This is a genomic window from Candidatus Saccharimonadales bacterium, from assembly GCA_039928925.1.
Taxonomy (GTDB): domain Bacteria; phylum Patescibacteriota; class Saccharimonadia; order Saccharimonadales; family Saccharimonadaceae; genus UBA6022.
Genome location: JBDSSF010000003.1, coordinates 1 through 230686, shown reverse-complemented (window position 1 = coordinate 230686; position 230686 = coordinate 1). Strand labels below are relative to the sequence as shown.

The 230686-nt window shown below is 41.8% G+C and carries 243 protein-coding genes and 8 tRNA genes (1 of these 251 cut by a window edge); 160 read left to right on the top strand and 91 right to left on the bottom strand.

Translation table 11 applies throughout. The annotated features are described in order from the left end of the window. Positions 1-112, bottom strand: the start of a protein-coding gene (locus tag ABIS22_03530) for a bifunctional phosphoglucose/phosphomannose isomerase (GenBank protein ID MEO7740960.1). The gene continues 929 nt to the left of window position 1, outside the view; only the first 112 of its 1041 coding nucleotides appear in the window; its start codon is at positions 110-112; its stop codon lies beyond the left edge, outside the window. Positions 113-204: 92 nt separating this feature from the next. Here ABIS22_03530 and ABIS22_03525 point away from each other — a divergent pair, with 92 nt between their 5' ends. Both ABIS22_03525 and ABIS22_03520 read left to right on the top strand, forming a co-directional pair. After that, positions 205-690 carry a hypothetical protein gene (locus ABIS22_03525; GenBank protein ID MEO7740959.1) on the top strand — a complete coding sequence of 162 codons (486 nt, stop codon included), beginning with the start codon at positions 205-207 and terminating at the stop codon, positions 688-690. A 176-nt stretch (positions 691-866) separates the two neighbouring features. After that, a complete protein-coding gene (locus ABIS22_03520; protein MEO7740958.1) occupies positions 867-1739 on the top strand; it encodes a hypothetical protein in 873 nt (290 codons plus the stop codon). A 93-nt stretch (positions 1740-1832) separates the two neighbouring features. Here ABIS22_03520 and groL read toward each other — a convergent pair whose 3' ends face one another. The 3 genes from groL to ABIS22_03505 all read right to left on the bottom strand — a co-directional run bounded on the left by groL (position 1833) and on the right by ABIS22_03505 (position 4273). Then, positions 1833-3470, bottom strand: coding sequence for a chaperonin GroEL (gene groL, locus ABIS22_03515; protein MEO7740957.1), 1638 nt, complete (start codon positions 3468-3470; stop codon positions 1833-1835). 11 nt (positions 3471-3481) lie between these two features. Next, entirely contained in the window at positions 3482-3745 is a 264-nt protein-coding gene (locus ABIS22_03510; GenBank protein ID MEO7740956.1) for a co-chaperone GroES, read from the bottom strand. A gap of 93 nt (positions 3746-3838) precedes the next feature. Next, entirely contained in the window at positions 3839-4273 is a 435-nt protein-coding gene (locus ABIS22_03505) for a hypothetical protein (GenBank protein ID MEO7740955.1), read from the bottom strand. A 175-nt stretch (positions 4274-4448) separates the two neighbouring features. On the opposite strand from ABIS22_03505, the gene ABIS22_03500 reads away from it, so the two are divergent. The 4 genes from ABIS22_03500 to ABIS22_03485 all read left to right on the top strand — a co-directional run bounded on the left by ABIS22_03500 (position 4449) and on the right by ABIS22_03485 (position 7677). Beyond that, the gene (locus tag ABIS22_03500; protein MEO7740954.1) at positions 4449-5291 is read left to right on the top strand and encodes a hypothetical protein; all 843 of its coding nucleotides are present in this window, start codon (positions 4449-4451) and stop codon (positions 5289-5291) included. Between the two features lie 62 nt (positions 5292-5353). After that, positions 5354-5650 carry a hypothetical protein gene (locus ABIS22_03495; GenBank protein MEO7740953.1) on the top strand — a complete coding sequence of 99 codons (297 nt, stop codon included), beginning with the start codon at positions 5354-5356 and terminating at the stop codon, positions 5648-5650. A 110-nt stretch (positions 5651-5760) separates the two neighbouring features. Continuing rightward, positions 5761-6792, top strand: coding sequence for a peptidoglycan bridge formation glycyltransferase FemA/FemB family protein (locus tag ABIS22_03490; protein ID MEO7740952.1), 1032 nt, complete (start codon positions 5761-5763; stop codon positions 6790-6792). 9 nt (positions 6793-6801) lie between these two features. After that, a complete protein-coding gene (locus tag ABIS22_03485; protein MEO7740951.1) occupies positions 6802-7677 on the top strand; it encodes an arginine deiminase-related protein in 876 nt (291 codons plus the stop codon). A 343-nt stretch (positions 7678-8020) separates the two neighbouring features. On the opposite strand, the gene ABIS22_03480 is transcribed toward ABIS22_03485, so the two are convergent. The 3 genes from ABIS22_03480 to ABIS22_03470 all read right to left on the bottom strand — a co-directional run bounded on the left by ABIS22_03480 (position 8021) and on the right by ABIS22_03470 (position 11154). Beyond that, positions 8021-9322: a UDP-N-acetylmuramoyl-L-alanyl-D-glutamate--2,6-diaminopimelate ligase gene (locus ABIS22_03480; GenBank protein ID MEO7740950.1), complete on the bottom strand. Its 1302-nt coding sequence runs from the start codon at positions 9320-9322 to the stop codon at positions 8021-8023. Between the two features lie 2 nt (positions 9323-9324). Then, a complete protein-coding gene (locus tag ABIS22_03475) occupies positions 9325-10482 on the bottom strand; it encodes a Mur ligase family protein (GenBank protein ID MEO7740949.1) in 1158 nt (385 codons plus the stop codon). A 171-nt stretch (positions 10483-10653) separates the two neighbouring features. Further along, entirely contained in the window at positions 10654-11154 is a 501-nt protein-coding gene (locus tag ABIS22_03470; GenBank protein ID MEO7740948.1) for a hypothetical protein, read from the bottom strand. A 146-nt stretch (positions 11155-11300) separates the two neighbouring features. On the opposite strand from ABIS22_03470, the gene tsaD reads away from it, so the two are divergent. Together tsaD and ABIS22_03460 are read left to right on the top strand one after the other, a co-directional pair. Further along, positions 11301-12347, top strand: a complete 1047-nt coding sequence (gene tsaD / locus ABIS22_03465) for a tRNA (adenosine(37)-N6)-threonylcarbamoyltransferase complex transferase subunit TsaD (GenBank protein ID MEO7740947.1) — start codon at positions 11301-11303, stop codon at positions 12345-12347. A 193-nt stretch (positions 12348-12540) separates the two neighbouring features. After that, positions 12541-12966, top strand: a complete 426-nt coding sequence (locus ABIS22_03460; protein ID MEO7740946.1) for a helix-turn-helix transcriptional regulator — start codon at positions 12541-12543, stop codon at positions 12964-12966. 97 nt (positions 12967-13063) lie between these two features. On the opposite strand, the gene ABIS22_03455 is transcribed toward ABIS22_03460, so the two are convergent. Continuing rightward, on the bottom strand, positions 13064-14047 hold the full coding sequence (locus ABIS22_03455; GenBank protein ID MEO7740945.1) for a peptidoglycan bridge formation glycyltransferase FemA/FemB family protein: 984 nt from the start codon (positions 14045-14047) through the stop codon (positions 13064-13066). Positions 14048-14205: 158 nt separating this feature from the next. Here ABIS22_03455 and ABIS22_03450 point away from each other — a divergent pair, with 158 nt between their 5' ends. Next, positions 14206-16761 carry a valine--tRNA ligase gene (locus tag ABIS22_03450; GenBank protein MEO7740944.1) on the top strand — a complete coding sequence of 852 codons (2556 nt, stop codon included), beginning with the start codon at positions 14206-14208 and terminating at the stop codon, positions 16759-16761. On the opposite strand, the gene ABIS22_03445 is transcribed toward ABIS22_03450, so the two are convergent. Genes ABIS22_03445 through ABIS22_03435 form a run of 3 tightly spaced genes read right to left on the bottom strand, consistent with a single transcriptional unit; the run spans position 16758 to position 18011 of the window. Then, positions 16758-17099, bottom strand: a complete 342-nt coding sequence (locus tag ABIS22_03445; GenBank protein ID MEO7740943.1) for a hypothetical protein — start codon at positions 17097-17099, stop codon at positions 16758-16760. The two genes, ABIS22_03450 and ABIS22_03445, sit on opposite strands and share 4 nt — an antisense overlap. 55 nt (positions 17100-17154) lie before the next feature. Beyond that, positions 17155-17613: a 23S rRNA (pseudouridine(1915)-N(3))-methyltransferase RlmH gene (locus ABIS22_03440; GenBank protein ID MEO7740942.1), complete on the bottom strand. Its 459-nt coding sequence runs from the start codon at positions 17611-17613 to the stop codon at positions 17155-17157. 2 nt (positions 17614-17615) lie between these two features. Then, positions 17616-18011, bottom strand: a complete 396-nt coding sequence (locus ABIS22_03435) for an HIT family protein (protein MEO7740941.1) — start codon at positions 18009-18011, stop codon at positions 17616-17618. A gap of 40 nt (positions 18012-18051) precedes the next feature. Between ABIS22_03435 and ABIS22_03430 the strand changes: the two genes are divergently transcribed. From ABIS22_03430 to ABIS22_03420, 3 genes are all read left to right on the top strand, one after another. Further along, positions 18052-18139 (top strand) — tRNA-Ser (locus ABIS22_03430). A gap of 48 nt (positions 18140-18187) precedes the next feature. Then, on the top strand, positions 18188-18493 hold the full coding sequence (locus ABIS22_03425; protein ID MEO7740940.1) for a hypothetical protein: 306 nt from the start codon (positions 18188-18190) through the stop codon (positions 18491-18493). A gap of 179 nt (positions 18494-18672) precedes the next feature. Further along, the gene (locus ABIS22_03420) at positions 18673-19095 is read left to right on the top strand and encodes a DUF4190 domain-containing protein (GenBank protein MEO7740939.1); all 423 of its coding nucleotides are present in this window, start codon (positions 18673-18675) and stop codon (positions 19093-19095) included. A gap of 33 nt (positions 19096-19128) precedes the next feature. Here the strand turns inward: ABIS22_03420 and ABIS22_03415 are convergent, their stop codons facing one another. The 3 genes from ABIS22_03415 to ABIS22_03405 form a co-directional block, all read right to left on the bottom strand. Beyond that, positions 19129-19953: a hypothetical protein gene (locus ABIS22_03415; protein MEO7740938.1), complete on the bottom strand. Its 825-nt coding sequence runs from the start codon at positions 19951-19953 to the stop codon at positions 19129-19131. Positions 19954-20038: 85 nt separating this feature from the next. Then, a tRNA-Arg gene (locus ABIS22_03410) sits at positions 20039-20115 on the bottom strand. Positions 20116-20242: 127 nt separating this feature from the next. Further along, positions 20243-20779, bottom strand: coding sequence for a hypothetical protein (locus ABIS22_03405; protein MEO7740937.1), 537 nt, complete (start codon positions 20777-20779; stop codon positions 20243-20245). A 93-nt stretch (positions 20780-20872) separates the two neighbouring features. Here ABIS22_03405 and ABIS22_03400 point away from each other — a divergent pair, with 93 nt between their 5' ends. From ABIS22_03400 to ABIS22_03335, 14 genes are all read left to right on the top strand, one after another. Continuing rightward, positions 20873-21913 carry a hypothetical protein gene (locus ABIS22_03400; protein MEO7740936.1) on the top strand — a complete coding sequence of 347 codons (1041 nt, stop codon included), beginning with the start codon at positions 20873-20875 and terminating at the stop codon, positions 21911-21913. Continuing rightward, positions 21910-22470, top strand: a complete 561-nt coding sequence (locus ABIS22_03395) for a hypothetical protein (protein MEO7740935.1) — start codon at positions 21910-21912, stop codon at positions 22468-22470. The genes ABIS22_03400 and ABIS22_03395 overlap by 4 nt, the downstream gene beginning before the upstream one ends. 148 nt (positions 22471-22618) lie before the next feature. Next, positions 22619-23665: a hypothetical protein gene (locus tag ABIS22_03390; protein MEO7740934.1), complete on the top strand. Its 1047-nt coding sequence runs from the start codon at positions 22619-22621 to the stop codon at positions 23663-23665. A 75-nt stretch (positions 23666-23740) separates the two neighbouring features. Continuing rightward, complete coding sequence (locus tag ABIS22_03385) at positions 23741-24826, top strand: hypothetical protein (GenBank protein ID MEO7740933.1); 1086 nt, start codon at positions 23741-23743, stop codon at positions 24824-24826. Then, the gene (locus tag ABIS22_03380) at positions 24826-25887 is read left to right on the top strand and encodes a hypothetical protein (protein MEO7740932.1); all 1062 of its coding nucleotides are present in this window, start codon (positions 24826-24828) and stop codon (positions 25885-25887) included. Before ABIS22_03385 ends, ABIS22_03380 begins: the two co-directional genes overlap by 1 nt. A gap of 64 nt (positions 25888-25951) precedes the next feature. Then, entirely contained in the window at positions 25952-26161 is a 210-nt protein-coding gene (locus tag ABIS22_03375) for a hypothetical protein (protein ID MEO7740931.1), read from the top strand. Positions 26162-26163: 2 nt separating this feature from the next. Next, complete coding sequence (locus ABIS22_03370) at positions 26164-26874, top strand: hypothetical protein (protein ID MEO7740930.1); 711 nt, start codon at positions 26164-26166, stop codon at positions 26872-26874. A gap of 6 nt (positions 26875-26880) precedes the next feature. Beyond that, positions 26881-29448 carry a hypothetical protein gene (locus ABIS22_03365; protein MEO7740929.1) on the top strand — a complete coding sequence of 856 codons (2568 nt, stop codon included), beginning with the start codon at positions 26881-26883 and terminating at the stop codon, positions 29446-29448. Positions 29449-29466: 18 nt separating this feature from the next. After that, positions 29467-31458, top strand: a complete 1992-nt coding sequence (locus ABIS22_03360; protein ID MEO7740928.1) for a hypothetical protein — start codon at positions 29467-29469, stop codon at positions 31456-31458. Positions 31459-31526: 68 nt separating this feature from the next. Next, the gene (locus ABIS22_03355; GenBank protein ID MEO7740927.1) at positions 31527-32897 is read left to right on the top strand and encodes a hypothetical protein; all 1371 of its coding nucleotides are present in this window, start codon (positions 31527-31529) and stop codon (positions 32895-32897) included. Between the two features lie 167 nt (positions 32898-33064). After that, a complete protein-coding gene (locus ABIS22_03350) occupies positions 33065-33628 on the top strand; it encodes a hypothetical protein (protein MEO7740926.1) in 564 nt (187 codons plus the stop codon). Between the two features lie 27 nt (positions 33629-33655). Beyond that, positions 33656-34381, top strand: coding sequence for a hypothetical protein (locus ABIS22_03345; protein MEO7740925.1), 726 nt, complete (start codon positions 33656-33658; stop codon positions 34379-34381). An 11-nt stretch (positions 34382-34392) separates the two neighbouring features. Continuing rightward, positions 34393-34992, top strand: a complete 600-nt coding sequence (locus tag ABIS22_03340; GenBank protein MEO7740924.1) for a hypothetical protein — start codon at positions 34393-34395, stop codon at positions 34990-34992. Positions 34993-35004: 12 nt separating this feature from the next. Beyond that, positions 35005-35907 (top strand): hypothetical protein, encoded by a 903-nt coding sequence (locus ABIS22_03335; GenBank protein ID MEO7740923.1) that lies wholly within the window; start codon positions 35005-35007, stop codon positions 35905-35907. On the opposite strand, the gene ABIS22_03330 is transcribed toward ABIS22_03335, so the two are convergent. Together ABIS22_03330 and ABIS22_03325 are read right to left on the bottom strand one after the other, a co-directional pair. Next, positions 35876-36430, bottom strand: a complete 555-nt coding sequence (locus tag ABIS22_03330; GenBank protein ID MEO7740922.1) for a hypothetical protein — start codon at positions 36428-36430, stop codon at positions 35876-35878. The genes ABIS22_03335 and ABIS22_03330 overlap by 32 nt on opposite strands. 41 nt (positions 36431-36471) lie before the next feature. Beyond that, a complete protein-coding gene (locus ABIS22_03325; GenBank protein MEO7740921.1) occupies positions 36472-36954 on the bottom strand; it encodes a hypothetical protein in 483 nt (160 codons plus the stop codon). A gap of 370 nt (positions 36955-37324) precedes the next feature. On the opposite strand from ABIS22_03325, the gene ABIS22_03320 reads away from it, so the two are divergent. Genes ABIS22_03320 through ABIS22_03310 form a run of 3 tightly spaced genes read left to right on the top strand, consistent with a single transcriptional unit; the run spans position 37325 to position 39488 of the window. Beyond that, positions 37325-37939: a hypothetical protein gene (locus tag ABIS22_03320; GenBank protein MEO7740920.1), complete on the top strand. Its 615-nt coding sequence runs from the start codon at positions 37325-37327 to the stop codon at positions 37937-37939. After that, positions 37939-39102 carry a hypothetical protein gene (locus ABIS22_03315; GenBank protein ID MEO7740919.1) on the top strand — a complete coding sequence of 388 codons (1164 nt, stop codon included), beginning with the start codon at positions 37939-37941 and terminating at the stop codon, positions 39100-39102. The genes ABIS22_03320 and ABIS22_03315 overlap by 1 nt, the downstream gene beginning before the upstream one ends. 11 nt (positions 39103-39113) lie before the next feature. After that, positions 39114-39488, top strand: a complete 375-nt coding sequence (locus ABIS22_03310; GenBank protein MEO7740918.1) for an aspartate 1-decarboxylase — start codon at positions 39114-39116, stop codon at positions 39486-39488. A 163-nt stretch (positions 39489-39651) separates the two neighbouring features. On the opposite strand, the gene ABIS22_03305 is transcribed toward ABIS22_03310, so the two are convergent. The 3 genes from ABIS22_03305 to ABIS22_03295 all read right to left on the bottom strand — a co-directional run bounded on the left by ABIS22_03305 (position 39652) and on the right by ABIS22_03295 (position 41174). Continuing rightward, complete coding sequence (locus tag ABIS22_03305; GenBank protein MEO7740917.1) at positions 39652-40176, bottom strand: PGDYG domain-containing protein; 525 nt, start codon at positions 40174-40176, stop codon at positions 39652-39654. Between the two features lie 307 nt (positions 40177-40483). Continuing rightward, entirely contained in the window at positions 40484-40930 is a 447-nt protein-coding gene (locus ABIS22_03300) for a hypothetical protein (GenBank protein ID MEO7740916.1), read from the bottom strand. A 151-nt stretch (positions 40931-41081) separates the two neighbouring features. Beyond that, a tRNA-Ser gene (locus ABIS22_03295) sits at positions 41082-41174 on the bottom strand. A 153-nt stretch (positions 41175-41327) separates the two neighbouring features. Here ABIS22_03295 and ABIS22_03290 point away from each other — a divergent pair. Together ABIS22_03290 and ABIS22_03285 are read left to right on the top strand one after the other, a co-directional pair. Next, positions 41328-41735: a hypothetical protein gene (locus tag ABIS22_03290; protein MEO7740915.1), complete on the top strand. Its 408-nt coding sequence runs from the start codon at positions 41328-41330 to the stop codon at positions 41733-41735. A 27-nt stretch (positions 41736-41762) separates the two neighbouring features. After that, complete coding sequence (locus ABIS22_03285) at positions 41763-43136, top strand: hypothetical protein (GenBank protein MEO7740914.1); 1374 nt, start codon at positions 41763-41765, stop codon at positions 43134-43136. 50 nt (positions 43137-43186) lie between these two features. Here ABIS22_03285 and ABIS22_03280 read toward each other — a convergent pair. Continuing rightward, positions 43187-43274: transfer RNA gene (locus ABIS22_03280), tRNA-Ser, on the bottom strand. A 439-nt stretch (positions 43275-43713) separates the two neighbouring features. Here ABIS22_03280 and ABIS22_03275 point away from each other — a divergent pair. Further along, positions 43714-44187 (top strand): Hsp20/alpha crystallin family protein, encoded by a 474-nt coding sequence (locus ABIS22_03275; GenBank protein MEO7740913.1) that lies wholly within the window; start codon positions 43714-43716, stop codon positions 44185-44187. 134 nt (positions 44188-44321) lie between these two features. Here ABIS22_03275 and ABIS22_03270 read toward each other — a convergent pair whose 3' ends face one another. The 5 genes from ABIS22_03270 to ABIS22_03250 all read right to left on the bottom strand — a co-directional run bounded on the left by ABIS22_03270 (position 44322) and on the right by ABIS22_03250 (position 46758). After that, positions 44322-44726, bottom strand: coding sequence for a hypothetical protein (locus tag ABIS22_03270; GenBank protein MEO7740912.1), 405 nt, complete (start codon positions 44724-44726; stop codon positions 44322-44324). A 95-nt stretch (positions 44727-44821) separates the two neighbouring features. After that, complete coding sequence (locus ABIS22_03265) at positions 44822-45262, bottom strand: hypothetical protein (GenBank protein MEO7740911.1); 441 nt, start codon at positions 45260-45262, stop codon at positions 44822-44824. A gap of 24 nt (positions 45263-45286) precedes the next feature. Further along, positions 45287-45655, bottom strand: coding sequence for a hypothetical protein (locus tag ABIS22_03260; protein MEO7740910.1), 369 nt, complete (start codon positions 45653-45655; stop codon positions 45287-45289). Between the two features lie 3 nt (positions 45656-45658). Further along, positions 45659-46363, bottom strand: a complete 705-nt coding sequence (locus ABIS22_03255) for a hypothetical protein (protein ID MEO7740909.1) — start codon at positions 46361-46363, stop codon at positions 45659-45661. Then, complete coding sequence (locus ABIS22_03250) at positions 46363-46758, bottom strand: hypothetical protein (GenBank protein MEO7740908.1); 396 nt, start codon at positions 46756-46758, stop codon at positions 46363-46365. The genes ABIS22_03255 and ABIS22_03250 overlap by 1 nt, the downstream gene beginning before the upstream one ends. 178 nt (positions 46759-46936) lie before the next feature. On the opposite strand from ABIS22_03250, the gene ABIS22_03245 reads away from it, so the two are divergent. The 14 genes from ABIS22_03245 (at position 46937) to ABIS22_03180 (ending at position 67078) form a co-directional block, all read left to right on the top strand. Then, positions 46937-49549, top strand: a complete 2613-nt coding sequence (locus tag ABIS22_03245; protein ID MEO7740907.1) for a hypothetical protein — start codon at positions 46937-46939, stop codon at positions 49547-49549. A 402-nt stretch (positions 49550-49951) separates the two neighbouring features. Next, positions 49952-50497, top strand: a complete 546-nt coding sequence (locus ABIS22_03240; protein MEO7740906.1) for a hypothetical protein — start codon at positions 49952-49954, stop codon at positions 50495-50497. Positions 50498-50744: 247 nt separating this feature from the next. Next, positions 50745-51968 (top strand): hypothetical protein, encoded by a 1224-nt coding sequence (locus tag ABIS22_03235; GenBank protein ID MEO7740905.1) that lies wholly within the window; start codon positions 50745-50747, stop codon positions 51966-51968. 91 nt (positions 51969-52059) lie between these two features. Further along, a complete protein-coding gene (locus ABIS22_03230) occupies positions 52060-55134 on the top strand; it encodes a hypothetical protein (GenBank protein MEO7740904.1) in 3075 nt (1024 codons plus the stop codon). A gap of 13 nt (positions 55135-55147) precedes the next feature. Beyond that, the gene (locus ABIS22_03225; GenBank protein ID MEO7740903.1) at positions 55148-55741 is read left to right on the top strand and encodes a hypothetical protein; all 594 of its coding nucleotides are present in this window, start codon (positions 55148-55150) and stop codon (positions 55739-55741) included. Between the two features lie 15 nt (positions 55742-55756). Then, positions 55757-56779, top strand: a complete 1023-nt coding sequence (locus tag ABIS22_03220) for a PrgI family protein (protein ID MEO7740902.1) — start codon at positions 55757-55759, stop codon at positions 56777-56779. A 36-nt stretch (positions 56780-56815) separates the two neighbouring features. Continuing rightward, a complete protein-coding gene (locus tag ABIS22_03215) occupies positions 56816-57655 on the top strand; it encodes a hypothetical protein (GenBank protein MEO7740901.1) in 840 nt (279 codons plus the stop codon). Further along, positions 57655-59547: a DUF87 domain-containing protein gene (locus ABIS22_03210; GenBank protein ID MEO7740900.1), complete on the top strand. Its 1893-nt coding sequence runs from the start codon at positions 57655-57657 to the stop codon at positions 59545-59547. Before ABIS22_03215 ends, ABIS22_03210 begins: the two co-directional genes overlap by 1 nt. A 12-nt stretch (positions 59548-59559) precedes the next feature. Beyond that, on the top strand, positions 59560-62670 hold the full coding sequence (locus ABIS22_03205; protein MEO7740899.1) for a hypothetical protein: 3111 nt from the start codon (positions 59560-59562) through the stop codon (positions 62668-62670). Continuing rightward, positions 62667-63155, top strand: coding sequence for a hypothetical protein (locus ABIS22_03200; GenBank protein ID MEO7740898.1), 489 nt, complete (start codon positions 62667-62669; stop codon positions 63153-63155). The genes ABIS22_03205 and ABIS22_03200 overlap by 4 nt, the downstream gene beginning before the upstream one ends. Further along, positions 63152-65530, top strand: coding sequence for a phage tail tip lysozyme (locus tag ABIS22_03195; GenBank protein MEO7740897.1), 2379 nt, complete (start codon positions 63152-63154; stop codon positions 65528-65530). The genes ABIS22_03200 and ABIS22_03195 overlap by 4 nt, the downstream gene beginning before the upstream one ends. A gap of 9 nt (positions 65531-65539) precedes the next feature. Continuing rightward, positions 65540-66028 (top strand): hypothetical protein, encoded by a 489-nt coding sequence (locus ABIS22_03190; GenBank protein MEO7740896.1) that lies wholly within the window; start codon positions 65540-65542, stop codon positions 66026-66028. 1 nt (position 66029) lies between these two features. Further along, entirely contained in the window at positions 66030-66395 is a 366-nt protein-coding gene (locus tag ABIS22_03185) for a hypothetical protein (GenBank protein ID MEO7740895.1), read from the top strand. Positions 66396-66397: 2 nt separating this feature from the next. Continuing rightward, on the top strand, positions 66398-67078 hold the full coding sequence (locus tag ABIS22_03180) for a hypothetical protein (GenBank protein MEO7740894.1): 681 nt from the start codon (positions 66398-66400) through the stop codon (positions 67076-67078). Here the strand turns inward: ABIS22_03180 and recF are convergent. From recF to dnaA, 3 genes are all read right to left on the bottom strand, one after another. After that, complete coding sequence (gene recF, locus ABIS22_03175) at positions 67075-68112, bottom strand: DNA replication and repair protein RecF (GenBank protein ID MEO7740893.1); 1038 nt, start codon at positions 68110-68112, stop codon at positions 67075-67077. The two genes, ABIS22_03180 and recF, sit on opposite strands and share 4 nt — an antisense overlap. A gap of 1 nt (position 68113) precedes the next feature. Beyond that, the gene (gene dnaN / locus ABIS22_03170) at positions 68114-69214 is read right to left on the bottom strand and encodes a DNA polymerase III subunit beta (GenBank protein ID MEO7740892.1); all 1101 of its coding nucleotides are present in this window, start codon (positions 69212-69214) and stop codon (positions 68114-68116) included. A 275-nt stretch (positions 69215-69489) separates the two neighbouring features. After that, the gene (gene dnaA, locus ABIS22_03165) at positions 69490-70860 is read right to left on the bottom strand and encodes a chromosomal replication initiator protein DnaA (GenBank protein MEO7740891.1); all 1371 of its coding nucleotides are present in this window, start codon (positions 70858-70860) and stop codon (positions 69490-69492) included. Between the two features lie 269 nt (positions 70861-71129). Here dnaA and rpmH point away from each other — a divergent pair, with 269 nt between their 5' ends. The 4 genes from rpmH to ABIS22_03145 all read left to right on the top strand — a co-directional run bounded on the left by rpmH (position 71130) and on the right by ABIS22_03145 (position 73161). Continuing rightward, entirely contained in the window at positions 71130-71267 is a 138-nt protein-coding gene (gene rpmH / locus ABIS22_03160) for a 50S ribosomal protein L34 (protein ID MEO7740890.1), read from the top strand. A gap of 84 nt (positions 71268-71351) precedes the next feature. Then, entirely contained in the window at positions 71352-71699 is a 348-nt protein-coding gene (gene rnpA / locus ABIS22_03155; GenBank protein ID MEO7740889.1) for a ribonuclease P protein component, read from the top strand. A gap of 47 nt (positions 71700-71746) precedes the next feature. Beyond that, positions 71747-72700 carry a YidC/Oxa1 family membrane protein insertase gene (locus ABIS22_03150; GenBank protein MEO7740888.1) on the top strand — a complete coding sequence of 318 codons (954 nt, stop codon included), beginning with the start codon at positions 71747-71749 and terminating at the stop codon, positions 72698-72700. Continuing rightward, positions 72700-73161, top strand: coding sequence for a R3H domain-containing nucleic acid-binding protein (locus tag ABIS22_03145; protein ID MEO7740887.1), 462 nt, complete (start codon positions 72700-72702; stop codon positions 73159-73161). Before ABIS22_03150 ends, ABIS22_03145 begins: the two co-directional genes overlap by 1 nt. Positions 73162-73173: 12 nt before the next feature. Here the strand turns inward: ABIS22_03145 and ABIS22_03140 are convergent, their stop codons facing one another. The 6 genes from ABIS22_03140 to ABIS22_03115 form a co-directional block, all read right to left on the bottom strand. After that, positions 73174-74280: a glycosyltransferase family 1 protein gene (locus ABIS22_03140; GenBank protein ID MEO7740886.1), complete on the bottom strand. Its 1107-nt coding sequence runs from the start codon at positions 74278-74280 to the stop codon at positions 73174-73176. Next, on the bottom strand, positions 74277-74696 hold the full coding sequence (locus ABIS22_03135; protein MEO7740885.1) for a GtrA family protein: 420 nt from the start codon (positions 74694-74696) through the stop codon (positions 74277-74279). Before ABIS22_03135 ends, ABIS22_03140 begins: the two co-directional genes overlap by 4 nt. Next, positions 74680-75630: a glycosyltransferase family 2 protein gene (locus ABIS22_03130; GenBank protein MEO7740884.1), complete on the bottom strand. Its 951-nt coding sequence runs from the start codon at positions 75628-75630 to the stop codon at positions 74680-74682. Before ABIS22_03130 ends, ABIS22_03135 begins: the two co-directional genes overlap by 17 nt. 92 nt (positions 75631-75722) lie before the next feature. Then, positions 75723-76580, bottom strand: a complete 858-nt coding sequence (sucD, locus tag ABIS22_03125) for a succinate--CoA ligase subunit alpha (protein ID MEO7740883.1) — start codon at positions 76578-76580, stop codon at positions 75723-75725. After that, a complete protein-coding gene (locus ABIS22_03120; GenBank protein ID MEO7740882.1) occupies positions 76573-77643 on the bottom strand; it encodes a succinate--CoA ligase subunit beta in 1071 nt (356 codons plus the stop codon). The genes sucD and ABIS22_03120 overlap by 8 nt, the downstream gene beginning before the upstream one ends. A gap of 2 nt (positions 77644-77645) precedes the next feature. After that, entirely contained in the window at positions 77646-78653 is a 1008-nt protein-coding gene (locus ABIS22_03115) for a glycosyltransferase family 2 protein (GenBank protein ID MEO7740881.1), read from the bottom strand. Between the two features lie 41 nt (positions 78654-78694). On the opposite strand from ABIS22_03115, the gene ABIS22_03110 reads away from it, so the two are divergent. The 6 genes from ABIS22_03110 (at position 78695) to ABIS22_03085 (ending at position 87609) form a co-directional block, all read left to right on the top strand. Next, positions 78695-79498 carry an ABC transporter permease gene (locus tag ABIS22_03110; GenBank protein ID MEO7740880.1) on the top strand — a complete coding sequence of 268 codons (804 nt, stop codon included), beginning with the start codon at positions 78695-78697 and terminating at the stop codon, positions 79496-79498. Then, entirely contained in the window at positions 79498-80673 is a 1176-nt protein-coding gene (locus ABIS22_03105) for an ABC transporter ATP-binding protein (protein MEO7740879.1), read from the top strand. Before ABIS22_03110 ends, ABIS22_03105 begins: the two co-directional genes overlap by 1 nt. A 104-nt stretch (positions 80674-80777) precedes the next feature. Continuing rightward, the gene (locus ABIS22_03100; protein MEO7740878.1) at positions 80778-83045 is read left to right on the top strand and encodes a glycosyltransferase; all 2268 of its coding nucleotides are present in this window, start codon (positions 80778-80780) and stop codon (positions 83043-83045) included. A gap of 3 nt (positions 83046-83048) precedes the next feature. After that, positions 83049-83912, top strand: coding sequence for an NAD(P)-dependent oxidoreductase (locus tag ABIS22_03095; protein MEO7740877.1), 864 nt, complete (start codon positions 83049-83051; stop codon positions 83910-83912). Next, the gene (locus ABIS22_03090; protein MEO7740876.1) at positions 83912-85354 is read left to right on the top strand and encodes a nucleoside-diphosphate sugar epimerase/dehydratase; all 1443 of its coding nucleotides are present in this window, start codon (positions 83912-83914) and stop codon (positions 85352-85354) included. The genes ABIS22_03095 and ABIS22_03090 overlap by 1 nt, the downstream gene beginning before the upstream one ends. A 125-nt stretch (positions 85355-85479) precedes the next feature. Beyond that, positions 85480-87609 carry a glycosyltransferase gene (locus tag ABIS22_03085; protein ID MEO7740875.1) on the top strand — a complete coding sequence of 710 codons (2130 nt, stop codon included), beginning with the start codon at positions 85480-85482 and terminating at the stop codon, positions 87607-87609. On the opposite strand, the gene ABIS22_03080 is transcribed toward ABIS22_03085, so the two are convergent. Further along, positions 87604-88956, bottom strand: coding sequence for a hypothetical protein (locus ABIS22_03080; protein ID MEO7740874.1), 1353 nt, complete (start codon positions 88954-88956; stop codon positions 87604-87606). The genes ABIS22_03085 and ABIS22_03080 overlap by 6 nt on opposite strands. Positions 88957-89021: 65 nt before the next feature. Here ABIS22_03080 and ABIS22_03075 point away from each other — a divergent pair, with 65 nt between their 5' ends. Continuing rightward, positions 89022-90908: a glycosyltransferase family 2 protein gene (locus ABIS22_03075; protein MEO7740873.1), complete on the top strand. Its 1887-nt coding sequence runs from the start codon at positions 89022-89024 to the stop codon at positions 90906-90908. Between the two features lie 5 nt (positions 90909-90913). On the opposite strand, the gene ABIS22_03070 is transcribed toward ABIS22_03075, so the two are convergent. Together ABIS22_03070 and ABIS22_03065 are read right to left on the bottom strand one after the other, a co-directional pair. After that, the gene (locus ABIS22_03070) at positions 90914-92545 is read right to left on the bottom strand and encodes a hypothetical protein (GenBank protein MEO7740872.1); all 1632 of its coding nucleotides are present in this window, start codon (positions 92543-92545) and stop codon (positions 90914-90916) included. A gap of 62 nt (positions 92546-92607) precedes the next feature. Continuing rightward, positions 92608-93186, bottom strand: a complete 579-nt coding sequence (locus tag ABIS22_03065; GenBank protein MEO7740871.1) for a hypothetical protein — start codon at positions 93184-93186, stop codon at positions 92608-92610. 84 nt (positions 93187-93270) lie between these two features. Here ABIS22_03065 and ABIS22_03060 point away from each other — a divergent pair, with 84 nt between their 5' ends. Then, a complete protein-coding gene (locus ABIS22_03060) occupies positions 93271-94590 on the top strand; it encodes a hypothetical protein (GenBank protein ID MEO7740870.1) in 1320 nt (439 codons plus the stop codon). On the opposite strand, the gene ABIS22_03055 is transcribed toward ABIS22_03060, so the two are convergent. From ABIS22_03055 to rfbB, 8 genes are all read right to left on the bottom strand, one after another. Continuing rightward, positions 94584-95678 (bottom strand): hypothetical protein, encoded by a 1095-nt coding sequence (locus ABIS22_03055; protein MEO7740869.1) that lies wholly within the window; start codon positions 95676-95678, stop codon positions 94584-94586. The two genes, ABIS22_03060 and ABIS22_03055, sit on opposite strands and share 7 nt — an antisense overlap. A 71-nt stretch (positions 95679-95749) precedes the next feature. Next, entirely contained in the window at positions 95750-96598 is an 849-nt protein-coding gene (gene rfbA, locus ABIS22_03050) for a glucose-1-phosphate thymidylyltransferase RfbA (GenBank protein MEO7740868.1), read from the bottom strand. 90 nt (positions 96599-96688) lie between these two features. Further along, positions 96689-97060: an EamA family transporter gene (locus tag ABIS22_03045; GenBank protein ID MEO7740867.1), complete on the bottom strand. Its 372-nt coding sequence runs from the start codon at positions 97058-97060 to the stop codon at positions 96689-96691. A 25-nt stretch (positions 97061-97085) separates the two neighbouring features. Beyond that, positions 97086-97808, bottom strand: coding sequence for a glycosyltransferase family 2 protein (locus ABIS22_03040; GenBank protein MEO7740866.1), 723 nt, complete (start codon positions 97806-97808; stop codon positions 97086-97088). Further along, the gene (locus tag ABIS22_03035; GenBank protein ID MEO7740865.1) at positions 97795-98454 is read right to left on the bottom strand and encodes a methyltransferase domain-containing protein; all 660 of its coding nucleotides are present in this window, start codon (positions 98452-98454) and stop codon (positions 97795-97797) included. Before ABIS22_03035 ends, ABIS22_03040 begins: the two co-directional genes overlap by 14 nt. Then, positions 98454-100064, bottom strand: coding sequence for a glycosyltransferase family 39 protein (locus ABIS22_03030; protein MEO7740864.1), 1611 nt, complete (start codon positions 100062-100064; stop codon positions 98454-98456). The genes ABIS22_03035 and ABIS22_03030 overlap by 1 nt, the downstream gene beginning before the upstream one ends. A 168-nt stretch (positions 100065-100232) precedes the next feature. Next, on the bottom strand, positions 100233-101633 hold the full coding sequence (locus ABIS22_03025; GenBank protein MEO7740863.1) for a bifunctional dTDP-4-dehydrorhamnose 3,5-epimerase family protein/NAD(P)-dependent oxidoreductase: 1401 nt from the start codon (positions 101631-101633) through the stop codon (positions 100233-100235). A 3-nt stretch (positions 101634-101636) separates the two neighbouring features. Beyond that, positions 101637-102635, bottom strand: coding sequence for a dTDP-glucose 4,6-dehydratase (gene rfbB, locus ABIS22_03020; GenBank protein ID MEO7740862.1), 999 nt, complete (start codon positions 102633-102635; stop codon positions 101637-101639). A 201-nt stretch (positions 102636-102836) separates the two neighbouring features. Here rfbB and ABIS22_03015 point away from each other — a divergent pair, with 201 nt between their 5' ends. Both ABIS22_03015 and glmS read left to right on the top strand, forming a co-directional pair. Beyond that, positions 102837-103274, top strand: coding sequence for an adenylyltransferase/cytidyltransferase family protein (locus tag ABIS22_03015; protein ID MEO7740861.1), 438 nt, complete (start codon positions 102837-102839; stop codon positions 103272-103274). Position 103275: 1 nt separating this feature from the next. Next, complete coding sequence (glmS, locus tag ABIS22_03010; GenBank protein MEO7740860.1) at positions 103276-105096, top strand: glutamine--fructose-6-phosphate transaminase (isomerizing); 1821 nt, start codon at positions 103276-103278, stop codon at positions 105094-105096. On the opposite strand, the gene ABIS22_03005 is transcribed toward glmS, so the two are convergent. After that, positions 105083-106201: a glycosyltransferase gene (locus tag ABIS22_03005; protein ID MEO7740859.1), complete on the bottom strand. Its 1119-nt coding sequence runs from the start codon at positions 106199-106201 to the stop codon at positions 105083-105085. The two genes, glmS and ABIS22_03005, sit on opposite strands and share 14 nt — an antisense overlap. Next, entirely contained in the window at positions 106201-107637 is a 1437-nt protein-coding gene (locus ABIS22_03000) for a sugar transferase (GenBank protein MEO7740858.1), read from the bottom strand. Before ABIS22_03000 ends, ABIS22_03005 begins: the two co-directional genes overlap by 1 nt. A gap of 42 nt (positions 107638-107679) precedes the next feature. Here ABIS22_03000 and ABIS22_02995 point away from each other — a divergent pair, with 42 nt between their 5' ends. Continuing rightward, complete coding sequence (locus tag ABIS22_02995) at positions 107680-109032, top strand: hypothetical protein (GenBank protein MEO7740857.1); 1353 nt, start codon at positions 107680-107682, stop codon at positions 109030-109032. Further along, complete coding sequence (locus ABIS22_02990) at positions 108989-109378, top strand: hypothetical protein (GenBank protein MEO7740856.1); 390 nt, start codon at positions 108989-108991, stop codon at positions 109376-109378. The genes ABIS22_02995 and ABIS22_02990 overlap by 44 nt, the downstream gene beginning before the upstream one ends. A gap of 324 nt (positions 109379-109702) precedes the next feature. Here ABIS22_02990 and ABIS22_02985 read toward each other — a convergent pair whose 3' ends face one another. The 3 genes from ABIS22_02985 to ABIS22_02975 all read right to left on the bottom strand — a co-directional run bounded on the left by ABIS22_02985 (position 109703) and on the right by ABIS22_02975 (position 112237). After that, entirely contained in the window at positions 109703-110107 is a 405-nt protein-coding gene (locus tag ABIS22_02985) for a hypothetical protein (GenBank protein ID MEO7740855.1), read from the bottom strand. Between the two features lie 230 nt (positions 110108-110337). Then, a complete protein-coding gene (locus tag ABIS22_02980) occupies positions 110338-111354 on the bottom strand; it encodes a Bro-N domain-containing protein (GenBank protein MEO7740854.1) in 1017 nt (338 codons plus the stop codon). Continuing rightward, complete coding sequence (locus tag ABIS22_02975; protein MEO7740853.1) at positions 111347-112237, bottom strand: IS1595 family transposase; 891 nt, start codon at positions 112235-112237, stop codon at positions 111347-111349. Before ABIS22_02975 ends, ABIS22_02980 begins: the two co-directional genes overlap by 8 nt. Before the next feature lie 125 nt (positions 112238-112362). Here ABIS22_02975 and ABIS22_02970 point away from each other — a divergent pair, with 125 nt between their 5' ends. Continuing rightward, on the top strand, positions 112363-112968 hold the full coding sequence (locus tag ABIS22_02970; GenBank protein MEO7740852.1) for a nuclease-related domain-containing protein: 606 nt from the start codon (positions 112363-112365) through the stop codon (positions 112966-112968). A gap of 58 nt (positions 112969-113026) precedes the next feature. Here the strand turns inward: ABIS22_02970 and ABIS22_02965 are convergent, their stop codons facing one another. From ABIS22_02965 to ABIS22_02940, 6 genes are all read right to left on the bottom strand, one after another. Next, positions 113027-113410, bottom strand: a complete 384-nt coding sequence (locus ABIS22_02965) for a hypothetical protein (protein ID MEO7740851.1) — start codon at positions 113408-113410, stop codon at positions 113027-113029. Positions 113411-113468: 58 nt separating this feature from the next. After that, positions 113469-113681, bottom strand: a complete 213-nt coding sequence (locus tag ABIS22_02960; protein ID MEO7740850.1) for an HVA1 family protein — start codon at positions 113679-113681, stop codon at positions 113469-113471. Beyond that, the gene (locus tag ABIS22_02955; GenBank protein MEO7740849.1) at positions 113678-115078 is read right to left on the bottom strand and encodes a deoxyribodipyrimidine photo-lyase; all 1401 of its coding nucleotides are present in this window, start codon (positions 115076-115078) and stop codon (positions 113678-113680) included. The genes ABIS22_02960 and ABIS22_02955 overlap by 4 nt, the downstream gene beginning before the upstream one ends. Positions 115079-115151: 73 nt before the next feature. After that, complete coding sequence (locus ABIS22_02950) at positions 115152-115826, bottom strand: NAD(P)-binding domain-containing protein (protein MEO7740848.1); 675 nt, start codon at positions 115824-115826, stop codon at positions 115152-115154. Then, complete coding sequence (locus ABIS22_02945) at positions 115780-116832, bottom strand: LLM class flavin-dependent oxidoreductase (protein MEO7740847.1); 1053 nt, start codon at positions 116830-116832, stop codon at positions 115780-115782. The genes ABIS22_02950 and ABIS22_02945 overlap by 47 nt, the downstream gene beginning before the upstream one ends. 11 nt (positions 116833-116843) lie before the next feature. Continuing rightward, positions 116844-117125, bottom strand: coding sequence for a metalloregulator ArsR/SmtB family transcription factor (locus ABIS22_02940; protein MEO7740846.1), 282 nt, complete (start codon positions 117123-117125; stop codon positions 116844-116846). A gap of 186 nt (positions 117126-117311) precedes the next feature. Between ABIS22_02940 and ABIS22_02935 the strand changes: the two genes are divergently transcribed. Together ABIS22_02935 and ABIS22_02930 are read left to right on the top strand one after the other, a co-directional pair. Continuing rightward, positions 117312-118361: a cadmium-containing carbonic anhydrase gene (locus ABIS22_02935; GenBank protein MEO7740845.1), complete on the top strand. Its 1050-nt coding sequence runs from the start codon at positions 117312-117314 to the stop codon at positions 118359-118361. A 148-nt stretch (positions 118362-118509) separates the two neighbouring features. After that, positions 118510-119076, top strand: coding sequence for a hypothetical protein (locus ABIS22_02930; protein MEO7740844.1), 567 nt, complete (start codon positions 118510-118512; stop codon positions 119074-119076). A gap of 6 nt (positions 119077-119082) precedes the next feature. Here the strand turns inward: ABIS22_02930 and ABIS22_02925 are convergent, their stop codons facing one another. Next, entirely contained in the window at positions 119083-119766 is a 684-nt protein-coding gene (locus tag ABIS22_02925; protein MEO7740843.1) for a hypothetical protein, read from the bottom strand. Between the two features lie 112 nt (positions 119767-119878). Then, on the bottom strand, positions 119879-122947 hold the full coding sequence (locus ABIS22_02920) for a hypothetical protein (GenBank protein MEO7740842.1): 3069 nt from the start codon (positions 122945-122947) through the stop codon (positions 119879-119881). A 293-nt stretch (positions 122948-123240) separates the two neighbouring features. Between ABIS22_02920 and ABIS22_02915 the strand changes: the two genes are divergently transcribed. The 7 genes from ABIS22_02915 to ABIS22_02885 are packed head-to-tail and all read left to right on the top strand — an operon-like array spanning position 123241 to position 129734. After that, positions 123241-124083 (top strand): hypothetical protein, encoded by an 843-nt coding sequence (locus tag ABIS22_02915; protein MEO7740841.1) that lies wholly within the window; start codon positions 123241-123243, stop codon positions 124081-124083. A gap of 25 nt (positions 124084-124108) precedes the next feature. Then, positions 124109-125014: a hypothetical protein gene (locus tag ABIS22_02910; protein MEO7740840.1), complete on the top strand. Its 906-nt coding sequence runs from the start codon at positions 124109-124111 to the stop codon at positions 125012-125014. Further along, complete coding sequence (locus tag ABIS22_02905; GenBank protein ID MEO7740839.1) at positions 125011-125529, top strand: hypothetical protein; 519 nt, start codon at positions 125011-125013, stop codon at positions 125527-125529. Before ABIS22_02910 ends, ABIS22_02905 begins: the two co-directional genes overlap by 4 nt. Then, positions 125516-127078 (top strand): sodium-transporting two-sector ATPase, encoded by a 1563-nt coding sequence (locus ABIS22_02900; GenBank protein MEO7740838.1) that lies wholly within the window; start codon positions 125516-125518, stop codon positions 127076-127078. The genes ABIS22_02905 and ABIS22_02900 overlap by 14 nt, the downstream gene beginning before the upstream one ends. Then, positions 127079-127945, top strand: a complete 867-nt coding sequence (locus tag ABIS22_02895) for a F0F1 ATP synthase subunit gamma (protein ID MEO7740837.1) — start codon at positions 127079-127081, stop codon at positions 127943-127945. Beyond that, positions 127945-129417, top strand: a complete 1473-nt coding sequence (locus ABIS22_02890) for a F0F1 ATP synthase subunit beta (GenBank protein MEO7740836.1) — start codon at positions 127945-127947, stop codon at positions 129415-129417. Before ABIS22_02895 ends, ABIS22_02890 begins: the two co-directional genes overlap by 1 nt. Further along, positions 129417-129734 carry a hypothetical protein gene (locus ABIS22_02885; GenBank protein MEO7740835.1) on the top strand — a complete coding sequence of 106 codons (318 nt, stop codon included), beginning with the start codon at positions 129417-129419 and terminating at the stop codon, positions 129732-129734. Before ABIS22_02890 ends, ABIS22_02885 begins: the two co-directional genes overlap by 1 nt. A gap of 3 nt (positions 129735-129737) precedes the next feature. Here ABIS22_02885 and ABIS22_02880 read toward each other — a convergent pair whose 3' ends face one another. Next, a complete protein-coding gene (locus tag ABIS22_02880; GenBank protein MEO7740834.1) occupies positions 129738-130760 on the bottom strand; it encodes a hypothetical protein in 1023 nt (340 codons plus the stop codon). A gap of 105 nt (positions 130761-130865) precedes the next feature. Between ABIS22_02880 and ABIS22_02875 the strand changes: the two genes are divergently transcribed. Further along, complete coding sequence (locus tag ABIS22_02875) at positions 130866-131606, top strand: hypothetical protein (GenBank protein MEO7740833.1); 741 nt, start codon at positions 130866-130868, stop codon at positions 131604-131606. A gap of 10 nt (positions 131607-131616) precedes the next feature. On the opposite strand, the gene ABIS22_02870 is transcribed toward ABIS22_02875, so the two are convergent. After that, positions 131617-132174 carry a hypothetical protein gene (locus ABIS22_02870; protein ID MEO7740832.1) on the bottom strand — a complete coding sequence of 186 codons (558 nt, stop codon included), beginning with the start codon at positions 132172-132174 and terminating at the stop codon, positions 131617-131619. A 201-nt stretch (positions 132175-132375) separates the two neighbouring features. On the opposite strand from ABIS22_02870, the gene ABIS22_02865 reads away from it, so the two are divergent. The 13 genes from ABIS22_02865 (at position 132376) to ABIS22_02805 (ending at position 144782) form a co-directional block, all read left to right on the top strand. Beyond that, positions 132376-134118, top strand: a complete 1743-nt coding sequence (locus ABIS22_02865; GenBank protein ID MEO7740831.1) for a hypothetical protein — start codon at positions 132376-132378, stop codon at positions 134116-134118. A 272-nt stretch (positions 134119-134390) separates the two neighbouring features. Then, on the top strand, positions 134391-135317 hold the full coding sequence (locus ABIS22_02860) for a hypothetical protein (GenBank protein ID MEO7740830.1): 927 nt from the start codon (positions 134391-134393) through the stop codon (positions 135315-135317). 56 nt (positions 135318-135373) lie between these two features. Further along, the gene (locus ABIS22_02855; GenBank protein MEO7740829.1) at positions 135374-136435 is read left to right on the top strand and encodes a hypothetical protein; all 1062 of its coding nucleotides are present in this window, start codon (positions 135374-135376) and stop codon (positions 136433-136435) included. A 49-nt stretch (positions 136436-136484) separates the two neighbouring features. After that, on the top strand, positions 136485-137402 hold the full coding sequence (locus tag ABIS22_02850; protein ID MEO7740828.1) for a PKD domain-containing protein: 918 nt from the start codon (positions 136485-136487) through the stop codon (positions 137400-137402). Between the two features lie 109 nt (positions 137403-137511). Further along, the gene (locus ABIS22_02845; GenBank protein MEO7740827.1) at positions 137512-138648 is read left to right on the top strand and encodes a hypothetical protein; all 1137 of its coding nucleotides are present in this window, start codon (positions 137512-137514) and stop codon (positions 138646-138648) included. A gap of 114 nt (positions 138649-138762) precedes the next feature. Further along, complete coding sequence (locus ABIS22_02840; protein ID MEO7740826.1) at positions 138763-139725, top strand: DUF916 domain-containing protein; 963 nt, start codon at positions 138763-138765, stop codon at positions 139723-139725. A 35-nt stretch (positions 139726-139760) separates the two neighbouring features. Further along, a complete protein-coding gene (locus tag ABIS22_02835) occupies positions 139761-140525 on the top strand; it encodes a DUF1295 domain-containing protein (protein ID MEO7740825.1) in 765 nt (254 codons plus the stop codon). 24 nt (positions 140526-140549) lie between these two features. Next, entirely contained in the window at positions 140550-141092 is a 543-nt protein-coding gene (locus ABIS22_02830) for a non-canonical purine NTP pyrophosphatase (GenBank protein MEO7740824.1), read from the top strand. A gap of 51 nt (positions 141093-141143) precedes the next feature. Next, a complete protein-coding gene (locus tag ABIS22_02825) occupies positions 141144-141497 on the top strand; it encodes a DUF1801 domain-containing protein (GenBank protein ID MEO7740823.1) in 354 nt (117 codons plus the stop codon). A 61-nt stretch (positions 141498-141558) separates the two neighbouring features. Continuing rightward, positions 141559-142005, top strand: a complete 447-nt coding sequence (locus tag ABIS22_02820; GenBank protein MEO7740822.1) for a hypothetical protein — start codon at positions 141559-141561, stop codon at positions 142003-142005. A gap of 60 nt (positions 142006-142065) precedes the next feature. Beyond that, complete coding sequence (locus ABIS22_02815) at positions 142066-142767, top strand: endonuclease/exonuclease/phosphatase family protein (protein MEO7740821.1); 702 nt, start codon at positions 142066-142068, stop codon at positions 142765-142767. A gap of 75 nt (positions 142768-142842) precedes the next feature. Further along, on the top strand, positions 142843-143100 hold the full coding sequence (locus ABIS22_02810) for an AbrB/MazE/SpoVT family DNA-binding domain-containing protein (GenBank protein ID MEO7740820.1): 258 nt from the start codon (positions 142843-142845) through the stop codon (positions 143098-143100). Beyond that, entirely contained in the window at positions 143097-144782 is a 1686-nt protein-coding gene (locus tag ABIS22_02805; protein ID MEO7740819.1) for an MDR family MFS transporter, read from the top strand. Before ABIS22_02810 ends, ABIS22_02805 begins: the two co-directional genes overlap by 4 nt. Positions 144783-145225: 443 nt before the next feature. Here ABIS22_02805 and ABIS22_02800 read toward each other — a convergent pair whose 3' ends face one another. Next, positions 145226-145930 (bottom strand): thioredoxin domain-containing protein, encoded by a 705-nt coding sequence (locus ABIS22_02800; GenBank protein ID MEO7740818.1) that lies wholly within the window; start codon positions 145928-145930, stop codon positions 145226-145228. 80 nt (positions 145931-146010) lie between these two features. On the opposite strand from ABIS22_02800, the gene ABIS22_02795 reads away from it, so the two are divergent. Further along, positions 146011-147027, top strand: coding sequence for a CBS domain-containing protein (locus ABIS22_02795; protein MEO7740817.1), 1017 nt, complete (start codon positions 146011-146013; stop codon positions 147025-147027). A 45-nt stretch (positions 147028-147072) separates the two neighbouring features. Then, positions 147073-148821: an aspartate--tRNA ligase gene (gene aspS / locus ABIS22_02790; protein MEO7740816.1), complete on the top strand. Its 1749-nt coding sequence runs from the start codon at positions 147073-147075 to the stop codon at positions 148819-148821. On the opposite strand, the gene ABIS22_02785 is transcribed toward aspS, so the two are convergent. Further along, positions 148818-149480: a DUF1361 domain-containing protein gene (locus tag ABIS22_02785; GenBank protein MEO7740815.1), complete on the bottom strand. Its 663-nt coding sequence runs from the start codon at positions 149478-149480 to the stop codon at positions 148818-148820. The two genes, aspS and ABIS22_02785, sit on opposite strands and share 4 nt — an antisense overlap. Positions 149481-149555: 75 nt before the next feature. On the opposite strand from ABIS22_02785, the gene ABIS22_02780 reads away from it, so the two are divergent. Beyond that, complete coding sequence (locus ABIS22_02780; protein ID MEO7740814.1) at positions 149556-150131, top strand: hypothetical protein; 576 nt, start codon at positions 149556-149558, stop codon at positions 150129-150131. Here ABIS22_02780 and ABIS22_02775 read toward each other — a convergent pair. From ABIS22_02775 to msrA, 3 genes are read right to left on the bottom strand one after another with little or no spacing between them, the layout of a single operon-like run. After that, the gene (locus tag ABIS22_02775) at positions 150106-150747 is read right to left on the bottom strand and encodes a DNA-3-methyladenine glycosylase (GenBank protein MEO7740813.1); all 642 of its coding nucleotides are present in this window, start codon (positions 150745-150747) and stop codon (positions 150106-150108) included. The two genes, ABIS22_02780 and ABIS22_02775, sit on opposite strands and share 26 nt — an antisense overlap. A gap of 1 nt (position 150748) precedes the next feature. Continuing rightward, entirely contained in the window at positions 150749-151378 is a 630-nt protein-coding gene (locus ABIS22_02770; protein ID MEO7740812.1) for an MBL fold metallo-hydrolase, read from the bottom strand. After that, positions 151375-151905: a peptide-methionine (S)-S-oxide reductase MsrA gene (gene msrA, locus ABIS22_02765; GenBank protein MEO7740811.1), complete on the bottom strand. Its 531-nt coding sequence runs from the start codon at positions 151903-151905 to the stop codon at positions 151375-151377. Before msrA ends, ABIS22_02770 begins: the two co-directional genes overlap by 4 nt. Positions 151906-151925: 20 nt before the next feature. Between msrA and ABIS22_02760 the strand changes: the two genes are divergently transcribed. From ABIS22_02760 to ABIS22_02750, 3 genes are read left to right on the top strand one after another with little or no spacing between them, the layout of a single operon-like run. Next, positions 151926-152726 (top strand): A/G-specific adenine glycosylase, encoded by an 801-nt coding sequence (locus tag ABIS22_02760; GenBank protein ID MEO7740810.1) that lies wholly within the window; start codon positions 151926-151928, stop codon positions 152724-152726. A gap of 26 nt (positions 152727-152752) precedes the next feature. Next, the gene (locus ABIS22_02755) at positions 152753-153292 is read left to right on the top strand and encodes a hypothetical protein (protein MEO7740809.1); all 540 of its coding nucleotides are present in this window, start codon (positions 152753-152755) and stop codon (positions 153290-153292) included. Continuing rightward, positions 153289-153675 (top strand): hypothetical protein, encoded by a 387-nt coding sequence (locus ABIS22_02750; GenBank protein ID MEO7740808.1) that lies wholly within the window; start codon positions 153289-153291, stop codon positions 153673-153675. The genes ABIS22_02755 and ABIS22_02750 overlap by 4 nt, the downstream gene beginning before the upstream one ends. Here ABIS22_02750 and ABIS22_02745 read toward each other — a convergent pair whose 3' ends face one another. Then, the gene (locus tag ABIS22_02745; protein ID MEO7740807.1) at positions 153676-154530 is read right to left on the bottom strand and encodes a mechanosensitive ion channel family protein; all 855 of its coding nucleotides are present in this window, start codon (positions 154528-154530) and stop codon (positions 153676-153678) included. Between the two features lie 22 nt (positions 154531-154552). Here ABIS22_02745 and ABIS22_02740 point away from each other — a divergent pair, with 22 nt between their 5' ends. Both ABIS22_02740 and ABIS22_02735 read left to right on the top strand, forming a co-directional pair. Then, on the top strand, positions 154553-155104 hold the full coding sequence (locus ABIS22_02740; protein MEO7740806.1) for an L-threonylcarbamoyladenylate synthase: 552 nt from the start codon (positions 154553-154555) through the stop codon (positions 155102-155104). A 42-nt stretch (positions 155105-155146) separates the two neighbouring features. Continuing rightward, positions 155147-155476 carry a nucleoside triphosphate pyrophosphohydrolase family protein gene (locus ABIS22_02735; protein ID MEO7740805.1) on the top strand — a complete coding sequence of 110 codons (330 nt, stop codon included), beginning with the start codon at positions 155147-155149 and terminating at the stop codon, positions 155474-155476. On the opposite strand, the gene ABIS22_02730 is transcribed toward ABIS22_02735, so the two are convergent. Next, complete coding sequence (locus ABIS22_02730) at positions 155473-157107, bottom strand: Mur ligase domain-containing protein (protein MEO7740804.1); 1635 nt, start codon at positions 157105-157107, stop codon at positions 155473-155475. The genes ABIS22_02735 and ABIS22_02730 overlap by 4 nt on opposite strands. 67 nt (positions 157108-157174) lie before the next feature. Here ABIS22_02730 and ABIS22_02725 point away from each other — a divergent pair, with 67 nt between their 5' ends. From ABIS22_02725 to ABIS22_02695, 7 genes are all read left to right on the top strand, one after another. Beyond that, a complete protein-coding gene (locus tag ABIS22_02725) occupies positions 157175-157807 on the top strand; it encodes a hypothetical protein (protein ID MEO7740803.1) in 633 nt (210 codons plus the stop codon). Between the two features lie 68 nt (positions 157808-157875). Continuing rightward, the gene (locus ABIS22_02720) at positions 157876-158082 is read left to right on the top strand and encodes a hypothetical protein (GenBank protein ID MEO7740802.1); all 207 of its coding nucleotides are present in this window, start codon (positions 157876-157878) and stop codon (positions 158080-158082) included. 136 nt (positions 158083-158218) lie between these two features. Next, complete coding sequence (locus ABIS22_02715; GenBank protein ID MEO7740801.1) at positions 158219-158980, top strand: ABC transporter ATP-binding protein; 762 nt, start codon at positions 158219-158221, stop codon at positions 158978-158980. A 2-nt stretch (positions 158981-158982) separates the two neighbouring features. Then, positions 158983-160092: an ABC transporter permease gene (locus tag ABIS22_02710; protein ID MEO7740800.1), complete on the top strand. Its 1110-nt coding sequence runs from the start codon at positions 158983-158985 to the stop codon at positions 160090-160092. Between the two features lie 89 nt (positions 160093-160181). Continuing rightward, on the top strand, positions 160182-160586 hold the full coding sequence (locus ABIS22_02705) for a YggT family protein (protein MEO7740799.1): 405 nt from the start codon (positions 160182-160184) through the stop codon (positions 160584-160586). 42 nt (positions 160587-160628) lie between these two features. Then, the gene (locus ABIS22_02700) at positions 160629-160907 is read left to right on the top strand and encodes a hypothetical protein (protein ID MEO7740798.1); all 279 of its coding nucleotides are present in this window, start codon (positions 160629-160631) and stop codon (positions 160905-160907) included. Positions 160908-161140: 233 nt separating this feature from the next. Further along, the gene (locus ABIS22_02695) at positions 161141-161548 is read left to right on the top strand and encodes a hypothetical protein (protein MEO7740797.1); all 408 of its coding nucleotides are present in this window, start codon (positions 161141-161143) and stop codon (positions 161546-161548) included. Positions 161549-161729: 181 nt separating this feature from the next. Here ABIS22_02695 and ABIS22_02690 read toward each other — a convergent pair whose 3' ends face one another. After that, a complete protein-coding gene (locus tag ABIS22_02690; protein MEO7740796.1) occupies positions 161730-162128 on the bottom strand; it encodes an NUDIX hydrolase in 399 nt (132 codons plus the stop codon). Between the two features lie 342 nt (positions 162129-162470). Between ABIS22_02690 and ABIS22_02685 the strand changes: the two genes are divergently transcribed. The 4 genes from ABIS22_02685 to ABIS22_02670 all read left to right on the top strand — a co-directional run bounded on the left by ABIS22_02685 (position 162471) and on the right by ABIS22_02670 (position 165627). Continuing rightward, positions 162471-163100 (top strand): hypothetical protein, encoded by a 630-nt coding sequence (locus ABIS22_02685; protein MEO7740795.1) that lies wholly within the window; start codon positions 162471-162473, stop codon positions 163098-163100. Between the two features lie 32 nt (positions 163101-163132). Continuing rightward, complete coding sequence (locus ABIS22_02680; GenBank protein ID MEO7740794.1) at positions 163133-164509, top strand: hypothetical protein; 1377 nt, start codon at positions 163133-163135, stop codon at positions 164507-164509. 154 nt (positions 164510-164663) lie between these two features. Next, positions 164664-165113 carry a type II toxin-antitoxin system antitoxin SocA domain-containing protein gene (locus ABIS22_02675; GenBank protein MEO7740793.1) on the top strand — a complete coding sequence of 150 codons (450 nt, stop codon included), beginning with the start codon at positions 164664-164666 and terminating at the stop codon, positions 165111-165113. Positions 165114-165201: 88 nt separating this feature from the next. After that, a complete protein-coding gene (locus ABIS22_02670) occupies positions 165202-165627 on the top strand; it encodes a hypothetical protein (protein ID MEO7740792.1) in 426 nt (141 codons plus the stop codon). A gap of 42 nt (positions 165628-165669) precedes the next feature. Here ABIS22_02670 and ABIS22_02665 read toward each other — a convergent pair whose 3' ends face one another. The 3 genes from ABIS22_02665 to ABIS22_02655 all read right to left on the bottom strand — a co-directional run bounded on the left by ABIS22_02665 (position 165670) and on the right by ABIS22_02655 (position 166361). Then, positions 165670-165807, bottom strand: coding sequence for a hypothetical protein (locus ABIS22_02665; GenBank protein MEO7740791.1), 138 nt, complete (start codon positions 165805-165807; stop codon positions 165670-165672). Further along, positions 165776-166255 (bottom strand): hypothetical protein, encoded by a 480-nt coding sequence (locus tag ABIS22_02660; GenBank protein MEO7740790.1) that lies wholly within the window; start codon positions 166253-166255, stop codon positions 165776-165778. The genes ABIS22_02665 and ABIS22_02660 overlap by 32 nt, the downstream gene beginning before the upstream one ends. Before the next feature lie 30 nt (positions 166256-166285). Next, positions 166286-166361, bottom strand: a tRNA-Ile gene (locus tag ABIS22_02655). A gap of 58 nt (positions 166362-166419) precedes the next feature. On the opposite strand from ABIS22_02655, the gene ABIS22_02650 reads away from it, so the two are divergent. From ABIS22_02650 to ABIS22_02635, 4 genes are all read left to right on the top strand, one after another. Beyond that, the gene (locus ABIS22_02650) at positions 166420-166860 is read left to right on the top strand and encodes a hypothetical protein (GenBank protein MEO7740789.1); all 441 of its coding nucleotides are present in this window, start codon (positions 166420-166422) and stop codon (positions 166858-166860) included. A 47-nt stretch (positions 166861-166907) separates the two neighbouring features. Continuing rightward, positions 166908-166985, top strand: a tRNA-Met gene (locus ABIS22_02645). 139 nt (positions 166986-167124) lie between these two features. Then, a complete protein-coding gene (locus ABIS22_02640; protein ID MEO7740788.1) occupies positions 167125-168792 on the top strand; it encodes a hypothetical protein in 1668 nt (555 codons plus the stop codon). A 181-nt stretch (positions 168793-168973) separates the two neighbouring features. After that, positions 168974-169471 (top strand): hypothetical protein, encoded by a 498-nt coding sequence (locus ABIS22_02635; GenBank protein MEO7740787.1) that lies wholly within the window; start codon positions 168974-168976, stop codon positions 169469-169471. 226 nt (positions 169472-169697) lie between these two features. On the opposite strand, the gene ABIS22_02630 is transcribed toward ABIS22_02635, so the two are convergent. From ABIS22_02630 to ABIS22_02620, 3 genes are read right to left on the bottom strand one after another with little or no spacing between them, the layout of a single operon-like run. Next, positions 169698-171071, bottom strand: a complete 1374-nt coding sequence (locus tag ABIS22_02630) for an NAD(P)/FAD-dependent oxidoreductase (protein MEO7740786.1) — start codon at positions 171069-171071, stop codon at positions 169698-169700. 11 nt (positions 171072-171082) lie between these two features. Beyond that, the gene (locus ABIS22_02625; protein MEO7740785.1) at positions 171083-171364 is read right to left on the bottom strand and encodes a hypothetical protein; all 282 of its coding nucleotides are present in this window, start codon (positions 171362-171364) and stop codon (positions 171083-171085) included. Between the two features lie 5 nt (positions 171365-171369). Beyond that, positions 171370-172017 carry a hypothetical protein gene (locus ABIS22_02620; protein ID MEO7740784.1) on the bottom strand — a complete coding sequence of 216 codons (648 nt, stop codon included), beginning with the start codon at positions 172015-172017 and terminating at the stop codon, positions 171370-171372. Positions 172018-172240: 223 nt separating this feature from the next. On the opposite strand from ABIS22_02620, the gene ABIS22_02615 reads away from it, so the two are divergent. The 3 genes from ABIS22_02615 to ABIS22_02605 all read left to right on the top strand — a co-directional run bounded on the left by ABIS22_02615 (position 172241) and on the right by ABIS22_02605 (position 173241). Further along, complete coding sequence (locus ABIS22_02615) at positions 172241-172390, top strand: hypothetical protein (protein ID MEO7740783.1); 150 nt, start codon at positions 172241-172243, stop codon at positions 172388-172390. A gap of 50 nt (positions 172391-172440) precedes the next feature. After that, a tRNA-Met gene (locus tag ABIS22_02610) sits at positions 172441-172517 on the top strand. A 196-nt stretch (positions 172518-172713) separates the two neighbouring features. Beyond that, positions 172714-173241 carry a hypothetical protein gene (locus ABIS22_02605; GenBank protein MEO7740782.1) on the top strand — a complete coding sequence of 176 codons (528 nt, stop codon included), beginning with the start codon at positions 172714-172716 and terminating at the stop codon, positions 173239-173241. Positions 173242-173303: 62 nt separating this feature from the next. Here ABIS22_02605 and ABIS22_02600 read toward each other — a convergent pair whose 3' ends face one another. Then, positions 173304-173786, bottom strand: coding sequence for a MarR family transcriptional regulator (locus ABIS22_02600; GenBank protein MEO7740781.1), 483 nt, complete (start codon positions 173784-173786; stop codon positions 173304-173306). A 208-nt stretch (positions 173787-173994) separates the two neighbouring features. Between ABIS22_02600 and ABIS22_02595 the strand changes: the two genes are divergently transcribed. The 3 genes from ABIS22_02595 to ABIS22_02585 all read left to right on the top strand — a co-directional run bounded on the left by ABIS22_02595 (position 173995) and on the right by ABIS22_02585 (position 176521). Next, a complete protein-coding gene (locus ABIS22_02595; protein ID MEO7740780.1) occupies positions 173995-174489 on the top strand; it encodes a fasciclin domain-containing protein in 495 nt (164 codons plus the stop codon). Positions 174490-174554: 65 nt separating this feature from the next. Continuing rightward, complete coding sequence (locus tag ABIS22_02590; protein ID MEO7740779.1) at positions 174555-176252, top strand: redoxin domain-containing protein; 1698 nt, start codon at positions 174555-174557, stop codon at positions 176250-176252. A 17-nt stretch (positions 176253-176269) separates the two neighbouring features. Beyond that, positions 176270-176521: a glutaredoxin family protein gene (locus ABIS22_02585; GenBank protein MEO7740778.1), complete on the top strand. Its 252-nt coding sequence runs from the start codon at positions 176270-176272 to the stop codon at positions 176519-176521. Here the strand turns inward: ABIS22_02585 and ABIS22_02580 are convergent. Both ABIS22_02580 and ABIS22_02575 read right to left on the bottom strand, forming a co-directional pair. Next, entirely contained in the window at positions 176516-177319 is an 804-nt protein-coding gene (locus tag ABIS22_02580; protein ID MEO7740777.1) for a hypothetical protein, read from the bottom strand. The genes ABIS22_02585 and ABIS22_02580 overlap by 6 nt on opposite strands. A 33-nt stretch (positions 177320-177352) precedes the next feature. Continuing rightward, the gene (locus tag ABIS22_02575; protein MEO7740776.1) at positions 177353-178567 is read right to left on the bottom strand and encodes a hypothetical protein; all 1215 of its coding nucleotides are present in this window, start codon (positions 178565-178567) and stop codon (positions 177353-177355) included. Between the two features lie 101 nt (positions 178568-178668). Between ABIS22_02575 and ABIS22_02570 the strand changes: the two genes are divergently transcribed. The 15 genes from ABIS22_02570 to ABIS22_02500 all read left to right on the top strand — a co-directional run bounded on the left by ABIS22_02570 (position 178669) and on the right by ABIS22_02500 (position 192921). Beyond that, positions 178669-179310, top strand: a complete 642-nt coding sequence (locus ABIS22_02570; protein MEO7740775.1) for a pentapeptide repeat-containing protein — start codon at positions 178669-178671, stop codon at positions 179308-179310. A 169-nt stretch (positions 179311-179479) separates the two neighbouring features. Next, positions 179480-179746 carry a hypothetical protein gene (locus tag ABIS22_02565; GenBank protein ID MEO7740774.1) on the top strand — a complete coding sequence of 89 codons (267 nt, stop codon included), beginning with the start codon at positions 179480-179482 and terminating at the stop codon, positions 179744-179746. Continuing rightward, positions 179739-179903, top strand: coding sequence for a hypothetical protein (locus tag ABIS22_02560; GenBank protein ID MEO7740773.1), 165 nt, complete (start codon positions 179739-179741; stop codon positions 179901-179903). The genes ABIS22_02565 and ABIS22_02560 overlap by 8 nt, the downstream gene beginning before the upstream one ends. Continuing rightward, complete coding sequence (locus ABIS22_02555; GenBank protein ID MEO7740772.1) at positions 179900-181135, top strand: hypothetical protein; 1236 nt, start codon at positions 179900-179902, stop codon at positions 181133-181135. Before ABIS22_02560 ends, ABIS22_02555 begins: the two co-directional genes overlap by 4 nt. A 19-nt stretch (positions 181136-181154) precedes the next feature. After that, positions 181155-181331: a hypothetical protein gene (locus tag ABIS22_02550; GenBank protein MEO7740771.1), complete on the top strand. Its 177-nt coding sequence runs from the start codon at positions 181155-181157 to the stop codon at positions 181329-181331. Beyond that, entirely contained in the window at positions 181328-182173 is an 846-nt protein-coding gene (gene tilS, locus ABIS22_02545; protein ID MEO7740770.1) for a tRNA lysidine(34) synthetase TilS, read from the top strand. The genes ABIS22_02550 and tilS overlap by 4 nt, the downstream gene beginning before the upstream one ends. Before the next feature lie 68 nt (positions 182174-182241). Further along, on the top strand, positions 182242-184122 hold the full coding sequence (ftsH, locus tag ABIS22_02540) for an ATP-dependent zinc metalloprotease FtsH (GenBank protein MEO7740769.1): 1881 nt from the start codon (positions 182242-182244) through the stop codon (positions 184120-184122). 12 nt (positions 184123-184134) lie between these two features. Then, on the top strand, positions 184135-185757 hold the full coding sequence (locus tag ABIS22_02535; protein MEO7740768.1) for a lipid II flippase MurJ: 1623 nt from the start codon (positions 184135-184137) through the stop codon (positions 185755-185757). A gap of 35 nt (positions 185758-185792) precedes the next feature. Continuing rightward, positions 185793-187571, top strand: a complete 1779-nt coding sequence (lepA, locus tag ABIS22_02530; GenBank protein MEO7740767.1) for a translation elongation factor 4 — start codon at positions 185793-185795, stop codon at positions 187569-187571. Positions 187572-187598: 27 nt separating this feature from the next. Then, positions 187599-188315: a hypothetical protein gene (locus tag ABIS22_02525; protein ID MEO7740766.1), complete on the top strand. Its 717-nt coding sequence runs from the start codon at positions 187599-187601 to the stop codon at positions 188313-188315. Positions 188316-188356: 41 nt separating this feature from the next. Then, positions 188357-189067, top strand: a complete 711-nt coding sequence (locus ABIS22_02520) for a transcriptional regulator (protein MEO7740765.1) — start codon at positions 188357-188359, stop codon at positions 189065-189067. After that, a complete protein-coding gene (locus tag ABIS22_02515; GenBank protein MEO7740764.1) occupies positions 189067-189531 on the top strand; it encodes a nucleotide exchange factor GrpE in 465 nt (154 codons plus the stop codon). Before ABIS22_02520 ends, ABIS22_02515 begins: the two co-directional genes overlap by 1 nt. Before the next feature lie 153 nt (positions 189532-189684). Further along, on the top strand, positions 189685-191583 hold the full coding sequence (gene dnaK / locus ABIS22_02510; protein MEO7740763.1) for a molecular chaperone DnaK: 1899 nt from the start codon (positions 189685-189687) through the stop codon (positions 191581-191583). Between the two features lie 3 nt (positions 191584-191586). Beyond that, positions 191587-192306: a hypothetical protein gene (locus ABIS22_02505; protein MEO7740762.1), complete on the top strand. Its 720-nt coding sequence runs from the start codon at positions 191587-191589 to the stop codon at positions 192304-192306. A gap of 30 nt (positions 192307-192336) precedes the next feature. Further along, positions 192337-192921, top strand: coding sequence for a metal-dependent hydrolase (locus ABIS22_02500; GenBank protein MEO7740761.1), 585 nt, complete (start codon positions 192337-192339; stop codon positions 192919-192921). Between the two features lies 1 nt (position 192922). Here ABIS22_02500 and ABIS22_02495 read toward each other — a convergent pair whose 3' ends face one another. Further along, positions 192923-193303 (bottom strand): FKBP-type peptidyl-prolyl cis-trans isomerase, encoded by a 381-nt coding sequence (locus ABIS22_02495; protein MEO7740760.1) that lies wholly within the window; start codon positions 193301-193303, stop codon positions 192923-192925. Between the two features lie 106 nt (positions 193304-193409). Between ABIS22_02495 and dnaJ the strand changes: the two genes are divergently transcribed. The 4 genes from dnaJ to ABIS22_02475 are packed head-to-tail and all read left to right on the top strand — an operon-like array spanning position 193410 to position 198622. Continuing rightward, positions 193410-194516: a molecular chaperone DnaJ gene (gene dnaJ / locus ABIS22_02490; protein MEO7740759.1), complete on the top strand. Its 1107-nt coding sequence runs from the start codon at positions 193410-193412 to the stop codon at positions 194514-194516. Positions 194517-194561: 45 nt separating this feature from the next. Next, positions 194562-196913 carry a hypothetical protein gene (locus tag ABIS22_02485; protein MEO7740758.1) on the top strand — a complete coding sequence of 784 codons (2352 nt, stop codon included), beginning with the start codon at positions 194562-194564 and terminating at the stop codon, positions 196911-196913. 1 nt (position 196914) lies between these two features. Next, the gene (locus tag ABIS22_02480; protein ID MEO7740757.1) at positions 196915-197811 is read left to right on the top strand and encodes an ATP-grasp domain-containing protein; all 897 of its coding nucleotides are present in this window, start codon (positions 196915-196917) and stop codon (positions 197809-197811) included. Then, on the top strand, positions 197804-198622 hold the full coding sequence (locus tag ABIS22_02475) for a RimK family alpha-L-glutamate ligase (protein MEO7740756.1): 819 nt from the start codon (positions 197804-197806) through the stop codon (positions 198620-198622). Before ABIS22_02480 ends, ABIS22_02475 begins: the two co-directional genes overlap by 8 nt. Here the strand turns inward: ABIS22_02475 and ABIS22_02470 are convergent, their stop codons facing one another. Further along, positions 198623-199858, bottom strand: a complete 1236-nt coding sequence (locus ABIS22_02470) for an ATP-grasp domain-containing protein (GenBank protein MEO7740755.1) — start codon at positions 199856-199858, stop codon at positions 198623-198625. 74 nt (positions 199859-199932) lie between these two features. Here ABIS22_02470 and ABIS22_02465 point away from each other — a divergent pair, with 74 nt between their 5' ends. Genes ABIS22_02465 through ABIS22_02450 form a run of 4 tightly spaced genes read left to right on the top strand, consistent with a single transcriptional unit; the run spans position 199933 to position 202343 of the window. Then, positions 199933-200427 (top strand): RimK/LysX family protein, encoded by a 495-nt coding sequence (locus tag ABIS22_02465; GenBank protein MEO7740754.1) that lies wholly within the window; start codon positions 199933-199935, stop codon positions 200425-200427. Continuing rightward, positions 200424-201329 (top strand): RimK family alpha-L-glutamate ligase, encoded by a 906-nt coding sequence (locus ABIS22_02460; protein ID MEO7740753.1) that lies wholly within the window; start codon positions 200424-200426, stop codon positions 201327-201329. The genes ABIS22_02465 and ABIS22_02460 overlap by 4 nt, the downstream gene beginning before the upstream one ends. 49 nt (positions 201330-201378) lie before the next feature. Beyond that, positions 201379-201864: a DUF192 domain-containing protein gene (locus ABIS22_02455; GenBank protein ID MEO7740752.1), complete on the top strand. Its 486-nt coding sequence runs from the start codon at positions 201379-201381 to the stop codon at positions 201862-201864. Continuing rightward, the gene (locus ABIS22_02450) at positions 201861-202343 is read left to right on the top strand and encodes a hypothetical protein (GenBank protein ID MEO7740751.1); all 483 of its coding nucleotides are present in this window, start codon (positions 201861-201863) and stop codon (positions 202341-202343) included. Before ABIS22_02455 ends, ABIS22_02450 begins: the two co-directional genes overlap by 4 nt. Before the next feature lie 78 nt (positions 202344-202421). Here ABIS22_02450 and ABIS22_02445 read toward each other — a convergent pair whose 3' ends face one another. Then, a complete protein-coding gene (locus ABIS22_02445; GenBank protein ID MEO7740750.1) occupies positions 202422-202808 on the bottom strand; it encodes a hypothetical protein in 387 nt (128 codons plus the stop codon). A gap of 189 nt (positions 202809-202997) precedes the next feature. On the opposite strand from ABIS22_02445, the gene ABIS22_02440 reads away from it, so the two are divergent. The 12 genes from ABIS22_02440 to ABIS22_02385 all read left to right on the top strand — a co-directional run bounded on the left by ABIS22_02440 (position 202998) and on the right by ABIS22_02385 (position 211175). After that, a tRNA-Lys gene (locus tag ABIS22_02440) sits at positions 202998-203074 on the top strand. A gap of 166 nt (positions 203075-203240) precedes the next feature. Beyond that, on the top strand, positions 203241-203381 hold the full coding sequence (locus tag ABIS22_02435; GenBank protein ID MEO7740749.1) for a hypothetical protein: 141 nt from the start codon (positions 203241-203243) through the stop codon (positions 203379-203381). A 68-nt stretch (positions 203382-203449) separates the two neighbouring features. Then, complete coding sequence (locus ABIS22_02430) at positions 203450-203722, top strand: hypothetical protein (protein ID MEO7740748.1); 273 nt, start codon at positions 203450-203452, stop codon at positions 203720-203722. A gap of 90 nt (positions 203723-203812) precedes the next feature. Further along, entirely contained in the window at positions 203813-204538 is a 726-nt protein-coding gene (locus tag ABIS22_02425; protein MEO7740747.1) for a YebC/PmpR family DNA-binding transcriptional regulator, read from the top strand. Between the two features lie 103 nt (positions 204539-204641). Continuing rightward, on the top strand, positions 204642-205133 hold the full coding sequence (locus ABIS22_02420) for a hypothetical protein (GenBank protein ID MEO7740746.1): 492 nt from the start codon (positions 204642-204644) through the stop codon (positions 205131-205133). Then, positions 205120-205977, top strand: coding sequence for an FAD:protein FMN transferase (locus tag ABIS22_02415; GenBank protein MEO7740745.1), 858 nt, complete (start codon positions 205120-205122; stop codon positions 205975-205977). The genes ABIS22_02420 and ABIS22_02415 overlap by 14 nt, the downstream gene beginning before the upstream one ends. Then, the gene (locus ABIS22_02410; GenBank protein ID MEO7740744.1) at positions 205974-207479 is read left to right on the top strand and encodes an FAD-dependent oxidoreductase; all 1506 of its coding nucleotides are present in this window, start codon (positions 205974-205976) and stop codon (positions 207477-207479) included. The genes ABIS22_02415 and ABIS22_02410 overlap by 4 nt, the downstream gene beginning before the upstream one ends. 26 nt (positions 207480-207505) lie before the next feature. Then, positions 207506-207988, top strand: coding sequence for a crossover junction endodeoxyribonuclease RuvC (gene ruvC / locus ABIS22_02405; protein MEO7740743.1), 483 nt, complete (start codon positions 207506-207508; stop codon positions 207986-207988). 20 nt (positions 207989-208008) lie between these two features. Next, positions 208009-208770, top strand: coding sequence for a 1-acyl-sn-glycerol-3-phosphate acyltransferase (locus ABIS22_02400; GenBank protein ID MEO7740742.1), 762 nt, complete (start codon positions 208009-208011; stop codon positions 208768-208770). A 12-nt stretch (positions 208771-208782) separates the two neighbouring features. Then, positions 208783-209358, top strand: a complete 576-nt coding sequence (ruvA, locus tag ABIS22_02395) for a Holliday junction branch migration protein RuvA (GenBank protein MEO7740741.1) — start codon at positions 208783-208785, stop codon at positions 209356-209358. Positions 209359-209387: 29 nt separating this feature from the next. Then, positions 209388-210404 (top strand): Holliday junction branch migration DNA helicase RuvB, encoded by a 1017-nt coding sequence (gene ruvB / locus ABIS22_02390; GenBank protein ID MEO7740740.1) that lies wholly within the window; start codon positions 209388-209390, stop codon positions 210402-210404. 18 nt (positions 210405-210422) lie between these two features. Then, positions 210423-211175 (top strand): PH domain-containing protein, encoded by a 753-nt coding sequence (locus ABIS22_02385; protein ID MEO7740739.1) that lies wholly within the window; start codon positions 210423-210425, stop codon positions 211173-211175. A gap of 9 nt (positions 211176-211184) precedes the next feature. Here ABIS22_02385 and ABIS22_02380 read toward each other — a convergent pair whose 3' ends face one another. Next, on the bottom strand, positions 211185-211577 hold the full coding sequence (locus ABIS22_02380) for a hypothetical protein (protein ID MEO7740738.1): 393 nt from the start codon (positions 211575-211577) through the stop codon (positions 211185-211187). Positions 211578-211649: 72 nt separating this feature from the next. Here ABIS22_02380 and recA point away from each other — a divergent pair, with 72 nt between their 5' ends. Together recA and ABIS22_02370 are read left to right on the top strand one after the other, a co-directional pair. Beyond that, entirely contained in the window at positions 211650-212690 is a 1041-nt protein-coding gene (gene recA, locus ABIS22_02375) for a recombinase RecA (GenBank protein ID MEO7740737.1), read from the top strand. Positions 212691-212723: 33 nt separating this feature from the next. Then, positions 212724-213359, top strand: a complete 636-nt coding sequence (locus ABIS22_02370) for a RecX family transcriptional regulator (protein ID MEO7740736.1) — start codon at positions 212724-212726, stop codon at positions 213357-213359. Here the strand turns inward: ABIS22_02370 and ABIS22_02365 are convergent. Genes ABIS22_02365 through ABIS22_02335 form a run of 7 tightly spaced genes read right to left on the bottom strand, consistent with a single transcriptional unit; the run spans position 213356 to position 219513 of the window. Further along, a complete protein-coding gene (locus tag ABIS22_02365) occupies positions 213356-213934 on the bottom strand; it encodes a hypothetical protein (protein MEO7740735.1) in 579 nt (192 codons plus the stop codon). The genes ABIS22_02370 and ABIS22_02365 overlap by 4 nt on opposite strands. A gap of 27 nt (positions 213935-213961) precedes the next feature. Continuing rightward, positions 213962-214246 carry a hypothetical protein gene (locus ABIS22_02360; GenBank protein ID MEO7740734.1) on the bottom strand — a complete coding sequence of 95 codons (285 nt, stop codon included), beginning with the start codon at positions 214244-214246 and terminating at the stop codon, positions 213962-213964. A gap of 6 nt (positions 214247-214252) precedes the next feature. After that, on the bottom strand, positions 214253-214837 hold the full coding sequence (locus tag ABIS22_02355; protein ID MEO7740733.1) for a hypothetical protein: 585 nt from the start codon (positions 214835-214837) through the stop codon (positions 214253-214255). Continuing rightward, positions 214837-215394 carry a hypothetical protein gene (locus tag ABIS22_02350; GenBank protein MEO7740732.1) on the bottom strand — a complete coding sequence of 186 codons (558 nt, stop codon included), beginning with the start codon at positions 215392-215394 and terminating at the stop codon, positions 214837-214839. The genes ABIS22_02355 and ABIS22_02350 overlap by 1 nt, the downstream gene beginning before the upstream one ends. Beyond that, positions 215391-216446: a pilus assembly protein PilM gene (gene pilM, locus ABIS22_02345; GenBank protein MEO7740731.1), complete on the bottom strand. Its 1056-nt coding sequence runs from the start codon at positions 216444-216446 to the stop codon at positions 215391-215393. The genes ABIS22_02350 and pilM overlap by 4 nt, the downstream gene beginning before the upstream one ends. Before the next feature lie 53 nt (positions 216447-216499). Further along, entirely contained in the window at positions 216500-217729 is a 1230-nt protein-coding gene (locus tag ABIS22_02340; protein MEO7740730.1) for a type II secretion system F family protein, read from the bottom strand. A 2-nt stretch (positions 217730-217731) separates the two neighbouring features. Beyond that, entirely contained in the window at positions 217732-219513 is a 1782-nt protein-coding gene (locus ABIS22_02335; GenBank protein ID MEO7740729.1) for an ATPase, T2SS/T4P/T4SS family, read from the bottom strand. A gap of 98 nt (positions 219514-219611) precedes the next feature. On the opposite strand from ABIS22_02335, the gene tsaE reads away from it, so the two are divergent. The 5 genes from tsaE to ABIS22_02310 all read left to right on the top strand — a co-directional run bounded on the left by tsaE (position 219612) and on the right by ABIS22_02310 (position 223244). Continuing rightward, on the top strand, positions 219612-220067 hold the full coding sequence (gene tsaE, locus ABIS22_02330) for a tRNA (adenosine(37)-N6)-threonylcarbamoyltransferase complex ATPase subunit type 1 TsaE (protein ID MEO7740728.1): 456 nt from the start codon (positions 219612-219614) through the stop codon (positions 220065-220067). Beyond that, positions 220064-220450: a tRNA (adenosine(37)-N6)-threonylcarbamoyltransferase complex dimerization subunit type 1 TsaB gene (gene tsaB, locus ABIS22_02325; GenBank protein ID MEO7740727.1), complete on the top strand. Its 387-nt coding sequence runs from the start codon at positions 220064-220066 to the stop codon at positions 220448-220450. The genes tsaE and tsaB overlap by 4 nt, the downstream gene beginning before the upstream one ends. A gap of 162 nt (positions 220451-220612) precedes the next feature. After that, the gene (gene rny / locus ABIS22_02320) at positions 220613-222124 is read left to right on the top strand and encodes a ribonuclease Y (GenBank protein MEO7740726.1); all 1512 of its coding nucleotides are present in this window, start codon (positions 220613-220615) and stop codon (positions 222122-222124) included. A gap of 4 nt (positions 222125-222128) precedes the next feature. Further along, positions 222129-222614, top strand: a complete 486-nt coding sequence (locus ABIS22_02315) for an NUDIX hydrolase (GenBank protein ID MEO7740725.1) — start codon at positions 222129-222131, stop codon at positions 222612-222614. Between the two features lie 3 nt (positions 222615-222617). After that, a complete protein-coding gene (locus ABIS22_02310; protein ID MEO7740724.1) occupies positions 222618-223244 on the top strand; it encodes a class E sortase in 627 nt (208 codons plus the stop codon). 18 nt (positions 223245-223262) lie between these two features. Here the strand turns inward: ABIS22_02310 and ABIS22_02305 are convergent, their stop codons facing one another. Together ABIS22_02305 and ABIS22_02300 are read right to left on the bottom strand one after the other, a co-directional pair. Further along, positions 223263-225545 (bottom strand): glycerophosphodiester phosphodiesterase family protein, encoded by a 2283-nt coding sequence (locus tag ABIS22_02305; protein MEO7740723.1) that lies wholly within the window; start codon positions 225543-225545, stop codon positions 223263-223265. 6 nt (positions 225546-225551) lie between these two features. After that, a complete protein-coding gene (locus ABIS22_02300) occupies positions 225552-226280 on the bottom strand; it encodes a hypothetical protein (protein MEO7740722.1) in 729 nt (242 codons plus the stop codon). Positions 226281-226737: 457 nt separating this feature from the next. Here ABIS22_02300 and ABIS22_02295 point away from each other — a divergent pair, with 457 nt between their 5' ends. Together ABIS22_02295 and ABIS22_02290 are read left to right on the top strand one after the other, a co-directional pair. Next, a complete protein-coding gene (locus tag ABIS22_02295) occupies positions 226738-226908 on the top strand; it encodes a hypothetical protein (GenBank protein MEO7740721.1) in 171 nt (56 codons plus the stop codon). 188 nt (positions 226909-227096) lie between these two features. Then, a complete protein-coding gene (locus ABIS22_02290; GenBank protein MEO7740720.1) occupies positions 227097-228467 on the top strand; it encodes an exonuclease domain-containing protein in 1371 nt (456 codons plus the stop codon). Positions 228468-228484: 17 nt separating this feature from the next. Here the strand turns inward: ABIS22_02290 and ABIS22_02285 are convergent, their stop codons facing one another. Further along, positions 228485-228913 carry a MarR family transcriptional regulator gene (locus ABIS22_02285; protein MEO7740719.1) on the bottom strand — a complete coding sequence of 143 codons (429 nt, stop codon included), beginning with the start codon at positions 228911-228913 and terminating at the stop codon, positions 228485-228487. Positions 228914-229016: 103 nt separating this feature from the next. On the opposite strand from ABIS22_02285, the gene ABIS22_02280 reads away from it, so the two are divergent. After that, complete coding sequence (locus ABIS22_02280) at positions 229017-230495, top strand: DHA2 family efflux MFS transporter permease subunit (GenBank protein ID MEO7740718.1); 1479 nt, start codon at positions 229017-229019, stop codon at positions 230493-230495. The last annotated feature ends 191 nt before the right edge of the window (positions 230496-230686 follow it).

The window sequence follows — 230686 nt, the reverse complement described above, 5'->3', positions numbered from 1 at the left end:
TTTCTCCATGAATAACCTGCATCGGATAACTTGATTGCTGGAACTGGCTTGAGGCGACCTGAAGTGTATCCTCAGGGTCTCTCGACTTTAGTACATTTGCATCATCTAACATATTTTCTCCCACCTAGACTACTTGCGAGCCCGACTACTACTATGATACAGTATTTAGTAAAGAAGCATAAGTACTAATGTCAGAGGTGGGTCATGGATATTAAACCAGTAGAGCAGCAATCAATCAGCGACGATCAAGAACTAGCTAAAGTATTAGCTGGGGTCAGCCAGCAAACCGACGAGTCACAGCTCGGAAGTAGTGGCCTACAACTTGAGGAAACACCTCTTATGAGCCCAGCGCCAGTTGTAATGCCAGATCCAATTGCGGAGCCAATCATGGCTCCAACAATGCCGGAGCCAGTTATCCCAATGCCGCCAGCTGACGGATCTCTTGATAGTATTAAAAAAGAAGCTTTAAACGAGTTACGACCACTTGTCGATAAACTTGATGTTTCACCAGAAGAAAAGTTTGACACTTACCTTCTCCTTATACGATCAACTGACGATAAAGCCTTGATTCCATCAGCATATGCTTCTGCACGAGCTATTACTGACGAGGCACGTCGCGCACAAGCACTACTTGATATCATAAAAGAAATTGACTACTTATCAGGTACCGCAGCACAGCCAATTACCTAACATAGATCCCCCGTATTTATTGAAACCCCCGATTATATCGGGGGTTTCATATACTCAAATGGAAAGGCCCGCGATTGCTCGCGGGCACCGTTATGAACTAGCGTAGATCACTAATTAGATTTAGTGCCCTTTAACATAAATTGACAGTATATAGTTAATAGTGTATTATAAGTTATATGAATTCTATGCCCAGCCACGACACCCAAGCACCCTATTTTGAAGATGTATTGGGTGAATTATGTGATACAGCCGCACGCAGTGGTTCTGTTTTTACCTATAGCAGTGACGTACAACACGTCGACGGTAGCTACGACGTGTCGCGTGTGCTGCCAGAGTTCGCACTGGACCCTATTGAGCATAGTTCGGATTTCGTAGAGGATATTCTGGATCGTAATGGTGGCATAGAAAAAGCCGTCACAACTTACAGTTCCTTACGAGCTGACTATACCCAGTATACTCCCTTGAGACGCCTAATGTCAGAGTTACCAGAAGAATATTTAGTTTTTCCGGCTCAAAAGCCAAGTCAAGGAAGTACTGCATCTGCCACTTATGCGCAGCCGATTGGTATCAAACTCAATGCGATTCCTAATGTAACCGCTATAGTTAACGCGGCTTATACACAGATACCGAAGGGTGAAAAATATTATCCAAGTGGTGTTATGGTGCTAGATGGTCAATACAAGCAACAGCTTCTCACCTTGTTTCAGCGAGTCCTTGCACCGCCAGTTACAAAACCAGCAATAATCCCAGTGGGAGTTATCACTCCTGCCCCAAGTCCTGTACCCTTACCTCCGAAACAAGAGATTCCGCACGTTATAGCAGAGAGTAGCCCTCAAGTCGTGTTAGCGCCTAAAGAACGTAGAATCCGTCTGGTATCGAAACTTGCGTCGTATGGCCTTATTGCAATTAGCGGCGGAGCAGCTGTAGAAACATTCTACTCTGCGCTATCAGATAGTTGTGCACAAGCTCTTGGTGGAATTGCAATCGCTGCCGCCAGTGGCGTAGGTGCTCTCTTTGCCCACGATAGGAGTGTTGGCTACTGGAAATAGCACTACACCTTATGCATTGTCATTGAACGCTGCCCGTCGCCTGAAGTGTAGTTAGTTTGAATTGCCGTGAGGGGATAGTCGCCCAGTATCCGACTACATCATCCCCATGCCACCACCGGCTGGTGCTTGAGCCTCTGGTTCAGGAATATCAACAACAAGTGCTCCCATAGTTGCCGCAGTCGAGGCAATCGAGACGGCATTTTGAACAGCCTCCTTTGTAACACGGGTTGGGTCAATGACGCCTGCTTTTTTCACATCGATGAGGCCTGCTTCTGGCTTATTGACATCAACACCAAAACCAGGCTTACTCGCTTCTACCTGTGCAAGGAGTGCCTCACTGTTTAGACCGGCATTACCTGTAATCTGGAGAAATGGCTGCTTGAGTGCATTTTTAAGAATTTGACGACCAGCGCTAATACTATCACTTCCACTTATCTTGATCGTTGCCGCTAAATTAACTAACGTCACACCGCCACCGGCAACAATCCCTTCAGCAAGAGCAGCCTTCGTTGCAGCAACAGCATCATCGACACGGAATTTCTTCTCATCGATCTCGGTTTCGGTTGCACCACCAACCTTAATGACGGCAACCTTACCAGAAAGTGCAGCGGCACGCTTCTGGTATTGTTCCTTATCGTAGTTACCGGTTGCATTATCAGCTTGGGCAACAATCTGGGCAATACGAGCTTTGACACTTGCTGCTTTGCCGGCACCTTCAATAATTGTTGTTTCGTCCTTGCCAACGATCACTTTACGAGCGGAGCCAACAACTTCTAGTCCGACGGTTTCAAACGATAGCGCCTGATCTTCACTGACAACTGTCGCACCTGTGAGGGTTGCGATATCTTGCAAGATTTCTTTACGACGATCACCAAAAGCTGGAGCTTTGACAGCGACTGTATTAAAGACACCTTTTAATTTATTGAGAACGAGAATACTGAGCGCCTCACCTTCGACTTCGTCAGCGATCAAGACGACATCCTTTTTACCAGCTGATGCTAATTTTTCAAGCATCGGCAAAAATTCGGCGACGCTGCTGATTTTTCTATCAGTAATCACGATTGCAGGTTTTTCATAAACAGCTTCTTGACGAGCAGCGTCAGTCACAAAGAATTGGCTTACAAAACCTCGGTCAAGCGAGAAACCTTCAACAACTTCTGCTTCTAGTTCGAGTCCCTGGCTTGCCTCAACTGTCACAACACCTTCTTTACCAACTTTTTGAATAACATCAGCAATAAGTTTTCCAATTGTTTGATCTCCTGCACTGATCGTAGCGACTTCAGCAACACGGGCACTTTTGCCCTCAACTGATTCGCTCAGTGTACCAAGAGACTTAATAACTTCGGCACCAGCCGCTTCAATACCACGACGAAGTTCTTGTGGATTGTGACCAGCTGCAATTAGACGATTGGCTTCTTTTAGAATATGGTATGTAAGAACTGTAACGGTTGTCGTGCCATCACCGGCTACTTTATTAAGCTTACTTGCTGCTTGTTTAATAAGCTCGGCGCCAACCTTGTATCCAAGTGTTTCATCGTCGTTTTCTGGAAGGTCAATTGACTCGGCGACGGTAACACCATCGTGAGTTACTGTTGGCCCGCCGTATCCTTTTGCGATAACTACATTATGACCTTTTGGTCCGTAGGTTACTTTCACTGCATCATATAGTGCTTTTGCTCCACCAAGTACTCGGGCGCGGGCATTATCATCATAAAAAACTTTCTTAGCCATTGTATTCTCCTTTAGACTGTCGCGAGGACGTCTTCTTCTTTGACAATCAAATATTCAGTACCATCAATTTTTAGCTCAGTTGTCGAGTATTCTTTATAGACAATTTTGTCGCCATTTTTAAGTTGTTTAACGTCTGGTCCAACCGCAACAACAACAGCGACAACTGGTTTTTCTTTAGCATTATCTGGTAAATAAATACCACTTGCTGTTTTCGTGCTCGCAATTTGCCGCGTTGCAACGACTCTATCGGCAAGAGGTGTAATAGGTGTGTTCATATCTTCCTCCATAAATTAACTGTATGTAATAATTGTACGTAAAAAAATTAGCACTTGCAAGGTGCGAGTGCTAATTCACAACAACAAATTGTTTTAAGAAACTGTTAGGTTGCCCTTTACTACTGCGGGGACAAAATTCCCAGCCTCGACGAGTAATCGTATTTCTTCTAAGCCAGATTCGCTATCGATTAATTTTGCTTCATTTTGATATAACTCAATAGTTGTCATTTGTTCAGTAGCGTCAAATCCTACAACTACTGCACCTGCAAATCCCTTCGTCACAATAAGGTTCATAGCAAGATTTCTATCACCAAGTCCAGCATCGGTCACATCACGACCTTGAAGTCTTAGACCTTCAATTGACGCATTTGCAAGCTCTATTTTGTCACCAGTATAGACAACAACGACAGGACCCGAGACGGGCAACCAGTCAGCCACCGCTTTTCCAACATTCCATGCACATTCAACAGTAAGGCCTGTCTGTTCAGTCCCTCGAATATCAAATTTAGAAATTAGTTCTTCACTCATTACTGTCTATTATACCACCTCGTTTTACATTGAAGACAGCACAGCAGGCATATATGCTTAGAAGAGAGTAATGTTTAAATTTTAGGTACTTATTAAAACATATATTCTTATAGAGTCTATTGACATTTTATTGTAATTATGATAGAATTTAGTAATAATAAACGAATAAATAAACATGCACAAAAAACCCCTAGATCTTACGCGTTTAAATGAAACTATCCACCGCAATATGGCTTACGTAGGTGCGCTTCCTCATGATAGATTGTTTGACATGGACGAAGATGAGCGACGCAGTGTTAGGCGAAAAGCACTCGCGGCTAGTGCAATCTATTTGGCAAAACGCCACGAAGCAGAGCGAGGACCTTACGACCTCGATTCGCATCTTTACCAGCTAATAGGTCAGACTGAAGGGTTTTATCAAGCACAGTGCGATCTTGATAGTTTTCGATATGAGAATCGAGAGATTAATTGGCGTAATATTCCGGAAACAAAAATAGAGGACTTTGAGCAGAACCGTAAAATGGTTACTGCATATAACCACACTGTACATGAGATTATCAATGCAGGTGCCTCAAAGTTTGGTTTTAATGAGCTAGCCAATTTTATGACGAATATTCATGTCAATGGTGGAGGATCATCATCTGCAGAACACTTCCATCAGCTGGCTGTTAGTACAGTTATTGGAATGCGAACTGAAATATCAGTTGAGCAAATACTAATTGATAGAGGTATTGAATACGACCTAGGTAGTGAAGCCCAGGATATTAAAGGTGGTGACATAATTATTGCGGGTATTGGTCTTGATTTGAAAACAAGCGAATTGAGTGCCAAAAATGCAAAAGAAATTGCACGTAAGCGTGGACATAATCCAGATCGTATTATCTGGGCAGGTATTCAAAGTGAAGATTACGAAGGTAAGTTAATCTTACCTTCAGATAAATATGATCGAGTTGCAGCCCACTTACTTCCCGCAATAGAAACTGCAATTGGCAGCGATGCGATGAGCCGCGTAAGTTAACTTGCTTTATTTATATATTTGTGCTATAGTAATATAGCTCAACTTAGTGAGAGGAGCGATCGGTGGCAATCCATCGTTTTCGTATCGTCAACTTTGCATCCGTCAACATTCTCCGGAAGGAATTGTCTACGGTTGTCGAGGGTACCAAGTCCGAACTCATCATCAGTGCCGTAGAGGTTCTGGATGAGCTCAGCCGACAGCGGGGTGATGAAGCGGAGGTGCGAACCTTCATGCTCAACAGCTTCGTTATTCATGTCGGGGAAGTGATTTTCTTCAATGCACAGGACAGAATCACCGGTGACAACGTCACCGTTGAGAGTCTCAGTGCCAGCATCATCACTCTAAGTATGGCGGTTTAGGCCTATGTCTATTCGCGCAGAGTATTACCCGTGAGGCATCCGCTGACAATTTGTCGGCGGATGCCCCGGGGCTTTTTTATTTCTTGACCTAATCGCGTACAATAGAATGAATGACTGCTCGTTTTGCAACACCAGATGAAATCACAAGCTGGAACGACCATATTCTTTCTAATCCAGATAAAGGAAATATCTTTCAAGGCTCTGAATTTGCTGCACAAAAACAGATGGCTGGATGGACACCCAAATATATTATCATTGGGGGCACTTCCCTGCTTGCTATCGAAAAAAACGTCCCAATACTTGGAAAGCTTTGGTATATACCTAAAGGCCCAGGAGTTAATTCATTTAAAATGCTATTCGATCTTACGCCAATCCTTTGGGAGTTTGCTGCTAAGCAAGGCGTATTTACCATCAAAATTGAACCAGAATTGGCACTTGGCACTGATATGAGCAGCCTGCACTTTACTCCAACTCGCGCAGTTCAACCGAACTTTTCAACCGTTCTGCTTGATATCAGCAAGGATCTCGACAGTATCTTGATGGATTTACCACAAAAAGGCCGTCATGCCATACGGCGAGCTGAGCGTGATGGAGTGAGCGTTAAACTTGTTCAAGCTTCGCCCAAGAACTGTCTAATTATGTATAATCTACTAAAAGAAACTGCCGAAGACCACGAATTTGGTATCCGTTCAGCGGATTACTACATGACATACTGGCAGCGATACGAAAAGGTCGGAATTGGTCAGCTGTTTTTTGCCTATTTTGAAGGAGAAATGGTTGCAGGTGCTTATGCACTCGCATTTGGTACAAAAGGAACGTACAAAGACGGGGCAAGTATCCGTAAGCGAACCGCCTATGGGGCAAGTCACTTGCTGCAGTGGAGAGTCATTGAATGGCTTAAAACGAAAGATGTTGAGATCCATGATCTTTGCGGCGCACCACCAATTGATCAAATAAAAAACCCCGATCATCCTCATTACGGTATTGGGCTATTTAAAACGAGCTTTAACAAGGAAGTGACACAGTATGTCGGTGCATACGAAATACCAATCAGGTCTCTCAAATCGAAACTATGGACTCAGTATATTGAAAAGATAGTCCGCCGACTATATTACAAAAAACATCACGAATCATATTACTAGGAGCCTACAATGCCATTAACCAATCGCCGAGTTCTCATGTCTGATACTACCCATTTTAGTAATGATCAGCATATTAATCCCTATTATCACGACGAAGCGATCAATATAGCTAAAGCTAGCAATGAATTAAGTGCAATCAGACAACTACTATCAAGCGCTGGTGTTGAAGTCGTAAGTGTCGCCTCGCCTGCTGGCTCACAGGATGGTGTCTATACAGCAAACTGGGCCTTAGTCCGCGGAGACACGGCTATCCTTGCACGCTTACCTGATGCCAGAAAAACGGAGGAAAACTGGGCCGAGAAAGTACTGACTGAACTAGGAATTACCGTTCTTCGTGTACCTGATGGATTAAAATTCAGCGGTCAAGGTGATGCGCTGGCATGTGGTAATTACCTCTTCTGTGGCCAAGGCTACCGTTCAGATGAGCAGGCGCAGAAATTTGCAGCTGATACACTTGGTTATGAACGTATACAACTACAGACAGTTCCAGAGCTTGATGATCAGGGGAGCCCAGTGATTAACAGTGCATCCGGCTGGGCTGATAGTTTCTTTTATGATATCGACCTCGCACTATCCATTATTAGACCGGTTACTGATTCACAAAAAGGTTTGATTGCATACTGCCGCGATGCTTTTACTAAAGACAGTCAGCGTATTATCGCTAACTTAGATATGGTTGATAAAATAGAAGTTTCTATTGAGGAGGCCGATGAGGCTTTTGCCTGTAATCTTGTTTCGACTGGCGAAACGATCGTCATGAGTGAAAACGCTCCGAATCTCCGTGCCGCGCTGGAATCTCATGGTCTAACTGTCGTAAGCCCATCAATCACCGAACTCGTTAAGGGCGGTGGATACATCCGCTGCACAAGCCTCTGCTTGGACTAAATAATGTGCACCTCCTTGGTTTTTTAAAGCAATTTTTCAACCTAAATATCACATAAAAAGATTGTCTATCGGTAGACAATCTTTTTGACATCTTCTACTACTGTTAATTCTTCTCTTTTATTCTCCCTCTTATTATATATACATATAAGGATAAAGTAGTCGTAAGCTAGCAAGTAAACAACATGTTAAAAAATTCTAAATATAGAAAGTATCAACAAAAATAAAAAACTAAAGTAAAAAAAGTAAAAAACAAATATCAATAAATAAAATAAAATTTCAGTCTCTAAGCAGTAAATATAGAGCTAATTAGCTTCATAACGAATGAACTTCGAAAATAGACGTTCTATTGTTCCAACTTTTTAATTGCAGCTTTGGCAGTGGCAACTTCATTCCAGGGATGTTCACCATCTATGCGCTCGATTGTTTTTTCGTGACCTTTGCCAAGAAGAATGACTATATCAGTTTTATCACCTGCACGGGTCATTGCAAATTCAATCGCCTTTGTACGGTCAAGCTCGAGAAATAAATCTTTCCCAATGGTCTTACCTGACTTTTCCGCACCACTCGCTATTTGACCGAGAATAAGATTACCGTCAATATCTCGGTCATCTTCCTCAGTGAGAATCACTTCATCACCATATTTTCCAGCGATTTCGCCTTGGATAGCTCTTTTTACTTCGTCTCTCCGACCAGCGGAGCCAAATACGACAATTAGTTTCCCTTTTGTAGCAGTCCGTAGATCTCGGAGTAGTCGTTCAAACGAATCAGGCGTATGAGCAAAATCAACGACAACGTTAAATACCTGACCTGCTGAAACAACCGTCATACGGCCTTCAACACCCTCAAGCGCAGCAATGCCACGCTCAATTTGTGACACACTCAGGCCTAGTTTGCGCCCAACTGCGACTGCAGCCAAACTATTATAGACGTTGAATTCACCAGGGATACGGCAATGAATGTTGTAGTGATCCTCGCCAATTCTCACAGAATAGCGGCAACCATCTGGTTCGAGTAATACATTTTCTGCAAGCAAATCACCGCTTTTTAGACCATAGGTTGTTGATTCTGGTATTGCATCAATGAATTTTTTCGCACTCGGATCATCGGCATTTACGACGCCAAACTTATATCCGTGCCTACCGGCAATCTTAAATAGCCGAACCTTTGCTTCAACGTACCTCGCAAATGTACCGTGATAGTCTAAATGCTCATGAGTAATATTAGTCATGACAGCAATTTCATATGGCACACCCCACACCCTGTGCTGTGCTAAGGCATGGCTTGTCGTTTCGAGTACAACCCAATCAACACCCTGATTCTTGAACTCTCGTAGTCTTTTTTGAAGCGGTAGTGACGAAACAGTTGTCATATGTGCAATTTGTGACTTTACGTCATTGTTAACACCATATGCCACTGTTGTCATGAGTGCGGTTTTATATCCTGCATCAACGAGCATTTTATGAATCATGAATGATGTCGTCGTTTTACCATTCGTCCCTGTTACGCCAATAATGCGCATCGACTGAGCAGGAAAACCTTGGCTGATGTTGCTTATAACCGCTTCTGCAAGGTGACCAGTAGGCTCGATTGCCCGAAAGATATTTTTAGGCAGAGCTTTTTTAACAATTTTTCGAAGATTTGGCATCGCTACTCTGCTCCCTGGATTAACACATCGGCAAGTGTCTTACCTGAACTTTGGCGAACGGAGAACATACCACCAATTAAAAGAACAGTGTCCCCTTTCTTTGCACCACGAAGTGCTTTTGCGGTTGCATCCTTCGCACTCAATACTGCTTCTGCGCCGGTAATTGTCGTTGTTTGATCGGGCGTATCAATAACAATTAACCGATCAGTTAGTTTTGTTGCAGCACTTAAAGCATCGTCTGACATACCGTCAGATGCTACAACAGCAATCAGGCGGCGCTTCGATAATTCTCTCGCTGATGTAATGACTGAAAGGAGAGATTCATTATTATCCGCACCATCAACAATAATGTCATACGTTTGATCTGTCGAAACATACTCATAGTTACTTGTAACAGATTGAAGTCTTGCGATACCGTTTGCGACAAGGTCAAGATCAACTCCGAGTACATAGGCCGTTGCAACAGCTGCCGATACATTGTATGCATTCGCTTGTCCAACAAGATGAGTCGCAACGTCAATTGTCGTTTGATTATCTATCACCAACCTGACCTCAGTACCTTTGCGGTACAGCATCACTTTGTCGATTGTTGAATCTGCGTCTATTGAATCACCAAAGGATATAATTTTATGCTCAGACATCAACATACCTTGAAGCAGTGTCGTGTTGTAATGAGGAAGTACAACGTAATTAATCTGCTTTTCAATCATCTTACGAATAGAGGGCTCAACACGAGCATCACAATTTGTCACAACGACTGTATCAATCTGGATACCGTCAATAATATGTCGGTCAACCATGCGTGGAGTTACTTCAATCACGAGAAATTCTATCTGCTTTTGTTTTGCAGATTTTAGGATGTTCTGAAGCGTTGCAACATCTTTACCATAATCTTTTTCGGCGTAATTGCCCTTGATTTCAATACCCCTGTTCGTTAAAAGCGCTACGGTGTGATCAGACTCTTTTAAAAGCTCTGCGATAAAACAGGCGGTTGTCGTTTTACCACTTATACCCATAACTGCAATGACACGAATGTTTTTAGAAGGATTACCGTAGCGAGCGGCGACAAGTTTTGAGCGAGTTGCATAGAAAACAGTGTTGACTTTTTGTTTCACCATATCAGGTGTCACAACCTGTTTTGTCCCAGACTCTCGTTCCATGTATCTATTCTACCATTCGTATCGCGAGATACTGCTATTGTTTGAAGCCAATCCTACTGATACGGAAATAAACCTTAAGAATTGAAAAACCCGTAGGTTTTTCGATCACACGCCTTGGGAGACGGGACAAAAAACCTACGGGTAACTAGAGGGGTGTTGGACAGTGGTGAATCAGGCCGCTACGAACTTCTTCTCGATCTCATCGACGTTGAAGCCGAACTCGGTCAGAAGAGCGCGGTGATTAGCGTAGTGCTCATCTTGACCATCGATCAGTTCGTCGAACTGATCTCGCAGATCAGCATCGGGTGCTGTCTTCTTGAGTACTTCGACGAGCGCTGCGGACTCCTTCCGGGTTATGCAACACACCAGGAACTGAACATACTGAGCCTTGATCGACTCCAGCATCAGGTCGGACGAACCGGCCTGAAATAGGAAGCGTGGCACGCCGGCATCATTCAGATGCGCCTGAGCGATGGGCTTGCCGTTCTCTTCCCATTCGAGCTCCGCCGTCATGTGCGACTGCTTGGTGGCCTCTGCCAGCTTGCGACGCGCAGCCTTGACCGGCTTGATCCTCTGGTTGTACTTCAGGACGAGAGCGGCCTTGTAGAGCCGCTCTCCGAGGTACCAACCTGATGCCAAAATCGTGAAAACTCGCGCGGTCTTCGACAACATCGTTCCTCCAGTGGTCTCGCTATTCTCGGAATAAGAATAGACTCGATAGATACTATACAAGTTTAGTATATATAAGTCAATATATATGGTCATTTTATCACTATTTTTAACGGGGGTAGATGAATGTCATGGTAAAATAGGCCGTGATGAATATCCTTGGTATAGAAAGTAGTTGTGATGAAACCGCCGCCGCAATCGTGCATGATGGTCGTGTTCTAGTTAGTAATGTCGTTCACTCGCAGATCGACATTCATGCCCTCTACGGAGGCGTTGTCCCTGAAGTGGCAGCTCGTAGCCATATAGAAGTCATCAACCCCGTAATCAATCAGGCATTATCTGATGCCAATATGACATGGGAAGACATCGACGCGATTGCCGTGACGTATGCACCTGGCCTTATTGGATCCCTTCTTGTTGGAACGCTTGCCGCAAGAACGCTTGCACTTCTCAAAAACAAGCCACTCTTCCCTATCCATCATGTTGAAGCCCATGTCTACGCTAACTTCCTCAATGACACAGTACCGGAATTTCCGATGCTTGCCCTTATTGTCAGCGGAGGTCACTCACAGCTGGTACTATTTCGAGGTCACGGTGACTACGAGCTACTCGGCCAAACCCAAGATGATGCCGTCGGCGAAGCCTTCGATAAGGTAGCAAAAATTCTCGGTCTCCCCTACCCTGGCGGCCCGTCAATCAGTAAGACTGCGCTTACTGGTGATCCAAAACGATACCTACTCCCAAAAGCAAAATTAAAGAATCCATATGACTTTAGTTTCTCTGGCCTTAAAACAGCCGTTCTACGGTCAGTGCAGCGCGAAACAGGTGTTGACTTCACTTTTCCCTCAGGCGAGCTTGCAGTACGCTTAGATGATGTCCAGAGAGCAGATTTTGCTGCTAGCTTCCAGCAAACTGCAGTTGAAACATTAGTAGATAAAGCTGAGAAAGCATTTCTCCACTATTCTCCAAAATCTGTCGTCATTGCAGGCGGTGTTGCAGCAAACAGTGAATTACGGCGTGAACTATCCGAGCGCCTCCCTCTTCATATCGATTACGCACCGATGAATCTATGTACCGATAATGCCGCAATGATCGCAACACTCGGATACTACTATGCACAGAAGAACACACCTACAAGCCCCTTTGAGCTAAAGGTGGTTCCTAGTCTCTCGATGACAAAAACTACCTGGTCATAGACAAAAATACTTAATTGACTTTAATCAATACTGGTTATATAGTAACCATAAATTTTGAGGTTTACATAGAGGCGTTATGTTTCTGTGACCACAAATCGTCTGGCGGCGCCAGATTTAACAGACAGGAGAATGACTCGTGGTCGATCCAGCAAGAAGACTTGGGAATCACGACTTCGAAAAAGAAGTTGGTCTCATGATCAAGAGGACCCGCACTGGTATAAATATGAGCAGAAATGAGCTTTCAGCCCGAACGGGCGGAGAGATTTCCGCAATTCAGATCCTTAGCTACGAGAATGGTGCCCGTTCGTTCACAGTGCTCACACTTCACGTGATCGCTGAAGCTCTTGGTGTCGACGCAGGGTCTCTGTTGAACATCGCCGAGCTCAACACTCAAGGCATGCAACTGAAATTCTACGCGCTTGATATTCCCAGCTTGAAGAAGAGCGGTAATTCTCGACTTCAAGCAGTCGTGCGTTGGTTCACACCGCTACAGGCCACCTCTAGCCGGAAGAACAAAATGATCTTCGGTGATGCTGACATGCTCGCGCTGGCGACATTCGTCGGCGTCACCCTCGAGGAGCTACTCGAGCTACTTCGAGCAGAGAACATCATCATCTGATGTAAAGCGTGAGCAGTCTTTTCTCCTGTCTCACGCCCCAAGGTATCAAATTCTTTGATATTTTAGGGCGTGATATACATTTAAAATCCAATCGTTGTTATTTACGCAACGACTTCACTTTACGTACGACATGCTTCATCGCAGGCAATCCACGCTGCCACACGATATAGAGAGGTGAAAGCGGCTTATCGTACGTTCCCGCCAACTGATTCTCGTGCCCGGCAAAACCTTGCTTAAAGGTGCTAATGCCATCGTTAAGGAGCCCGTTTAAGTCGTAACGGCTAATCCCCCACTCACGCATCTTCGTGATGGCATACCACTTGAGTGCATAGTTTGCTCTAAGTTGTTGACCTTCATCACTGACGCCTCCATATAGCTCAAAGGCTGTATGGCGACTAATAGCAAGCCACAAAAACGCGACGGGTCTATCGTCAACGAATGCCGCAAATACCGGCGAGTAATCACCCATCATGTGAAATATATCTTCGTAGTATTCGTCGTCGTGAAGAGCAAAATGTGCACGTTTTGATGTTAGTCTATATATCTCAAGACAAAGTTCCAAATCTTCTTTTGTTTTTACCCGCCGTATCGTCATCTCTTCACCGCCAGATTTACGGATGTACTGTCTTGTCTTCTTGCTCATAGAATCCATAAGAGAATCGACACTTTGGTCAAGATCTAAAATGATAGTTCTTGGAATTAAGATTGTATTATCTGTTTGTTGCCATCCAGAGATATCAAAAGTAGCTTCATCATCTGGTTCAACACTGAGCGCAACTGATTTAAAGGTGTCTTTTACGTACGACGCAATTTCATCAAGCACCGCTTCCCTTTTCTCAAGCGATGTGACTGGTCCTCTGGGAATATATGCAAGTGAACGAAACGGCCCAGGAAGATGCCGAATTAAAATTTGAGCTGCACCAATAATCTCACCGTTATCGGCTACAAAAGCACGTGCTACCTGCCAATTATGTGCAGCTTTTACTTCTCCCCAGCTCCATAGCTGCAGTGGATGACCCTTGTGCGCAAGGACATACTCATCCCACTCTTCCCTATCGTTACTTACGTTCACGCTTATCATAGGCCAATTATACACTGCCTTGAATGTGGTATAATAGTAGGTGAAAACAAACACGTGAAACAGAGGAATGCAGTGTTGCGGTGTTTTCAAATGAAAATGCCTGTGGTACTTTGTGTCATTTTTTCACGTGAAGAAATAAACCTGGAATTTTTTACAAGATGAATCTAGCAAAAACCTATGATCCGAATCAGTACGAACCAAATATCTATGCAATGTGGGAAACGTCTGGTGCATTTGCTCCAACAGGGAAGGGTGAACCCTACAGCATCGTCATGCCGCCGCCGAACGCAAACGGCAACCTCCACACCGGCCATGCGCTTACAGTTCAGCTAGAGGATATTCTTGCCCGCTACTACCGCATGAAGGGAAGGGATGTTGCTTATATTCCCGGCGCAGATCATGCAGGATTTGAAACATGGGTTGTCTACGAAAGAGAATTAACTGCAAAAGGACAATCACGATTTGACTTTACTCGTGAGCAACTTTACTCCCAGGTATGGAGTTTTGTTGAAAGGCAGCGCGGTAACATGGAGTTACAACTTCGAGCACTCGGTGTTAGTAGTTCATGGGAAGATCTTGTCTTTACACTTGATGAGAAGGTGATAAAAACAGTCTACGGAACATTCAAAAGATTATGGGACGAAGGACTTATTTACAGAGGTGAGCGTATTGTGAACTACAGTACGAAGTACCAGACTAGCTATGCTGACATTGAAGTTGATCACAAAACTGAGAAGGGGACTCTGTGGAAAATCGCCTATCCAACTCTGGATAAAATTGGTGAGATAGTCGTCGCAACAACCAGGCCGGAGACAATGCTTGGCGATACTGCAATCGCAGTTCACCCAGACGATGAAAGGTACAAGAATCTTATTGGTACACGCGTTCAACTGCCGCTTACTGATCGTGAAATTCCAATCATTGGCGACGAACATGTTGATCCCGCCTTCGGGACTGGTGCAGTAAAGGTCACTCCGGCTCACGATCCAAATGACTTTGATATTGGTAACCGTCACAATCTGGAACGTATTCAGGTTATTGATTTTGATGGCCGCATGATAAACGTTCCTCCGCAGTATGTTGGACTTGATGTCATGTCAGCACGTAAAAGGATCTTGGCCGAACTAGAAGCGAATGAATTTCGACGTGGTGAAGATACAATCGAACACAGTGTTGGCTATGACTACAAAAGTGGTGAGCCAATCCAGCCACTTGTAAAAGAACAATGGTTCTTAAAGGTTCGTCCACTTGCAGACCGAGCTAAACAGGTGATTGAGTCAGGTGAGATTAAGTTTCATCCAGCAAGTAAAAAACAAGCGCTTATTCAGTACTATGATAATCTTCATGACTGGAATCTTAGCCGCCAAATCCCATGGGGCATTCCAATCCCAGCTTTCCAAAATGTAAACGATCCTGATGACTGGATTTTTTATGATCGTGTAGACGAAGAGCTAATTGATGTAAATGGTACAACATATAGGCGTGAAGAGGATACATTTGATACCTGGTTCAGCAGTGGTCAGTGGCCATTTGTTACAACTGATTTCCTCGAAAATGGAAGATTATCGAGATTTTACCCAACCAGTGTCCTAGAAACCGGTGTCGACATTCTATATCCATGGATAGCCCGTATGATTATGCTTGGCCTCTATGCAACTGACCAAGTCCCATTTCGTGATGTCTATCTTCATGGGCTAATTCTTGACGAGCACGGTCAGAAGATGAGCAAAAGTAAAGGTAACGTCGTAAATCCGATGGAAATCGTTGCAAAGTATGGATCTGATGCTCTCCGACTAGGTATCGTTGCAAGTCGTAGCGCTGGCCAAAACCAAGCATTCTCAACAGGTAACGTCGTTTCAGGCCGTAACTTCTGTAATAAATTATGGAACATTGCACGCTTTACTGAAGACGCTCTTGGCGAAAGCTACCAACCGGGTCCACCAGAACCGACAACACTCGCTGATCATTGGATTATACGAGAACTGAATAGGTCAGTTGCCGATATTGATAAGCAGCTTGCGGCATATAGATTCGCAGAAGCAGGTGATAGCGTCTACCATGCGATCTGGGATAATGTTGCAGACTGGTACGTCGAGTCAAGTAAGAAACAACCTGACAATGCGATGCTCGCGTGGGTACTTGACGCATGTCTCACACTCGCCCATCCTTTTGCACCATTTGTGACGGAGACTATCTGGCAAACACTCCCATGGCACACCGATCTTCTCGTGACAACTCCTTGGCCAACAGAAATACCATATGACGATATCGCTGCCGCTGAATTTAGTCGACTTCAAAAACTTGTCGTCGAAGCTCGCTTCGTTACCGCTGAATTACCTGGTAACGAAAGGTACGCTCTTCTATTTCAAGATGATAGCTTAATTGCAGATAACGCCGACCTCATTAAGCATCTTGCAAAATTAAAAGATGTGACAGAAATTGACCAAGCAAGGGGACTACGTCTCGCATCAAGTGGCCGTGATGCATGGTTAGACGTAAGCCCAGATATTCTCTACGAGCACCAAACGAATCTAGAGGTTCGCCTGGCGGAAACAAAAGCGTTTATTGCAACACTTGAATCTCGCCTTGGAAATGAAACTTACGTTTCAAAAGCGCCAACACGTCTCGTTGAAGAAAGTCGCGAACAGCTTGAAAGTAAGAAGTTACTCGTTGAACGTCTTGAGAACGAGTTGAACGTCCTTCGTACTGATTAGACTAAAGGTAAATTGTAGTTATCAAACGCGTGATGGCCGCGTGGTACATTCTTCGGTGTCACATGCTTTCTACTATCCTCACGGGGATGGATACGCGGTGCACCACCCTGAATTTCGTGAATAGCCTGCGCAACTGACGCACGCTCAACATGAGTATGAGGTTCAGACGCGCGGACAACAGCAGTCATAGCCGACTCAACATTGACCCTTGAGATACTCGGTATATTTGTCGTAGTGACAAATGCTTTATCGATTTTCGTATCATGAAGGGCAATGCCTGTTGCGGTAAACAGACTGAGGATCACTGCGAATTGATTGAATAGAGTTGATGCTAACATGTTTATTTTTTAGGTTTACATGTACAAATATAGCATAAGTTGTATGCAATGTCAATTAGCTGTGATGATACGGTTTACCGCCAGCTATCTCCTGTGCACGATAGACCTGTTCAACGAGCATGAGTCGTACGAGTTGGTGTGGAAATACAAGAGGTGAAAGTGACCAAATAAAGTCTGCACGGCTATGGACGGATCCATCAACCCCATAGGCGCCACCAATAACAATCGTCGTAGGCCGAGAAGATTCGAGTGGGACCAGCAGTAACTTTGATAAAGCAGGGGAGTCAATCATCTTACCTCGTTCATCGAGTAGTATAACGAACTCAGCATCTCGAAGACGAGGAAGTATGCGTTCTGATTCTTCCTGGCGAGCTCTAGACTCATCCAAACTAGAATGTGGCAATAGAACCCATTCTATATCAAAGGGACGTCCTAGACGTTTTTGGTAGCGCTCGATACCATCGAGTACCCAAGTCTCATGCTTTTTACCAACCACAAGAATACGAATTGGCATAACTAAAATCGAATACGCTCTGCGATTGCAGCTAATTCATCATTTGATGGACTATCGGGTGGTACAGTGTGATCAAAAATTACATTACTCCCCTCGTTTACTGGGATAAGATGGATGTGCACATGAGGAACTTCAAACCCTTTTACGACAACACCTACTCTATCAACTTTCATAACCTGCCTAAGATGAAGCGCAATTTTTTTCGTAACATCAAGGAGATAGACATAATCTTCACTTTCAAGGTCCCAGAGCTGATTAATCTGCTTTTTTGGAATAACAAGCGTATGACCTTCGGCAACGGGATTGATTGTCAAAAATGCGATAACTCTATCGTCTTCATATACTTTGTGGCAAGGAATTTCACCTTTGATAATTTTCGTAAAGATTGAGTCTTCCATAGGGCTATGTTACCATTTTTGTTACAATAGGGCACTGCATGGAGAGGTGCAGGAGTGGTTTAACTGGCCGCTCTCGAAAAGCGGTGTGGGGTAACTCACCGAGGGTTCGAATCCCTCCCTCTCCGCCATCATGTTTATGTTTGCATATAATGCAATATCATGATATAATTATTTTTATGCACGAATTTCCTACTATTAGAGCAGAGGTACCTCCTTTATCCCCTGAGGTGATGGCTATACTGCCCGAAATGGCTCGCTTAAAGCTTATAGCTGAACTTAAAAATAATGGGGTATGTAGTGGGTTTGGCTCAACCGATAGCGACTATCGATTTCGTGATAATGTCGAAAAATTATGGCGAGCTGCAACTGGCATAGCCGATCATACGCAATTTGAAAGTGCATTTAAAGATCTGAGTAATTTGATAGAGAATCAAGGTGGAGCAGAATCGGTATGTGCTAAGTATCTGGACGATAAGAATTAGCGAGATGAAACCATCAATCAGAGATGGACTGAATTAGTTACATAATAAGCTAACCTCTAACTTCGCTGATCCCTCTCCGCCAATAATATATCTACTCTTTGGTAGATATATTTTATTGGGTAGCGACTTACTCGTTTCCACTGTAAAATAGATATCAGATATATCATCAGGAGACTTACATGACCAAAAAGACCGACGATCTTAAAAATATTCCAGTGTCACCAGTTGCTAAAGTACCGACTCCGACTGCAGCTCAATCCCCACAAGCACCCGCATCAGTAATAACCGTGAAAGAGGATACAACCCTCGCTACCGTATCGATGGTTCTGGGGATCGTGTCCTTTTTTGGATTCGGTCTGTTACTCGGTATACCTGCAATTATCACAGGCTCGATTGCGTTAAAAAGAAAATACCCTGGCCATGGCATGAGCCTTGCTGGCGTTATCACCGGTGCCATTAGCTCACTTCTCTCAATTCTATTTATTGGGCTTTGGGTTGTGATTGTTATTTTTGCCATCAACCACCCCCAAACACACGACTATAACCCAAATTCAATCGATCAAGGTTCAACCCAGATGCATATTGAACCTTTCCAAACTTAAAAATAGTGACAACATCCGTAGATGCGCTAAAGATCAAAAGTTACGTCTTCGCAAGTACAGATACATGCTGAGTACAGTCAGCCCAGCCGCGTAAGAAAATAGGCTTGTAAGTTCATATGATAATTGAATTAATGAGGTCAGTGAGTAAGCCAGATATATCGTAATCCACCCCATACTCATTGCCACGATAGCATCCGTAAGCCTAGTTAATTGGCTTGTTTTGTAGCTCGACAGAACTTTATAGGAAATGCCCACTAAAAGTATTGGCACAGCAATTGAAGCAATACCTAGCAGAGTACTGAGCCCAGTTTCGTATTTTTGATTCAAAACGAGATAAAACAACAAGCCGATTACTGTAGCTATTAAAAGAACCTGGTAGGGTCTGTGCAGCAGCACGGATGTATTTTTATTGCTTTTTGCATATGAGACTGCAATACCGGTAATCAAGAGGATAGTTAAAACAACAGGTACGATATTACTGACAAGTAGTGATATAGGCACGGGCAGTCCACTCATAGATAGACCTTCATAAAGTCCGCTAACAGCAAACAGTTGTGCGATCCAAAATGCCGCAACACCAAACAATACACCATTATAGTGATGTATCAACTTATTTTTTGCATGAGTTGCTCTATCACCGATTAAATATGAAATGAGCGCTGGGAAAATTGCAGCTACTGCAAATGCAATTATTATAATAAAAATATTGAAATGCTTGGCAGTTGGCACAAAGAGGATTGAGCCAAAAGGAATGGCAGTTGATAAAAGAAAGGACAGTACTGTCAGCGCAAATAGGGCATAGCCAAAATTGATTGTTACTTTATTTTGTGCACTGAATGTATTTTTGTGTTTAACCATATTAAACATGAGTATAATTCAGAACTGGAGTTATTTCTATGCATTTAAAAGAAAATAGACTCATCAAATGATGAGTCTATTTTCTTGGTACACCCGACAGGATTTGAACCTATGACCTTCGGCTCCGCAAGCCGACGCTCTATCCAGCTGAGCTACGGGTGCAAAATTGCGCGACCACACATGGTGTAACATACATGATCACGCTTTTCGTGTAACTAGAAGGTGCTTCCAGCTACATTACTGTAGCGAACATCGGTTATTGTACCACGTGCCCCTGATGGTAGGCAAGTTAGATGCGCAGTTTTCGCGTCACACGATCAACAATATCAAGACTTAATTCTTGTATAGGAAGTCTCAGACCAAGCATGTCAACAATCGCTTCTCCTGCTTCTTCTGGAAAGTATACAGATACTCCTAAACGAAATCGTTTCACAGGAATCAGCATAATGGAATATTCACCACCATCTTTGATAATGCCAAAGCCTTTAAACTCGTTAAATGCATAGAGTTGATCGTTAATATAGAGCCCCTTAGCGCTGAGCGTGTAGTCTAAAACTCTTGGTGGCCGCTTCGTATACACAAAGAGTGCTGCCCCCATAACTGGTATAAGAAAAGCAAACGTAATGGACTGGAGGACAAAGATTGCGAATAGAACAAGCCCTAAAATAATAAGACCAAATACAACGAACCACCCCGTTGACTTATCGTGATGAATATATTCATTTGCCTGCCAGTGAACAGGCTGTGATGCATTATTTACCTGCAGCTGTTCATCGTCTTCTTCATACTGGTCGGGTGCGTCATTCTCATCACTGTTTGGTTGCATAGCATTAGTATATCATGAGCAGTATTCGCCTCGACAGACATTACAGAGCAGGCGACAAAGTGCTATACTTTATCCCATTAGGGAACTGATCATATGCTTCGATTGCTACGGCTTCAACATCACAAACACACAGGTAAAGTACTCACTCATCGCCATACGTCGTATAGGTCACTCTTTTTAGTCGTTGCCTTCTTCTGTGTTACGCTTGCTGGTATTCAAAAAGCTGCTGGTGCCGATGAGATAGTTATTAGTGCCAAGATTGCCGCTCGTGTCTCAACACAGCCAGCTGTTATTACTTCTGTCGCTGATGGAAGTACCACGACAACACCGATAATTACGCTCACTGGTACCTGCGAAGTGATAGATCCTCCTATCCTCATATCTATATATTCTGGTGCAACATTCCTAGGATCAACCCAATGCGGGGCTGATGGTACATTTTCCGTTTCAGTCGTACTCCAACCAGGAGGTAATACGCTTATTGCAAGAAGTGTTAACCGTACTGGTGACTATGGGCCAGACAGCGCACCAATCACTGTTACATATATAGAGCCCGTTAGCGGAACAGTCGCAGGAACTGCAGACGGTATCACATTACCAAAAAATTCATCCCAAAACACCATCACTACAAATGATGGCATTGCACCAATTCAGATACTTAGTAAATACACATATTTAACCTATGGACCAAATAAAGATGCTGAATGGGCTGGAACGTTCACCGGTGGTAGGCAACCTTACGTCGTCACTATAGACTGGGGAGATAACCATACGACAGAGCAACGAAATGTGAAAGGTGACGAGTTCAGTATGAATCATCACTATGACCACTATGTTACGTACTTCATTACTCTGACAGTTACCGATATTGATGGACGGACACTTAGTCGTCAATTTGCAGCAGTTACCCCATACATTCCGCCCACATCGACAACGACAACCACAACAGACCTACCTCTTCTTGACGAACACACACTTACGGCTGGTATTTACGCTAGCCTTACTGTTCTTGCCGGGCTCGCAGCCATAGTATGGTTTGAGGCGGCTCATTCTGTACCAGTCCTTATTGCTGGTGCTCATGGAAGTGGTAGGGTACCAAGGAATATAAAGAAGAGATCTGTAAGAAAAAGATGAGCAGAAAAAGCAAGTTACTTATTATTGGTATTGTCGCAGTTATTCTATTAGCTATATGTACTATTTTACTTGTGAAGTGGGCAAATAGTCCATCGACTAAAACAATCACTCTAGAAAGTCAGGTAGATACCCCCTCTGAGCCAACTGAAAAAACAGTTAGTACGGCATTATTCATGACGAGTCTTCCCTCTGATTTTGAGGTTCAAACAAAAGAAAGCCCAACTGATAGCGCAGTAATACAGCTCACAGCCTTTAAATCCAAGGGAGCAGATATTCAAGTTGGTATTACGACCGGGACACTCACAGCTGAGGGCATTAAGGGTGTAGCGGACTATCTCTACCGTTTAAAGTCAAAAGATACATATGAACAAATAACACCAATTGTTTTTCCCGTAGGGACGCCGACGTTCCATAAAATAAAGGAGGGCACGGAAATAACAAGCTTTCTCATACAAAATAATCGCTATGCATCTATATCAATAACGGGGGGTTCGGGTGACGATCAATCTCTTCGGGACGTGCTTACAATTGTCGCTAAAAACTGGCGATGGATGTGAAAATTTATTGATTAAAAAACGTTGTGGAAAAATAGTTGCAATATGTAAACACTAGCGTTATAATACACCCCAAAGATAGTTACTATATAAAATAGTATGTTCTTATGCAGAAAAAATATACAAAAAAACAATAGGGGTAAACAGTACAATGAACACCACATATCATCGGACCACAGTAAACTACCGCTTAGTGCTGATTGCAGCAGTCTTAGCACTCACTGTTATCACACAAATCGTGTTTGCACAGACATCTGGAGCGGCTTCTCTTTCGAAGCTCTTCGTTCGATTTGATCGTATGAAAGTAAGTACAGCAACAACAGGTACTGTATGTGCTAATCCTGCAAGCACGGCAACCGAAACTGACGTTCAAGTAACATTCCCTACTGGCTATACACTTGGTACTGCAGCCAACTTTACAGTCAACACGACAAACACAGCGTGGCCAACGGGTGGTACTGCATGGCCAACTATTGGTACTGCAACAAACGTAACCGGTCAGGTTGTCACATTCCCTAGTGGTGATCTCACCGTTGGAACACTGTATTGCTTTAATTGGACTAATAGTGCAGCTGTCACTGTGAGTGCCGCTGCTACTAGCTCAAACCTAGGTAGCATTACAACAAGAGCTACTGGACCAACGGCCATTGATACAGAGTCATATGCTACTGCAAGCATCACTGATGATCAAATTATTGTTTCAGCTACAGTTCCTTCTATCTTCTCTTTCGCACTAAGTGGAAACAACGATGCACTCGGCGCACTAAATACTGCATCAGTTAGTACAAGTCCAACACCTCGAACTGCTACTGTAAATACGAATGCTAAAAATGGATGGATGGTCTGGGCTAAAGACGCAAATACAGGCCTTAGCTCTGCATCTGCAGCTAGCACTATCGCATCAACAACGCCGGGTACCAACAGTACACTTGTAGCCGGAACACTTGGATACAACACTGGTGTTACTTCAAGTCAAGTTGGTGGCTCAGGAGCAATTACTGTTGCTACACCATTTGCTGGTGCTGTCGCAGGGCAAGGTGGAGGTCTTGATACGTCACTTCGTGCACTTGCAACATCAACAGGTACAGCAAATACAGCAGTCCTAACGCTTAAAAACAACGCGGCAATTAATGCAACTACTGCGGCCGCATCTGACTATACCGACACGATCACTGTCATCGGTGCAGGTCTATTCTAAGAGTCAGTACAATCACAAGATAACAGCAATTAATAGTCGCCGATATCCGGCGACTATTGCTATACTAAGACACAGATGAAAACGTGGAGATGGATTATTGGGGGAAGCCTGGGCATTGTCCTTGGGATATTGCTCCTCGTTGTATCAACACCAGTTCTTGCTCAAGCACCAGGTGAATTTTCACTACAAGTGAGCCCATCACCACTTGTTACGACACTCAAACCAGGCCAGACGACTGATCTTGAGCTCAAAATACGTAACAGTGGAACCGCACCAGAAGAACTCACCATTGCACCTCGAGGCTTTAGCCTTAACGATAGCGATGGCACTGTAAAACTTAATGATACTGCACCCTCAGATATCGATGGGTGGATTACATTCTCTAACCCGTCCTTTACCGTACAGCCTGGAGAGTGGTTTACACAGAAAGTCCGAGTAGCTGTACCGAAAGATTCCGGATTTAGCTATTCATTCGCGCTGGTCATTAATCGTAAGAATAACCCACAGCCTACCGAAGGTGGCCGCCTTATCAAAGGATCAGTGGCTGTTTTTACACTCATTAATATTGATCGACCGGGTGCAGTACGAAAACTTGAAACAACCGAATTCGTCGCTTCACAAAATATATACGAGTATCTACCGACTGAACTAAGTATTCGCTTTAAAAATAGTGGTAACACGATCGTCCAGCCGTACGGTAATATATTTATTCAACAGGGGAGTGGCAGTGGCTCACCAATCGCAACCCTACCGGTTAATGAAACAAAAGGGTATATTCTTCCAGGCAAGGAACGAACCCTTCAGGCATCATGGAATGATGGTTTTCCTTACTATAAAGTAAGTGTCGATACTGCAGGTGTCCAAAATAAGAGCCTCACGTGGAACTTTGCCGATATAGCCAAGTTTCGTATCGGGCAGTACACCGCAAAGCTTGTAGGTGTCTATAACGACGGCCAGAGGGATGTTCCTATCGAAAGCGAGATAACTTTCTGGGTCATTCCATGGAAAGCAATCCTGATGCTCATTGGATTTATTATAGCCGTATGGTTTATTGGCCGTAAGATAGGCCAACGAAGAACACGAAAAGCGGTCAAGAAGGCACTGGAGAAGCAAGCTGCGAATAATAAAGATAGCGGTGCGAACGGAAAGGGACAGCAGTAATGCGTACAATCTTTAAACGACCCCTATTGATTTGGCTACCGGCTGCACTACTTATGTTAACAGCATCAATAGCAGCTATTGTTCTCCATCCTCCGACAGTTTCCGCCCAAGCACCTGGTGAGTTTTCACTACAAGTTAGCCCATCGCCACTCGTCGCAACGGTTAAGCCTGGGCAGACAACCGATCTCGAGCTAAAGATCAGAAACGCAGGAACAACAGCAGAAGACCTCAAGATTGAACCACGAAGCTTTAAGTTAAATGATACCGATGGTAGTGTTGTCTTAAACGATACAGCACCACCAGATGTTAATCAGTGGATTAGTTTCAGTGAACCGTCCTTCACCGTACAGCCAGGGCAGTGGTTCACACAGAAAATCCACGTGGCCCTTCCAAAGGATGCAGGATTTAGCTATTCATTCGCTTTAATCGTGAGCCGCCAAAATACACCAAAACCAACTGAGGGTGGCCGCCTTATCAAAGGGTCGCTCGCGGTCTTCACACTACTCAATGTCGATAGGCCAGGCGCAACGCGCAAACTTGATGTTGTTGAGCTAGAAACCGACAAACAGGTATACGAATATCTTCCGAGCCAAATTAGTGTTCGCTTTAAGAATAGTGGTAACACGATCGTACAGCCCTATGGTAATATATTTATTCAACGATCAAGTTCGAGCCCTAGTCCACTTGCAACGCTGCCCGTTAACGAAACAAAAGGGTATATCCTCCCTGGTAGTAGTAGAACACTAAAAACAAACTGGGAGGCTGGATTTCCTACGTTTAAAACAAATGATGCAGGTAATACGAGCGAGAGTTGGGACTGGTCAAAAATTGCAGATTTTAGAATTGGACAATACACCGCTAAACTCGTCGGTGTGTATAACGACGGTGTCCGTGATGTCCCAATCGAAAGTGAAGTAACATTCTGGGTCATTCCATGGAAAATCATTCTTGGTGGTATCGTTGTGTTAGCACTCGTAGTGTTCGCACTTTGGTCAATTATTCGTAAGATAATACACCTTTTTAGACGCAAAAAGACTCCAAAAGTCTCTCTGAAGCCATAATCATTTTGACATACCACTAGCGGTATCTTATACTTTTATAATAAGAGGCAATCGGTGTTCGTTGATGGAGAGATTTTTAAACCCGCAAATTCTAAAGGAAGAGGTAACTCGTAAGCAGTTCTTGCGATACGTTTTAGGTTTTGCAGTTGCCATAATTGGTATTAATAATTTAATTTCTAATCTCCAAAAATGGAAAGCTGCACCAGGTGCTATGACTCAGGTAAAACCAACAACAAAGCCTCACGGCTTTGGCTCAAGTAAGTTCGGGGTGTAGCCGTGGCTACTCCGCAGCGATTACCAATCGTTAATAACGATGATGGCGTATGGGGTGACATACTTCGCCAGTATCTCTTGAAAGAGCACTACGATGATGGCACCGATAATGCCATAAATGGTGGCCACAAAACAATTACTGTTCGTGCAGGTACTGCAGCTGCAGGTACTGCGCCGCTAAAGCTCACGTCTGGTACGCTCATGACAACAGCAGAAGTTGGTGCAGCTGAATTTAACACAGATTCACTTTACTTTACAATTACAACTGGAGCTGTCCGTAAAAAAGTAGCACTTTATGATGATAGTTCCGGCGCAACGGGTGACCTACACTATAGAGACAGTAGTGGTAACTTCGTACGCTTACCGGTTGGAGCAACCGGAAAGACGCTCCGTGTCGCTGGAGGACTACCTTCATGGACCGATGCTGACGCTACAACTGCGACAGTTACAAAGATTAGTAACTACACAATCACAGGAAGCGACGTTATTATTTTTGCCGATGCTGCTAGTGGCAATACAACAATAACTCTTCCACTCGCCGCGTCTTTTACTGGATATAATTTTTACGTCAAGCGCATTGATACTTCGGCCAATACATGTGTTGTTGGCCGATCTGCTAGTGACACGATTGATGGTGCAACGACATTCTCGCTCGATAGTCAATATTTTGCTGTCCGCGTCGTCTCAAACGGTAGTAACTGGTATATAATCTAAAGAAGCATGACGTACATTCCTCCTAAATTTGGCATGAGCAACATCGGGAACACTTCGGGTACAACCGGAACTGTTTCTCGTGGGATTGTCTTTGCCGGTGGAAATAACGTCACACTGTCACAAAGCATTAATGGTGCATCTGCAACTGTCAGTATCTCAGCGGCAAATCAAACTCTTCAGACATCAAATGTCCATAACATCACTCTCTCGGGAAATACCGCTGGTGCAATGGCACAAGTTAGCTCCGGCACGCTGACATTGGCCGGCGGAAACAACATTACACTATCTCAGGCCGGTAACGCAATTACGATCTCTGGTGGGGCTGGTGGTGGTGTTGCGATCGTCGGAGGTGGCACAACCTACTCAACAGGCTCAGCTAACTTCAACGCAAGTGGTGCACTCACCATCGCAAGTGGTGTCGGACAGTCACTTAACTTCTCTGTACCGCAAACTTCAAGCATATCCGCAACAGGTGCCCTTAGTATTTCAACTAACGGTAATACCGTTAGTATGGGTGTGCCCGTCCAGACAAACCAAACCCTGGGAATGTTCGCTGGAAACAATACTTTCTTTAACAGTACCGCCACCCTAGATGCTCGTTCGCTTAGCATTAACGGCTATGGTGGTGTCAGCGTTGGCTATACTAACGGCTCAATAATTCTATCTGGTGCAAGTGGTGGTATTGGCATAGCAAACTCTCAAACTACCTATAACAGTGGAAACGCGAACCTCGTTGTCGCAGGTGGTGCAATGACAATCGCATCAACAACAGGACAATCGTTTAATTTCTCAGTACCACAAACCTCTGTCTTCTCTGGAACAGGTGCTATCAGTATCTCTACAAACGGTAATACGATCAGTATCGGTGCGCCGGCAATGTTTAATGCAGGTATTTCTACTATAGGAAATACGAGTGGCGTTAGTGGCCAGAATACCAATGGACTTGTCCTCGTCGGTGGTAACAATATCACACTTAGCCAAAGTACAAATAGTATTGGTGCAACAATCACCGTTTCTGGCGGTGCAGGTGGTGGCTTTAGTGCTGGTATGAGCACAAACGGTAACACGAGTGGTGTGAGTGGTTTTGCCTCTAACCAACTCATTTTTGCTGGTGGTAGCAACGTTACCCTAAGCCAGGCAACGGCTGGTAGTGGTAATATTATTACCATCTCTGCTGGTGGTAGCGCGGCGGCGCCTACTAACTTTATGAAGAGCGCATCAGCAGCAGGTGTCACAGGCACGACAAGTCAGTACACGGCTAACTCAAGTGTTGCTCCTAACCCGTCACTTGCAATAGACAATACGACTGCAGCTGAAGGCACGACAAGCCTTCTTGTAACTAACCTGTCTGTAGGCTTCCCGTATGTATTTATAACCAATAACGCGACTGATGGTGCATCTGTCACTCCTGGCCAAACATATACGGCAACTGTATCTGTAAAACGTGGTATTGGTAACACTGCACAATGTCAGGCGCAAATATCTTTCTACACATCAGCTGGTGCATACATTTCAAACATCACCGGTAGTCCAGTAAACGTAAACAGTACGACGTTTACATTACTAACTGTGACTGGTGCTGCACCTGCAACCGCTGCCTATGCTGTCCCACAGTGGTTAACTGCAACGAGCGTGCCTGTTAATGACACGTTCTACCTTGATCAATGGGGTATTTTTGACAGTAGCTACGTTAGTGGTTGGTCACTTCCAGGTGCAGGAACAAGCAGCGGCGGGGTTGCCCTAGCAAATTCAAATACAACCTATACCAGTGGTACTGTTAATATTGTTGAAGGTGGTGGTGCAATCACTATTAACTCAGGAACAGGAACAGCCCAGGCATTTAGTGTTGCAGTTCCTCAACTTTCAAACCTCGTAGGACTCAATGGCATAACGCTCCTTACGAGCGGAAATACTATATCGATATCAGGCAATAATGGCACGGGGGCCTTAGCTGCAAGATGGGAAGCACCAAATGCTGTTTTCTCATCTATCGGAACTATGGCTAACGGCTCTCTATCCCTCCAGCACCAATATATTCCATACAATGTACAGGGTACTGCAGCAAAGATCGCTGTTTCACTGACAGTATCGACTTTTACGTCAGCAACCACGGCTTCTGCAAACTATTCACTATCTATGGGCGTGTATACACTAAACGGCTCAACTCTTTCTCTTATGTCTTCTGGTACTGCGAATAACGGCTTTTCTTATGGCAATACAGCCAATGCGCAGTACACTCAAACCATAACTGGTATCAGGCAAATGACCGTTCCGATGAACGTTAATATTACACCTGGAGAATACTGGGTCGGAGCACTTATTTCAAGTGCTTCAACATTTGCATCTACGGGCATGACAATGATGGGGAATAACCAAATCATAGCAACTGGCGTTCTTGGTGTCATCGGCAGCAGTACGAGTGCGGGTCGCGACGTGTATCTCGGTCAGGGTATATACAGTGCAAACACGGCAGGATTACCAGCAACTATACCCCTTACTGCAATTAATAACACGCAAGCATCCAATGCAATGAGAGCTGCTTTTTATCATGCAATTTATAGTGCGACGTACTAGGCTGGAGATCTAGCTAGTATGCCAATGATCAAAATCAATACGGCTGAGGGCGGGACGAATGGTACGGCTGTGACCCAGGCAAACAGTGGTGGTGCTTCCGGAGATGCATTTACCTCTGCCGTCGGACTTGTCGGTGCGGGTACAGTAGCATTTTCAAGTTCAAACCGCGCACATGGTACGCTTTCATATAATGTGGTCGGTGGTTCAGGGGATTCAGTGCGATGTTATCTTGGGGCTGTTGGCAATGCAACTATAGCGACTCGATTTTACCTATTCATGCCAACACTTCCTGGGGCCGCAGTCGATCTGGCGGCTATCCAAAGCACTGCGTTCGCAGTGGTGATTACGATCGGTCTTGATGCAACGAATAAGTTAGTCGTTAGAGATTCAGCAAGCACGGTGCTTTTTACTGCAACCAGTGCACTAACTGCTAATACTTGGTACCGCATAGAGTGTCAGGCTGTTGTTGCCACGGCCACAACTGGCACAACTAAGTTACAGTACTATCTCAGTGATTCAAAAACAGCTATTCAAGCACTTTCGAGTACGACTGCTAACAATGGAACGACTTGGTTATACCGAGTAGCATTTGGTAAGTATAATACTGCTGGAACCTTAAATGCTTACTATGACGATATTGCTTTTAGTGATGAAAGTAGTGATGCGATCGGCTCATATTCAGCGACACCACGCAAGGTAAATACATACAATACAGCCGAGGGTGGGACGCATGGCGTAGCCGTAACGAGCCTCAATAGCGGCGGTGCATCTGGTCTGCCATTCGATCTTGTCACACCGGGGACGGGTGGCTCCATTACTTTTTCAAATGCTCCGACCAATACTGGAATGATGGCATATAATTTCACATCCGCTAGTGCAACAGGCTCATCATTTACATGGTACACCAGTGATACCTCGGTCATTTCACAGCGTGTGTATGTATGCTTCACTGATTATCCTACGGCAGCAACTCAATTCATCCGAACCTACTCCAGTATATTAATGTGTAACATAGCAGTTACAACTGCAGGTAAATTTTTTACCCAAGATAATTCTGGTACTGTTACCGGTAGTACTGCAGTAAATACTCTCCCTCTAAATACCTGGCTTCGCGTGGAACAAACTGTTATTACCGGTACGACGACCTCAAATGGCTACGTTCACAATAGCGTCTACATAGAAGATACGACGACTAACCCTGTTTACGATTTTTCAAGCGGTACACTCAATACGACAACCTCAAACTCAACGAGCGTTGCAGTCGGTAAGCTATCTAATACCGGAGATTGGGCAACCTTTTATATCGATGACTACTCCGTACAGGATACATCGTATATTGGACCAGCAAATTCTACAAACTCATGGCTAAACACTGCATATGCAGTACCGATCGTTGCTTCTAACGGTGGCGGTACACCAAGTCTCAATGGAGTAGTGCCGTCCGGAGTTGTTGCAGGGTCACTTGTTTTGATGTACGTATGGGCATCGTATAGTACAGGTACAAGTCCCGTTTCGTCTCCATTTAGCGCACCCTCATTTACAACTGCCAGTTTTGTTGTTTCAAACACAGGGTCGGCAGTAACAGTAGGTGCATGGCTCTATAAGTATGCGGCAGGAAGCGATACAGGTACCTATAGCCCAACTGCCGCTACAGTTGGTGGTGTGGCAGCGACTAGTACATGGTCTAATGCCATACGTATCACTGGCGGACCTAGCTCTGGTAACCCGTTTGTTGATACGTTCCAAACCGCTACAAATAGCTCAGGAGCAAGTGTGACGGTTCCGAGTCTTAGTCTTACCGGGACTAACTCGCTCATTTTAGCTGGTGTATGTAATACAGGCTTTTCAGCATTTACATACCCAGCTGGATGGACCAGTGCGCCAACATCTTTTGGTAGCATAGGGAGTACATCACAAGTTAATACAGGTGCAACAGCTAGTTTTACATTTACTGCCAGTGCAGCCGGTAACCTGAGTGCGCTTATAGGAGTAATCCGTGGTGGAATTTAATACTTTTCCAAAGTTCAGACAAGATATAATTAATACTGAAATGATTGTCTTAAATAGAAAAACTGTATATGATTTTAATTAATACCGCAGAGGGTGGAACTGATGGTACCACGATCACGACAGCTAACTCTGGTGGCGATAGTGGTCAGCCCTGGAATAACGTCACAGGTGGCGGTGCTACTACAATGACATATTCGTCTCTTACTTCTGCTCATGGGTCACTCTCATACCATATTACAACTGGTAGTACTGGGTCGAATGCTTACATGTATTGGAGTACTGCTGTCAGCCAGCCTGGAAAAACCATGTACATGCAGTCATATTGGTATTTTTCAACCACGCCAGTCAACACTCCTTTCATTTTTGAATATACTAATGCATCAATACAAACTATTGGAGGATTTGGTATTGGCGGTAATAAGCTTATTGTTAAGGACTCTTCAGGAACAACTGTCTCAACGTCGTCGACGAGTATTCCACTCGGTCAGTGGTTCAGGACTGAGATGATGCTTTTTTCAAACGTCAGCGCAGGCCAGATCGTTCTTAAGATATATTTAACAAAAGACGGTAAAACGCCTACCGAAACCATCACTACTCCTGCCACAATTAACACACGTGGAGATGATATAAATGCAGGTATCTGGGGAAATGTTGCTTCAACTGCCAATATAGATTACTACTTAGATGATATGTCGCTCCAAGATATTGGCTATATTGGGCCGAATCCATATATATCAAAGTACCATCAAAATACAGCCGAAGGTCAGCCAAACTCAACAGGTTTAACGAGGGCAAACTCGGGCGGCGGGTCTGGTACGGCGTTTGATATTGTTTCGCTCAATGGTAGTGCTTCTGTCATTTATAGTAACTTTCCTACTATGCATGGTAACAGATCATATTATTCATTTTGTTCCACTTCTACTGACTGGTTTGTTCTCGCATTCAACAATCAGGTCAATGATATGACCGGCGCATACAGATTCTATGTTTATCTAAATTCAATGTCAAGCGCAACGACAGACATCGCTTACACGAGGAGCGCCACTAGTTCCGTGGCTAAAGTCCAAATAGGTAACACTGGAATACTGTCAGTATGCGACTCGACTGGAGCAGCCATAAAAGCCTTTTCAACTACACCACTCACTACAGCGACGTGGTATAGAATTGAGCAACAGTGTACCGTAGGAACTTCTACAACAAATGGAACAATCAACACCCAGTATTTCCTTGGTGATTCCTTAACACCCCTAGATAGTTATAGCGTGTCCAATGTAAATACGGGTACGACGCCCATTATCGATTGTCGATTTGGTAAAATTAGTAGCACCCAGGGTACGATGAATGCATACTGGGACGATATTGCGTTTACTAGCGGCAACATGTATCCAATTGGGCCTGCGTCAGTTCAAGCAACGACTAGCTGGGTTAGCGGGCCATAGTGTTAACGCCAGTATGGACAGATTTTTAATATCATAAAGCTGAAAGGGTAAAGTATATAAATCCAACACTTATCACATCTTATGCAGTTCGCTCAACCGCAAGTGATCTTTCAACACTAACTACCCCTTCATTTACTCCATCTAACGGCGAGGTCAATGTTATTAAAGTGGCCAGTGAGTCTCTGGCTACGCCAACTATCGGAACTGCCTCGGGCGGTAGCCAATCCTATACACTCCGTGCAAGTAATGCATCGAGCAGTCAAACACCGGTATCTTTATTTACAGCTAACATATCTGGCTCGCCGGGATCAATGACTATTGCGGTCACTTTTTCAGGTACATCGGGGTGGCATAACCTCACAGTAGAGCGATGGTCGGGTGCGGTACTTGCGGGAACCCCTGCTGCAAATGAGAATATAACAGGAGGTACAGCTCCGTCAAGTACGCTAACAACTACTGGTACAAATAGTATCCTGTCTTGGATAAGTGCTGACTGGAACGCAGTAGCACCTGGAGCCCCAGCCTACAGGTCAAGTGCAGTCCAGGAGGACTTTTTTGATAAGTCAGGTACTGGAAGCTATGTCACATATTCAGCCTATCAAGGAGCAAACACACCCGGATCACAAACATATGGCTTAACTTCACCAAGTGGTCAAAAACCAACAATGGCAGCTATAGAAATTCAGGCGGCAGCTCCAATTTCTAACACCTTGGGATGGTATAAATTCTAGATACAAGTATAATGTTAAGACAGCCTTATGACAAAACCACAAATACTCGTCCCCGATAATTCTGGCATCCACAACTCAAGTGATTATTCGACACGCCTCGAAAAAGAAAAGACATACCGAGACTTATCGACAATTATCATCTGCCCAACTCGCGGCATGATTTCAGCTCGTATCGTACAGAGTTGGCAGGGAATGATACGTCCGATGAATCAAAAAGTCCTAGGCCCTCTCTTCATGGAGGGTATGGAGGTAGGTGAAGCATATAATCAGGTTATTAAGATGATTCTTGAAAACCCTGATCTTAGCAGCTTTAAATTCATTCTTACGTTAGAAGAAGATAATGCGCCGCCAGCTGATGGGCTCGTAAAATTATATGAATCCATTGATGAGTACGACGCCGTTGGTGGACTCTACTGGACAAAAGGTGAAGCTGGACAGCCAATGTGTTACGGTAACCCAAATGAAATGCCCTTAAACTTCATTCCACAAATTCCAGCTCCGGATGCCGTCACACCATGTAATGGTCTTGGTATGGGCTTTACACTTTTTAGGACAGAGATGCTAAAAGACAAACGATTTACCTATGGTGAGTGGTTTAAAACAAAACAAGAGATTACGCCGCAAGGTGGCGTCCAGGTATTTACACAGGATTTGTGGTTTTTCCAACGTGCCCGAGAACTTGGCTATAAATTTGCCTGCGACAGTCGTGTACGTGTGGGACATTACGATGCAACTAATCAGATTATGTGGTAAGGAGACTATATATGGCTACTAAAAAAATTGAGACAAGTAATGAACCGTTAAGATTATCGCTTGGTTCAGGCGAGCACAAACCGGAAGGTTTCAAAGGCGTCGATCTTATCAAGACAAATGGTGTCGATTATGTACAGGACCTCTTGAAATTCCCATGGACACAATTTGCAGATAATTCAGTCGATGAAATCGAATGTTCTAACTTTGTTGAACATATTCCACATGGTGATAGTTTTAATGATCCATTCTTCCAATTCTTCGACGAGATCTATCGAATACTAAAACCTGCAGAATTTGATCCAAGCAATCCAAATATTCCTATTAAGGGCTTTGCACGTATTGTCTGTCCATACTACTCAAGTATGCGGGCATGGCAGGACCCTACGCACCAGCGAGCTATATCTGAAGCTAGTTTCCTATATGTTAACAAGCAGTGGCGCATCGATAATCAACTTGGTCACTACCCAGTTTCATGTGATTTTGACTTTGGCTATGGCTACGTTATTGCGCCAGAATGGCAAACCCGTAATCAGGAAACTCAAGCTTTTGCCATTAAACATTACAATAATGTCGTTACTGACATCCAAGTTCAGCTCGTTAAACGTAGTTAGGAGGGTAACTTTGTGAAGCGTCGTTTGCTATTCATGACGTTTTTACTCGCCAGTCTACTGGTTAGCCTATTTCCTAGTACTACTTTTGCGCAAACACCTACAAATAAAGGCCTCGCAATATCCCCACCACAGCAATTTCTTGAAGTTGACGCGGGAAAAACAGTTCAAGGAAATGTCACAATTGCAAACTTCACAACTGCACCCCTTACGGTGACATTATCTGTTGAGCAGTTTTCGGTCGCCGACTACTCATATAACTATATTTTTAGTGATGTTAAAGAAAATTGGCTACATTTTACGCAGACAGTCGTTCAGCTTCAGCCAAATAAAAGTGCGCAGGTTGCATATAGCGTCACACCCCCTGGTAAAACAGCACCGGGCGGTAAGTACTACACAATCGTTGCAAGCGCGACATTAAAACAGGGGAGTATATCTAGCCAAGTTCAGGTCGCAACTCCACTATACATTACAGTTAATGGCCCAACGATTCAAACAAATAAGCTGGTTTCTCACTCAATTAGTGGATTTGTGGTTGGGAATGTTATTCCTTTCAGTCTCGATATCAATAACACCGGCAACGTTCACTACACAGCAACGACTACAGGCTCAATTAGCGGCTTATGGACCGACAAAAGTACCGTTACAGCAACTCACATTCTCCTACCGGGAACTACTCGCAGAGTCACCGATGACATACCGTCACCTTTATTACCCGGCATATACAAGGCAACGTATGGATATAGTACAGACTCGTCAAAACCAATTATAAGCGAGGGACTGGTTGTCTATACGCCTCTTTGGTTTTACGCAGTCGTCATATTGGGTAGCTGGGGCTTAAGTATACTCATACGACGACATACTGCAAAAAAGAAATTATCTCAGGCTACTGATTCTCGGCAACAACAGTATAAATAACAGCTGTAGAGTATTGGCCTGAGGCCTGCGTCGAATCAGTGAATGCTTTGTAAGTTACCGTTGTTGTATCACCAGTCTTTGCAGGTCCACTCGTATCTTTAATAAGACGAGGAACTGTCGTCATGCCAACAAAGTTTGCACTACCGTCAGTATTAAATCCCCACGAATTAAGACTGAGTGCTGCTGGTGTACTGTTCGCACTTGCTGGGATGGTCGCACTCGCACCAGTCATATTCGTACTACCATTGCTTCGTGCAAACAACTGGTACCCAACAACATCTGTTGAAGTAACCGTGATAACATGCGATCCCGTACCTGCAAGATTTGCGCCACTTGTCGTAAGGCTAAGTGATACATTCCCACCGAGGTTAATGGCGAGACTTGTTACGGAACCAAACGGAACGTTTGCACCAAAAACACCCTGACCAAACGGCGAGGCCATAACTGTCGTTGGAATAAATGCAACTACAAAGCCAACAAGCATAATAATTGCCCGGGACGGAAGTCGCAAATACCTGTTCATATACATGTATTATAACGCATTGCTTACATGTAAATTAGTTCTCATGAATGGCTATCCGTATAGACACTGGAGTTTAAAAAATCCTTTTTACGTTTTTCATATTCCTTATACGGCAAACCATCGCAAGATTCTTTCAGTAGCCTGTACTCAGTTAGTAAGTGTGGGCTATCTCTTAGTGTTTCAAACGTCTTTTGCTGCTCCGGAACATGAGAAAATAGAGGGTCTGAAAGTATGACGTCTATTTCAAATCCATCAAGCATATATTCCCACGCTACTAAATTTTTGTGTATTTCTTTAGGAGCTCCAAGCACTACGGATAGTTTCTCGGTGTACATAACGAGATCTTTCCATTTACACAGGACATCAAGATCAATATCATTTTTACCAGGAAGGCCAAGAGCGGCCGAACCCATAAAAAGAACTTTTAGACCGGGGGTAAACTGATGGATCTTATGAATAAGACCTTCCGCAACTTTTATCACATCTGGCGACCAAGGCTTTACGTGGAATATATTGTCCTGCATTAGCTAATAATAACAGAGCATGGAAAATAGCTTAAAATTATTGTCAGTCATGAAAAGTAGATAACTCATAGCTTAGATTATGAACTTGTTAGTACTACAAAATTAATAATTTAATACGCTTTTAATTGACGCCTTCATAACAAAGCTTTAGTATTATATCTATAAGCATAGCGACATTTAATGTATGCAATAAGGTATACATATAAGTACTGATAAACGACTACCGATTCCTGGTGAAGATACAAATACCTGGGGAGAAATCCTCAATGAATACCTTGAGGTATCTCATGATAGTACTGGTAAAATCAAGCCCGGCGCGGTCACTCAAGCGGGTGGTATCACCTCTAACCAGATTGGGCAACCATCGGGCGTGGCTGGGCTAAACAATTCAGGTGTCGTGCCTACAGATGAATTAGCAACTGGCTCTGCAACGAGTACAACCTTTTTAAGAGGTGATGGTACATGGGCAACTCCCACCGTACCAGCAGCACAGTCACCCGCATACGCCTCGTATTACTCAAATGATTACCCATCGTCGAATAGTGTACCAAGTGGTCAGTCGGCTATTAGCTTTAATACAGCTTCAGTCAATGTAGGATCTGCAATCACAGTAAGTGGTTCAACGATAACGATTTCAACCAATGGCACATATCTAATGAGCGTTTCTGGCATTGTACAGGAATACATTTTTGAAACTACTGATCCAACCTCGTTATCTTTTACGGCTGGTTTTGAATCTCAGCAACATGGAACAAGTTCATGGCAACAGGTACAGCCTTTTCCGGCAACGACGCACTCTTCATGGACTCCTGCCGATCAAACTGGTTTTATATATGGCTTTGCAGTTTCGGCTTCACTGAACGTTTCACAGATGGTTACCGTGACGAACGCACCAGTTACGTTTAATATGCTTATTAACAATAGTTCAAGTAGTTATTATGTCACCGTCAGTAACCCCATACTAAACGTTATTAAACTCGACTAATGTCGACAGACCTGTTAGATAAATTTCCCGTCGATGTTTGCTACATGGTTGCGGATCTAAAATATAGTGCAACGCAAGGCGTGAAAATTTGCGAAATTCAACAGGCAAGTCTCTCGTTGTTTAATGGTGATGCTTACCGAAACCCGCTTGAAGATTCAATACACACAGAACTACTGAGTGTATTATCTACATATAATAAAAATGGTTGGATACTTAGTGATGGCATGGCAGATAAAAACCTAATAGATGTGCTTGCCAGATCACCGTCATGGAAAAACCCTAAAGACCTCATTCAGCTATTTTCTGATGTGACTTTTAGAGAAAAGTCCAAACAGTCTACTAAAAATTCTCATGATATTTCTTCTTATCAAGGATTTTTATATACGAGTTGGTCACAATTATCAGTTATCACAGATTTCGAAACACGAATACCTGGAATGGTTGTTATGGATAAATCGAGCTTCCCGTTTTGGATCGATAAGTACCTTATGACCGATTTATTTACGGGCGACGAAATGCTTTCGACTCTTAAGCCAAAGTGGGGCAATTATAAAAAGGCGTACACCAAAAACCTCGCATCCAAAATTGCTAGTGACCTTCAGTGCGATACGTTCGTCATTAAACCAAGAGGTGAGTTTATGGGCAAAGGTGTCATTATTGTTACACTCCCAGAACTAGATAAAGTACTTCACTATATCATTACAAAAAAAGGTATCTTGGCAGATATTGAAGATGCCGCATATAGTGCCTGGCAAAACGATACCTTTGATAGTTTCATCGTGGAAGAGTTTGTTACGTCAGATTTAATTAAGCTACCACATTTAGAAAATAGATCGTACCAGCCGACGATGCGTGTCGCTTTTTTGCTAACATACAACAAATATAAACATGGTGTTCATTTTTTGGGTGAATATTGGAAGACACCTAAAGTTTCTGTAGATGATGAAGGCGATTTCATGGAAAAGAATAAAGATATATGTGAGCCACCATATTACTTAGCCGTCAGTCCAGAAACAACCCATATAGTACACGATAGTCTCCGTACATCATTACCGCTACTGCATGCTAAAATGATGAGCTATGCGAACTCTCAGCCCCAATTTTATGAACCGGAGAGTAATAAAAAGGTACAATTAGTTCTACAAGAAAAACAAGTCAGATAAAAGGAGGTAGCATGTCGATCCTAGTTTGCACAGGAAAATTACACCGCGTTCATGTAACAGGAGCCAGACTCGATTACGAAGGAAGTGTCACTATCGATCCTTTACTTATGGAAGCGTCTGGAATAGTTCCATTTCAGCTTGTACACATCAACAATATGTCTAATGCCGCACACTGGGAGACATATGTCATTCCCGGTGTTCAAGGCGAAGGCGAAATATGTCTAAATGGGTGCCCGGCAAGAATTTTCCAACCAGGTGACGAAGTTATCGTGCTTTCACTAGAGCAACTTGAGCGTAGTGAAGCGAGCCACATTGAGCAAAAGGTGGTGTTTGTTGATGAAAAAAATATGGTAACAAACGTTGTCGTTAAACGTGTGGATCAATAGCACCTACAATCTCAAACATAGTACTTTTAGCAAAACATGCATTCGAGTTGTCGTGAGCCAACTTTTCCAAATAAAGTAGACACTACAGCCGTAGTGTCTACTTTATTTGGCGGGGGTTAATTAACGAGATTAGAAGTGAATTAGTAAACTATGCTCGTTGAATTTAAACTTCATCAGCCAATACTTCTTCGATTGGACCGTAGGTATCTGCAAACTCGTCCGCACCAATGATGTATCGGTCAGAACCAATTTGGTCAGGGCTATCTGGATCAAAGACTGTAGCAATCAAACAGTTCTCGTCTCCAAACTGTGATTCTCCCCATGGAGCCGTAATCTCAATTGGTGCACCTGTATCATTCTTAAGTGCACGTGCCATGCCTTTTGCACGGAAAACACCTTCTTCAGTTGTCGCTTCATAGCGTTTTGTAAATGTCTCAGCTGGAATGATATATTGTTCACCACCAGGGTTGGTAATAATGGCATCACCAGAATTAGCTATGTTGACTGTCTCTACAATACCATTCGCAAGTACCGTCTCGATTTTCTCCCCGCCGACCGCGACAACTGCATGTACTTCCGCTTTCTTAGCAAATACTGGAGCTTCGGCAAGTTTAGCCGTGTACTCTTCTGTTGATAGATCTAGTTTTTCGTAGGCTACTACTGGTTCGTTTTTTGGTTTTGGTTCCATTGTTTAATCCTCTTTTTGTTTTTGATTGAACTTAACATAATCATACTTTATTTTGATCAATATGTCAAGTGATACATCTACTGTAAAGATATGAAAGCACCCTCCTTCGAGGGGCTCTCATTACTGAGTGCTCTCCTCTCCGGAGGGTGTGTTTGAGTTGGCTAGCCGATCGTGATGTCGGCCCTCTTGAAGTTCAACCCGCAAGATGTGCAGGTGTTGCCTTCGACCATGTCGCCGAAGATCATATCTTCGCGGGGGTGTCCGAAAATCTCGTGCTTGAGCCTCCTGAGCATACGCTTCACGAGACTCAGCCGACCTGGTACAGCTTGCGGAACTTCTCGTCCGTCATGACGCCGACCTCACCGTGAGGCCACCGCACGAGCCAGTCACCGTTGTTGACCGAGTTCTCGGTCTCGACAGTGCCGCTGGACAGGACGGTGACGACGCGAGCAGTGTGGCCTTCGTAGCAGTAGCCCTCGATGGGCGTGTTCTTGAAGTACCCGTTCTCCACCTCGTCGGTGGTTCCGTGGGTCTCCTCGAACTCCTGCTTGCCCGACCCGTAGATGACGTTGCCGTCGGTGTAGATGGCGTACCACGGGCCGACGAACGACTGGGGTGAGCCCCACTCGGCATTGATGATGGCCTCCACGCCCTCGGGAACGGGAACCAGTACGGCCTGCTTCACCACACGGTGCGGCAGGTAGGACTGGGACAGCGTCTCATTGAACGTGACCTTCTCCATCACAGCGTTCATGTTGTTAACTCCTAGTCTCCTTTGTCGAGTGGAGAAAGCTCGGTGTCTCAAATAGACATCGATGTATATTATACATAATTATTTATAATTTGTCAATAGTTCTCAAAAAAATACAAACAAAAACACCCTGCGAGTGCAGAGTGCTTATGCTTGGCGGAGGAGGGGAGATTCGAACTCCCGCTCCAGGTCTCCCCAGACTAATGATTTAGCAAACCATCCCCTTAAGCCACTTGGGTACCCCTCCGTATGATATGCTCACGTTCGATGATTAATATTACTACTAAATACTCTCCCGTGCTCGAATTATTGTAGCACACTACAGAGGCGGGGGGTAGACTTTTTGAGTATTATTGCTATAATAGAATATATATGGTGTAAATTGTGAAAGGAGCAATGTATGAAATCACTAAAAAATATAATCGCCAGTATTTCTATCATAGCCTCACTTGCTGTGAGTGTTATTGTTGTTCCAACTAGCCAGGCTCTAGGTGGTAGTATTTCTGATGGTGCAGACGCTGCAAAGGGCACCGATCAAGTTACTGACCTATTTGGTGCAGCCGGCGTGTTTACGACAATCAGTAATGTTATGTTGTACATTATTGGTGCTGTGTCAGTTATTATGATTATCGTTGGTGGTCTACGCTACGTAGTCTCTGGAGGAAATTCAACAGCCATTACGGCTGCTAAAAACACAATCCTATACGCCGTAATTGGTATCCTCGTAGCGCTATTTGCTTATGCAATGATCAACTTCGTCATCGGTAGCTTTACTCCGGGTAATGTGGCTGGCGGCACAAACGTCTAGTCTTATAGTTATGCTATAGTGGTCCCAATGGTAGGGACAAAATCAAAGGAAAAGAGGCAATTTTGGTGGCTAAACTGGTCACCGATGCTCACTTTTAGTATTGTTTTCATTCTTATTTTTGTTTTATCTTATCTGAGACTTGATCCTGACTTTGGCTGGCATCTCGCAGCAGGTGACTACTTCCTCCATCACGGCATACCTAAAACAGATATTTTTACCTACACAGCTGCAGATTTTCCATGGGTCGACCATGAATGGCTCAGTGACTGTTTACTTTTCCTATTGCACTCAATTGGGGGGTATACACTCCTAGCGGCTGTATACGCCGCACTCTGGACACTTTCATTCTTCATCATAGGAAGACGCGTGTACGGGCCGCTTGTACTTCTTGGTACTATAGCAGTCTTACCATTCGCTGGAGTGCGTGCAGTCACCTGGACGGTCCTTGGAGTAGTGCTCGTATATATTATCGTGAAGACCAGTAACAAGCAGTGGAGGTTCTTACTCCCGTTACTCTTTCTCCTATGGGCAAATATACATGGAGGTTTTGCTATTGGTCTTGCACTGATTGCATATTGGACTATTTCCGAACGTTCAAAGAGGCTTCTTGTTTTACTCATTCTATCTTTCGCAGTGACTTTTATTAATCCATATGGTATTGATCTCTATGTTGAGATATTTAGAACAACATTTGACGGGTCTCTTCGATGGGTAATTTCCGAATGGGTGCCTATAGGAAGTGTCTGGCAGACCTTATGCTACGTTGCGATCTGGGCCGCAGGTTTCCTCCTTCTTTTAGGTAAAAAGTGGCGATCATACCTTCAAGTAGACTTTCTATTATTTTTAGCAGCCATGTCGAGCATCCGTCACTACCCATTATTTATCGTTTTATCACTGCCATTCACAGCAAAATATATCAAACACTTTCTGACAAAAATCCCAAGGCAACTTGATCTTCCTAAGCGTAAGGTTATTTGGCTTATCATTGGTATCATTTCTCTTATATCAGCCTGGAGTCTTTATGACATATATAATGGTCCTCTCGATAGAGAAGAGGCATACCCGCGTAGTGCGGTTGCATATTTGACCGCGCACCCTTGCTCAGGTAATCTTTTTAACACATACGAGTCTGGTGGATATTTCATCTGGAAACTACCAACACAAAAAGTATACATTGATGGCCGTATGCCAAGCTGGGAAGGTAACGGGCATAAATATATGACTGACTACTTAAAAATACTCAACGACTCAGTATTTCGTAATGAACAGTTTCGAACTTATAATATAACCTGTGCACTTGTCGCGCACGATGACAGGATAATTGGCGTGCCTTACCAGCTGAAGAAATCTGGGTGGAAAGTTGTCAGCGATGCAAATGGCTATGTTCTTCTTGAGAAATAAATAATATCAACGTATTAGTATACGACCATTTGATGGTCGTATACTAATTCTGGCGGAGAGGGCGAGATTCGAACTCGCGGTGAGTTGCCCCACGCTTGTTTTCAAGACAAGTACCTTAAACCGCTCGGTCACCTCTCCAAAGAAGGTACAACATAAATTGTACCACAATTGTAACGGTATATAGTACCGCCTATATTGACGGTGTGCGTAGATCAATAAAACCACTACTTATTCATAAGCTATGGATAATCTATTTTTCTTCTACATTTGCAGTAAGGAGTATATGTTCAGTAATAATGATTTATAAATCTATATCAAACACTTTTCTGATCTGTGGATTATATTTAGAAAATACATAAGCAAAAAACTTCCAAATGATGTTATGTTTACAATTATCATATCTTCAGGACCATTTTTATGGTCTAAACAACAGTAGTGTAAGGCAGTAATCAACAATAGCCACTCTACCATTGTGTTTTTTACGTTTAAGCACCCTGTTTCATTGATTATACTGCATAGCTCCGTTATACTGTAAGAGACTACTTGTCAATAGTGCCTAGAGAAAGTGGAGGATATCATGGCCCGGAAACAAAATGATGATCTCTTGATCGAAGATGAACTCGCAGCCGCGTTTTTATCCGATGATGATCTAACAGTACAACAGAATAGCCCGTCAGCCGCACCCGTAGCTGATAACAACACATGGGAAGAATCAGAAGATGATTTCCCAGGTCAACTCGCAGTTGATGTATATGAAACAGATGAACGATTAGTCGTTAAAGCCCGCACCGCAGGTGTGAATAAAGAGGAACTTGATGTTAGTATCAGCGATGGTATTTTGACAATTAGCGGTACTCTTAGTAGTGGTGATGACACTGATGCAACTAATTGGCACATCCAAGAATGTTATTGGGGCGAGTTTAGCCGTACACTAGCACTTCCTGTTGCCGTTAAAGAAGATGAAGTTGAAGCAGTCCTTAAAGACGGCGTCCTCACCATTAGCTTTAGTAAAGTAAAACAAGAACAAGCTAAAAAGATTACAATTCAGTAATCATCTAGCTCATATAAAATAGCCTGCATCAATTGCAGGCTATTTTATATGCAAGCACATATGTAGATTTTAATACTAGAATAGCCCCCTATAGTAAAGAGGGGGCTATTGAGTGTTAATTATACTGAGTTCTATTATTGTTTGAAGCTTGTGATAACGAAGTTAACAAGAGCATATGCAATCAGCGCAACGATAATACCGATAACAGCGTAAAGAATTGTATTCTTCGCACCAGATACAGCACTACTTTCACCACCAGATACAACGTATCGGATGCCACCGATAATCAACATGATGACTGATACAGCACCGATGATGTAAAGCATTACGTTTGTTACTGTTTTAAATACACCGTCTGTGCCATCAAGATTATTTTGCTGACCTGTTCCTTTTGCTTCGCTGGCGCCGTTTTCGATACCACCATTGAATGCTGCGTTTGCTGTTGTTGGTGCAAATGCCGGAAGTGCCAAGCTAACACCAAGGGCGATAACTGGGACCAGCAGAAGGCTCTGCGCTAATTTCTTAAATGTAATTTTCATTTTAGTTCCTTTCTTAGGATTTACTCTCTTTAGTTTATACCAGATTGGCGTCTATTTGTTAATAGCAATTTTACTTCACACCTACGTAAGTAGTATTACGGCTTAAATGATGTGACTACAAAGTTCACAATAGCAAAGGCAATAATAGCTATAACGAGGCCCACAACTGCGTATAGGATCGTATCTTTAGCACCTTTCGTCGCCGAACTGTCACCACCAGATAGAACATAGCGTAGTCCGCCGATCACGATCATAATTACCGCTGCAATACCAATGATGTAGAGTAGTACATTAATTGTATTTTTAATACCACCATCAAGTGTGCCGGTGTTTGATGGGCCAACATTTGTTACCCCCTTTGTAATTTGATCCGTTGGCGAGTCAGCTGCCGCTGCCTTGTCTGCGGCCACATCCGCTGGCTTTTGTGCAATATCCCCAGGCGCTGCATAAGACATTTGTGGTGATAGTACAATCCCTGTTGTACCAATGCCGACGACAGCGACCAGGCTGATAATGATTGTTTGTATACGTTTCATAATTCTCCTTTTCATAACTTTTATTTAAAATCTACCGACAACAAAGTTTACAATTGCAAACGACATAATAGAAATGACTAGACCTATCACCGCATAAAGGATCGTATCCTTTGCACCTTTTGTTGATGAACTATCGCCCCCTGAAAGGGTATACCGGAGACCTCCAATGATGATCATAATAACAGATGCAATACCAATAGCGTAAATAAGAGTGTTGATTACAATTTTTATCATACTATCTGCTTTGTCTGTTCCCGCCGCCGAACAAACTGTTGATCCTGGATCAGCCGTACAGCCATTAAATACGTTTACTGCACTGACTGGCATAGCAGCACCAAGAGCCACCGTGACAAAAAATGCTATGGCCATAATATATTGTTTGATTCGTTTCATATTTTAAAACCTTCCTATTACTACTTGCGTAAGTGCAAATGCCATTATAACAACAACAAGACCAACGACAGAATATATAATTGTATCTTTTGCCTTCGTAATATTACTGGAGTTGCCACCAGATATCGTGTAGAGAAGTCCACCGATAATTATCATAACTACTGAGATAATACCCGCCCAGAAATAAACTGTATTAAGAATAGCCGAAAGTGTTGCCGCATCCGCTGTAGACTTTGGAATGCCGGTTGCAGGATCGACAGTACCAGCGATAGTACCTGTCACGACATTTACAATAGCGACGGAGAATATAGATATAACAAGTCCAACTACAGCATTCATAATCGTTTTTCTTGCCTTTGCCGATGCATCCGCAGACCCAGCACTTGTAATGTACTTAAACCCACCAACAATAATAAAGACGGCCGCAAGGTATCCAGCAACAGTAAGTATGATCTGAACAACATTAAGTGCAATATGCCAAATAAAGTTAGGTAGTCCGGTCTGACCAGTCGCTGGTGCAGTTACTTGGCATCTGTTGTCCTTTTTCGCAGCAAGGCCGTTATACCAAGCTGGAATACCGAAAAAATTACCGTCACATTCGTTTGCGGCCGCGGCAACCGGCTGTGGAAACGCAGTGGTAAGAAGGGCACCACCACTGGTAGCTACGAATAGGAGCCCGAATATTAAATTTTTTATTGGTGTTTTCACTAAAATATCCCTCCAGGAACAAGATAATTAAGAATTGCCCACATTAGTAGGAAGCAAACAAGTCCTATGACTGTGTTTGTAATAATTGTAATTGCTTTTTTAGTCTGTTCACTGCTTCCACCGGCAGTTGTATAGAGTACTGCGCCGTAGGCAATAGCACCGACAGCAAGAATACCAATACCAGCAGTCATGATGTTAATAGCCGTAAGAAGAAGACCCCAAACGCCACTATGCTTGTAACCACCGCTGTCTTTTTGATCACAACTAATAATTGCTGTCTTTGCTTGTCCACATGTTGACTGTGCGGCAACTGGCGAGGCTCCAGCAGCTAAACTAATAGCCCCCAGTGTAAGTGTCCCAAATACTAATGTCCTTATTGTTTGTTTTAGGCTCATAACTATCTATAATGTACGACAAAAGTGCATACTTGGCAACAGTATAGACAACGTGCAATTATTTGATACCATTATAGGTGGCGAAAAACCTTTAGTGGTATTGACTTTTATGACATATAGTGATATTATCGGAAATATGTGGGACGTAAAGAATTACATCTCGCATAGGGGTAACTCTATGCGATTATTGTTTGTTTTTGTCTTGGCGGCTGTCATGGCTATCCTTTCTGGTATCCTTTTTACAGCTCAACCTGCGCATGCTGCACCTGCAGATGCAACCTGGAGTGGTCAGTCAATCAACTACGATGGTAAAACTTACTCTGGTCCTATCGATTCGGTTGCAACCGATAGTCACAAAATTACCCCTAAAAGTAAGCTGTACGTGTACACAGATCCGGCACCTGTCGGTACTGTTCAGGTACAGCGTAAAGCGTACTTCATCTATTTTGCACCTGGATTAGATCCAGGTAAGGAATCGTCTGCGTCGTACGTTAATTACGATTTCACTCCACCGGATGTGTACAGTAAGCCATCGTCCGTAACAAAAATTAATATAACACCTCAAACTTCCGCTAGTAATAACACAACTAGTTGTGCAGTTGATGGAATTGGCTATATCATCTGTCCAGTCACAAATTTCCTCGCAAAGGGAATGGACTGGCTTTTTGGCATTTTAAGCAGTTTCCTCGTCGTGCGTCCTATTGAATCAAGTCAAGATACTCCTCTTTATAAGGCCTGGACGGTCATGCAGAGTTTTGCAAACGTGGCCTTTGTCATTGCATTCCTCGTACTTATTTACTCACAGATCACTGGTGGAATCATGACTAACTACGGTATCAAAAAGTTACTTCCACGACTTATTGTTGCAGCCATTTTGGTCAACATATCATATTGGATCTGTGCTGTTGCAGTCGATGTATCAAACATTCTTGGATACTCCATCCAAGATGTGTTCCTCGGGATTCGTGATCAACTGGTTGGACCAAGTGGCAACGGCTGGCATATCACTAGCTGGCAGGTCATTACCGGTGCTGTTCTTTCCGGTGCGACCGTTCTAGGCGCAGGTGTTATAGCTGGGCATGGTGCACTTGCTGCGACTGGTGGTAGTTTTGCATCCGCTATCTATCTTCTTCTTCCGGCGCTTGCGCTTGTTGTGCTCGCGATCGTTGTTGCTGTTCTTATTCTTGCAGCAAGACAAGCAATTATTACTATTCTCATCGTTCTTTCTCCACTCGCATTTGTCGCGTTCCTATTACCAAATACCGAGAAAATGTTTAATAAATGGCGAGAACTCTTCACTACAATGTTGGTGTTATTCCCGATGTTCTCAATTGTATTTGGCGGAGCACAACTTGCTGGAACTGCAATTATTCAAAACGCTGACTCACTTCTCGTTGTTATCCTAGGTATGATCGTACAGATCGCACCGGTTGTTATCACACCGCTCCTCATTAAATTAAGCGGTTCACTGCTCGGTCGTATCGCCGGTATGGTTAATAATCCTAAAAAAGGCTTCGTTGATCGTACTCGTAACTGGGGTAAAGAACGTTCAGATCTCCATAAAGCACGTGCTCTTGGCACATCAGCAAATGGACGCCAGTTCCTTCGTAGAGGTGCTCAGGCAAAGCATACGAAGCACAGCCGTGAACAACAATGGAAAAAAGCACACGAAACCGCAGCTGAGGCTCACGTAGCGGGTGATACTGGCTACCGTAACGCAAGTCATGCACTTTCATACGCGAGTATGAATAAAGAAGCAGCGGATGCAATTACAGAAAAAGCATTCAATGATATGCGAGTTGGAAATGTCAAAGTTCAAGTCGCAGAAACAAATCTACGTGTTGCAAAGCTTGACGTAGATGTTTCAAAAGCAAAAGCAGAAGTACAATGGGAAAATATGCGTACCGCAGTCACGCCAATAAATGTGACACCAGCTTATTTAGCTCAAAATGCCCTGCGCGCTCGCGCACTCACGCAGGATACTCAAATCCACGCCCGTCAACTTCATGAAGCACAGGAGATACAAAAAGACGAGTTTGCTGAAGCGCTTATGCATAGCGATGCTTTGCGAACCGTGGCGGGAGGTATTGCTGGTGAAGGAGGTGCAGAGTCCTCACTTGCAGCAGCAATTGCTACGAAGCGTAAGCAATATGGTACGAATATTGCCGAAAAGAATGAACTCCTCAAGCATTTCAACCCTGGATCTGGTGGCTACCAAGAATTAGCACTCGGTAATGACTACAGTGTCACGCGCGACGACGGAACAAGTTACACCTTTAAAGGTGACGATAACTTCACACGTGAAGCGGCTATTGATACGCAACTTAGAACAGGTGCTTTTGGAGACATACAAAAAATCATCGAGGAATCAGCTAAGACTGTTGTTGAAAATGGAGTTGCACGGACTGGTAAAACATATGACTATCGTACTTCCATTTCCGATGCAATACCTCAAAATAATCTTGCAGGCAAAGCTGTCTACTTTGGATCAAAGTCTATCAATGATGTTTCGCAAGGTACGTTTGATCTCGACAAAGCTGCTATCTTCAATATTGTTGAAGGTAAGATTAAAGACGAGGTTCTTGCTAAAATGGATGCTGGTGGTATAAAGAAACTATTCGACGACAAACTGGCTCTCAAAATTACCGACCCTGTCGAGTTAAGTAAGTTTACTGCCAATCGAAAAGAACTTCAATACAGTGCTGATCGCATATTGGCAAATCCAACACTTAGCCAGGGATCAAGTGCGAGTGCTCGTCAAGTCCTCGAAACGTTCCGAGCAACTCCTTAGTCACTGTATTAACTGGCTAACATTGCTTAATTATAAAAATATGACACTCACTTGTCGAGAGATTAAGTATCACTTCCGGCACCCAAGATCCTTCATAATTAGATTGTAGTCGTTCAACACTAGGTATATGAACTTACTGTTCGCCCAGCAAAAAGGTGTGTGGTGTTGTTTATAATGTATTCGATGCTAGTATTTGCGTTACTAATCACTATAATTTGCTCGTATTTGGATGCATGACTATTGATAAATATATTCAAAGATGTTAAAATATATTTATCACAAACCATGAGGTATACTCTGGCCAATGTGAACATTCACAACCAGATCATATCAACAATGGCCAACTGCTTTACGCCGAACGTGCACCAGCATGTCGGAAACAATACCTAGAAAGGTAATCTTATGGATCCTGGGTTCCTCATACTCATCATCGTCCTGGTGGTTGTAGTCATCGCAATCGTTGCCGCCGCCCTACTCCATGTACCACCACCCTCCAAGCCCGGTTCAACGCCGGACGAGATCATCCGGAGACGTACCGAGGAGTTGAAGGCAAGGGCAGACGAGCCGAACCTCACCTTGACGAGTGGCCTTGTGCCTCTCATCAACGAGATGTGTCCGCTAGTAGCTGAGGAGCTCGAGCTTCAAAGCTACCCCAACTCACTGCCGAACTTCCGCCGCATCACGATCAAGGGCAAGGCGTTCATCTCCTGGGCTCTCGCCAGTAACTCTGGCATCTCGATCATGACAGACGGAAATCTCGTCTGCGGAGAGATCGATGCAGTCTCCTATGTCCCCCATGAGGATGGAAGCAAAACTGGCGCTCATCTCGCGATCGGTCTTGCACGAGACCTCGCCAAGATGTTGCCAGATAAGGATCGAGCCGAATACGAGGCAGAAATTGCCGAACTCGTAGAAGCTTGGGAAGCTTCAGTCAAGGCAGCCACCTGAAGAAACACCCGATCCACAGGGCAGCAGTCCTGTGGATCGGGTGTGGGTGATATGATCTGGTTGGCACATCCACACTATCTACACGTTATGCGTGTTTTTTTTGAACGCCAAGTAAAAGAAGCATCACGACCAATGTCAATTCTTGACATATCATTAAGACTATTGCTTTTTATGAAAATTTAGTGTATAGTAAAAGCATTACCACATTATTACGTGCCCAAGTAAGCGCACAAGGGAAAAATAAGCCATGGTCATGATGAACCCTGAAGATCCACGAAACATTAAAACACCTCACGCTGGTGATTTAATTGGTGGTGAAAAACCTACAAACGAATATGACAATACTCCACTTTATGTAGCAGAGGGTCAATATAACCTAACTGGCAACATTCCAGGTACTCCTGGTGAGGGTTACGCACCCGTAACTCCTGAGGAGCAGGCCGCTGCTCGTCAGGCAGTTGAAGCACTTCGTAACAAACAGGAGAAAAAAGGCTTCTCATTAAAAGCAAAGCTTGGTGCGCTTGGTGCTGGCCTAGCAGTTCTTGTTGGTGGCACTTTCGTCGCTAAACAGGCGTTTAGCAGCTCTGCTGCTCCAACTAATACTCAACCTGTTGCGAGTTCACCAGCTAACCCGGGCAATGTTATTCCAACAACTATCGATCAAGGTACAACAAGTATTAGTATCACTCCAACTACAGCGAGTGAAGTAGCGCCTGTAGTAAGCGGCGACAAAGGACCTACCACGATAAGTCCTAGTAGTCCTGAAGTAACAACTAAACCAAACGGCTCAGAAACCGGTCCCGTAAAAGGTGGGCTTTGGGATAAACTTCCCGCTGATAAGCAAGAGTCATTCAGTAAACTTAGTGAAAAGAACTGGGCCGAAATGGATGCGCTTACTTTCCAAAAAGAAGTATACTCAACATTTCAAAACAGCACCGAAGCAGATAAGGGTAGCGCTTTCCTAGAATATGCTGCGTACTTATATGAAAATAATGTAGGACCAGCTCTTGAAAGCGCCAAAAGCGCATACCCACGCCTTGCACCAGATATTACTGATGCAGAAAATATTACATCAACCAGTAAAGGTCAGACAAAAATTCTACATCAGGCGCTAGTAGAAGCAACTGCATATTCTGTAGGTGCGAAAGATAAAGATGCAGGTGCTGTAATTCTTGGACTCGCATTCGACAGTGCAGCTGACACTTTATTTGGAGAAAAACTTGCTGAATATAATGCCTTTGACTTTAAAACTCAACACACCTTTACTGTCGATACTGTAATGCAAGATCCTACCATAACATATACAGAAGGTGCAGATGGTACTCAAGGACACGGTGATGAAGTTTATAACGACATCATTCCAGACGCTGGTGGACATGAGATGCGAAGATATACAGCTTACATCATCAAAAATCCTATGACTGGTGAGGAAGAATATATTCTCTCATTGTTTGGTACTCAAGTTCAGTAAAACTTACATCTTAACTCATATTTACCAGCCCCACACAGGGCTGGTATTTTAGTCCCGGGTGTTGTTAAATGTAATCATAAGGTTTATGAACATGAAGACAAAAATCAAGTATTCATTATTGGCATTACTAATGGTTGTATCTACAATTATCAGTACTGTTTCTATCGCAAACCCAGCTTTAGCTAGTCCTGCTGACACAGCTCCAATCGACGACCAAGCAAAAGCTTTTTTATATTACAGAGCTCTGACAGCTTGCTTTGCTAATGCGTCTGCTAAAAGCCCTATAAGCACAACTGACGTCGTGAGCGGATCATGGTTCAATACAGGGACGGGTGTGTCTATTGGCTACATTGGTTCAAGCGAAGGACTTGTGAATTGTGACGATGCGGGCTTTATAAGCTCGGCAGTGCAGCTCTATGGTTACACTGGTAAGCTTGAGGCTTACTGTGACATTATGAAGGGTGCTGGTGTATCAAGAGTTGATAAAAGTGAATGCACAGGGCCAAGTACAAGTGATCTCAAGATCGATCAAACTGCAGATAAGGTAACGTCTGTTAAGAAAGCTATTGAAATAAAGTACTTTGGTGGTGCAGGAAACCACGGTGATCCAGGATATCTTTCATACTATATAGGTATAAAACAATTTGAGGCAAGGTGCGCTGATAGAGTTAAGCCATTCTCACAAGCTACAACGGATGAGAAATCTACTGGTCTTTCGGTAACTATTGTTAATGATCTGGGTGTAAAAGAGGCTTGGTTATATAAAACTAAACCTGATGTTAACCTTTCAGACACTTCGATGGCAACCTTCGGTCAAGAGGATGGTCAAGGCTACAATCCATATTGTAATAAACCGTCAGACGCAACCAATTCTATAAAAGATAATCTTATTGATAAAAATATTGATGCATATGTGACTTGGTTCGCTACTCACAAGCCTGTAAGCTGTCTAGACCAGTATAAAGGAGTTCCAGCGGACCTGGCAGCATGCGATGCGGGTTTTAAAAACAAAACAGATGCTGCTTTTTGTAATAAAACCTATCCCTCAAATCCAGATCAGAGTCCAGGAAATGTCGCGTGTGTCTTTGGTCGAGAAAAAGCTGCGGGAGGAGCTGACGGTACTATCGTAGCACCTGCCGCTGGTGGTGCAAAAGACACGACATCCTGTGTTGTAGATGGTATTGGATGGATATTGTGTCCTGTTGTTGATTTCATGGCAAAAATTGTAGATGCCGCATACACTGTCGTATCGGCACTATTAACTATTCAGCCAGTTTTATGGACAGGAGATAATACCACTATTTATGACACTTGGGGTGTCATGCGTAACTTTGCGAATGTTGCATTTGTTATAGTCTTTTTGATCATTATTTTTTCACAAATAACTAGTTTTGGTGTTAGTAACTACGGTATCAAAAAGATGCTTCCAAGGTTAGTCGCAGCAGCAATATTGGTAAATATATCGTTTTGGATATGTTCAATTGCGGTCGATGTATCAAATATTGTTGGTACATCTGTCTATGGAGTTTTTAAAAACATAAATGCAAATATTGCACCAGTTAGCGCACAGTTCTCGAGTGGTGCAACTGGTAAAGGATGGTCTGGTATAGCGGGAGGTGTCCTTGCGGGAGTTGCGGTTGGAGTTGGAGCGCTTTTCGTGGGACTATCTGCACTTCTTCCGGCACTTATAATAGCCTTGATTGCTATTGTAACTGTTTTTATTGTGTTAACCGTTCGTCAGGCGTTAGTAGTCCTGTTAATTGTTATTTCTCCTCTTGCATTTGTTGCGTTTTTACTACCAAACACAGAATCTATGTTTAAAAAGTGGCGGAGCCTACTTCAAACGATGTTACTTATGTACCCAATTATAGGTCTTGTGTTTGGTGCGGCATCACTCGCATCAACTGTCATCATGACTACCGTGCCAGCCGGTACCAAAGAAGGATTAAAGCTTGCTATCCAAGTTATGGGTGCGCTCGTTTCAATCATACCTCTTGCTCTGACTCCACTTATTATGAAGGCTGCCGGTGGAGTACTCGGTAAAGTTGGTGCATTTGTGAATAATCCAAACAGAGGTCCGTTTGATCGCATGAAAAAGGGAGCTGCAAACTTTAAAGCAGATTCAAAAAATAGTCGAGGTATTCGTGCGATGAACGGTGGACCTTCAATGATTGGACGTGCTGGAGCTATCAGGCGACGCAATAAGATAAACGCACAAAGAAGCGGCCGCGATGAACAATTCAAACACCTTCAAAACGAAGAAATACTTAAAGAAGCTGTAACAAATAGAGATTTTGCAAAAAGTGTGGCTGGGCAGAATGCTACCGGATATCAAGCAAGAGCTCAAGCACAATTAAATAAAATTGACAAAGAAAAGATCGAAAATGAAGAATTCCTCCTTAAAGCAAGACTCGCTCCTGATCAACTTGTTGATGGTGCGGTTAAAGCGCTTAGGGATTCTGTTGCAATAGCAAACGACTCTACAAAATCAGAGTCTGTCAGGGAAGAAGCGTCAACTAAAGCTCGTGCAGCTACAAGTATTTTAGCAAATCAAACTGGAGCAAAGGGTCTTAGCAAGTTAAGAAATACGTTTACAGACACGATTGATCCTGCCACTGGCGCTATTGTTCCAGCAATAAACCCTACTGGAGCGGTTGGAGAATCTATTCGGAGAGATATTTCAAATTCAAACTTAAAAGGACGTGACGCGGGTATGGATGCGTGGTCCAGAGATACACAAAATACAAAGCTCGATGAGACTAGCGGCAAGGCAGGTACTTGGGGTGGGCTCTCTCATGAACAAATTGCTGGTCAAACAGCAGATGCGATCACAGCAGCTGGAAATTCAGGTGGTATAAGTGCCGAAACTGCAACAGCAGTACTTGCAAACGAAAAACTTAATTCAACCATTGGCACTGACGGAAAGAAAGCTTTGCAAGCAATTGCTAATAGTGCTACACCTAGCCCTACTCCTCCAGGTCCTGTGCCAGGAACAAACCCTCCACCATCAAATACACCTACCGTTCGTACTGGTCCAGCACCAACGCCAGCACCAACACCTTCAAATCCATATACAGTACCTACAGCACCACCAACCGTCGCTACGGCTCCAGCACCAACAACAACTCCAATTTGGCCTGGTGCTACTGTAAGAACAAGGCCTTAGTAGTGTCTTGCTTATGAATAAGATTCTTGGCGGAGCAATGCGTTGCGGAAAAACAACGCTTGCGAAAAATATTTGTCTCGAAACTAACTTAACACGACTGTCATCTGATTTAATACGAAAAAAAATACGGTCTCAACTAGAAAAAGATAGTAGTCATCCACTTTTTGCTTGGAGCACTATTGATAGCCTTAGAGGATCAGCCTGGGAGAAGAAGCATAGCGAAAATACCGATGAACTCGTTAATCTATTCATAAATGAGGCAACGGCGCTCCAAACATTTATTAAAAAGGAAATTAATGATACAAAGGGCGACTTCTTACTTGAAGGTTCACACATCCTCCCAAGGTTTGCGTTAACGGTTACTGATATTGCTCATATCACATACGTTATAGATAGCAGCCCTGATCAGTTTGAACGTGTTGCGCGTGCTCAAAAAAGTCCCGATAAGGATTTTCACTATGTCCAGGCATGGTCATATTTTAATAGAGCATACGGTAAATATCTCCAAAAACAATGTAAATTATACGGTATTCGTTGTTTTGATATTGCCGATATGGGGTTTGAAAAAACTATGGCAACAGTGGCAGCCACACTAACTACAAAATGATATACTATAAGCAATATGGCGGTCTATAAAGTACCTCAAGATGTCGAAGCTGATGACAAACTCATCGGCCCGTTTAGCTTCCGCCAATTTATATACTTAATTATCGTCGCTATTTCAATCGCACTTGCGTGGGGACTTTCTCAGCTATTCATACCGCTAGCCATTATTCCTCTCCCAATCATCCTGTTCTTCGGCGCGCTTGCACTTCCACTCAGAAAAGATCAACCAATGGAAATCTATCTCGCAGCAATAGTCTCATTTTATTTAAAACCTCGTCGTCGACTATGGGAACCTGATGGTATTCAGTCCCTTGTTGAGATCACTGCTCCGAAGGTTATTGAGGTACAGCGAACTAAAAACATATCTCAAAATGAGGCTGAGAAGCGTCTATCTTACCTCGCAAGCGTAGTTGATAGTGGAGGCTGGGCAGTTCGTGGTGTTCCGATGCCAACAGAACCAGATAACTCAATGGTAACTGACATGTTTTTTGAAGCTCAACAGGCAGAAGATGTGCTTGATAATAATGCCAAAGTTTCTCAATCCTTTGACACAATGATCGGCCAAGCAGACGTAAAGCGACGTCAGGATATGATAAATCAAATGCACCAGCAGCCTATAGCACAGCCAGCGCCGGTTCAAATCGCCGTTCCAGATCCGTATGCAGCACTGACTCAGACACCCACCAATATACAAGATCCTCATCTTACTTTTAATCCGTATCCGAATTCAATGCAGCAAACTGTTATTCGACCACTTAGCGATAACCAGCCTATTCAATCACAACCACGACAAGCTCCAGTTGAACCAGTTCCTGTCCCTCAACCACAACAACAATTAGCTCCAGAACCTATAATTCAACCTGTTATTCAAGCGCCTGAGACTACTGAAACAAACACTAGCGAGAATCGTGTATCTCCTGATATAATAAGCCTTGCAAGTAACTCTGATCTATCTATTGAGACAATCGCTCATGAGGCTAATCGAATTCGTCAAAAACAAGAACATCTTGACGAAGAAGTATTAATTTCACTGCGATAGATACAGTAGAGATAAGAGTAGGAAGAGTGGGAGATCGTGCCGCCAAATAATCAACCCGTCCCTGGCCAAGTGCCAGTTGGAGCCATCGGAAGTCAACCTGTAGCAGAGCCAGTACCTGGTAAAGCTCCTGAAGTAGCTGTCAAAAAGCAAACTGGGCAGAATTCTACCCAGACTAGTTTACTTATCTCAGAAATCCGTGATGGTATGGTTATTATGAATGACGGTAGTTTCAGATCTGTTATCGCATGTAAATCAATTAACTTTGATCTTATGAGTAGCCGTGAACGCGAAGGTGTTGAGTTCAGCTACCAAAACTTCCTCAATGCTCTCTATTTTCCAGTTCAGATATTTATCAGGTCGCAACGTGTCGATATCGGCCCATACATAGACCGTCTATCTGCAATTCGTAAATCACAAGATAACATGCTTCTAAATGTCCTCATGGATGACTATATAAACTTTATCGACGTCTTATCCCAAGAAGCGAATATTATGGACAAAAGCTTTTTTGTAGTCATACCATTTTTCCCAGCTGGTGATCTTAGTAACATCGTCGAACAGGGAAAGGGTTTTTTTGGAAAAGTATTTGCAAAACAAACCCTAAGTGCAACAAAAATTGATAAGGTTGCCTACGATAAAGCTAAGGATGAGATCAAAAACCGTACCGACTCAGTTATGAGTGGGTTATTCCAAATTGGTGTTCGCTGTGTACAGTTAAATACTAAGGAGCTTGGTGAGCTTTACTATAATGTTTACAACCCTGACACTGCAGTACGTGAGCCCCTCGGTGACTTTGAAACTGTCACGAGTACGTATGTTCGTAAAGGAGAAGGTCAAGCACCTCGAATTAATCAAGCCGGCGAGGAGACAATGTAATGGCTAAAAAACAACTTGATCCAATCGATATTGCAGCTCAACAGCGAGCAAGAGAACAGGCAGAAATAGAAGCAGCTTTTTTGAAGGGTATGACGACTCTTCGTGATCTTATCGCGCCAAGTAGTCTGGAAATTCATTCAAGTCATTTCCGCCTTGGAACAAAGTACGGCCGAACTCTCTATATCTATGGATACCCTCGCCAAATCTATACAGGATGGCTCAGTTCACTTATCAATATTGATGAGGTACTCGATATTAGTATGTTTATCTATCCTGTCGAAAGCCAGGTAGTGCTGTCAAACCTTCGTAAAAAAGTGACGCAACTCGAAGCAACAATGTCGATCAACAATGAAAAGGGTAGGACACGTGACCCTGGCCTTGAAGCGGCATTACAGGACGCTGAAGAGCTTCGTGATGAACTTCAGGTTGGTTCTGAGCGATTCTTCCGTTATGGACTATATGTAACGTTATATGCAGACAGCTTAGATGAACTCAGCTTCGTGCAACATAAAATCGAAACGTTATTTGGTCAGCAACTTATATTTAGTAAGGTTGCTAGTAGCCAACAGGAGCAGGGACTTAATAGTACCGTTCCGCAGATGAGTGATCAGCTACAAATTCGTCGTAACATGAACACTGGTGCAATCAGTACCAGCTTCCCATTCACGAGCGCAGATCTTACTCAGGAAAAAGGTGTTCTTTACGGCATCAATATGCATAATAATGGACTCGTTATTTTTGATCGTTTCAGTCTTGAGAACGCTAATATGGTCGTGTTCGCGAAATCTGGTGCTGGTAAATCCTTTACTATTAAGCTCGAAGCATTACGAGCGATGATGGTTGGGTCAGAAATCCTTATTATCGATCCTGAAAATGAGTATCAGAAACTATGTGATGCAGTCGGTGGTAGTTATATCCGCCTCAGCCTCAATGCAGATACACGTATCAATCCATTTGACTTGCCGCGTGTAATTGATAGTGATGAAGCAGATGATGCACTACGAGCGAACCTCGTAACACTTCATGGACTACTCCGCCTCATGCTTGGTGGAACTCAAACAACAGCAGCAGGACAAGCTATGTCTGCATTAACTCCAGCTGAAGAAGCTGACCTAGATCAGGGACTCATTGATACATATGCACGTGCAGGAATCACGAGTGATCCACTCACACATAACTCACTACCGCCAACTATTTCTGATCTATATGACACCCTCCTTCACATGGGCGGAACAGGACCTGCACTTGCGCAGCGTCTTCGTAAATATACATCTGGTACATTTGCTGGAATCTTCTCTCAGCAATCCAATATCGATATCAACAATAATATGGTTGTCTTTAATATCCGTGATCTTGAAGACGAGCTTAGACCAGTTGCGATGTATATTGTCCTCTCACATATTTGGAACATTACGCGTAGTGTTCAGAAAAAACGTATGCTTATTGTCGACGAGGCGTGGCAATTAATGAAATACGACGACTCTGCAAACTTTCTGTTTAGTCTCGCAAAGCGTGCACGTAAATACTACCTTGGCCTTACGACAATCACACAAGATGTCGAAGACTTTATGGGAAGTAAGATGGGCCGTGCAATCGTCGCCAACTCCTCTATGCAGCTTCTTTTAAAGCAATCGTCAAGTGCTGTCGATGTGTTATCTGACGTGTTTAAGCTAACCGAGGAAGAAAGAAAAAGACTCGCGAACTTCCCGGTCGGGCAGGGCCTCTTCTTCGCTGGACAAAACCATGTTCACATTCAGATTGTTCCTTCACAGACTGAACAAAGCCTTATTTCAACAAATCCTGTTGATTCAGTTAAGCCAAATAAAGCCCCGGTTTCAGGGGAGCCTGTAGCTAATAATGGGTACATGAACCCTGGCGAATATAGCGTATAATAGAAGTAATTTATGGCACTGAGAACAAGTGATAGTAAAGAGGAGCAAGACGAAGCCTATAACCCGGCTAATCTTCATGCTGCGGAACAGTTTCCGGATGCGTATAGTAAAAGTGGTGTTGATCAAGCTGAAGCATTTGCAAACGATCCTGAAAATCACGATGGTCAGCCGCTTAGTACCAAGAAGATTAGTAAAAATGATAACGAGGATAGTAATAGTAGCCGTGATGCCGCTAAAAACCAAGAAGAAAACGCTGGTGGCTGGAAAAATTCATTTACAAAAAATGACTCAGCTCAAAATAGTGGTGGGCGATTTAGTGGTGTTGTAAATGTTGCGAAGAAAAAAGGACCGATGGCACTTATCGTCACTGCACTGCTTGGGGGTGGTGGTCTATTTTCGCTCGTTAGTATTCCTTTACTACCAATTCAATTCAGTGAAACACTCCGTGGAAGTTTAAATGATCAACTTACGACAATGGATCTTCGTACGGATAAAGTTCTTAAAGCAAGACTAAGTGGTTTGTCTCCAAAACTTAGTTCATGCGGTAGCGTGAAGATTCGTTGTAAATTTACGACTATGTCAGATAAACAGGTTCAGCAATTTAAAAATGCTGGGTTTAAAGACATAACAACCGAAAAAAATGGTCTCACAGGTCGAAATACTATTACAGGAATATCTACTCCAGACGGAGTTAAGATAACTGATCCAGGTCATCTCACTGAACTAGCAAAAAGTGATCCGGCTCTCCGTAGTGCACTTCGAAAAACGTACAATCCAAAATTTGCTGGATTTTCGGATTCGGTTGCTAAAAAAGTATATACGAAGTTTAAAACCGACAAATCCAAAAAAGTTGTAGGTAATACCGACGAAGAACGGAATAAGGCAGTCGATAATGCAACTGCCGGTGACAAGGCCTTTACGGGTCTAACAGATAAAGGCCCGGTTCAAGATGATAATGATGGAAAAGGGAAATATTACACTGATTCAACAGGTGAAAAAGTATATGAACTTGATGCTAATAAAAATCCTAATCCAAAGTTTAAAGAAATAGCTGATAGCTCTGGTGGAGTTGGACGTATTAATGACTCTGCTAAAGTTGGAGGTCACGCGACAGAAGGTGTCCTTAAATCTGGCCTCAAGGGAATATCTATTATCGGATATGCAGACACAGCTTGTACTGTCTATAACACAGCGAGGGCAGTTGCAGCAGCTGCAAAAATCACTCGTGCCGTCCAGCTTGCACAGTTTGCAATGGTATTCTTTAACACTGCTGATGCAATTAAAGCAGGGGATGCAAAGCCAGGTGATGTTGAGTATGTTGGAAAAAAATTAACCGACCTTGATCTTAATAAAACAGCAACTGATGAATCGAGTATTACTGGTATTGATAAGACAACAGGAAACCTTCAAACAAAGGATGTATCAAATTCCTTTTACGGTAAAAGCGCCTTAGATTCACCGGGCTATAAAACAGCTGCATACAACGAAGCGCCAACACTCACTTCAAGATCACAGCAGTTTATGACGGGTGGTGGACTTGTCGGAACACTATCGGGTGTTGTGGATACAATCGCTGGAATCTTAAATCTAGGGACAGCGAAAACTCCAAAGATTGCGCGCGAAAATATCAGAAATACCTGTAAAACTGTTCAGAGTTGGTGGGCTCGAACAGCTGGTCTTATTGCAGGACTTGCATCCGCCGTTGGATCATTTGGTATACTTACGTTCGCAACAGTTGGAGCGTCCGTTGCAATTGGTTTTGCAACCCCATTCCTAGAGGCCCAGCTTGCTGATATCATTGCTGGTAAAGTTGTTGGGGCTGATACGAAAAACGTTGCGGTTGGTGACGCGGCATTTTCAGGTGGTGGAGCCCTTATGGGTGACTTCGCAAAACAGCGTGGTCTTAAACCTGCTAATAAAGCCTCGTTAAAGTCATATCTCGCCATTACTGATGAAGTGAAGAGTCAGGATGTTGCTATGGAAACATATGAAGCGAAGAGTACGCCTTTTGATGTCACGAAACAGTACTCTTTCCTTGGTTCTTTAGTGCGAAAAGTAAATCCAACGATCGTTGAGTCAACAGGTAGTATCGCAGCAGCGCTGACAAGTATTCCATCGTTCCTCGGTGCAGCTTTTAGTAGTATTATCCCACAGGCAAGTGCTGATCAGGTTTTTAATCCAGATAGATTTAGCAAATGTCCCGATCCAGGATATGATGATGTTGGAATTGATGCCGATGTATTTTGTAATGTCCGTTACGTTCTTCCAACTGATGAACTTAATATGGACTCGTCAACTGCACTCAACTATATGCTTGATAACCAACAGATAAATAGTGATACTGGCGAAGCAGTTGCCGGAAGTGACTACGAGGCATGGCAGAAACTATGTACAGACCGCACAGCTGGATGGGGTGAGTCTGATAATGCGGATGATAACAACGGTGCTGGACTTGGTACGGAATGTATGGGTGATGGGCCAAGTGGATCAGTAGCATTTAAATATTACCGTGTCTACAATATAGACAACCCAATTAATGATGGTATGGATTCCGAACCAGATCCAAGCGCACAGGATGGTGGCACATCAACAGCTGCAACTGGTGGAAGTACAGTTAGTGCAACCGCACCAGAGGCATGTAAAACACTTCCAGCTGATGATCTTGGCCAGATTAGTTGTCATTCATTCAAGTTTGATGACTACGGATACGTATACGCAGGTGGACATAGTGGAACAGCAGCAGCCTTCATGGCTAAATTTAACGCTGGTGGCTTTAAGGCTGGAACAGACGCTATTGTAGATTGTAGTGGTCTTGTTCGTATGTCAATCTTTGACGCATTTGGTGTGGATGTTGGAGATATTGCGACTGGCAACATGCTTGGCAACTCAAACTTCACTGAAATACCAAAAGCTCAAGCAGGTCCTGGAGATATCCTTCTTCGTACTGGGCATACAGAAATTGTTGTATCAAATGATGTTGCAGCTCAAAAATTCCAGCAATTCGGTGCGCACACAGATAATACGGCATTTCCAAAACAAGTTGGTCCGGCCAGTGGAACCTGGGGAGCATGGGAACATGTTCTTCGATTTAAAAAACCAGGTGCAACGGTACCAGCATCATGATGATTAAAAATAAGTTTGTCATCATTATCACTGTAATTTTACTTATTGTTGGTGGGGTTTTAATATGGTACGTCGTCACGAAGCCGAAAGAGGTGGTTACGCCAGTTATTTCAAATAGTCCAGATACAACCGCTGAAATTACACCTCCTACGAGCACTCCAACGGTTGGTAATAGTCCAATTAAAATTAACGAGTATCCAAACCGTACAAATGATGAGCTAAATAGTACTATAATAAAAGCAGCTCCTCAGCCCCTTGTTAGATCTAATGGAAAAGCTAACTATATTATTCTTACTGTTGTTTCACCTATAAAAGCTTGGTACATTGTCACAATTCGACTAACAACCGTACAGACTGATGATGCAAAAATAATTATTAAAGATAACGGAACAGCTGCTGGTGGATTAGAGGTTATCGCGGGACCTGGAACAACATTTCCAGATGCTATCGATCTACCTCCGGAAGTAAGGATTGCACTATCATGAGAATAATTCGAAATAAGTCTATCCGTATTGGTCAGCGATTCGTTATATTCACTATGATCAGCGCCTTTGTTTTTTCAACTTTCTCACCAGCCATTTCATATGCACAGTCAACTGGTGATGATCCTGCGTTCTACGCAGGTAATGATATCCTCACATATAGCCGTTCTGCAAAATCCTGTAGTGCAACTCCAGCAGGCGTCGCAACAGCAGCACCTGCAAGTATTACTCCTGAGCAAAAGATTGCCCAGACTTTTGTTGTTGGCTTTGATCCAACTCAAACAGATGCTGTGAGCACAGCGGTAAAAGATTTTAAAATTGGTGGAGTATTCTTTAACGGCGAAGATTTTTCAAAGTTAAATGCAAAATTCTTTACAGATCTAAATACATCTAATGGTACGCCAATGTTCATTAGTGCCGACGATGAAGGCGGTAAAGTAACACGTTTTGCTCCAAGTATGCCGTCAGCTAAAGATATGGGTGCGAATATGACTGCATCGCAAATCGAAATTCAAGGTAAAAAAGTTGCAGATGCGATGATGGCTAATGGAGCAAACATCGATCTCGCTCCTGTATTAGATATCCAAAATCCAAAAGGTTTTATGACAATTGCCGAACGTACCTGGTCAACTAATCCTGACGTTATTTCTGAAAAAGCTGGAGCATTTGCCAGAGGACTTAGTGATGGTGGTGTAAAACCTGTGTATAAACACTTCCCAGGTATTGGTGATCTTACTCAAAATACAGACAAAGGTAAATCTGCCTCTCAAAGCCTCAAGGCCATGGAAGATGCTGGTCAACTCAAGCCATACAAAGCTATTGGTAATCAAAACGGTGCTGCTGTCATGCTTAGTAACGGATATATTAATGAGTGGGGTAGTACGCCTGTCAGTATCAATCCAGAAGCTATCGCGTACCTCCATGAAACAATTGGATTCGCTGGGCTAATCACAACTGATGATCTTACCCCAATGACAAAGTATACAAACATGAGTGTTCCTGATGCAGTCGCTGCAGCTATGAATGCAGGTGTCGATATGCCTTTGTTTGATAGTACTGATCTTGCGGCGGTTATTAAAACGGTCTCTGCAAAGGTTTCAACGGATAAAATTGAAGTAGCTTATCAACATGCAATAAAATTCCGCGGTGGAACCCCTGCAGCCTCTGACGCTTCTACAGACACAAGTTCAGCCACTAGTGGTTGTTGTACTGCAGCGGGAGCAACAACATCAATCGAACTCACCGGTAAAGATAATACCGAAAAGATTCTATCGTTCTTTATGAATAATGGTCTTACATTAGCACAAGCATCTGGTTTTATTGGCAATATGGTTCAAGAATCTGGTTTAAATCCTGCTGCTGTTCAACCTAGTACCACAACGAGTGATCCTAATTACGTCCCACAAAGTGGAACAGGTTTTGGACTCGTTCAGTGGACATTCCCAGAACGTCAAGATCCACTTGTCGCATTTATAAAGTCAAAAAATGTCAGTATGATCGATATGGGCGGTCAGTTAGGATTTGTCTGGCAGGAACTCAACAGTCCAACCTGGGCAAAAATGCTCGCAGTACTAAAAACAGAAACTGATCCTGTTGAGGCTGCAATTACAATTCATGGACGAAAAGGTTCTAATATTAGGGGACCAAGTGACGACTTCCGTGGATACGAGGAGTCTGGTGATACTCCTGATGCCGTCCGAACTGTTCGTGGTGGAGAAGCAAAGCGAGTTTATGATCTTTACGCAGATAAAGCTCCGGTTGCAACCGGAGTACCGACGGCCGCGGGAACTCCAACTGCCGCTTCAGCTTCTGGATGTGCAGCAGCAACACCAACCAGCATGGGTCCAGCAGTTGCAGCAGGTGACTTCGTCTTTTATCGTCAAGGTGATCCTCAATGGGGACAGAAAGAATACTCAGGCGGATCATACGCTGGTAACGCTTGTGGCGCTACATCACCGGCGATGGTAATTGCAACTTGGAAAGATAAATCGATTAACCCCTATATTGTTGGTGAGTGGATTAAAGCAAATTCAACACCATATAACGCAAATGAAATGCCAAAAATTCTCGCCAACTGGGGTGTAAAAGGTGAATTACAATTTGCTTACTCGCCACCACCATCAGACATAAAATTGAAAATTGACTCAGCTCTCAAGTCCGGAAATATGGTTATCGTCAGTGGAGCTGGAGCAAAACCATTTACAAGTGGTGGTCACTTCATCGTTCTTCGTGGCATAACAGCAGACGGCCAATATCTTATCGGTGATCCTGCCGCTCCTTCAGAAGGTACTGATGCATATAACCAGAAGCCCTGGGACCCAAATCTAATATACGGCGCATCAGAATTCCGAAGTGCAACAATAGCAATAAAACCATAGGAAAGATATATGAATAAACAATACGGCATACTCACAGCTCTCATACTTCTTCTCATCGCAGCGGCTACTGGTGTGTATTTTATTTATCAGGCAAAGTATCAAACTGCATATGATGCGCTTGATCCTGATACAGGTCTTGTTATAACAGTAAACGGTGTAACTTCAGGTGAAAAGTTACCACAAACTCCAGTGTACGGAGGTGCTTTACTTACAAAACTCGGTATATCATCTGTTCAATATCAAAAGATACAAAATGTCATACAGGCAACTGTTACTGATACATATAAAAACACCTATAATCAGGTCGCAATCAACGCAAAGTCTTTATTATTTGATAAAAGCTCGCGAACCTACACTTTTAAAGCGCGGCTTGGTGATATTGGTAGTACAAAGTATATTTTTGTAACTATAAAGATGGTTAGTGATACTGAATTTACTATAGAAATTAAAGATGATGAATCAAAAGTATTAAAAAATGATAATTCGGTAAAGGTATAATATGGCACTAAAAGAATTTATTGATAGATATATCCGGCAAATAATTGCAGTGGTCATACTTATTATTTTTGCACTTGTGATTGTCGGGGGGGCGTTACTTATGAAATCACAACCACCCGCTATAATCGATCCGAGTAGCTCATTTTTAACGGATAACCCAATTGTTTCACGACTTCCGTACCAAGATCCTTATTATAATATTAGCTATAAAACAGACAGCCAGACAACAAATCAAATAACACTTACTATTCGCACACCATCACCACGCTACAGATATACTGCAATTGGTAAATTACAGAGTTGGGGATACGATCCAACGGACTATAAAATAGAATTTATTGACTATAAAAACCCGCTGGAGAAATAGTTATGTTATATAAATACCGAAAAATTATTATTGCCGTTATTGTACTCGTTATTATTATTACGCCTGTCGTTATCTATGTAAATTATATTAATTCCATTCAAAAAGTAATTGTCACGTTTGATAGTACGCTTATTCAAAAAGTAGACATTTATGACGGAGATGCAACGTCTGGTATATCAAGTGGACTTGGAGAATTTAATCAAACTATACAACAAGGCAAAGAGATGACTCTTAAGAAGGGAATTTATACCCTAAAACCAACGGGTGAAAATATTAACGATGCAACCACAAAGCTAATCGTTGGTGATACGCCTGTAAGTGAAAATATTACTGCTGATTATAACAATACATATCTTGCAACTAAATTAAACTCAGAGCTCCCCGGAATTCTTGCTGCTCTTGATCGCGATAGCCCAAATCTAAAGAATCTCTACTCACTGAATGAAGGAAGTCTATATAAGCATGGTGAGTGGTTTGGAAGCACACTCAACTACACGGGAACTGACTCATTAAGTCGTGACCGTCTCCGATTTGTCATGAAAAAAGAAACGAATGGATGGGTTCTTGTAACAAATCCACCGTCAATAACTTTAGCTGCAAGAGATTATCCGCAAATTCCTCACGATGTCCTAAGTAAAGTTAATGCGATCGATCTTGGTTTACCGGTACTACTAACAAACTAGTTTAATTCAATATGGTTATATGTCTTTGCCTCTGGCAGACCGTGAGTATTTGTCATAATTACCTGATACTCACTAATACTGTCGACGAGCTTATGGCGACGGGTTTCATCGAGTTCACTATAGACGTCATCTAGTAAAATAATTGGTTTTTGTCCAAGATTCGTTTCGATAATCTTCACTTCAAGGAACTTTAGTGCTAATACAATACTACGAATTTCACCCCTTGATGCAACACTTGTCGCGGGCATCGTATTAAAAATAAATTCAATATCATGACGGTGTGGTCCGACACTCGTATTACCGAGTAGCTTATCTTTCATATGGTGATCATGGAGGTCTGCGAGAAGTTTCTGCTGAGATATGTCATGTGAGTAATGTATTTTCACTTCATCGTCAGTATGTGCAATTGAATTATAGGTTAACTCTAGTTCTGATTGAAGAAGGGTAGTATAGTAAACTCTTTTTTGAATAATCTCATACCCATATTCGCTGAGTAGCAAATCCCATACAAATAGTTCATCGTCAGCGATGTACGGCTTTTTAAGCAAATTATTGCGCTGCTTGAGTCCTCGTTCATATTTATGAAGAGTTGACGTATAGGTGGGGTCTAATTGCCCAATAAAGCTATCTATAAATAAACGACGCCGTGCTGGTGATCCATGTAAGAGTCGAAGATCATCCGGTTCAAACAATACAACGGGAGATTTATGCTTTTGCGGAAGGCGGTATGTCGTCTTACTGTCTATGATAAATCGTTTACGGCCAGTTGATTTTGAAGAATCAAACAAAACACTCCGTGTCGTCTGATCATCGCTTAGTAAATCGATCCGCCACCATTCACTACTATGGCGAACGATGTCAAGGTCAGCTCCACGAAAAGAGGATCCGCGTAGTGCGATATAAATTGCTTCAATGAGTGATGTTTTACCGCTACCATTTGATCCTGTAATAAGGGTGACACCGTCATGAATAGTAATATCCATCGCTTGATGGGTACGGAAATTTTGAACTTTCAGCCGACGGAGGAGTGTCATGTTAGCTTTTTAGAGGCATAATAATGTGTTTATAAGTTACATCTTTTATTTTCGTTGTAAGGATACAAGGGGACAGTTTTCCACTAAATCCAAAAATAACTGTATCACCATCAATAACAGATAGTGCCTCACTAAGATAGCGAGAGTTTAATGTCACTTGGCCGTCATTGGTAATCTTCGCATCTGAGTGTGACGTATTTTCACCAATCTGTGAGGCGATTGAATGTATTGCAAAGCTTTGCTTCTCTTTATCTGCTGTTATTGTAATACTGCCACCAGATTCACGAGCGAATAGTCCAGCAATCTTCGTGATTCTTGTAAAATCACTGGTTGAAACAACAATTTCTGTTTCTGATTTTGCAGGTATTAGTTGTCTGTAATTTGGATAGTTACCGTCAATAAGGCGACTTGTCACTTCTGATTCGCCAATCCTAAACCTAACTTGAGTCTCATCAAATAATACATCAATTTCATTTACATCATCTGTTAGAGTTCGAAGTACTTCTTGAAGTGTTGTTGTTGGAATGATTGCGGCAATCTCACTTTTTGTTTCGATAAGTTTTCGTTCTGATAACCTATAGCCATCAGTTGCAGCGAGGTAGAGATATCCTTCAAATGAGTGCCAAAATACACCGGTCAGGACAGGACGAGTGTTGTCACTACCGCTCGTCACGATTGTTTGTGAAACGGCTTGTTTAAAATCTGTTGTATTGATTGTGTAGTGAACCGATGCTGATTCATCAATTGTTGGTAGCTCAGGGAACTCATCAGCAATGACGCCGTGGATTGTTGAGCTATAACTACCTGTAGAAATACTAAGATGGCTGTCTTTCACTTCTAAATCAACAGTTCCTTTTGGAAGACTAGAGACAAATTCAACAACAAGCTTTGCGGGTATTGTAATTGCACCTGGGGCGGTAATTTTAGCACCGATATGTTGGGTTGTAGCGATTTCTAAATTTGTTGCAGCGATAAGTAGGCGAGTACCATCTGTACGAAGGAGGATGTTACTTAAAATAGGAAGTTGTGTTTTACTACTTGCTACTCGTCCTACTATTGTCAGTGCTTTTGATAGATTTTCTTGAGTGACTGAGAGTTTCATTATTAGTTCCTTTTTAAATATTTCCTTTGGTAGTTGCTATTAGTAGTCGTTGTGGAAACTGGGTAAAAAATGTATTCATAAGAGGTAGATTGCATATTTTATATGTGGATAGGGCAGAGGGTAAGTAACGTACAACTGTTCGTATAACTACAAGGTTGTCCGACCAATTATGATTGTCAGGTAGGCTATCGTTCTTTACTGGGGACAATACCACACAGGTTGTACTGGTTTGTTTCCTCTGAGTGTACACAGTTTGTCCACTATCTATCAAAGTACTATGCATATAACTTTTCTCTAATTTCTGCAACCTGTTCACGAATCATAAAGTCTAACTTCATAGCTTTTTCAATCTTCTCTACTGAATGAATTGCTGTTGTGTGATCCTTACGGCCAAGCTCAACAGCTATCTTTGGAAAACTTAAATGAAGTTCACTGCGAAGCAAGTACATTGCAATCTGCCTTGGTACAACAATATGTTTATCTCTCTTTGGACTGCAGATCTCTTTACTATCAATCTGGAAATGCCGAGCTGTTTTCTCAATAATTTGTTTCGGGAGTAGATGTTGTGGTCTTGAGACACGGATGTTACCAATTAAACCTTCAGCGATTGAGATATCTGGGGTGACACCACGCATTTCCGCATATGCAAGTAATTGGTTAAGCGCACCCTCAAGTTCACGAATATTTGTCTTTATTGTGTTTGCAAGATATTCTACGGTGTCACGGCTAAGTTCAACACCTGATAATGAGGCTTTTGCTGCGATGATAGCGCACCTCGTTTCAAAATCAGGCATTTGAATATCAATAGACATACCCCATTCGAAACGGCTACGAAGGCGTTCTGTTAATGTAGGGATGCTCTTTGGTGGTTTATCACTGCTAATAATAATTTGTTTATTATTCTGGTGAAGTTCGTTAAATGTATGAAAGAACTCTTCTTGAGTTTTTTCTTTACCGGCAATGAACTGCATATCATCAACAATAAGAACATCAACATTACGGTATTTATCAGAAAAACCTTTTTTCTTAAAACGAATACTTTCAAGAAACTCCTTAACAAATGTCTCGGAACTAATATATAGAATTCGTGCATCTGGTTGTTTTAGCGCAATCTCATTACCAACAGCTTGCATAAGGTGAGTCTTACCAAGTCCAACACCACCATATAAAAAGAGTGGGTTATATTTTGTACCAGGCTGAGATGCAACAGCCTGACAGGCCGTATAAGCAAGGTCATTACTTGATCCTACAATGAAGTTTGAAAATGTGTATCTCGGATTTAAACCGTTTTTCGGAGTAGTTGAACGAGAGAATGAAGATGATGTTGTTGACGTAGGTTTAGAAACAAGCTCTTCAACACGTAACTCATTTTGGATTATCTCACGACTTACAATCGCTTTATTCATTGTTTTAACGGTGTAAGTGATTTTTTTTGGTGAGACACCATTTTTTACAAGAACATCCTTAATTTGCTGGTTGAATTTTACTTCAAATTGACGCTTTGCGAAAATATTTGGGACTGCAATAGTAAAGACATCTTCGGTTGTGCTAATAAGTTCAGTATTCTTAAACCAGGTTGTAAAAGCGGCATGCGAAACTGATAGTTCTATCTCGCCGAGTACACTTTTCCATAACCCACGGTCCATACCGAAAAACCTATCCTCTCACTGTTCATACCTCAAACTTGTATTATCTTTAGTATAATCGCGTCCTGAGTTTTCCACAACTCCAAATCAGTACGTGTCATAAAACAGGTAAGAGGTATTAGTTTTCCACAGGTGATACCGTCATCTATAAATATGTGGATAAGTTGTTAATGTATGTGGAGAAGTTTTTATTATTACACAACAACAAGTCATTATCATCAATCGCATATCTTGCAAAAAACAGATAAAAAAGCTACAATACTAGAGATATGCCAAAACGAACCCACCAACCCCACACCCGCCACCGCGCGCGTACTCACGGATTCCGTGCACGTGTCTCGACAAAGGCTGGACGTGCTGTTATTAAGCGCCGACGAATCAAAGGTCGCGCAAAACTGACCGTCTAATAAAAAATCAGCTCACAAAAAAGAGCTGATTTTTTATTTATATCTATAAACAACCTTCAAAATACCATATACTTAAATATACATATGCTTTCATTCCCTTTCCGATTTCATGGACATAGCAGCTTACGCTACGTCTATAAAAATGGCCAAGCTATCAGGTCACGACTTGTGACTGTTAAATATTCTGCAAATGAACATCGAAAGAATTCACGATATTCAGTCGTTATTAGTAAAAAAGTATTAAAGAGCGCTGTCGGGCGTAATAAGGTTCGTCGACGAATTTATGAAGTAATTCGAAAAGAAGACGAACGCATTAATGGTGTTTATGACGTCGTTATTCTTGTATTTTCAAGTGAAGTAATATCATTACCATCAGATGAATTAACGAAGTTGATTCGTGAGCTTTTCGAGTCAGCTAGCCTCTATAAATAATCCTATAAAACTGCTATAATACCTATAAATAGTTTTGGAGTTTAAGTGTGAATATTTTTGATATCTTGATTGTGCAGCCAATCTTTAACCTGTTAATTGGTCTTTATAGTATTATTCCTGGTCATGATTTTGGCATAGCCTTAATTCTTTTCACGATTCTTGTTCGTTTTGCGATGTACCCACTCGTTAAGCGTCAACTGCATCAAACAAAAGCAATGAAAAAACTTCAGCCTGAACTGGCGAAGATTAAAAAAGCAACAAAAGGTAATAAACAGCTTGAAAGCATGCAAATGCTTGAGTTGTATAAAAAGCACGGCGTCAGCCCATTCCGATCAATAGGGATACTACTTATTCAGTTACCTATCTTCATTGCCCTTTATCATGTTATACAGATCTTCACACTTAATCGTGATCAGGTAGCAAAATATACTTACGACTTTCTTGAAAACATCGAACCAATCAAGCAACTCATTCACCATCCAGAACAGTTTAACGAAAAACTACTAGGAGTTGTTGACTTAACAAAGGGTGCATTTGCAAACGGTAGTGTTAATATCGTCCTTATTATCCTCGCAGTTATCGCTGCAGGTACTCAGTATATTATGTCAAAGCAGACAATGCCTCAAAACGAGAGTAAGAAACGTCTTCGGGATGTTATGACTGAAGCAGCTGATGGTAAGCAAGCAAACCAATCAGAGATGAACGCAATTGTTATGGGTAAGATGGTAAAAGTACTTCCATTCTTCATGTTCTTTATTATGATCAGCGTGCCGGGAGCTCTCGCACTTTACTACGCAGTTTCAAACCTTGTTGCAGTTGCTCAACAACACTATCTTCTCAAGAAGGATGGAGTTGAACTGGATCAGATTGCAGATATAAAAGAAGCAAATATAGTGCAGCCTCATAAAAAAGCAACAGCTAAAGCACGAGAGAAAGTGGCGCAACCTGCTACGATTACTCGTATAGTTGCTAAGGATAGTCGTAAAAAAGGAGGCAAGTAATGGATCAACAAGCATCAATTAATTTTGCAAAAAAATATCTTGAAGATATCCTCTCATTTTTCGGCGTTAATCTTGAAGTGACGGCAAGTTGTGAAGAAGAGGTGATTGAATTATCAGTGCCAACGAGCGAATATAACAGTCTTCTTATAGGCCGTAATGCAGAAACTCTTCGTAGTATTCAATATCTTATATCTACAACTCTACGTAACAACGAAGCAACTGTTAATCGTGTAAATGTAGACGTTGCTGATTACAAGAAACTACGAGCTGAAAAACTTGCTGAAACAGCACGTGGCTGGATTGAAGGCGTCCGCACAAGTGGTGATTCATACGTTGCTGATCTTAACGCTGCAGATCGTCGTATTGTTCATCACGTCGCTAGTGAATATGATGATATTAGAACTTTCTCCGAAGGTGAAGGTCGCGAGCGCCGCATTATCATTGCTCAAAAAAGTTCTTAGTAGAACTTTTTATTATTTCTGTAGTGACAAATAAATATCATGTACTTGTCGTACCATACGATTCCATGAATAACTTCGAGCATGAATGTAACCCTTTTTAATAAGTCTCTGTCTCAGGGTATCATCTAGAAGAAGCGGCTCTAATATTGAAACAAGGTTCTTTGTCGATGAAGGGTCAAATAGAAGTCCAGCATTGCCAACGACTTCAGGAAGGCAGGAGACATTACTTGCAACAACAGGACATCCTTCAATCATAGCTTCAAGTACAGGCATACAAAATCCTTCAGAGAGAGACGCGGTTACAAATGCTTGTGCATTTTGTAGTGCCCAACGCTTTTCACTATCAGATATAAAGCCTAGAAAATGAACATTATTAATATTTTCTTCGATACAACGTTTTTCAAGCTGTATGTAAAACTCATCCTTCTTACCGGCGAGCAGAAGATGCAGCTCAGGATTATTTATCTGTAATTCTCTAAATGCATCAATAATGCGCCAAATATTTTTGTAGGGAAAAGCATTTCCAACAAAAAACAAATACTTCTTACCAATAAACTCCTTTAAAGGTTTTGGTTTAACTTCGGGTATTTCACCAGCGAGTGGTGTTACGTGAATCTTGTCTAAGTACTTTGTACCGAAAAACGTACCAAGATCTTGACGAACAAATTCAGTAGGGGTGATAATTGCATCCCCGCGTCGTAGAACGATACGAAGTAGTATACGAAAAACCCGCTGCTTCATGTGATAAATAATTGGGCTTTCACCTGGTCGGATATTATCATAGCGTATGAGTGTCATATCATGAATTGTCGTGACCGCAGGCCCAACCCATAAAAGGGGCTGTTGAGGCATTGTAAAATGCACGAGATCAGGCTTAAGCCCACGTAGTTGTTTATATAGTGACCATTGCTCAGAAAAACTATACCATTTTTGATCAGCGGCCATAACAGTAATATTAGTAAGGCGCTGTTGCCATTTATCAACGTGTTGAGGTGGCATTAATGCAATATAATCATTACCGTCAGAGAGTGCATAAGTATCGTTAATATTTTCGAGAAGGCGCTGCATATACCTACCAGTAGATGTTTCAATAATTCGTGTATCAAGAACTATTTTCACGATGTTTTCTTTTTTCTAAATACAACATGTGAATACATGAAATAATTCCAAATAAGTCCTACACTAATAGCTGCAACTTTTGCTATGAATAGTGAAACGTAATCTGATAAATGAAGACCCGCAAGAAGAGGGAGAGAAATAGAAATAACCACTGACTGAATACCCCAAGCACCAATAAGTGAAACAATTATAAATAAAATTATTTCACGAGTAACGTTTGTATCTGATGCTTTGAATGTAAATTTTCTATTAGCGAAAAAACTAAAGCAAAGTGCTGCAGTGGTCGATACTATATTTGCTTGAACCTCTGGTAGTCCAAAACTTTTCAATAAGAATAAAACACTAAAATCTATAAGGGTATTAATACCACCGATAGCTATAAAGCGGCCTTTTTGACCTTTATTTTTTATCGCCACTTTTGTGTAATTCCTCAATGAAATATAACGGTCGATTTTTAGTTTCGTTGAATATTCGTCCAATATACTCGCCGATAATGCCAAGTGATAACAATTGGACACCACCTATAAAGAGCATAACTGCCATTGTTGACGGATATCCAGCAAGATCACTGCCAAAGAAAATAGTACGTATAACAATATAAATAATATATATAAATGCAAAGAAGGATGTTATAACACCAAATACAGATGCAATTTTAAGTGGTGCAGTAGTAAAAGAGGTAATTCCATCGATAGCAAGATTAATAAGTTTTAAGTAGTTCCATTTAGTCTCACCAGCAACACGTGGATCACGGTCATAGAGAACTTCTTTTTTCTTGTATCCAATCCAACTAAACATTCCTTTTGTGTAGCGTTGTGATTCGCGGAATCCACGTAGAGCCTCCACACAACGTTTATCAAGAAGGCGAAAATCACCTGTATCAATTTGAATTGGAACACTCGTTGATTTTTGAAGAATTTTATAGAAAAGTTCAGATGATTTTTTCTTAGCGTATGATTCACCTGAGCGGCTTTTACGCTTTGCATATACATCATCAAATCCCTCTTCCCAGTATTTGATCATTTGAGGGATTAATTCTGGTGGATCTTGTAAGTCTGCATCAATAATAACGGTTGCATCACCAGAAACATTATCAAGTCCAGCAATCATTGCAATTTCTTTACCAAAGTTACGTGATAAATTTATATACGCAATACGATCATCTTTTTCGGCATAAGATGCGATAATCTCTAAGGTCTTATCACGACTACCATCATTTACAAACAAAAACTCAAAATCGTAATCTGGCGTCTTCTCGGCAAGCATGCCAAGTCTTTCATAAAGTGGTCGAAGCACTTCTTGTTCGTTGTACGCAGGGATGAGAATACTAATTTTTTTACGTTTTGTCATTGGTGGTATTATAACATGGGAAATTGAGAGCTATCTGTAAGCTATATTACAAATAAGTAAACAAATTTCATAAAAGTAGAAATGATGAAATGCTATGACACAGACCTAATAAGGCCTGGGAGGTTATCGCTCGTCGTGGCGCCAGCGCTACCTAGTGCCTTGGTCTTACAGGCGGCAGATTCATCTTCACCTCCAAGAATTGCACCAGCATGCCCTAGCTGGACACCAATAGGTGCTGAATGACCTGCTACGTAGGCATAAACGGGTTTTGTAACACAGTCTTTTATATAAGTTGCCGCAGCGTGTTCACTACTCCCTCCAATTTCACCAATAAGAATAATCGATGTCACATCGGGATCGTTTTGAAATAACTCGAGACAATCAACAAAGCTTGCTCCGCGGATTCTGTCACCTCCGATACCAATAATATATTTTTGTCCAATACCTCTTGCTGTTAATTCTGCAGCAGCCTCATAAGTGAGTGTCCCTGATCTACTGACTATACCAACTGATCCAGGTAAGCCCATCTGTGCTGGAATAATACCAATTTTATTATTGCCAGGTAAGAGTATTCCAGGGCAATTTGGTCCGATGAGCACAGTAGATGATTTATTGATGAGGTGCTTTATAGATATCATATCGTGAATTGGTATACCCTCTGTTATACAGACAACGAGAGGTATTTTTGCGGTGATTGCTTCAATTATTGCATCTTTAGCGCGCGGTGCTGGAACAAAAATAACACTTATGTCAATTCTGATATCCTTCTGTATTTGTACAATTGAATCGTACACGGGTACACCATCAACTAGCAAGCCAGCCTTACCAGGTGAAGTACCACCAACTATATATGTACCCGCAGCTCGCATACTTGCGGTGTGAAATGAGCCGTGTGTACCAGTAATACCTTGGACAATAACATTTTTGGCAGTGAATATATTACTATTCATAAATAAGCTCCTTGGCTTTCGTAATGCAGTCATCAAGTGTTGCCAGTGTTGATATATTCTCACTAGAAAGTAATGAAGCAGCTTCTTCGAAATTTGTTCCGGCGAGTCGAATACAAAGTGGGGGTAAGTCCTTAATTTTTTGCCGCGCAGCAATAATTGCTTTTGCAACTTCATCACACCTTGTAATTCCTGCAAAGATATTAATAACGATAACTTGAATATTCGGAAATGCAACAATTTTATTAAATGCGAGAAGTATACTATCTGTATTTGCCCCACCTCCAATATCGAGAAAATTAGCTGGGACCATCCCAGCCGCCGCAACGGCGTCAACCGTTGCCATTGCGAGACCAGCACCATTTGCTATCGTTGCAACATTACCATTATTATCTAGCTCAACGAAGCTTGTATTAACTGGTGTTTTCTCAAACTTCCACTCTGGATGGCGAAATGCTGCCATATCATCAAGCTCCATTTTGCAATCAGCCGAGAGTAGCTTGTTATCATCTGTTAACACAAGAGGGTTAATCTCAAGTAACGTTGCATCACAACCAACAAAGCATTTATATAGATTCTCTACTAAATCTTGTAAAGCAAATGTCTGATCTGGGAGTTCATAGTACTCAGCAAGTTGTTCACCAGTTTGATTAGCCGAGGCTCGGCCAGTCTCAACTGTCCATACCTTAAACCCTGTCTGTGTTTCCACTTCCACTCCACCATTAGTATGTGCCATCAGCTGTATAGTTGCTGTCTCGAGATTGATCAGTATGGCAATATATAACTCTCTCTTGATATCTATTGTCTGTTCTGCAAGAATTGCAGTTGGTTTATACCCCTTAATATCAAGTGTAAAAATCCGATCAATCGTTGATGTCACCTCAGATGGAGATTCTACTTTTACCACCCCCCCAGCTTTACCTCGGCCACCGACAGGAACTTGAGACTTTAGAACAACAGGAAGTGAAATCTCAGGAGTGAACCTCTTTGTGATAACTAAGGCGTCAGGCGTTGGAATACTATAGTTACGCAGAATTGTTTTTGCTTCGTATTCTAATAATCTCATAATTACTTACCTATAAACATCTTACGAACTTTACGAATACCGGTCTGATCAGGAGGTAAGTCATCCCATAGTATAGATTTTATATAAGACGTTTTCACACGTTTCACACGTTGAATGTGCCATCTTTCCCTGAGTTTTCTTGGAGTAAATACAATACTCATGAATATTCCCTTAGTGGCAGACCAACCACGCCTATGTTTAAAAGTGTTAATAAACATTAACCAATAAGCAAAATAGAATCTAATCGCGATCGGTAAATAGAGACCAACAGGGACGTCCTTAATTAATAAAAGTGGGAGGTTTTTAAATGTTTGATACACTGCAAAACCAGGAATTTTATTACTTGTCGCGCCTTGTTTATGGTATGCGACTGCCTTAGGTGTGTAGATAACCTTCCAACCAGCTAGTTGGGTTCGAAAACTAACATCAGTATCTTCGTAGTAGGCAAAGAAATCCTCATCAAATAAGCCAATATCTTTGAGTAGTTCAGTTTTATATAACGAAGCACCACCTGAACCACTGAACACAAATTGTTTATCTGGTGCGCTGCCAACTGGTTCATTTCTGTTGCGAGGGAATGGTAGACCCCAGTTTGTATACCAGTCTCCAGTGCTATCTATCGTTTTACCATCTTCATGGAGTAGCAGGCCTGTAACAATACCTACGGTTTCGTCCCCTGACTCATCAACAAGTGACTTAAGCCAATTACTGTCTGCAACCGCATCGTTGTTAAATAATGCAACGAGCTCGTAATCATTTTTTATTACCCAGTTAATACCGGTGTTGACACCACCAGCAAATCCTTTGTTGACAGGGTTATATAGTACAGTTAGCCTACGCGAATTACTTATTTGTAATTTTTGAAGTACGTCTTTTGAATTATCGATTGATCCATTGTCTATAATAATAATTTTAAAGTCTGAAATACTTTGTTTTAATAACGAGTCAAAACAAAGTAAGGTATCGTCAATGCCATTCCAATTTAATACGATAACCGCAAGTCTATTCATATGCTACCCTTTATCATATAATGAATTACAGACTTATGAAAATCTCAAATATTATTAGCAGGCGAAATCGTATCCTGTTACGCGAACTGGTCGTGACTGATTTTAAACTCCGTTACCAAGGTTCAGTACTCGGTTATGCCTGGTCTTTATTGAAACCCTTGTTTTTATTTGCCATCATGTATGTTGTATTTGGTGTACTTATAAAACTAGGTTCAGTTGAGCATTATGCAGTATATCTATTACTGGGTATTGTATTATGGACGTTCTTTTCGGAAGCGACAAGTCAGGGTATGGGGTCAATTGTTGGTAGAGGTGACTTGCTGCGCAAAATAAGCTTCCCTAAATATATTATTGTCTTATCTACGACTATATCTGCACTCATTAATCTTATTTTAAATCTAGTTATAGTTGGTGTACTTATGGCAGTAAATGGCGTTGAGCTTCATTGGTCGGCGTTAATATTACCGATATATATATTCGAAATCTATCTATTTGCACTTGGTCTAGCATTCTTTTTGTCGGCTTTAAATGTGAAATATCGAGACACAAGTCATATCTGGGAGATAATTATGCAAGCTGCTTTTTACGCGACACCGATAATCTATCCGCTTTCGATAGTTATGGAAAAAAGTGAGATAGCTGCTAAGTTTTTATTATTAAATCCAGTTGCCCAGGCGATCCAGGATGCGAGATACTATTTGATCACAACAGAAACAATCACACCATTTACATTATTTTCAAATATTTTTTATATTCTAATACCTTTTCTAATAGTTATTCTAGTATTTGTATTTGGTACATTATATTTCAAGAAACATTCAAAATATTTTGCGGAGAATATATAATGAGTAATCAAGTTGCTATTCAGGTAAATGGTGTATCAAAAACTTTTCGTATACCACTTGAAGGCAGTAATGGCCTTAAGCAAAAGCTCATTAATTATATCAAAGGAAGACGTGGGTACAGAGAGTTTTCTCCGTTAAATAATATATCATTAACTATTGAAAAAGGTGATTTCTTTGGTATTGTTGGTCGTAATGGTAGTGGAAAAAGTACACTACTAAAAGTTCTTGCAGGTATCTACACACCAAACAGGGGCGGTGTAGTAATAAATGGTACCCTTGTACCTTTTATAGAACTAGGCGTCGGGTTTAACCCTGAACTTACTGGTAAAGAAAACGTTTTTTTAAATGGTGCTCTACTTGGTTTTAGCCGAAAAGAAATAGAAACTATGTATGAAAGTATTGTTGAATTTGCAGAATTAGGTGAGTTCATGGATGAAAGATTAAAAAACTATTCAAGTGGTATGCAGGTTCGACTAGCATTTAGTATTGCAATCAGGGCACGGGCGGACATACTTCTACTGGATGAGGTCCTAGCTGTCGGCGATGAAGCTTTTCAGCAGAAATGTTATGACTATTTTGACTCACTAAAGAAAAAGAAGCAAACTGTAATAATTGTTACGCATGATATGAGTAGTGTTCGTCGGTTCTGCAATAAAGCCATACTTATTAAAGACGGTGAAATTATATGTTCAGGAAATCCCAGACTTGTTGCAGATAAGTATTCTGATATCAACACTGTGAGTGAGGATAAAACAAAAGAGAAGACCGATATTGTTGAAGCTGTTAAACCCAAATACCTAACAACAAATATAGTAAACGGATCACGTTTTAACACGAATGACTCTATGATTGTAAAGGTAATATGGGAAAATTTACAAAATACCATATTTGAAAGTGTTGGAATAAATATTTACAAACAAACAGGCGAACACATCACAGGAATTAATTCAAGGACTGGAAACCTTCCTTTGGATTGGAAATTAAAAAATGAAATAGAATTACAACTCGATTTAAATATAGGTAGCGGTAAATATTTTCTAGAAATAAATCTATTCGAAAAAGAAGGCAAAATCCTTGACGCGATATACAATGGTCCAGAATTTACTATTGTGAACAGTAAACCTACATGGAGTGGCATGACAGAATTAAAGCACGAATGGATAAATAAGAATTAACCATGAAAGTTTTAAGCTGTTTGTATTGTGATAATTTAAGATTTACCGATGTAACAAAAAGAACTGACGGAAATAAGATTATTAGATGTGAAAAATGTCACGTTATGATGGTTGAAGAAATCGCTGATCACACCGAAGATCTATACACCGCAGATTATTTCGAAAAAGCATCAGATACAAGATCCGGCTATACGAACTATCTATCATCACCCGCGGTAAACCTATTGGGAAAATTTGGCCTTTGTAAGCAGTTTATTAAAAATAATGGAAGACATATGGATCTTGGAGCTGCCGACGGTTCGCTAATGGAGATATTTGCAGCAGCAGGATACGAAACTGTTGGTCTTGAAATTTCTCAAGACGTCGTAGACATTGCAAAATCTAAAGGTTTAAGGTCATTGCAGTCAAATCTTCATAGTTTTCCTGAGAAGATTGGTAAATTTGATATCATTACCGCCTTTGATTTATTAGAACATGCAGACCGACCGGGTCTTGTCCTTGATAATGTTGTAGATCACCTCAATGATGACGGTTTTTTTGTGTTTTCAACATTATCAGTTACACAATACACACCTGATGATTATTGGTTTAGTCATTCTCTTGAACACTACATATATTACGACACTGAAAACCTGACAAATGTTTTAACTGATAAATTTGGAAAAGGAAACTTTGCATTTACAGCAATAGAAGTGAACGGGGTATCGGAATTCTGGGGGTTTGCAAAAAAAGGTATTGTTAGGTCTGAAAAAAAAATAATAACAAATTTATCAAAAAATATCTTTGATAAACAAAATCAAGAATCAGGCTATTATATTTCCCTTTTTTATAATCAATTATCTAGATTTGAGCTAAGTTCAAAAGTAATAAAAAATTTTGAAACTAAATGGGACCAGCAAACACTATTACTTGCTAGGTTTTACCACTTTTTTTACCAAGGAAAATACGAGAAGGCACTTCAACTTACTAATGTAAGTGAGAGACATATACCTTCAACCAACGCTCTTTATTGGCAGGCTATGGCATTTATGCAAAAGGAATATGCTGAAATTCGTATTGAAAGTATGAGGGCAGCATATGAGAACCAAATAGATAGTCAGCAAAATAAAATATATGCGTACCAAGCTATTGTTAGGTCCTTAAACACTAGGTTGTTCAAGTCGGGTAATTCAAATATAATCACAGCAACACATTCAATACTTCGTAGTGGTAAAAAAGTAGCAAAGAAAATTCTAAAAAGAAACGATCATAATCCAGCACTACATAGAAATAAAAAACCGCACATACTAATTACTATGCCTTGGATGACATTTGGTGGTGCGGAAACACTTGTCTATAACTACTGTCGTGAGCTCAAAAAAGATTGCAACATTAGCTTTATAACTGGGCTTGATTCTAAAAACGAATGGGAATATAAGTTCAGAGAAATTACTGAAAGTATCTATCACCTAACGAAGATAGTCGATGATCCGAGTCAATATATAGAGTTCATTTCAGGATATATAGACATTGCTCAAATAGACATACTTCATATTGTTCACAATGGTTTTATGTTTGAAATGTTGCCAGAGTTAAAAAAACGCCATCCAAACCTTAAGATTATATTGACTTTATTTAATGATCGAGTGCCGGCGTACATGGAAGGTGCATTAAAATACAGACACTATATCGATAAATATACTACAGATAATCAAACTGTTTCAGAATCAATAAAATCTAAAACAACTCAAGCGACGGTAGTTGAGGTTATATCAAATGGAATCGACTCGGATAAAGAATTTAACCCAGTTAATTTTAATCGAGAATTTATAAGGGATGAACTAGGTATTGCTGACGGAGATGTTGCAGTATTTTTCGTAGGCAGATTATCAGGTGAGAAAAACCCGGATGTATTTGTAAGTGTTGCTGAAAAGATTAATGAATTAAAGCTTTATCCACACGTTAAATTTTTTATTATTGGTGATGGTATTATGAAACAGCAAATAATAAATCAAATTAAATCTATAGAATCATCAAACATTACCCTGCTTGGTTACCAAAGCAAAGTTGCCCACTACCTAAGTGCGGGTGACGTTTTCGTGCTACCGTCATCAATCGAAGGATTTCCACTCTCGATCCTTGAAGCTATGTCTATGAAGCTTTCTGTCATTGCATCCGATGTTGGTGCTGTTTCAGAAGTTGTAGTAGACGGTGAGAGTGGTTATATAGTAAAACCGGGTAATGTTGATGAAATTCTAGATAAACTAAAAATCGTGATAACAAGTCCAAAGCTGCTACAAAAACAGAAGAGATTTGCAAGGAATAGGGTTGAGAAAAACTTTTCCAATAAAATTTTAAAAAAGAACTACCTCGAACTATATAGAGGTATGTAAACGATGAGAGTACTTGTATTCGGATCAAGTGGTTTTGTAGGTAGGTATGTTACCGAGAGTCTTAAAGATAGTGGTCATGAGGCTATTGACAGTAATATGGACGGAAGAGTTGATCTTATTGATGAAAAACAAGTTTTACTATGCATTTTACGTTATCAACCTGAAGTAGTTATAAGCTGCGCAGGTATTATTGAAAACTCACCTAAAGCATATCAGAATATTATTTTTAGCACCAATATAATCAAGGCCGCCTCGAACAAAGGTTTAGATATAAGGCGGATCATTATCACGGGGTCTGCTGCGGAATATGGTACTGTAGCAAGCTATGATGAAGCTGTGTCTGAATCACATTCACTGAGCGCTACGTCGGATTATGGTAAGAGTAAAATAGAGGAGACGAAACAGGCTCTCGAGTATGCTAAGGTGCACAATTTAGATTGTGTTGTTGTGCGATTATTCAATCCGATTGGCAGAGGTATGGGTGAGAAATTCTTAATTACTCGAATAATGTCACAACTTGAGCAATTGGCGCTACATGAACGTGATGAAATTGAAATTGGTAGGCTTGATTCATGTCGTGACTACATTGATATCCGTGATGTCGCACATGCCATTACCCTACTCGCAGAAGTAAAAACAACTGGAAAAGTGTATAATATAGGTTCAGGAAGACCCACAAGTAATAGGCAAGTTGTCGATCAGTTGATTGATACATGTAAGGTTTCACCACAACCGTCTATAAGAGAAACGATGAGTGAGCCCGAACCTATTTATGCTTCTAAGGCAGACATTGAGACTTTACATAAAGACACGGGGTGGTCACCAAAATATTCACTCAGTGAAACAATAAAGGAGATATGTCGGTAATGAGATCACACGACACAATTAAAATACTGATTATCGGAGCAGGTAAGGCGGGAGAACTAATCTCCAGTGAAATTCTTTCCGAGCCACAGTCAGGTTATGAGATTATCGGCTTCATTGATGATAACGTAGGCAAGTCCGTAAATGGTATAGAAGTACTTGGTGGTATTTCTGACATTCGTAATATCGTGCGTACAGAATTAATAGAAGAGATTTTGATCGCCCTACCTTCTGAGCGCGGAAAGGTAATTCGAGATATTATCGAGCAGACGATTGATCTAAAAATCGTCTATAAGATCCTTCCCCGTCTATCTGAAGTTTTGCTACAAGACTTTAATGAGAGTTATTTGCAGTATGTTCGTCGAGTAAAACCAGAAGATATGCTTGGTGGTGAGATACTTAAAACAGACCAGGAGGATATTTCTAACTTCTCGCTTCCACAAACTATACTTATTACAGGTGCAGCTGGTTCTATCGGCTCAGAGCTTAGTCGTCAAGTGGCAGCACATGGAGCTAGGAAAGTTGTATTTTATGATTGGTGGGAAAACGGTATTTTTGATCTTAGAAATCAGCTTCTGGAAACAAATCCAAATGGAGATTACGAATTCATTATCGGTGATGTAAAAGATGAGCGTCGAGTCGAAGAAGTAATGTCTATGTACAGACCGACGACAATTTTTCATGCTGCTGCTTATAAACATGTACCACTTATGGAATATAACGCTACTGAGGCGGTGAAAAATAATATACTTGGTACAAAGACCGTAGCTGAAGCTGCAGTCAAATATGGAGTAAGTAAATTCATACTTATTTCCACAGACAAAGCAGTGAACCCGACAAATATTATGGGTGCAACGAAACGGACGGCCGAGAAAATCATTCATATATTAGCGAATTCCCAAAATAAAACTACTTTCTGTGCGGTGCGTTTTGGGAATGTAATTAATAGTAACGGTAGTGCTATACCTTTTTTTGAGAAGCAAATTGAAAAAGGTGGTCCAGTTACGGTCACACATAGAGAAATCACACGTTACTTCATGACTATTCCTGAAGCAGTTCATCTGATTCTACAAACATGGGTAATGGGTGAAAATGATGATTTGTTCGTACTTGATATGGGTGAATCAATTAAAATCTATGACTTAGCGCGTGCACTTATCGCAATGCGTGGCTATATACCTGATGAGGAAATAAAAATAAACATCACTGGGCTCAGACCTGGCGAGAAGCTCTATGAAGAAGTTCTTGTGAAGGAGGAAGAAACGAAAGCCACAACATTTAAGAAGATTTTTAGAACGACAAATTATATGAATTTTGATAAAGTAAAATTTAATGAAGATCTTAACGACCTGATAATATTTGCAAAAACCAATACTCTTGATTCCGAACAGATTAAGAAAAGGTTACAGGCGATAGTTGAAACTTATACGCCGGCGGTAAGCTAGTGAAGACTTACGACGTCGCAGTTTGCGTAACAGCACATAGAGAGGGTATTCTTCTATTTAAGACCCTCTCATCGATTGCAGAGGGTATCAGGTATGCTAGGGATAATAATGTAAGAGTGGAATGTATGATTTCGCTTGATAATGCTAATGAGACTACTATAAAATCATTAAATTCATTTATAGTTGAAAATAATGATATTAAACTTAGTGTTTATATGAATAGCTTTGCCGATATAAGCAAATGTAGGAATTTTTTAACAAGTAAATCTGACTCGACCTACATATCTTTCTTTGATGGTGACGATTTTTTCACTGAAAACTATCTATATGAAGCCTTCACGATTGCTGAAACACATAGTGAGCCAGGCATATACTCACCACGATACTTACTTGTATTTGAAAATGATAATTACCTCGTTGAAAAGCTTGATAACGAAACTTTCAAACAGATACCTAAAAATATGTTTGAAATAAACTACTATATAGGGCAAAGCTTCATACATCATAAAGTTCTTAATAAAATTCAGTTTGAGCCAACTGGAGATGGCTACGGTACAGAAGATTGGCATTTTAGTTGTCAGGCAATAGCGCAGGGCTATAAATTCTATAATGTACCCAATACAATCTTTTTCTATCGAAGGAAGAAGCATGGAAGTTTACTAAATGCACATTTAGGATCAGATTCTGTTATAAGACCGAGTAATTTATTCTATCCAAAGAATTTTATTAAGCTACAGAATCAGAATAGCGATGGCCATTTGAGCGACAAGGTTGTTTTGAAAAAAAATAAGATTTCTGTAAAGTATGTCGCTAAGAGGCTACAGAAAAAGATTGAAAATTACGAACTCCTTAATCACTATACTGTTGTGCAATACTCATTGCATAAAAATATAATGAGTGTATTAAAGCAACGTTACGGTCGATCCATTTCTCAGTCGGTGATTACAAAGGAGACTACTCGCATACCCGAAAGATTCACATCGATAGGCTTTAATGAAGAGACTATGGAACTATGGGGGAAGATTAATAAATTTGAACCTATGGTGCGCAGTTCTGAGGATATGTTACGTAATCTCCCTGTTGTATCCTACCCAATCGAATCTGCAGTAAGTGATATGTATTTACGATTCTGCCTCGAGAACATCGATTCGTCGATTAGTGATATTGTTCTTGTGCCACACCTAACTAAGGGTGGTGCTGATCTTGCTGCAATCAACTTAGTCAAAGAACTAAGTAAGAATTCTAAAGGCGAGAAGGTGCTTGTTGTGACGACGATAAATGCGGAATCGCCATGGCTGGGTCGTTTAAGTGAAATGGATAATGTCATATGTATTGAAGCAAAAAACTTTTTGACAGATGCCGACGATAATAAGCTACAATTATTTATCCTGAGAATTATTCAACATTGGGGAGTTGTTCGCCTAAATATTATTAATGCCGAGACAGGTTACAGGCTGGCAACAAGGTATAGCCGTGTAATACATGATTCTGGATGTTCAATATATCTCCATACTTTTGCTTTTAATATGACATCGGATGGCTATCTGTATAATGTTATCTCAAACGGTATCGTAGAAGCTTATGACGGCGTTGATCTATTCATAACAGACTCAGATGCTTACAGACATCAACTTCATTTAGTAGACGGCTTTGATCTGGACAAGACGAAAGTCCTTTATTCTCCATATGAAACAAAGATAAGACAAAAAACTGAATATAAAAAAACGAGTAAGGTACTATGGGCAAGCCGATTATGTGATGACAAACTTGCTTATCTACTACCAGAAATCGCAGCCGTACTGGAACCGCATGGCATATCAATTGATGTGTATGGAGTTATGGATAAGAATTACAGCGACTACGACCGCTTTAAGCGTTTAATAAAATCTCACCCAAATATTAATTATGCTGGTTCTTACGATGGTTTTTCATCGATAGACGTAGATATATATGACATGTACCTTATAACGAGTAAAAACGAAGGGCTTCCATTTGTAGTACTAGAAGCGTGCGCGAGTAACATATATCTAGTCGCCGCTGACGTCGGCGGTATACCAGAATGTATTGATGGTGTGAATGGACTTCTTGTTAGGGATAAGTTCGATGCGAACGCGTATTCAAAAGCGATACTTAGTGCCTATACTACGAATCAATTCTCCGATAAAATAATGATCAATAAGTCAAACAAGAAAGTTCTCAGTAGACATTCACCGGCAAACTATAAAAAACGTGTGACTGAAATATTAGACCTATAGTTTCAGATGACTTGAGTTTACTGCATATGTATCACTGATATCGCTACCATCAATACCCCATGATCCGATTATTTTATCGGCATGTTCACGATAGTACTTAACTTCATCGTTAACATTTTTGCTATCAATATACCATGGCTCATGCTCTGCCACAAAAACTCCTCCAGTTCGAAGTGCTGGACCTATAACGTATGGCGTCCCAGGACGATAAAGTGCAAACGTAGTGTCGGTTTCTGCATCATACACATCAGTTTCAACCTCAGATACCCAAAACTGCTTCTCCCATGATATGACGTGTTGTTTAAGGTCGTAGCTATCTGGTAAATTATCAATACGAAGACCAAAACCTACCTTAATTCTTTCAAGGTGATCATTTAGTAGACGTGCAAATAATTTCACCGCACCATGTGCTTCTTGTGAAGGAATCACATCTGGGTCTGTAACTATAAATGGTTTATCGGCCGCATATAACTGTACTATACCTTCTTGCCATGGAGCGGTATGGCCAGCATTTACATTAAGTCGAATCGTTTGATATGGCGAATTACGAAAGTATTCTAATAACGGAGGATAGGTTGAGGCATTATCTATAAAAAATATGTTCTTCAAGTTTTCATCCTCAAGCCACTTTACTAGTTTTTTGAGCGGCGTCACACGATCCCTACAAATGATAAATACTGGAATGTCGTTGGAGTATTTTACTCTAAGTACATTACGGCTGAGACGATATGCACGTTTTCTTCTACGATAGTCTCCAACCCGATATTTGATATGATAAATCCCGCGTTTAAATATAGCTACGTATGGCCTCATAAAAGTGTAAGAATCAACTACGGGATTCAGTGTTGATGCTTGCGAGTCGGGTATTATGGATAGCTTTAGTTCATGATCAGTAAGCCTAACGAGATGTTTTATCGAATCAATCTTATCTATAAAATTGATAATAAACGTTTTTCTACAAGCAACGTAGGGTGTCATTTTTAGATGTCTTAACCCTATTTTTTTCTCTAAGAAATTAAGGCTTGCTGGCAGTAAAAAGAGCTTATCATTATATCGGCTGATATCATCCTCGATTTTATTATATTCTGTGAGTATTGCTTCTAGGGTGGTGAATATGATCCATTCACCGCTTGACGTAATAACGGCAGTTTGAAGTGATTTGATTTGATTTGAGCCCGTAATATGTCGAATATAACGATGTTCATTAACTACGGGGAGATTATCACCGTAAAAAAGTATTTCACGCTCATCGCCATTTTTTTTTGCACTTGAGACAACACCATTCAAACGCTGGATTATTTCAGGTGAAGGATATGTAGAGTCAACTAGATAAGTATATGCTGCCATTTAATCATAGTATATCTGATAGTTGGGTTTGGATAAAGTATCGAAGTTACATACAATAGAGTAAGATGAAAAAAATCATGAAGTCTACAGCACATCATTCAATAGTTTTAGGAAAGAAAATGCTTAGTAAGCAGCCTAGATTGAAGAATGCATTAAAACGAGCAATTGCCCCGCACCTTCGTGTGAGGGTTAAAGATAACTATGAACGTTGGATTGAGGAAAACTTTCCAGATTTTGTAGAAATAGCAAAGAGTCGGAAAGAAATTACAGGATTTACCTATAAGCCTCTGATTTCGATCATCGTTCCAACCTATAATACTGACAAGAGATTTCTGATAGAATGCCTTGATTCAGTTATTGGTCAAATTTATGAAAATTGGGAATTAATTATTGTCGATGATAATTCACCAAATAAAGAAGTTCGAAAGTACATTGAGACTTATGCTACTACCGATGAACGTATAAAATACTCATTTCTGAAAAAAAACCTCGGTATTGCAGGAGCTACTAACAAAGCAGTTGAGCTTGCAAGCGGTGAATTCGTTGGAATATTTGACCATGATGATATTCTGTGGCCAAATGCACTATTTGAGACAGTTAAATCATTAAATATTGATAAAAATATCGATTTCATATACACAGATGAAGATAAAATTACTGAAGATTCTCATCATCATCTAGGGTATGTTTTTAAGCCAGATTTCAATCCTGATTTTATGCATAGCGTTAATTACTTTACGCATTTTACTGTTGTACGTAAGTCGCTTTATGATGAAATAGGTGGTGAGCGTCCTGAGTACAACGGTGCCCAGGACTGGGATCTTTACCTCCGTATTTGCCAAAAAACAACTAAGATCCATCATATACAAAAAGTTTGTTACAGTTGGCGTATTCACGATGCATCAACTGCGAAAAGTACAGACTCGAAGCCATATGTACTTGATGCACAGAGAGGTGCCCTACTTGATGACCTACGAAGCCGCGGGTATGATGATGCGATCGTGGAGCAGGACAAGCAACACTCAGGATACTGGAACGTGACATATCCTCTAAGAAATAACCCATTAATATCAATTGTTATACCTAGCTTTAACCAATACAAGGTAGTGAAGCGATGTATTGAATCTATCTATAATCAGACAACTTATGATAATTTCGAAATACTACTTGTTGATACGGGCAGCACAGACAAGCGAGTGTGGAAGTATTATGATGATGTAAAAATTCAACACGATAATTTCAAAGTTATAAATTGGTTTGAGAAGCCGTTTAGTTACGCACGTAGTTGTAATGAGGGTGCAAGGCAGGCGAAGGGTAAGCTTATCTTAATGCTAAATAACGATACAGAGGTTCTTACTCGAGACTGGCTACAGCTTCTAGGTGGTGATGCGCAGCGAAAAGAAATTGGAGCAGTCGGCTGTCTATTGTTCTATCCTGACGGCTATCACATACAGCATGCAGGTGTTGGGGTTGGACTTGGCGGTGTAGCTGCAAACTCATTCCAAATGATGACACTTCAACAGCAAATGAGCCAAACGCAGCACCTCTACATCAACACGAAACACAATATGACTGTAGTGACGGCCGCTTGCTTGATGATAAGGAAAAGTTTGTTTGATGAAATTGGTGGCTTTGATGAGAGCTATCGTATAACATATAACGATGTTGATCTTTGCTTAAGGATATATGAAAAAGGATATCAAAATTTATATACACCACACGTACGACTGCTACACCATGAATCGATTTCAGTTGGCGCACCAGATGAACTTGCAAAACGTGATACTAAAGAGATGGATGCTGCCATTGCTAAGTTTATTAAACAGTGGAAAAAATACGTTAAACATGACCCAAACATTAATCAAAATCTTTCAAAAGTTGATGCGTTTTACGATATACCACTTCAACAATCTCTAATAGATGAAAAAGTTAGACTTACTAATCAAGAATAATCAGATTAGGGTTGGTACCATGCGATGCCCTCATCTAAAAATACGCCTTGCGAAATGAGGAATTGACGCTCATTTGAATCAGTCGTATAAAAATGCTCACCTGTCTGTGGACGGTATAGACGAAAAACCGGAGTACCGTTACTAGCAGCATACATCGCAACACCCTCATACTGCCAATTATGATTAGTCGCAAGATCATGTACTTCCGGCCAACTAGTTGTATAAAGGTGTTGCTTAAGACCATCAGAATACATTCTATAGACTACGGTACCCGTTTGGCCTTGAACACTCTTCCACCCAACACCGTCATACGTATATCCGGCACGTATCATTGAGTCGCGCTCGTTGACGTCAGTCGTCCAAAAGTGGACGTTATTAGGGAGGTTTCTAAAACGATATACGAGGTTTTGACCTTGTGCTGGTGCAACCTCTTGTATAACAGGACTGAGTGCACTGAAAACAACACCCTCACTCACGTAGCTAGAAGGGTAATCATATGGCCTAGTCGTCCATACATGCTGTTGATTCTGAGAATTGTATAACCGGTACACAGAATAGCCGCTATTAGAATTTGCAGGATCTGCATAAAATAATATTCCATTTGGAGTAAATGAGCCTGAAAGTGCATTATATTCTGTAAGATTAGTTGTCAGGAACGTAGCACCGCTGGATTTGGTCATTGCATAAACTGGAATATTACCACTGGAGGGCGAAATTTGATTTCGACTTAGAAATATCATTCCAACATATCCGTATCCTAGGTTATTGACGTAGTAATTTATATCTCCGAAAGAAGTTGTGATCACCTCTGAACCATCAGGCTTACGCGCCTTCCATACACATGAGAGTGAGGTGTTTGTCGCAGCATCACAACCCGGTATGTTTGTTGTATGAGTCGTACCAAACCAACGAGTGAATATTGTTTCAAAACTATTAAAGTGGGGAGTGTAGTTGTAGAGAGCAGCCGTAGGCCCATTTGCTACTTGGATTGAAGTCCCATCAATATTTGCTATCCCATCATAATATTGTATACTACCATTCTGAACCCGTGCTCGATTACCTTGAGTCATGAACCCGCCATACGTTACTGCGCCATCGTCTAGCCAAGATATATCACCATATGCACGATGCGCATCAAAACTTAGCTGCCATGCAGCATGATTTACTTGACGCGAAAATGTTGCGTTCTGCTCTCTTTGAACGCATGTTTTCTGATCATCACCAATACCAATATTAGGGTATGATTTCAAAGCATTTTCACTACTGTCAGGACAATTGTAGCCCATAGCTGAGTTATATACTGTCCTAGAACATCCATAGCGAGCATTTCCACTAACTATACCCTGTTCTTTTTCGAGGGTAGCAAGAATAACTTGAGGATTTATGTGGTACAACTTAGCAGATTTCCAGATAATTCTAGCAGCTGATACATCACCTCCGTAGACCGTATAGCTTATAGGTTCATTCCATGTAGCCGGGCTAAGTCCAGCAGGATAGTTTGAGGGTCTGAGGCAACTTCCTGAAAAAGCGTTAATGAAATTATTGATTTGATCCTCGCTCATCGCATCTTCATTACCAAACACACCGTCGCTGATAATATCACTTTGACTAGCCGCTACTGTCTTATTCAGTAACATCAAAGGAGTGAATATTGACACTAGGACTAAAACGCATACACTAACTTTCAGGAATTTTTTTTTCACTGCATCACCTCAAGCTTAGTGGGATCAGTCGACTGAGCACTTAGTGAGCCGTTCTTTGCTATGGCCGTAACAGTCCATGTGCCAGCAGTAAGGCCAATATCTTGTAATTTCCAATCCCAGGTTACGTTACCACTTGCATCTGCAGTCTTAGCTATGAGTAGTAATGTTTGATTGTCCTTTGTAAATTCAATAACACAACTAGCACCTGGGGTTGTCGAACAAACAGAATTCATAGTGTTTGGTGCAGGTGAGCCATTAAGGTTAGGTTTATGGTTACTCACAAACGTACCTACTGGTGTTGACGGTGTTTTAGACGGATCAATTACGACGTTATTACTAGGCGAAGATGACCCATCCTTAGAGCTACCTATTGAAGGACCTGTTGTTGGAACGGTGGACGGTGTCGGGACGTTTGTTGTTGGGTTTGTAGACTCCGACCCATACTGAGTTTTGCGTGAGTTAGCTGATTGTTGTTTTATGTAAAAATAAGTAAATAAGCTTGCACCTAACAATAACAATATAATAACTATAATGATATAAGCTTTTTTGTTTGATTTACTTTTTTTTATTTGCATGGATTATTCCTTTTTGTATATACATATTTTAACGTAAACATAACAAGTATGCAACTTTCTATAAAAAAGTGTATAGTTATACTTATGCGAACTACAAAGATTATTACAAGCCTATTTGTTGCAGTAATTGGGATTGTTATTTACTCTGCTCCAGTCAATGCCGTCACAACTGCAATTTCTCCCTATAGCTGGGATCCTGGTCTCTATGCGACAAAAGGCCAATTTAATGACACTGCACACTCATGGGGTCGAAGAGCAACAAGTGGCGCATGGGGCACTGGTGCTGTTAATTATCAGTCAGGTTCAACAACAAATTACAGAGGTAGCTCATCAGGAAAACTGGACGTCGTACTCAAAGGTTCTTATTGCCCGTCTGCCTGCACGTATGGATCAGGCTCGGGCTACAAAGGACTGGTTCAGCTATGGAATGATCCAAACAATTTTATTGCTTTTGGTCTCATCAAAGATCCAGGTGTTTCACCTAATAGCCCTACTTTAATGATTGAAGGCTCGGCGAACGGTAAGCCAGTAGGTGGCTATTGGCCAGCAAATGCGATTACTGGCACATCTCATTTATTCACCGTTGAATGGGGACCACAAGGTATCAGTGTTAGTGTTGATCATAATGTGACTCTAGGTCCATATCCTGTGGCAGCATCTAATCCCTCGATATCCTTACTCGGTGCCGCGAGAAACACTGGAGATATAGCAGACACGACATTTGAAGGTATTAACTTCTCGCAAGGATCGGTAGTTGCAGACCCTATATATGTACCGCAAGGAACACCTTATGTAACTTACGATGCTCGTCTCACGGAAAATGGTAGTGGAACCGGTTACTCATCCTATGTAAATGTACATGACGCCAATAATAATGCTCTTTCGTTAGGGATTCAAAGCGACACTGGAGCACCAGAGTCTCGCGGAGCACCGTATTATGTATGGGAAAGGGTTCAAAATGGTCAATTCACGTACCAGTATCTTTCTCCTGCAAGTAATAACCCAACAGACGTTACGCTTAAGTGGTGGAAAAGTGAGGATGTTGCTGTGTACTATGTAAGTGGAACTCCGATTGCAAGCATTCACACACACTTAGATCCAAGACTATTCTTTAGTGCGGAAGGAAACGCTCGTAAAAACGGCGATACATTGAACAGTAAAGTTGAGAATGTTCAAATATCAGCTGGAGATCAATGTCCTCAGTATTGTGGACTCTCAGGTACTTGGAATACGACAGACTTTAACTTCTATGGGCTTCGAGCCACAAGGACAAACAGTACAACACAAAATGGAGCAAACTTTAGTTTAACCGGCACGGTCTCCGGTCTACCTGCAAACGGTGACTGGGATTCATATCTTGTAGCTGGTATTGGTATGATCGCTCAAAATTGGAATGGTCAGTAAACGTAGTAGGCAACTCCTTCGTATCGCCATACATCCAAATGTTTCATTAATTCATTCTTCTCGTTTTCATCGGCAGTGAATAGGTGTGACTTGAGTCCTTCGCTGTAGAAACGGTACACGGGGCGAGTAGATGGTTCACTAGATCTTGCTGTGCAGAAACTAACACCTTCATATTTCCATGCGTCAGGTGGGTATGTTGACAGGACTGAGCGTTCGTTCTCATCCATCGTGTAGAGGTGTACTTTTAACCTTTCACTATAGAATCTATACACCGATTCATTTGCAGCACATCCGCTTGTAGACTTTACTATATATGCCGTGTTTTCATAATTCCAACCAGGATCAGTTCTTAAAATATTAACTTCATTGACATCAGCTGTATATAGGTGGTGCTGTGTTATAGGACTATAGAATCGATAAACCGAAGGGCTAGCAGGTGGGATTGAAGTACTACATGCGTCGGCTATAAAACGGGTTGATCCCCAAATTCCGTTATTAAATGTGTTTGGGCCGTTAGCTGCAAAATCTGGTGCACCGCAAATCCGAGTATTATGTGCAGCGTCAAATGGTATCTGGTTATTGTTATTACTGCACATAGGCGATGACCATGCCTGAAGATGAATGTGTGCTACGCCATTATTCTGACGTTGACCAGGTCCTGCAATATTACCAACAGCTTGATAATTATCTACTAGAGTACCTGGCGTGAGATTACTATCTATATGGGTCATCATCACACTACGACCGTCTAACGCAGTTACACATAAACTACCCGAACTTGCAACATACCATGATACAGAGCCAGTGAACGGTGCTCTTACGACTCTTCCTGTAGCAGCATTATCACATCCAGAGTTTGTTAAATCGAGTGCTAGGTGGCTTGAACCGTTATGTGTTCCGGATGCATTTTCAAAGCCTTGGCAGATATTCCAGCTAGAGCCAATATCAAATGGTGGATAAAGATTTCCCGGTGAATCAGCATACGCTGGGGATATATTTAAACAGGCAATAGCATATACAAATATGATTGCAAGGAATCCCTTAAGTTTTATCGAAATAATAGGTATGTAATTTTTATCTAACTGCATTATGTATATTATACACCTAAGCATAACTATGTTCTGGTGAGCATTATTTTGAAGTCATGACTAAAAATACTTTAAATCAAGTAATTTCCATATCCGGATTTTTTGAGTGGTTCAGCAAGGTCTCTTAACTGACTATCTGTTATAAAACCTTCACGACGTGCGATTATCTCTGGGCTACCGACAGTTAGACCTGTACGGTTTTGAATAACACGCACATAGTCCGTTGCTTGGCTCATAGACTCAATTGTACCGGTATCTAGCCATACGTCTCCCTGATCGAGTGTTGTAACTGCAAGTTTGCCGCGTCTAAGATACTCCTCGTTAATCGAGGTAATTTCTAGCTCACCTCGAGAACTAGGTTTAACATTTTTTGCAATTTCAACGACCTCGTTATCGTAGAAGTATAGTCCAACAACAGCAAAGCTAGATTTTGGTGAGGCAGGTTTTTCTTCAATACTAATTGCAAGTCCATGTTCGTTGAACTCAACAACTCCATAGCGCTCAGGGTCAGAAACTTCATACGCAAATACAATACCACCGCTAGGATTGATACAGCTCTTTAATGATTCACTTAGTTTATGACCATGAAAAATATTATCACCGAGTACGAGCGCTACTTTATCATTACCAATAAACTGTTCGCCGATAATAAATGCCTGTGCAAGACCATCAGGCGAAGCTTGTGTGGCATAGGTGAGTGAAATACCCCAATCCGAGCCATTACCGAGTAAGCGTTGGAATTGAGACTGGTCAGCGGGTGTCGTTATAATTAGTATATCTTTAATCCCTGCCGACATAAGCGTCGTTAAGGGGTAATAAATCATCGGCTTATCATATATTGGCATTAGCTGCTTGCTAATACCTTTGGTTATGGGCCATAAACGTGACCCTGATCCACCAGCTAAAATAATTCCCTTCATTTGACAATAAACTCCCTAAAAGTATATTTTTCTATGAAATATAAACTAATGGATATTATACCACGCACGTGACGGCAGTGAGTTTTTGTGTCAGGCTGTTCTTGCAATTATGTACACACCAAGAATCACTACAGCAATACCAAGCCATCGTACCAACGGTATGTGTTCTCCGATTATAAAAAATGCAAGAATAGGTGTTGCTAGGTACGTCAATGATAATATTGGCTGCACGTAACTCACATCAAGTCTAGTAAGTAAAAACGTCCAAGCTATTGCGGATAAAAAGTATAATCCTATACCAGCTAAAATTGTAAAATCTGACAGTATACTAATTGCAAATTTTATAACATTTCCAACAGAGTTGATTTCCATGGGACCTAAGTGTGTCACGCCAAGCTTCATTATTACTGCACCGAGCGCGCCAAGTAAAATACTAATAAAAAACACAAGTGGAATAAGCATTACTTCATTTTACCATTAAAAGTGGTCATTTTTTGCCATATTCTAAGAATGGAAATGTAAGAATAAACCAGATCATAGCAACACCTAATTTGAATGCTTTTATAAAACTACCAGTGTAATTCGATTCACCTACTCGCGCCTTATATCTTATGGGGATTTGAACAAAGGGTATATTGTAATGTTTCGTTAATAACATCATTTCTGGTCCGAAAAACCCGGTTTTAACTCGGAAGTCATCCTGCATGGTCTCAAGTGCTGAACGTTTAAGTAAACGAAAAGTGCAACCTACGTCAGATAGGCTGCTTGTTCTGTAAAGAGTTTGCATCATTTTTGCCACAAACCAATTACCATTTTTTAGAAATGGTCCCATATTAGCACCACTTCCAATAAAATTTTTTATGGTTCTTGATCCATAAACAACATCTACATTATCGATGTATGATAAAAATTTGTGAACATCATTCGCTACAAATGTATCATCTGGTTCACAGATAAAGATTAAATCACCAGTTGCTTCTTTAAGTCCCCTCTGAATAGCAGATCCGTAACCAGGTATTTTCTCAAATACTTCAATTGCCGTTGTTTTAGATACTTCTTTAGATGTGCCTTTTACGGCATTATTATTGACTACAATAATTTCATCTATCACACCTGTAGCTTGAAATTCCTCGATAACCTTACGAATGGAATCTTTCTCACTGTAAGTTGGTAATACAACTGATATCTTTACTTTCTTACTTTTTACCATTTTTATTCACCTCAAGAACTAACAGCATCTGTTTGCCCAAAGGACTGATGGGTGCATTTAAATAAGCTTTAGTAAGAAGGTAGCTTTTAGGTATACGAGACTTCATTGTTAGTGGCAAAAATTTAGGAACAATCTTTATTGGTCTAAATCCGTACTCTCTCAATGCATCTACGAGAGATATATGAGTGTAAATAGTTTTGTGCGTGTAGTCGTCAAAGTAATCCTTATATGCATATTTAAAATTTGGACCAATGAGAATTAACTTACCATTTTTTTTAAATCGCTTAAGCAATGCCTTAATGGTTTTATCAAACTCCTCATTATCAAGGTGTTCGAAAAGATTGCTTGAAAAGACAACGTTTAGGGAATTCATTGGAATTGCTTCCAGACTATAGCTCGGCTTATTAATAAAAAATACATCACTATTCATATATTTCTTAACATCAGGTCCAATATCTAGAGCATATTTCTTTTTTGCTTCTATACCATTAATAAAATCACCATAACCAGTACCGAGATCAAGAATACTATCATTTGGATTTATATACACACTGAGATACTCGTTAATAGCACGCCAGACTTTTAAACGTCCTGCGTCGTATTTAAATCTTGATTTATGATAGTTTTTGGCATGAGTTGATGGCATTATTTAGTTGCTCCAGTTGCTTTGTAGATTACAAAATTATTAAATTGCTTTTCTTTTTGTGCATATTTATTTAAAATTTCTCCAATATTTTTATAGTAACTAATGCTATCCTCACCAATCCCCGTCGTTGTTATATAGTAGCGAATTTTCCCCTCCTTTAGCATATGTATTAAGTCATCTTGGAGAGACTTATCAAAATAATAAGCGTAACTTTCTTGATGCCTTCGTTGTGAATATTGACCGACATCTTTCATGGACCAAATGACCTCATCTGGATTTGTGTTGGCACGTATATAAGCCGCTGCGTCATCAATACCAAGTTGCCCGTATAGATACTTAGTAGGGTACGGTGCAGTAGCTTGGATCCTACTAATACTTAATTGGAATCCCATCGAAAAGGAAATTAAAAGTATCAAAAACATTGATGCAACTTTCTTTGTTTCGGATCTAATGACAAGCCAGTATAACGTTAGTGCAATTAAAACAAATAAAATCATATACTTTGCCGAAACAGGAGAGTGATCAAGAAACATTGAATCACCCCACAATGTCTTTTCAATTATGAAGCCAGCTAAGAATGAAATAATAACATACCATATGTTCACTTTTAACTTCAATAAATACTTGTCGTACATAAATATAATTGATAGCAATAACAATCCAAATAGTGGGAAAGGATATTTAAAATATCCACCGAAAGGTGACATAAGACCAATATAAAATATTGTCGTAAGTAATGCGGTTGCAATCAGTAATTTTTTTATTTTATCTTTTTCATTGATTGCCTTATTTGCAAATAGGCTTATTGTCGCAACCCCCAAAACGATGAATAAAGGTATTGTTATCCAATACACAAAAGAATTAAAGTTAGTAAGATTATGGAGGACACCCATTAGTGGGCCTTCTGAGCTTGTGCCTTTAGTAAATGATGCCCATAAAAAAGTGTAGGTATATGATATTGATAGTTTAAGGGCCAAACAGTAAATAAGATAAGTAAATACAAATGTCGTTATACCTAAGACAAAGACTTTAATCGTGAAAAGTAGTGACGTTCGAATACTATTTGATGAAATCCAACTAAGATATAGCAAGAAAACTGGCAATATTAGTGGTGTGGTGAGTTTTGCCCATAGTGCAAGTGCAAAAAGCAATCCGAGTACGATGATTGTTTTATTTTTAAATAGTTGATTATTTAATACATATCTAATTGATGCATAAATGAATAGCAATATAACTAAAGGTAATATAGTCGGGTCAATATCTGGGAGTGTCGCATTTGAAATTGTGTACGGATTGAGTAGAAATAAACCTAATAACAAAGGCTCAAATCGCGAAGCCTTATTGATAAGCAGCCGCATTATTAAGATAAGTAGATAAGCAGACAAGAGAACACATATAAGCCCGAATGCCCTAACGACCGTTTCATTGAAACCGAAAATTCGTATAAATCCAGCGAGAAGATTAATATAAAGAGTTGGGTGATAGGTACCGCTATGATTTGGTTCTTGCTCGCTATGGTAGTATATCGGTACACCAGTCTGGCTTGTTTGGTTAGATACTGTAGGAAAATCCATTTCATCTAAAACGAAACTTTTGCTAGATTGGACCATTACTAGGGTTATGAACATGCCTATGATTACTATCATAGAATATTTTATTACGTTATATTTTTTTAGTTTAAACATTTAACATACCCCATTATATAGCTACAACAAATATACCACATCTTATATAAACAGTCCGAGTGGTTGCAGGATTGATATAAAACAGGAGTGAGCCTACTTTAAGTAGTCGCTAAGAGCTTCTTTCCAGTCTCGTGGAAAAAAGCCAGTACATTTTATCTTCGCAAGATTCAGTAAACTCTGTGAGGGGCGAGGGGCTATAAATTCTTTTTCTTTATAATATTCCATGGTCGTTACTGGAGAAACATTTCTGGCAGACTTGCCGGATAGTATATAAACTTCTTTTGCAACTACAGCCCAGCTAGTTGGATCTCCGTCGTTAGTCAGATTATATGTGCCATATGCTGACCCTGTGTCCAAAAGGTGTTTAATGCCCTTTGCTATATCATTAGTGAAGGATAAACGACCAATTTGATCATTTACGACCGAGGGCTTAATATCACGATCTGCAAGGGACTTCATTGTTAGAACAAAATTCTTACCCTCACCAATTACCCAGCCCGTACGAATAATAAAGTGTTGAGGTGTTGTGAGCGCGGCGATATCACCAGCAGCTTTAGTTTGACCATACACACTAAGTGGCGTAAATGGTTCATCTTCATCGTGAATATCTACAGATCCATCGAAGACATAGTCTGACGAAATATGGACGAACGTAATACCAAATTCAGTACTAATCTTTGCAAGGTTAGCAACCGCTGTACTGTTTGCAAGCCAAGCATGACCACGACCCTCGTCTGTTTCTGCTAAATCAACAGCAGTATAGGCTGCCGCATTGATGATTGTATTATAGTCACGCCAACGGCGGGCAGATACTATATTAGGATTAGTAATATCGAGATCTTCACGTGTCACAAACTCGGCATTGGGAAATTCAAGTCGGAGTGCACGTCCAAGTTGCCCATTTGAACCAGTTACGAGTACTTTTTTAGATTTTAGCGGTGTAACATCGGCAAGTAGTGGGTGCTGTTTATCTTTATCGGATATCACACATTCGCTAAGCGGTATTGGCCATTGTATACCAAGTGACTTATCAAACATACTAACAAATGCATATTGTGCATCGGAAGACCAGTGGTCATTCACAAGGTAGCTATAGACAGTGTCATCCTCAAGTGTCTGGTAGCCATTGGCAACACCAGCAGGCACATAAATTGCTTTGGTTGGATCCAATTTTGTAGTGAAAACTTGTCCGTATGTCTTACTGTTTTCACGAATATCTACCCAAAATCCAAACACCTCTCCATTAGCTATCGAGACATATTTATCCCATGGTTCAGCGTGAATACCACGTGCTACACCGCGCTTATCGTTGAATGAAATGTTATTTTGTACTGGTCCAAAGTCAGGTAGACCCAGTGCGGTCATTTTATCTCGCTGCCAGTTTTCCTTAAACCATCCACGAGCATCACCGTGAACAGGTAGGTCGAAGAGAAGTAACCCAGGTATAGAAGTTTTAGTTATGCTAAGTTCTTTTCCGAATTCAATATTAGACATTAACTATTGGCCTTTTTCGGCATAAGCAGCTTCAATCTTTGCTTTTTCATTTTTCCACCAATCTTCATTTTGCGTGTACCAATCTATCGTAGCCTGTAGACCCTCTCGCAAATTAGTGTACGCTGGTGTCCAGCCAAGTTCGGTACGAAGCTTTGTGCTATCAATCGCATAACGCTGGTCATGACCAGGACGATCGGCAACATGCTCGTACCCGGATCGATTCTTACCCATAAGCTCCAGGATAGTTTCAATAATATATTTATTGTCTTGTTCACCGTCGGCACCAATGAGGTATAGCTCACCGGAACGGCCTTTGTCGAGTATTGCATGAACAGCAGAGTTATGGTCATCAACATGAATCCAATCACGGACTTGTTCCCCAGTTCCGTATAGTTTCGGCGTAAGACCACTGAGTATGTTAGTAATCTGACGGGGGATAAACTTTTCAATATGTTGCAGGGGGCCATAATTATTTGAGCAGTTTGAAAGCGTCGCCTGAATACCAAATGATCGAATCCAAGCCTTGACCAGTAAATCCGAACTTGCCTTACTGGAGGAGTAGGGACTTGATGCATTATAAGGTGTTGTTTCTGTAAATTTAGTCGGGTCATCGAGTTTAAGGTCACCATACACTTCGTCGGTTGAAATGTGATGGAAACGTTTTGTATGTTTTCGTACAGCCTCAAGAAGTGTGGCAGTACCTACTATATTACTGTGAATAAATGGCCAGGGGTCACGAAGGGAATTATCATTATGTGATTCTGCAGCAAAATGGACGACAATATCCACATCACTAACAAGTTTATCGATCAGTTCCTGGTCGCATATGTCTCCAGTTACAAAATCAATCTTATCTAGAACACTAGCGAGACTATCTGGATTACCAGCATATGTAAGTTTGTCGATAACGGTAATGTCATACTCTGGTCTATTTTTAAGTGTGTAATGCACAAAGTTCGATCCGATAAAACCCGCACCGCCCGTAATAAGTAGTTTTGTCATATAACTATTATAGTAGCAAAATGAATTTAAGGTCTATTGTGGAAAAGTAACATAACTATATATGTGAATAATACAACAAATAATATAGTTACTCTAATCCATAATACTGCTTTGAATTGTCGTATAATAGATAGTATGATTCATACCATTTGCGGTAAGTCTTCAAAGTCCAGCGATTAATTTAAGAATTAAGGAGAAACAATGAAGATTATTATAGAGAGTGGTTTTTTTAACCCGCTCCATGGTGGACATCTTGATATGATTGAAGCTGGCGCAAAGATGGGCGATAAACTTATTGTTATTGTAAATAATGACATCCAGCAAGTGATGAAAAAAGACAAAGTGATCTTAAGTGAGCAAAACAGGGCGAGATTAATCGCTGCAATTCGGTATGTCGACGAAGTTGAAGTGTCCATTGATAATGATCAATCAGTCATTAAGACTCTACAGAAAATTGCAAAAAAATATCCTAAAGATACATTAGTATTTGCAAACGGTGGTGACAGAGATTCTGAAAATTCAATTCCTGAAAGTGAGGTATGTCACCACTACGGAATTGAACTAATATTTGGTGTTGGCGGAACACACAAAGCAGATTCATCAACTCGCATCAATCAAGCATTAGGGCATAGTAAATAATATGTGCGGTATTGTTGGTTATATAGGAACCAGAAATGCGCAGAGCATACTGACTAGTGGTCTACGACGTCTTGAATATAGAGGTTATGATTCAGCGGGTGTCGTAACCTTAGATGTATCAGGTCATCCGACCTTGCTTCGATCGAAGGGTAAGGTAGCCGAACTTGATAGTCAACTACAGGCGAATCAAAAAGATGATTCCGTAGGTATAGGGCATACTCGTTGGGCAACTCACGGTGAACCTTCTGAGGCAAACGCACATCCTCACAAAGCGGGAGATATATACCTAGTTCATAACGGTATTATTGAGAACTATAAGGAATTAAAAGCAGAACTAAAAGAACATACTTTTGTCAGTGAGACTGATACTGAGGTTCTTGCTGCTCTTATCAATTCATTTTACGATAATCAAACGAGTCTCATTGATGCTGTTACGCAGGCTCTGAAACTTGTAAGTGGTACGTATGGCATTGCCGTTGTCTCGGTGAGACAGCCTGATGAAGTTATCGTCGCAAGATCCGGGAGTCCGCTTATTATTGGTATTGGCAAACACGAGACGTTAATCGCTAGCGATGCCTCGGCACTCATTGGTCATACTTCACAGGCAATTTATCTCAATGATGGTGAAATGGCAATCTGTACAAAAGATAATGTTGAACTCCGTGATCTTGCTGCACAGCCAATCTCTGCAAAAGTTGAAACTATTGAAGTTGATATGCAAGCAATTCAAAAGCAAGGCTATGATCACTTTCTTCTTAAGGAGATTAGCGAACAACCACAAACACTCAGGTCTACTTTAAATGGTCGAATTGTACTCGATGAAAAACGCATTAAACTCGGTGGACTTAACATGTCAATTGATGAACTACGGGCAATTAAACACGTCACAATTATTGGCTGTGGTACTGCATATTACGCTGGCCTACTCGCATCATATTATTTAGAGAAATTAGTTGATGGTCTTACGGTTGACGTCGCTACTGCATCTGAATTTCGCTACAGATCATTTCACCTCCCTGAAGAAACAGTAGCCTTAATTGTTTCACAATCAGGCGAGACAGCTGATACACTCGCTTGCCTTCGAGAGATCAAGCGTAGGGGTACACGAACGCTTGGGATTATCAATGCGGTTGGTTCAACTATTGCCCGTGAAGTTGACGGTGGTGTGTATGTGCATGCGGGGCCTGAAATATCTGTTGCGAGTACAAAAGCCTTTACTTCACAGGCCGCAGCTATGATTATGTTTGGTATTCAAGTAGCCCAATCAAAGGGCGCTAGCTTACAGGAGACAGCGGCGTATGTTGAGGAACTTGCCATACTCCCAGATGAGATTGAATCTGTCATTAAAAAGCATCAGGAAGAAATTAAAGCAGTTGCAGAAAAATACGCTCATCATGAGCATGCGCTCTTCTTAGGTCGTGACACGGCTTTTCCAGTCGCACTTGAAGGCGCGCTTAAATTAAAAGAGATCAGCTATATTCAAGCCGAAGGATATGCGACGGGTGAGCTGAAGCATGGACCAATTGCGCTAATAGATGATCGTTTTTTTGAAGTAATTATTCTTAACGAAGGCTGGCTATTTGATAAGTCACTTAGTGGACTTTCTGAAATTAATGCACGCGGCGGTCATGTGATTGCAATCACAAACAGTAAGAAAGAAATTGATGCTGAAACAGTCATTCGAGTAGATACGAAACTGGATCTCCTTTCGCCTATGGCATTAAATGTCGTGCAGCAATTATTCGCTTACTACGTTGCAGTTGCACGAGGTAACGACGTCGACCAGCCGCGTAACCTCGCTAAGAGCGTTACCGTCGAGTAGTACGGTCACCGACAATCTTTTTTATCTGTGTGACAAATAGACTTTTATCAAAACGTTTTGATTTACGATGTAGCGTTGCGGGTAGGAAGGTAAAGTCGTCGAGTCGTTTGATAGCTCCAATGAGTGAGTCAACGGTTTGCTTGTCAAACAAAACACCCGTTTCGCCGTCTTGAACTATATCAAGCGCACCACCTTTTGCGTAGGCTACCACGGGTGTGCCCGCAGCAAGGCTTTCAACTGCAGACATACCAAAGTCCTCTTCGTTTGGGAATAGAAACGCCTTACTGTGCTGAGCAATAGTGACTAGCTCTTTGTCGCTTACGCGTCCAGTAAACGTAATAGTAGGGCCTGCAAGTTTTTTAAGTCGATCTGTATCAGGACCTGAACTAATGACCTTCAAGGGTAGGCCAAGCTTATTGCATGCTTTAATAGCTAGATCAAATCGCTTATATGGTACGTGTCGTCCCCACATTACAAAACCTTGACGGTCAGTTTTTGGAGGTGGAGTAAATTTAGCGGTTTCAACTGGTGGATACACGATCGTACTCGGCCGACCATAGTATTTTTTTATACGCGACTGAGTTACTGTTGAGTTTGCAATGAAATAGTCCACACCCTCAATTGATTCTAGGTCAAGTTTACGCATCCATCTTACGAATGAAGGGATAAAAGGTCGAATAACAGGAGTGAGCAGACCAAAGTTAAACTCATTTTTAAACTCTTCGTAATGACTCCAGTAATAGCGTGTCGGAGTATGGCAGTAGCAAATATGAACCGCATCGGGTCTTTTTTTAACAGACTTTGCCTCAGCACTGGCGGTGCTTATAATAATGTCATACTCACTAAGATCTAACCTGCGAAATGCAAACGCGCGAAGTACAGGCCAAAGAACATGTTTATAACGAAGTGATTTTGGTAAAAGCTTTTGGAGATAGGTTGTCCTTACGTCACAGCCATCAAAAGCTGGCATTGCATCTTTGTTGTAGACAGACGTATAGATAGGAGCATCTGGATATATATTGTGTAATTCTAGTAGTAATGGCTCGGCGCCGCCCATATTGGTAAGCCAATCAGTAACGATAGCAATTTTCGGAGCTTTTGCCACTACTTCGCACCTCTTTTATTTAGAACGACGCCAATGGTTTTAAAGAGTATTTTAATATCTAACCAAAAACTCCAGTTTTGTGCATAGAAAAGTTCTAGCTCGATACGCTCATCGAATGATAAGTTGCTTCTTCCAGACACTTGCCATAAACCCGTAATACCAGATTTAACACTATGGAGAAGTGCTGTTCGATTTGGTGAGAACTTCGCCTCCTGGGGCAGAATAGGACGAGGACCAACAAGGCTTAGATCTGCCTTTAATACATTTACCAGCTGAGGGAGTTCATCAAGTGATGTGTTTCGTAGGAATCTACCAAATTTAGTGATTCTTGGATCATGTTCAACCTTGTGGTTTTTTGTGTACTCATCAGCTAAATCCTGGCGACCCATATCAATGAATTCAAGGCTCGCGTCTTTCTTGCCATATTTTGCGCCCATACTGCGGAATTTAATGAGGTTTACAGGTTTTGAGAATTGACTCAGTCGCTTACTGACATAAAAGATTGGCCCAGGGCTAGATATGAACTGAATAATGATAATAATCAAAAATACAGGAGACAGGACGACGAGTAATAGGAATGAAACGATTACATCAAAGACCTGCTTAGTTATAGCACCCCAACCGATTAACGGAGTTTGGCTTACGGTAATCATTGGATAGCCAAGGAAAACATCGACTGTATTTTTACCAGCATAAAACTCAGGTTCACCTGGAATAAAATTATAGCTAATATGACTTGTTTGAGCAGCACTTAATATACGTTGATTACGCTCGGTTGAATCATAAAGGTCTGTTTGAATGATTGTGGTGATTCGCAGTGATTGAATACATTTTAATGCCTCTTCGACAGACGTAAAATGTTCTACCTCAAGGCCAGGAGGAATAACACGTTTTGGTCCCGCGATAGCAATTATCTTATAGCCACTTTTGTGGGTCTCAGCGAGATTACTTGCGATGTCTTTTGTTGCACCACTATCGCCAACAATAAGGACACGACTGATACCACGATTGAAGTAGAATAGCAGGCTTCGAGTAATGCGGAGCACCTCACGTTCGAGAAGAATGAGTAAGAACGAGGCAGCAAAAGCGTAGACAGTTACGAGGCGTGCCGGGAAAAGACTTTTGCCACTTATATACTCCCATCCAATGACAAGAAGTATACCTATAAATGTACCAAGCGCAATCTTACCCCATTCAACCAAACGTCGATTGTAGGTATTCGACTGGTAAAGCCCGAGCGTAGCAAAGATAATAATCCAAAAAGGTACGATAAATATAAAACTAGTGAGGTAGTCAGTTGCATAAATATGATTGAGGAGTGGGCGAGGGTCATATTGAACCCTAAGGACATATGCTGCCGCAAATGCAATTAAAAGAACGATAAAATCAGCGAATATAAGAACTAAACTGTAAAATTTGGTGTTTTTGGTTGGCATTAGTGCTGCTATTATACCATTTTTTACGTTACACTAGATGCTATGGTAGATAGTCACGATCCAGGTAAGAAACTAAGTGTTTCAGAGAAAGTATTTGGCCTCATATTGATCGTGGTCTTTGCGGGTATTGTTGTTCATGCACCACTAAGCGTTGGGCTAGGAACATTATTTCCTGACTACACTTTACTTATAAAATCATGGAAAGAAATCCTTCTTTTAGTCGCGTCTGTCATCGTTATTATAATTATTAGTAACCGCAAGATGTGGATAGAGTTATCACAGGACATCTTATTACGGCTAGTTGCCGCATATGGGGCGCTACATTTAATACTTGCAGTTGCATTTCGTCACAGTATCAGTGAAACAAGCGCTGGGCTGGCGATTGATTTACGCTATGTATTATTCTTTTCGCTTGTATATATTCTTGTAAAGATTGCTCCACGGTATCGAAAATTGATCTTATGGACGAGTGCATTCGGAGCGTTTGTCGTCGTAACGTTTGCAGTGATGCAGTTATTTTTACCAGCAGACATTCTCAAATACATTGGGTACGGTAATGATACGATAGTTCCGTATATGACGGTTGATCAAAATGCTAGCTTCGTTCGTATCAATAGTACACTCCGAGGGCCAAATCCGTTAGGTGCATATGCTGGTATGGTACTTACTGTTGCGACTGCTTTTTCACTTAGTCGAGTGAAGAAGCTTGATATTCCTCGGATACGTTATTTTGTTTACTGGCTTGCTTTTGCGGCTAGCGTGGCTCTTTGGGTCAGCTATTCGAGAAGTGCGCTCATTGCTGGTATTGGTGCGGCATCGTTTGTTATTGTAATAAAACTTGCACCACGGTTTTCTCGCCGAATTTGGATCATGTCGCTAATTATTATTTTTGCTTTAGTCGGTGGCTTCGTCGCAGCAAAAGATAACTCAGTAATATCAAATGTTGTTCTTCATAAAAATCCTAATGGTGGAAGTAGTGTTAGTTCTAATGATGGTCACATCTCATCTCTTAGTGATGGACTGCGTCGAGTTGTCACACAACCAGTTGGTGCGGGTATCGGTAGTACTGGTTCCGCATCACTGTTTGGTGATGATAGCCTCATTATCGAAAACCAGTATCTGTTTGTCGCGCATGAATCTGGTTGGCTCGGGCTAGGTTTATTTATCGCACTATTTATTATCATTCTTGGTCGCTTATGGAAACAAAGACGTGATTATTTGGCGCTTGGCCTCTTTGCAAGCGGTATAGGGCTTGCCTTCATTGGACTGTTATTACCAGTTTGGGCTGACGATACTGTTTCAATTGTTTGGTTTGGTCTAGCGGCTGTTGCGATTGCAGGAAAGGAAATTCATGGAACAACAAAGACCAACAAAAAAGCAACGAGAACTACTTAGTTTCATAGATGGTTTTATCAAAGGCACTGGCTATGGCCCAAGCTACCGTGAAGTTATGCGCGCACTTGAGTATAAGTCTGTTTCAACAGTTGCCACTCATATTGACGGCTTAATCACACGAGGGTTCTTACGCAAAACTACTCACTCTGCACGTTCACTCGAAATGGTTATAGCCGGTCCAGCTGAAGTGAAAAAAACACACGCGGTTCGAGACAGCCATATAGCGTGGCTAAAATCAGAAGTCGATAAACGAGCAGACGAAACATCAGTTGAATCACAGCAACAACTTGAAGTTCTAAAAGGTGCTCTGAACATACTTGACCAACCAGAGGCAGAACAGGTATAATGACCCTTGTACATTGATAAATCGACAACCAAATTCTTGGCCGTAATCCGGCATAGCTCAGTGGTAGAGCGGATCGCTGTAAATTGCAGCCCACCAGCGTAATCTGGTGGTGAAGAACGGGGTGAATTGCGGGAAAGCTACGTCTTTTATAGATATGCTGATCCGCAGCCAAGCTTTATAAGTAATTATATTGAAGGTTCAGAGACTATTCCGCGAGGAAGTACCTCCTGATTTATCGGGCGGGAAGCGCCCCGCACCCTAACTTGAAAGAGTGGGTGATGAGATAGTCCACGCCATTATGAAAATAGTGGATACGTGTAACGATTAGGTCGCTGGTTCGAGCCCAGCTGCCGGAGCCAAGTGTTTGTTTGTTGATTTTTGAAAATGAAGCTGTTGAAATAACTTCTCGACAGCTTCTTTTTTATGTAAGCCAAGTTCAATCTCACGATGGCAATTAGCGCAAACAAGAATACATTTTTTAATTTCAAGCTCTATAGCTGACCATGAGCGAGAGAACCCGCCACCACTGATAGCAAATAACTTTGATGTTGGATCAACGTGGTGAAAATCTAAAACGCCAGGATGTTTGTCATAGTGGCAGATGACGCACGAACTACCCATGGTCGCTATTGCTCTTAGCTTGAGTAAACGACGTCGTTTTGTGACGGCTAACTTTAGGTACTCAGCACGATCACGATATGTTCGTAACTCCCTTCTTATGGTAGACATAATCTGATTATACCACTCAAAAATATCAAAAAGAATAAGCAATGGCAATTACATACTTAACACACCCAATAGTATCGCGACCAAGGACAATGCAAACCCAACTGCCTGTAATCTATTGCCCCAAATAAAACGCGGATTGCCTCCAGCGTTATAACGAGTAACTGCTTGCGTGACAATCATATTGCCGACAAACAGCAACACGATGCCGACAATATTGAGTGCAACGGCAATCACGCCGCGTCTTTTTCGGGTTTTGGTGCTTGGACAATCTGCTGGAGCGCCTTATCCATATCCATATCAATCTTGAGAGGTTTGTCGGCTGGGAGCGCCGGTTTTCTATCGTCAATCTTGACGCGCTCTGCTAGCTTCTTGGCATTGTTTAGCTTCTGTCTGTCCGTAAGGAAGTTTATAGGTGAAATAACTGACGTGCCACTTGCTTCCTCGATTTGTTTTCGTGCATTACCAGCGATGCCGCCACCTTCGGTTGCTGCTACACGATGCGCCGCCAGTCCAACTGGTTTTCTAGCTTTTACGATTTGCGTCGTAGCTTGTTCACCGAGTGTCATCAATGTCATTTCAATAGGCGTCATATGGTCACGCAAGTTCTGGCCAACAAGTCCCTTGAATGCTTTATGGTCATTTGTTGTAATACCTAATGCCTTAATCGATACCGCGTCAGTAAGAACGGCAATATGATGCGCCTTGTCCATGCCATATTCCTTCCATGCCGAAGTTAGAGCCATTCTACTAGCCTTATTACTGATACGATTCTCAATCCATTCATCAGAGTAGCCCTTTGCTTTGTAAAGCACTACGGCACGTTTAACAGCTAGGTCAGGATTTTCCATTTCCTGAATCCGCTCAAAGCCAACTTTCGCTAACCAGCGCTTGAAGGGTTCAGCTTTTTTGCTTGGGATCGATTGTACAAGCCTGAAAATACCTTCGATATTCATACATAGCATTCTTTGCGCGCCACCTAGTGTTTCAATTTCAAGCCGAAGGGGCGCGGCAAATTGCCCACCCCCTTTTTCCACAGGCTCAAGCAGTTTGGAAATCTCATCATCACCGCGACGACGCATATCACGAATATATCCAGCAGGGTCTTTAGAATCTGTAAGTCTTGCGATAACATCGTTAATAACAAGCCACCACTCGCCGTTGTAGTACACCTTTCGGACTTCTTGACCTTGAAATATATCTATCTTACTTTCACCCTCTAGTGGTGCTGGTAAACTTTTATTAACCATTGATCAACTCCTTATACCCAAGTCTTTTATTAATATTGCCAAACCAATCGTCGAACCGCTCGCCATCAGTCATTCTGCGTGTGTTATAGCGATACTCGGTCTCGCTGCAATACTTCTGCAAATGCTTCGGACTAACATGGTGGTACACGCCATAGACACTGCGCTTTAGCTGCGACCACACGTTTTCGATGTTCTGCGTGTATATACGCCCAATGACATACTGCTGTTCACTATGGTTGACGACTGCATGCTGATAGCCACGGTACGGCAGCGTTTTGTATGCTTGCCACTGGTCGCTATAAATCATCGAACCTTGTTTAACGTTTTCTTTGATTGTCGGTAACAGAATACGAGCGCCAGAACTTTTGACATGTTTGATAGTTGTACTGCCGTCACGTTCAACCATGCCAAAGACGACTTCTTTTCGCTTCGCTGGTTGGTATGCGCGGTTTTCGCTCTTGCCGCCAACGTATGTCTCGTCAATTTCAACTTCGCCGCCTAGCTTGTCGTAGCTGCCACTTTCGATAGCATAACGAATACGCTGCAACATGAACCATGCCGTCTTTTGTGTGATGCCGAGGTACTTGCTCAACTGGACAGAGCTGATGCCCTTTTTCAATGATGTGGCAAGATAGACCGCTAAGAACCATTTTTGAAGAGAGATTTTGCTATCCTCAAAGATAGTTCCTACGCGTACAGTGAACTGTTTCTTGCAGTCACCGCACTTGAACAGGCGACCGTTAGTGAACTTGTATGTTTTATAGCTACCGCAGTGGGGGCAGATCGGTTCGCCATCCCAGCGAGCTTGTTCGAGGTAGTCACGACAAACTTGTTCATCTCTGAACTTCTCGTAAAACTGTATTATTGATGAAACTTCTGCCATATCTATCCTTAGTATAGCTAACTAAGTTAGGTGTGTCAAGTATATAATTGCCTAAGCAATATATTGACTTATGTAAATATTTATGTTATTTTAACTATTAGTATCTATAATAAACAAAAACATATATGAAATCATTATTTCGCACACCACATAATATAAATAAGATCTCCTACTTCGCTGATATTGATGAGCGATACGTGGAACTGCAATTAACGAAAAGCTTTCCCGCTGGAGACTATGCTGTGCTGAACGATATTCTATTGCCATACGATGGCCGTATAGGTTCGTCACAAATAGATCATATTGTTGTCTCGCTTTATGGTATTTTTTGCATAGAAACAAAATCCCATTTAGGTTGGATATATGCATCAAAAGTTAGAAAATTGTTTACGCAAGTTTTGTTTAAAAGTAGATTTAACATTCAGCCAAATCCAGTAGAGCAAAACAACGCCCATATTAAAGCATTGCTTGCGGTACTTGGCAGTAAAGTAAAGTCACCAATCGTAAACGTAGTTGTTTTTCCGTCAGCAGGTAAATTCTTTATAGATGGATACGATAACATTGGCTCAATGAACGATCTCATCAATACGATCACTGGATATGATCAAAAGGTTTATCGCTATAGTGAAGCAAAGACTATCATTGAAACGATTAGTAAGTGTAATATGAAGCACGCTGCTGCTCGTGGATACCATGCGCACGCGGTGAATGCATTATACGCACATAAGTAATGGGTATAATTCCCAAACAGAACACTTTTAGGCCTGAAAACAGTATCAATTAAAGAGGCTACTCAGTGTAGAATAAGGCAACGGCCGCTAGAGCTAGCCCAATATCCCTGAAAGTAATAAAAAACGTAGGGAGATTGAAGACCGTCAGGCCAACTAGAAAAGCGATAGCTGCCAGTGCGCAAAACTTAATTTGTATCTTAAATAGTAAAAACACAACCAGTACTAATTGGGCTACAGATAGTATATCGAGTGCAAGCTTAGCGTTAATGAAGTTTGCGCTAAAGCTCGGAATGTAAGCGACCCAAGCTTCTGGCTCTAGTAGTGCATCGATTGCGGCATAGGCGAATGTAAAAGCCAACCCTAATCGTAAAAACAAGGAAATAAGTTTTATATTTGGAGCAGGGACTGCGGAAGCAGTTGAACGGTTTGATGTTTTAATCATGATCTTAGTATACTGCTAAAGCTTAATAATATTAACAAAATAGAATGATGACGTATTCTTATTTTCTTAATTCTTGTACCTCATGTTGAAGCTTTAAAACCAAAGAACCATTGCTGTGCATAATTACCAACGCAGGATCTTCCATTGTTCCATTTCGTACTATTAGTTTACCCTTACTGATGATTTCATGGCGGTTAGGATGTATCTCTTTAATCACACCTGTCGTGAGTGATCCTATCCAGAGCCAACCTACTTCTGAACCAACTTTCATGGGAGTAGTTTAATCCGATGGATGTATTTGTCGACATCATATTTGCGTCGTAGACCGGCTGCATTCATAAAACGGATCTTTCCAAATACAGTTCGCTCGAACCATGGACGATCATGGAGACCAGCGATTGACCAAAGTATTCCCACATAACCGTTAGGGTCACCACCATCTATAGAATATTTATCGTTAAGGTAGACCGCGGTTTTTATTGCTGCGGCAGGTGATGTTGACCATTCAAGAATCTTCTTCGCCCAGTACATTCGTAGGTAACCGTGCATTTTACCTGTTTTCATCATTTCCATTTGTGCGGCATTCCATATATCATCATGCGTTTTGCATGCCTCCCAGTCACCAAGCTCATATACATGCTCTCGAGGATCGGCCAGGTGACTTTTAAGAGAGTCTATCGCCCATGCAGGCGCACCTTCGATTGAGTCATAGTTTTCGTTATAAAAACAGAAATTATCAGATAGTTCTTTTCTAACAATCATCTCTTCAAGGAGCGCGTTCATACCATCAATCGCACTTGTGACACCACTACCTTGTGCAAGTTTATTCATCTCAAATAGTAATGGGGGTTGTTTTACTTGGGCCATTGTTTCAATTGCCACCCGTAGCGATGAAATTTGACCAAAGTGAAGGTATGGGCTAAGTCCACTTTGATGGTCATTGACGATATCATTTCTAAGAAGAGCATATTGATCTAAGTCTTTTTCTAGAAATTTTTCTAAATGTTTTCGCGCTGCCTTTTCACCAGACTTATGGCTAATAGTAATACCTGAGGCTGGTATTGTATCTATAAATGCAAGTGCTTTATCGAAACTCATATTATCAAGTTGGTTTGCACTAAAAGGATGCTGCTTGATTGGTGCGGGTGCAACAAGGAACTTACTTAAATGTTGGTGTACCTTTCTCCTTATAGTGTGCGCAGCAAACTCCTGCTTGTTCGAAGTAACCCATAAGGGGATACTATTATGCGTATCGACAACTGTGACTGGGCAGTTCACCTTGCCTGCAATCTGTTTTATTGTTGCGCGGGCATATCTTAAAGGGCTAAAATCAAAAAATAATGCTCCACAATTAACCCCTTTTACGATACTCGTAACGGCTTCCGTTGCGTTGCCACTGCGCATAATAAAAGATATATTATGTGATTGAAGATCTGCCGCAACCTCTTTAAGCCCATCTAGCATAAATACATAGTGTTCGCGGCTTCGTGAGTGTTTTAGTTGGAGTACAAATAATACATAGAGGGGCACTTTTTCGGTGATCGCAAGCTCCTGTGCGGCTAGAAGTGCATGGTTGTCTTGCACTCTCTGGTCACGAGACATAACGTAAACTACCGAGTCACCTTTAAACTGCCCGTTCTTTATTATAAGTTTCCGCACGTCTGTCATTAACCTTATTATAGCAAGCTAGATGTACGCCTTCATAGTGTGGGTGAAACTGCTGCTTAAATAAGAACTTTAATTAAGTCTTCTTCTTTTTTAATTTTAAAATTTCATCTTTTGTGACACTAGAGCCAAAGAGTGGGTTTCCAGGCTCGAGTAACTGACTAGTAGACAAGTCACCAATAACAACAGGATCAAAACCAATACCATCTACTAGTTGAGATATTGATGTATTATCGGCGATATTATTCCCGGCGATGGCCATTGCTTTTCGATCTCGGGTACCTTTTGGCCGAGCGTCATCGAGTAGATTATGGTAGCCAATGTGGCTAAAAGCCTTCACTACTCGTGAGCTAGTCAGAAAGTCCTGCACCATCTCACTCGATGAGTCAGATAACTGAAGATCTGGCATATCACCATCAACTTCCCACCAGTAGTTCATAGCATCAATTACTAATTTATTTTTTAATGCCGATACATCGAGGTTCTTATATTTACTAAGAGGCAAGGCGAGTATGACGATATCAGCTTTGGTGATTGCCTGCATACCAGAAACAGCTATAGCACCGGGAGTTATAACTTTTACTGTCAAAGCGATCTTTTCTGGATCACCAGAACCTGCAATATAGACTGCGTACCCAGCCTTAACAGTTAACTGGGCAATTACGACGCCAAGCTTGCCAGCACCCAAAATTCCGATAACAGGTTTATTCACTAAGTAGCTCGCGAACACGTGGAATAACTTTTGTTCCATATAACTCAATCATATGAAGGCGAGCACTTGCTGGCATTGGGCCACCACCATATACAAGGTCAAATCGTGTAACTCCAAGTGTTTTTATTGTCTTTGCTATTTTCTTTGCGACTGTTTCAGGCGATCCAATATATAGCGAACCATGTTCGATCTCATCATCAAAATGTTTTCGTTCAACTGGTGGCCATCCACGTGTTCGCCCGATGCGGTCGAAGTTAACTTTGTGAGCTGGCCATGCGATATCTCGAGCCTCTTTATCCGTATCTGCTATAAACCCAGGAGAATGTATGCCAACTTCGTTACTACTAGTACCCATTTCTTTAGCCGCTTGGCGGTAAAGCTCAACATACGGCACGAAGCGTTCTGGGGAGCCACCAATAACGGCAAGCATTAGAGGAAAACCATATTTAGCAGCTCGTACGACTGACTGAGGAGAGCCCCCGACACCGATCGATGTATGAATGCGGCCAGATTCTGTTTTTGGAAAAATATCTGCACGATTTAGTGCTGCACGTGTCGTACCTTCCCATGTGACCGGCTCTTCTTTGATAATCTCAGCAAACAGCTCGACTCGCTCTTCGAATAAAACTTCGTAATCTTTTAAATTGAAGCCAAAAAGTGGAAAGGATTCAGTAAAAGAACCACGTCCAAGAATAACCTGTGCTCGACCATTGGAAAGCGCATCAAGCGTAGCAAATCTCTCAAAGACTCTTACAGGATCATCCGAGCTTAGTACTGTGACACCAGAAGCAAGTTTAATATTTTTCGTTTTTGTAGCGATACCTGCGAGTACTGTTTCCGGGCTACTGATTGAAAAGTCAGCACGGTGATGTTCGCCAAGCGCAATAACATCAATACCTAGTTTGTCAGCTAAGACCGCCTCATCAACAACTTGGCGAATAGCAGCAGCGTGGGTCATTAGTTTTCCGTCATTACCTCGTGGAATATCACCAAAGGAGTCGAGACCAAATAGTATGTGTTTATCGTTTGATGTAGTTTTTTTCATGAAGATCTCCTTTAAAGTTTTGTTGGATCGATGCCGATGGAGCGTAGAAGATCGGTATTAAGTCGATAGTATTTTTCAGTTCCAGATTTACGCCCAAGTAAGACGCCAGCTTGAACGAGCTTTGAAAAGTGATGACTTAATGTCGGCTGTGCTAGTTTTAGTACCTCACTGCAACCACTAATGAGCTCACTTCCAGCAACTTCATCTCCTTGACTAACAAGTTTACGTACAAGTGCGAGACGAGTATCGTCGGCAAGACTTTTTAATATATCGGCAGTTGTTGGTTTACTCATACGTTCAATTATATAGATATATCTAAATATTTCAATATACTATCTATAAATGAAAAATTCATAGTAAATGGTCTGTTTTGTATGGGTTTACTTTTGTTTTATGTTGGCGTATAAATTAATTAAGTAAGTCACAAAAAAATATAAAAAGTTAGGGACATTATAGTGAAGGAAAAAGAGGTATATAGTATGCCAGACGAAACTCTTGAGTATGATAAAACTATCGAAGTTGCATGTATTACTGAGAAGGGTCTTGGTTTTGGCGAAGGCTCGATTAGCGTCAATAAGCGTATCGAGTCTGGCGAGCTTAGTGCAGATGAGCTGCGAACGGGAATCGATATTATTAAAAATGCCGACGGTGTTTTTGTATCAGTAGATGCCGATGCAGATGATGATGGCTGCGGTGATGGGAGACAAGCGGCACGGGTCTTTCGTATAAATAAAGAGACAGGTCTAACTGAGGAGTTCAACGCCTCTAGGCGACGTGCAAAGGTATTTGGTGGCGGTCTTGTTGTCGCATCAAGTATGTGGAGGGCAATTAACGGTCCAGCACAGCACCAAGAAACAGTGTATGGTGACCGTGCCTATATTGCAGATAAACTTGAGAAATTACATATCAGTTTTGGAGCTCATACAGATAGCCATGCAAGTGGTGATAACTGCGGCTGCGGTGCTATTGATAAGTACCCACTCATTACACAGAATATTTTGACACATCGATCTTCAATTGAGGCAACTCTTCAGGTCCTATATGGAGATTCATACGAAGAAAATAAAGAATTCATTGATAAGGTTTTTGCTACCTATGACGTCGTTGTAGATGATGAGAACTATTTTTCAAATGCTGCTGGTAGTAAAACCATGGGCCTCATTGAAGAAAGTGGTGCTGTTGTTAAAGAACTGGCAGACCATCATCTTGAAGCATACGTTGTTCTCAATGATATCGACGGCACAACACTTGATCAGCGAGCTCTCGATATTAAGTTCAGTCAGGCTGGAATTCGTTCTGAGCTACAGGTGTTCGTTGTGGATATATGGCGTGGTCGTATGTACTCCGACGCGATGGCTCAACTTGCAGCTGAAGTCATTCCAGAAACAAACTTTGAAGAAGCGCGGGCAACTGCATATGCTGACTTTCTGATCCGTACACTTGCTGTCTCATCGACGCTTACTGCTGGTGATCAGCCAGTACTTGCGAGAATGCAGCCAACCAAAAGTGACTTCTCACTAGCGGCTTGAAATAGAGCAATCAGCTTACCGGGTAATAAATGATACACACGAATAACATAGGGGTATTGTGATTGATGAAGCCATGCCCCTTATGCTATGATAAGGCAAGTAAGAATAGGTAATTGGAGAAACAGAGATGATGGACGGAGGGTTACGAGTGCCACGACCGGCAGAGAGAGGTGCTATTGAAAGACCAGAACCGACTCGTCGGCAACCCGAAGGGCTGCAGTCTTTTAGTGAAACTCCCGAAGTCCCGCAAAGACCATCTGCGCCACGTCACTCCCCAAAGAAGGAGAAATCAGTGAAACGTTTCTTGTTACCTATCATCATTGGCCTAGTCCTTGTCATTATAGGCATAACAGGTTGGTTTCTATGGTCAAACAACACACAATCTACCAGTACCGCAATCGACAGTAGCAAATACCAAGCTGTATTCTTTACAAATGGCCAGGTCTACTTTGGTAAACTACAGTCATTTAATAGCGACTATTTAAAGCTAACCGATATCTATTATTTACAGACTCAGACAGCAACTGGGGCAGATTCTAAAAACCCTCAGCAGACTTCGACAGACCAAAGCAACGTCCAGCTTATAAAGCTCGGTGACGAAATCCATGGTCCAGAGGATCAAATGATTATTGCAAAAAGCCAACTACTATTCTATGAAAACCTCAAAACTGATGGCAAAGTTGCCCAGTCAATTGATAAATATAAAAAACCGTAGTCGTTACTAACTAAGTGACTTTGCGTACTTTATCCAACTAGCGTCAGTAATCTTTTCTTGAGATTTCACCAGTATTAAGATGCCATTTTTCGTAAAAATAATAGACTGCGGGCCTTTCGCAGATGTTCCGATGTATACCGTTGTTCCGCTGGCGTCAACTTTTGTTGTTGCATTGAACTTTTTCGCAAGCTCGGCAACTTTACTGTCGACATCACCCTCAAATGATTTTGGGAGTGGTTGTTGACTGACGCTGACTGCGATACCGTCTATGGCATCGATATATGCATAGACAGGGTCACTATCTGGGGGGCTCACTCTCTTCCACCCGCCAAGCGTATTAATTGTTTTACCTACCGGTAGAACTGTTTGATACTCAAGATTTTCAATGATTTTATTAGCATCAGCAGTAGTAGGACTTTTTGTCACGTTATGTCCGTACATCGAAGAACCAATAACAAGTGAGCAAATTATCACAGTAGCCCCAATGCCTGCTATAACAATAGACTTCCTAGTAATGAGCACCTTTCGAACCTGCGATAGGGGTACTCTTTTTTGTTGCTTGGTAGCGACTATTTTTTCAGCTGGCTTTGTGTGTTTTGCTGAGTGAGTATTAATAGACTCAGAGCCACGTTGTGGCACGTTGAGTTTTGGTCGTCCCTCGTCGTATCTCTTAGATTTTTTAAACTCCATTGCGATATACCCAGCTTATTTGAATAATGATTCTTGCTTGAAACCAACTAAAAACCATCACGTAACTACTGTGGATAGTTTAGCATAACAGGGATGGCTCGCCAATAGAGGTCTAGTGGTTACTGTAGATGAAACTAAGGTTACTAATGTAGGCATTAGCGTCTGTATTACTTGTGAGATTGATTCTAATAACAATGCTATCACCCGCTACAAAACCACAGTTTGATGGATCAGAACTACCAGTCGCGACAGCAGTTTGCCAAGCAGTCTGAACGCCAGATGATACAGGTACGGCTGAACCACAGGCTGTTAATCCTGATGAGTGGTTACGATACACTTGGTAGGTAACGCCAGAATTAGTGCTGTCGGTACGTCCAAGAACTGAGGTTGACTCAGGAACAAATTCTTTAAAGGTTGATGACAACTGGTATGTCACAAAGATGCTGCGAGTCTGAGTGGTTGCTTCTGACGAAGTCCACTTGTAGAAGTTATATGTCTCATTGGTCCCACAAATTGTTGGCTGAGAAGAGCTACCGTCATTTATGTTTAGTGAGTCAGAACATAAGTCAGATGTCATGGTACCTATACCTGTGTCATGGGTGACAGCATTTGTATACTGCGGGCTCTGTGTAATAAATGTATCAGGACTTGCACCACAGGCACCCCAACCAGCAGCCTCATAGCACTGAAGTTTGCCGAGTGTGGTGTCGTAGTACATGCTACCAAGAAGTGCATTGCTGTCTGATGCTGTAGGTGCTGCAGCTGCTTTATCAACAGTAAATAATGTTGTTTGGTCTCCGCCTGCTCCACTGCCGATTTGAACATTTGGATTACTACTTATCGCAAGTGTTAATGAGAAGCTATCAACAAGATAGGTTCTGGCACTTGCAGGGCTTGTCGCCTGGGTAAAGTAGACGTATGGGTTTGTAACTGGTGTAGTGCCAGTGGTGAAATCACAGGTTATTTGTGTCCAGCCTGTCGTCACAACGGTTTGAGTATTGTAGTTACTACAATCGACGAATGTTGTCCCATTGTCAGGTGAGTATCGCACAGTGAAATCAGTAAAGGCACTACCTGTTGCAAGTTTTGCATACACTGACGTGCGGTAATGTGTGCTGACGAGCGGTTTAACAAATAGTTTATTTTTTACTCCATTGCCAGCGGTAGTTCCTGCAGTAACCTCGGCACTGTCACTTGCCTCCTGGCCATCGGTAGTAATACGTGCAGTAGATGCACTTCCAGCTGCTGGCCAGTTCGTGCTGAAATTGACACCATCGTGTACATTTCCATCTGTTTGATGATCCGCATTGTTACTATTAACTGAGAATAATGTCGTACTACTTGCATTCTTAACCTCAAGTAGCGCATCGTTAACTGGATTAGTATTACTATCCTGAATACTGATACCTTGAGTGGCAGAGTCACCGCTATTACTTAGTGTGAGGCTACTCCCGCTATCAGTCTGTGGGGTATTATTGTATGCATCCTGTAGCGTCGTAGAGCTAGAAGTGTTCGCCGAAGTCCAGGCAGAGCCATTCCATAGCACTGTCGCAGTTGTGTTTTGACGTAGTGTTATTTGGTTACCAGCACCGCCACCGTTAACTGACAGTGTAAAATCCTTAGACCCACTAGCGGCCATAATATACATGATTCGTCCAGCAGTTGTGATTGTTGGATTTGGAAGTGTCGCTGTTTTGCCATCGGCACTGAAGCCGACAAGTACTGCTGAGGAATTATTAACACTGCTTGCAGTAATTGTACAACTACTTGCAACGGCCGCGCCGCTTGTATAACAGTTTGCATCATTTGTCACAGTTGAGAAAGTTGGAGTAGTAAGTACAACGAGTCCATTGCTACCAGAACCGCTACCACTACCACCTGCAATCGTTACGTTGCCACCGTTGGCATTGCCTGTTGTTGCATTACCACCCTGAACATTGAGTGATCCACCCGCGACGGCAGTTGCAGAACTATTTGTACCTTGCAGAGTTGAGTCGGTTGGTGCAGCTGACATAACTCCGTTTCCGAAATAAACAGTGTTGGTCGTATCAGAGAATGTCGCACGAGTTGTTCCATTGGTTTCAATAGTGACAGCATTCTTAGCCTGAATTTTTGTCGTACCAGCAGCCGCAGACCCACCAGAACCAACCGTTACATTTGATACGCTTCCAGCAGTGTTATTGGTTCCAATGCTAATATCTTGAGTGCGAGAGCCAGTAGTGCTACCAATTGTTATTGAGCTAGCATTAGTTTCACCAATCGCGATCGAGCCATCTGAACCTGTACCAGTTTTTACACCTGCGTCAATTTGTACGTCGCCACCATTACCATTGGTGCCGCCAGCTGCTCCACCTTGAAGTACCAAGTTTCCTCCATCTGCTCCGGAGCCAGATCCACCACCACCTGCTACGACTGATAGTTGACGACCAGTTGTATTTGCATCAGCGTCAGTGATTGAGATTGATTTATTTGCGTTATTACCGAGCGCTATATCTCCAGTATTTGAGACAGTGAAAATATCTACTGCTGTATTTTGAAGTTGAATCAAGTTACCAGTACTTGTTTTGTTTATAAAAATACTACTCGTGTTAGTACTAGCATCAGTTTGAATACCTTGACCAAGCTGCACGAAGTTGTCTGCAGTTTTGCCACCAACAGCACCTGAATTGAGAGAGAATGGGGTAGCGGTGATGCGTTTCATCGGGAGCATTTCGCCATCAGCTGCACATGGCGCAGTACCAAAAGTGGTACATGCCGCCGCTTTTCCTGCGACATTCATAGATAAGAACAGTGTATCTTGGTTCCAGTCAACACTTGTACCGAATGGATTAACCGATCCAAGGGTGACTGAGAAGAACCCATTTTTTACATCGACGCCATCAATCCCGCCATTATTGTTGTATGTTTCAGTCCACTTCAAAGTTCCACCAGGGTTGCCCGCAGTTGCTCCCGTGCCGTCCTGGTAGATTTTGAACTGCATATTGTAGTGACCATCAGCAACCACAGCACCTGCTGCGGTCATAAGTCGTCCCTGGAAGCTAATCGTTTTGCTTATACCAGGCGCTGCGTGTGTAACACTAGCAAATAATAGCGTTGTGATTAACGCTACGATCATCAACATTACCGCTACAAATCGTAGGGAACGAAGACGTCCAATACCAGTGGGGAGGTGGCACCACATTTCTACATTTTATTTCTACATCTGTGAGATGTGAGTAATATGTTTATTTCACTTAGATGTGTGGTGCCATCAAAAAGCTTGGGACTATTGTAGCATAAGCACAAAAGCATAACAACATTTTAGGGCCATTATTAAGTAGCTTTCTACTACAGTTAGATGTCATGTGTTTTTGAGAGTCAAATTGATACATTTTTGTTTGATCATCACGCACAGTAAACCGGCCAGAAATGCATTGAGGTTATGGTATAATAAGCCGTAAGTGCATCAGCGTTGAGTATGGAGATAAACAAACAGTGAGAGTATCGCGAATTATTGTGAGTATGGCGGTTATGGTCGGTCTGACCATCGTCGCTACTTTGCCAGTACTCGCGGATAATTACGGAGGTGGAAGCGTCCAGGGCTATGCGTCTGATAAACCTCTTGATAACGGTACAATTGTCCAGCTAACTGGCAAAGATTCAAACCGTGTCAAAATTGTTGGTCAAAAAGAACTTCAAAACATGTTTGGCGTAACTGTTGATCGTACTCAGCTACCCTTAACCTTGACGAACGAAGGCATTGAAAATGAGACATTTGTCGCCGTATCTGGAACATACAACGTCTTGGTAAGTAATCAGGCTGGTCCGATTGCAGTTGGTGATTATCTAACGTTATCATCAATAGATGGTGTTGCCATGAAGGCAGGTACTGAAGAAAAAACAGTGTTTGGTCGAACGGCAGGTTCTTTTGATGGTAAGGGTGTTAACTTGGGCACAACTACACTCAAAGACACATCTGGTAACACAACCAAAACTGTGACCTTGGGTTCAATCCCGGTTACTATCGATATTAAACACAACCCAAACGACAAAAGCACGAAAGTAGACGTGCCAGATATCCTTGAAAGGATTGGTCAGGCAATTGCTGAAAAGCAGGTTAGCCCAATACGTATTTATCTTAGTATGGGTATTACGGCCGTTAGTATTATCGCTGCAATTGCCATTTTATATTCGGGGGTGCGTAATGGTGTTGTCTCAATCGGCCGTAATCCGATGTCAAAAAAGTCAATTTTCAGAGCATTAATCGAGATTATATTGACTAGTATATTAATTTTAATTATTGGCCTATTTGCGGTATATTTACTACTGAAGCTATGATGTACATTAAGGTGGGTTAACGAACATGGGATTATTTCAAAGCAAAAAACAATCGAAAAAAAAGTCGCCACAAGACGATGCTGCTGCTTTAGTATCCCAAGCCTTTGACGAAGAGTATCGAGAAGAGTTACGCCGTCAAGGTCATGAGTATTTTGAACAAATTATTAGCGAGAATGCTATAAGCTTCAAGCATGATCTTGATACGACGATCACTCAAGTCGGCGCAGATCTTAAAGAGTACATGACCAAACAGCTCGACGCAACAATTGCACATATCAATACTGAAATGACCAAACAGCTCGACGAGCGACTAACTGAATATGACCGCATAACAACAGACGCTCAAGATCTTGCAGTTCAGTCACTCAACCGTAATGCTCAAACGCTGTATAACAAATACCAGCAGTTGAGCCAAACCTTACAACAAAGCATTGCTAGCCAAGAAGTTATGATGATTGGTGTTTTTGAAGAAAACAAATCACGCATGACGACAACACAAAATGCACAAGAAGTTATTTTACAAGCACTCAAGGCTAGTGCGCAGGTCTCCCAAGAGCAATCGAAGCAGCTTACGACGTCACTTCAAAAAACCATCGTTGATCAACAAGCACTTCTCACAAAAGTATTTGAGGAAAATATGACCCGGGTGACGGCAACAAAAGAAGTTCAAGACACTGCACTTCAGTCTTTGAATAGTAGTGCAGAAGCTTTGAAGGAGCAATATAAACAGATGAGTGCAATGCTTGAAAATAGTGTCGTATCTCAAGAATCTATGCTGGTAACTGCTTTTGAAGATAATATGGCCCAAGTTATTGAGCACTACCTACTCGGTTCACTCGGCGATCAATATGACATTAAGGCACAATTACCTTCCATCATTAAGCAGATGGAGACGAGTAAGCAGGCGATTATGGATGACATGAAATTATGAGCGAATCAGTAGTGAAAACATACACTGACTTTGTACTTCCACTTAGTGTTATCAGTAAGGTTGATATATCACGTCTTTTAAATGAAATTGAACGACTCGATAACGAACTGACTGCAACAGTTGTTCGTACGAAGGCAGGGGTTTCCGAACATACCGATGCAACACCATCAGGACAATTGTCAGACTTTTTGGAACAGAATAAACTCACACTCGCTACTTCACGTGAGCGGAGTAATCTTATTAGTGAACTCCGTTTGCTAAAAGATAAAGTTCCTATTATTCATATGACATTTGCCGTACCAGCTGATCGTGAAAGTCTGGGTCAACTCGTTGGATGGCTTCGTTCGTCCGTACATCAACAGGCAGTTATTACAGTTGGTCTTCAGCCTGCCTTAATTGCTGGTGTGTATCTTAGGACACCAAACCACGTGCATGACTTTAGTCTCCGCGCTATGTTGGCTGGTGGTCACGGATTACTCGTTAAGGAATTGGAGATGCTTCGTGGAAGCAAATAAAATGTTTGAGAAACTAGTTGCTGACGGTAATCCGGTAGGAGAGATTATTGGTATCGACTCATTCATGGTGAGTATTAAAGGTCTTCAGCCAACAAACGTTCATGCGACCGTACGTTTCGAAAACGGTACCCGCGGATATGTCCACCAGGTACTTGAAGATCATGTTGTTGTGATGAAACTTGACGCAACGCCACTTCATACTGGTATGGTCTGTGTCATCGAAGCGCTTGATATTATGATTCCCGTTGGTAAGAACTTTATTGGCCGGGTTGTTAATGTATTTGGTGAACCGCTTGATGGCAAGGGCGAGATTGTTACTGACCAAGAATGGGATGTGTTCCACTCTGCGCCGATGCTTTATGAGCGCGAACTACTCGATACCCCTGTCGAGACAGGTGTCACAATTCTTGATCTTGAGTACTCACTTGCACGTGGACAGCGTATGGCGATGCTCGGAGATAGTAAAGTAGGTAAGACAGCACTAGCAGCGCAAGTTGCTATTAACCAGAAAAACAGTGACATCACAGTTATCTACGTGCTAATTGCCAAGCGTCAACATGACGTCGCAGAGCTTGTGAGTAACCTAGAAAGAAATGATGCACTCAAAAAGGCTGTTGTCGTTGTAAGTAACTCTTTTGAATCATTGATTCTCACCTACCTAGTGCCGTATGTTGGTGCTGCGCACGGTGAATACTTTTGGCATCAGTGTAATATGGATACACTCGTTATTTATGATGACCTGACAGCACACGCCCAGGCCTACCGTGAAATCTCCTTAATCGCAGGTGTCTCACCAGGACGTGATTCATACCCAGGTGACATGTTCTACACACACTCTAGCCTTTTGGAGCGTGGTGGCAAGACAGAGTCAAATCATGCAAGTCAAACACTTATCCCGATTGTTTATGCACCGGGTGGTGATATCACCGCCTACCTACCAACCAACATTATGTCTATTACGGATGGTCAATGGATTTTGGATGAAAAAATCTTTAAAGATACAATGCGTCCAGCAGTTAGTACGGCACTTTCCGTGACTCGCGTTGGTGGTGTTGGTCAAAATAAACGACAAAAAGGTTTTGCCGATAAACTTAACCTAACGCTCGCAGGCTATCGAACTGCAGAGGAGTACGCTCACTTTGGTACAGAACTAAGTCCTGACGCTCAGGCTAATTACGATAAAGGTAAGGTGCTGTTTAAATTGATGAATCAGGGAATTGGTGAAATCTATAGCTTTGCTGAACAACAATTCCTTATGAGTATTGTACTTGGGAGTACTCCTGAAGAAATTATTAATGTCGATATGCTAAAAGAAAAAGTGCATGAGTATGCTCCAAAACTACAAGAAGACAAGGATATGAAGGGCAATTATGAAGAGCTTGAAACGGCATTAAAAGCTGAAGTTACCACGATTGATGAGGTGAAGCGAGCAGCTATTGAGAAAGCGGCAAAGAACGAAATAGAGAAGAAGCGCCAAGCTGACGAAGCTGCCCAGGCGGAAGCACAAGCAAATACTCCAACACAACCTGTCAAAGAGGAGAAGAAGTAGATGCGTCGACCACTAGAGATTAAAGCAGAGGAAGCTTCTGTTCGTTCAGTAGTTAGCCTTACGTCTGCGCTTGAAACACTCAGTAGTATGCAAATCGCTAAAACAAAAAACAAGGTTTTGATTAGTAATCAGTTTTTTGATGAGGTCTGGAATATTTACAAACAAATTCGTGTAGACGTCATGTTCAACTATGGTCGAACAATCGACGACAAGCTTATCAATAAAGAACTTCTCATTCTAATTACCGCTAAAGGTGGTTTGAGCGGCGATATTGATAACCGCCTTATTCGAAAATTTATGGAACACTATGATGAGTCAAAGAATGACGTGCTTGTTATCGGACATCACGGGACACTTAAGCTTAAACAAGCACATGTTGATTATATGTACTATTTTGATCTGCCTGAGCATGATTACATCAACGTCGATCCCTTAATGGATATCACAAGAAAATACGCTAAAAGCCGCATCTTTTACCAAAACTATATATCACTCTCCCAGCAAGAAATCAAAGACGTTGATCTCAGCGACGTCGTGTCGAGTAAGGGGCGTGTTGCCGATCTCTCCACACTTGGTGCTAATATGGTGACTGAGAAGACATACATTTTCGAACCAAATTCATATGCCGTAGCTGCATATCTTGAGAATTCAATTTTACGCCTCACTATTTCTCAGTTTATTTACGATAGTCGCCTTGCCCAAGTTGCTAGTCGCTTTAAAGCTATGTCTGCTGCAAAGGAGCGATCAATTACTAATGCTGCTGAACTGCATACTGAGTACAACCGTGCAAAGCGTAGTCAGGTGGATACGAGGCTTAAAGAATCAATGGCAGGTCTCAAAAAATTACGTGCCGGGGGATCAAAATAATGAGTGAGCAAACAGTGTATAAAAAAGGCGTCATTAGAACCCTTAAGGGCCTTGTTATCAAAGTTCAATTTGATGAAGGGATGCCAGATCTTAATGAAATGCTGTATGTTGATAATGAGAAAAAATCACCACTTCTCGTTAGTAGCTTAACGAACGGTGACACAGCGGTCTGTTTGAATATTGGTGGTGACTACAGTATCCAAAAGGGTGAATCAGTCACAAGAAGCGGACACAGTCTTGAGATCCCAGTTGGCGAAGAAATGATCGGACGAGTGTGGGATGCGATGGGGCGCCCAATTGACGGCAAGCCACAGCTTGATCAAGCTGTACTCGATAAAATGACAAAGCGCCAGATTTTTTCACCAGCATTCACAGAAACAAGTCTGGAAAATCGTTCGGATGAAGTGCTCGAAACAGGGCTTAAAGTACTTGATTTCTTTACACCATTCGTCAAAGGTCGCAAGATTGGTATCGTCGGTGGTGCAGGTGTGGGTAAAACGGTCCTTACTATGGAAATTATCAACAACGTTGCGGTTGGTTCAGGTGCGATTAGTATGTTTGCTGGTATTGGTGAGCGTATTCGTGAAGGTCATGAACTTTATAAAACACTTGATGACAATGACCTACTTAAAACCACGGCAATGTTCTTTGGTCAGATGAATGAAAATCCTGTACAGCGTAGTCTCATTGGACTTAGTGCGATCACTCTTGCTGAGTATTTTCGTGATGATCTGAAAAAAGACGTGCTTCTATTTGCCGATAACATGTATCGTTATATTCAGGCAAAAAATGAGGTTTCAACTATTATTGACCAAACTCCTGCGGAGGGTGGATATCAACCAACAGTATTTTCAGATATTAAAACATTTCAGGACCGTCTATCCACAAACGTGAATGGGTCGATTACTGCGCTACAAACAATCTATGTACCAGCTGATGACCTTTCTGATCCAGCTGTGCAAATGATTCAGCACGAACTTGACTCGACCATTGTCCTTTCACGTGCTGTTGCCGCACAGGGTATCCGTCCTGCTGTAGATATTCTCGCTTCAAAATCGAGTCTTCTCACACCGGAAGTCGTAGGTGAGCGTCACTACGAACTCGCAACTAGAGCGACAGCCGTACTGCAAAAATATGAATCTCTCAAAGGCATTATTGCCATCATTGGTGAGTCTGAGCTTTCGACTGAAGACCGCGATGATTATAATAAAGCGAAGCAATTAATCGAATTCTTCAAACAGCGTTTTAATGTGATGGAAAAAGTGACAGGCGTCCCAGGCGAGCACATGACACGTGAGCAAACTCTCGATGGAGTTGAAGCGATTATTGGTAAAAGTGAGCCAAAAGTTAAGGTGGATGAAACCAAGCCGGGTGAAGATAAATCTGACAAGACTCCAGTAGAACAGAAAAGCGATACTAAGGAAGTCGATACTCCTCCTGTGGTACTAGAAACCAAGCCAGGGGAAAAATAATGGCAGATGAAGTGATAAATCCTGAAGTAGTCGAGTCAGAGTCGACCACACTTAAAGTACACGGCGGTAAGCCGACTATGGCGGTAAAGGTATATGCGCCATTCCAGGTATATTTTGAGGGTGATGCCTTTAGTGTCAGTGCGGTAAACACAACTGGGCCATTTGATATTCTTCCACATCATCACCAGTTCTTATCAATGCTTGTGCCGTGTAATCTTACGATTTTACCAGTCGAGGGTGAACAAAAAATTATTAAGATCCATAGGGCATTGGTGCACGTGAAAGCTGACCGTGTCGTTGTGTTCGTAGACGTTTAGGCACTAGTTTGTCACGAAGTAATCAAATGCAAAAACTTGGTTTGCTGGAGCAGGGTTTGCAGTACAGATACTAAATCCAGTCGTATTACGATCAACATAGTATTCAGTTTGTCCAGCAGCTAAACCAACCGGGCTAATGATAACATGGGGCTGATTTACAAAAGCTTGTTGAAAGTTAATGCGCGCAAAACAGCCAGCTATCGGTCCGCCACCAGTATTGATATTAACAACGCCCGAGGTGTCAGATCCATTGACGGATGCTGAGCCTCCACTTCCAAGGACACTAGTATTAATCGTTCGACTTGGGGATGGCCCTGTGAAGCTAATATGATTAGGGATTTGAAGAACCGCGTTACCACTTAAGATTAATCGCGACACAGTGATCTGTGAAGCGGTCATTGCACCGCTAAATGAAGACGTACCGGCGACATTAAGATCTCGAAGAGTTGTGCTACCTTGGACTGCGGTATTGGTGGCAACCTGAAGACTATTAATCTGTGTTGCACCGAGATTTGATTGACCAGAAATAGTTAGGCTTGGGCCTTGAATACTACCGCCACTCTGTATATTGCCAGCGACATTTAGGTTGCCGCGAAGAAGTGTTTGACCAGCTATAATCGCGTTACCTTGAATTGTAAGTGTCTGTGACGTGTTGCCAACAGTCGCATCTTTATTAGCGAGCTGCTTGAGGGCATCTTGGCTTAATCCTTGGGTTGCAATACTGGGTTCAGGAGTAACCTTTGTGCTATTTAAATAATTGACAGCAGTAACAACGCCTGCGATAACAATAACAAGTAAAAACATGAGAAAATAAAGATTCACTTTACGAAAGAACTTCTTAAAAGGGGAGATTTTTTTCACGCCTGGTTCGTCGGTCGGATGATCTAACTTGTCAGCTGCAGTCTGTTCGGCTTTCTCGCTATCAAGATCATCAGGAGTGCGACTCAGTGCGTCAACAGGAGCACCTCGATCTTCTTCAGGCGATTTATCTTCTGTAGACGGAGTAGTATTTTTGTCGGGTTCCATATTTTTATTATTTCGATTATGTTTACGTATAGCTTACTATACTTATCAGCTCGGCGCTAGTTGTATTTTTACCTTCTATCAGTGATAATACGTACCATAAGGCTTATGCAAAAACGGAGATTGGTGCACTATGTAAAACAAATACTGACAATCGCAGTAATTGTTAGTGGCACCCCAGGTATTGCAGACGCGCAGACAGCAACTTCAAACAATTATCAGGTAACTGAAACACAGTTTGGCGCATCGTCATCGTCACAAAACTGTTCAACTCAGTACTGCGCGCAGGCTTCGATCGGTGATGCGGGGGCTGGCAGTGCTGCGAGCAGTGGCACGTCCGCCGTATTTGGTCCTATTACCAATAGCGACCCGTTACTTGAAGTTATTGTTGATCCAGGCGTGTCGAATCTCGGTGTACTTACCACTGAGAGTACTGCGACTAAGACAACGACAGTACAGGTACGAAATTATCTTAGTGATGGGTATATACTTCAAATCGTCGGTACACCACCAAAGTATGGAAACCACACACTCAGTACGCCGAGTACACCAGTAAGAGCTACGCCAGGTACTGAACAGTTCGCGATAAATGCTGCTACAAATACCACCCCGCATGTTGGAGCTGATCCTATCCAGGTACCTTCAAACCAAACAAGCTTCGGCATTGCTACTACTGATTACCGAACTGCAGATTTATTTAAATATGTTAGTGGGGATATAGTCGCTCGTAGCAGTAGTGCGTCTGGCCAGACAAGCTACACAATCAGTATGATTGTTAATATTTCTAATTCAACACCAGCGGGTCATTATTCTGGCGATTTTTCGGCAGTTGTCATACCGGTCTATTAGAGTTGTTTACTTAAAAAAGGTTTTTTGCTAGGTCAATATTTTTGCTAAGTTCATTTGTTTCTGGTGCTGACCCGAGGCCATAGCTGAGTATAATCCAGTCACGTCCTCTTAGTACATTGAGTTGACCAAGCGTTTGGTTAAAATAGGCTTTGTCACCAATGTCATTGACATCTTCAACAGTTTTGCCAGTTTTACTATTCGTAAACTCAGTTATATTTTGCTGTATACCCTTTTCGTTAATGCCGGAGCGAACAGCAACTGCTGCAACACGTAGCTTAGTGGTGTCTTGATTACTATCTGTATAGCTACACTTACTCGTAGCTATGTCACCAGAAACGATAACTCCCTTTGTGTCGACACTAATGACTTTCTCACCGAGTAGATCTTGTGCTTTCTTGGGACTAAAAAGATCGCAAGCATTTGTAGCCTTATAGGTATGTTTTTGAGGACTGTTATACATGAACAGAGCAGCCATTACTGCGAGAATGACTATAATCAAGGCGCTAATAAGGAATATATTTTTATGTTCTGATAAATAATTTTTTACGGTTTGGATGTAATGATTCATAATTTGCTTATAGTATAGCAGTATTACTATAAATCCAATGAGCAAACGAGTCTCGTATAGTAGTGGCTATGTATGAAATTAAGAAAATATAAAAAATCCTGTGGAAAACCTATTGCGCTCCACATACTTCTAATGGTAAGATGCGGCTGTACCCCTTGCAAAAGGAATAAAATATTAAAACAAAAAAGGATATATACAAACATGTATACACTAAAATCAATCGCTCAGCGAGGCACGCTTATGGGCGCCGCAGCAGCACTTGTGCTTGCTGCCGTCGTTCCATCAACGGCAGTTTTCGCGGACGCATTGAATCCACTAACAAACCGTAGCTTGACGCTTTCGAGCTCATCACCTGGATGGAGTTACAAAGACGGTTCAGGTAATGCAACCTACGCACAGCCAAACAGCGGTGCAAATGGTCGACAAACTGGTAACACATTTGCCTTTAATGTAAGCTCAGGCGCATCTATTAAGGCAATGACATTCCAGTACTGTACTCACCCAGCTGGTGACTGTATGGGACCTGGTAATATTGCAGACCATGCTAACGCAAACGATGCTACGGCATTTGCAGCTAAGCAAAGTGACCTTGAAGTAGTAACTGCAACTCCAGCTGCAGTCTCAACATTCGGTACAAAATTTAACGCAACAACTGGTGTTCCAAGCAGTTCTGCAAATGTTCCAAAAGCCGACAACAGCGAAGGTAACTACATTGTTATGCACAAAACTCTTGTAGGTGATCCTTGGACTGCAAGCACTGGATGGACAATGGCTTCTAGTGTGAACCAAACTTCAGGTGGTTCTGCTGGTACGGTTGTTGGTGGTACATCAACAGGAAAAGCTAACTACATTACGCTATCGAACTCAGGTGGTCAGACACTTGCTGCTGGTGATTTTGTGAAAGTTATCTTCTTCGGTACAGATACAAACTACATCACTAACCCTGGTGCAAGTGCGTTCTTCGTAAAGATTAACGACTATAGTGACACAGCTGCTACGACAGTAGTTGACGGTGGTGTTACTGTTGCTAACATCATGAACCAATCAATCGAAATTCAAACAAAGGTCCTTGAAACTATGGACTTCTCTGTTGGAACGGTTGACCCATACACACTTGATAGTTCTAACGGTAGCGTTTCAACTCCAAGTCAACTAGAAAATGCACTTGTTACTACACCAGTAGGCGACAACAACGCAACAAAACACGGTCAATGTGATCCAATTGCAAAAGGTATGCTAGCAGATCCTGCTCAGCCAAACGTTCTGCAACTTGGTGATACAACTGGTGAAAACTCACTAAGTACAGCTGCAACTTACAGTACACACTCGTACTGGCGTCTAAGCTCGAACTCTAGTGCTGGTGCAACAGTTTACTACTCAGGTGTGACACTTAAAAACACCGTTGGTGACGAAATTAGAGCAATCGGTACTTCATCAGTAGCTCCAAGCCGTGGTACACCACAATTTGGACTAGCACTGACAAACGGTACACGTGCAGCTAACGGCCTTGTAGGTGGTGCTGGTAACCTCTACACGCTTAACTACAATAAAGAAGATAACCTTGGTGGAAACGCCGGAAAAGGTGCCTTCGAAAATGGTGCAGATGCTGCGGTATCTGGTCTACACGCAAGTGTTGCAGCAGATGTTACAGCTCAGGGACTTTCAGGATACCATGATCCACAACTATACCCACTTATCCCAGAAGTCAATTACGACCAAGGTGCGGGTGTTGTAAACGGTGGACCTGGACAATACGGCTCTGTTAACACAAAGTACGCATTTGATCCTGATTCAAACTTGATCCCGACTCCACTTGCTTCTGAGAGCAACCAGGTTGTCGACTGTGTAACTGGTAAAGTTCGTTACATTGCAAACATTGCAGCAACGACTCCAGCTGGTATCTACACAACTAAAATTAACTACATCGCTGCTCCTCAGTACTAGACATAACGTTTAGCTAAGACATAGCAAAGAGATTGTTAATATGAGAATAACCGGCCGTTTTGGCCGGTTATTCTTTGTGTATCAGTAGCTACGCATTATCTCTATTATTTAGTACAATGATAGGTATGCAGCATAAGTTGTTACGATTTCATGCGCACATCTTTTCATGGCGTAATTTATGGTCTGAGGAATTTCTAGCCTTATTATTAGCTTTGTTCGTATTTGTTGTACCCGTATCAGCTGCGACACGTTTTCAGGAGCGCGGACTTTATATGAATAGCACGCGACCCGGTGTCACAACATCATATACGCTGTCGTTTCGATACGTAACTCCGATTCCCGTAGGCTCAGTGGATATGCTATTTTGCGTTGACCCTATTCCGTACCATCCCTGTGTGACGCCACCTGGTCTCGATGTGTCTAATGCTGTACTAAGTGCTCAGTCGGGAGAGACGGGCTTTTCGATCTTGTCTAAAACAGCAAACCATATTGTACTGACACGCCCGAGTAGCATGATAACGGCAGACGGGTCATCATATAAGTTTGATAATATCGTAAACCCGACAGATACTAGTGAGTCATTCTCAATTCGTCTGCGAAGTCACTCTACGCCCGACGCTACAGGACCACAAATTGACTTTGGTTCTGTTGAAGGCCAGGTGACCACCGATATTACACTCGAAACTCAAGTTCCACCAATGCTTTTATTTTGCGTAGCTGGTCAGGTCGCTGATAACTGTACTGACACGAATGCAATCAACTACACTGACATGGGGCAGCTGAGCGCGAAATCGACTCTACTGGCACAATCTCAGATGGCTGTTGGCACAAATGCGAGTGGGGGATTTGCGATCACCGCAAACGGTGACTCAATGAGCGCAGGTACAAACGTTATCGACTCGTCATCAGTGCCATCTGTAAGCAAACAGGGCAGTAATCAGTTTGGTATTAATTTAGTCGCAAACGACAGCCCGTCAATTGGAAGCGACCCTGAAGGCGACTGGACAAATGCAGTTCCATCGCCTGACTACGGTATTCCTAATCAGTATAAGTATGTATCAGGTGACGTCGTAGCATATTCACCTAACGTTAGCCTGATGAAAAAATTTACCGTTAGTTACATAGTGAATTCAAGTGAAGATTTACGTGCTGGTGTGTATAGTACAACGATTACCTACATAGCCAGCGGGCGATTTTAATGATAAAATACAGCTTATACTTAAGAATTGTAATAATGTGAGGGAAAAATAAAATAATGAAACGCCTTATAAGCATTTTTATAGCCGCGTTTGTGGTTTTAGTGGGGGCGGCATACATTGTTCCTGCGCATCAAGCTTCGGCAGCGTCATCGGCATCACTTAGTATAGTGCCAAAAAAGAACTACACGATTGAGCCCGGTAAATCTGTTAATGACAAGTTAACTATCCGCAACCTTGATCCAGCGCAGCCTCTTGAGCTTAACCTACGTGTTATTGATTTTACCTATACAGATAATGGTGGTACTCCTAAGCTAATGCTTGCTACGGATGCACCGGAGACAACTTGGTCACTAAAGCCATTCCTTACTGTACCTGAGAGCGTTACTATTCCACCAAACAGTAGTAAGACAGTTGACATGAGTGTTAAAATTCCAGCAAATCATGGTGCGGGTAGCTACTACAGTGCAATCCTGTATTCATCAGGTGCCCCTGGAGATGGTGGTAACGTCGGCCTAAGCGCATCAGGTGCGACGCTTGTTTTCACCTCAATCCCAGGACAAGTTAATGAAGATCTTAAGATTAAAAACTTTGGCGCATATGATACGGCCGCACAAGGTAAAGATTCTGGCTACCTTTTCATAACGGGTAACGAGCCACAAAACCTTGCATACACACTACAAAACAACGGTAACGTTACTGAGGCACCGGTAGGTAGTATTGTATTAAAAGATATTTTTGGTAAAGAACAGACGATCAATAATGTTAACCCAAGTGGCTCACTTGCCCTTATTGGTCAAACGCGTACATTTACGACATGTATTAAAATTCAGGCACAAGACGTAAACTTCAATGGCTCAAATACGCAGACAAATACATGTGCATCACCTGGTCTATGGCCAGGAGTTTACACGGCTACACTTGATGTATTTTATGGTCAAAACGGTAATAAAACACAGGAAATTGTAAAGACAGCTACATTTTGGTACTTACCAATGTGGTTCATATTCCTGTTCATCGTAGTTCTTATCATTCTTGCGTATGTTGTTCTTCGTACTGTCCGTGCAATTCGTCGAAAAATATACGGTCCACAGCTTAAAAAGTCATCACGTCGAAAATAGCAGCTAGCACTTTCGCATGTAGCCCCAGCACGCTACAATAAGCATAAGTATGACGTATAAAATACATTTCAGCGCACAGTGGACACGCCTGGTAGCAACGGGTATGTGTATGCTGGCGCTGTTTGTTTACGTTCAGCCAGTATCTGCGATTACTGCACTTCCCACGCCCAATCCAAAGCCAGGGTCATATGGTCTTGAGGCGACAAAAACACAACCGCCTCCGACAGTTGGCGCAACCATAACAACACCCGGGAATGGTTCCTCATTTACGTCACCAACAACGACAGTTAACGGTATTTGTGCTAACGACCTACTTGTTCAGGTATATGATAATGGAGTCATGGTTGGCTCAGTTATATGTAAGGCTGGCAGCTTTAGTTTACAAATAAGTCTATTTGCAGGAGTAAACGAACTAAGCGCAATCGTATACGACGATCTAGATCAGGCAGGACCGACCTCCAATATTGTTACTATTAATTATACTGATACGCGTTTTACAGCATTTGGCGCACTAGTGACGCTTACGAGCTCGTACGGTCGAAGATCCGCCCCTGCAGGAACTGAGTTGACCTGGCCTCTACAACTATCTGGGGGTGCTGGTCCATATGCTTTCAGCCTCGATTGGGGTGATGGATCACCAGCCGAGCTTAAGAGTCAACCTTCTGCTGGGATTGTAACAATTAAGCATACTTATAAGAATGCAGGAATATATCAGGTAAATATACGAGTAACTGACGTTAATGGCGTGAGTGCTTTTTTGCAGGTAATCGCACTTGCGAGTGGTAAGGTTGATGCAACCGTTGCAACTGATACGGCGCCAACAACTCCAGCAGCAAAAGTACTCTGGGTTCCTACTCTCGTAGGACTTATACTACTCCTACCTACGTATTGGTTAGGCCGACGTAGCCAAATAGTATCACTTCGTAATAAAATGCTAAAAGAACGAGATAGCTACCAGGAAAAGTAGTTACGATGCAAAATATAGTAACAAACTTGACAAAAATAAGCAGTATCATGATACACTGAAATCGTTACCGGGGAAGACAAATAGCAAAGTGGATGTAGGGAAAAGGAAAATGAATTCTATTCGATCATTTAGCCGCCAAGCTGCGTATTTAGTTATAGCAGCTGCATTACTATTAACGACTGCCACGTCTGCGCTCGTCTCGGCTGCTCAGGTGACGGAACGATCCATTGCTCTTAGTAGCTCCTCAATTTCTGCAACTAATGTTACGTATACTATTAATTTTACGGCAGTTCAAGCCGCTGGTGCATTTGTAATTGATTTTTGCAAAAACAGCCCTGTCATCGGCGAAACGTGCACTGCGCCTTCGACAGGCTTTGATGTCAGTTCTGCAGCTTCTACAACATCTGGTTTTACTGATGTGATAGGTAGCACGACACAAGCGGTCATCACTGGCACTATAGGCGCAGGAGCGCCCATTTCAGTAGCGCTTACAGGCATAACAAACCCTCCAGATGCTGGCCCTCTGTACGCACGTATTGTGACATACACTGATAAAACAAGCGCTCAGGCATATACATCAACAGATCTGAATACTGGTGCAGAAGATCAGGGCGGTGTTGCTATGTATATCACACCAACTGTAGGCGTAGCCGGATCTGTACTTGAGAGCATGACTTTTTGTGTCGCAAAAAATACTATTAGTGCAAACTGTAATCTTACAGGAAATGATCCTCCCACACTGAAACTTGGTGAAACTGTTGGCGATACAGTCGCGCTCAACGCATCTACTGTCAGTGAAGGCACGATTAATACCCAAATTTCCACGAATGCTGCGAGTGGTGCAGTTGTCAATCTTAAGAATAGCGTTAGCTGTGGCGGCCTACGGCGTACTGGTGCGAGTGTCTGTGATATTGTTCCAGCTCTTCAAAGTGATATATCTGTGGGCCAAGCGAAGTTTGGTATTAAGACAACAGCCGCAACGAGTTCCGTTGGTGTTACCGATGCATCAGGGACACTCCAGCCTGTTGCTGGGTCTGGATATAACAATACTACGTATGCACTCAATTATTTTTCAGGTGGCGCAAGTGGTGTCACAAGCGCTTACGGAGACCCATTTCTCGATACAGCAGGTGCGCCAGTTAATAATAAGAATATGACTATTACGTTTGGTGCCAGTGTAAGCAATAATACACCAGCTGGTTTATATTCAGCGGATCTTAGCTTGGTTGCTACCGGAAAGTTTTAACACATGATAACGGCACTATACAGTAAACGCGAAACTGTCTGTTATGATGAAAGATAATGACGTAGAGTGGAGTTAAAAGTGTTAAAAGCCCAGCGCATACAAATAAACATCCGAATGATTATGGCAGTGCTGATGACATTTGCAATCATAGCTATACTCACGGGTTTACATTCGGTAGCGGCAATTGAAATTAATACAGCAAATACCTTAAAGGTCTCACCAGTACGTACAGACATCGAAATTAAGCCAGGTGAAAATAAGACGGTCAAAACAACTGTAACAAATCTCACAAGCTTACCAATTACCGTCAGTCCGATAGAGAACGATTTTGTCTCAGGTGATGAACGAGGAACACCATCACTGATTTTAGATGCAAATACATATGCCCCAACTCATAGTCTCAAGCGTTTCATGACACCGCTGCCAAGTGTGACAATTCCTCCAAAACAAGCAAAGACGATTAATGTCGTTATAACTGTCCCGCTAAGTGCACAAGCAGGTGGATATTTTGGCGCAATTCGTTTTGCCCCAACTTCACCAGATGGTGGTGGCCAGGTGAATCTTAGTGCAAGTGTCGCATCATTAATTCTATTGTCCGTACCAGGCAATACGGTGGAAAAACTTGCACTTACAAATTTTGATATTCAGCAAAATGGCATGACCGGTTCGAACTTTAGTAGCTTGGACAATCTACAAGCTACTGTTCGCTTCGAAAATAAGGGCAATATACAGATTGGTCCTTTTGGTAAAGTATCAGTTAAGCAGGGTGACAAAGTTGTATATGATACAGATTTTAATACTAAAGATCCTCGCGATGTGATATTGCCCGATGGTGCTCGCAGGTGGGACATTCCACTTAGTAACACTGGAGGCTTTGGTCAGTATACGGTGATAGCAACGTTTACTTATGGCAAAAACAATCAGACAATTGAAGTTTCAAAATCGTTTTGGGTAATCCCGCAGAGTCTGATCATCGCTGCAGGTATTGGTATCATTATCTTCATTGGGATAATTATAATCATCTGGCTATTTATACGAAAGCGTAGGTCACGTAGACATCGGCACTATCGCCCTTAGTTGAACTAACTGAGATATGTATGTATAGTGAGCTTATGCTATTAATTATCAGCCTCATCATTGTCATTGTCATTAATGCTGGCCTTTTTGGCGTTGCCTATACGCGCCAGTCAGACAAGTTAACGGATTTCTCATACGCACTGAGCTTCATTGTTGTTGCTATTGCTGCACTTCTGCTTAGCAGCCAGCGATCAGCACTACTGACTGTAACAGTCGGGATGGTCATCGTATGGGCACTTCGTCTCGGTATATTTCTTGTATATCGAATTCGTAAAACAGGTAAGGATGCACGGTTTGACGGTATTCGTGAAGATTTCTTCAAATTTTTGAAATTCTGGCTTGGACAGGGTATTGTTGCTTGGCTCCTACTTTTACCAATCCTATTTTTGGCAAAAGAGAATGGTGAATGGAGTACACTTTCATTTGTTGGAATTGCCATTTGGTTACTCGGTCTTATCGTTGAAGGTTTTGCAGATTTACAAAAATATCAGTTCTCTCAGAATCCAGCAAACAAGGGAAAGTGGATTGCGAATGGTGTCTGGCACTATTCTCGTCACCCGAACTATTTTGGTGAGATCTGCGTCTGGATTGGTGTATATATAACAGTCGTATCATCACTCAGTGGTATCGAGCAGATTATTGGGCTTGTCAGTCCACTAATGATCTTTATAACTCTACGATTCATATCTGGCGTTCCACCGCTAGAAGAATCAGCTGAAAAACGGTGGGGAACAGACCCTAAGTTCCAACTGTATAAAAAAAGAACAAATTTACTAATTCCATTTTGGCTTAAGAAGTAACAGTAAGCCGGAAAGAAAATAGAAATGAAGAACATCACATTTATTACGGGTAACCAGTCAAAAGCTGATTATCTTGCGAAATATCTTGGACTTCCGATTACTCACCATAAGTTAAATCTTGATGAAATTCAGTCGCTAGACCTACATGAAATCGTTGAACATAAAGTAAAGCAGGCGTATGCAGAAGTTCAAGGACCCGTGTTGGTTGAGGATGTCTCGCTCGAATTTAGTGCTCTAGGAAAATTACCAGGCACATTCATCAAGTTTTATGTCGAAGAAGTACCGTTTGAGACTATATGTCGAACACTGGATGGCATGAGCCGTGATGCAACGGCACGATGTGTTTTTGGATATTATGACGGAGAACGATTAGAGTATTTTGAAGGCAGTCTTGCCGGGCGGATATCTGAGCACCCTGAAGGCGAGAATGGCTTTGGTTGGGATAAAATATTTATACCTGAAGGATACTCAGTAACTCGTGCATCATTAAGTGAGGACGACGACAGAAAGACATACCAGCAGATTAAGCCGTTTGATAAAATAAAATTATTTCTCGAAAGCCTTTAGTCTGACCGCAATTAATTATTATAAGTAAATAATGAAGAGCGATAATCGAATATGGAAAAAATTGATAACTATATAAATAGCCTACCCGAATGGCAGCAAAGCCACCTAAGATTATTCAGGAAACTTATTCACGAGGCTGATCCAAATATCAAAGAAGAATGGAAATGGAATGTCCCGGTCTTTGTGCTAGATAGTAAGATGATCTTTGCCATGTCTGGCTTCAAGGCGCACACAAAGTATAATTTTATTACAAATGGTGCTTTGCTGGACGACAAGCACAAACTTTTTAATAATGGTTTTGAATCAAAAAAATCTCGCGGCATTGACCTAAAAGAATCAGCAATAATCGATGAAAAAAATCTTAAAGCTCTCATTATACAATCAGTTGAACAAATCAAAGGCTAGATTGTAATCGAAACTTTCTCGGCACAAGGATAACGGAGTTCCATCTGCTATGATAGGCAATATGAGAGACCGTCACACTTCAGCTAAACATATTCGCACAAATGCTAGTAAAAAGTTACGAAATAACCTTCGTATTTTAAGTATCGTGTACCTTATTCTGTTTATCATCACTATGTACAATCTTGTTATCGCCCAGACTACGTTCTGGCAAGTCATTCTAGCGATACTAATTGGCCTCACAGCTGGAATCATTTCTGCAAGGATGTATAAAATATCATGGAGTGAGGACGAATCAAAAGTAATAGGAAGAATAGATATATACGGCGGCATTGTGCTAGTGCTATTTGTCGTTTTCGAGTTAAATCGTACTCGCATTGCAGAGATATTTTCTTCTGGAGATAGTATTGGCTCAATTGGTCTCGTCCTTATCACGAGTGCTCTTTTTGGTCGTATCTTGGGTACATCGAAAAAAATCTTACATGTCCTTGAAAGCGAAAAGATTATCTAAGAGGCGTTCTTAAAGAATAGACTAGTCACTTTATTGTAGAACCCTGTTAAACTGGGTAACATGAAACTCACATCTCTTAATTTGTTGGCATTTAATAATTGGGATAAACGCCAACCTGTCATTCTAGACTATTTGCGCACTGAGAATCCTGATATTATTTTATTTCAAGAGGTAGTCTACCTCCCTGTAATCTCGCCTTACAATCAGGTTCAGATTTTAAATCAACACCTGAACTATCCTCATGAGCATAGTTCGGTCACTCGCTTACAGGATAGTCCTGATTACGATGTTTTTCGTGAAGGTCTTGCAGTACTGAGTAGGTACACGGTAGTAAAGACAGACACGATAATATTAAAGCAAGCAGCAGGGGATGAGCATAACAGGATAGTCCAATGTATTGATGTCGATATGAACGGTCAATTAGTCAAGTTAGCAAATATTCAATTTTCACTAACGGACACGGTTGATTTTGCGACAGCTCATCTTGAAGAAACGCTTGAAATTATTAGAAAAAAAGGTGAAGAAAGAATTATCATCGGTGATTTTAATATGAATCACCTTGAAGATCTATCATACATGTGGAGCGATACGTATAAAGCATCTACCTCCGCTCCGTATATCTCCTACCCCTCAATGAATAAGAGAAATGACTATGTACTCATTCCAAAATCTTACTCTTTTGTTAGTATAGTAGTTTCTGGTGACGGTTTATCCGACCATAGGGCGCTAACAGTAGAGATAGAACCTCTAAAGTCAGCTTGAACTTAAAAAGTATACTTGACATACATTTCATACTTGGAGTACTATATTCAATGAATAGTACAAAGGAGATATTGTATGGGATCACCATTATATAACAAAAAACTATACGGTACCGCAACTGTTGGCACAAAAGGTCAGGTTGTTATACCTGCTGAAGCCCGCGAAAGTATGGGTATTGAACCCGGTGATCGCCTCTATGTTGTTGGATCAGCCGATAGTGGATTCCTTGGCTTACTTAAAGAAGCGGCACTTGAAAGAATGGTTGAACATCTTACAACTGAAGCAGACAATTTTCGTGCAATTAAAAATAACACTCAAGAGGAAAAAGTATGAACCATCATCTAAATCTACGCAGTAAATTAATCATCATGATCTCAGTTATGGCGAGTCTCTTTTTAGTGGCGCTTGACCAGACTATTATTTCAACAGCACTTGGCAAGATCGTCCAAGAGTTTAATGCGTTCAGCTCATTAAGCTGGATTGTTACTGCGTATCTTATCACTACAACGATCACTGTACCTATTGCAGGTAAACTCTCCGACCTATTTGGGCGACGCAATATCCTTCTTATTGGTGTAGCAATTTTTGCGATCGGCTCTCTCCTAAGTGGCACAAGCGCTGATGTCGGGCAGTTGATCCTGTGGCGAGCAGTACAAGGTATCGGCGGTGGCATTATTACTGCAAATGCCTTTACTATTGTTGGCGACCTCTTTGCGGCTCGTGAAAGAGGTAAATGGCAGGGACTAATCGGTGCGGTATTTGGCATCTCTTCTGTCATTGGCCCGCTACTTGGTGGATTCCTCACCGATAGTCATAACTTCTTTGGTCTCATCACTGATTGGCGATGGACATTCTTTATCAATATACCAGTTGGTATTGCTGCGTTTACAATTATCGCGATATTCTGTCCACCACTAAAACATGACAAGAAGCCACGTGTTGACTACGTCGGTGCTGCGTTACTAGTACTTGGACTCGGGACATTGATTCTTGCTGTCGATAACACGGAGTCTATATTTAAAGACGTGATGACAACACTTAGCCTCAGCCTCGCTGAACTACGTGTCATTATGTTTGCCATCGTGGCTATTAGCGTCGGTACACTGATATGGGTAGAGAAGCGCGTAAAAGAACCGATCATTGATCTCAATTTCTTTAAGAACCGTAACTTCCTACTTATCATGGGTATCGCAACACTCGTTGGTGCAGCAATGTTAGGCTCTATTTTGTACCTTACTCAGTTCAACCAACAAGTCTTCGGTGCCAGCCCTACTGAATCAGGTCTAATGCTTCTTCCGATGATTGGTGGACTTATGGCTGCAAGTATTACGACTGGTCAATTGGTGTCAAGAATTGGTAAGTATAAACGATTTATGACGATTGGCTTCATCGTTGGAACTGTTTCACTCGCACTTCTAACGACACTTACTCCTACAAGTCCATTTATCCAGGAGGCCCTCATTATGGTCGGTGTCGGTATCGGTATTGGTGTTGCAATGCCTCTACTTACCATTGCTGTACAGGCTGAGTTCTCACAGGAAGATCTTGGACAAGCAACAAGCTCAAGTCAGTTATTCCGGGGCTTAGGTTCAACAATCGGTACGGCTGTCTTTGGTAGTATGCTCACTATGGGAATCGTTGCGGCACTACCTGATATGCACCAGGATGCATATTTGCAGTCACTTTCACAGTCATCTGAAGTGAAGAAACTTGGTGATCTTTATGACCCTAATACACTACTTAACGTGAACACGCCAACAATGAAGAAACTTGCAAGTGACGGCGTGCAGCAACAAGTAAAAAACCTTCCTACTCCAGTAGCAAAGAAAGCAACAGACACCTTTAACAGCAATCAGCAGACGTTTAGCGATAAGATTGTCAATGCGTTTGCTAAGAGTATGCATAGCGTGTTTATCGTGACATCAGGTCTGATGGGCGTGGGACTGATCTTGACATTGTTTATTAAAGAACGTGTCCTAAGATCTGCCTCTCCTGAGCAAACACCCGGCGAATAATAATCCTAAATAAAAAAAGAGCTACAAAGTAGCTCATTTTTTATTGTCTATCACTGACAGAGGAAGGTGCTTTAGCTTGTATAGTGTTGTTAATTTTATCTATTTATGTTCTTGTTAAATGCTTAAAAGTATTTTATTATAAAAACAGTAGCGTTATGTAAATAGCGCAAATCTTGACGTGCCGATAGGCACCTGATACTATTAGTGATGTGCCTTGCGTCAAACACTAAACTAAAGGTCGAAGTACGCATGGCTGCACATAGTACAAGGAGTACCAATCACATGCCAATAGCTGTCGAATTTGTGTCTACGCGACGCAAAAAGATTGCAGTGGATGTGGTGCCTGCCGAATGGCAACTGTATATCGCACATTAGAACCGTTTAGGTTCATCCAAAAAGAAAACACCCCAAGGCACCGGGGTGTTTTTGCTTTTAAGAGATAACTACTTAGCTGTTGTAGCTGGTAGCGCAATACCTTTTGCTGTAAGTTCAGCACTGACGACTGAATCAAGCTTTCCACTATCGTTAAGAGTATCAAGTTCAACGACTTTACCGTTCATATAAACAGTTGGTGTACCGGTAACATTAATTTTCTTTGCAACTGCTTGGTCATACGAAATCTTCTGATTAACCTTATCGCTAGCTATATCAGTATTAAATGTATCAAGATTTAGGCCAAGATCTTTTGCTGCTGCATCAAAGTATGATGTGCGGTCGGTTGCCGACAAGCTACTCCACTGAGTCTGCGCCTGATAGAGCCTGTTATACATGTCCCAGTACTTGTCCTGTAGACCAGCTGCTTCTACTGCTGCAGCAGCAGCACGGGCATTAGGGTGGATAGTTGTAATCGGGAAGTTACGAAATACAAACGCAATCTGATCTTTGTATTTATCAGTGACGGTTTTCATATTTGGATATACACTTCCGCACGTAGGACATTGGAAGTCACCATATTCAATCACGACGACTTTACTATCAGCTTTACCAAAAACGTGATCAGCAATATCACCTGATTGTACAGATGCTGGGTTTATTTTATTTGTGTCAACTTGACTAACATCAATCTTACTTTTGTTCGATAGGAAAATTAATCCGCCAAATAGCACAACAACAGCTGCTACGAAAATAATCCATGTCTTTTTACTCACATATACTCCTTTTTCTTACTGTACTTAGTATAGCCTAAAAGAGGGGGACAGCACAAACAACATAAGGTACAATAAAGCTAATGGTATTGCTTATAACTATCCTTCTGATTTTATCTGTCACGGGCCTATTTATCGTAGCCGGTTTTCGGCCTGTTCGTAGCACGATGAGCCAATTTGAACTCGAGCGTCGTATGAAGAGTGGAGACAAGGCCACGGCGGCAATAATACGTCGTGAACATTTATTAGTTGATATTATATCGCTACAGCGTCTCATAACCGCTTTGCTACTCGTACTAGCAGTATTACTGGCTGTAGCGCGCTTTGGCTGGGCAATTGGCGTGATCGTCGCAGTCTTGCTCGCGCTAGAGTATGGTGCTGTTGCAAGACTTACATTTATCCAAAATCAGTCACAAAAAATATATGAGAAATATGAGCAGGACCTATTGCGAATAGTTGAAAAGTTTCCGAAAATTTTTACTTTTCTTCGCAGTGTGCCACCTAACACATCAGCAGAGATGAGACTCGAGTCACGAGAAGAGCTGCTCCACCTTGTTGCGAGCAGCGGTACATTACTTAGTAGTGATGAGAAACAATTTATAAAACACAGCCTTAGCTTTGACGATCAATTAGTAGAATCTGTTATGACACCTCGTAGCGTAATTGATTCAGTGAGCCACACTGAATTGCTCGGGCCACTAGCGCTCGACGATTTGCACAAAACAGGACACAGTAGGTTTCCGGTTACTTCACAGGATATTGACCACATTATAGGGATGCTACATGTTCATGATTTATTATCCTTAACGAACAAAAAATCGGTCACTGCCGAAATGGCTATGGAGCAACGAGTGTATTACATCAAGTCTGATCAAACACTCGGACATGCTCTAGCTGCATTTTTACGTACACACCATCATTTATTTGTAGTAGTGAATGAATTTAGGGAAACAGTCGGTCTTCTCAGTCTTGAAGATGTCATAGAAGCGATGATTGGCCATAAGATAATTGATGAATTTGATGCCCATGATGATTTGCGAATAGTCGCCGCCCGTAATCCTCGTGGTAATAACCATCCTGATACACGCGAAGACGTCTAGCCCAAGAGTGACAATTTAAGGGGTTAATGGTAGAATAAATATCATATGATACGAACACTTACAATAGATGCTGTTCATGAAATCGGCCAGACAGTCAGCGTTTCAGGTTGGGTGCATGCTCGACGAGACCATGGTGGTCTCATATTTATTGACCTTCGCGATCACAAGGGCCTACTTCAACTTGTTATTAATCCAGAAGCAACTGAGGCATTCGCTATCGCTGAGGATGTACGGGATGAGTTTGTAGTCCGTGTTTCCGGTATGGTTCGTGAGCGTTCGCTAGAACTTAAAAATGATAATATAGCCACCGGTGGTGTAGAACTTGCGGCAGAAGAGATAATCATTCTTAATAAATCCGAAACACTCCCAATTCAACCTTTTTCCGAAGCCCAAGCAGGTGAAGAGCTACGGCTAAAATATCGATACCTGGATATGCGTCGTCCAAAAATGCAGGAAATTATGCGTCGTCGAGCACAGTACTACAAAGTCATTCGTGACTACATGGAAGAGCGCGAGTTTATTGAGGTGACAACACCTATTATAGCTAACTCAAGCCCTGAAGGTGCCCGTGACTTCTTAATTCCATCACGTCTTCAAGAGGGAAAATTTTATGCACTACCGCAGGCTCCTCAACAATTTAAACAACTGCTCATGGTTGGCGGTATCCCACGTTACTACCAAATTGCTGCATGTTTTCGTGATGAAGATCCACGCGCAGATCGTTTGTACGGTGAGTTTTATCAGTTAGACCTCGAAATGTCATTTGTTGAGGATGGTGAAGAGGTGCGCAATACTATGGAGCCTCTGATTAAAAGTTTGGTTACCGGTTTTGCATCCAAAAAATTACTCAGTGAAACAATTCCACGAATAACGCATGCAGATGCAATTGAGACATATGGTTCTGACAAGCCTGACCTTCGTTATGACATGAAGCTGATCAACCTAACAAATATATTTATGAACTCTGAATTTGGTGTTTTCAAAAATGCTACAACCGATGGTAAGGTCGTTAAAGCAATTTGTGTTAAGAATGGCGGGAGTCTTAGCCGTAAGCAAATTGACTACTTTACGGCAATTGCTAAATCTGAAGGTGCTGGTGGTCTTGCATATATTACGTATGAAGATGGTGAAGTAAAATCACCAATTGCGAAATTCCTATCGGTCGAAGAGCTTGATGCTATTAAGCGTGAAACTGGCGCTGAAGATGGTGATGCTGTATTCTTTGGTGCAGATCTCAGGTCACTTGTTAATAAGGTTCTTGGGCGCTTACGTAATGAGTTTGCCGTTCACTTTAAACTAAAAGATCCAACAATTGTCGCTCTTGCCTGGATTGTTGATTTTCCGTTTTATGAGTGGAATGAAAGTACTAACAAACTTGACTTTGGTCACAACCCATTTAGCATGCCTCGAGGTGGCTCGGAGGTGCTTGATAACGTAGAGGATAAATTATCCATCGTTGCTGATCAGTATGATATGGTTATGAACGGCTACGAGATCTGTTCAGGTGGTGTCCGTAACCATAATCCAGACGTACTCTATAAAGTATTTGGTATTCTTGGATACGATAAGCAGTACGTTGAAGATAAATTTGGCGCAATGCTAAATGCCTTTAAATTTGGTGCACCACCACACGCAGGCTGTGCGTTTGGTGTCGATCGTATTTTAATGGAATTACTCGATGAATCAAATGTTCGAGAAGTTGTAGCCTTTCCAAAAAATGGTTCCGGTGTTGATCTTATGATGAACTCACCAAGCTTCGTAGATTCAAAACAATTAAAAGAACTCGGTCTTTAAGCTTTTTTAGTGCGTGTTCCGAGTATGTACCATACGAGCGCATAGACAACGATAGTTACGATAAAAAACGTTAAACTAGTAACATATGCATCAATGTTTTGATGTGGTCGAAATAGGATATGAACTACATCACGGGTTAGCCGTAGTGGGTTAGTAATAATATCCCAACTATTAAAACGTAATTCTCGTCCGAGATAGATAGCAAAACTACTGGCTGCTAATACCAGTCCTATTACTATAGCTGCTAATCTCTGACTAATAATACGCAGAAGTGCTGTGTGAATAAGAAATACGCTTGCAATACCGAGTATGAAGCCTGTAGTAATAACGACACTAAACATGACGCTATCAGAGATTGGATCAACGCGCGCTACTTCCATGATATGTACATAATCGGTCAGCATGTAAAATGTATTTGGTAGAAAGAGAAGCCATACAAAAGCTAGAGACACCAGGATGAAAGGTTGTTTCATATCTTTTTTAAATAAATAACGAATAAGAAGCGCATCTAGAAGTGGAATCCATGCTAAGAGTAAATTCCAAAATAGGTAAACATGGGTGAGCCGGTCATTAGTGATGGCACCAACAGCAAATAGCATGAGACCAAGTAATGATAGAAGGCCGCAGCTTATAATAAATCGACGAAGATGAGTGTCCATTCCATCTATTATACCAGTCAGTCTGTTTAGTCTGTAGGTGGTATACTTAGTATAAGAGTTCACTATTTTATTACTATGAAACATCATATTATTTATATTCCAGGGCTGGGCGATTCTTACGATGGTTTCCGTCGCAGAGTACTCTCTTCATGGCGTTTTTACGGCGCTAGTGTTGAGTATGTTCCTATGGGTTGGTATAAGGGTGGATCCTACGAAGACCGTGAGTTACGTATTAAACAGGCGATTGAACGCGCAAAACTAGAAGGAAAGACTGTTTCTTTAATATCTGAAAGTGCGGGAGGTGCGATTGCCTTAAACGTTTTTTCTAAAGACACGGATCTGCACCGGCTTATATCAATATGTGCCGTCAATAACCCTAATACTCCAGTATCACCACGTATATTAGCTCGAAGTCCATCATTTAAAACATCACTTCAGCACTTAAGATCTTCTCTTAGTAATATTAAGGTCGAGCGTCGTCGTGATATTACAGTACTGCGTTCACTTTATGATCCAGTCGTTGGAGTAAGCGACACTGTTATTAAGGGTGTTCGGACACATCGCATGCTTGCAGTGGGCCACATTGGCGCAATTGCAGTAACGTTGCTTTTCTATGGTTTTTTGGTTATTCGTCTTGTGGTACGAGAATAGGGACATTTTCAAGCGATCTCCATACATACCATGCCGCAACTGACTCATAAGGATGCCAGTTGTATTTTTTTGCAACATCTTCAACTTCAAAAATCGTTGGAATATCATCGAACTTATAAAGGGCTTTAATACCATTTCGAATACCTAAATCGCCGACTGGTAAAATATCTAGTCGACCCATACAAAACATCAAAAACATATGTGCTGTCCACGTACCTATACCTTTTACTTGCGTCAGTTTTTGAATAATTTCATCGTTTGATAATCTATTAAGCCCATCGAGTTGCAATGTTCCATCAATGATGTGACGCGCTAAATCTTGGATGTAGGTTGCTTTGCCTCGAGAAAGTCCCACACTTCGTAGCTGTTCAATTGAGTAGGTGAGGATCATCTTGGGCGTAGGGAATGCCCCGTCAAACAGATTATCTACAAAACGCTTTTGAATTGTTGCCGCTGCTTTGACGCTGAGTTGTTGACTTACGATACTACTAACTAATTCTTGGTAATACTGCGTGTGGGGCGAAAAACGAGGTAGATCGTTATTCCTAATAACCGCGGCTAGCACCACATCATTTTTAATGAGGTGCTCTACTGCTAGGCTGATTTTGCTATTCACACTAGATTTCTATCGGCTCTTCAAGACGGCGGTATTCAATATCATTACTTTTTGCGATCGTACTAAGCATTTGATCGGCAATTGCTTTGCCGCTTTCTGATAAGAGTACGTCATGCGTAGGAAATGCAAAACGTGGTTTTACGGCTTTTATGAAGTCCATTGCTTCACCGGTTTTCATCCAAGGTGCACCTGCCGGGATAGCAAGGGTATCGATTGCCATACCAGGTGATACGAATGAGTCACCAGGATAGTAAAGTAATTCGTTTATAATTACTCCGACGTTTGTCGCGCGTGGAATACTTTCATGTATTAATGCATGTTCTCCACCCGTAAAGTCAAGTTCGAACTGTCCAACCACCATGTGATCACCGGCTTTTACTGTGTGTGTTTCAAACACATCGATTTTAGATGTAATTGAATCATCGCCAATAATAATTGCATCAGGATTTTTATCAATAATAGCTTCAAGTTGATCATGGTCAAAATGATCTCCATGCGCATGAGTTACAATGACAGCCAAGACATTACCTGGCGTAATAAAATCAGTACTAAATGCACCTGGATCAACGACAATTAACTTGCCATCTTTTTCAACAGTAAAACATGCATGTAAATATTTCGTTAGTATCAAGACTCCTCCTTAAACCAGCTGAGATATTCTTTCCGAGCTTTGATAATTTTTGGCAAAATAACAATCGAACAATACCCGTTACCCGGATTGTTATTGAAATAATCTTGGTGTTCTGGCTCTCCTTCATAGAAAGTTTCGAGTGGCACCACTTCTGTCACAATTGGGTCGTCCCAGGTCTTTGTTGCGCGCTCAATAGCTTGATCAAAGAGGGATTTTTGAGCTTCATCGGCATAGAATACAGCTGACCGATACTGAGGGCCCTCGTCATTACCTTGGCGGTTTAGCGTGGTCGGGTTGTGAATTAAGAAGAATATATCAAGAAGTATGTCGGCAGGTATAACTGCTTCATCAAAAGTGACCTGAACGCTTTCAGCATGTCCAGTGTGGCCACTTGCTACTCTATAGTAATTTGCATCACCCTGCTCACCACCTGCATAACCGCAAATTGATGTCGATACTCCCTTAATACGTCTAAAAACAGCGTCTACACACCAGAAGCATCCACCTGCAACAGTTAAAGTTGTCATATATCTAGTATACTATTCTGGTGAATAAAAGCGAATTTCAAGCAGAGATACACCACAAGGGAATTGAGCTGTATCGTGATATGCCTTGGCGCCAGGATACAAGGCCGTATTATATTATTGTCAGTGAATTAATGCTGCAGCAGACTCAAGTAGATAGGGTGATTCCTAAATTTGAATCATTTATTCAAAGCTTTCCAGACGAACATGCGCTTGCGGCCTCAACTCTATCTGATGTATTAATTCATTGGAGCGGGCTTGGCTATAATCGTCGAGCAAAGTTTCTTTATGAGAGTGCAAAAAAAATTATTGATACGTTTGAAGGTAAAATACCTGATACGTATGAGGAGCTTTTAATGCTGCCTGGCGTGGGGCCGAATACAGCGGGCGCGATCATGGCGTATGCTTTCAATAAACCGATTGTATTTATTGAAACAAATATTCGTACAGTTTATTTTCAACACTTTTTTAAGGATGGAGAGAAAGTAAGTGATAAAGAACTAGTTCGACTTGTACAAGAAACAATTGATCACAGCCATCCTCGTGAGTTCTATTGGGCACTAATGGATTACGGTAGCTGGTTAAAGAAAAATGGTGCTGGCCGGCTCCAGCAGAGCAAACATTATAAAAAACAAGCACCACTAAAAGGGAGCATTCGTGAAGTTCGTGGGGACATTATCCGACATTTAACAAACGGTGATATGACGGCTGCACAGCTAAAAGTGGCTGTCACGGCTGACACACGATTCGATCCTGCGCTCAGTGGCTTGTTAAAAGATGGACTTGTTATGCGCACGGCTAACAAATTGCATTTGACCAACTAGCACGTAGTGTTGGATAATAAATACTAATGCAAACTCGTCGATTCATTTTATTTACAATATGTTCAGTTATGACGCTTAGTCTTGCCGGGCTTTTTTCTTCAGTCCATGCCGAGTCGACGACACCTATGGACAGTGCGCATGTTGAACGGATACGTGCAAATTGCATAGATGCTCAATCCTCCTTGTCTCGTATTCATGCGAGTGACGCACTACTACGTGTTAACAGGGGACAACTTTATGAGTCGATCCTCACACGCCTCATGGCTCCTTTTAATGCTCGTGTTAGTTTGAATCGCCTCGATGGTGTCGCTCTGGTCACGACTGCAGCCGATTATGAGCGAGAGCTTGACCAGTTTAGAGCGAGTTATATTAGCTACGAAGAATCTCTCTCAGCGCTTCTCACAATGAACTGTGCAAATCAACCAGTTGCATTTTACGATGGTGTGGCTGATGCACGGGCGAAACGAGATATCGTTCATAACCATACTATAAATCTCGAATCTATGATTAAAGCCTATCAAGCTTCATTTGAAACATTGGCAAAAACAATTGAGGTAACAAAATGAGTGAAGACCAATTAATTAAAGATGGCGATGAAGTAAGCCCATGGTCCCAGCACCGCTTCATCATTATGATTGTTACTGTCATTATCGTTTCTCTTGTTATGGTAGGAAGTGCACTTGCACTATATGCTTCAAGCGGAGCAGCACAGCTTGACCTTAGTCGTCCCGGCTATCAAGCTGTGCGCGACAAAGTAATCCCATCTGATAAGTTTGATACATATTCATCAACCGGTACTCTCGATAAACAAGCTATTGATGATTTTCGAACACTTTTTAACAAATCATCAAAACAAGTTATAGGTGTTGATAGCTATGGTGGCGACGTACTGAGTGACCAATCACTACAGATAGATCCACCTGCATCTGATACGCCACCATCTCAGTAGCTATTTTTTCGCTTTTTGTGATTGTCCTGGAAAAATTGGCGCAACAGCAAGTTGAATATGTCGTTTTTCAAATTCTAGTAAGATTCGACGACGCATTTGTGCGGTGACAGACCATTGGTCAGACGGTTGTGTCTTGCCTGCAATCAGTAGATCTACTGATGTGGCCGTGAATTCTCCAACGGATACAAAAGCAGGTGGTTCAATAATCTTTTGGTCCCAGTTTTCTTCACTAGCAAGCTTTAGGCCGATTGTATTAATAATTTCAATAACCTCTTCTAGATCACTTGTCGGATGAACAGCAACAGAAAAGCGTGCCATACTGTACCCCATAGTTTTATTAATGACATGCATAACCATACCATTTGGGAAGTAGTGTACATTACCATCAGCATCACGCAAAACAGTTGAGCGGGTACCGATGCGTTCAACTGTTCCACTAGATCCTTCAATATCGATAATGTCACCAACCCTGTATTGATTTTCTGAAATTATAAATAAACCTGAGAGAAAATCTTTGACGAGTGATTGCGCACCAAAACCAAGAGCGATACCGATGATACCTGCGCTAGCAAAAAGTGGCGCGAGGTTATAGTCAGGGAAGATCGACTGGAAAAGTGCTACACCAGTAAGAACAATAACGAGTATGCGCCACACACCTGCAAACAATGCAGATAGTGTTTTTTGACGTTTCTCGATATCTTTAGGATGCCAATTTCGGTGTCTGGCACTGATGAGGAATTTCGTAACAACCTTGCCTAGTAGAAGGTTTCCTACCCAGTATGTAACAGCTCCAATAAGGAGTATCGTCCCTATGTCAGCAACATGGTGCGAAAACCAATTATTTATCATATCCATATGTGGTAGTATAACATGTGTTATGTTACTACTTCACGACCTCACCGACCCCCGTTTATCAGATATTTTGACCTCTGGTGGAATTGCTGTGATTCGAACGGACACGATTTATGGAGTTGTCGCAGTCGCTTCAAGTGAAGAGTCTGTCGAGCTTATCTACACCGTAAAGTCACGACAACCCCATAAGCAATTAATTGTTTTAATTAACTCGGTTGATGATGTATCTGACGATTCCTCACAGGAAGTCTTGGATATCTTGGCGCCACTCTGGCCTGGAAGAAATAGTGTTATCTTACCATCTACTCAAGCTGCCGCATGGCTACTACGTGGGGGAGATTCACTCGCATATCGAGTACCAGATGATGATACGTTGCGTGCTCTGCTACGTAAGACGGGACCCCTTGTTGCTCCATCTGCAAATCCTGAATCATTACCACCTGCTATAACAATTGACGAAGCCATTGCCTATTTCGGTGATGATGTCGATGTATATGTTGACGGGGGTACGGTTACCGACACAAATCCATCTCGCTTGTATCAGTTGGAAGGTGATACTCTCAAGCAGCTACGGTAGTTAATTTTTGCCGTGCATGTACTCGCTTGGTATACTTAACATATGAATTTAAATGACTATCAAGTAGCCGCTTTACGTACCGCAAATCCACACGAAACTCCAAATGAAGTATTTCATTTATTACTTGGATTATGCGGTGAAACTGGTGAGATTGCAGAAAAGGCAAAAAAGATTATTCGTGATCACGGCAGTGACTTTGGCAAGCTGGATGTTAGCGACCTAACAAAAGAGCTCGGCGACGTTCTTTGGTACGTTGCTGTGCTGGCTGATCACTTCGATATTAAACTTGATGATGTTGGTAGTAAAAACATAGCAAAGCTCGCAAGTCGCCAGCAGCGGGACCAAATTTCAGGCAGTGGTGACAACCGCTAGATAAAAGAAATTGCTTTTTTGGCAGTTTCAGATATGTTTAACTCGGACAAATTAACACTTGGATCAACGAGCGCGTATCCGGCACCCTCATAAATCTCAAGACCGTCTATATTCTGATCGCGTAGACGGTAATACGTAACCCATCTACTTGTCCCATCATTTACGATTGGCTGAAAAATAGTTCGATGATAAGTCAGTTCATTTTCGTTAAACTTTAAGTTAGTTTCTTCATGTAGCTCTCGAATTGCAGCTTCCCTCGTTGTCTCTCCTGGCTCAACAGCACCACCAAAGCCGGTAATCATACCGGGATTAGTGATCCCGGGTGTGTTGTCTCGCTGCTGCATCACGAGTGTTCCTTCAGGAGTTGAAACAAGGACATTAGCGACCCGATTAACCGCAATGTGTTCGCGGATCCATCCATCTATTGACCCGGCACCCATACAAAGTACTAATTTTCCTTCGTCAAGAGATTTCTGGATAACATTCCATAATTCGTCATTCAAATCAACAATGTGAACGGCGTTGCGATTAGTGATATTTCGTGTCAAAGCTTCGGCAGGCAAAATAGGTAAGTTAGGATCTTCACGCGAAAGGTAGGTTGGTAGCCAGTATACTTCCTCAGCTGACTCAAAGCAGTTTGTATACTGATCTCGAACTTCATGCTGTCTAACATTTTGATGAGGTTGATAGATAAGCACGACATGCTCAGATAATTCACAAGCAAGCTGTAGCGTTGCTGCAATTTCAACAGGGTGGTGGCCGTAATCGGAGTAAAGATTGTCAGCGAGACGTTCAAATCGGCGATCAGTTCCAGGGAAGTGGCTGAGAATTGTACCAGCATCACCCTGGATAGCTAATTTCTCGATTGTCTTAATCACAAGTGTTGCGTTCCGACGATTATGTTCACCTGGAATTTGAACCGTAAGTGTCTGATCGAGTAGCCATGCATTTGGATGATCATGAAATAGTTCCCCGTGTTGAGATTGCCATGCAATAAGCTGTGTAGACTGTCGCCCGAATTGTGCAAATGCATCGAGGTAATTTTGTTTCGTTGGATATGTATCAGGATGATCGTAGTCTATGGAGGTTATGAGTGATAAAAAAGGAGAAAAGTGTAAAAAATTCTCATCGAACTCATCACATTCATAAACAAAATATTCACTGTTTGGATCATATTTTCCACTAGGACCGAAGCTCAGAGTTGAGCCTACGGAGTAGCTTACAGGAATACCTAGTTCTTTTAGCACCCATATCAACATGCCTGTAGTAGTAGTTTTTCCGTGGGTGCCCGCAATAGCGATGAGTTTAAGATCCCGTTCTTTTATGATGTGTGCGAGTAGCTCATCACGTTTTGCGGTTTTAATACCAAGAGCCTGGGCACATAGTAGCTCTGGATGATCAGAGGGTAGTGACGCAGTGTATATGAGCCAATCAACTGGATTTTTCTCGTGACAAGCCTCTAAAAAATTGCCGTCTTGACCGATATTTACAGTAATGCCTCGTTCACTCAGTTTTGCTGTCATGAGACTAGCCTGCTGATCTGATCCCTGGACATCGTAGCCAGCATCAAAAGCAATCTCAGCAAGTGGACCTATCCCAACTCCACCAATCCCAGAAAAATACACATTCATAGCCTCAGTATAGCATTCCCCTCATGCTACAATAGTGTGAGAACCCGAGAAGGGGTGGGATTTTTCAGTGGCAGATAAAAGAAGCGTAAAAAAGGGCATCAGAAGATTAAGGCGTATTAAGACGTGGCAGTTAGTTGTGCTCTTTTTTATTATTAGTCTCATTGCGGCAACTTTCCTACGTCTTAATAATATTGGTATGTATGAACGCAGAACAGCCGTCATAGCTGCAGATAAAGCGGGAAATGTTGATGATATTCAGAGCAGGTTGTATGATCTACAACGGTACTCAAGTGAGCATATGAATGCTGGCAGTGGCGCCTTCTACCTTGAGCAGCAGTATCGCCGTGATGTACAAAAAAGTGTCGAAGAAGCAAAGAACAGTGACGTCAATCCTAATGGCAATGTTAACGTACAAGCTGACGCAGCATGCAAGACTCAGTACAGTCAATATTCCCAGGCATATGTCCGCTGCGTAAGAGATGAGCTTGCCAAATATCCGCCTTCACCTAATCCGCAACAGAACTTAGTTTTTCCAAACACAGAGCTTTACAGACATGAGACAACTTCGCCGCTATGGTCAGCTGATTTTGCAGGTTCCTTTGTCTTGCTTGCTCTTGGAATAGTGGTCATTATAGTCGCTCGATTACTTGGGCTCATGATTCTTCGTCTTCTCCTTCGTCGCCACTACAAGGCTATTTAATGTTGACACCGGTCTCAAGAGGCGCTAATCTAGCAATTGTAAGAACTAATAGGAGGTTATAAGAACTTATGGCTTACAAGCACACAAACTCAAAAGGCGTAACATACTACTTGCACAAAACTGACGTAACACTACGCGGTGGCAAGCCACAGACAATCTACTTCTTCGCAAAGGTAGAAAAGAACGCAAAAGGTGTACCAACCGATCTTCCAGAAGACCGTGAAGTAAAGGAAAACCCACGTAACGGGTTCCTTACAATTAGCAAGAAAAAATAATCTTGCAGCCGCAAGCACTTTGATGATACAGTAGTATCAAACAAACAGGTGCCAAATGAGCCCCGGAAGATATTCACATAATATCAAAGGGGCTTTTTTGATGCTTTGATGTAAAAACGGTGTAAAATAAAAACATATGAGCATGATGATTGAGGTAAAAGATCTAAAGAAGCGATATGGCGATAAACAAGCTGTCAATGGTGTTAGCTTTTCGGTTAAAAAAGGCGAGATATTCGGTATTCTTGGCCCAAACGGTGCAGGTAAAACGACGACCCTTGAAATGATGGAAACACTTCGTCCAATTGACGGCGGTAGTGTGATTATCGATGGTATCAACGTCGCAAAAGAACCTCAAGCAATCAAATACCTTATTGGTGTTCAACCGCAGACACCTGCATTTCAAGACAAAACCAAGTTGATTGAAGTCGTTGAGATGTTTGGGGCTGCCTATGGTGAAAAAGTTGATGCAATGGCATTCCTTCGTGATGTCGAACTTGAAGACAAAGCAAATAGCTATGTTGAAAATCTATCAGGTGGTCAAAAACAACGGCTCAGCATTACAACAGCTCTTGTGCACGGACCAAAAGTCTTCTTCCTCGATGAGCCAACGACAGGTCTGGATCCACAGGCTCGCCGTCATCTTTGGGATCTTATTAAACAAGTTCGTGATAAAGGTATTAGTGTTATTATGACAACACATTATATGGATGAAGCAGAAATTCTATGTGATCGAATTGCCGTTATGGACAACGGTAAAATTGTAGCTATTGATACGCCAAAAAATTTGATCAAACAGTTGCTAAAACGTGGCTTTTCAAAAAAACAACATGTTGAACAGGCAAATCTCGAAGATGTTTTCATTGATCTCACAGGTAAAGGGCTTAGGGAGGGTCAATAATTATGAATAAATCACTCTTCACTGTCATGACGTTCGTCAAGATCAACACTCGACGCTTTTTCCGTGATAAGTTAGCCCTATTTTTTAGTATCGGTTTCCCGCTTATTTTCTTATTTGTTTTTGGTGGCCTCAACAGTGGTTCGGGCAATGTTTCATTCAAAGTCGCAATTATTAATGAATCGACCAGTAGTTTTGCTAAAGACTTTACCGCAAAAGCAGCTGACAGCACGATACTCAAAGTCGATAAGGACGTAAAGACTCTCGATGCTGCAAAAGATAAAATGACCCGTTCGGAGCTTGATGCTGCAATTGTACTACCGAGTGACTTTGGACAAGTGAGGCAGGGTGCAACGATCCCTAGTGGACAGGCAAAGATTGTTTTTACACAAAATAATCAGCAGTCGGCTCAGGCGTTAAGCTCGGTTTTGACTGTGCAGTTCAATGGCATTAACTCGACACTTGTTAAAAATGAAACACCGTTTAGCGTTGTGAGCGAACAACTAAATGAACGTAGTCTATCGGGCTTCGACTATGCATTTGCAGGCCTGCTTGGGTTCGCAATTATAGGTATGGGAATTTTTGGTCCAGTCAATGTTTTTCCAGAACTCAAAAAAATGGGAATTTTGCGTCGCCTATCAACGACTCCATTAAAAGTTTGGCAATATTTCCTATCTGTCATGATTGGCCAAGCCTTCATAGGTCTTATTAGCTTAGGTATTATGTTTGTCGTTGCACTCAGTATCTTCCATCTTAATGTTGTAGGTAATTATCTCGAGTTAGCTGTATTTCTCGTTTTTGGTATCGTTATGATACTTGGTATTGGCCTCGCGCTAGGTGGATGGGCTAAGAATGAACGACAGGTTGCGCCACTCGCAAACATCATCGTCTTTCCTATGATGTTTCTATCGGGTACTTTCTTCCCACGTTTCCTTATGCCGGAATGGGTTCAGAATATATCTAGCTTTCTTCCGCTAACACCAGTCATTGATGGTATTCGCCTCATTGCAACTGAAGGTAAGCACTTAGTCGATATTCTTCCTCAAGTTGGTCTTATCGGTCTATGGATGATAATCATCTACACGATTGCGTTTAGAGTTTTCCGCTGGGAATAGAAGGGTACTCACTTATCTATTGGCGCTCCGTGAACATTTAATAATTGTGATATGATTATTATCATAAGCAAAACCAGGAGGTAGAAGTTATGGATGAGAAACAAACGCAAGTTACTGAGGTCCGTGAAACAAACCAACAAGCAGGCGATACGAAAGTTCGCAGGCAAGCCGTAGAGACACGAAGCAGCCTTTCGGGTAGCATAATTGCTCAGCGAGTCGTCTGGTATATAGTTGGAGTCATCGTTGCGCTTCTTGCAGTTCGTATTGTCCTTCAACTCCTTGGCGCAAATCAGGGAAATGGGTTCGTAGATTTCGTCTACTCTCTTAGTGGTATTTTTGCGGCACCATTCTTTGGTATGTTTAGCTACCAGCCTACTTATGGTGCATCAACACTTGAGATTGGCACTATTGTCGGTATTATTGTTTACACACTCGTCGGCTGGGGATTTGCAAAGCTCTTCACAATTGGCTCACAACACCACACTACAGTATAAATATTGACAAAATAGCATATAGTGTGTTATAGTATTATTAATATGACACAGACGATTGATCATCTTCCAGGCGCAGATCTACCGAGCGATGAGTACGATATCCCAGTTAATGGATACATAGAGTATGACATTCCAGAAGTCTCAGATGATCATGACGATGCAGAACCTGATAGTATCGGCGTTGAACCTGTAGATCAAGATGCAATAGAGCAATATGACAAAGTACTCGACATTGCATTAGATAAATATGGTTCAGCAACACTTGCCAAGGCCTCTCTCGCTCAGGCTGGAATTCATCCACCAAAAGGGTATAATAGCTAAAAATAAAATAGGCGGACAAATTAGTCCGCCTATTTTATTGGTGGGGCATTGTGAACGAAGTTAGAACAAAGCTACATCATAAATAATCTTGAGAAGGATCCTTCGCAGAGCCTTTAGATAGCTATTGAACAAATGTAATCATTATTATATAATATAACTAGTCCTTTTCATTTCGAACAGATCGGGGTATGACAATGCCACTCTTTCGTAGGTTCCGTTCCAAGGAGAAGTTCTTGCATTTCCTTCAGAACCAAGGTCACAATGTCACAGTAGACAGTGGAAGTGTCGCGCATGGTGTGTCTGGCACTGCTTCCGTGGGAGCAATCGGAAACTTCGATCAGGTAGTTCGAATCAGCGTGACGACCCTCAAGTCATCACGTGAGTACTACTACGACCTGGTCGTGGGAAGTCGATTCGGTAGCGATCGTGGATACGGTGATGCCGAGGCGCGTGAGCGAATCGCCCTTCAGCTGACTCTGACTGCGTCTGATGTCGCGGACAGCTTGCAAACTTTGGGACATCAGTACGTGACGCTCCTCTTCAAAGGAATACCCATGTCCCCTGATATCAAAAGGGAGATGGCGAATCAATCGAAGCGACAGAAGCTCAAGTCGATGTCGTACGAACTGCTTCGAGCGTAACCACGCCAACGAGAAAAAGGGTCCGCTACCCCGTAAATAAGCCATGTGGAAATACCATAGCGGCCGTTCTACGGGGTATTTTCATGCCTATCGGAAGTGACTTGTAACAAAAAAAGAGTCAGAAAAGTTCTGACTATCATGAGTGGCTAATCTGGTGGGGCATTATGATTGAAGTCAGAACTTATTTAATTGCTTGAACGGTTTCAACTATAAGTTTTTCGAGAAGGTCTGTAGTATCTTGTAAATCCTGAATATCTATATACTGTGCATCAGTTACGCCGTAGCCAACTACAAAGTTAGAAGAGCTAATAGCTACTTTGTATACAATCCACGTCATCCAGGTATCAATTCGATCGAGGTAAACATTAGTTGAGTACAGAATGCCGCCGACAGACACTTCTTTGATGCCTATTTCTTCTTTAATCTCACGTTTAAGACAATCTGTCGCCGACTCTCCATGCTCAAGCCCACCCCCAGGAAGACTCCAGAAGTCATTATTTTCTTTTACTACAAGTACTTTGCCATTGGTGTCTGTGATTAATGCTTTTGCTACAACTCGATATATTGTGGATGGGTACATAAACCTATAATAGCAAAAAGCCTCCAAACTGGAGACTTTTCTATAGTGCCTATGGTTGGTGGGGCATTATGCACGAAGTCAGAACCGCTTTGGTCGGTTATTCTATTAGTAAATAAAGTGAATATCTCTGTAAAGCAGGACAGAAAGAGCGCAACCACCGTGTCGATCCTAGTTAGTTTAGGTTGTCGGGGGGGTGATAAATTTACACCCACAAAAACATTCATCATGTAAAGTGCCGTTGAATATTTAAAAAAAAGATTTTCGGTATCATAATCAAAGTAAATGAGTAGTAGAACTAATAATGAGAAGACTTATACAAACCCTCGAATCTTGATAGAGCTTATGCAGTCAACAATTAAAGAGGTTGGTGATGATGCTTTCATATCAAGAAAATATAAAGTCTTACGCGAGGGCTGGATTGCTGCGATGTATGCAAAGGCTGCGAGTAAAGCCATGAGCAACCTAATTTATCTGAGGCCTAATCCAATCGATTCCCAACCGGATTACTTTGGGTTTAGGGTTGTGAATGGTGACGGCATCACTACTGGTGAAAATTTCGAAATAGAGGTATTTGAATGGGGTTTAAATTCAACGGATGAGTTGTATGAAGCGCTCAAGAAAAAAGTAATGAAATATACTTCACCTCAAACTATCTTTGTTTGCTACGCTTACAAGCCTTTGCGGTCTTTAGATTTCTCGTCCTTAGCGGAAAAGATCAAGGACTTAAGTCCAAATATTTCTGAGCTGAGTTTAGTTATGCAGTATGGCAACGAAACTGGACACAGGTTGATCAAACTTTACCCTGAACCTGGTTACTTATATATACCTAATAGTTTTTCGAAGCTGTTTTATCCTAAGTATGATTTTGCTCAAAAAATTAGGGCATTAAAAAATGTGGACGCAGGGTTAGTAAAAATCGATAGTGAAATGAGGATTACTGAGGTGCAGGAGTTTGGTACCCGGCTCTTATAGTGTGAATTGATTACTAGATCTATACTGGAACAATGTACGAGACACATCAATTCATGAAAGACGGGTATGGTCTATTTACCGATCCATACTACTTGTCTTTCTTACCGTCACTTATTGACCTTGTTAAACAGGCAAAGAAAGCAGAGTTCTACAATAACCCAAAAAGGCACCTAGAGTTGCAGCTAGGTTTACTTGAGTTGATTGAGAGTACTGATAAGGTGGTGTCTGAGGGCAAGCAAGAAGCTCGAAAGTCAGGAAATAATGAAATACTCAAACAAAGAAAGAGGAACAAGACTTTAGCCTATGCTTTTAGGACGGTAGGTGACGGCATGGCATGGCGATCTAATGGTTATACGAGGTTTGTCATAAGCGTCCTGTCTCAAGCAAGATCACCAGGTGCTGCCAACGACAAGTCTGGCAGAAAACGTGAAGTTGAATGGGCAAAAAATGCCGTACTTAACGGTGGATACGTTATGATACATGATATTACTAATACACTTCGCGTGGGTGATTTAAGCTTGTACAATCCTGTACCCGATATCACCCCCTATCTTTCAGAGGTAAAATCAAACAAGGATCTTGCCACCGCGAAACAAATTCAAGAGAAGCTTGATGCGAAAAAACCGATAACAAAACAAGAGTTTCGGCTGTGGCAAGCTCAAATTATGATCTCAACTAGACGATGGTACGGCGTGCAGACTATAGCTGTAGAGGATGTGTATCCTTCAAAGTTGGATTTTCTACCATCTGCAGGTGCGATCATGAAGCAAGCTGAGCGTAAAGGTGTTTATGGAAAATACATCGCCCCTTACCTCTACGTAGATGCTTTTGATTTTACTAGTCTTGTGGGCAAATCAATTGAGGAATTGACCGAGAAATTGGATCTTTACAAACCACCGGATCGATCTGATCATTTTGTTATGCACTCAAATTACGACAACCTAGACGCACTTCATAAAACAGAGGTACTAAGGGCTGTTGCCCCATATACAATCTTTCCTTTTACAAGTTCTGTTATCGCAAAACTAATCTCAGGAATGATGATGACGCGAACTTTTTTATTCAAGGAACCGCTAAAGGCTGCATTTCTTCAGCTTGGTTACGAACTTAAACTTGATGAAGCTATTTTGGATGAAAATTATGATAATAGTAGCAAGAAAAACTCAGTAGATTTTTTATCTAGCGAACAATTATTTCCAGATGATTTTGAGGATAAGCCGTGGATACATATTCGACATATTGAATCGGGATTTATGTTCCCTGCTGCAAGTTTAATTGCAATTATGCTTCATGAATTTTTCTCTGTTGAATATATTGTTTCGGTTGCAGAGTTTGCCCGCAAGCGTGCTATTCCTGGTGAGGCAGGGTACTCGTATCATGATATTCGAGACTCATATCGCTGGTTTTAGATAGGAATTGTCTGCACTTCAAATAAAGACAGTTATAAAAATGTAACAAAAAGCCCGATTTTATGTCGGGTGCTATTAGAATGGAAAGACGCGTCCACAATAACGGGTAAGGGGATTTGTGTTCATAAATAGTTAATTGTTGTACAATTTAGATATGAAACAATCAATTTTGCACGTTGCCAGAAAGATCATTGAGTCGTCTGGTGATAACTTAACTCCCCTAAAGCTTCAAAAGCTTGCGTACTATTCACAAGCGTGGTCTTTGGTGTGGGAAGGAAAACCCCTTTTTGATGAGGATTTCCAAGCATGGGCTAATGGTCCTGTGAGTGTTGAACTGTACGCTAAACATAAAGGTCTCTATGTCCTTGAAAAGAGTTTTTTGTCCGATTATTCAGACCATGAATTTAGCGCAGAAGATACACACACGATTGATGTAGTTTTAGCATTTTACGGAGAAAAAGAACCTTTTTATCTAAGTGAGCTTACGCATAGAGAGCGTCCTTGGAAAGATGCAAGGGGCGAGACACCAATGGGTGAATCCTCAAACGCGGTTATTTCTAAAGATGTAATGCAAGATTATTACACTGGAATTTCATCACGATAAAATGAGTGCTAAAGTTCCTGTTATTGCGGTAGATGTTTCTAGCAATAAGACACCTAGGTCAACAGAAAAAGTTGAAAGCTCTTATCATATGAGTCCATCATGGAGATTCTCTCGTGCTGATACCGAGCATAAGGATTGGTCTGTCCTCGACAGTTTTAATGACGTTGTGGAGGATCCTAATGATGCTAGCGGAACTGCTATTTTGCATCAATTTTCAAAGTCAATTGATCACGTCTTATTGGATGCATTAAAGGCACGAGAAAGCACAACCTGGGGAGCTTTAGCTACTGCTTCCGGAGGACGAACTCGCGGCACGAATAGTCACCACATCCCAATGCACGAGCTAATTAAAAGTGCTCAAGATAGGGCAACGCAGTTAGGAATTGTAGAGGATGAGTTATTTTCTTTGAGGCTAGATGGAACTCACAGAGTTTTTGGTGTTTTGGAAGACAGCGTTTTTAACGTGATTTGGTTTGATCGAAAACACGAGATTTGTCCACCAGCTAAAAGATAGTTATTAAAGTTTAAAACCATACTCACTTAAGATATTGTCGCTTTAAGTATTAACAACTTTATTCTTTAAATCACGATCAATTTCGATAAGCAGCTCGAAATATTCAACAAGAACTTTTAAGTCTTCTTCTGAGAAATCAGGAGAAATACTACTTGTAGCTATTGATGATGAGTTGTTCATTTATGATTCCTTGCTCAATCAAATAACCCATGACTGCAATGACGTTCTCGTTGGCTTTTTTCGTAGCCCCAACTCTTATATGACGAGCAACTGCTGTTGCATCAGGGTGATTTTTCTCCATGTAAGCAATATAGTCTCCCCATGCCATAGTTGGCTTAAAAGGCTTTTCGCCATTTTCTGTTTTGAAGCTAATGACTCCGCCCCCAAATAGCTTAGTACCTTTAATATAATAGGTAGTAGTTGCTGCAATCGCAAAGATGGTCGCGTTTGTTACTATGGCACCAAGATCACCTTCGAGAACGCCGGTATTCCTAAGAGTTCTTAGGGCATCAGGTTTATCAAGAAACGTTCCAACCGCATATTGGGACGCATTTTCACGCATATTTGAATCTGTGGTTGCCGCAGCAACGAACTTGATATGGTCATAACCATGCCTGTACAGATACAAAAAGCCTCCGAAGAGGCAATTCATCATGACTGGTGGGGGCGGGTGGAGTTGAACCACCTACCAAGTGGTTATGAGCCGCCTGCTCTGACCGATGAGCTACGCCCCCGTTCGATATATTATAGCCTATTGCTAGCATAGTGGGCTATAATGAATGTAGTTAAATCATGAAAAAAATAAACATCCGAAAAACATATTACCATATTTCACATCGTTATTTCACGATTAATAACGTTGTAATTACGATTGCACTACTTATTGGAGCAAGTTGGGCATGGGGATCGATAGGGGTCATGCAACGAAATTATGATCTTCAAAAAGAAGTTGACGGTAAGTCAAGACAGCAAAAATTAGCAGATTTAGAAGTGCAGAGCCTCGCATTTGAAAAGAAATATTATCAGAGTAACGAGTATCAAGAGCTAGCCGTTCGTGACCGTCTCGGACTTGTAACGCCAGGTGAGAGTGTACTTATACTACCTCAAAATAGTGAAGCTGCAAAAAATGCTGATATCCAATCAATAGCGACTATTACCGCAAAGCCCGTAGCTCAACAGAGTAAGTTTCAACAGTGGATGAACTTTATTTTTGGTGGTAATAAACAGCAATAGACCAAACTTGTAAACTGCTCTTCACTCTGTTAGAATAGTACACGTGCCGCGGGGTGGAGCAGTCTGGTCAGCTCGGTTGGCTCATAACCAACAGGTCGTAGGTTCAAATCCTACCCCCGCAACCAAGAAAAGATATTATTTAGAGATTAGTATTAAGCTAATCTCTATTTTTTATTTGTATTAGAATAGTTGTAAAAGTTATCGTATCTAAACGTTTACTATATTGACATATATACATTATTCTGATACAATATAATTAAATTCATGAACAATAAAATAGAAATAGCTCCTTTTCAACCCGAAAATTTTAAATCAAATCTTGATAATATTCTTTCACGACAACTCACGCCTGAGACAATTGATACATATGCTAGTGATGCGCTAGATGACTTGATAGAGCTCACGATTAAGGTCACAAGCTCTTATGACCAACAGCCTACAGTAGCGGGTTCGACTAATGCTCAGTCAGAAGATTTCTCTTTTAGTTATTTTGAGCTTGGTGAGTTAGAAAAGTCTCTCGATCATATTGCAGACTTGTCGGAGTCAATTCAGTCAATAGATACGATAATGAAGAGTGCTACGACTTTGGTAGGTCCGATTGTTCCTACTCGTGATACTTTTGTTGATATTAGAGTAGGCGAAACTTCATTCATTGAAAAAAATATTATTAACCGTCTCAAAACAACATTATTTTTGTTAGAACAAGATTTTGGTATCGATATTCACAATAAAGAATCTTTAATCCTAAAAACTGCTAGCACTGATGGAATGATGAGAAAATCAAGTTATAATTTTATTGAGGTTACTGAATTAGAACGATCTATATTGGTGTGCGACGAGGAAGGGAACGTTACGTATGTATTCGACACTTCGGTAGTTGTTGAATACAATTCAGAGTTAGACTTAACTCAGCTTACAAAGGCTGAATTAAATGAACTTATTACTAACGTTCCTGGAATAGGTAAACGTATAGTATATTCAAGCAACTTCATGAATGATATGAAAAGTAGTATTGATGAAATAGGCTTGTCTGAAACTGAGCATAAATCAGAAGAGATTAAAAATAATTATTTGCAATCTGCAGAGTTTGCTCCAGAAGGTTTCTTAACTGCGGGTGAAACTGCTAAAAAATTCTCAGTAGATAGGAAGACAATCATCAAGGCTGTAGATGCTTTAATAGGTCAACTTGGGGTAGTGATAACTGCGAAAAAAGGGCGCGCTACACAAAACGTATTTTCTCATGAACAACAACAGACGATTGAAGTTTACCTTGAACAAAGAGGCTTATTTAACGAAAAACCACCAAAAGGTTATCTCACTGTATCGGCTATGGCTAGGAAATGGAAAATTGATTACACTACTGTAGTAAATGCGCTTGGTAAAATAGAAGAGGTTTTAGGGGAAATTGCACAAGCAAAATTAAGTGGTCATGTCACTGCCGTTTATTCGACGTACCAACAAGCAATGTTGGAGGATTACCTTGTAAGTATGGAGATAATACTTCCAGATATGCCAGATAACTTCAAGGGGATCAATGAACTAAGTAAGAAGTTTTGCTTAAACAGGATGACGGTTGAAAAGGCTATAAAAATACTTCGTCCTCAGCTTGGAGATGTTGTGAGATCTAAGTTTGGCGCCAGAGTTGCGGATGCATTCTCTCCGAGTCAACAGGAGATAATTCGAATATACTTAGAAGAAAGAGGAAATTTTGCTGAATTTGCACAGGAAGGATATCTAAGCTTACAAGGATTAGTCGAAAAGTATAAATTATCTCGAAGGCCAATTGAACGTATCATTGACCAGCTTGGCGACAATATTGGTGTTACGCTCAAATTAAGGTTCGGCTCTATATTTGCAGATGCTTATTCAGTTGAACAACAGTTGCTAATTAAGCAAAAAATAGATGAGTATAAAGCAGGTCGCACGGTCTAGTCTTTACATGTTTAGCGCGGGTAAAGTATAGACGATAATTTTATTAGTTTCCAGTAGTCGCGGTTGATGCATTAATGTACATAATCAGTTTATGTGTATGAAGTTTGTATTGTTATGCTCAAATTCCAACCTTATCTCAACAAGTGTTATACTTATGCTTAGATTAAAAAAGGAATATTCTATGGTAAAAAAACTGACGAAGAATAACATATATACACAGTATAGGACTCGACTCGGCATACTTATCGTCGTACTTGGTGCGGTACTGTCATTTGCACTTGGTGTAGGAGCGACAATAGGGCTTCGCTCTTTTTCAGATAAGAGCACCACAGAGTATAAGTCGATTGAAATTACCGGTAGTGATGGGCTTATAGGGCTTCTCGGATATGATAACCCATTCCAAAATGCAAATAAGATTGTTTATAAAATTACGTATAATAATACTAGTCATGAGGATCGCTTCCTGCAAATTAAAGCAACAGGTCGAGCTAATAACCCCACTCAGATGGCCAAGAATAGCAGCAGTATTGATTTAGGTGCTTATACGGGAACTGTTTACAGTGAAAAGAAACTTGTAAAAGCAGGTACTAAAGAGGTCTTTGAAATGCCACTTGTAGAATACACAGCCACTCCAACGAAATATGTTGAGCTAGAAGCATTTAAGTCGAATACTGACTAAGTCACTTTGTTGTAACAAAGTGAAGGGATCTATCAATCTTCATTGTTTTTGTGATTGTCACATCTTTTAGTATTGTTACTATACTCTTTGCTAAAAAAAGAGTGCTCAGGGGTATTCTTGCAATACTAAGATCAGATTGTAGAAATGAGTCACCTTTGTAGTAGTCATGACCAACATGAGTTATTTTTGTAACATATAGGCCATGTCAACAAATATTAGTTCAACATTAGCTTAATCTTGCGGCGGCGACGCGTACAGCTTCACTCCAGCTCAAAAATGCGTGAGGAGTGTCTGCAATTTGGCTAGCTGTTAATTGATATTTTACAGCAAGTGTTAATTCGTGAATTATTTCAGCAGCATGAGGCGCAACGACTGTCGCTCCAAGAATAACACCTTTTTTATCTGTAATAATTTTTGCAAAACCATCACGAAAATCACTTGTGTTGCTACGAGCAATAATATTTAAGGGTGCTATTGCTGTATTAATAGGTAAATCACGTTTTAAACAGTCATCTTCGGATAATCCAACAGATGCAATTCCTGGGTAGGTGAATGTCAATCGAGGTGTTGCTGTATAATCTGGTACTGCCTTAGTTTTATGGAGGATGTTATTAGCCGCTACACGGCTCTCAAGCAGTGCTGTATGCGTATGAGAGCTATGTCCGAGCACATCACCAGCTGCGAAAATGTGACGAGCACTGGTTTGAAGATGATCATTTACCTCAACACCCTTGGGTGTATAGATAACAGATGCATTTTCAAGCCCAATATCAACTGTCGGAACACGTCCGGTTGCAATGAGTACTTCTTCAACTAATACGGATTTCTCAACACCGCCTCGACTATACGTAACTCGTTTATGAATGTTTTCTTTTTGAACACTTAGCACGCGAGTTTGCGTCAGAGAAGTAACTCCCTTTTGTTCTTTGAGTAAGCGTTCAAGAAGAGTACCTACTTCTTGGTCTTCTTGTGGCAATATACGCGATGCAATTTCGGCAAGATATACTTTTGTTCCAAATATAGCCATGAGCTGTGCTATTTCAATACCGATAGTGCCGGCACCGATTATAAAAAGACTTTTTGGTGGCCGCATTGCTTCAAGAATAGTACGCGGAGTAAGGTATGAAGTAGTATCAAGACCTTGGATGTTTGGCGCAACCCAGTGTGATCCTGTTGCGACGATAAAGTTAGCAGCTGATAGGTGACGACGATTAATACTAATTTCATTAGGACTTAGAAAGTGTGCATTACCATTGAACGTATCAATTCCCTCATTCTCATAATATTTGCGATTTCCACCTGCACCGGTGCGTTTAACGGCAAGTTCTTTCCAAGTGCGGAGTGATGGGTAATTGTAACCAAGCGTACCAGAGCGGAGTCCGAAACGTGCGCCATGCCTAGCTTCATCATAAAGGTGAGCGACATGAAGAAGAGCTTTAGTCGGAACGTCACTCCAGTTAGGCGAGTCTCCCCCAAATGTATCTGCTTCAATAATTGCTACTTTTTTACCTGCACGAGCTGCGATTGTTGCCGCTGCGCTACCACCAGCACCGCTGCCGATAACTATGAGGTCATAATCAAATGTTTGTTTTTTTGCCATATTGTTGCTCCTTAGATTATCAAGCGATGATGTTTATATAGATATGCGGCGTCAGGATGGAATTTTTCAAGATGTTGGCTAGCAATTCGGCGGAGATCATTACTTGTTACCTCTGGTTTCGTATCTAGCCAGATAATAACGGCATCACACACATTATTAGCCGTTGTCTCGGCTGATCCTACCGGACTTCGAACGCTAAGGCATGCTGCGCGGATGCTAGCGTGAAGCTTCTCTCGTTGAAAGCTTTCTGATGGCCGTCTACCGGCCTGCTTGATGATATCAATAGCCTTCATAATAATTACTGTCCTCCAGCGGCAAGGGCCGTGACGGAGATAACTTGATCGACATAAACGTAGAATCCGAGTGCAATGAGACCACTGCCAGCAGCGAACTGCAAGAACCGTTTGTTGTGCTCTCGCCATTTTTGTATATTACTAAGGCTATGACCGCTACCAACAAGCGCCCACACAAGTAGTAGTGATAGCATTGATACGATTGAATATAAGCCTACACCTGCAAGCTGTAGCTGTGGCGATAAGTGAACTATAGCGAGTGACCCAATCATAATTGGCGCTATGATAAAAATAAGCTCAGCAGTGACGCTGCTTAGACCAAGGCTGAATGCTTCAGCGCTACTTTTTGTTGCTTTCGTGCGATCTGTAAGGTATTTTGCTGCGCTTCGCGGTAGCCAAAGTGTCGTACCGTCATTTCGTCTGTAGTAAAAGGCCCACACAGCAACACCAAGCCCGAATAGTAATCCACAGCTTACAGCCCAAACAATTAGTGGAGGCGTACCATGAAATAATTGTTGTAATAAATACGACATAAAAGAAACAAGTAAAATTGTCATGACGGAGGTGCCGAATATAAAACCACTCGTTAATCGTATAAGTCTCGCATGAGAATGCTTAGCACCTATAGCATGTCCGCTGAGAAGCGTTAGCATACTGACGCTCAACTGAAAACTCGCGTGGATACACGCGCTAACTGTGACTATCAGGAATGAGCTCAGGATGTCCATGGATGTTTATTTTTATTACCCCTTGTACCATTTATAGCATAAGCATTGGCAAAAGACCAAAAATCTTGTAAATTACCATTGCTTTTTTAAAGAGTTTATGCTTAAATAGGTATATAAGAAATTAAAAACAAAAAGAAAGCAAATAATAATGGAAACGCAATCTAGCGGCATCGAAGCCGTCACCCTTAGTGATATCTTAAAACTATCAACATGGAATCGTGAGCGCACTGATGATGAGCTTCGTAGCTTCATTGATACTCACCATGCTGCCCTACCTGATGATAGCGAGCTTGAATAATAGTCCCCTCTGGAAAATTCATCTCTGTTTTGCTACAATTATCCAAGTATGGCAGCGTAGCTCAGTTGGTTAGAGCGTAGGACTCATAAGCCTAAGGTCACAAGTTCGATCCTTGTCGCTGCTACCAAGAAAAAAGACAGACTATTTAGTCGGTCTTTTTTGTTAGCTCAGTATGTTTCGAGGTCTGACATGGATTTAGTACACGAAAATACACTAATGACCCATAAGCAAAATCCAGCTCAGTGATCTCTCAATAAATTTAGATATGATAAAAATTGCTGTCCTATAGCGGCAGTAGTCATGTAATGAATGAGAGGAGATATATGAAGAAACAACTTATAACAGCGGGAATAGTAACAACTATTGGTCTTGCGGGAGTAGCGGGCGTAGGTATTGCTAGTGCAAGTACTAACCCAACTCAATCAAATCCAATGTCTAGTTTGGTAGATGCCATAGCAAGTAAGTTTAATCTAAATAAAACTGATGTCCAAAAAGTTTTTGATGATCAACGCACTGCAAAGCAAGCTGAGCAGGAGACAAAAGTGAAAGCGGATCTTGCAAAACTGGTTACTGACGGGAAGTTAACACAGGCTCAAGTCGATACGATTTTGGCAAAACGTACTTCTGTTCAAGCCGAGCGTGATGCTGCAAGGAGTTCAACGACGACAAAGACCCGTGCTGAAATGAAAACAGAAATGGATGGGCAGCGCACTGCGCTCGAAGCATGGGCTAAAACGAATAACATCCCAACTGATTATCTTCACTTCGTAATGGGAGGGCCTAGAGGTGGCGTAAGGGGTGGTCTTGGCGGCTCCGATAAGCTAGATGACGCTACGAGTAAAAACTCATAGATCCCCACATGCTTTAAAAGCTATATATAAAAACGCCGCATTCTTACGGCGTTTTTATATGTTTATTTCCTATGCTCAACCATTTTATAGAGTACATCAACATAAGTTTGAAGCTCATCTCGAGTAATCGCATCGTTACCGTATAGCTCTTTTCGGAGTTCATCACGTAGGCCAGCTTCAATTTGTTTGATGAGTGGTTTGTAGCTTGGGTTAAGATAAACAATCTTCGTACGGTTGTCACCTGGTTTGGTTACTTTACGGATAAGGCCCTTAGACTCGAGGAGATTGATTGTATTTGTAATGAATGGCATCGTGGTATCCAGGATATCTTTAAGCGCGGTGAGGGACATTCCATCTGGGCTAGAATCATTTATATAACCCAGTGCAAACCACTGCATAGCAGTAAGTTCATATTGTGATAAAAATTGTGATTTAACCTTGCTTGTTAGGCGGTGAGCGGTCGATTGCATGACGCCAACCTCATAAGTCGTAAGAGACGATAATGTGAATTCCGAATTTGTTGTTGACAATGTCATATCATTCATAATACTATACTACTATGTTAAGTTAATTAAGTAAAGTATAATTAACTTGGCGAAACTTATAAATTAAAGGAGGGTTCTTATGGAATCTGGAAGCAAAACTGCAATAATCGTTATTAGCATGATCGTTGGTCTCGCACTTGGTGGTGGCATCGGGTACTCTGTTGGTAATATGAATAAAACAACAACTCCAACATCTGATTCAACTCAAATGAGTATGACTACAGAAGATGGCGTTACTGTTGGTGGAGCAAAAATGGTACAAAGTAAAGATATCGTTGACAACGCTGTTAACGCTAAAAATGTAACAACACTTGTTGCGGCCGTAAAAGCAGCCGACCTTGTTGATACATTAAAGAGTGAAGGCCCATTTACAGTCTTCGCCCCAACGAATGATGCATTCGCTGCCTTGCCTGCGGGCACGGTTGATACACTTTTGAAGCCTGAAAACAAGGCTGCTCTTGCAAAGATCCTAACCTACCATGTGGTAGCTGGAACTTACACAAGTGCCGACCTCCGTGTCATGGCACAAAAAGGTGAATCTCTTACATCAGTTGAAGGTGAGATGCTAATGCCAATTGTTGAAAATAACGAACTGAAAATTCAGGACGCCAAAGGCAACAAAGTTTCTATCGAAACTGCAGATGTGATCTCAAGCAATGGTGTGACACATGTTGTAAAATCAGTCTTGATGCCTAAAAGCTAATTAGATAACAAAAAGAAGGTGCTTGTCAGTTGGCAAGCACCTTCACCTAAATAAGGGGACATACAATGTTTTTACTTCTCGGAGCATTCTTTGCAGGAATTATCACCGTACTGGCGCCATGCGTCTTGCCGCTCCTACCGATCATTATAGGTGGTTCGATAAGTGGAGATGTTCACGATAAACGACGGCCAATTATTATTGCTGCGAGCTTGGCTATCTCGTTAATCGTTTTCACAGTTCTATTAAAAGCGACCACACTACTCATAAATATACCGCCACAGCTCATCACATATATCAGTGGTGGTATTATTGTTGGAATTGGTATCGTGTTCCTATTCCCTGTCCTTTACGAGAAACTGATATTAGCTTTTAACTTACAGTCTAAGAGTCAACAGCTACTTGGAAAAAGCTCTGGTAAAGGAGCGGTCATAGGTGCAATCATTACGGGTGCTGCACTTGGCCCAGTCTTTAGTAGCTGTAGCCCAGTTTATGCCTATATCCTAGCGACCGTCTTACCCGTAAACTTCGGTGTTGCAATGATCTACATGGTTTCATACGTACTTGGACTAAGCCTTATGCTTCTACTCATCGGATTTATAGGACAAAAATTTGTACGTAAACTAAAGTTTGCAAGTAATCCACGGGGTCTATTTAGCCGCATTGTTGCGATTATATTTATTGTTGTCGGGCTGCTTGTTATTACAGGCTATGATAAGCAACTACAGACGTACGTGTCAGAACACACTCCTTTTAATTTTGATAAACTCTCAGCTCAGCTGATACCATCAAGTAATCGTCAAGATGCAGCCGGCGTACTTAATGTTAAGCCCTATAAAGCACCGGAGTTTGTTGGCCTACAGAACTGGATTAATAGTAATCCGCGTACGCTAGCTAGTATGAAGGGCAAAGTAGTGCTTATCGACTTCTGGACGTATAGCTGTATTAACTGTATCCGAACTCAGCCGTATCTTCGAGATTGGTATAGCAACTATAAAGATAGCGGATTTGAGATTATCGGAGTTCATGCGCCAGAGTTCTCATTTGAAAAGAATCCAGCTAACGTCCAGGATGCAGCAAAAAAAGCTAATCTAACATATCCAATAGCACTTGATAATGATTTTTCAACCTGGAATGCATACCAGAACCAATACTGGCCAGGAAGTTATTTAATAGATAAAGAGGGTAACGTACGTCGTTACCATGGAGGCGAGGGAGAGTACAAGGAAACTGAAGAGGCAATCCGTACACTACTCGCTGAAGATGGCGGTACAGTTCCAGATAAAACTACCTCTGCCCTATCTGCACAGGTTCCAGTGACTGATGCACAGACACCAGAAACATATCTTGGTACAAAGCGGGCAAGCAATTTCACAGGTAGCCCACGCCTTGTTCAGGGAACCAACACATTCACGCCAGCAAGTCTCGACAGGATTAATGAGTGGACACTTGGTGGTCAGTGGCAGGTAGCACCAGAAGGTATTACAGCTGTAAAAGATAGTACACTCACCTTCCGTTTTGCTGCAAAAGAAATGTATGTGGTAACTGCTAATAAAGTGGCAAACGCATCAATGCAAGTCATACTCAACGGCAAGCCTATTAGCCAGACAAAGTTTGCTGGTGATGATGTGAAGGATTCAAGTGTGACAATCAATGAAGCACAGCTGTATCGTTTGGTGAAATTAAATAGCTTTGGCAAAGACAACGCAGTCGAACTGAAGGTACCAGCTGGTGTGCAGCTAAATGTATTTACATTCGGAAGTTAATTAAAAGGAGAACAACTATGAACATTACTATATACTCAACATCAACATGCGCTATCTGTCATGCAGAGATGGAGTGGCTTGATAAAAATAACATGTCCTACGATGATATTATTGTCGATGAAAGTGACGAGGCGATGAATCAACTGATGACCGCAACAGGTGGCATGATGCAAGTACCGCCATTCACCGTCATCACAAAAGATGATGGTACGGAAGAAAAGGTTCAGGGATTTGATCGTAAACGATTAATGAGCATACTCGGACTATAGTCCGAAATGTATGCCTCGTGACAAAATAAAGATTATAAATAATCCAATGAGGCTACTCATGACGATGCCCGCAACGGGTAGGTTGAATACGACGTTTTTATTGTGACCTGCATGTAGCTTATTAAAATCAGCCATTGGTGCAAAGACACCGATTGTCACGACGCCCATAAGTGCAATCAGGCCAGGAGCATCTATATGGCTAATAGATGTGACGGCAATAGAAAGCGTATAAATGACCAGTAGTATACCTGTACCGATAAGCCAAGGGAACATGCTAAGCTGAAAAAAGCTTGATTTATCATGAGCAAAACTGCTTAGTCGGGCTGAAAGAACTCGTGGTAGTAAGAGTAAAAATCCAGCTACGCCAGCAGCAAATATGATTGCATACACAAACCAACTAGCGTTTAGAAGTGAAAGTACTTGGCCTGTGTCGCCACCTGCAACGAGGGGCGCAATAAAGAAGTAGCCAAAACCAACCTCTGCACTTAGAAATCCGAACCACAATACGAGAAGTTTTGTGAATGTTTTCGAACTTCCTTTCAGCCAATCCTTGATTAACCAAATGATCAAAAGGCCAGATATAAGACTAAAAAGTGGCCCTGTACCCGCGGTCAATATAATCTGCCAACTAGTAGTTTGATCTGGCTGAACGACAAAATTAGGAAAAAGTATGGCTGGTACACCAAGGGATAGTGACATTACAAGATGTGATAATTCGTGAATTGTAATAACTAACATTCCGGCAAGAACGAAGGCTAAGGTAGACGTAATGAGTGGTAGTCGAGATATCTTTTTCATATAGCTTATTGTATGCCCAGTAGCACGAGATACCTATAGTGTCGTAAGTATACGCTCGGCAAAGTCCTTGGCACTAAGCCTTATAAGGATATCGTCATCTTGAGGTGCTTCGATCGGGTAGTCGTACTGATGACACGTCAGTTCATCGGTATACACTTCTGGATCGACATAGATGACCTGTAGACCTGCATCCCTTGCTTTTTCTTGTAGTTTTCGTCGATCAGCGTGAGACCCAACGACAATGAGTGCTTTTGCTCGTTTATCAAACTCGACGTCAGGGAAGATGTGTGCATCCTCAAATTTACGCATGTAAAATTCAGTCATCCCAATATCCGCAACAAGACCATCGTAGTTATTTGTATAAACGGGGTTAATAATCGTTTCGTTTTCAAAAAGTCTTTTTACGGATGTGTAAAAAAGAGTTTCTGGGTGGGCTTTTAGTGACGATGCATAAATGAGTGATGCGTCCATATAGAATTGATCAGTATTTGCAAAAAATCTAACAGGTAGATCATCGTAGTCACCCATTAAATATTCATGTGTTCTTGGATTTGATATTGCATAGGTTCTATGAAGATGTGCGAGTGGCGGAACACCAGCTTCTATTGATGGTCCACATCCTAGTTCAAGATGAAATGGGATATATTGTGCTAAATCGAGACCGAGTGTTGCTATTTCAGGTGAGCCGCGCTTTAGGGATTTACGTATACCTGCCTCTAAAATGACCCAGGGCCTAAATCGCTCATCATCGGCAAGGTGCATGCTCGGACCATAAACTTCAATATCAATCACACGGTATCCTGTTGGTAATGTACGTTTAGCGAGTTCTTCGCCTCGTTCTTTTGTAAGAAATGTAATGATAGCAGTAAGGTCACCTTTTGTGGCCACGAGACCAGTATCTGTTTCTCTTGTTTTCCATCCACCTTCCGCCATTGCATCAATAGTTTTTTGATAGTATCGCTGGAGCTCTATCTCAGGTAGTGCAGTGTTCCACCATAAGTACGGCTTTTGAAGAACAAGTGTGTACGAGCCGTTAACTTTTACAAGATCATATTCGTCAAAAAAGTGGACTAGTTTCCAGCGACCGTCGCTATCTGATTCATAATGAGAATCTTTACTCGTTGCGAGCTCTTGGGTTCGCCTCCAGATTCCTTCATGTTTTTTGCGATCAGTACCGATAAATTGACGCTGCCATTTCATTTCGGAACTCTCAGGAAGATCGGTGATGATATCAAAAGGTAAATTCATGTTTTCATCATAGCAAATAAAAACAAATTTATTTGTAAAATGTTCTAAATCCTTGTATGCAATACATGGCCAGAAAACAAACTGTCTGTATACTTACTACTATGAAGGTTGCAAGTCCAATGATTCCTACCAGTTTAAGCATGTATTCTTTGAATGATTTTGTCAGTGAAGGCTCGCTTGAATCGGCTCAGGTTATTGACCAGGAGGCGGATAAGTTAACGATTGCAGCAGCAGATTTAAACGGTGTAACAATAGAGAAGTGTCGACTTGGAGGAGCTCAACTCCCACGGTTAAGCGCAAGGGACGCCCTACTTAGTAAATCAGATTTTTCAGGTAGTATAATGACCCAGGCTAGCTTTAACAGGGTCATATTAAGCGACTGTCGGATGAGTGGTCTTGATTTTAGTAACGCACAGCTACACGATGTTGTATTTAAAGGTTGTAAGCTTGATATGGTGAATTTTCGTTTTGCTGATCTTCGGCGAGTAAAATTTGTCGATTGCCAACTTGTAGAAGCAGATTTCCTCAGTGGCGTGCTACACGACGTGACGTTTGAATCATGTCAACTCGAGGCGACAGTATTTGAAAAGGCTACATGTAAAAGTGTCGATTTACGCACATCAGAGTTGATCAATATTGTTGGCTGGCCATCTCTAAAAGGCGCAACAATCGACGGTGCACAGTTGAGCATGGTGGCACCAAGTCTTGCTTACGCACTGGGGCTTACAGTTAACAACGGATAGTTGTATAATAAAGATACTTCCCCGCGACACACACTGGTCTCAGTGAGACAAAGCGTCCCTCGCGAACGGATCATTCAATTGTCTTCGGATTTTTAGCTAGAAACGGGCAGAAAAGACGGGCAATACAATCAATATCGTTTCTCAATAACTAATTTTGAGGATTTTTGATATGAATGATGAAACTTTTTTAAATGAGCGAATAGAGGTAATAACAGTATTTGGCGAAGGTCTAAACCCCTGTCGACCCATAAGATTTAGGCGTCCGAGTGGACGGGAAGTCGAGATTACTGAAATAGGTCTTAGACACCCAAGCGTTAAGGGGCATCGTACCGTCCATATGTTTGACGTCACAGACGGCGGTGCTGACTATCGCATAGAACTAGACAGTGAACGTCTTACTTGGCATCTTACGATGGAGGCCGATCACTATGTATAAAACGAATAAGAAGCCGATAGTCACTCAATTGCCAAGTCGCCCGCTGCGCCAACCACTCCGTCGTCTTTTTCTTGCACGCACAGCCCTATCGATCATAAACATGAAACGTCCTGTTTTTAAGAATGATAGCTGGTACTCATGGGAGGATATTGTATGAACAATAACTATAATTCAGCTCGTCCATTAATTATGCACATTGACCTCAATAGTTGTTTTGCGACTGTTGAGCAACAGGCCAGGCCAATGCTACGTGGCAAACCAGTTGTAATTGTTAATCGTCGGACGGAGCACACAATGATCGTAACGGCTAGCTATGAGGCAAAGGCTCTAGGTATAACGCTAGGCATGAGCGTGAAAGAGGCGAGAAAGCTTGCTCCAGATGTCGTCGCACTTGAAAGCGATCCTGCAAAGTATCGATATGTATATCACAGGCTAACAGCTATCATGCAAGACTATTCAGCGCATGTTCGTATGAAAAGCATTGATGAGGGGGTGATTGATTTTACCGAAGCAACTGAAGCAGTATGCGGTCGTGATCTTGTTGATATTGGTCATGAGATTAAACAACGACTTCGAGATGAGGTTGGGTGCGCTATGCGCTGTAACGTTGGGATTTCAACAAACCGTTTTCTTGCAAAGACCGCTGCAGGCCTTCATAAGCCCGATGGCTTGGACGTGATAGATTCTCAAAATTTACGCCAGGTACTTGGCACTTTAAAACTAACCGATCTAACTGGAATCGCCCATAGGAACGAGCACCGTCTTAATGCCGTCGGAATTTATACGCCGTTAGATTTTTTAGATACAAGCGCTGAGACACTTCATACGATGGTTTTTAAGAGTGTTTGTGGAGAAGAGTGGCACCAACGTTTGCGGGGCTGGGAAGTTGATAAACGTGATTTTCCACTGAAGAGTGCTGGGCGACAGTATGTTTTAGAAGGCTATCGCCTGCCTTACTTCACCGTGTTAAAGCGGCTACATCATCTATGTGAAGATGTTGGTGTGAAGGTCCGTTCGCAAGGACTGGTGGCCAGGGGTATCGATGTCTACGTTCGGACTTATGACCATGGGTCATGGCATGCTAAGCATATGTCAAGCATGCCATTTTTTAGCAACCAAGCCATATACACTCATGCTAGACGGCTTTTCGAAACTGCGCCAGAAGGTATTAAGATGATTTCAGTCACATGTTACGAACTGAGCAACGCAGCATCAGATTCTCAACTAAGTATTTTTGGTGATGAGCTAGCACGTGAGCGTAATGTCACCAATGCAGTAGACGAGATTAACGAACGGTATGGTACTCGTGTTGTTCATTCAGCCGATACGCTTGGAACAGGAGACTTTGTAAAGCAAAAGATTCCTTTTGGTAGCACACGCTACCTATAGTTCGGTATATACTAAAACTATGAACAAAAAAGTCATTTTATTCTTTGCAACTATCTTCGGTATTGCCGGAGCTTATTTACCTGTGCTCTTTGGCGATAACGACATGCTAAGTGGGTGGAGTATTTTATGGAGTACGGTTGGCGGTATCTTCGGTATTTGGGTAGGAGTTATCGTCTCGAAACGATGGGGTGAATGAAAACAGTAATTGTTGCAGTGAGTGGTGGTGTTGATTCAGTAGTATTACTTGATGTGTTGGTAAAAAAAACGAATCTTACGCTTATTGTGGCCCACTTTGATCATGGCATTCGTGACGATTCAGCTGAGGATGCTGAGTTTGTAAGAATGTTAGCAGAGCAACATGGGCTAAAGTTTGAAACAAGGCGAGAAGAATTAGGCTCAGATGTGAGTGAAGAGGTTGCACGTAAGCGCCGATATCATTTTTTGCATGAACTTGCAGATACGTATAAAGCGTCTATCGCTACCGCCCATCATGGTGATGATGTGATCGAGACTATGGCGATCAATGTGTCTCGGGGTACGGGATGGAGGGGAATTGCCATCTTGGATTCAGCTATCACTCGGCCACTTTTGGATGTTACAAAGCAGGACATTATTCTTTATGCGAAAAGAAATAACCTAAAGTGGCGCGAGGATTCAACGAATATCGATGAAAAGTATCTACGAAATAAAATTCGTGGAAGTATTCGAAAGTCGATGGATGAAGATACGAAAAGGCAACTATGGGCACTATGGAAGACGCAGTGTTTCATTAAACAGCAAATTAGTGAAGAGCTAAAAGTCTTTATTCAGCCAGATGCTACCTATGATCGCTACACCTTAACTTATGTGGATAATGTTGCCGCGGAAGAGTTACTGAGGGCGTTTATTGTAGATAGGACGAAGCAAAGTCCGACGCGGCCACAGGTAAAGAGAGCACTTCTGGCAATAAAAACCGCTAAGCAGGGTACTTTTTATGAACTTGGCGGTGGCGTCCGGCTACGATTTACACGCTCAACTTTTATTGTTGAAACCCTTTAAAACTGATATTATAGTAGGAGTGGGATTTTCTTATATGATAGCGGATAACAAAGGATACTAATTTTTATATGGCAACACAACAAAAACCACCTGGAAAAAAAATGAACAATATTGTTCGACTCAGTTTATTCTGGGCAATATTAGTGTTTGCAGTACTTGGGCTTATTGCAATAACTACACCAACAGATAGCTTAAAAGATACTGCAATTTCTGATGTTATCTCTGGTGCAAATTCTGGAAATATTACCAAGATCGAAGGTAACGGTAATGATCTTAAGGTAACTGTTAAGGGGCAAGATAAGCCAACTGAAAAATCATATGTTCAGGGAGGTGTCGGCACACTTCTTAAAGATAATGTTCTATCGAAAGAAGCAAAATCAATTGTATCTGACAGTCCTCCGTCTGAGACTGGCCAGACACTTTGGAATCTTGCGATCATTATTGTACCAGTTCTCTTGATTGCAGGTTTCTTCATGTTCATGATGCGTCAGGCACAAGGACAGAATAACCAAGCTATGGGCTTTGGCAAGTCTAAAGCAAAGCTATATGGTATTGATAAAGAAAAAGTTGTTTTTGCAGACATTGCTGGAAATGATTCTGCCAAACAAGATCTAGAGGAAGTTGTTGATTTCCTAAAACACCCGAAAAAATATGAATTACTTGGTGCTAAGATTCCAAAAGGCGTACTGCTTGTAGGTAATCCAGGTACAGGTAAGACGATGCTAGCACGTGCAGTCGCTGGTGAGGCTAACGTACCATTCTTTAGTATTTCTGGTTCAGAATTTGTTGAAATGTTCGTCGGAGTTGGCGCATCTCGTGTACGAGATTTATTCGCTAAGGCTAAGAAGAACTCTCCAGCCATTATCTTTATTGATGAAATTGATGCAGTTGGTCGTAAGCGTGGTTCAGGTATGGGCGGTGGTCATGATGAGCGTGAGCAAACGCTTAACCAGATTCTTGTCGAAATGGATGGTTTTGAAACGGGCACAAACGTTATTGTACTTGCCGCAACTAACCGTGCTGATGTGCTCGATCCAGCACTTCTCCGACCAGGCCGCTTCGACCGTCGCACGAACATCATGCTTCCTGAGAGACATGATCGTGAAGCAATCTTGAAAGTTCATTTTAAGAAAAAACCAGCTGACGACTCAGTTGATATTGGTGCGCTTGCTGCAAAAACAGCCGGTTCGTCAGGTGCTGATCTTGCAAACATAGCAAATGAAGCAGCAATCATCGCTGCGCGTCGCAATGCTAAGAAAATTAGCAATGCTGATTTAACTGAAGCATTTGAAAAAGTTGCGATTGGCCCTGAACGTAAGACAAAGATTATGAATGAAGCTGAGAAAAGAATGACTGCTTATCATGAAGCAGGCCACGCGATTGTTGGCCACGTCCTACCTGACAGCGATCCAGTTCATAAGGTAACGATTATCCCACGTGGAGCAACGGGTGGTGTTACATGGTTCCTTCCGCCAGAAGACAAGAGCTACACGAATGTGTATGAGTTTAAAGATATTCTCGCACGTGCAATGGGTGGTCGTGTCGCTGAAAAGATTATGTATGGCGCAGACGGCATAACGACGGGCGCTGGATCAGATCTTCGTAAAGCTACAGAAATTGCCCGCGATATGATCATTGAACAGGGTATGGGTACTAAATTGCGTGATCAGGTTTTCCATGACGATAATGGCGGCATGGTCTTTGATAAGATGACTCATGAACGTCCATATAGTGACGACACTGCAAAAGAAATTGACAAAGAAGTTGAACAGCTTATCAAAGAAGCAAGTAAACGAGCTGAGTCTGTCATTCTTCATAACCGAGCAAGCCTTGATAAACTTGCAGCTGCTCTTATTGAAGAGGAGACGCTTGAAGAAAAAGCAGTTAGCAAGCTTCTAGAGGATACTACTCTACCTGCAGATGCCACATTACACGCAGCCGCTGCGTAGAAAATAAATCATATGGGTCGAGTACGAAGCGCTGTTGCGCAGGCAAACAAACAACTTACTGTTCAGGTAGCTGCAGTCCTACTTGCTAGCTCCACACTACTAGCAAGTGGTCTCGGGTTATTCCGAGACCGTATGCTTAATGGTATGTACTACGATACATATAAGACAGGCATTGACGCCTATACTGTAGCTTTTTCAATCCCTGATTTCATGTTCTTCCTGCTCGTCTCAGGTGCGCTAAGTGTTACGTTCATTCCAGTTTTTAATCAACGACTTGGGTCGGGTAATAAAAAATCAGCCTGGGAACTCTCAACTAGTATGATCAATTTCATGGCACTCATAACACTTATTGCAAGTGTTTTAATCATTATTTTTGCAGAACCATTAGTGCGCTATGTTGTTAGCCCGGGCCTTGACGAGGCTAGCCGCGGACTCGCTGTTAGCATGATGCGAGTTATTGCAGTAAACCCATTCTTATTTGCCGTTGCAACGGTAATAGCTAGTATGCAGCAAGCTGTGGGGCGGTTCACCTTTTATGCTCTGGCCCCGACTATTTATAATATAGGTATTATCATTGGTACTGTTTTCTTCACAAAAGGTATCAATATTTTTGGGTGGCAAGTTTTTGACGGCGGAATTATGGGCGTCGCACTTGGAGTTGTTTTAGGTTCGATACTGCAACTCATCGTTAGTTCCATAGGTCTGCTCGGGCTTGGCTTTGACTACCAGTTTAAGATTTTCTGGAAAAACAAAGGATTTCGTAAGGTTCTAACGTTGCTTCCTGCTCGTTCACTTGATCAAGGTGCAGACTATGTAAATAGCTTAGTTGAAACGAACCTAGCATCACGTATGATCGAAGGAACGGTCCGTGCTTACCAGCAAGCGACAACTCTTCATATGGTGCCGATCAACCTTATCGGCGTTGCAATCAGTACGGCAGCATTTCCAAAAATGACAGAACGACTTTCTCAGGGCCGGCCAGATTTGTTCAAAAATGAGCTACAGACGGTTCTCCGTGTTATTATTTGGCTCGCAATGCCTGTTGCTGTCATTGCTTATTTTACCCGTGGATATTTAGTTAACTTCATCAAAAACGGTGGAGATTCACTCATGGCAGGGCTACTTGGGGCACTTGTTGTAGCAATTTTGTTTCGCTCAATTTATCACATTGCCGCACGAAGCTTTTATGCACAGCAAGATACAAAGACGCCACTTTATATATCAGTTTTTGCGATTTCACTTAACATTATTTTAGCTGTTTGGTTTACGACGCAACTCCACATGGGCGCGTATGGTTTAGCTTGGGCTCAATCGATCGTAGCGTTTCTCGAGGTAGTGGTTTTGTTTTCTGTTATGTCACGCCGTATTAAGGGACTTTTTGACATCGTATTCGTCCACGCAGTAGCGCGTATGGCAAGTGCAACTGGCTTTATGGCAATTGTTACATATATTACCGTTCTTCTATTTCAGCTTGGTGCCGATGATCAGAGTTTCCTTGCAACATTCCCTAAATTTTCCGTCATTGTCGTCGTGAGTTTTTCTGCATACGTTTTCTTTAGTAGGTTATTAAAACTTCATGAGGCAACTCCAGTTATCACGCGCGTACGCTCTATCTTGTTCAACAGAGCTCGCTAATACCCCTCAAACCTGTTATAATCTACCTCTAGACTATGGACCAACAACAGATTAGAAATTTTTGTATTATTGCTCATATCGATCATGGAAAATCTACTTTAGCTGATCGAATGATGGAACTCACAGGCACGGTTCTTAAGCGTGATATGAAGTCACAGCTACTCGATAGTATGGACCTTGAACGAGAAAAAGGTATCACTATCAAATTAGCGCCAGTGCGCATGAGTCATAAGGGCTATGACCTTAATCTCATTGATACACCTGGCCATGTTGATTTCAGTTACGAAGTTAGTCGGTCCCTTGAGGCATGTGAAGGAGCAGTTTTGGTCGTTGACGCAAGTCAAGGTATTCAAGCTCAAACGCTCGCAAATGTCTATCTCGCACTAGCTGCAGATCTAACTATCATTCCAGTCTTAAATAAAATTGATCTGCCTGCAGCCGATGTGCCTCGTGTTTCTGCTGAAATTATTAATTTACTAGGATGTACTGACGACGACATTTTAAAGATAAGTGCAAAAACAGGACAAGGTGTCATAGAGGTGCTTGACGCGGTTGTTGAAAAAGTTCAGCCACCACACGGTGTTGCAGATGCGGCAACGCGAGCGCTTATTTTCGACAGTTACTACGATGATTACCGAGGAGTCATTTTGTATGTTCGTGTAGTTGATGGAAGCATCAAAAAAAGTGACGCAATACACATGCTCGCAACCTCTGCGGGCGGTATCGCTCTCGAAGTAGGTAGTCTTAGTCCTTCAATGAAGCCAAGCCCTGATATTGGAACTGGTGAAATTGGCTATATTGTCACTAACCTAAAAACGACTCGGGACGCGCGAGTAGGCGATACCGTTACTATCAAACGTAATCAGGCCGTGGATATGTTGCCAGGCTACCAAGATGTTAAGCCATTTGTATATGCGGGTTTTTTTCCGGTTAGTAACGATGAGTATCAAGAGCTAAAAGATGCAGTAGAAAAACTAAGCCTTAGTGACTCTGCTCTGCAATTTGAACCAGAGAATTCTCCAGTACTAGGTTTTGGCGTAAGAATTGGCTTCCTGGGCCTTCTTCATATGGATATCGTTCGTGAAAGACTGGAGCGTGAATATAATTTAGATCTTGTTGTCACAAATCCGTCGACAGACTACCAAGTATTTATGAGCGATGGAACACAACTGGATATTAAAAGTGCCAGTGATCTGCCCGATGTTTCGAAAATCAAAGAGATTCGTGAGCCATGGATTAAAGGTGAAATTATTGTTCCAAAGGAATATATCGGTGCGGTTATTCAACTTGTTATTAATAAACGAGGTCTACAGAAAAATCTTAGTTATATAGATGAGCGTGCGCTCATTAGCTTCGAAGCGCCGCTCGCAAACTTACTAACAGACTTCTATGACCAGCTCAAATCCGTTACGAGTGGGTATGGTAGTTTTAATTATGAGCTCGATACGTATCTTACGGAAGACCTTGTACGGGTTGATTTTTACGTTGCTGGTAACATTGTCGATGCACTCTCTGTCATGGCGCATCGCAGTGAATCACAGCGACTCGGTCGTGAGGTTGTCGATAAGTTGAAAGACGTCATACCACGTCAAAACTTCCAGGTAGCACTTCAGGCCGCAATTGGAGGTAAGTTTATTGCCAGGGCTGATCTCTCGGCATATCGTAAAGATGTTACGACTGGACTATATGGTGGTGATGTTACTCGTAAGAAAAAAGTACTCGCAAAGCAAGCAAAAGGCAAAAAACGCATGAAACGCTTCGGTAAAGTAGATATTCCTTCGGAAGCATTTACTGTCATGCTAAAACGAGATTAACACCCAACGATAATGCTATAATTGAGTATGAATTTAGACCAACTTCACATCAATTACCAACCAGATTTATCCGCCATTGAGTTTATGAAGCAGAGTAAGATCTCCTTGCTTGTTGGTATTTCTGGTGCAGGCAAAGATACTATTCAGTCACTACTTCTGAATAATCCTGATTATCATCGTATTATTACACACACGACCAGACATCCTCGAGAAAATAATGGGGTACTTGAAAAGAGCGGTCGTGAATACCATTTCGTGAGCGAGGATGAAATGTGTGAGCTACTCCTATCTCATCGAATGATTGAAATAAATAAGTTTGGTCCAAATTATTACGGGACAAGCATTGATGAATTTTACCGAGCAAGTCAAATGAATAAAATTGCACTTGGTGACATTGACATCAATGGTATCGACGTATTTCGTGAATTCGTTGGTGATGCAGTAAGAGCGATTTTTATTGTCCCACCTGACTTTGAGACATGGCATCATCGTTTTGGCTTACGCTATACATCACCTGAAGAGCTCAACCAAGTGCTACCTGCACGTCTGAGTACTGCGTCAACTGAACTTGCCTATGCATTATCTGTGCCGTACTACCACTTTATAATCAATGATGATTTAGAACGTGCTGTTGGTGTAGTGGACGACATTGCGCATCGGCCAGATATGTTTGTACGTCAAGATGATGAAGCACGTATTGTCGCTCGTAACCTGCTTGATCAGATCCTAGAACATAGTCGTTAGCACTCATTGACGTCAAGTGCCAATATCGCTACAATGGAGACATGACTGAAAGACAAGCACAAATCCTGGGTGCAATTATAGAACAGTATGCAGAAATCGCTGTCCCTGTCGGTAGTGTGATACTAGCGAAGTTGTTTGGTGTATCTAGCGCTACTATTCGCTCTGAGATGGCACGACTTGAAGATATGGGCCTTATTGCCCAACCTCACACAAGTGCTGGGCGAATCCCAACAGATACTGGCTACCGAATGTATGTAAATTCACTTACAGAACTTCATGCAAATGAAGTACCAAAACAACTCGATCGTAGTGCGAGAACGATTGAGGCGAGAGTACAGACTCACGGCGACAGAGCAGATAGAGCGATTCGTAGTGCTGTCGATAGTTTAGTTGATTTAACACAAAATCTTGGCCTTGCAACAATTGGCGACGAACTCTATATGAGCGGCATGGGTAATCTTTTTTCGCAGCCAGAATTTATGAATGGTGTAAATACACAGGCCGTTGCGCGATTACTCGATAACCTCGAGCCATGGTTGCGAGAGGCTGCGCCGAATGAGCCTTTAAACGTATACATTGGTGCTGAAAATCCAATTGGCAAAACGAGCGGAGCCACACTTATAATCAGTCGGTTCCGTTCACCGTATAGCGACCATAGCTACATTGGGGTTCTTGGCCCAACTCGTCAAAGTTATGGTAAAGTAATGCGTCTTGTCCGTCACGCAGGTGCAATGCTAGAGGAGGTATTATAATGGCAAAAAGTAAGAAGCAGGAAGAACTTGAGCAACAACTTGCTGAATTAACGGGTGATTTACAGAGGACTCGAGCTGATTTTGAGAATTATCGAAAACGTGTTGAGATTGAAAAAACAATCGCCAGAGAAGCTGGCCAGTCATCGGCAATCTTAAAACTACTTCCTGTTGTCGATAATATTGAACGTGCGATTACGTATACCCCAGATGAAATAAAAGATAATAAATGGGTGCAGTCTATCGCCGGTCTTGTAAAGAATCTTGAGAAATCACTTGAGAGTCTGAACTTGAAACGAATTGATGCAAATCCAGGAAGTGACTTTGATCCTGATCTTCACGAAGCTATTCAATTTGATGATGAAGCAGCGGGTGATAAAGAGGTTATTGCTGAAGAACTACAGGCTGGTTATACGCTTAGCGGTCGACCAATCCGCCATGCAATGGTCAAAGTAACGAAAAAATAACAAGCATTTACATCATAAGATATTGTAGAATTGGCACTCTTGACATTAGAGTGCCAATTCTATTACAATAAATATATTGGCAATCTACATGCTAGAGTGCTAAAATGAATGATAGACATAGAACAATATTTGAAACAAAAGGAGAGCTAGAATATGGGAAAAATTATTGGTATCGATCTCGGTACAACAAACAGTGCAGTTGCATACATGGTTGCAGGTAAGCCAGAGGTTATTGCTAATGCTGAAGGCAATCGTACGACACCAAGTGTTGTGGCTATCAATAAAAAAGGTGATCGATTAGTCGGTCAGGTTGCACAGCGCCAACGAGTCACAAACGCTAAAGATACTATTTATGGAGTCAAGCGTTTGATCGGTCGTAAGTTTGGCGATGAAGAAGTTCAGAAAGACCATGATATTATGCCTTTTGCTATCGTCAAAAAAGGCGATGGTGTAGCCGTTACCCTAGGCGGTAAAGACTACAGTCCAGAAGAAGTATCAGCTATGATACTTTCTAAGATTAAAGCAGATGCTGAAGCTTTTCTTGGCGAAAAAGTCACCGAAGCGGTTATTACCGTTCCTGCGTACTTCGATGACTCGCAACGACAAGCAACAAAAGATGCTGGTAAAATTGCTGGGCTTGAAGTTAAACGTATTATTAATGAACCAACCGCTGCGGCACTTGCATACGGCCTTGAAAGCAAAAAAGACGAAAAAATTGCTGTATTTGATCTCGGTGGTGGTACGTTCGATGTTTCTATCTTGGAGCTCGGCGATGGTGTATTTGAGGTCCGCTCAACTAACGGCGACACGCACCTAGGTGGTGAAGATTTTGATAACCGTATAGTGAATCACTTCCTTGATGTCTTTAAACAAGAATCGGGTATTGATCTTAAGTCAGACAAAGCAGCTATGCAGCGTCTAAAAGATGAAGCCGAAAAAGCTAAAAAAGAACTTTCAAGCACACCTGAGTATGAGATTAATCTTCCATTCATTACGGCTGATGCTGATGGTCCAAAGCATTTCGAGTACAAACTAACTCGGAGCAAATTAGAAGACCTCGTCAAAGATTTAATTGATGGTGTTGCTGGTCCTGTAGAAAAAGCGCTAAAAGACGCTGGATTGAAGGCAAGTGATATTGATGAAGTAATTTTAGTTGGTGGTATGACACGCATGCCAGCAGTTGTCGAAAAAGTAAAATCTATTTTTGGTAAAGACCCGCTCAAGGGCGTGAACCCTGACGAAGTTGTAGCAATTGGTGCTGCTATCCAAGGCGGTGTACTTGCTGGTGATGTTAAAGACGTGCTTCTCCTCGATGTGACACCTCTATCACTCGGTATTGAAACAATGGGTGGTGTAACGACGAAGCTCATAGACCGTAATAGTACGATTCCAACAAGCAAGTCTGAGACATTCTCTACTGCAGCTGACAACCAACCTCAAGTTGAGATTCATGTGCTACAAGGTGAACGTGAGATGGCAAGTGACAACAAATCACTCGGTCGTTTCATTCTCGATGGTATCGCACCTGCACCACGAGGAGTTCCTCAGGTTGAAGTTACCTTTAACCTTGATGCTAACGGTATTTTGAATGTTACAGCTAAAGACAAGGGAACCGGCAAAGAGAACTCAGTAACTATCCAGGATAGTGGCAACATGAGTAAAGAAGATATTGAGAAGGCTCAAAAAGAAGCCGAAGCTCATGCTGATGAGGATAAGAAAAAGCGTGAAGCTATAGATGCACGTAACACACTTGAAAACTCCATTTATCAAGCAGAAAAGATGCCAGATGAATATAAAGACAAAATTTCTGAAGATGATGTGAAAGTTATCAAAGATGCTGTCGAAGAAGCCAAAAAGCACAAAGATTCTGAAGACAAAGAAGAGCTAGAGTCTGCCGGTAAAGCACTTAATGATGCTATCATGCCGATTGGTGCAAAGATGTATGAAGCTGCTAGCAAGGCAACTGAGGCCGAATCAGAAAAAGATGAAAAAAAATCTGATAAAAATGAGCCGGTAGAAGGTGAAGTTGTTGACGAGAAAAAAGAAAAATAGATCATGAGCGACGTGGAGAAAAATGCAGGAGTGAGAGCACTCTTTAATGCTGATCTCCACAAGAAGACTCCAGATTGGGCACCACGTCAAGATTGGCAAGTGGTGCCCACTGAAATTATTCATATTCGTCGTCAAGGTGACGAATATCCGGAATTGACATTTGAAGACTGGGTCGAGTGTATTGAAGGCGAGAATGGTGCTGCAATTGAAATCTTACTTGATGATCAAGATCATAGGTCACGTCTTGGTACGGCACCTGGCTCACGTGATGCACATCATGCCTGGCAGGGTGGATACGTTGAGCATGTTCGTCAGACGATGTTTTTTGCTGCCCAGAACTTTCTTTTTATGCAACAGTCAGGAGTTCTTAGTTCCCTTCCTGATGAGGAACAATTTGATTTGAGCGATGCACTCACTGTTATGTTCCTGCATGATATTGAGAAGCCATTCATGTATCGAATTGATAATGATGGTCTTATAGAGACTACAACCGACATGAGTAAGGATGAACGCAAAACGTTCCGTCAAAGCATTATTGACACATATGGATTTGTCATCACTCCAACAATGTACAACGCACTACAATTCGTGGAAGGAGTTCGTGACTCAGCCTATATTCCAGGTAAGAGAGCCGACGAGCCACTTGCTGCACTCTGCCATGCTGCAGATAACCTTAGTGCACGCGCATATTATACGTATCGTGGAAAAAACGAATCTAAGTAAACATAATTATTATTTGTTATAGTAGGCACTGTGAAGGCTCGTACTCATGATCTTGCAGCTATAACCGCTCTAACGGGAGTGGTTCTTATCATGCCTACAGCACCGACTGTTACACTAGCTACTGCGATTGTGGCAGTGTTTGCTAATCAGCTTGGTGGTATTGCGCCTGATATCGATCAACCAACGGCACCATTTTGGCGTAATCTACCTATTGGTGGAGTAATTGGTCGTGTAATTGCAAAGATGTTAGGAGGCCACCGATTTATCACCCACTCAATCCTAGGGCTCATTTTACTTGGTTTTTTGTCACATCTATTACTCACGGTAATTCAGCCAATAATCCCACATGTTCAAATTGAATTTGTGTGGTGGGCATTTATGATTGGCGCTGTGTCACATTTAATTATGGACACCTTTACCAAAGAGGGAGTTCCATGGCTTCTTCCAATACCGGTAAAATTTGGTATTTTGCCTGTCAAAAGATTACGCATTACAACAGGTAAGGCCGTTGAGAACTTTGCTGTAGTTCCAATCTTATTCATTATTTTCGCTAGTCTTTGCGTAGTGAAGTATAGCGATTTACTCGCAATTATTCATCAGCATGTCGTAGGCTAGTTTAATTTTGCGGTATAGCAACAAGTTCTATGTCAAAGACGAGATCACTATTTGGCGGGATACTTGAGCTTGCACGAGCTGAACCATATGCCTGTACTGCAGGAATAATAAGTCGGCGTACACCACCTACTTTCATACCGGGTACTCCATCGGTCCATCCTTTAATAACTTGGTTTAGCCCGAAAGTGATTGCATCTCCAAAATCATGGCTACTTTGGAAAATGACACCAGTTTTACATAGCGCACCCGTGTAGTGTGCGGTGATCGTTGCATTTGGATTAACTTCTTCACCATCACCAACTTTTGTATCAATAATTTCAAGATTAGTAACACTATCTCTCGTTTGAAAATCTGCTAACTGTGTTCCTTCGTATTTTGTCATATATCTATTATACATGGCAACTGACGAGGGCATAGCTAATGGAGTTTTATTAGAAAATTTATTAGCACTCTAGACAGCTAAGTGCTAATTGCCTATAATGGAGGTAATGAGTAAACGCGATTATTATGAAGTACTTGGTGTAGCAAAAACTGCCAGTGCTGATGAAATTAAGAAGGCTTATCGCAAAGCTGCACTAAAACACCACCCTGATAAAGAAGGTGGTGATGAGACTAAGTTTAAAGAAATTGGCGAGGCTTACGAGGTTCTCAAGGACCAACAAAAACGTCAGAGATATGATCAGTTCGGTCATGCTGGTGTTGGCGGTAACTCTGGCGGAGGCGGAGGTAGCTATAGCGGCGGTAATCCTTTTGAGGGCTTTAACGGTCAAAATGTAAATTTTGATTTTGGTGACGGAGGACTTGGTGATATCTTTGGTCAATTCTTCGGCGGCGGCGGTCAGCGTGATCGAGGTCCTCGTCGTGGTCGTGATGTTGAGACGACGGTCCAGCTAACATTCGAGGAAGCTGTGTTTGGAGTTGAAGAGGATATAAGCCTCGATATGGACGACGAGTGCTCACATTGTAAAGGAACGACTGTTGAGCCTGGCTACAGTATGAAAACCTGCCCAACATGTAAAGGCGCAGGTCAGCAAACTCGTGTGATGAATACGATCTTTGGACAAATACAACAGGCTGTCACTTGTGAAACATGTAAAGGTGCAGGTAAAATCCCAGAAAAAGTCTGTACTATTTGTAAGGGTAAGGGGACTGAGCGTCGAAAACAGGCTATGAAATTAAAAGTGCCTGCAGGTATTGATGACGGAGCTACTATTCGTCTAAAAGAACACGGTGAAGCGATTGGTGGTGGTGCACGTGGTGATCTGTATGTTCATATACGAGTAAAGGCACATAAAAAGTTTACACGTGAAGGTGACATAATCCTGTCAGAAGAACATATCAGTATGATTGATGCAGCGCTTGGTACTGAAATAGATATCGATACTGTTGATGGTGAGGTCCGTATGAAAATTCCAGCAGGTACACAGAGCGGTACTGACTTTAAGTTGTCTAGTCATGGTGTTCCGCATATGCGAAGTTCATCTCGTGGGCCGCACATAGTGAGCATGGTTGTTGATACACCAGTCAAGTTGAGTAAAAAACAACGCGACCTACTTGAGCAGTTTGATGGTGCAAAAAAGCGCGGTATTTTTTAGAGTTTACGCTATACTGAAAAGCACTACATAAGGAGCTTTGAGAATATGGCATTATTAGGACTACTATTCTGGGGAGGCATCATCTTTTTGGTAGTCCTGCTTATTATCAAAGGTAATAAAAAGACACCAATCGACTACACAGGCAAAAGTTATGCGCAAGGTTATTGGGATGGCTGGCGAGCTCGCGAGGGTAATACAGGGCAACCAAGCGAGCCAGCGATTGCCGCTCTAATTGATGATCTTCAATACGAAGGTATGGTATCGCCGGCACTAGTGAGCCCAGTTGATCAAGTCGTTAATAAAAAGAAACAGGAACTGCAGAATATTAATATTGTGCTATATGTTGCGAGCTTTCTGCTTGTCGCCGCCGCCGCACTTTTTATAGGCACTTCACTTCCGGGTGATGTGAAGTTTATTGGCACGTGGTTAATCACACTCATTTTTTATGTTACAGGGCTAATTCTTTATGAAAAATCACCAAAACTACGTCCGGCTGCAGTGGCATTTACCGGGACTGGTCTTGCTCTTTTACCTTTTACAGGGCTTGTCATGTATAACTACATTCTTCCTGATAACGCATCATTTTGCTGGCTCTTTACATCGCTCATCGGAGTGGTAGCATTTGTCATTGCAACAGTCCGTCTCCAGAGCCAGATTGTTGCTTATTTTGCAGTCGTGTTTATGATTTCACTCAGTACTTCTGGAGTTGCTGCAATGCGTTCAGGTCTACTATGGTACTTTGTAGTGCTTATAGGCTTCGGTTCTCTCATGACAATTGTATCCATAGCTCGCACCAAATGGTTACCGGCTGTATTTACAAAGCCAATTCAAGTCAGTAGTGACTGGATTGTCGCAATAACATTACTCGCAAGTATTTTTGCCGGTATCGATTTAACAATTACTGACTATGAAATTATCGTTGGACTTAGCACTTTATATTATGCCGCTGTTGCATTATCTGCATTATCAAAAATAGTGAAGTCTAGCGCATTACTCATTATGCGGGGCTTATTAACGCTATTCGTACTTTTGATTACGTATGATCTATCCCACGAGTGGTGGATGGTGGGACTAGCACTGACAGCTGTAAGTGTTGCGCAGATATTTATTTCAGTCATGAGTGTTAATAATAATAAAGCTGATAGTAGTGACGAAACATGGCTCTGGCTAGGACTATCGTTATTAGTAGTTGCACCACTCTTTGCATCGGGTCTTTACAACACAGCACTTATCATGAGTTATCAGTTGACCGTGTTACTAGTCACGAGTATTGTGGTAGCCGTAAGTACGCACCGTTCCGGAATCCTCTTTTTTGGGCTTTACTCACTGCTTATTTTGCCAGCACTCATAACGACGGAAGTTCTTCAGCCAGGACTTGCTACACACTGGGTCGCACTTATATATCTTGTCATGTCCGCTGTCGTACTTTACCAGCGTCTAAGAATTAAATTACTGACCGATAGATTTAAAAATGGATTACCAGTTCTAGCATACGGACTGTTTCTTGTTGAGGGATTGATATTTACTGCCTCGAGTACATCACAGGGATGGATAACTGCACTTCTTATCATCGTAGCAGTTATCATGTATGCGATCGTTTATATTGAAAAAACGTCACAGTTTCTTATCATTGCAAATTTGCTTGGTATATTAACAATAAGCAAAGTCCTAGATTTTATCGGAATACCATCGGACTGGTTAATAATCGTACTCGCCTGGGTAGTGTTTGTTTTATTTTATGCTGGAAATTGGTTATTACTTTCTATTGGCAAGAAAATACATGCAAGTTATATGTTCTGGTCTGCGGTCACTTTCTCCGGCGTCATTGCCATTGGAGAAGTTTTGGGACAAGATTTAGGTCATGTTTTTGTTGCAACAAGTGTTCTTATTTTAATTAGCCTTCTCCTTCTTAGCGAAGGTTTCATGTTAAAAAAGTATGCTTTCATAGACGCCTCAATTATTATTGGTACTTTGGCACTACAACGCTTAGTCGCTGTGGCGGTGCCAGACATTGATTCTCTTATTTATTCCCAGTGGTGGGGACTTGCATTCGCTGGCTTAGCGTATATGTACTATATTCGTGGGCGCAGACAAGATGCTAAAATACGACTTATTATTGGGCTATCAATTCTGAGCATGTTTGGTGCAATTATGGCAATTGGCGAAGGTTTTGTGGCAGGTGCACTTCCATATAGACTCGTATTCCTACTAGAGCATACCGGCCTCCTAGTCTTAGGGCTCGTAACATCTCGCCGCCTATTAAGTATATGGGGAACGGTTGGTGTAATTTTAGCAGTTTTCTGGATGCTATCAGGTTATAGTTTTGCCTTGTTGACGCTCATTGCACTGTTACTCATTGGTTCGGTTGTTTATAAATTAACTCGTAAGGAAACGTAATATGGCGACGATCGCAATTTTAAAAGGTGACAAGCGGGATGATAAGAGCGAGGCTTTTCAAACATATAATGGCTTAGCATCCATTGGTAAGGATACATACATTCTTATTACTTACGCTGAACTTATCTTTGAACTTCGCGATGGGTATAGCTGTGTGCGAGTCGGGAACAAAGACTTATCATCTTTTGATCTTGTGTATATTCGTGATTTTCAGGGATACGAATATGAACGTAACGCAGTTGCACTGTATTTAAAACATCACGGTGTTCGTTTTCTAAATACCGATACAGCAAAGTTTCAACATATAAGTAAACTGACTCAGTATATGCAGTTTGTATTCTCAGATGTTTCAATTCCATCATCTATCTTTGGTCAAGGACAATATCTCATTGATGCTATTGAAAATAAGTTTGGTTATCCAGCTATCGTAAAATCGATCACAGGAAATAGTGGTAATGATAACTTTCTTGTAAAAAATCATGATGAACTAGACAAAGTAATTAATGATCATAATCAAACAAAATTTATCGCTCAAGAATTTATACCAAATGACGGAGACCTTCGGGTGATTGTGCTCGGAGGCAAGGTAGAATGTATCTATAGTCGTATTGGTAAAGCCAGTGATCATCGAAATAACATTTCACAGGGTGGTGATAAGGAATATCTAGATATGAATTCTGTCTCTACTGAACACAAGGATCTTGCAGTTAGGGCCGCGCTTGCTCTCGGGCGTGAAATATGCGGAGTGGATGTTATGGTAAATAAGCAAACTAATAAGGCGATCATTCTAGAAGCAAATTTCAATTTCGGTATCAGGGCAGTTCCAGGAGTACTATCTGATGAATTAATTGGTCTCGCCAGCTATTTACATGAGACTGCTACAGCAAAACATGAATAAGATTGTATTATTGTCATCATCGCCTGATGGTCGGGTCGTGAATCAGCTAAGATTATTAATGGAAAAGCGTTTCATGGAATATGCTGTGCTATCACTCGACGACGCATTGTCGGTGCCCTATGCATTTTTTGATCATACAATTATCCTCCCTCGAATTGCTCCAGAGCAAAACGCAAAAGGAATTATTGCCCTTGAACGAGCATCACTTGGTGGGGCTACAGTTATCAACACGGTGAACTCATGGCGTACATCTCGTGATAAGTCATTATCCTATGACGCTTTCTTGCGTCATTCAGTTGAGACACCTTTAACAGTAAAGCTATCACTAGGATCTCATTTTCAGGACTGCGCAGATACGCTAGGTTTACCGTTTATCATAAAGCCAGCAGCGGGGACGCATGGTGAAGGTATAGTTCTTGTTCATAAACAAGAAGATTTCACACCTGATCTAGGTCTTCTTGCACAAGTGTATATAGCCGAATCATTAGGTAGGGACCTGCGTGTGGTTGTCGTTAACGGTATTGTTATTGCTGCTATGGAGCGTCAAGCAGCTGAAGGTGACTTCAGGGCAAACCTTCACTTAGGAGCAATTGGTAGGCCCGTTAAGATAGATCGCGCCACAGAAGTTCTCGCGGTCAGTGCAGCGACAGCTCTGGAGCTTGATATAGCAGGTGTCGATATTATCATGTCATCTGCAGGCCCTCAGGTACTTGAATGTAACCCATCACCAGGTATCATAATAAGTGACGTAACTGGTATTAATATTGAAGATGCAATGATTGATTTTATTGAGACATTATCTAAGAAATAATTATGAAGTTGTATCTATAAAGATATCATTTTGCATAGTGAGAATATCTTTATCAAACTTAGCTTGGTCAGTATTATGTAAGATGACAACAGTGCACATCTTGTATCCATCTCCTGCTTTGCCAACGAATCTACCAGGTGTGGCCTTGATTGAGAGATATTCAAGCGAGGAAAGTGAGCGTAGGGTAGATTCGTTATGTATGCCCATGTAGATTCCAGGATGTTTTGGAAAAAGTTCAAGAACTGCACAAGGTTCGTTTTTTAATGCGATGATGGAGGGTTTCTTGCCGAGTGCTACCTCAATTGCGGCACCTAAAATATCAATACCATTTGCAAGTCGATGCATGCGGCCACGGTAACCGCCATTACGTGCGCCAATCTCAACAATTCTTGGACCATCAACTGTCATGATAACTTCCACGTGAGCAGGTGAGTTCTTCATGCCAAGTGCTTTGATACCGATCTCTGCACAGTGCCGAAGTGCAATTTGGTCATTAGCGCTTAGTTTTGATGGGAGAATGCGGCTATAATGAAAATTATCATCATAGCCAATATCGTATCCTGTTTGATAATCAACGACATTATCAAGAACGAGGGGTATTCCATCCTCGCCAATGTAAGCGTCTACTGAATGAATCGAGCCTTCTAAAAATTCTTCAACGATAAGTTTTGGCGTACGATTTGGTGCATATGTTTCGTAAATCTTATCGATCATCGTCATAGTTTTTTCATAGTTATTTCTTAGCTCTGTAATATCGCTGCTCTTAGTTACGAGTAAGCTTTTTGCAAGATTTGCAGGCTTTAAGATGAGAGGAAATGAATGACTATGAGCAAATGCAAGTACATCATCTATTGACTGAACAATAGCAAAGTCTGGACTTATTTTTTCTGAAGCGCCATTAAATAACGTGCGCATTAAAAACTTGTCCGTACATGCTTCAGCACTCGCAACAGGTAGATGCGGTACACCGAGAAACTCACCAATAATAGCAGTAGGAAGTATATAATTTTCGTAAAGGGAAATAACGGCGTCAATAGGATCATTATCATGAAGTGTCTTAACTGTTGCAAGTAAGGACTCATTCGAAGAAAAGTCTGCAACTATTCGACGACGGAATTTTTTATCAGGAAATTTCGTCTTTTTAACATCTTGAAGTAGTGTATAAGTATCGCCACTCTGAGTAAGCCTGTCAGCTAACTCTGAGAATTTTCTTCCAACGATAACTATGTGAGACATATTGCAAATTATATAAAATTATGGTAGTATAATCAAGTCTTTTATTAAATTACAAACTCATTCATAATAAAACCATGGCTTCAAAATACGATTTCCACAAAGTAATTATTGGGCGCTCTGAAGTGCTTAGTTTTCTTGATACCGATGCATCGAATGTTCCAGCCAAAACAGATACCGGTGCATATCGTTCTGCGGTACACGCATCAAACATTACCGTTACTGACGGCGAGCTTCACTTTGATCTTTTGGGCGGGCATCCTGTTTGTGGGAATATGTCGAAACATCTTACGACAACAGATTTTACGAAAGTGACTGTTTCAAATTCTTTTGGCCATGAAGAAGAACGATTCGAAGTACGACTTAAGGTTAAGTTGGGGCCAAAAGTTTTTCAAGCGCGATTTACTCTTGCTGATCGCTCAAAGAAAATTTATCCGATATTAATTGGTCGCAAATTACTTAATCACCGTTTCCTGGTGGATTCTTCTGAAACGAGCCTTGATCGTCTTACGCTTAAAAGACAATATAACATTGATTTTCCTCAGGACGAGGAAGAAGGGAGAGATGCATGAAAATAGCAATTCTTTCCAAGGGCAGCGCAAATTACACGACAAAACGTCTTAAAGAGGTAGCACGAGCACGCGGGCATGAGGTTCAAGTGATTAATTATGCGCTCTGCTATGTTTCTATCGAGAAAGATAAACCAGTCATTCGTTATAAGGGCCGATCACTTGATAACTTCGATGCAATTATTCCACGAATTGCTCAGTCGTATACAAAGTATGGTACGGCTGTTGTTCGTCAATTCGAGGCTCAAGGTGCATTTACTGTCGCAACCTCTCTTGCTATTAATCGTTCACGAGATAAGTTGCGTGCTTATCAAATTCTTGCACGTTCTGGTGTAGGAATCCCAAAAACAGTTATTGCGCGTGAAACAGCAAACTTTGAAGATGTCGTAGAACTTGCAGGTGGAACGCCACTTATTATTAAAGTGGCTCGTGGTACGCACGGCAATGGAGTCGTACTTGCTGAGACTCCAAAAGCTGCAAAAGCAGTTATGCAGGCTTTTTATGTTGAAGGTGTAAACTTTATGGTTCAGGAATTTATTAAAGAATCTGCCGGTACTGACATACGTGCACTTGTTGTCGGTAGTCGTGTCGTTGCTAGTGTGAAGCGACAAAGTCTTGACGATGATTTCCGCAGCAATACTCACCAGGGAGGTATCGGATCAACTGTTAAGCTAACTGAAGAAGAGACAAAGACTGCTATTAAAGCTGCACGTGCTATGGGTCTTCAAATGTGTGGCGTCGATATGATGCGCAGTGAGCGAGGACCACTCGTTTTAGAGGTTAACTCGTCAGCAAGTATTAAAACACCAGAACTTGTCACAGGACGTGATATCGCAACAAAAATTATCGAGTACATCGAAATTAATGCTAAGCGTCGCAACAAAAAAGACAAAGTTGGCGCATAAAAAGTAAGAGTAATCTACCTGCTATAATAGTGTTTATGGTAGGTCACGAATGAACACGGAAAAGAAATCACTATCGTGGGTAATGATTATATTTATCTTGTTGCTTGTCGGTCTTGCGGCTCTATATATCGTGTGGCCTCAACTACAACCCCACACAACAATACGTATTGGGGATGGTATATACACGTCTCAGATTGCAAACACTGAAGCATTGCGTGAGAAGGGGCTCTCGGGTACGACAGATCTCCGCTCCAACCAAGCACTGCTTTTCGTATTCGATAGTGATAGAAAGTGGCCAATATGGATGAAGGATATGAATTATCCGATAGATATTGTTTGGCTTGATAAGGATAAAAAAGTAGTTTATATCGTTACAAATGCGCCACCCGATAGCTATCCCTATACAATATTTACACCTAATAAGGAAGCGCGCTACGTGGTAGAATTACCAGCAGGGACTGCTATGCAAAAAGCTATTAAGGTAGATGGTGTCGCTACGTTTGATGAAACAAAAAAGGAAGGTTTTGGTCTATGAGTTTTGTTATTATATTTATCATAATTATTGCCGTACTATTCGCGACAGCCTATTTTACGAAACGTCGATTTGGTGTTCTTGGCCTAGCACTTGCAGCGGGTGGCATGCTCAGTACGTTATGGGTAGGGGACCTAACGCCAATTATTGAACGAGCAGGAGTTATATTAATTGCACCACCACTAAAAAGTGTTGTTGCGGCTTCGCTCATTCTTCTGCCGGCAGTTATTTTACTATTTAGTGGTCCTACATACAGGCAACCACTTCAGAGGATTATTGGTGCAGCTGCGTTTGCAATGCTTGCAACTGCTCTTTTGCTTGAGCCACTTGGATCGGCATTAGTTATTGATGGCGTAGGGCAGCAAGTATATACGTTTTTTGTAGAGTATAAAATAATAATTATTACAGCAGCATTGATTCTGGCTATCTTCGACGTACTTGCTACTAAAACACCCAAGCATACGGATCACTCGAAACACTAAAATATATAGATGTGACAAGAGCCGCTCCGATGAGCAGACTCCTGTCTACTACCGGGCGGCTCGGTTCTTGAAGGGATATCAGTCCGAGGACCAAACTGCATCCGGCTTGAGATCGAGCCAGACACCGAACGTGATACCGGGGAAGTTTCCTTCCAAGTACTCACGTATGCTGTGTGACTTACCTTGGCGATTTGCCATGCGGTCGGGAAATCCGATCGCCTCGATCTTGATTTCCACGTCCTTTGCTTGACGTTCTCCTGCATCTGAGTCGATCTCATAGACCCGGACGCTGAAATCTTCTGGTACGACATGGTTGCGGGTTCCATCTTCCATGGCGAAGCTCAGGTTCTCAGCGACAGCGAAGATTATCTCATCGATCAACGCGATTCGTGGTATCTGATACTGCTCGATGAACTTCTCCTCTTCGAACATGCGCTCGTCGAAGCTAACTTCAATGAAAGGCATCTGCCTTCCTCCTACTCAAGAACATTCACGGTTGTACTGCCGTGACAGCCCACTTCCAGAGAGGTAGTAGTAAAATAATATTAGCATATTATAATAAATATGTCAATTATTCATGTCTATAAAGATTGACAAACTACCCCTTGAAATGATATCTTTGTATGGTTAGTTATGTTTTATAACGAACAATGTGGAGCTGTAGCTCAGCTGGTTAGAGCACCTGCCTTTTAAGCAGGGTGTCCTGAGTTCAAGTCTCAGCAGCTTCACCAAGAAAAGTCACTCATCGAAAGATGGGTGTCTTTTTGTATTAATAGATATGAACCCTAACACACGTATAAAATTGCGAACAGGATGAAGGCTTTACATTGACAAATTATACCGGTTATGCTAAAATACATTTATATAACCAATAAAACAAAAAAGGTATATAAAAATATGGATGACAATACAGATTTAGATACTAATCATGACGACGTAAGTTTTATGCGTATTTTACTACGTACGGTACGTGGGCTAAGCGCGGTATCAAGTTCAACTCTTGCATTTTCCACCGCTGAAGATGAAGAAGAAAAGTAGATAATAGTTTAAATCACCAGCTTTTCAAATAAAGCTAAGTTGTAGACAGTTTGCATTATACTTGGATTATGAATCAATCGAGATTGGTAAATAAATTCAAACTATTTTTTAAAGATAAAAATGGGAAATGGGCAATTATTCAGTTACCAAATTTCTTGTTATCACTTTTTATAACGTTATGTGTTATCAACTATTTCACACATGATCATCGCGTTGCTTCATTACAAAGTGCGTCTTTATTTGCATGGGCATACCTTGAGCTTACGAGGGGAGCTAGCAACTTCAGGAAGTCACTTGGTGCCATATTTCTAATAGTATCCTCATTAAGCTTCTTTGTATAGTTAAGTATACGTATAGATCTGGAGCTATGGAGTAACGCCCTATATCTGTTATAATAGAGAAAACATACCGACGTAACACGGAGATTCTTTATGTCTGGACACAGTAAATGGTCAACAATTAAACGTGAAAAAGGTGCAAAAGATGCTAAGCGCGGAGCAATATTCACAAAACTAGGTAATCTTATTGCTATTGCAGCGCGCGGTGGCGCAGATCCAACAATGAACTCATCACTTGCTCTTGCAATTGAAAAAGCAAAACAGGCAAATATGCCTAATAATAATATTCAGCGTGCCATTGACCGTGTCAGTGATAAAAATGCTGCAGTTATGGAAGAATTGACCTATGAAGGCTATGGCCATGGCGGTGTCGGTATTATTGTCGAGACGGCAACGGATAATCGCAACAGAACATTACCTGAAGTAAAAAGTGCAATCACGAAAAATGGTGGTCGAATGGCAGATGCTGGAAGTGTCATGTTTCAGTTTACACGAAAAGGCGTCATTCAAGTTGAAGCAACAGGCGAGGAAGCTTTACTTACAATTCTTGACGCTGGTGCTGAAGATGCTATTGAAGAAGATGGTGAGATCACTGTTTACACTGAGCAAAAAGATCTTGCTAAAGTTCGTACGGCACTGATTGAAAGTGGATTAACGGTTAAGGATGCAGAACTCCAATACATTCCAAATACTACAATTGAGATTAGTGATACAGAGACAGCTCAAAAACTACTTAAGCTTCTTGATGCGCTTGATGATCTCGATGATGTCATGAATGTGCATACAAATGCCGACATTACTGCTGATTTACCTGAATAAAATTTAAGTATTTTGTCAGAATAGCCTACTTTATCAGTTTATTCTCAACTGATTCATTTAGTATACAATGAATAGTAATTGACATTTATGTAGGAGAAAATAATTGGATCAGCCTAGGCAGGTAAATCAAACATTAATAACGATTATCGTCGTCGTCGTGCTCGCTGGAGTAACGGCAGGAATTGTATATTTCGGTAAAAGTGGCGCAAACAGTGACAGCGTAGCTATAAACAATAGCTCAACTACAGCGAGCGCCAGTCAATCAAATACAACACCGAGTTCTACGACAAGCACATCTTCATATAAAGATGGTTCCTATCAAGTGACTGGTAGCTATGAAACTCCTGGTGGCACAGAATCTATCAGTGTGAGTGCCACTATTTCAGGCAATGTTGTTACAGATGTAACGGTGAGTCAAAATGCAAACAATAGGGATTCCGAGTATTATCAGTCCCAATTTGCTTCTGAATTTAAGTCAGCAGTCGTCGGCAAAAGCGTTAATTCGATAAGCCTCTCCCGAGTTGCTGGATCATCGCTAACATCAAATGGTTTTAATGATGCACTTGATATGATTAAGCAAGATGCTAAGGCCTAGCTATACGCTCACTGCGCTTGGGACTAACTGGTTAATTGAAACAGACATAGAATTAACTCAAAAGTTAAAACAAGTGATTTGTACGTCACTGGATGATTTTGATAGTATCTATTCGCGGTTTCGTGACGAATCTTTGGTTCGGCAGCTGGCAAGAGAGGTTGGTGTATTTGAGTTTCCGGATTCAGCGATCGATATTATCCCGTTTTATAAAAAGCTATATGAGATTTCAGGCGGTAGGGTAACGCCGCTTATTGGACGAGTACTGGAGCAAGCTGGGTATGATAAGGAATATTCTCTAAAGCCCCAATCACTTGAGGTAACCCCAGACTGGGATGATGTTATGAAGTGGCAGGGAACAACTGTTACTACCAGCAGGCCTATAGTCCTCGATATCGGGGCAGCAGGCAAAGGCTATGCGGTAGATATGATTGGGAAAGTACTAGAAAACAATAATATAAAAAATTATGTCATTGATGCTAGCGGTGACATACGTCATCGGGGTGATGATGAGCAGCAAGTTGGATTTGAAAATCCAAATAATAGCACGGAAGTAATCGGTAAGGTAGTGTTACAAAATGCTAGTCTCTGTGCTTCTGCTAGTAATCGTCGTCAATGGGGGGATTGGCATCATATTATTGATCCAACGCGTAACCAGCCGGTTCGAGAAATTGTTGCGACATGGGTGATTGCTGAAACAACAATGATTGCCGACGGCTTAGCAACTGCACTATTTTTTGTACCAGCCAAGGAATTACTCTCTAATTGGCAATTTCAGTACGTTCAGATGTATGCTAATGGTACAGTAGAGTACTCACAAGATTTAAAAGGGGAATTATTTACATGAAAGATTGGCTCGATAATTTATTGGGCAAAGTAACTATGTACAGGTTGCTAACATTATCACTTTTGGTACTTTTAGCGACATCACTTTTGCTTGGACTTATTGGCTACCTACCCTACTCCCCCATTTCTTTGCTACTGACTTCCCTCTTGCTCGTTGGTTCATCCTATGGTTCAAATAAGCTATTTGGCTTGATATTTGGTATTCGTCCGCAGGGTGAGTCGGCAATTATTACAGGCCTTATACTGGCACTTATCCTTGCACCGTTATCTAGCATCGCTGATGTAGCCCCACTCATCTTGATTGCAGTTGTGGCAACTGCTTCAAAATATATTCTAACATTCCGTGGAAGACATATATTTAATCCAGCAGGTGTTGGCGCGCTTTTTGCGACTCTATCTGGTGTTGGATATGTTATATGGTGGGTAGCAAGTCCCGCACTACTACCAGTAACGGTAGTTGTTAGCCTACTCATACTTTATAAAACACGACATCTGAAGTTAGGTGGCCTGTTCCTATTAATAGCCGTAGGATTAATTACGATTCACAATATTATGGCAGGTGATTCTATTGGAACTGCGATCGTTACAGTCTTTACATCGTGGCCAGTCATTTACTTCGCCGGTGTTATGTTAAGTGAACCTCTAACATTACCACCGCGACGCTGGCAGCAGTTAACCGTTGTTAGTATTGTCGCCATTTTATTTAGTACATCAATAACTATTGGTAGTGTATCCATGACACCGCAACTGGCCCTGATCATTGGTAATATAGTTGCATTTGCATGGGGAACACGTAGGGCAGTTAAGATGAGCTTTGCTGAGAAGCTACAACTTACCCCAACATCATATGAATTCGTTCTTAAGAGTATTGGACCAATGCCCATACACATAGCAGGACAGTATATGGAGTTAACATTACCGCATGAAAAACCGGATAGTCGTGGCCAGCGTCGTATGTTTACAATTACATCAAGCCCATCCGATGATGATATAAGGTTTGGTATTAAAATTCCCGAGCGTCATAGTAGCTTTAAAAAGACACTATTTAACTTACCTGCTAATGCCTACGTCTCTGCAACAAAGATTAGTGGTGATTTCATACTTCCAGGTGACTTAAAGGTACCACTACTATGGATAGCTGGAGGAATTGGCATCACGCCTTTTGTTAGTTATGTTAGACAGCTCATTCATGACAAGCAGTCTCGGGATATTACGCTGCTCTACAGTGCATCATCTATACAGGAAATTGCATATCTAGACCTACTGAGAGGTAGTGGTGTTAAGATAATTATCGTAACACCAGACGAAGTTCAGACGTATAGTGATATAGCCTACATAAAGTCTCCTTACATTACTCATGAAATAATGGATACATCTATTCCTGATATTAAAGAAAGGCAAGTCTATATCTCGGGTCCGCCAATTATGGTAAATCATACAAAAACAATCGCAAAAAGTCTGGGTGCACGTTCTGTAAAAACGGACTACTTCACAGGCTATTAATACCTACATGTTAGAATGAGGTCAGTATGAGAATTATAGGTATCGATCCAGGAACGGGTATTTTAGGCTTTGGTGTCATAGATATTATAAAAGGTAAAACTACTCTTGTAACGGCTGGTGTAATCACGACTCCAGCTCACACTCCCCTACCCGATCGCCTCGAAGAAATTTACAACGGTCTCACTGAGATTATCAATGAGACAAAGCCACAAATGATGGCAATAGAGCAGCTATTTTTTGCTCAGAATGTTACAACTGCGATGAGCGTCTCTCATGCACGTGGCGTTGCAATGTTAACTGGAAAACAGGCAAACTTAACAATAGAAGAGTACACGCCACTACAAATTAAGCAGACAATGACAGGCTATGGGCGTGCGACAAAAAAACAGATGCAGGAAATGGTACGCATACAACTTGGCCTAAGCGAAGTGCCAAAACCTGACGACTGCGCCGATGCACTTGCAGCTGCAATAATGTGTGCTTTTATGACGCGAGTCCCTACTAAATAGTTAGGGTGTATACTTATACCATGAGACGACCTAAAGTAAATTCCGAAGTTCCTACATCTACTGAAAAAATAAATGAATTATATGATTATTATGTCCAACATGAGCAAAGTGTTCGCTTTGCAAAGTTTGGCTACGCTCTTATCAATAAAATTTTCAAACCTCATGTCTCATTTGAAACTGGAGCCGAGAAAGAAATACGAAGATTACTTGAAGAAGATGAACTAAGCCTCGTACTAGCAGCTAATCATGTAACAAACAACGATCATTATCAGCTTTCAGGTGCTGCATCAGAGAGTCCAGCACTTAATCCATTAGTCGGACACACGGATATCTTGGCGAAAGCTTCTCTCTTTAAAATTGTTGGCATACGACAGATCATTGATGGTTTTGGCGGAATACCGACATTCCGTGAAAAAGAGGGTGGGAATGCAAGAACAGCAGCAGCTGTTGTAGAGGCTAGCGTAAAGCGCATCGAACAGGGAAGGCACATGGCGATTTTCCCCGAAAGAACAAATCACACTCAAGATCCAACCTTACTTATGGATTTCAAGCCTGGTATAGGGCATATTGTTACGCGTGCACGCAAACGGAATCGTGAAACTGCTATTTTACCAATCGGAATTAGTTATTATGGCGACAGTGCAAAAAAAGCTGAAGTAGTTGTCGGTATGCCAATCACTGATCAATTTGTAAAACCGGGTGAAGTTGTTGAAGCGACCAGGGAGGGGATGCAAAAAGCTTTGGATCAAGCCAGTGTTACCACCGGTCGACGAGAGAGCTGATATACTAGTACAATGATTGCACACGTTCAAGGTACTGTCGCTGAAAAGTTTAACTCATCTATTATTGTTGATGTCCATGGTGTTGGCTATGAGATATCTGTTGCCCTGGGTGACTATGAGCATACGCTATTAAATGAATCCGTTAAATTCTATACCCATCACCACATTCGCGAACAGTCGCAAGAGCTATTTGGCTTTACTAGTCTTGCGGCGAAGAAATTATTTGAATTACTTATTACAGTTCAGGGTGTTGGACCTAAAGCAGCACTAGCTATTTTATCTCTCGGTGATGCTGAGGTTGTACGTAATACCATCGCAAATGGTGACAGCGTGTTTATTACAAAAGCAAGTGGCGTTGGTAAAAAAACAGCCGAACGCGTTGTCGTCGATTTATCCGATAAGGTCGGTCTTGCGATTAGAACAAATGTGAGTGAGTTTGGTCTCTCACAGCAAATTTCTCATAGTGATGAGGCACTTGAAGCACTAATGGCGCTAGGTTATAACTTGGCTGATGCAAGTAAATCACTTGAAGGTGTCTCAACTGAGTTGTCGACAGCTCAGCGTGTAACTGAGGCGCTCAAAGCATAGATAACATCTGTTATACTAAAAATAGATATATGGCAATTGAACGAATCATAAATACTAGCGCACCGGATGATGATGCCGATGAAGCGCAAATTGAAGTGACTTTGCGTCCGCAGAGTTTTGCTGAATACACCGGTCAAGAGCGACTAAAAATGAATTTAAAGCTAGCGATTGATGCAGCCAAAATGCGTGAAGAACCAATGGATCACGTCCTGCTTTATGGTCCTCCGGGACTTGGAAAAACAACAATGGCAACAGTGATTGCCAACGAAATGGGCTCAAATATTCGCGTGACTGCCGGTCCTGCAATTGAACGAGCAGGTGATCTTGCAAGTATTCTGACAAATCTTACAGACGGTGACATCCTATTCATTGATGAGATTCATCGACTGAGTCGAGCTGTTGAAGAAGTACTCTATAGTGCGATGGAAGATTATAAATTGGATATTGTTATCGGGAAAGGTCCAGCAGCGCGTAGCGTGCGACTTGATCTACCAAAGTTCACGGTCATTGGCGCTACAACGAGAACTGGTGCACTCGCAGCGCCTTTACGTGATCGTTTTGGCCACATTTATCGTTTAGAATTCTACACACCAGATGAAATCGGTCAAATTATTACCAGAGCAAGTAAAATCTTAGAGAGTCCAATTGAACCCGAGTCGGCTGCGATTCTTTCAACAAGAGCACGCTTAACGCCACGTATTGCAAACCGCTTATTAAAGCGAGTACGTGACTATGCTGATGTAAATGGTGACGGCATAATTGATACTGTAACTACTACAAAAGCTCTGGATATGCTTGAGATTGATGAGCTAGGCCTCGATCCTGCCGACCGTCGACTGCTTACGAGTGTGATTGATAATTACGGTACAAATCCAGTCGGTCTTAACACAATGTCTGCTCTTACTGGTGATGAAGCCACAACCATCGAGGACTTTTATGAGCCATATCTTTTACAGATTGGTTTTATTGAGCGTACACCACGCGGTAGACGTGTCACGCCTAAGGCGTATAGGCACTTAGGCAAAATAACACCTGAAACTGAGTAAAGTTGCTATAATAACACTATGAATCCCGATCAAACTCCTCCAGCACCAACTGATCCAGTAGATCCTGAGCAACCTGTTGCATATGATGCTCAGGGACGTCCTCTCTACGCCCATCCGCCTGTTCAGGCTGCAGCAGATCCACAGACGGTTCATATGTCTCGTGCTGTCGATCCTGTTATGCCCGAGATCAGCGCATCGTTAAAGGCAAAACACGATGAATCTGTTAAGCTATATCCATTTCTTAATCTGAGTGAATCAGAATATGTTATTAGTGCAGTCCGTCGTCATCCAATTGGCCTACTGATTCCTGTAGCTGTCGTTATTTTTCTAGTAGTTGTTATCATTGCTGTCTTAATCTCATATCCAATGATCATTAATTCGGTCGGCGGTCCTACAGCACTTCCAAGTTATGATATCGTCATGCTCATTGGTCTTCTTGTTCTTGCGCTACTTTGTATAGGTGGATACATAGCCGTATGGGTCTATCGAAATAATAAGTTCTTTCTTACAAACGAAAGTGTAATACAGGAGATACAGCTCACGTTATTTTCTCATAATGAGCAAACGGTTAGTCTAGAAAATATTGAAGATGCCAGTTATAAGCAACTAGGTATAATTCAGACAATGTTTGATTATGGTTCCATTCGTCTCTCAACACAAGGTGATGAAACAACTTATCGATTTAGCTACGTTTCGAGTCCTAAGAATCAGATTGCGCTTTTGAATAATGCCGTTGAAGCTTTTAAAAACGGTCGCCCGATCGAGCGCTAACGCTAAGCTTTATCTTGTACGATTTGTTTTAACGTAGTCATCTTCATGCTCAAGATCAGCACGTAGCGTGTAGGCTTTACACTTATCGCCATCACAGTTTTCACCATCGTAACGATAATTTGATTTTGGATCGCCGATTTTGACGCCATTTGGATCTGTGAAAAGATCTGGATCAACTGAACGAAGCGTTGCACTATCTATTTTTGTTGGATAATAACCATTCTTCGTGTAGAAAACCTCTTCGAGACTGTAATACATTGCATTAATAGCAATTTTTCGCTGGTCATCGCGTTGGGAAGAGGCAAGGTTAGCACGTTGCATTAAGAGTACAACTGTTGCGGCCCCTAAGAAGACAATAACGATGATAATTTCGATAACAGTAAAGCCTTGTTGTTTTCTCATTGTCTATTATTATAGCAAATTTTTAGTATCACCAGTATAATATAGAGAGAATAAGTGAGGGGAGATATACTTATGGCGAAGAAATCCGAAAAACCGGAGATGGCAGAAAAATCCACCACGAATGAAGGTAAGCTAAAAGCACTCGGACTTGCAATGGATCAAATCACCAGCCAATTTGGCGCTGGTTCTATTATGAAGCTCGGGGATGCACATAAAGTAGATGTTGAATTGATTTCTTCTGGAGCACTTAGTCTCGACTTAGCGCTCGGTGGAGGTTATCCTAAGGGTCGTATTTTGGAGATCTATGGCCCAGAATCATCAGGTAAGACAACGCTGACTCTTCATGCCATCGCAGAAGTTCAAAAATTGGGCGGTACGGCTGCATTTATCGATGCAGAACATGCACTTGATCCAGCATATGCACGTCGCTTAGGCGTTGATACAGACAATCTACTCGTATCTCAGCCAGATAACGGCGAGCAAGCTCTTGAGATAGCAGAAACACTTGTACGCTCAAATGCTGTTGATCTTGTCGTCGTCGACTCAGTCGCAGCACTTGTGCCTCAGGCCGAAATTGATGGTGACATGGGTGATAGCCACATGGGTCTTCAAGCTCGTCTTATGAGTCAGGCACTTCGTAAACTTACAGGTATTATAAGTAAAAGTAAAACAACTGTCATTTTCATCAACCAAATCCGTATGAAAATTGGTGTTATGTTTGGAAATCCAGAAACAACAACGGGTGGAAATGCACTTAAGTTTTACGCATCTGTGCGCTTAGACATTCGTCGTACTGGCCAAATCAAAGAAGGTGAAGAGATAGTTGGTAACCGCACGAAAGTGAAGATTGTTAAAAACAAGATTGCTCCTCCTTTTCGCGTTGCCGAGTTTGACATCATGTATAATGAGGGAATCTCAAAGACAGGCGATGTTCTAGATCTTGCTGTTATTCATGGCATTGTTGGTAAGTCTGGAGCATGGTTCGATTATAACGACGCTAAAATTGGTCAAGGCCGCGAAGCAACTAAAAAGTACCTCAAAGAAAATCCAGAAGTACTAAGTGAAATTGATAAAAAAGTACGTGCCAAAGTTGCTGAAGTCGAAGCAGCTTAAGATAATCGAAATTCGTTGCGGGTAAGTTTTAATATGAAAATTACTGCAATTACACCGCAAAAAAAAGATAAATACCGTATTAATATTATGGTTGATGGAGTGTATCGTTTTTCACTCGACATCTTTCAATATGCCGATTTAGGAATAAAAGTCGGAAAAGAATATAGTGATGAAGAGTTGACTACTCTAGAGCAGGAAAGTGTCTTCGGCAAAGTCTACGCGAGGGCTCTAGACTATAGTTTAATGAGGCTTCACAGTGCACGCGAAGTTCGTGACTATTTGTACCGCAAAACTCGTGATAGTCGTACGAAAACAGGTGAGATAAAAAAGGGTATTACGACTGAAGTTACAGATCGGGTATTTACTAGACTAGCCGATAAAGGCTATATAGATGATGAAAGGTTTGCTCGCTACTGGGTTGAGAACCGTAGTCTTACTAAGGGATCAAGCCAGAGGAAGCTTCAAGCAGAGCTGGGGGCTAAAGGCGTTGACCGCAGTATTATCGAAAGACTACTAAGCGAAAGTGATCGATCTGATGATACTGAAATTTTAAAAATAATTGCTAAAAAACGAAAACGCTATCCTGATGATCAAAAGCTAATGCAGTATTTAGCTCGTCAAGGATTTAGCTATGATGATATTAAGCATGCGCTAGAGACAGATGACTAATTTTTATCAATATGCTCTGGAGTGGGCGATTGACTTCTAAAAGGATTAACATAGTTCGTTCGAACCGCCTCAATGATTGGCTCAAGCTTTTTTTCACCTGATCTTACGACGATAGCACGATTAGTAATCTCGATAATTTGAGTTCGATTAATGAGTAGTTCTGTGTCGCCAAGACTTTTTAGGAGAGGACGTTTTACATTTAGTTGCTGAATAACGAAAGAGCCACTTTCAAGTGTGAAATCTGTTACTTTACCTAGTTTTCGTTTATGCTGGTCAACTACGCTCATTCCTACAAGGATGAAATTTAGCTCGTACACTTTTTCAAGTTTAATAACATCAGTCGTCGCAATAAATTCATCACTCGAATCAACTATGAGCCCAATATCACTAAACTCACGAACATCGATAACTCTTAGTAGTGATGGGTGCATGTCAAGAAGCGGTCCGCGGACTTCGTAAGCAAGAATCTCTAAAGTGTCAGGATTGATGATGGGACGTGTTGTTCGGGCAAGTTCTGTTCCGGTCTGGAGACCCATGACAGACACATCATTAAGTCGTGATCCCTGTAGTAGCATAGTATTAGTATAACCGTTTTTTCATTGCTACTCAACAAACGGATTAGTACGGCCAGTTGAGAGGTCAAGTTCTGAAGCTTTGTCGGTACTTGTTCGTAGCTTTTCAATTCGATCAATCGTCTTTTGATCGAATGTCGCATTAAGTGTGTTGCCTGCTGGGGCGACAGCCTGGGTTGAGCTACTCAAGATATCATTAAGATTAAACACGATATATATGAGCCCACCCAGTACGACGAGCACAAAAATAATTGCGTGGAATCGTCTAAGGATGCGTACAATTATGAGCTTGATTGATGCGAGTGATATATTCATAATAATTTAATTTATATATACCTGTATTTCAAGACCGTCTGTTCTGATTTCATCATTTTTTTCACCTTTTGATAAACTGATACGGGATATTTGCATTTTAGTCAGGTTTTGCTCAATTGAATGGATAAACTGCAATAGACTAACGTAGTTGATTGGTGTCTTTAGTGTAATTGACGCAGAGGTAGACTTTACACCTGCAGGCGCGGGTGCACCGGCGGGTGTTGCAGCGCTAGGAGTTGTTGCCGCAGTAGTAAATGAGAAGTCTGTAATAGTGATTCCAGAGGCCGCCGCATAACCATTGAGATCTTTAATGATTTGGTCTTGGTATTGATACCCCTTAGAGTCAGCCACAATACTTGCTGCTCGGTCAACGATGTCTTTCTGACTATCAAGTTCCTGCTTAACTTTTTGTAAAGTTTGTAGGCTATTTCGACTCGCATCTGCATCACTTGTTACCTGGCTAACCTGGGCGGCGTATTCTTTTAACTGTGAGTTGCCAAAAAAGACAACAGCAATAATAATGCTCATAGTAACAAACATTAGAATTGAGAGTAAAAGGCGGAATGAAACTGCGGTAAGTTTATTTTTCATTATTGGATACCTGCCTTATTCAGTGTAACGTTAAGGCTAACAGTAAATGGATAGCCCGTTGTATCTCCTATTGTTGATGAAAGGTTCTCGAAGTGGACATTAGAAAATAGAGTTGTATTTTGGAACGACTCTTTTAGTGCAGTCGCGTCACTCGCTGTTTTACAATGAGCTGTTATAACACTGGCAGTACCAAATGTCTTTGGATCCAGAGAAAGGTTATCAATGACAACTCCTGGAGGTACAAGGCGAGAAATTTGAAGAATTATTTTTGTATAGACAACTTCCTGATCGAGAATTTGCTTGGCTGTTACGAGGTGAGACCGAAACGCACTTGCTTGTGTTTCAATGACCGCATATTCACCAACCTTTGATTTATTATCAGATATCGTCTGCTCTGCACTTGCTTTTGCACTTGAAAGGTAGAAATAGAGCACGCCAACAGCTGCGAGTGCGAAGAGCAGCGCACCAACAAGAAGTATGTTATATCGAACAAGCAGTAAGTTTGTTCGGCCTGCCTGGATATCTTTTTTATTTTGTAATGGTAAAAGGTTAATCATTTCCAAATCTCTTTTTGATCAATAATGGCTAGTCCCGCTACGCTAATATAGCGTGGGCGAAATTGCTTATTGGGTTGAGGCAATTTTCCGAAATCAAGCTTTTGCCACGGACTTGCTATGCGAGCTGCCATAACAAGTTCGTTCGTAAAGTAATCTCCGATACCGGGGACGTTACTGCCGCCGCCAACAACGAGAACCTGCTCAATTTTCCGATCATTATTGAGACGCTCATCGTAGTAGCGCATAACCTTACGGGTTTCAGTAATGATACGCTGTAGGTTTGGCTGCAAGGCTGCTGTGATTTTCGCTTGACGTGGGCCAGCACTTAAGCCATTGAGTACTTTAAGCTGATGAGCATTTTCGAGCGTAATGCTAAGTTTTTTTGCTATATCAAGTGTGAATGTATTTCCCCCAACGCCGATACCACCTGTAACTCGGATTGCACCTTTATCTAGTACTGCAATATCCGTACCAGCAGAGCCAATGTCTACTATGAGTGTCGTAAGGTGACCGTCTTCGGTTGTTTCAAGAACCCTTGCGATAGCATTGATACCTGGCTCAATCATTGTCGGTCGTAGACCAACAGATTCAACTGCGGAAACGCAGCTATCAACCAGAACTTTTGGAACTGCACACATGACAACAGTCAGGTTTTCTTTATCACGTTCAATAATTTCGTAGTCAACGTAAAGTGAAGAAAAGGGGATTGGGATGTACTGGTCAACTTCTACCTGAATCGCATCAGATAGAGTATTTTCTGATTTTGCCGGTAACATGAATGTCCTAGAGAATGTACGGCTCGTTGGGATACCGATAGTAACATGGGTGCTGCCTAGCTCACCGACAAGTTTATCGTGAAGAAGAGAGGTAATATTCTCTGATAAATATCCATCATTCGTTTCAAGAGACTTTTGCATTTTAGCTGGATCAAGATCTACTGATCCGTAGCCGAGCACTAACCATTTTTTTGGATCAACAGACATGACTTTAATACCAGTTTGACTGATATCAAGCCCTATGATTGGTTTGTCGTGATAAAATAATTTTGCCATTGATGCCCACTCGTGTATCTATTAATAGTATACCATGAGCATTTTAAAAAACACTAACCTTTGATGTTCTGAGCAAGCCCAGCAATTGGGCCCATAACACTGGCGGCAATCAACCCAACCATTGAGCCCATGATGACAATCATGACAGGTTCGATAATAGAACTGATACCATCAATCGCTACATCAACTTCTTCTTCATAGAAATCGGCAACTTTAAGGAGAACGACGTCAGTCTGACCCGTCTCTTCACCAACAGAAAGCATCTGAGCAACAATTGCTGGGAATAGTTTGTTTTTTTCAATAATCGTTGATAATTGGACTCCGTTTTTAACTTGCTCCGCCGCATCCATAAGTGACTTTTCGTAGACCATATTACCAACAGCGCGCGAGGTAACGCGAAGTGCCTCGAGAACTGGCACTCCTGCGCCCATAAGCGCTGAAAATGTTCGCGCAAATCGTGCGACAGCGAGCTTTACTATAATTGTTTTAATACCAGGTATTTTTAGAATAAGCGCGTGGAATTGCCCCTTACCCTTTGGTGTTTTGATATACCGAAGAAGAGCATAAATGATACCGAATATAACTGGGAACACAATAAACCAGTAATTTGTCATGAAACTACTGATCGCAAGCATACCAACAGTAAGACCTGGAAGTTTCGCGTCAGCACCTCCTAGGTCAAGAAGGATTTTACCAATTTGAGGAATGACAAAAAGCATAAGACCGAAGAAGGCGACAACTGTTATTACTATCAATACAGTTGGATAAGTCATAGCACTTTTCACTTTTTTTCGAATTGTGGCACTCTTCTCTTGTTGAATCGCAAGGCGTTTTAGAATTTCATCTAAAATACCTGCTGCCTCGCCGGCACGTACCATATTTACGTATACGTCTGAAAAGGTATTTGGGAATTTTGCCAGTGAGTCACCAAGTGCTGCCCCACCTTCAACATCTTTAATGACACTCATAAGTAGTTTTTTAAGTGGAGCACTTTCTGTGTGACCCGCAAGTGATGATAGTGATCGAAGCAGTGGTACGCCTGCGCTAACCATGGCACTGAGCTGACGCGTAAACATGACAATATCATTACTTTTGACTTTGTTGCCGCCAAGTAACGAGCCAATCGCAAATTTAGCTTTTGCACTACTGCCTTCAATAACACTTATTGGTCGCAAACCTTGCTTCGAGAGTGCAGCGAGAACGCTTGCTCGGTCGGCAGCCTCAACGGATCCTGAGACTGATTTGTTCTGAGTATTATATGCTACGTAAGCGAAAGTTGGCATGGTTATTCTCTCGTCACCCTAAGAATCTCTTCGATGGTCGTCTCACCGCGAAGAGCTTTAATAAGGCCATCTGTTTGCATGGTAATCATTCCCTCAAGTATAGCTTGATCTTGAATTTGATTGCTTGTCGCATTGCTAACAATGAGCTTTTGTATAGGTATAGAGTTACCAAGTACCTCATAGATGCCCATTCGACCTTTGTAACCATTTCCTCCTGTATCATCATCTTCATTTGGTTTTACTTTCCAAAGTGTATTAATACCTTTTTCATCGGTACTAAGTGGCGCATCACCTCCGATGCCTTGGCTAGCAGCTTGCTTCTCAAGTTCGTGAATGAACTTGAAGTCCTGATTATCTTTAAGGTTAAATAAACGAATAATCGCAGTCTTTTCCTCTTCGTTTGGAGTGTAGCTAACTCTAGTATCATGACCGAGTCGACGGACGAGTCGTTGGCCGACGATAGCTTTTACTGTACTCGCAATCAGGAATGGTTCGATACCCATATCAAGAAGTCGCGGCAGACATGTCGCTGCATTGTTTGTGTGAAGAGTACTAAAGACCAAGTGCCCCGTAAGTGCTGCTTGCACACCTAAGTCAGCTGTCTCTGCGTCACGGATCTCACCGACCATGATAATGTTTGGGTCTTGACGGAGTAGGGCTCGCAGCCCAAGTGCAAAAGTCATACCTGCCTTAGCGTTTGTTTGGGTTTGGTTCACTCCAGGAATCCTATACTCAACAGGGTCTTCGATAGTGGATATATTGACATCTGGAGTATTGAGCATAGTCAGGACACTAAAAAGACTCGTTGACTTACCTGAACCTGTCGGTCCAGTTACGAGCACCATGCCATTTGGTTCTGTGATGGCTTCACTAATCGTATCGAGTGATCTGCCCCAGTAGCCTAGGTCACGAAGTGTAACAGCTTGGTTGCTTTCATCAAGAATACGCATAACTACCTTCTCGCCATCAGCGATAGGAAGGGTTGAAACACGGAGTGCGTATTGCTTGCCGCCGACTTTTATTTTAAAACGGCCATCTTGCGGGACTCGTCTTTCATCGATCTTAAGATTTGAAAGAATTTTTATGCGGCTAGTAAGTGCTCCAATAACGTTACGCGGTAGGCGGTTAACCTCTTTTAAAACACCATCAATACGGTAGCGAATTTGGACATATTCCTCACGGGGTTCAATATGAATATCACTTGCACTTGAACGAATAGCGTATTCAAGGAGTAAGTTAACAGTCTGGGCGATTGGTGAATCTTCGGCAATTTCAGCATCACTAACTTTTTGATTTTCAGCGCTATTCTCACGCTGTACATCGATCACCTCTTTTAACTCTTCATTAACATCACCTCTATAGTTTTCAAGGCATGAAAGAATGTTATCGTGAGTTGCGATATATATCTCGGTATTTTCACCAATTTGTTTTTCAATAAAGTCGACGGCCTGAATGTCGTCAGGGTCATCCATGGCGAGATACATCTTACCGTCGTCGTCGATCTTAAAGAGGATAGCGTTATATTGTCTTGCAATGCGTTCAGGAATTTTGTTAAGAACTTCTTGTGGAATATCACTCGGGACTATCTCTACAAAAGGTATGCCGGCATACCCGCTAAATGCTTTGACGAGGTCAATTTCTTTCATCAGTTGATCTTGAATGACAAGATCTTGCATAGGGCGTCTTGAACGAGAGGCCTCTTGCTTGAGGCCTGTTAGTTGCTCTGCAGTAGCTGCACCACTGCGTTTCAACAATTCTTCGATAGTTACATCTGAAATACGCATACTGCTTGTGCCTATTGTACTCGACTGATAAGAAAAGTACCAGCTGATTGGAGATTGGCAGCACCTCTGTCAGGGAAGTGGTATAATTGATCAAAGATATGCAAACAGCAGTTAATAATGAAGAAGCAATGAAAGCTTTTGGTGCCGTAATTGGCGGGCACTTAAGTGGTGGTGAAATCATCGATCTTACTGGTGATGTTGGAGCTGGCAAGACAACTCTGACGAAAGGTATTGCAGCAGGCCTCGGTATTGAAGAAGACGTTCAGAGTCCAAGTTTTACGATTAGTCGAGTCTACGATGCGCGTAATGGTCTACGTCTAGCCCATTATGATTTTTATCGACTACATAATGCTGGCATTATGCACGATGAGCTAGCCGAAACAGTTATGGATAATAAAACAGTCACTATTATTGAATGGTCAGATGTCGTTAAGAGCGTGCTACCTAGTGATCACATAAGTATACATATAACTTCACCCGAGGAGCATGTTCGACATTTAAATATTACCGCTCATGGTGAATTAAGTCAGATGCTGGTTGAAAAATTAGTATGATTTTATTACTCGATACATCAACACCGCTATGCAAACTATCTCTCATCGACGGGGATTGGCAATACGACGATGAGTGGCAGGCTGATCGGACTCTTGCGGATAATCTTCTTAGATATCTGAATGATCAGCTTCAAAAAAATAAAAAAACATTCCAAGATATTAAGGCTATAGGAGTTTTCAAAGGCCCCGGTAGCTTTACAGGTTTACGTATTGGACTCACGGTGCTTAATACGATTGCCGACAGTGAATCTATTCCGATTGTTGGAGTTACTGGTGATGAATGGCAAGACCTCGCATGTATGCGGCTTTCAAAAAATGAAAATGACGTCCTCGTCACGCCTCTTTATGGTAGTGAAGCGCATATCACGACACCTCGTAAGTAGGTAGATGGGCCTTGCGGAGTGTGTCCAAAAAGCGCTATTATATAGGTAGCTTTTTACACAAAAGAGCCTTATGAAACTTTTTGAAACAACCTGTGCGACTGCGATAAACGACTTTTTCTTGATGATGCACTGAAACGCAGTTCGCCTAAGAAAGGAACAGATATGATTGAAGGTATTATAGCCGCTGTAATAGGGGTGATTTTTGGCGTAAGTGGAACATATGCTTATGATAAGCGGAGAAGCCAGGGTAATAAACACAGAGCTGATCAAATAGTTTCAGATGCAAAGAGTAAGGCAGGAGATATTGTCCTACAGGCAAAGGATGAAGCAGTTGCATTAGTCAGTAGCGCAAAAGAAGATGAAACCGAACGTCGCCGTGAATGGAAAAAGACGGAAAATCGACTCGGTGATCGTGAAATTAGTCTTGATAAAAAACTTGATGAACTTGACCGACGTGCTGAAAAACTACGTAAGCAAGAAGACGAAGTTGAAGACCTTAAAAACGAAATAAGAGATATACGAGTCAAGCAGCAAGAGAAGCTAGAAAAAATTGCTGGCCTTAAAAAATCTGATGCTGCTGAAAAGCTGATGCAGATGACTGAACGTGATATAAAAGACGATCTCGTTGGACTTGTCTCAAAGCTTCAGCACGATGCAATGCAAGATGCTGAGGAGAATGCGCAGACTATACTTGTTACCGCAATGGAACGTATGAGTTCAGAGGTGACAGCTGAAAGAACTGTGACCGCTGTTAAGTTACTTGATGAAGAGATGAAAGGCCGAATTATCGGTAAGGAAGGTCGTAACATTCAGGCACTGCAACGGGCTACAGGAGTTGATATTCTTGTTGATGACACACCCGGTATGATTATCCTCTCAAGCTTTGATCCAATTCGTCGTCAAATCGCACGTATTAGTCTTGAGAACCTCATGAAAGATGGACGTATTCACCCTGGCCGAATCGAAGAAGTAGTTGATAAGGCTGAAAAGCAACTCGATAAGGATATTATGCGCACAGGTGAAGATGCAGCCCGGGAAGTTGGCGTAACAGGTATTCCAAAAGAAATGCTGCACCTTCTTGGTGAATTAAAGTATCGCACGAGTTACGGTCAGAATGTTCTAATGCATAGTACTGAAATGGCACACATGGCTGGTCTTATTGCTGAAGAAATTGGCGCAAACGTCCGTGTGACGAAAATTGCAACGTTACTTCATGATGTCGGGAAAGCGGTTACTCATAAAGTCGAAGGCAAGCATCATCATATTGGTGCTGAACTAGCTCGTAAGTATGGTATGAGTGAAGATATAGTTCACGCAATCGAAGCCCATCATGATGATATTGAGGCGACAACACCTGAAGCACTTGTTGTTCGTGTCTGCGACGCGCTATCAGCTGCTCGCCCAGGTGCTCGTAATATTAGTGCTGAGAATTTTGTTGAGCGCATGCGTGATCTTGAAAACGTTGCAACAAGCTTTAAGGGTATCGATAAGGCATACGCTATTAGTGCTGGACGTGAAGTTCGTGTTATCGTAAGTCCAAAATCAATCGATGATTTATCTGCTATAAAACTAGCGCGTGATATCGCAACAAAAATTGAATCAACCATGCAATATCCTGGAACCATAAAAGTAAATGTGATTAGAGAAACCCGCGCAATCGAATTCGCAAAATAAATTTATGGAACACACCTACACAGATCAGGAACGTCAGAAATGGCTTCAAACGCTTCCGAAACGTGTTTCAAGCGCGACTCTTATTATTGAAAATGAAAACGGTCAAGTGATTGTCGAAAAAGCTCATTACAAACGCTATTGGACATTTCCCGGTGGAATCATTGATCCAGGTGAAACGCCAAAGCAAGCTGCAGTTCGTGAAACTCGTGAAGAGATAGGACTAACAATTGACCCGGAACTTGTTTCGTTTGTAGCCGTAGCTACGCGCGTAAGTGAAATTGCCGAGACATATCAGTTTATTTTTCATACTATCGTTCAATCATCGGTATTGGCGCAGGTTGTATTGCAGGATTCAGAAATAGAAGCGTGGGACGTTGTAACAAAAGAACAAGTAGCTGATGTGGGTGATCGGATTTACTCTCAGGCAGTCATGCACTGGGCAGAAAAGAGAACAGGGTATATTGAGCAGTCATTTGGACGGGAGGACTAGCGAGTGCTTTATATTGAACGAAGCAAAAATATGCATATAAAAGGTATTGTCACCTCAGTTATCATTCTAGTACTCCTCTTGAGTGGTATCTATATTCTTCTGCTCTCGTTTGCACCATCTCTCACGTCTCAACAGATAACTGGGAGAGCCCCAGATGCGACTCAGAAAAAACTTGAACAGGCACCATCGCCTGTGACTGGCGATAGGTTATACATTCCACAAATTAATGTTGATGTAGCGATAGTGACCGGTACAACAGAAGCTGCACTCGAAAAAGGTGCATGGCATCGCCATCCTGAAAATGGAGACCCAGTAAAAGGGGGTAATTTCGTACTAAGTGCTCATCGTTTTGTTATGGCTTTTACTCCACAAGGTGTTGCCGAAAAATCACCTTTTTATAATATTGATAAACTGAATGTTGGTGATAAAATATTCGTAGATTTTCAAATGAAGCGATATGCATATGAGATTAAGCGAAAGTATGCAGTGAAGCCAAATGCAGTTGAAATTGAGAACCCGTCTCAAGATGCAAAAATGACACTCTATTCATGTACACTTGGCGGAAGCGCCGATGGTCGTGATGTTATTGAAGCAGTAAAACTAGGCGAGGTGAGTAGTAAACAGATATAATGACTTTTGTAGCAACTATCACAGTGTACGTGGGATAATCTCTGTTACACCAGCACACATCATAGCATCTGCACCTTTGCTAAAACCTGAATTAGATGAGCTTAATGTTGCTGGGATATGTCCAATTACTTTTTTCCCGTAAGATTTAATGGCATCCCATGATGGCTGATCTGCGCCTACGTCCATACCAAGAATATCCCAATATCCCTGGTAAGCAGCTAAGTTTGGTACATCAGCTTGGTAGAAGTAGCCCCATGTTTTATATCCATGCGCATGGGCAGCATTCGGCCACGCCGACGCAATACCGTAATATTTGGCTACGAATCGATTTGTAGGCGTACCAGATTGCGCGTCCATCATGGCAAGTAATTCATTAATATATCCTGAAGCAACTTTTGGATCAATAAATATAATGTGTGTGTTATAGTATGCAGCCATAATCTCTTCCCATCGCATGTATGGCTTATCCACTTGAGGGGTGCTAGTTGTACCGGCTGCTGTAATAAGGTATGCCTGTACTTCCGCCCATGTGTGTGCCGAAGCTGTAAAATTTGTAGTACCTGACGTACGGTCAAGTGTTGCATCATGAAGACCAAACCATACTCCATCTGATGTGCGCGCAAGAGACAATTCCAGCGCACCGACCCCCCAAAAAGCAGATTGAGTATATGCGTGCAGGCTCATTTCAGGCCAGTCTGCAGAACCTCCACGGTGAGCGACGTAAAATGGCGTTGTTGCTAGCATTGAAGTAACTGAGCTGTAACCTGTTGGTACAGGGCGCACTTCCTTTGGTGTGCTGATGGTATCTGTTGCAGATGTGTAATATAAGTGAGCAGTGCTGAGCGTATCGGGTGCACTTGTATATTTTAGTGCAATCCCGGCATTAGGTGCTGCCTGTCCAAGCGCACGAATTGCCACAGAGACACCTGCGGATTGGGACTGTACGCCGGCCCATGTTAATGTCTTTCCCGCAACTGCACCGGAGTCAATGTTTTGATAATATACTGCAAGTGCAGTCTTTGACTGAGCAGCTGTCGATGAAATAAGTGATGCTTGTTGTGTCATGCCACTTGGGCCAGACGCTATAGTATAGTCGATTGCTGAGGTAAAGTTCGCATTATATCCAACAAGGAGCAGATTATTGTTGACTGATGGTGAAGCCGGTTGGACTGTCACTACTTGTCCCGATGCTGTACCGTAGGGTGATATTGAGCTAACTAAATTGCTAAGGTCAGCTCCGCGCACAATAAATATCTCAGCACATATACGCCCTGCCGTAGCAGAGTCAGTTGAGGTAAAAGTGAAAGTTGTTTGCGTTAATAGCGATGCTGTCGGAACAGGAAGTGCATAAAATGCAATGATTCGCGTACCAGCGGAACTGCTGATGAATGGCTGACTTATACGGCTCCACCCAGAACAAGCAAAGTCACTCGTTGCTGTTGGAGTTTGCGCCGCTAGCGCCATGATAAGAACATCACCATTTTGGTAGCCTGTCGGTTTATTAATTGTAAATGAAGTTTGAGTGTTTGGGCTTACAAAAGTTGTAGATGCACCAACAACAGTAGGATTACTAGAAATGGGCGCAGCGGGGGTCCAAGTGCCGACTTTAAATGCCACAAGTTCACCCCCTGCGGCAGTTGTTGCTGTGTCATATGTTGCAGTAATATTGCCGGTTGGGCCGGCTGCTGTGAGATTTGTATATCCCATGACGCTTCCAGTGTTGGCAAGTGCACTACCTGTAGGTGCAGTCTTATATTCCTGGAATGCAGTCATAAAATTAGTTGTTGTCGGAGACGTGGTACTGGCTGAATTCTGATGATGTATTCCACCGACAAGTAGCGTTGTCGCCTTGACTGTGTTAATGCCAATAATGGCACTTGATGTAGTACCACCCGCAGATGTAAAAGATGTGGCGGCACTATCTTCGATGTTATCTAGATCAATACCTGTAGCACGGGCTACTACGCAGCCAACTCGAGTAGCGCTTTGACTAAATATCCATACTGAGGAAGTAGAGATAGCATCTATGTCTGCTTGTGTTTTTAATGGGTAATAATAAAAACCAGACAGGCGGGACACACTCATATTTGGATTTCCGATTGCCGCACCGTAATGTACCCATCCAGTTGGAGCGGTGATCGTATCACCGACACCTGATGATTGGTTGTGAATCCACGCGACAAGTAAGTCACCAATTTGCATGTTTGAAAGGTTTGACTTAACGAGTGTTGCCGTACCTGAGCCACCAGTTGTTGTGCCGAAGGTCGAGCTGTCCCCAGCACCAAAATGTAGTTGCGCCACGATTCGTTACGCCTTGACGACTACGATAACACCAGCGGGTGTTCCAGCTGGCAGCGATGCTGCGTTATCAATTAATAATATCTTTGCACCGATTGATGCAGCATCAGCTTTTGAGCTAAGCGCTGTTTGAGTAGCTGTCGAAATAGGTTTATTTAAGTCTGAAGTATTATCAACGTTCGAGAGTCCAACTGCAGTCTTATCAAGTGTTTGCCAGGATTTATCACCCCGATAATATTGACCAACAGTTCCACTTGTTACGCTAGGTTCCTTAGTGTTTAATCCATTCTGAGTAGCTGTCGAAATAGGTTTGTTAATATCACTCGTATTGTCGACGTTAGCAAGACCAGCACTTGTCTTATCAAGTGTTTGCCATGTCTTATCCCCGCGATAGTATTGAGCAGTTGTTCCGCTCGCTATGCTAGATTCTTTCCCACTCAGCACCGTTTGCACCGCTGTCGACACAGGTTTATTTAGATCACTCGTATTATCAACACTCCCAAGACCAACATCAGTTTTGCTGGGGACGTAGTCCCCAGCTTTAGCTGTTCCTGCTGTTGTTCCTAGTACTAAACTCGATGATCCAGTTCCAGCACCTATAGCTGTACGTATAGCTGCTGCATCAGTCGCTGTGAGAACTGACTTACCAATACTAGTTGCATCGCTTATCTGACTCGTTGTATGTGTATGAACAAGAGCAGCCTTACTATCCAGACCAGATTGCTGTGCCGTTGACACAGGCTTACTAAGATCTGATGTATTGTCGACATTTCCTAGGCCAACATCGGACTTGGTCGGTACATAGTCACCAGCTCTAGCTGTAGACGATGTTGTTCCAAGTACTAAACTCGATGTCCCTGAACCAATGGCTAACCTTATGGCTGCAGCATCTGTTGCAGTAAGAACAACTTTTCCAATAGCACTTGCATCACTTACTTGGCTGGAGGTATGTGTGTGTATGAGAGCAGCTTTATTATCTAAAGCAGCCTGAGTGCTTGTGGCGATGGGCTTACTTAGATCACTCGTATTATCAACATTATTTAGTCCGATAGCCGTTTTATCAAGTGTTTGCCATGACTTATCACCACGGTAATATTGAGTAGTTACTCCTCCGCTAATAACCGGTTCTTTAGTATTTAAACCTGATTGCGTAGCCGTAGAGATTGGTTTATTTAAGTCAGAGGTATCATCAACATTGCCAAGAGCAATATCAGACTTAGTGAACGTGACAATACCCGATTGGCCGTTAACGCTTGTAACACCGCCTGAACCAACAGCATTTATTTTTGATTGTACCGTTGGGGATAATTTTGATTCATCAATGGAATTATCTGTTATTGCAGTTGTAGGAATGGAATTATCATGAAGCGTCCCATCTGGTTTAAGCGACTGTGAAAGGAAATCATTGAGAATTGCCCCCCATTGACCTTCATCAGCTCCAGGTTGTGGTAATCGTGCTATATGCTTTTTCCTTTACTAAGTAATCTTATTATAACAAATACATAAGTATTATCCCAGTCACTATGCACAAGTACTGGCGTATAATAAATAGTGATGTTTGAGTATCCAGTAGTCTTTGTAGATATTGAAACGACTGGAGGAAGTTACCGAAATAGTCGTGTCTTAGAGGTAGCTGCGATACGTTTTGAAAATGGCAAGATCACTAAAGAGTACTCAACACTTATAAATCCTGAATCTTATATTCCTGCAGCCATTACTCACTTAACGGGGATTCACGAAGTTGATATAGTAGATGCTCCTGTATTTGCGGATATCGCCGATGAGCTATCTGACATACTGAGTGGTGCTATATTCATTGCTCATAATGTAAGATTTGATTATTCATTTTTAAAACACGAATTTTCTCTTGTAGGTAGTACCTTTTTGCCTAAACTACTTTGCACAGTACGATTATCTAGGGCTTTATATCCATCACAAAAAGGTCATAGTCTCGCTGCACTTATTGAGCGTCACGAAATTCCAGTTCTTGATAGACACAGAGCTCTTGCTGATGCGCACGCAATCCTTTATTTCAGTCAGATGGCATTCGATAAGCATGGCTACGAACTATTTAATCAAGCAGTCGCAAAACAACTAAAAACACAATATCTTCCACCAAACTTACGTATAGAAGAGATGGACACTATAGAGAATATTCCTGGTGTATACATTTTCAGAGATGAGGCTAATCAGCCGATATATGTAGGTAAAAGTATTACACTCAAAAAGAGAGTACTATCGCATTTCCAGGATACAAGCCCAAAGGAACTTAAGATCAGCCAAAATGTTCATCATGTTGAAACGATACCGACTGGAAGTGAGCTTGCGGCTCTTGTATTAGAGTCGAAGCTGATAAAAGAATTGAAGCCACTCTTTAATCGAAGGCTACGTCGTATCTCACAGTATGCAATGCTTATAAAAGACGAAGATAATGGCTATGCAAATTTACGCGTAAAATCTGGTAATGTTGACGCTACGACAGACCTTTCGCGTGTTTATGGCTTGTATGAATCTCGAACAAAAGCAAAAAAAAGAATTGAAGAATTAACGCGAACATTTCAACTATGTCCAAAGTTGATGGGGATCGAAAAAACTAACGGAGCATGCTTTTCCTACTCACTTGGAAAGTGTAAGGGCGCTTGTATTGGCAGCGAGAATAAAGAATTATATAATCGAAGATTTGAAGTAGCACTTGAGCATCATCGTATAGCTCAGTGGCCATACGATTCAGCAATTGTAATTCCAATTAATACAGATGGCGAAAGCATCATCATACGTAATTGGATGATTGAGGGCTATCTTAGTAGCGACGGTATGGCAATAATCGACGGAGTTGAATCAAACTTTGATGTTGATGAATACAAAATATTACGTCGATTTGTGCGAGAAAACAGTCAATTAATCCAGCATTACATCCTAGTCTAGAATTAACAAGAGTACTCTTAAGCAGAAACTTTTTCGTGTGGTGTATGTAGTTTCTTAAATACACTCGCTAAACTTGTAAGTTCATTAGTGGTTAATTTTCCATCACCAAGGCGATGAGGCAACTGCGATAGGAATTTGTTTACGACAGTACTTCCATTAGGAGTGAGTGTAAGCACTTTTTCGCGGCGGTCATGTTCACTTTCTGACCTAATTATTAACTGACTACCTACTAAACGCTCAACAATACCAGTCACATTTGAAGCGTCACAGTGAAGAAGATCTGCCATTTTACGCATAGGCATTGAGCCGTGGCGATTAATGGTCATTAGTGCAAAAAGCTGAGCAAGAGTAAGGTTATGGTCATCTGCGAGTTCCATAAGATCATGCTTTAGGTCCATTGTCAGTGCTAATAACTCTTCACAAACAGTTTGAGATAAATCATTCATAGGCTTATTATAGCATGAAATTTAAAATTAGTTGACTACTTCAAACATATTGGTATACTAATAGTTGAAGTATTCAAGTAAATACAAATAATGAAAGGAACACATGATAGAAAAAATTAAGCATAAAGGTTTAGCACTCGCGATTCTTGCAGCGGCTCAGTTTATGGTTGTGCTCGATGCTACGATCGTAAACGTGGCATTACCTGCTGTAGAAAAAGCACTTGGCTTTACGGGCCAGGCGCAATTACAGTGGATTATTACTGCATACGCACTTGCGTTTGGTGGATTCTTGCTCCTAGGAGGTCGTCTTGCAGATCTTTTTGGACGTCGTCGAATTTTCATGATAGGTGTCACTGTCTTTGCTGTTGCATCATTGCTGGCAGGATTAGCTCAGAGTCCGGAAATGATAATTGCATTCCGAGCACTGCAAGGACTTGGTGGAGCACTATTATCACCAGCAGCTCTGTCACTTGTACTGACAATTTTTAAAGAAGGACCAGAGCGTAACCGCGCACTTGGTGTATGGAGTATGGTTGCCGCTGGCGGTGGTGCGGTCGGGCTCCTACTTGGTGGTGTTCTGACACAATACGTAGATTGGCGCTGGATCTTCTTCATCAATGTTCCAGTTGCTGCATTTGTCATATTTATGGCTATGCGCTATGTACCTAAGAGTCTACCGACGACTCGGGAACGAGTTGATGTTACTGGTGCAGTAACAATTACAGCGAGCCTTGCAAGCATCGTATTCGCTCTTGCTAAAGTTCCGTCAGATGGTTGGGGAAGCAGTATCGTACTTGGGACATTTGCACTATCTGCTGTACTTATGGTTGTGTTTATCATTAATGAGCTTCGTGTTAAAAACCCACTGATTACACTTTCAATCTTCAAAAAACGTAATGTGACTGGTGGCACGATTATTCAAACTCTGATGCCAGCCGCCCTATTTGGTATGTTCTTCTTCTTGTCAATTTATCTCCAACAAATTCAAGGGTATTCACCTACACAAACAGGTGCTGCGAATCTTCCATTTACGCTGGTATTGATAGCAGTTGCAGGTACACTATCGAGGCATATCGGTAAGCTAAATGTCAAAATACTGTTGGTAGTAGCACCGCTCATCGTAGCAAGCGGATTACTATTCTTCGCTAACGTGCCGCTTCATGCTGATTACGTTACGAACATTCTTCCTGGGATCTTACTTATGGGTGCGGGTATGGCTGTAACTTTCGTGACTGTAACGGTCGTTGCGACAAATGGTATTTCAGCGCAGCAGTCTGGAACGGTGTCTGGCTTACTTAATACCGCACAGCAGATCGGCGGAGCAATTGGCCTCGCTGTACTTAGCGTTATTTCTACCAACGTGACAAAGGATAGTCTTATCGCTGCACAGGGTAATCCAATAGCACTTCCACAGGCGCTCGTTGATGGTTTCCAACGTGGGTTCCTCACCGCTGCAATCTTTGCGCTTATCGCAAGTATTGTCGCTCTACTAGTTCTTAAAGCTACTAAGCAGAATAAGACCGATATGGATAGCGAAGTATTACATGAAAGTGAAGCTTTTGCAGCACTTCCAGGAGCATAAATACTAGACAAAGTTCACTATTATTTAAAATATATCCCAGTTTAGTACTGGGATATATTTGTATTATGCAGCAGCACTAAGAATAGTAGCCTTTTCATGATGGATTACTAATTTAATTAAAACAACATAGAAAAACGACCATCCGAAGACGGTCGTTTTTCTATGGTCGGGGTGAAAGGACTCAAACCTTC

Bases quoted from the DNA above. Each gene is read 5' to 3' on its own strand.
- ABIS22_03260 (MEO7740910.1), bottom strand. From the start codon at position 45,655: ATGAAACGAATCAAACAATATATTATGGCCATAGCATTTTTTGTCACG.
- ABIS22_02535 (MEO7740768.1), top strand. From the start codon at position 184,135: ATGGGTCGAGTACGAAGCGCTGTTGCGCAGGCAAACAAACAACTTACT.
- ABIS22_02410 (MEO7740744.1), top strand. From the start codon at position 205,974: ATGAAAGATTGGCTCGATAATTTATTGGGCAAAGTAACTATGTACAGG.
- ABIS22_03085 (MEO7740875.1), top strand. From the start codon at position 85,480: ATGATTTCGCTTGATAATGCTAATGAGACTACTATAAAATCATTAAAT.
- ABIS22_02960 (MEO7740850.1), bottom strand. From the start codon at position 113,681: ATGAAAGTTGGTTCAGAAGTAGGTTGGCTCTGGATAGGATCACTCACG.
- ABIS22_02855 (MEO7740829.1), top strand. From the start codon at position 135,374: ATGAAACGCCTTATAAGCATTTTTATAGCCGCGTTTGTGGTTTTAGTG.
- msrA (MEO7740811.1), bottom strand. From the start codon at position 151,905: ATGACAACTTTAACTGTTGCAGGTGGATGCTTCTGGTGTGTAGACGCT.
- ABIS22_02370 (MEO7740736.1), top strand. From the start codon at position 212,724: ATGAAAATTACTGCAATTACACCGCAAAAAAAAGATAAATACCGTATT.
- ABIS22_02950 (MEO7740848.1), bottom strand. From the start codon at position 115,826: ATGGAACAAAAGTTATTCCACGTGTTCGCGAGCTACTTAGTGAATAAA.
- ABIS22_02990 (MEO7740856.1), top strand. From the start codon at position 108,989: ATGGAACAACAAAGACCAACAAAAAAGCAACGAGAACTACTTAGTTTC.
- ABIS22_02830 (MEO7740824.1), top strand. From the start codon at position 140,550: ATGAAGAACATCACATTTATTACGGGTAACCAGTCAAAAGCTGATTAT.
- ABIS22_02290 (MEO7740720.1), top strand. From the start codon at position 227,097: ATGTTTGAGTATCCAGTAGTCTTTGTAGATATTGAAACGACTGGAGGA.
- ABIS22_03055 (MEO7740869.1), bottom strand. From the start codon at position 95,678: ATGCAGTTAGATAAAAATTACATACCTATTATTTCGATAAAACTTAAG.
- ABIS22_02810 (MEO7740820.1), top strand. From the start codon at position 142,843: ATGGGATCACCATTATATAACAAAAAACTATACGGTACCGCAACTGTT.
- rny (MEO7740726.1), top strand. From the start codon at position 220,613: ATGATTGAAGGTATTATAGCCGCTGTAATAGGGGTGATTTTTGGCGTA.
- ABIS22_03030 (MEO7740864.1), bottom strand. From the start codon at position 100,064: ATGGTCCAATCTAGCAAAAGTTTCGTTTTAGATGAAATGGATTTTCCT.
- lepA (MEO7740767.1), top strand. From the start codon at position 185,793: ATGGACCAACAACAGATTAGAAATTTTTGTATTATTGCTCATATCGAT.
- ABIS22_02700 (MEO7740798.1), top strand. From the start codon at position 160,629: ATGACACAGACGATTGATCATCTTCCAGGCGCAGATCTACCGAGCGAT.
- ABIS22_02995 (MEO7740857.1), top strand. From the start codon at position 107,680: ATGGTAGATAGTCACGATCCAGGTAAGAAACTAAGTGTTTCAGAGAAA.
- ABIS22_02625 (MEO7740785.1), bottom strand. From the start codon at position 171,364: ATGAAGGCTATTGATATCATCAAGCAGGCCGGTAGACGGCCATCAGAA.
- ABIS22_03340 (MEO7740924.1), top strand. From the start codon at position 34,393: ATGGCTACTAAAAAAATTGAGACAAGTAATGAACCGTTAAGATTATCG.
- ABIS22_02805 (MEO7740819.1), top strand. From the start codon at position 143,097: ATGAACCATCATCTAAATCTACGCAGTAAATTAATCATCATGATCTCA.
- ABIS22_03225 (MEO7740903.1), top strand. From the start codon at position 55,148: ATGAATAAGATTCTTGGCGGAGCAATGCGTTGCGGAAAAACAACGCTT.
- ABIS22_02335 (MEO7740729.1), bottom strand. From the start codon at position 219,513: ATGCGTATTTCAGATGTAACTATCGAAGAATTGTTGAAACGCAGTGGT.
- ABIS22_03415 (MEO7740938.1), bottom strand. From the start codon at position 19,953: ATGGTTAAACACAAAAATACATTCAGTGCACAAAATAAAGTAACAATC.
- ABIS22_03315 (MEO7740919.1), top strand. From the start codon at position 37,939: ATGTCGACAGACCTGTTAGATAAATTTCCCGTCGATGTTTGCTACATG.
- ABIS22_02780 (MEO7740814.1), top strand. From the start codon at position 149,556: ATGAAACATCATATTATTTATATTCCAGGGCTGGGCGATTCTTACGAT.
- ABIS22_02435 (MEO7740749.1), top strand. From the start codon at position 203,241: ATGGATGACAATACAGATTTAGATACTAATCATGACGACGTAAGTTTT.
- ABIS22_03200 (MEO7740898.1), top strand. From the start codon at position 62,667: ATGATGATTAAAAATAAGTTTGTCATCATTATCACTGTAATTTTACTT.
- ABIS22_03245 (MEO7740907.1), top strand. From the start codon at position 46,937: ATGCGATTATTGTTTGTTTTTGTCTTGGCGGCTGTCATGGCTATCCTT.
- ABIS22_02595 (MEO7740780.1), top strand. From the start codon at position 173,995: ATGAGTATGACTACAGAAGATGGCGTTACTGTTGGTGGAGCAAAAATG.
- ABIS22_02565 (MEO7740774.1), top strand. From the start codon at position 179,480: ATGAATGATGAAACTTTTTTAAATGAGCGAATAGAGGTAATAACAGTA.
- ABIS22_02280 (MEO7740718.1), top strand. From the start codon at position 229,017: ATGATAGAAAAAATTAAGCATAAAGGTTTAGCACTCGCGATTCTTGCA.
- ABIS22_03300 (MEO7740916.1), bottom strand. From the start codon at position 40,930: ATGAACGCTGTGATGGAGAAGGTCACGTTCAATGAGACGCTGTCCCAG.
- ABIS22_02470 (MEO7740755.1), bottom strand. From the start codon at position 199,858: ATGTCTCACATAGTTATCGTTGGAAGAAAATTCTCAGAGTTAGCTGAC.
- ABIS22_02580 (MEO7740777.1), bottom strand. From the start codon at position 177,319: ATGAAAAAGATATCTCGACTACCACTCATTACGTCTACCTTAGCCTTC.
- ABIS22_03210 (MEO7740900.1), top strand. From the start codon at position 57,655: ATGGCTAAAAAACAACTTGATCCAATCGATATTGCAGCTCAACAGCGA.
- ABIS22_02455 (MEO7740752.1), top strand. From the start codon at position 201,379: ATGAACACGGAAAAGAAATCACTATCGTGGGTAATGATTATATTTATC.
- ABIS22_03360 (MEO7740928.1), top strand. From the start codon at position 29,467: ATGCCAATGATCAAAATCAATACGGCTGAGGGCGGGACGAATGGTACG.
- ABIS22_03345 (MEO7740925.1), top strand. From the start codon at position 33,656: ATGACAAAACCACAAATACTCGTCCCCGATAATTCTGGCATCCACAAC.
- dnaJ (MEO7740759.1), top strand. From the start codon at position 193,410: ATGAGTAAACGCGATTATTATGAAGTACTTGGTGTAGCAAAAACTGCC.
- dnaK (MEO7740763.1), top strand. From the start codon at position 189,685: ATGGGAAAAATTATTGGTATCGATCTCGGTACAACAAACAGTGCAGTT.
- ABIS22_03115 (MEO7740881.1), bottom strand. From the start codon at position 78,653: ATGAATAGACTTGCGGTTATCGTATTAAATTGGAATGGCATTGACGAT.
- ABIS22_03390 (MEO7740934.1), top strand. From the start codon at position 22,619: ATGAACACCACATATCATCGGACCACAGTAAACTACCGCTTAGTGCTG.
- ABIS22_03190 (MEO7740896.1), top strand. From the start codon at position 65,540: ATGAATAAACAATACGGCATACTCACAGCTCTCATACTTCTTCTCATC.
- ABIS22_02870 (MEO7740832.1), bottom strand. From the start codon at position 132,174: ATGAATCATTACATCCAAACCGTAAAAAATTATTTATCAGAACATAAA.
- ABIS22_03180 (MEO7740894.1), top strand. From the start codon at position 66,398: ATGTTATATAAATACCGAAAAATTATTATTGCCGTTATTGTACTCGTT.
- ABIS22_02460 (MEO7740753.1), top strand. From the start codon at position 200,424: ATGAAAATAGCAATTCTTTCCAAGGGCAGCGCAAATTACACGACAAAA.
- ABIS22_02735 (MEO7740805.1), top strand. From the start codon at position 155,147: ATGAATTTAAATGACTATCAAGTAGCCGCTTTACGTACCGCAAATCCA.
- ABIS22_02615 (MEO7740783.1), top strand. From the start codon at position 172,241: ATGGAAACGCAATCTAGCGGCATCGAAGCCGTCACCCTTAGTGATATC.
- rfbA (MEO7740868.1), bottom strand. From the start codon at position 96,598: ATGAAGGGAATTATTTTAGCTGGTGGATCAGGGTCACGTTTATGGCCC.
- ABIS22_02550 (MEO7740771.1), top strand. From the start codon at position 181,155: ATGAACAAAAAAGTCATTTTATTCTTTGCAACTATCTTCGGTATTGCC.
- ABIS22_02590 (MEO7740779.1), top strand. From the start codon at position 174,555: ATGTTTTTACTTCTCGGAGCATTCTTTGCAGGAATTATCACCGTACTG.
- ABIS22_02720 (MEO7740802.1), top strand. From the start codon at position 157,876: ATGGCTTACAAGCACACAAACTCAAAAGGCGTAACATACTACTTGCAC.
- sucD (MEO7740883.1), bottom strand. From the start codon at position 76,580: ATGAATAGTAATATATTCACTGCCAAAAATGTTATTGTCCAAGGTATT.
- ABIS22_03100 (MEO7740878.1), top strand. From the start codon at position 80,778: ATGATGGTTGAAGAAATCGCTGATCACACCGAAGATCTATACACCGCA.
- ABIS22_02785 (MEO7740815.1), bottom strand. From the start codon at position 149,480: ATGGACACTCATCTTCGTCGATTTATTATAAGCTGCGGCCTTCTATCA.
- ABIS22_03035 (MEO7740865.1), bottom strand. From the start codon at position 98,454: ATGCCATCAACTCATGCCAAAAACTATCATAAATCAAGATTTAAATAC.
- aspS (MEO7740816.1), top strand. From the start codon at position 147,073: ATGATACGAACACTTACAATAGATGCTGTTCATGAAATCGGCCAGACA.
- ABIS22_02515 (MEO7740764.1), top strand. From the start codon at position 189,067: ATGGCAAAAAGTAAGAAGCAGGAAGAACTTGAGCAACAACTTGCTGAA.
- ABIS22_03070 (MEO7740872.1), bottom strand. From the start codon at position 92,545: ATGTTACTGAATAAGACAGTAGCGGCTAGTCAAAGTGATATTATCAGC.
- recA (MEO7740737.1), top strand. From the start codon at position 211,650: ATGGCGAAGAAATCCGAAAAACCGGAGATGGCAGAAAAATCCACCACG.
- ABIS22_02360 (MEO7740734.1), bottom strand. From the start codon at position 214,246: ATGAATATATCACTCGCATCAATCAAGCTCATAATTGTACGCATCCTT.
- ABIS22_03305 (MEO7740917.1), bottom strand. From the start codon at position 40,176: ATGGAACCAAAACCAAAAAACGAACCAGTAGTAGCCTACGAAAAACTA.
- ABIS22_02380 (MEO7740738.1), bottom strand. From the start codon at position 211,577: ATGAGAAAACAACAAGGCTTTACTGTTATCGAAATTATCATCGTTATT.
- ABIS22_02935 (MEO7740845.1), top strand. From the start codon at position 117,312: ATGCCAGACGAAACTCTTGAGTATGATAAAACTATCGAAGTTGCATGT.
- ABIS22_02520 (MEO7740765.1), top strand. From the start codon at position 188,357: ATGACTGAAAGACAAGCACAAATCCTGGGTGCAATTATAGAACAGTAT.
- ABIS22_02730 (MEO7740804.1), bottom strand. From the start codon at position 157,107: ATGAATGTGTATTTTTCTGGGATTGGTGGAGTTGGGATAGGTCCACTT.
- ABIS22_03475 (MEO7740949.1), bottom strand. From the start codon at position 10,482: ATGGAACGAGAGTCTGGGACAAAACAGGTTGTGACACCTGATATGGTG.
- ABIS22_02485 (MEO7740758.1), top strand. From the start codon at position 194,562: ATGGCATTATTAGGACTACTATTCTGGGGAGGCATCATCTTTTTGGTA.
- ABIS22_03375 (MEO7740931.1), top strand. From the start codon at position 25,952: ATGGAGAGATTTTTAAACCCGCAAATTCTAAAGGAAGAGGTAACTCGT.
- ABIS22_03290 (MEO7740915.1), top strand. From the start codon at position 41,328: ATGAAATCACTAAAAAATATAATCGCCAGTATTTCTATCATAGCCTCA.
- ABIS22_03060 (MEO7740870.1), top strand. From the start codon at position 93,271: ATGCGAACTACAAAGATTATTACAAGCCTATTTGTTGCAGTAATTGGG.
- ABIS22_02975 (MEO7740853.1), bottom strand. From the start codon at position 112,237: ATGGCAGAAGTTTCATCAATAATACAGTTTTACGAGAAGTTCAGAGAT.
- ABIS22_03460 (MEO7740946.1), top strand. From the start codon at position 12,541: ATGATCAAGAGGACCCGCACTGGTATAAATATGAGCAGAAATGAGCTT.
- ABIS22_03440 (MEO7740942.1), bottom strand. From the start codon at position 17,613: ATGCCAATTCGTATTCTTGTGGTTGGTAAAAAGCATGAGACTTGGGTA.
- ABIS22_03365 (MEO7740929.1), top strand. From the start codon at position 26,881: ATGACGTACATTCCTCCTAAATTTGGCATGAGCAACATCGGGAACACT.
- ABIS22_03065 (MEO7740871.1), bottom strand. From the start codon at position 93,186: ATGCAAATAAAAAAAAGTAAATCAAACAAAAAAGCTTATATCATTATA.
- ABIS22_02675 (MEO7740793.1), top strand. From the start codon at position 164,664: ATGAAACAATCAATTTTGCACGTTGCCAGAAAGATCATTGAGTCGTCT.
- ABIS22_02750 (MEO7740808.1), top strand. From the start codon at position 153,289: ATGAGTGAAGACCAATTAATTAAAGATGGCGATGAAGTAAGCCCATGG.
- ABIS22_03355 (MEO7740927.1), top strand. From the start codon at position 31,527: ATGATTTTAATTAATACCGCAGAGGGTGGAACTGATGGTACCACGATC.
- ABIS22_03250 (MEO7740908.1), bottom strand. From the start codon at position 46,758: ATGAGCCTAAAACAAACAATAAGGACATTAGTATTTGGGACACTTACA.
- ABIS22_03185 (MEO7740895.1), top strand. From the start codon at position 66,030: ATGGCACTAAAAGAATTTATTGATAGATATATCCGGCAAATAATTGCA.
- ABIS22_02570 (MEO7740775.1), top strand. From the start codon at position 178,669: ATGAAGGTTGCAAGTCCAATGATTCCTACCAGTTTAAGCATGTATTCT.
- ABIS22_02745 (MEO7740807.1), bottom strand. From the start codon at position 154,530: ATGGATATGATAAATAATTGGTTTTCGCACCATGTTGCTGACATAGGG.
- ABIS22_02525 (MEO7740766.1), top strand. From the start codon at position 187,599: ATGAATTTAGACCAACTTCACATCAATTACCAACCAGATTTATCCGCC.
- tsaE (MEO7740728.1), top strand. From the start codon at position 219,612: ATGCAAACAGCAGTTAATAATGAAGAAGCAATGAAAGCTTTTGGTGCC.
- ABIS22_02940 (MEO7740846.1), bottom strand. From the start codon at position 117,125: ATGAGTAAACCAACAACTGCCGATATATTAAAAAGTCTTGCCGACGAT.
- ABIS22_02890 (MEO7740836.1), top strand. From the start codon at position 127,945: ATGAGTGAGCAAACAGTGTATAAAAAAGGCGTCATTAGAACCCTTAAG.
- ABIS22_03130 (MEO7740884.1), bottom strand. From the start codon at position 75,630: ATGACAAAACGTAAAAAAATTAGTATTCTCATCCCTGCGTACAACGAA.
- ABIS22_03330 (MEO7740922.1), bottom strand. From the start codon at position 36,430: ATGAACAGGTATTTGCGACTTCCGTCCCGGGCAATTATTATGCTTGTT.
- ABIS22_03425 (MEO7740940.1), top strand. From the start codon at position 18,188: ATGCACGAATTTCCTACTATTAGAGCAGAGGTACCTCCTTTATCCCCT.
- ABIS22_03015 (MEO7740861.1), top strand. From the start codon at position 102,837: ATGAAGATTATTATAGAGAGTGGTTTTTTTAACCCGCTCCATGGTGGA.
- ABIS22_02495 (MEO7740760.1), bottom strand. From the start codon at position 193,303: ATGACAAAATACGAAGGAACACAGTTAGCAGATTTTCAAACGAGAGAT.
- ABIS22_02475 (MEO7740756.1), top strand. From the start codon at position 197,804: ATGAATAAGATTGTATTATTGTCATCATCGCCTGATGGTCGGGTCGTG.
- ABIS22_02635 (MEO7740787.1), top strand. From the start codon at position 168,974: ATGGTAAAAAAACTGACGAAGAATAACATATATACACAGTATAGGACT.
- ABIS22_02875 (MEO7740833.1), top strand. From the start codon at position 130,866: ATGCAAAAACGGAGATTGGTGCACTATGTAAAACAAATACTGACAATC.
- ABIS22_02505 (MEO7740762.1), top strand. From the start codon at position 191,587: ATGAGCGACGTGGAGAAAAATGCAGGAGTGAGAGCACTCTTTAATGCT.
- ABIS22_02685 (MEO7740795.1), top strand. From the start codon at position 162,471: ATGCAGTCAACAATTAAAGAGGTTGGTGATGATGCTTTCATATCAAGA.
- ABIS22_02365 (MEO7740735.1), bottom strand. From the start codon at position 213,934: ATGCTACTACAGGGATCACGACTTAATGATGTGTCTGTCATGGGTCTC.
- ABIS22_02560 (MEO7740773.1), top strand. From the start codon at position 179,739: ATGTATAAAACGAATAAGAAGCCGATAGTCACTCAATTGCCAAGTCGC.
- ABIS22_02465 (MEO7740754.1), top strand. From the start codon at position 199,933: ATGGCTTCAAAATACGATTTCCACAAAGTAATTATTGGGCGCTCTGAA.
- ABIS22_02600 (MEO7740781.1), bottom strand. From the start codon at position 173,786: ATGAATGATATGACATTGTCAACAACAAATTCGGAATTCACATTATCG.
- ABIS22_02795 (MEO7740817.1), top strand. From the start codon at position 146,011: ATGGTATTGCTTATAACTATCCTTCTGATTTTATCTGTCACGGGCCTA.
- ABIS22_03400 (MEO7740936.1), top strand. From the start codon at position 20,873: ATGCTTCGATTGCTACGGCTTCAACATCACAAACACACAGGTAAAGTA.
- ABIS22_03470 (MEO7740948.1), bottom strand. From the start codon at position 11,154: ATGTTGTCGAAGACCGCGCGAGTTTTCACGATTTTGGCATCAGGTTGG.
- ABIS22_03385 (MEO7740933.1), top strand. From the start codon at position 23,741: ATGAAAACGTGGAGATGGATTATTGGGGGAAGCCTGGGCATTGTCCTT.
- ABIS22_03510 (MEO7740956.1), bottom strand. From the start codon at position 3,745: ATGAACACACCTATTACACCTCTTGCCGATAGAGTCGTTGCAACGCGG.
- ABIS22_03105 (MEO7740879.1), top strand. From the start codon at position 79,498: ATGAGTAATCAAGTTGCTATTCAGGTAAATGGTGTATCAAAAACTTTT.
- ABIS22_02385 (MEO7740739.1), top strand. From the start codon at position 210,423: ATGAATCCCGATCAAACTCCTCCAGCACCAACTGATCCAGTAGATCCT.
- ABIS22_02670 (MEO7740792.1), top strand. From the start codon at position 165,202: ATGAGTCCATCATGGAGATTCTCTCGTGCTGATACCGAGCATAAGGAT.
- ABIS22_02710 (MEO7740800.1), top strand. From the start codon at position 158,983: ATGAATAAATCACTCTTCACTGTCATGACGTTCGTCAAGATCAACACT.
- ABIS22_02985 (MEO7740855.1), bottom strand. From the start codon at position 110,107: ATGTCTACCATAAGAAGGGAGTTACGAACATATCGTGATCGTGCTGAG.
- ABIS22_02445 (MEO7740750.1), bottom strand. From the start codon at position 202,808: ATGCCTTTCATTGAAGTTAGCTTCGACGAGCGCATGTTCGAAGAGGAG.
- ABIS22_03090 (MEO7740876.1), top strand. From the start codon at position 83,912: ATGAGATCACACGACACAATTAAAATACTGATTATCGGAGCAGGTAAG.
- ABIS22_03485 (MEO7740951.1), top strand. From the start codon at position 6,802: ATGCCATTAACCAATCGCCGAGTTCTCATGTCTGATACTACCCATTTT.
- ABIS22_02840 (MEO7740826.1), top strand. From the start codon at position 138,763: ATGATTATGGCAGTGCTGATGACATTTGCAATCATAGCTATACTCACG.
- ABIS22_03450 (MEO7740944.1), top strand. From the start codon at position 14,206: ATGAATCTAGCAAAAACCTATGATCCGAATCAGTACGAACCAAATATC.
- ABIS22_02860 (MEO7740830.1), top strand. From the start codon at position 134,391: ATGAATAGCACGCGACCCGGTGTCACAACATCATATACGCTGTCGTTT.
- ABIS22_03490 (MEO7740952.1), top strand. From the start codon at position 5,761: ATGACTGCTCGTTTTGCAACACCAGATGAAATCACAAGCTGGAACGAC.
- ABIS22_03265 (MEO7740911.1), bottom strand. From the start codon at position 45,262: ATGAAACGTATACAAACAATCATTATCAGCCTGGTCGCTGTCGTCGGC.
- ABIS22_02885 (MEO7740835.1), top strand. From the start codon at position 129,417: ATGGCAGATGAAGTGATAAATCCTGAAGTAGTCGAGTCAGAGTCGACC.
- ABIS22_03195 (MEO7740897.1), top strand. From the start codon at position 63,152: ATGAGAATAATTCGAAATAAGTCTATCCGTATTGGTCAGCGATTCGTT.
- ruvA (MEO7740741.1), top strand. From the start codon at position 208,783: ATGATTGCACACGTTCAAGGTACTGTCGCTGAAAAGTTTAACTCATCT.
- ABIS22_02925 (MEO7740843.1), bottom strand. From the start codon at position 119,766: ATGGAGTTTAAAAAATCTAAGAGATACGACGAGGGACGACCAAAACTC.
- ABIS22_02965 (MEO7740851.1), bottom strand. From the start codon at position 113,410: ATGATTAAAACATCAAACCGTTCAACTGCTTCCGCAGTCCCTGCTCCA.
- ABIS22_02585 (MEO7740778.1), top strand. From the start codon at position 176,270: ATGAACATTACTATATACTCAACATCAACATGCGCTATCTGTCATGCA.
- ABIS22_03075 (MEO7740873.1), top strand. From the start codon at position 89,022: ATGAAAAAAATCATGAAGTCTACAGCACATCATTCAATAGTTTTAGGA.
- tsaB (MEO7740727.1), top strand. From the start codon at position 220,064: ATGATTTTATTACTCGATACATCAACACCGCTATGCAAACTATCTCTC.
- ABIS22_02555 (MEO7740772.1), top strand. From the start codon at position 179,900: ATGAACAATAACTATAATTCAGCTCGTCCATTAATTATGCACATTGAC.
- ABIS22_02820 (MEO7740822.1), top strand. From the start codon at position 141,559: ATGAGAGACCGTCACACTTCAGCTAAACATATTCGCACAAATGCTAGT.
- ABIS22_02740 (MEO7740806.1), top strand. From the start codon at position 154,553: ATGTTACTACTTCACGACCTCACCGACCCCCGTTTATCAGATATTTTG.
- ABIS22_02835 (MEO7740825.1), top strand. From the start codon at position 139,761: ATGCTATTAATTATCAGCCTCATCATTGTCATTGTCATTAATGCTGGC.
- ABIS22_02630 (MEO7740786.1), bottom strand. From the start codon at position 171,071: ATGGCAAAAAAACAAACATTTGATTATGACCTCATAGTTATCGGCAGC.
- ABIS22_02355 (MEO7740733.1), bottom strand. From the start codon at position 214,837: ATGAAAAATAAACTTACCGCAGTTTCATTCCGCCTTTTACTCTCAATT.
- ABIS22_02705 (MEO7740799.1), top strand. From the start codon at position 160,182: ATGGATGAGAAACAAACGCAAGTTACTGAGGTCCGTGAAACAAACCAA.
- ABIS22_02945 (MEO7740847.1), bottom strand. From the start codon at position 116,832: ATGAAAAAAACTACATCAAACGATAAACACATACTATTTGGTCTCGAC.
- ABIS22_02680 (MEO7740794.1), top strand. From the start codon at position 163,133: ATGTACGAGACACATCAATTCATGAAAGACGGGTATGGTCTATTTACC.
- ABIS22_03145 (MEO7740887.1), top strand. From the start codon at position 72,700: ATGGATCAACAAGCATCAATTAATTTTGCAAAAAAATATCTTGAAGAT.
- ABIS22_02340 (MEO7740730.1), bottom strand. From the start codon at position 217,729: ATGCCAACTTTCGCTTACGTAGCATATAATACTCAGAACAAATCAGTC.
- ABIS22_03505 (MEO7740955.1), bottom strand. From the start codon at position 4,273: ATGAGTGAAGAACTAATTTCTAAATTTGATATTCGAGGGACTGAACAG.
- ABIS22_02955 (MEO7740849.1), bottom strand. From the start codon at position 115,078: ATGACAGACGTGCGGAAACTTATAATAAAGAACGGGCAGTTTAAAGGT.
- dnaA (MEO7740891.1), bottom strand. From the start codon at position 70,860: ATGGACCGTGGGTTATGGAAAAGTGTACTCGGCGAGATAGAACTATCA.
- rpmH (MEO7740890.1), top strand. From the start codon at position 71,130: ATGCCAAAACGAACCCACCAACCCCACACCCGCCACCGCGCGCGTACT.
- ABIS22_02880 (MEO7740834.1), bottom strand. From the start codon at position 130,760: ATGGAACCCGACAAAAATACTACTCCGTCTACAGAAGATAAATCGCCT.
- ABIS22_03045 (MEO7740867.1), bottom strand. From the start codon at position 97,060: ATGCTTATTCCACTTGTGTTTTTTATTAGTATTTTACTTGGCGCGCTC.
- ABIS22_02905 (MEO7740839.1), top strand. From the start codon at position 125,011: ATGAGCGAATCAGTAGTGAAAACATACACTGACTTTGTACTTCCACTT.
- ABIS22_03095 (MEO7740877.1), top strand. From the start codon at position 83,049: ATGAGAGTACTTGTATTCGGATCAAGTGGTTTTGTAGGTAGGTATGTT.
- ABIS22_02285 (MEO7740719.1), bottom strand. From the start codon at position 228,913: ATGAATGATTTATCTCAAACTGTTTGTGAAGAGTTATTAGCACTGACA.
- glmS (MEO7740860.1), top strand. From the start codon at position 103,276: ATGTGCGGTATTGTTGGTTATATAGGAACCAGAAATGCGCAGAGCATA.
- ABIS22_02920 (MEO7740842.1), bottom strand. From the start codon at position 122,947: ATGTGGTGCCACCTCCCCACTGGTATTGGACGTCTTCGTTCCCTACGA.
- ABIS22_03025 (MEO7740863.1), bottom strand. From the start codon at position 101,633: ATGTCTAATATTGAATTCGGAAAAGAACTTAGCATAACTAAAACTTCT.
- ABIS22_03405 (MEO7740937.1), bottom strand. From the start codon at position 20,779: ATGCAACCAAACAGTGATGAGAATGACGCACCCGACCAGTATGAAGAA.
- rfbB (MEO7740862.1), bottom strand. From the start codon at position 102,635: ATGACAAAACTACTTATTACGGGCGGTGCGGGTTTTATCGGATCGAAC.
- ABIS22_03420 (MEO7740939.1), top strand. From the start codon at position 18,673: ATGACCAAAAAGACCGACGATCTTAAAAATATTCCAGTGTCACCAGTT.
- ABIS22_02690 (MEO7740796.1), bottom strand. From the start codon at position 162,128: ATGTACCCATCCACAATATATCGAGTTGTAGCAAAAGCATTAATCACA.
- ftsH (MEO7740769.1), top strand. From the start codon at position 182,242: ATGGCAACACAACAAAAACCACCTGGAAAAAAAATGAACAATATTGTT.
- ABIS22_02415 (MEO7740745.1), top strand. From the start codon at position 205,120: ATGCTAAGGCCTAGCTATACGCTCACTGCGCTTGGGACTAACTGGTTA.
- ABIS22_03525 (MEO7740959.1), top strand. From the start codon at position 205: ATGGATATTAAACCAGTAGAGCAGCAATCAATCAGCGACGATCAAGAA.
- ABIS22_02865 (MEO7740831.1), top strand. From the start codon at position 132,376: ATGTATACACTAAAATCAATCGCTCAGCGAGGCACGCTTATGGGCGCC.
- ABIS22_03435 (MEO7740941.1), bottom strand. From the start codon at position 18,011: ATGGAAGACTCAATCTTTACGAAAATTATCAAAGGTGAAATTCCTTGC.
- ABIS22_02910 (MEO7740840.1), top strand. From the start codon at position 124,109: ATGGGATTATTTCAAAGCAAAAAACAATCGAAAAAAAAGTCGCCACAA.
- ABIS22_02650 (MEO7740789.1), top strand. From the start codon at position 166,420: ATGAAAAAAATAAACATCCGAAAAACATATTACCATATTTCACATCGT.
- ABIS22_03270 (MEO7740912.1), bottom strand. From the start codon at position 44,726: ATGAAAATTACATTTAAGAAATTAGCGCAGAGCCTTCTGCTGGTCCCA.
- ABIS22_03480 (MEO7740950.1), bottom strand. From the start codon at position 9,322: ATGCCAAATCTTCGAAAAATTGTTAAAAAAGCTCTGCCTAAAAATATC.
- ABIS22_02665 (MEO7740791.1), bottom strand. From the start codon at position 165,807: ATGAACAACTCATCATCAATAGCTACAAGTAGTATTTCTCCTGATTTC.
- ABIS22_03380 (MEO7740932.1), top strand. From the start codon at position 24,826: ATGCGTACAATCTTTAAACGACCCCTATTGATTTGGCTACCGGCTGCA.
- ABIS22_02350 (MEO7740732.1), bottom strand. From the start codon at position 215,394: ATGATTAACCTTTTACCATTACAAAATAAAAAAGATATCCAGGCAGGC.
- ABIS22_02430 (MEO7740748.1), top strand. From the start codon at position 203,450: ATGAATCAATCGAGATTGGTAAATAAATTCAAACTATTTTTTAAAGAT.
- ABIS22_02715 (MEO7740801.1), top strand. From the start codon at position 158,219: ATGAGCATGATGATTGAGGTAAAAGATCTAAAGAAGCGATATGGCGAT.
- ABIS22_03120 (MEO7740882.1), bottom strand. From the start codon at position 77,643: ATGAGATTATTAGAATACGAAGCAAAAACAATTCTGCGTAACTATAGT.
- ruvC (MEO7740743.1), top strand. From the start codon at position 207,506: ATGAGAATTATAGGTATCGATCCAGGAACGGGTATTTTAGGCTTTGGT.
- ABIS22_02450 (MEO7740751.1), top strand. From the start codon at position 201,861: ATGAGTTTTGTTATTATATTTATCATAATTATTGCCGTACTATTCGCG.
- ABIS22_02850 (MEO7740828.1), top strand. From the start codon at position 136,485: ATGACGTATAAAATACATTTCAGCGCACAGTGGACACGCCTGGTAGCA.
- ABIS22_03445 (MEO7740943.1), bottom strand. From the start codon at position 17,099: ATGTTAGCATCAACTCTATTCAATCAATTCGCAGTGATCCTCAGTCTG.
- ABIS22_03395 (MEO7740935.1), top strand. From the start codon at position 21,910: ATGAGCAGAAAAAGCAAGTTACTTATTATTGGTATTGTCGCAGTTATT.
- ABIS22_03040 (MEO7740866.1), bottom strand. From the start codon at position 97,808: ATGGTAAAAAGTAAGAAAGTAAAGATATCAGTTGTATTACCAACTTAC.
- ABIS22_03230 (MEO7740904.1), top strand. From the start codon at position 52,060: ATGAAGACAAAAATCAAGTATTCATTATTGGCATTACTAATGGTTGTA.
- ABIS22_03455 (MEO7740945.1), bottom strand. From the start codon at position 14,047: ATGATAAGCGTGAACGTAAGTAACGATAGGGAAGAGTGGGATGAGTAT.
- ABIS22_02425 (MEO7740747.1), top strand. From the start codon at position 203,813: ATGTCTGGACACAGTAAATGGTCAACAATTAAACGTGAAAAAGGTGCA.
- ABIS22_03500 (MEO7740954.1), top strand. From the start codon at position 4,449: ATGCACAAAAAACCCCTAGATCTTACGCGTTTAAATGAAACTATCCAC.
- ABIS22_02575 (MEO7740776.1), bottom strand. From the start codon at position 178,567: ATGAATTTACCTTTTGATATCATCACCGATCTTCCTGAGAGTTCCGAA.
- recF (MEO7740893.1), bottom strand. From the start codon at position 68,112: ATGACACTCCTCCGTCGGCTGAAAGTTCAAAATTTCCGTACCCATCAA.
- ABIS22_03080 (MEO7740874.1), bottom strand. From the start codon at position 88,956: ATGGCAGCATATACTTATCTAGTTGACTCTACATATCCTTCACCTGAA.
- ABIS22_02640 (MEO7740788.1), top strand. From the start codon at position 167,125: ATGAACAATAAAATAGAAATAGCTCCTTTTCAACCCGAAAATTTTAAA.
- ABIS22_03275 (MEO7740913.1), top strand. From the start codon at position 43,714: ATGGCCCGGAAACAAAATGATGATCTCTTGATCGAAGATGAACTCGCA.
- ABIS22_03240 (MEO7740906.1), top strand. From the start codon at position 49,952: ATGGATCCTGGGTTCCTCATACTCATCATCGTCCTGGTGGTTGTAGTC.
- ABIS22_03285 (MEO7740914.1), top strand. From the start codon at position 41,763: ATGGTAGGGACAAAATCAAAGGAAAAGAGGCAATTTTGGTGGCTAAAC.
- ABIS22_03520 (MEO7740958.1), top strand. From the start codon at position 867: ATGAATTCTATGCCCAGCCACGACACCCAAGCACCCTATTTTGAAGAT.
- groL (MEO7740957.1), bottom strand. From the start codon at position 3,470: ATGGCTAAGAAAGTTTTTTATGATGATAATGCCCGCGCCCGAGTACTT.
- dnaN (MEO7740892.1), bottom strand. From the start codon at position 69,214: ATGAAACTCTCAGTCACTCAAGAAAATCTATCAAAAGCACTGACAATA.
- ABIS22_03325 (MEO7740921.1), bottom strand. From the start codon at position 36,954: ATGCAGGACAATATATTCCACGTAAAGCCTTGGTCGCCAGATGTGATA.
- ABIS22_02970 (MEO7740852.1), top strand. From the start codon at position 112,363: ATGAAATCATTATTTCGCACACCACATAATATAAATAAGATCTCCTAC.
- ABIS22_03000 (MEO7740858.1), bottom strand. From the start codon at position 107,637: ATGCCAACCAAAAACACCAAATTTTACAGTTTAGTTCTTATATTCGCT.
- ABIS22_03310 (MEO7740918.1), top strand. From the start codon at position 39,114: ATGTCGATCCTAGTTTGCACAGGAAAATTACACCGCGTTCATGTAACA.
- tsaD (MEO7740947.1), top strand. From the start codon at position 11,301: ATGAATATCCTTGGTATAGAAAGTAGTTGTGATGAAACCGCCGCCGCA.
- tilS (MEO7740770.1), top strand. From the start codon at position 181,328: ATGAAAACAGTAATTGTTGCAGTGAGTGGTGGTGTTGATTCAGTAGTA.
- ABIS22_02620 (MEO7740784.1), bottom strand. From the start codon at position 172,017: ATGCTAACGCTTCTCAGCGGACATGCTATAGGTGCTAAGCATTCTCAT.
- ABIS22_02315 (MEO7740725.1), top strand. From the start codon at position 222,129: ATGGAACACACCTACACAGATCAGGAACGTCAGAAATGGCTTCAAACG.
- pilM (MEO7740731.1), bottom strand. From the start codon at position 216,446: ATGGCAAAATTATTTTATCACGACAAACCAATCATAGGGCTTGATATC.
- ABIS22_02480 (MEO7740757.1), top strand. From the start codon at position 196,915: ATGGCGACGATCGCAATTTTAAAAGGTGACAAGCGGGATGATAAGAGC.
- ABIS22_03220 (MEO7740902.1), top strand. From the start codon at position 55,757: ATGGCGGTCTATAAAGTACCTCAAGATGTCGAAGCTGATGACAAACTC.
- ABIS22_02825 (MEO7740823.1), top strand. From the start codon at position 141,144: ATGGAAAAAATTGATAACTATATAAATAGCCTACCCGAATGGCAGCAA.
- ABIS22_03235 (MEO7740905.1), top strand. From the start codon at position 50,745: ATGGTCATGATGAACCCTGAAGATCCACGAAACATTAAAACACCTCAC.
- ABIS22_02400 (MEO7740742.1), top strand. From the start codon at position 208,009: ATGAGACGACCTAAAGTAAATTCCGAAGTTCCTACATCTACTGAAAAA.
- ABIS22_02755 (MEO7740809.1), top strand. From the start codon at position 152,753: ATGCAAACTCGTCGATTCATTTTATTTACAATATGTTCAGTTATGACG.
- ABIS22_02845 (MEO7740827.1), top strand. From the start codon at position 137,512: ATGAATTCTATTCGATCATTTAGCCGCCAAGCTGCGTATTTAGTTATA.
- ruvB (MEO7740740.1), top strand. From the start codon at position 209,388: ATGGCAATTGAACGAATCATAAATACTAGCGCACCGGATGATGATGCC.
- ABIS22_03205 (MEO7740899.1), top strand. From the start codon at position 59,560: ATGGCACTGAGAACAAGTGATAGTAAAGAGGAGCAAGACGAAGCCTAT.
- ABIS22_02605 (MEO7740782.1), top strand. From the start codon at position 172,714: ATGAAGAAACAACTTATAACAGCGGGAATAGTAACAACTATTGGTCTT.
- rnpA (MEO7740889.1), top strand. From the start codon at position 71,352: ATGCTTTCATTCCCTTTCCGATTTCATGGACATAGCAGCTTACGCTAC.
- ABIS22_02815 (MEO7740821.1), top strand. From the start codon at position 142,066: ATGAAACTCACATCTCTTAATTTGTTGGCATTTAATAATTGGGATAAA.
- ABIS22_02895 (MEO7740837.1), top strand. From the start codon at position 127,079: ATGCGTCGACCACTAGAGATTAAAGCAGAGGAAGCTTCTGTTCGTTCA.
- ABIS22_02980 (MEO7740854.1), bottom strand. From the start codon at position 111,354: ATGGTTAATAAAAGTTTACCAGCACCACTAGAGGGTGAAAGTAAGATA.